Annotated in this window: 198 protein-coding genes (2 of these 198 running past the window's edge); 66 read left to right on the top strand and 132 right to left on the bottom strand. The window is 66.4% G+C overall.

Going from position 1 to position 230,686, the window contains the following annotated elements; all coding sequences use genetic code 11:
* Positions 1–1,514: the 5' portion of an aspartate--tRNA ligase gene (gene aspS / locus OHB26_RS25910; RefSeq protein WP_330179856.1), read on the bottom strand. It extends 277 nt beyond the left edge of the window; 1,514 of the gene's 1,791 nt are visible here — the first part of the coding sequence; its start codon is at positions 1,512–1,514; its stop codon lies off the left edge, out of view.
* Positions 1,515–1,633: 119 nt separating this feature from the next.
* On the opposite strand from aspS, the gene ypfJ reads away from it, so the two are divergent.
* Positions 1,634–2,557 carry a KPN_02809 family neutral zinc metallopeptidase gene (ypfJ, locus tag OHB26_RS25905; protein WP_330179855.1) on the top strand — a complete coding sequence of 308 codons (924 nt, stop codon included), beginning with the start codon at positions 1,634–1,636 and terminating at the stop codon, positions 2,555–2,557.
* 1 nt (position 2,558) lies between these two features.
* Here ypfJ and OHB26_RS25900 read toward each other — a convergent pair whose 3' ends face one another.
* On the bottom strand, positions 2,559–3,245 hold the full coding sequence (locus tag OHB26_RS25900; protein WP_330179854.1) for an MFS transporter: 687 nt from the start codon (positions 3,243–3,245) through the stop codon (positions 2,559–2,561).
* 129 nt (positions 3,246–3,374) lie between these two features.
* Here OHB26_RS25900 and OHB26_RS25895 point away from each other — a divergent pair, with 129 nt between their 5' ends.
* A complete protein-coding gene (locus tag OHB26_RS25895) occupies positions 3,375–4,025 on the top strand; it encodes a hypothetical protein (protein ID WP_330179853.1) in 651 nt (216 codons plus the stop codon).
* 12 nt (positions 4,026–4,037) lie between these two features.
* Here OHB26_RS25895 and OHB26_RS25890 read toward each other — a convergent pair whose 3' ends face one another.
* From OHB26_RS25890 to OHB26_RS25875, 4 genes are all read right to left on the bottom strand, one after another.
* Positions 4,038–5,117, bottom strand: a complete 1,080-nt coding sequence (locus OHB26_RS25890; protein WP_330179852.1) for a 2-oxoacid:ferredoxin oxidoreductase subunit beta — start codon at positions 5,115–5,117, stop codon at positions 4,038–4,040.
* Positions 5,117–7,036 (bottom strand): 2-oxoacid:acceptor oxidoreductase subunit alpha, encoded by a 1,920-nt coding sequence (locus OHB26_RS25885; RefSeq protein ID WP_330179851.1) that lies wholly within the window; start codon positions 7,034–7,036, stop codon positions 5,117–5,119. Before OHB26_RS25885 ends, OHB26_RS25890 begins: the two co-directional genes overlap by 1 nt.
* Positions 7,037–7,167: 131 nt before the next feature.
* Positions 7,168–8,181 (bottom strand): Rv2578c family radical SAM protein, encoded by a 1,014-nt coding sequence (locus OHB26_RS25880; RefSeq protein ID WP_330179850.1) that lies wholly within the window; start codon positions 8,179–8,181, stop codon positions 7,168–7,170.
* A gap of 31 nt (positions 8,182–8,212) precedes the next feature.
* Entirely contained in the window at positions 8,213–9,202 is a 990-nt protein-coding gene (locus OHB26_RS25875; RefSeq protein WP_330179849.1) for an NAD-dependent epimerase/dehydratase family protein, read from the bottom strand.
* A gap of 176 nt (positions 9,203–9,378) precedes the next feature.
* On the opposite strand from OHB26_RS25875, the gene OHB26_RS25870 reads away from it, so the two are divergent.
* Both OHB26_RS25870 and OHB26_RS25865 read left to right on the top strand, forming a co-directional pair.
* A complete protein-coding gene (locus OHB26_RS25870; RefSeq protein WP_330179848.1) occupies positions 9,379–9,708 on the top strand; it encodes a type VII secretion target in 330 nt (109 codons plus the stop codon).
* Entirely contained in the window at positions 9,705–11,273 is a 1,569-nt protein-coding gene (locus OHB26_RS25865) for a hypothetical protein (protein WP_330179847.1), read from the top strand. Before OHB26_RS25870 ends, OHB26_RS25865 begins: the two co-directional genes overlap by 4 nt.
* A gap of 381 nt (positions 11,274–11,654) precedes the next feature.
* On the opposite strand, the gene OHB26_RS25860 is transcribed toward OHB26_RS25865, so the two are convergent.
* Complete coding sequence (locus OHB26_RS25860; protein WP_330179846.1) at positions 11,655–12,404, bottom strand: SDR family oxidoreductase; 750 nt, start codon at positions 12,402–12,404, stop codon at positions 11,655–11,657.
* A gap of 248 nt (positions 12,405–12,652) precedes the next feature.
* On the opposite strand from OHB26_RS25860, the gene OHB26_RS25855 reads away from it, so the two are divergent.
* Positions 12,653–13,528, top strand: coding sequence for a TIGR03619 family F420-dependent LLM class oxidoreductase (locus OHB26_RS25855; protein ID WP_330179845.1), 876 nt, complete (start codon positions 12,653–12,655; stop codon positions 13,526–13,528).
* On the opposite strand, the gene OHB26_RS25850 is transcribed toward OHB26_RS25855, so the two are convergent.
* The 3 genes from OHB26_RS25850 to hisS all read right to left on the bottom strand — a co-directional run bounded on the left by OHB26_RS25850 (position 13,525) and on the right by hisS (position 16,829).
* Positions 13,525–14,541 (bottom strand): malate dehydrogenase, encoded by a 1,017-nt coding sequence (locus OHB26_RS25850; RefSeq protein ID WP_330179844.1) that lies wholly within the window; start codon positions 14,539–14,541, stop codon positions 13,525–13,527. The genes OHB26_RS25855 and OHB26_RS25850 overlap by 4 nt on opposite strands.
* Before the next feature lie 161 nt (positions 14,542–14,702).
* On the bottom strand, positions 14,703–15,350 hold the full coding sequence (locus tag OHB26_RS25845; protein WP_330179843.1) for a hypothetical protein: 648 nt from the start codon (positions 15,348–15,350) through the stop codon (positions 14,703–14,705).
* A gap of 204 nt (positions 15,351–15,554) precedes the next feature.
* Positions 15,555–16,829: a histidine--tRNA ligase gene (gene hisS, locus OHB26_RS25840; RefSeq protein ID WP_330179842.1), complete on the bottom strand. Its 1,275-nt coding sequence runs from the start codon at positions 16,827–16,829 to the stop codon at positions 15,555–15,557.
* 128 nt (positions 16,830–16,957) lie between these two features.
* Between hisS and OHB26_RS25835 the strand changes: the two genes are divergently transcribed.
* Positions 16,958–17,767: a peptidylprolyl isomerase gene (locus OHB26_RS25835; protein WP_330179841.1), complete on the top strand. Its 810-nt coding sequence runs from the start codon at positions 16,958–16,960 to the stop codon at positions 17,765–17,767.
* A gap of 406 nt (positions 17,768–18,173) precedes the next feature.
* Entirely contained in the window at positions 18,174–18,728 is a 555-nt protein-coding gene (locus OHB26_RS25830; protein WP_330179840.1) for a hypothetical protein, read from the top strand.
* Between the two features lie 86 nt (positions 18,729–18,814).
* Here OHB26_RS25830 and OHB26_RS25825 read toward each other — a convergent pair whose 3' ends face one another.
* The 13 genes from OHB26_RS25825 to OHB26_RS25765 all read right to left on the bottom strand — a co-directional run bounded on the left by OHB26_RS25825 (position 18,815) and on the right by OHB26_RS25765 (position 32,518).
* Positions 18,815–19,201 (bottom strand): DUF4913 domain-containing protein, encoded by a 387-nt coding sequence (locus OHB26_RS25825; RefSeq protein WP_330179839.1) that lies wholly within the window; start codon positions 19,199–19,201, stop codon positions 18,815–18,817.
* The gene (locus tag OHB26_RS25820) at positions 19,198–21,057 is read right to left on the bottom strand and encodes a type IV secretory system conjugative DNA transfer family protein (RefSeq protein WP_330179838.1); all 1,860 of its coding nucleotides are present in this window, start codon (positions 21,055–21,057) and stop codon (positions 19,198–19,200) included. The genes OHB26_RS25825 and OHB26_RS25820 overlap by 4 nt, the downstream gene beginning before the upstream one ends.
* 37 nt (positions 21,058–21,094) lie before the next feature.
* Positions 21,095–21,622 (bottom strand): hypothetical protein, encoded by a 528-nt coding sequence (locus OHB26_RS25815; protein ID WP_330179837.1) that lies wholly within the window; start codon positions 21,620–21,622, stop codon positions 21,095–21,097.
* A 190-nt stretch (positions 21,623–21,812) separates the two neighbouring features.
* The gene (locus tag OHB26_RS25810) at positions 21,813–22,121 is read right to left on the bottom strand and encodes a transposase (RefSeq protein WP_067574905.1); all 309 of its coding nucleotides are present in this window, start codon (positions 22,119–22,121) and stop codon (positions 21,813–21,815) included.
* Complete coding sequence (locus OHB26_RS25805; RefSeq protein WP_330179836.1) at positions 22,118–25,681, bottom strand: hypothetical protein; 3,564 nt, start codon at positions 25,679–25,681, stop codon at positions 22,118–22,120. Before OHB26_RS25805 ends, OHB26_RS25810 begins: the two co-directional genes overlap by 4 nt.
* A gap of 6 nt (positions 25,682–25,687) precedes the next feature.
* The gene (locus OHB26_RS25800; protein WP_330179835.1) at positions 25,688–27,178 is read right to left on the bottom strand and encodes an SCO6880 family protein; all 1,491 of its coding nucleotides are present in this window, start codon (positions 27,176–27,178) and stop codon (positions 25,688–25,690) included.
* Entirely contained in the window at positions 27,175–28,659 is a 1,485-nt protein-coding gene (locus OHB26_RS25795) for a hypothetical protein (RefSeq protein ID WP_330179834.1), read from the bottom strand. Before OHB26_RS25795 ends, OHB26_RS25800 begins: the two co-directional genes overlap by 4 nt.
* Positions 28,660–28,711: 52 nt before the next feature.
* Positions 28,712–29,536, bottom strand: a complete 825-nt coding sequence (locus tag OHB26_RS25790) for a hypothetical protein (RefSeq protein WP_330179833.1) — start codon at positions 29,534–29,536, stop codon at positions 28,712–28,714.
* Positions 29,537–29,588: 52 nt separating this feature from the next.
* Positions 29,589–29,852, bottom strand: a complete 264-nt coding sequence (locus OHB26_RS25785) for a hypothetical protein (RefSeq protein ID WP_330179832.1) — start codon at positions 29,850–29,852, stop codon at positions 29,589–29,591.
* On the bottom strand, positions 29,852–30,148 hold the full coding sequence (locus OHB26_RS25780; protein ID WP_330179831.1) for a hypothetical protein: 297 nt from the start codon (positions 30,146–30,148) through the stop codon (positions 29,852–29,854). The genes OHB26_RS25785 and OHB26_RS25780 overlap by 1 nt, the downstream gene beginning before the upstream one ends.
* Positions 30,149–30,308: 160 nt before the next feature.
* Positions 30,309–30,962 (bottom strand): hypothetical protein, encoded by a 654-nt coding sequence (locus OHB26_RS25775; protein ID WP_330179830.1) that lies wholly within the window; start codon positions 30,960–30,962, stop codon positions 30,309–30,311.
* A complete protein-coding gene (locus OHB26_RS25770; RefSeq protein WP_330179829.1) occupies positions 30,959–31,834 on the bottom strand; it encodes a hypothetical protein in 876 nt (291 codons plus the stop codon). The genes OHB26_RS25775 and OHB26_RS25770 overlap by 4 nt, the downstream gene beginning before the upstream one ends.
* An 18-nt stretch (positions 31,835–31,852) precedes the next feature.
* Positions 31,853–32,518, bottom strand: coding sequence for a hypothetical protein (locus tag OHB26_RS25765; protein ID WP_330179828.1), 666 nt, complete (start codon positions 32,516–32,518; stop codon positions 31,853–31,855).
* Positions 32,519–32,842: 324 nt separating this feature from the next.
* On the opposite strand from OHB26_RS25765, the gene OHB26_RS25760 reads away from it, so the two are divergent.
* The gene (locus OHB26_RS25760) at positions 32,843–33,604 is read left to right on the top strand and encodes a 3-hydroxyacyl-CoA dehydrogenase (RefSeq protein WP_330179827.1); all 762 of its coding nucleotides are present in this window, start codon (positions 32,843–32,845) and stop codon (positions 33,602–33,604) included.
* Positions 33,605–33,679: 75 nt separating this feature from the next.
* Here the strand turns inward: OHB26_RS25760 and OHB26_RS25755 are convergent, their stop codons facing one another.
* Complete coding sequence (locus tag OHB26_RS25755) at positions 33,680–34,651, bottom strand: quinone oxidoreductase family protein (RefSeq protein ID WP_330179826.1); 972 nt, start codon at positions 34,649–34,651, stop codon at positions 33,680–33,682.
* 100 nt (positions 34,652–34,751) lie between these two features.
* On the opposite strand from OHB26_RS25755, the gene OHB26_RS25750 reads away from it, so the two are divergent.
* Complete coding sequence (locus OHB26_RS25750) at positions 34,752–35,681, top strand: dienelactone hydrolase family protein (RefSeq protein WP_330179825.1); 930 nt, start codon at positions 34,752–34,754, stop codon at positions 35,679–35,681.
* Positions 35,682–35,745: 64 nt separating this feature from the next.
* On the opposite strand, the gene ppnP is transcribed toward OHB26_RS25750, so the two are convergent.
* The 6 genes from ppnP to OHB26_RS25720 all read right to left on the bottom strand — a co-directional run bounded on the left by ppnP (position 35,746) and on the right by OHB26_RS25720 (position 44,740).
* On the bottom strand, positions 35,746–36,057 hold the full coding sequence (ppnP, locus tag OHB26_RS25745) for a pyrimidine/purine nucleoside phosphorylase (protein WP_330179824.1): 312 nt from the start codon (positions 36,055–36,057) through the stop codon (positions 35,746–35,748).
* A 72-nt stretch (positions 36,058–36,129) separates the two neighbouring features.
* Positions 36,130–37,449, bottom strand: a complete 1,320-nt coding sequence (locus tag OHB26_RS25740) for a serine/threonine-protein kinase (RefSeq protein ID WP_330179823.1) — start codon at positions 37,447–37,449, stop codon at positions 36,130–36,132.
* Positions 37,450–37,589: 140 nt separating this feature from the next.
* A complete protein-coding gene (locus OHB26_RS25735; protein ID WP_330179822.1) occupies positions 37,590–38,198 on the bottom strand; it encodes a pyridoxamine 5'-phosphate oxidase family protein in 609 nt (202 codons plus the stop codon).
* A gap of 219 nt (positions 38,199–38,417) precedes the next feature.
* Positions 38,418–40,790, bottom strand: coding sequence for a RelA/SpoT family protein (locus tag OHB26_RS25730; protein ID WP_330179821.1), 2,373 nt, complete (start codon positions 40,788–40,790; stop codon positions 38,418–38,420).
* A gap of 207 nt (positions 40,791–40,997) precedes the next feature.
* Positions 40,998–42,593: an ABC-F family ATP-binding cassette domain-containing protein gene (locus tag OHB26_RS25725; RefSeq protein WP_330179820.1), complete on the bottom strand. Its 1,596-nt coding sequence runs from the start codon at positions 42,591–42,593 to the stop codon at positions 40,998–41,000.
* Positions 42,594–42,760: 167 nt separating this feature from the next.
* Positions 42,761–44,740 (bottom strand): peptidoglycan DD-metalloendopeptidase family protein, encoded by a 1,980-nt coding sequence (locus OHB26_RS25720; RefSeq protein WP_330179819.1) that lies wholly within the window; start codon positions 44,738–44,740, stop codon positions 42,761–42,763.
* 158 nt (positions 44,741–44,898) lie between these two features.
* Between OHB26_RS25720 and OHB26_RS25715 the strand changes: the two genes are divergently transcribed.
* A complete protein-coding gene (locus tag OHB26_RS25715) occupies positions 44,899–45,186 on the top strand; it encodes a hypothetical protein (RefSeq protein WP_330179818.1) in 288 nt (95 codons plus the stop codon).
* Positions 45,187–45,197: 11 nt separating this feature from the next.
* On the opposite strand, the gene OHB26_RS25710 is transcribed toward OHB26_RS25715, so the two are convergent.
* The gene (locus tag OHB26_RS25710; protein ID WP_330179817.1) at positions 45,198–46,388 is read right to left on the bottom strand and encodes a PucR family transcriptional regulator; all 1,191 of its coding nucleotides are present in this window, start codon (positions 46,386–46,388) and stop codon (positions 45,198–45,200) included.
* 175 nt (positions 46,389–46,563) lie between these two features.
* On the opposite strand from OHB26_RS25710, the gene OHB26_RS25705 reads away from it, so the two are divergent.
* Complete coding sequence (locus tag OHB26_RS25705; protein WP_330179816.1) at positions 46,564–46,854, top strand: hypothetical protein; 291 nt, start codon at positions 46,564–46,566, stop codon at positions 46,852–46,854.
* A gap of 24 nt (positions 46,855–46,878) precedes the next feature.
* On the opposite strand, the gene OHB26_RS25700 is transcribed toward OHB26_RS25705, so the two are convergent.
* The 5 genes from OHB26_RS25700 to yajC all read right to left on the bottom strand — a co-directional run bounded on the left by OHB26_RS25700 (position 46,879) and on the right by yajC (position 52,722).
* On the bottom strand, positions 46,879–47,451 hold the full coding sequence (locus OHB26_RS25700) for an adenine phosphoribosyltransferase (RefSeq protein WP_330179815.1): 573 nt from the start codon (positions 47,449–47,451) through the stop codon (positions 46,879–46,881).
* 35 nt (positions 47,452–47,486) lie between these two features.
* Positions 47,487–49,166, bottom strand: coding sequence for an ABC transporter substrate-binding protein (locus OHB26_RS25695; RefSeq protein WP_442943041.1), 1,680 nt, complete (start codon positions 49,164–49,166; stop codon positions 47,487–47,489).
* Between the two features lie 121 nt (positions 49,167–49,287).
* Positions 49,288–50,520 (bottom strand): protein translocase subunit SecF, encoded by a 1,233-nt coding sequence (gene secF / locus OHB26_RS25690; RefSeq protein ID WP_330179813.1) that lies wholly within the window; start codon positions 50,518–50,520, stop codon positions 49,288–49,290.
* Complete coding sequence (gene secD / locus OHB26_RS25685) at positions 50,520–52,229, bottom strand: protein translocase subunit SecD (protein ID WP_330179812.1); 1,710 nt, start codon at positions 52,227–52,229, stop codon at positions 50,520–50,522. The genes secF and secD overlap by 1 nt, the downstream gene beginning before the upstream one ends.
* A gap of 97 nt (positions 52,230–52,326) precedes the next feature.
* Complete coding sequence (gene yajC / locus OHB26_RS25680) at positions 52,327–52,722, bottom strand: preprotein translocase subunit YajC (RefSeq protein ID WP_330179811.1); 396 nt, start codon at positions 52,720–52,722, stop codon at positions 52,327–52,329.
* 189 nt (positions 52,723–52,911) lie between these two features.
* Between yajC and OHB26_RS25675 the strand changes: the two genes are divergently transcribed.
* A complete protein-coding gene (locus OHB26_RS25675) occupies positions 52,912–53,832 on the top strand; it encodes a helix-turn-helix domain-containing protein (protein WP_330179810.1) in 921 nt (306 codons plus the stop codon).
* A gap of 1 nt (position 53,833) precedes the next feature.
* Positions 53,834–54,361, top strand: coding sequence for a dihydrofolate reductase family protein (locus OHB26_RS25670; RefSeq protein ID WP_330179809.1), 528 nt, complete (start codon positions 53,834–53,836; stop codon positions 54,359–54,361).
* An 83-nt stretch (positions 54,362–54,444) separates the two neighbouring features.
* Here the strand turns inward: OHB26_RS25670 and OHB26_RS25665 are convergent, their stop codons facing one another.
* Entirely contained in the window at positions 54,445–55,938 is a 1,494-nt protein-coding gene (locus OHB26_RS25665; RefSeq protein ID WP_330179808.1) for a flavin-containing monooxygenase, read from the bottom strand.
* Positions 55,939–56,034: 96 nt separating this feature from the next.
* Here OHB26_RS25665 and OHB26_RS25660 point away from each other — a divergent pair, with 96 nt between their 5' ends.
* The 3 genes from OHB26_RS25660 (at position 56,035) to OHB26_RS25650 (ending at position 58,954) form a co-directional block, all read left to right on the top strand.
* Positions 56,035–56,667, top strand: coding sequence for a TetR/AcrR family transcriptional regulator (locus OHB26_RS25660; protein WP_330185785.1), 633 nt, complete (start codon positions 56,035–56,037; stop codon positions 56,665–56,667).
* Between the two features lie 73 nt (positions 56,668–56,740).
* Positions 56,741–57,301: a DivIVA domain-containing protein gene (locus OHB26_RS25655; RefSeq protein ID WP_330179807.1), complete on the top strand. Its 561-nt coding sequence runs from the start codon at positions 56,741–56,743 to the stop codon at positions 57,299–57,301.
* Positions 57,302–57,463: 162 nt separating this feature from the next.
* Positions 57,464–58,954 (top strand): phospholipase D-like domain-containing protein, encoded by a 1,491-nt coding sequence (locus tag OHB26_RS25650; RefSeq protein WP_330179806.1) that lies wholly within the window; start codon positions 57,464–57,466, stop codon positions 58,952–58,954.
* Between the two features lie 49 nt (positions 58,955–59,003).
* Here OHB26_RS25650 and OHB26_RS25645 read toward each other — a convergent pair whose 3' ends face one another.
* The gene (locus OHB26_RS25645) at positions 59,004–60,221 is read right to left on the bottom strand and encodes a hypothetical protein (protein WP_330179805.1); all 1,218 of its coding nucleotides are present in this window, start codon (positions 60,219–60,221) and stop codon (positions 59,004–59,006) included.
* A 211-nt stretch (positions 60,222–60,432) separates the two neighbouring features.
* Here OHB26_RS25645 and OHB26_RS25640 point away from each other — a divergent pair, with 211 nt between their 5' ends.
* Positions 60,433–60,834, top strand: a complete 402-nt coding sequence (locus OHB26_RS25640) for a hypothetical protein (protein WP_330179804.1) — start codon at positions 60,433–60,435, stop codon at positions 60,832–60,834.
* 166 nt (positions 60,835–61,000) lie between these two features.
* Entirely contained in the window at positions 61,001–61,774 is a 774-nt protein-coding gene (locus OHB26_RS25635) for a TIGR03084 family metal-binding protein (RefSeq protein WP_330179803.1), read from the top strand.
* A gap of 83 nt (positions 61,775–61,857) precedes the next feature.
* Here the strand turns inward: OHB26_RS25635 and OHB26_RS25630 are convergent, their stop codons facing one another.
* The 5 genes from OHB26_RS25630 to OHB26_RS25610 form a co-directional block, all read right to left on the bottom strand.
* On the bottom strand, positions 61,858–62,997 hold the full coding sequence (locus OHB26_RS25630) for an ABC transporter substrate-binding protein (protein WP_330179802.1): 1,140 nt from the start codon (positions 62,995–62,997) through the stop codon (positions 61,858–61,860).
* Between the two features lie 25 nt (positions 62,998–63,022).
* Positions 63,023–63,979: an ABC transporter permease gene (locus OHB26_RS25625; RefSeq protein ID WP_330179801.1), complete on the bottom strand. Its 957-nt coding sequence runs from the start codon at positions 63,977–63,979 to the stop codon at positions 63,023–63,025.
* 40 nt (positions 63,980–64,019) lie between these two features.
* The gene (locus OHB26_RS25620) at positions 64,020–64,859 is read right to left on the bottom strand and encodes an ABC transporter ATP-binding protein (RefSeq protein WP_330179800.1); all 840 of its coding nucleotides are present in this window, start codon (positions 64,857–64,859) and stop codon (positions 64,020–64,022) included.
* A gap of 70 nt (positions 64,860–64,929) precedes the next feature.
* On the bottom strand, positions 64,930–66,129 hold the full coding sequence (locus tag OHB26_RS25615) for an amidohydrolase (protein ID WP_330179799.1): 1,200 nt from the start codon (positions 66,127–66,129) through the stop codon (positions 64,930–64,932).
* Between the two features lie 32 nt (positions 66,130–66,161).
* On the bottom strand, positions 66,162–66,911 hold the full coding sequence (locus OHB26_RS25610; protein WP_330179798.1) for a sulfite exporter TauE/SafE family protein: 750 nt from the start codon (positions 66,909–66,911) through the stop codon (positions 66,162–66,164).
* 207 nt (positions 66,912–67,118) lie between these two features.
* Between OHB26_RS25610 and OHB26_RS25605 the strand changes: the two genes are divergently transcribed.
* The 5 genes from OHB26_RS25605 to OHB26_RS25585 all read left to right on the top strand — a co-directional run bounded on the left by OHB26_RS25605 (position 67,119) and on the right by OHB26_RS25585 (position 71,820).
* Positions 67,119–67,742: a GntR family transcriptional regulator gene (locus OHB26_RS25605; RefSeq protein ID WP_330179797.1), complete on the top strand. Its 624-nt coding sequence runs from the start codon at positions 67,119–67,121 to the stop codon at positions 67,740–67,742.
* 156 nt (positions 67,743–67,898) lie between these two features.
* Entirely contained in the window at positions 67,899–69,164 is a 1,266-nt protein-coding gene (locus tag OHB26_RS25600) for an amidohydrolase family protein (RefSeq protein WP_330179796.1), read from the top strand.
* 201 nt (positions 69,165–69,365) lie between these two features.
* Positions 69,366–70,589 carry an oxygenase MpaB family protein gene (locus tag OHB26_RS25595; protein WP_330179795.1) on the top strand — a complete coding sequence of 408 codons (1,224 nt, stop codon included), beginning with the start codon at positions 69,366–69,368 and terminating at the stop codon, positions 70,587–70,589.
* Positions 70,590–70,664: 75 nt separating this feature from the next.
* On the top strand, positions 70,665–71,348 hold the full coding sequence (locus OHB26_RS25590; RefSeq protein WP_330179794.1) for a TetR/AcrR family transcriptional regulator: 684 nt from the start codon (positions 70,665–70,667) through the stop codon (positions 71,346–71,348).
* Between the two features lie 127 nt (positions 71,349–71,475).
* Complete coding sequence (locus OHB26_RS25585) at positions 71,476–71,820, top strand: hypothetical protein (RefSeq protein WP_330179793.1); 345 nt, start codon at positions 71,476–71,478, stop codon at positions 71,818–71,820.
* A 6-nt stretch (positions 71,821–71,826) separates the two neighbouring features.
* Here OHB26_RS25585 and OHB26_RS25580 read toward each other — a convergent pair whose 3' ends face one another.
* Positions 71,827–72,195, bottom strand: coding sequence for a hypothetical protein (locus OHB26_RS25580; RefSeq protein ID WP_330179792.1), 369 nt, complete (start codon positions 72,193–72,195; stop codon positions 71,827–71,829).
* A gap of 258 nt (positions 72,196–72,453) precedes the next feature.
* On the opposite strand from OHB26_RS25580, the gene OHB26_RS25575 reads away from it, so the two are divergent.
* On the top strand, positions 72,454–73,260 hold the full coding sequence (locus OHB26_RS25575; protein WP_330179791.1) for a hypothetical protein: 807 nt from the start codon (positions 72,454–72,456) through the stop codon (positions 73,258–73,260).
* On the opposite strand, the gene OHB26_RS25570 is transcribed toward OHB26_RS25575, so the two are convergent.
* On the bottom strand, positions 73,192–74,427 hold the full coding sequence (locus tag OHB26_RS25570) for an amidase family protein (protein WP_330179790.1): 1,236 nt from the start codon (positions 74,425–74,427) through the stop codon (positions 73,192–73,194). The two genes, OHB26_RS25575 and OHB26_RS25570, sit on opposite strands and share 69 nt — an antisense overlap.
* The gene (locus tag OHB26_RS25565; RefSeq protein WP_330179789.1) at positions 74,427–75,569 is read right to left on the bottom strand and encodes an acetamidase/formamidase family protein; all 1,143 of its coding nucleotides are present in this window, start codon (positions 75,567–75,569) and stop codon (positions 74,427–74,429) included. Before OHB26_RS25565 ends, OHB26_RS25570 begins: the two co-directional genes overlap by 1 nt.
* Before the next feature lie 156 nt (positions 75,570–75,725).
* On the opposite strand from OHB26_RS25565, the gene OHB26_RS25560 reads away from it, so the two are divergent.
* A complete protein-coding gene (locus OHB26_RS25560) occupies positions 75,726–76,427 on the top strand; it encodes a FadR/GntR family transcriptional regulator (RefSeq protein ID WP_330179788.1) in 702 nt (233 codons plus the stop codon).
* A 133-nt stretch (positions 76,428–76,560) separates the two neighbouring features.
* Here the strand turns inward: OHB26_RS25560 and OHB26_RS25555 are convergent, their stop codons facing one another.
* The gene (locus OHB26_RS25555) at positions 76,561–77,535 is read right to left on the bottom strand and encodes a GlxA family transcriptional regulator (protein ID WP_330179787.1); all 975 of its coding nucleotides are present in this window, start codon (positions 77,533–77,535) and stop codon (positions 76,561–76,563) included.
* 69 nt (positions 77,536–77,604) lie between these two features.
* Here OHB26_RS25555 and OHB26_RS25550 point away from each other — a divergent pair, with 69 nt between their 5' ends.
* On the top strand, positions 77,605–78,564 hold the full coding sequence (locus tag OHB26_RS25550; protein ID WP_330179786.1) for an NADP-dependent oxidoreductase: 960 nt from the start codon (positions 77,605–77,607) through the stop codon (positions 78,562–78,564).
* A gap of 167 nt (positions 78,565–78,731) precedes the next feature.
* Here the strand turns inward: OHB26_RS25550 and ruvB are convergent, their stop codons facing one another.
* From ruvB to OHB26_RS25530, 4 genes are all read right to left on the bottom strand, one after another.
* Positions 78,732–79,865, bottom strand: coding sequence for a Holliday junction branch migration DNA helicase RuvB (gene ruvB, locus OHB26_RS25545; RefSeq protein ID WP_330179785.1), 1,134 nt, complete (start codon positions 79,863–79,865; stop codon positions 78,732–78,734).
* Positions 79,866–79,871: 6 nt separating this feature from the next.
* Entirely contained in the window at positions 79,872–80,477 is a 606-nt protein-coding gene (gene ruvA, locus OHB26_RS25540) for a Holliday junction branch migration protein RuvA (protein ID WP_330179784.1), read from the bottom strand.
* Positions 80,474–81,043 carry a crossover junction endodeoxyribonuclease RuvC gene (gene ruvC, locus OHB26_RS25535; RefSeq protein ID WP_330179783.1) on the bottom strand — a complete coding sequence of 190 codons (570 nt, stop codon included), beginning with the start codon at positions 81,041–81,043 and terminating at the stop codon, positions 80,474–80,476. Before ruvC ends, ruvA begins: the two co-directional genes overlap by 4 nt.
* 96 nt (positions 81,044–81,139) lie before the next feature.
* A complete protein-coding gene (locus OHB26_RS25530; protein WP_330179782.1) occupies positions 81,140–81,586 on the bottom strand; it encodes an acyl-CoA thioesterase in 447 nt (148 codons plus the stop codon).
* Positions 81,587–81,830: 244 nt separating this feature from the next.
* On the opposite strand from OHB26_RS25530, the gene OHB26_RS25525 reads away from it, so the two are divergent.
* On the top strand, positions 81,831–83,042 hold the full coding sequence (locus OHB26_RS25525) for an IS110 family transposase (RefSeq protein ID WP_330178653.1): 1,212 nt from the start codon (positions 81,831–81,833) through the stop codon (positions 83,040–83,042).
* 35 nt (positions 83,043–83,077) lie between these two features.
* Here OHB26_RS25525 and OHB26_RS25520 read toward each other — a convergent pair whose 3' ends face one another.
* The 3 genes from OHB26_RS25520 to pdxT all read right to left on the bottom strand — a co-directional run bounded on the left by OHB26_RS25520 (position 83,078) and on the right by pdxT (position 85,287).
* On the bottom strand, positions 83,078–83,587 hold the full coding sequence (locus OHB26_RS25520) for an O-acetyl-ADP-ribose deacetylase (RefSeq protein WP_330179781.1): 510 nt from the start codon (positions 83,585–83,587) through the stop codon (positions 83,078–83,080).
* Between the two features lie 194 nt (positions 83,588–83,781).
* Complete coding sequence (locus OHB26_RS25515; protein WP_330179780.1) at positions 83,782–84,534, bottom strand: YebC/PmpR family DNA-binding transcriptional regulator; 753 nt, start codon at positions 84,532–84,534, stop codon at positions 83,782–83,784.
* A gap of 129 nt (positions 84,535–84,663) precedes the next feature.
* On the bottom strand, positions 84,664–85,287 hold the full coding sequence (gene pdxT, locus OHB26_RS25510; RefSeq protein ID WP_330185784.1) for a pyridoxal 5'-phosphate synthase glutaminase subunit PdxT: 624 nt from the start codon (positions 85,285–85,287) through the stop codon (positions 84,664–84,666).
* A gap of 109 nt (positions 85,288–85,396) precedes the next feature.
* On the opposite strand from pdxT, the gene OHB26_RS25505 reads away from it, so the two are divergent.
* The gene (locus OHB26_RS25505; protein ID WP_330179779.1) at positions 85,397–85,534 is read left to right on the top strand and encodes a hypothetical protein; all 138 of its coding nucleotides are present in this window, start codon (positions 85,397–85,399) and stop codon (positions 85,532–85,534) included.
* A 70-nt stretch (positions 85,535–85,604) separates the two neighbouring features.
* On the opposite strand, the gene OHB26_RS25500 is transcribed toward OHB26_RS25505, so the two are convergent.
* Positions 85,605–86,456 (bottom strand): acyl-CoA thioesterase, encoded by an 852-nt coding sequence (locus OHB26_RS25500; RefSeq protein ID WP_330179778.1) that lies wholly within the window; start codon positions 86,454–86,456, stop codon positions 85,605–85,607.
* Between the two features lie 130 nt (positions 86,457–86,586).
* On the opposite strand from OHB26_RS25500, the gene OHB26_RS25495 reads away from it, so the two are divergent.
* From OHB26_RS25495 to OHB26_RS25480, 4 genes are all read left to right on the top strand, one after another.
* Complete coding sequence (locus OHB26_RS25495; RefSeq protein WP_330179777.1) at positions 86,587–87,189, top strand: hypothetical protein; 603 nt, start codon at positions 86,587–86,589, stop codon at positions 87,187–87,189.
* An 81-nt stretch (positions 87,190–87,270) separates the two neighbouring features.
* Entirely contained in the window at positions 87,271–87,453 is a 183-nt protein-coding gene (locus OHB26_RS25490; RefSeq protein WP_330179776.1) for a hypothetical protein, read from the top strand.
* 42 nt (positions 87,454–87,495) lie between these two features.
* A complete protein-coding gene (locus OHB26_RS25485) occupies positions 87,496–88,050 on the top strand; it encodes a DUF1990 family protein (protein WP_330179775.1) in 555 nt (184 codons plus the stop codon).
* 121 nt (positions 88,051–88,171) lie between these two features.
* The gene (locus OHB26_RS25480; protein WP_330179774.1) at positions 88,172–88,765 is read left to right on the top strand and encodes a TetR/AcrR family transcriptional regulator; all 594 of its coding nucleotides are present in this window, start codon (positions 88,172–88,174) and stop codon (positions 88,763–88,765) included.
* 7 nt (positions 88,766–88,772) lie between these two features.
* Here the strand turns inward: OHB26_RS25480 and OHB26_RS25475 are convergent, their stop codons facing one another.
* From OHB26_RS25475 to OHB26_RS25465, 3 genes are read right to left on the bottom strand one after another with little or no spacing between them, the layout of a single operon-like run.
* Positions 88,773–89,891: a serine hydrolase domain-containing protein gene (locus OHB26_RS25475; protein WP_330179773.1), complete on the bottom strand. Its 1,119-nt coding sequence runs from the start codon at positions 89,889–89,891 to the stop codon at positions 88,773–88,775.
* 7 nt (positions 89,892–89,898) lie between these two features.
* Entirely contained in the window at positions 89,899–90,759 is an 861-nt protein-coding gene (locus OHB26_RS25470) for a helix-turn-helix domain-containing protein (RefSeq protein ID WP_330185783.1), read from the bottom strand.
* A gap of 51 nt (positions 90,760–90,810) precedes the next feature.
* Positions 90,811–91,236: a hypothetical protein gene (locus tag OHB26_RS25465; protein ID WP_330179772.1), complete on the bottom strand. Its 426-nt coding sequence runs from the start codon at positions 91,234–91,236 to the stop codon at positions 90,811–90,813.
* Between the two features lie 261 nt (positions 91,237–91,497).
* Between OHB26_RS25465 and OHB26_RS25460 the strand changes: the two genes are divergently transcribed.
* A complete protein-coding gene (locus OHB26_RS25460) occupies positions 91,498–92,670 on the top strand; it encodes a Rieske 2Fe-2S domain-containing protein (RefSeq protein WP_330179771.1) in 1,173 nt (390 codons plus the stop codon).
* A gap of 49 nt (positions 92,671–92,719) precedes the next feature.
* The gene (locus OHB26_RS25455; protein ID WP_330179770.1) at positions 92,720–93,088 is read left to right on the top strand and encodes a MerR family transcriptional regulator; all 369 of its coding nucleotides are present in this window, start codon (positions 92,720–92,722) and stop codon (positions 93,086–93,088) included.
* 3 nt (positions 93,089–93,091) lie between these two features.
* On the opposite strand, the gene OHB26_RS25450 is transcribed toward OHB26_RS25455, so the two are convergent.
* On the bottom strand, positions 93,092–93,241 hold the full coding sequence (locus OHB26_RS25450; protein WP_330179769.1) for a hypothetical protein: 150 nt from the start codon (positions 93,239–93,241) through the stop codon (positions 93,092–93,094).
* A 72-nt stretch (positions 93,242–93,313) separates the two neighbouring features.
* Entirely contained in the window at positions 93,314–93,754 is a 441-nt protein-coding gene (locus tag OHB26_RS25445) for a MarR family winged helix-turn-helix transcriptional regulator (protein WP_330179768.1), read from the bottom strand.
* 83 nt (positions 93,755–93,837) lie between these two features.
* Between OHB26_RS25445 and OHB26_RS25440 the strand changes: the two genes are divergently transcribed.
* Entirely contained in the window at positions 93,838–94,212 is a 375-nt protein-coding gene (locus tag OHB26_RS25440; protein ID WP_330179767.1) for a cupin domain-containing protein, read from the top strand.
* 34 nt (positions 94,213–94,246) lie between these two features.
* The gene (locus OHB26_RS25435; RefSeq protein ID WP_330179766.1) at positions 94,247–94,621 is read left to right on the top strand and encodes a cupin domain-containing protein; all 375 of its coding nucleotides are present in this window, start codon (positions 94,247–94,249) and stop codon (positions 94,619–94,621) included.
* 17 nt (positions 94,622–94,638) lie between these two features.
* Here the strand turns inward: OHB26_RS25435 and OHB26_RS25430 are convergent, their stop codons facing one another.
* The 19 genes from OHB26_RS25430 to OHB26_RS25340 form a co-directional block, all read right to left on the bottom strand.
* Positions 94,639–95,508 (bottom strand): MHYT domain-containing protein, encoded by an 870-nt coding sequence (locus tag OHB26_RS25430; protein WP_330179765.1) that lies wholly within the window; start codon positions 95,506–95,508, stop codon positions 94,639–94,641.
* Between the two features lie 771 nt (positions 95,509–96,279).
* Complete coding sequence (pdxS, locus tag OHB26_RS25425; RefSeq protein ID WP_330179764.1) at positions 96,280–97,182, bottom strand: pyridoxal 5'-phosphate synthase lyase subunit PdxS; 903 nt, start codon at positions 97,180–97,182, stop codon at positions 96,280–96,282.
* Positions 97,183–97,630: 448 nt separating this feature from the next.
* On the bottom strand, positions 97,631–98,182 hold the full coding sequence (locus OHB26_RS25420; protein WP_330179763.1) for an alkaline shock response membrane anchor protein AmaP: 552 nt from the start codon (positions 98,180–98,182) through the stop codon (positions 97,631–97,633).
* A complete protein-coding gene (locus OHB26_RS25415; protein WP_330179762.1) occupies positions 98,183–98,719 on the bottom strand; it encodes a DUF6286 domain-containing protein in 537 nt (178 codons plus the stop codon).
* Positions 98,716–99,057, bottom strand: a complete 342-nt coding sequence (locus tag OHB26_RS25410) for an Asp23/Gls24 family envelope stress response protein (protein WP_330179761.1) — start codon at positions 99,055–99,057, stop codon at positions 98,716–98,718. The genes OHB26_RS25415 and OHB26_RS25410 overlap by 4 nt, the downstream gene beginning before the upstream one ends.
* Complete coding sequence (locus tag OHB26_RS25405; RefSeq protein ID WP_330179760.1) at positions 99,054–99,242, bottom strand: hypothetical protein; 189 nt, start codon at positions 99,240–99,242, stop codon at positions 99,054–99,056. Before OHB26_RS25405 ends, OHB26_RS25410 begins: the two co-directional genes overlap by 4 nt.
* Before the next feature lie 24 nt (positions 99,243–99,266).
* A complete protein-coding gene (locus OHB26_RS25400) occupies positions 99,267–99,740 on the bottom strand; it encodes an Asp23/Gls24 family envelope stress response protein (RefSeq protein ID WP_330179759.1) in 474 nt (157 codons plus the stop codon).
* A gap of 16 nt (positions 99,741–99,756) precedes the next feature.
* Positions 99,757–100,053, bottom strand: a complete 297-nt coding sequence (locus OHB26_RS25395) for a hypothetical protein (RefSeq protein ID WP_330179758.1) — start codon at positions 100,051–100,053, stop codon at positions 99,757–99,759.
* On the bottom strand, positions 100,050–100,418 hold the full coding sequence (locus OHB26_RS25390; RefSeq protein ID WP_330179757.1) for an Asp23/Gls24 family envelope stress response protein: 369 nt from the start codon (positions 100,416–100,418) through the stop codon (positions 100,050–100,052). Before OHB26_RS25390 ends, OHB26_RS25395 begins: the two co-directional genes overlap by 4 nt.
* Positions 100,415–101,005 (bottom strand): Asp23/Gls24 family envelope stress response protein, encoded by a 591-nt coding sequence (locus OHB26_RS25385; RefSeq protein WP_330179756.1) that lies wholly within the window; start codon positions 101,003–101,005, stop codon positions 100,415–100,417. Before OHB26_RS25385 ends, OHB26_RS25390 begins: the two co-directional genes overlap by 4 nt.
* Positions 100,996–101,556, bottom strand: a complete 561-nt coding sequence (locus OHB26_RS25380; protein ID WP_330185782.1) for an RNA polymerase sigma factor — start codon at positions 101,554–101,556, stop codon at positions 100,996–100,998. Before OHB26_RS25380 ends, OHB26_RS25385 begins: the two co-directional genes overlap by 10 nt.
* A gap of 153 nt (positions 101,557–101,709) precedes the next feature.
* Positions 101,710–102,378 (bottom strand): hypothetical protein, encoded by a 669-nt coding sequence (locus tag OHB26_RS25375; protein WP_330179755.1) that lies wholly within the window; start codon positions 102,376–102,378, stop codon positions 101,710–101,712.
* Positions 102,379–102,833: 455 nt separating this feature from the next.
* Positions 102,834–103,874, bottom strand: a complete 1,041-nt coding sequence (locus OHB26_RS25370) for an NUDIX hydrolase (protein ID WP_330185781.1) — start codon at positions 103,872–103,874, stop codon at positions 102,834–102,836.
* On the bottom strand, positions 103,874–104,998 hold the full coding sequence (locus OHB26_RS25365; protein ID WP_330179754.1) for a glycosyltransferase family 4 protein: 1,125 nt from the start codon (positions 104,996–104,998) through the stop codon (positions 103,874–103,876). The genes OHB26_RS25370 and OHB26_RS25365 overlap by 1 nt, the downstream gene beginning before the upstream one ends.
* On the bottom strand, positions 104,995–106,014 hold the full coding sequence (locus tag OHB26_RS25360) for a phosphatidylinositol mannoside acyltransferase (protein ID WP_330179753.1): 1,020 nt from the start codon (positions 106,012–106,014) through the stop codon (positions 104,995–104,997). The genes OHB26_RS25365 and OHB26_RS25360 overlap by 4 nt, the downstream gene beginning before the upstream one ends.
* A complete protein-coding gene (gene pgsA / locus OHB26_RS25355) occupies positions 106,011–106,679 on the bottom strand; it encodes a phosphatidylinositol phosphate synthase (RefSeq protein ID WP_330179752.1) in 669 nt (222 codons plus the stop codon). Before pgsA ends, OHB26_RS25360 begins: the two co-directional genes overlap by 4 nt.
* 80 nt (positions 106,680–106,759) lie before the next feature.
* Positions 106,760–107,332 (bottom strand): HIT family protein, encoded by a 573-nt coding sequence (locus OHB26_RS25350; RefSeq protein WP_330185780.1) that lies wholly within the window; start codon positions 107,330–107,332, stop codon positions 106,760–106,762.
* A 136-nt stretch (positions 107,333–107,468) separates the two neighbouring features.
* Complete coding sequence (gene thrS / locus OHB26_RS25345) at positions 107,469–109,541, bottom strand: threonine--tRNA ligase (RefSeq protein WP_330179751.1); 2,073 nt, start codon at positions 109,539–109,541, stop codon at positions 107,469–107,471.
* 135 nt (positions 109,542–109,676) lie between these two features.
* The gene (locus tag OHB26_RS25340) at positions 109,677–110,345 is read right to left on the bottom strand and encodes a (2Fe-2S)-binding protein (protein WP_330179750.1); all 669 of its coding nucleotides are present in this window, start codon (positions 110,343–110,345) and stop codon (positions 109,677–109,679) included.
* Positions 110,346–110,759: 414 nt separating this feature from the next.
* On the opposite strand from OHB26_RS25340, the gene OHB26_RS25335 reads away from it, so the two are divergent.
* Positions 110,760–111,218, top strand: a complete 459-nt coding sequence (locus OHB26_RS25335) for a hypothetical protein (protein ID WP_330179749.1) — start codon at positions 110,760–110,762, stop codon at positions 111,216–111,218.
* Between the two features lie 121 nt (positions 111,219–111,339).
* Here OHB26_RS25335 and OHB26_RS25330 read toward each other — a convergent pair whose 3' ends face one another.
* The 4 genes from OHB26_RS25330 to OHB26_RS25315 form a co-directional block, all read right to left on the bottom strand.
* A complete protein-coding gene (locus tag OHB26_RS25330) occupies positions 111,340–111,672 on the bottom strand; it encodes a hypothetical protein (protein ID WP_330179748.1) in 333 nt (110 codons plus the stop codon).
* Between the two features lie 339 nt (positions 111,673–112,011).
* Complete coding sequence (gene murJ, locus OHB26_RS25325) at positions 112,012–113,610, bottom strand: murein biosynthesis integral membrane protein MurJ (protein ID WP_330185779.1); 1,599 nt, start codon at positions 113,608–113,610, stop codon at positions 112,012–112,014.
* Positions 113,611–113,752: 142 nt separating this feature from the next.
* A complete protein-coding gene (locus OHB26_RS25320) occupies positions 113,753–115,405 on the bottom strand; it encodes a bifunctional 3'-5' exonuclease/DNA polymerase (RefSeq protein ID WP_442943040.1) in 1,653 nt (550 codons plus the stop codon).
* A gap of 289 nt (positions 115,406–115,694) precedes the next feature.
* A complete protein-coding gene (locus OHB26_RS25315; protein WP_330179746.1) occupies positions 115,695–116,909 on the bottom strand; it encodes an erythromycin esterase family protein in 1,215 nt (404 codons plus the stop codon).
* A gap of 114 nt (positions 116,910–117,023) precedes the next feature.
* On the opposite strand from OHB26_RS25315, the gene OHB26_RS25310 reads away from it, so the two are divergent.
* Positions 117,024–117,719 carry a MerR family transcriptional regulator gene (locus OHB26_RS25310; protein ID WP_330185778.1) on the top strand — a complete coding sequence of 232 codons (696 nt, stop codon included), beginning with the start codon at positions 117,024–117,026 and terminating at the stop codon, positions 117,717–117,719.
* Here OHB26_RS25310 and OHB26_RS25305 read toward each other — a convergent pair.
* From OHB26_RS25305 to OHB26_RS25280, 6 genes are all read right to left on the bottom strand, one after another.
* Complete coding sequence (locus OHB26_RS25305) at positions 117,716–119,425, bottom strand: methyltransferase (protein ID WP_330179745.1); 1,710 nt, start codon at positions 119,423–119,425, stop codon at positions 117,716–117,718. The genes OHB26_RS25310 and OHB26_RS25305 overlap by 4 nt on opposite strands.
* A gap of 17 nt (positions 119,426–119,442) precedes the next feature.
* A complete protein-coding gene (locus OHB26_RS25300; protein ID WP_330179744.1) occupies positions 119,443–120,633 on the bottom strand; it encodes a 4-hydroxybenzoate 3-monooxygenase in 1,191 nt (396 codons plus the stop codon).
* 141 nt (positions 120,634–120,774) lie between these two features.
* The gene (locus OHB26_RS25295; RefSeq protein ID WP_330179743.1) at positions 120,775–122,988 is read right to left on the bottom strand and encodes a bifunctional SulP family inorganic anion transporter/carbonic anhydrase; all 2,214 of its coding nucleotides are present in this window, start codon (positions 122,986–122,988) and stop codon (positions 120,775–120,777) included.
* Positions 122,989–123,198: 210 nt separating this feature from the next.
* The gene (locus tag OHB26_RS25290) at positions 123,199–125,448 is read right to left on the bottom strand and encodes a bifunctional SulP family inorganic anion transporter/carbonic anhydrase (protein ID WP_330179742.1); all 2,250 of its coding nucleotides are present in this window, start codon (positions 125,446–125,448) and stop codon (positions 123,199–123,201) included.
* Between the two features lie 204 nt (positions 125,449–125,652).
* Positions 125,653–126,537: an LLM class flavin-dependent oxidoreductase gene (locus OHB26_RS25285; protein ID WP_330179741.1), complete on the bottom strand. Its 885-nt coding sequence runs from the start codon at positions 126,535–126,537 to the stop codon at positions 125,653–125,655.
* A 55-nt stretch (positions 126,538–126,592) separates the two neighbouring features.
* Positions 126,593–129,895, bottom strand: coding sequence for a hypothetical protein (locus OHB26_RS25280; RefSeq protein WP_330179740.1), 3,303 nt, complete (start codon positions 129,893–129,895; stop codon positions 126,593–126,595).
* A gap of 240 nt (positions 129,896–130,135) precedes the next feature.
* Here OHB26_RS25280 and OHB26_RS25275 point away from each other — a divergent pair, with 240 nt between their 5' ends.
* Positions 130,136–130,867 carry a peptidase S1 gene (locus OHB26_RS25275; protein WP_330179739.1) on the top strand — a complete coding sequence of 244 codons (732 nt, stop codon included), beginning with the start codon at positions 130,136–130,138 and terminating at the stop codon, positions 130,865–130,867.
* 17 nt (positions 130,868–130,884) lie between these two features.
* Here the strand turns inward: OHB26_RS25275 and OHB26_RS25270 are convergent, their stop codons facing one another.
* Complete coding sequence (locus OHB26_RS25270; RefSeq protein WP_330179738.1) at positions 130,885–131,571, bottom strand: alpha/beta fold hydrolase; 687 nt, start codon at positions 131,569–131,571, stop codon at positions 130,885–130,887.
* Positions 131,572–131,773: 202 nt separating this feature from the next.
* Here OHB26_RS25270 and OHB26_RS25265 point away from each other — a divergent pair, with 202 nt between their 5' ends.
* Positions 131,774–132,652 (top strand): M23 family metallopeptidase, encoded by an 879-nt coding sequence (locus tag OHB26_RS25265; RefSeq protein WP_330179737.1) that lies wholly within the window; start codon positions 131,774–131,776, stop codon positions 132,650–132,652.
* Positions 132,653–132,704: 52 nt separating this feature from the next.
* On the opposite strand, the gene OHB26_RS25260 is transcribed toward OHB26_RS25265, so the two are convergent.
* Entirely contained in the window at positions 132,705–133,328 is a 624-nt protein-coding gene (locus OHB26_RS25260; RefSeq protein ID WP_330179736.1) for a TetR/AcrR family transcriptional regulator, read from the bottom strand.
* Positions 133,329–133,400: 72 nt separating this feature from the next.
* Here OHB26_RS25260 and OHB26_RS25255 point away from each other — a divergent pair, with 72 nt between their 5' ends.
* On the top strand, positions 133,401–133,961 hold the full coding sequence (locus tag OHB26_RS25255; RefSeq protein WP_330179735.1) for a peroxiredoxin-like family protein: 561 nt from the start codon (positions 133,401–133,403) through the stop codon (positions 133,959–133,961).
* A gap of 33 nt (positions 133,962–133,994) precedes the next feature.
* Here the strand turns inward: OHB26_RS25255 and OHB26_RS25250 are convergent, their stop codons facing one another.
* On the bottom strand, positions 133,995–135,239 hold the full coding sequence (locus tag OHB26_RS25250) for a cytochrome P450 (protein ID WP_330179734.1): 1,245 nt from the start codon (positions 135,237–135,239) through the stop codon (positions 133,995–133,997).
* A 283-nt stretch (positions 135,240–135,522) separates the two neighbouring features.
* Here OHB26_RS25250 and OHB26_RS25245 point away from each other — a divergent pair, with 283 nt between their 5' ends.
* Entirely contained in the window at positions 135,523–136,023 is a 501-nt protein-coding gene (locus tag OHB26_RS25245) for a hypothetical protein (protein WP_330179733.1), read from the top strand.
* Between the two features lie 17 nt (positions 136,024–136,040).
* Here OHB26_RS25245 and OHB26_RS25240 read toward each other — a convergent pair whose 3' ends face one another.
* Entirely contained in the window at positions 136,041–136,592 is a 552-nt protein-coding gene (locus tag OHB26_RS25240; protein WP_330179732.1) for a cutinase family protein, read from the bottom strand.
* A 920-nt stretch (positions 136,593–137,512) separates the two neighbouring features.
* Between OHB26_RS25240 and OHB26_RS25235 the strand changes: the two genes are divergently transcribed.
* Positions 137,513–137,956, top strand: a complete 444-nt coding sequence (locus tag OHB26_RS25235; RefSeq protein ID WP_330179731.1) for a type II toxin-antitoxin system Rv0910 family toxin — start codon at positions 137,513–137,515, stop codon at positions 137,954–137,956.
* On the opposite strand, the gene OHB26_RS25230 is transcribed toward OHB26_RS25235, so the two are convergent.
* A complete protein-coding gene (locus OHB26_RS25230) occupies positions 137,957–138,436 on the bottom strand; it encodes a universal stress protein (protein WP_245677048.1) in 480 nt (159 codons plus the stop codon).
* Positions 138,437–138,634: 198 nt separating this feature from the next.
* On the opposite strand from OHB26_RS25230, the gene OHB26_RS25225 reads away from it, so the two are divergent.
* Complete coding sequence (locus OHB26_RS25225) at positions 138,635–139,813, top strand: L,D-transpeptidase (protein ID WP_330179730.1); 1,179 nt, start codon at positions 138,635–138,637, stop codon at positions 139,811–139,813.
* Here the strand turns inward: OHB26_RS25225 and ligD are convergent.
* On the bottom strand, positions 139,810–140,778 hold the full coding sequence (gene ligD, locus OHB26_RS25220) for a non-homologous end-joining DNA ligase (RefSeq protein ID WP_330179729.1): 969 nt from the start codon (positions 140,776–140,778) through the stop codon (positions 139,810–139,812). The two genes, OHB26_RS25225 and ligD, sit on opposite strands and share 4 nt — an antisense overlap.
* Positions 140,779–140,886: 108 nt before the next feature.
* Between ligD and OHB26_RS25215 the strand changes: the two genes are divergently transcribed.
* Positions 140,887–141,411, top strand: coding sequence for a hypothetical protein (locus OHB26_RS25215; protein ID WP_330179728.1), 525 nt, complete (start codon positions 140,887–140,889; stop codon positions 141,409–141,411).
* Between the two features lie 517 nt (positions 141,412–141,928).
* Positions 141,929–143,206, top strand: a complete 1,278-nt coding sequence (locus OHB26_RS25210) for a lipase family protein (RefSeq protein WP_330179727.1) — start codon at positions 141,929–141,931, stop codon at positions 143,204–143,206.
* Positions 143,207–143,576: 370 nt separating this feature from the next.
* Here OHB26_RS25210 and OHB26_RS25205 read toward each other — a convergent pair whose 3' ends face one another.
* Positions 143,577–144,032, bottom strand: coding sequence for a nitroreductase/quinone reductase family protein (locus tag OHB26_RS25205; RefSeq protein WP_330179726.1), 456 nt, complete (start codon positions 144,030–144,032; stop codon positions 143,577–143,579).
* A gap of 193 nt (positions 144,033–144,225) precedes the next feature.
* Positions 144,226–144,798, bottom strand: a complete 573-nt coding sequence (locus tag OHB26_RS25200; RefSeq protein ID WP_330179725.1) for a TetR/AcrR family transcriptional regulator — start codon at positions 144,796–144,798, stop codon at positions 144,226–144,228.
* Between the two features lie 58 nt (positions 144,799–144,856).
* Here OHB26_RS25200 and OHB26_RS25195 point away from each other — a divergent pair, with 58 nt between their 5' ends.
* Positions 144,857–145,366, top strand: coding sequence for an SRPBCC family protein (locus OHB26_RS25195; protein WP_330179724.1), 510 nt, complete (start codon positions 144,857–144,859; stop codon positions 145,364–145,366).
* 305 nt (positions 145,367–145,671) lie between these two features.
* Entirely contained in the window at positions 145,672–146,424 is a 753-nt protein-coding gene (locus tag OHB26_RS25190) for a hypothetical protein (protein WP_330179723.1), read from the top strand.
* Between the two features lie 100 nt (positions 146,425–146,524).
* Here OHB26_RS25190 and OHB26_RS25185 read toward each other — a convergent pair whose 3' ends face one another.
* Complete coding sequence (locus OHB26_RS25185) at positions 146,525–147,202, bottom strand: EamA family transporter (RefSeq protein WP_330179722.1); 678 nt, start codon at positions 147,200–147,202, stop codon at positions 146,525–146,527.
* A gap of 109 nt (positions 147,203–147,311) precedes the next feature.
* Positions 147,312–147,908: a hypothetical protein gene (locus OHB26_RS25180; RefSeq protein WP_330179721.1), complete on the bottom strand. Its 597-nt coding sequence runs from the start codon at positions 147,906–147,908 to the stop codon at positions 147,312–147,314.
* Positions 147,909–148,296: 388 nt separating this feature from the next.
* On the opposite strand from OHB26_RS25180, the gene OHB26_RS25175 reads away from it, so the two are divergent.
* Positions 148,297–148,785, top strand: coding sequence for a hemerythrin domain-containing protein (locus tag OHB26_RS25175; RefSeq protein ID WP_330179720.1), 489 nt, complete (start codon positions 148,297–148,299; stop codon positions 148,783–148,785).
* A 4-nt stretch (positions 148,786–148,789) separates the two neighbouring features.
* Here the strand turns inward: OHB26_RS25175 and OHB26_RS25170 are convergent, their stop codons facing one another.
* The 4 genes from OHB26_RS25170 to OHB26_RS25155 form a co-directional block, all read right to left on the bottom strand.
* On the bottom strand, positions 148,790–177,103 hold the full coding sequence (locus tag OHB26_RS25170; protein ID WP_330179719.1) for a non-ribosomal peptide synthase/polyketide synthase: 28,314 nt from the start codon (positions 177,101–177,103) through the stop codon (positions 148,790–148,792).
* Positions 177,104–177,137: 34 nt separating this feature from the next.
* Entirely contained in the window at positions 177,138–178,427 is a 1,290-nt protein-coding gene (locus OHB26_RS25165; protein ID WP_330179718.1) for a MupA/Atu3671 family FMN-dependent luciferase-like monooxygenase, read from the bottom strand.
* A complete protein-coding gene (locus tag OHB26_RS25160) occupies positions 178,424–180,124 on the bottom strand; it encodes a fatty acyl-AMP ligase (RefSeq protein ID WP_330179717.1) in 1,701 nt (566 codons plus the stop codon). Before OHB26_RS25160 ends, OHB26_RS25165 begins: the two co-directional genes overlap by 4 nt.
* A gap of 168 nt (positions 180,125–180,292) precedes the next feature.
* Positions 180,293–181,747 carry an MFS transporter gene (locus OHB26_RS25155; protein ID WP_330179716.1) on the bottom strand — a complete coding sequence of 485 codons (1,455 nt, stop codon included), beginning with the start codon at positions 181,745–181,747 and terminating at the stop codon, positions 180,293–180,295.
* Positions 181,748–181,873: 126 nt separating this feature from the next.
* Here OHB26_RS25155 and OHB26_RS25150 point away from each other — a divergent pair, with 126 nt between their 5' ends.
* Together OHB26_RS25150 and OHB26_RS25145 are read left to right on the top strand one after the other, a co-directional pair.
* Positions 181,874–182,455 (top strand): TetR/AcrR family transcriptional regulator, encoded by a 582-nt coding sequence (locus OHB26_RS25150; protein ID WP_330179715.1) that lies wholly within the window; start codon positions 181,874–181,876, stop codon positions 182,453–182,455.
* A 415-nt stretch (positions 182,456–182,870) separates the two neighbouring features.
* Complete coding sequence (locus OHB26_RS25145) at positions 182,871–183,791, top strand: SGNH/GDSL hydrolase family protein (RefSeq protein WP_330179714.1); 921 nt, start codon at positions 182,871–182,873, stop codon at positions 183,789–183,791.
* 6 nt (positions 183,792–183,797) lie between these two features.
* Here the strand turns inward: OHB26_RS25145 and OHB26_RS25140 are convergent, their stop codons facing one another.
* From OHB26_RS25140 to OHB26_RS25125, 4 genes are all read right to left on the bottom strand, one after another.
* Positions 183,798–184,307 (bottom strand): TerD family protein, encoded by a 510-nt coding sequence (locus OHB26_RS25140; RefSeq protein ID WP_330179713.1) that lies wholly within the window; start codon positions 184,305–184,307, stop codon positions 183,798–183,800.
* Positions 184,308–184,386: 79 nt separating this feature from the next.
* Entirely contained in the window at positions 184,387–185,784 is a 1,398-nt protein-coding gene (locus tag OHB26_RS25135; RefSeq protein ID WP_330185777.1) for a TerD family protein, read from the bottom strand.
* A 197-nt stretch (positions 185,785–185,981) separates the two neighbouring features.
* A complete protein-coding gene (locus OHB26_RS25130; protein ID WP_330179712.1) occupies positions 185,982–186,464 on the bottom strand; it encodes a hypothetical protein in 483 nt (160 codons plus the stop codon).
* Between the two features lie 269 nt (positions 186,465–186,733).
* A complete protein-coding gene (locus OHB26_RS25125; RefSeq protein ID WP_330179711.1) occupies positions 186,734–187,702 on the bottom strand; it encodes an SDR family NAD(P)-dependent oxidoreductase in 969 nt (322 codons plus the stop codon).
* A 200-nt stretch (positions 187,703–187,902) separates the two neighbouring features.
* Between OHB26_RS25125 and OHB26_RS25120 the strand changes: the two genes are divergently transcribed.
* Positions 187,903–188,289: a hypothetical protein gene (locus tag OHB26_RS25120; protein WP_330179710.1), complete on the top strand. Its 387-nt coding sequence runs from the start codon at positions 187,903–187,905 to the stop codon at positions 188,287–188,289.
* Positions 188,290–188,342: 53 nt separating this feature from the next.
* Here the strand turns inward: OHB26_RS25120 and dgoD are convergent, their stop codons facing one another.
* From dgoD to OHB26_RS25080, 8 genes are read right to left on the bottom strand one after another with little or no spacing between them, the layout of a single operon-like run.
* Positions 188,343–189,488 carry a galactonate dehydratase gene (gene dgoD / locus OHB26_RS25115; RefSeq protein ID WP_330179709.1) on the bottom strand — a complete coding sequence of 382 codons (1,146 nt, stop codon included), beginning with the start codon at positions 189,486–189,488 and terminating at the stop codon, positions 188,343–188,345.
* Positions 189,485–190,240 (bottom strand): SDR family NAD(P)-dependent oxidoreductase, encoded by a 756-nt coding sequence (locus OHB26_RS25110; protein WP_330179708.1) that lies wholly within the window; start codon positions 190,238–190,240, stop codon positions 189,485–189,487. Before OHB26_RS25110 ends, dgoD begins: the two co-directional genes overlap by 4 nt.
* A gap of 17 nt (positions 190,241–190,257) precedes the next feature.
* Complete coding sequence (locus OHB26_RS25105; protein ID WP_330179707.1) at positions 190,258–191,202, bottom strand: sugar kinase; 945 nt, start codon at positions 191,200–191,202, stop codon at positions 190,258–190,260.
* Positions 191,199–191,810, bottom strand: coding sequence for a bifunctional 4-hydroxy-2-oxoglutarate aldolase/2-dehydro-3-deoxy-phosphogluconate aldolase (locus tag OHB26_RS25100; RefSeq protein WP_330179706.1), 612 nt, complete (start codon positions 191,808–191,810; stop codon positions 191,199–191,201). The genes OHB26_RS25105 and OHB26_RS25100 overlap by 4 nt, the downstream gene beginning before the upstream one ends.
* Positions 191,800–192,705, bottom strand: coding sequence for an SMP-30/gluconolactonase/LRE family protein (locus OHB26_RS25095; RefSeq protein ID WP_330179705.1), 906 nt, complete (start codon positions 192,703–192,705; stop codon positions 191,800–191,802). Before OHB26_RS25095 ends, OHB26_RS25100 begins: the two co-directional genes overlap by 11 nt.
* 16 nt (positions 192,706–192,721) lie before the next feature.
* Entirely contained in the window at positions 192,722–193,777 is a 1,056-nt protein-coding gene (locus OHB26_RS25090) for an ABC transporter permease (protein ID WP_330179704.1), read from the bottom strand.
* Positions 193,778–193,786: 9 nt separating this feature from the next.
* Complete coding sequence (locus OHB26_RS25085) at positions 193,787–195,298, bottom strand: sugar ABC transporter ATP-binding protein (RefSeq protein WP_330179703.1); 1,512 nt, start codon at positions 195,296–195,298, stop codon at positions 193,787–193,789.
* Positions 195,289–196,338: a substrate-binding domain-containing protein gene (locus tag OHB26_RS25080; RefSeq protein WP_330179702.1), complete on the bottom strand. Its 1,050-nt coding sequence runs from the start codon at positions 196,336–196,338 to the stop codon at positions 195,289–195,291. Before OHB26_RS25080 ends, OHB26_RS25085 begins: the two co-directional genes overlap by 10 nt.
* Positions 196,339–196,483: 145 nt before the next feature.
* On the opposite strand from OHB26_RS25080, the gene OHB26_RS25075 reads away from it, so the two are divergent.
* The gene (locus OHB26_RS25075) at positions 196,484–197,716 is read left to right on the top strand and encodes an ROK family protein (protein WP_330179701.1); all 1,233 of its coding nucleotides are present in this window, start codon (positions 196,484–196,486) and stop codon (positions 197,714–197,716) included.
* A gap of 24 nt (positions 197,717–197,740) precedes the next feature.
* Here the strand turns inward: OHB26_RS25075 and OHB26_RS25070 are convergent, their stop codons facing one another.
* Both OHB26_RS25070 and OHB26_RS25065 read right to left on the bottom strand, forming a co-directional pair.
* On the bottom strand, positions 197,741–197,866 hold the full coding sequence (locus OHB26_RS25070) for a hypothetical protein (RefSeq protein ID WP_330179700.1): 126 nt from the start codon (positions 197,864–197,866) through the stop codon (positions 197,741–197,743).
* Between the two features lie 238 nt (positions 197,867–198,104).
* Positions 198,105–201,416, bottom strand: a complete 3,312-nt coding sequence (locus tag OHB26_RS25065; RefSeq protein ID WP_330179699.1) for a hypothetical protein — start codon at positions 201,414–201,416, stop codon at positions 198,105–198,107.
* Positions 201,417–201,839: 423 nt separating this feature from the next.
* Between OHB26_RS25065 and OHB26_RS25060 the strand changes: the two genes are divergently transcribed.
* The gene (locus tag OHB26_RS25060; RefSeq protein ID WP_330179698.1) at positions 201,840–203,312 is read left to right on the top strand and encodes an esterase/lipase family protein; all 1,473 of its coding nucleotides are present in this window, start codon (positions 201,840–201,842) and stop codon (positions 203,310–203,312) included.
* A gap of 26 nt (positions 203,313–203,338) precedes the next feature.
* Here OHB26_RS25060 and OHB26_RS25055 read toward each other — a convergent pair whose 3' ends face one another.
* Positions 203,339–203,590 (bottom strand): hypothetical protein, encoded by a 252-nt coding sequence (locus tag OHB26_RS25055; RefSeq protein ID WP_330179697.1) that lies wholly within the window; start codon positions 203,588–203,590, stop codon positions 203,339–203,341.
* A 281-nt stretch (positions 203,591–203,871) separates the two neighbouring features.
* On the opposite strand from OHB26_RS25055, the gene ald reads away from it, so the two are divergent.
* A complete protein-coding gene (gene ald, locus OHB26_RS25050) occupies positions 203,872–204,981 on the top strand; it encodes an alanine dehydrogenase (protein WP_330179696.1) in 1,110 nt (369 codons plus the stop codon).
* A gap of 1 nt (position 204,982) precedes the next feature.
* On the opposite strand, the gene OHB26_RS25045 is transcribed toward ald, so the two are convergent.
* From OHB26_RS25045 to OHB26_RS25030, 4 genes are all read right to left on the bottom strand, one after another.
* Positions 204,983–205,498, bottom strand: a complete 516-nt coding sequence (locus OHB26_RS25045) for an Lrp/AsnC family transcriptional regulator (RefSeq protein WP_330179695.1) — start codon at positions 205,496–205,498, stop codon at positions 204,983–204,985.
* Between the two features lie 102 nt (positions 205,499–205,600).
* A complete protein-coding gene (locus OHB26_RS25040) occupies positions 205,601–205,873 on the bottom strand; it encodes a three-helix bundle dimerization domain-containing protein (RefSeq protein WP_330179694.1) in 273 nt (90 codons plus the stop codon).
* Positions 205,874–206,098: 225 nt separating this feature from the next.
* Complete coding sequence (locus tag OHB26_RS25035) at positions 206,099–206,482, bottom strand: hypothetical protein (RefSeq protein WP_330179693.1); 384 nt, start codon at positions 206,480–206,482, stop codon at positions 206,099–206,101.
* A gap of 37 nt (positions 206,483–206,519) precedes the next feature.
* Positions 206,520–206,903 (bottom strand): hypothetical protein, encoded by a 384-nt coding sequence (locus tag OHB26_RS25030; protein ID WP_330179692.1) that lies wholly within the window; start codon positions 206,901–206,903, stop codon positions 206,520–206,522.
* A gap of 271 nt (positions 206,904–207,174) precedes the next feature.
* Between OHB26_RS25030 and OHB26_RS25025 the strand changes: the two genes are divergently transcribed.
* Positions 207,175–207,402, top strand: a complete 228-nt coding sequence (locus tag OHB26_RS25025; protein ID WP_330179691.1) for a hypothetical protein — start codon at positions 207,175–207,177, stop codon at positions 207,400–207,402.
* 182 nt (positions 207,403–207,584) lie between these two features.
* Here OHB26_RS25025 and OHB26_RS25020 read toward each other — a convergent pair whose 3' ends face one another.
* Entirely contained in the window at positions 207,585–208,535 is a 951-nt protein-coding gene (locus tag OHB26_RS25020; protein WP_330179690.1) for a TerC/Alx family metal homeostasis membrane protein, read from the bottom strand.
* A gap of 155 nt (positions 208,536–208,690) precedes the next feature.
* Here OHB26_RS25020 and OHB26_RS25015 point away from each other — a divergent pair, with 155 nt between their 5' ends.
* The gene (locus OHB26_RS25015; protein WP_330179689.1) at positions 208,691–210,304 is read left to right on the top strand and encodes an FAD-binding oxidoreductase; all 1,614 of its coding nucleotides are present in this window, start codon (positions 208,691–208,693) and stop codon (positions 210,302–210,304) included.
* Positions 210,301–210,921 carry a TetR/AcrR family transcriptional regulator gene (locus tag OHB26_RS25010; RefSeq protein ID WP_330179688.1) on the top strand — a complete coding sequence of 207 codons (621 nt, stop codon included), beginning with the start codon at positions 210,301–210,303 and terminating at the stop codon, positions 210,919–210,921. Before OHB26_RS25015 ends, OHB26_RS25010 begins: the two co-directional genes overlap by 4 nt.
* Here the strand turns inward: OHB26_RS25010 and OHB26_RS25005 are convergent.
* Complete coding sequence (locus tag OHB26_RS25005) at positions 210,918–212,420, bottom strand: MFS transporter (protein ID WP_330179687.1); 1,503 nt, start codon at positions 212,418–212,420, stop codon at positions 210,918–210,920. The two genes, OHB26_RS25010 and OHB26_RS25005, sit on opposite strands and share 4 nt — an antisense overlap.
* Positions 212,421–212,510: 90 nt before the next feature.
* On the opposite strand from OHB26_RS25005, the gene OHB26_RS25000 reads away from it, so the two are divergent.
* Positions 212,511–213,167: a TetR/AcrR family transcriptional regulator gene (locus tag OHB26_RS25000; RefSeq protein WP_330179686.1), complete on the top strand. Its 657-nt coding sequence runs from the start codon at positions 212,511–212,513 to the stop codon at positions 213,165–213,167.
* Positions 213,168–213,183: 16 nt separating this feature from the next.
* Here OHB26_RS25000 and OHB26_RS24995 read toward each other — a convergent pair whose 3' ends face one another.
* The 7 genes from OHB26_RS24995 to OHB26_RS24965 all read right to left on the bottom strand — a co-directional run bounded on the left by OHB26_RS24995 (position 213,184) and on the right by OHB26_RS24965 (position 222,741).
* Positions 213,184–214,098, bottom strand: coding sequence for a D-alanyl-D-alanine carboxypeptidase family protein (locus tag OHB26_RS24995; protein ID WP_330179685.1), 915 nt, complete (start codon positions 214,096–214,098; stop codon positions 213,184–213,186).
* Positions 214,099–214,169: 71 nt separating this feature from the next.
* Complete coding sequence (zomB, locus tag OHB26_RS24990) at positions 214,170–216,167, bottom strand: flagellar motor control protein ZomB (protein ID WP_330179684.1); 1,998 nt, start codon at positions 216,165–216,167, stop codon at positions 214,170–214,172.
* Entirely contained in the window at positions 216,164–217,513 is a 1,350-nt protein-coding gene (locus OHB26_RS24985; RefSeq protein ID WP_330179683.1) for a glycosyltransferase 87 family protein, read from the bottom strand. Before OHB26_RS24985 ends, zomB begins: the two co-directional genes overlap by 4 nt.
* 455 nt (positions 217,514–217,968) lie before the next feature.
* On the bottom strand, positions 217,969–219,006 hold the full coding sequence (locus tag OHB26_RS24980) for a PDR/VanB family oxidoreductase (RefSeq protein ID WP_442943039.1): 1,038 nt from the start codon (positions 219,004–219,006) through the stop codon (positions 217,969–217,971).
* A 53-nt stretch (positions 219,007–219,059) separates the two neighbouring features.
* Positions 219,060–219,950, bottom strand: a complete 891-nt coding sequence (locus OHB26_RS24975; RefSeq protein WP_330179681.1) for a metal-dependent hydrolase — start codon at positions 219,948–219,950, stop codon at positions 219,060–219,062.
* Positions 219,951–219,983: 33 nt separating this feature from the next.
* Positions 219,984–221,774, bottom strand: coding sequence for an N-acyl-D-amino-acid deacylase family protein (locus OHB26_RS24970; RefSeq protein WP_330179680.1), 1,791 nt, complete (start codon positions 221,772–221,774; stop codon positions 219,984–219,986).
* Positions 221,775–221,787: 13 nt separating this feature from the next.
* On the bottom strand, positions 221,788–222,741 hold the full coding sequence (locus tag OHB26_RS24965; protein ID WP_330179679.1) for an alpha/beta fold hydrolase: 954 nt from the start codon (positions 222,739–222,741) through the stop codon (positions 221,788–221,790).
* Positions 222,742–222,978: 237 nt separating this feature from the next.
* Here OHB26_RS24965 and OHB26_RS24960 point away from each other — a divergent pair, with 237 nt between their 5' ends.
* Positions 222,979–223,665, top strand: coding sequence for a TetR/AcrR family transcriptional regulator (locus tag OHB26_RS24960; RefSeq protein ID WP_330179678.1), 687 nt, complete (start codon positions 222,979–222,981; stop codon positions 223,663–223,665).
* A 38-nt stretch (positions 223,666–223,703) separates the two neighbouring features.
* Here the strand turns inward: OHB26_RS24960 and OHB26_RS24955 are convergent, their stop codons facing one another.
* Positions 223,704–224,399, bottom strand: coding sequence for a TetR/AcrR family transcriptional regulator (locus OHB26_RS24955; RefSeq protein WP_330179677.1), 696 nt, complete (start codon positions 224,397–224,399; stop codon positions 223,704–223,706).
* Positions 224,400–224,588: 189 nt separating this feature from the next.
* Between OHB26_RS24955 and OHB26_RS24950 the strand changes: the two genes are divergently transcribed.
* The 6 genes in view from OHB26_RS24950 to OHB26_RS24925 are tightly spaced (at most 14 nt apart) and all read left to right on the top strand, a layout consistent with a single transcriptional unit that may run on beyond the window.
* Positions 224,589–225,395, top strand: a complete 807-nt coding sequence (locus OHB26_RS24950; RefSeq protein ID WP_442943038.1) for an MlaE family ABC transporter permease — start codon at positions 224,589–224,591, stop codon at positions 225,393–225,395.
* A 1-nt stretch (position 225,396) separates the two neighbouring features.
* Positions 225,397–226,257: an ABC transporter permease gene (locus tag OHB26_RS24945; RefSeq protein WP_330179676.1), complete on the top strand. Its 861-nt coding sequence runs from the start codon at positions 225,397–225,399 to the stop codon at positions 226,255–226,257.
* Positions 226,258–226,271: 14 nt separating this feature from the next.
* Positions 226,272–227,618: an MlaD family protein gene (locus OHB26_RS24940; RefSeq protein ID WP_330179675.1), complete on the top strand. Its 1,347-nt coding sequence runs from the start codon at positions 226,272–226,274 to the stop codon at positions 227,616–227,618.
* A complete protein-coding gene (locus OHB26_RS24935; protein WP_330179674.1) occupies positions 227,618–228,640 on the top strand; it encodes an MlaD family protein in 1,023 nt (340 codons plus the stop codon). The genes OHB26_RS24940 and OHB26_RS24935 overlap by 1 nt, the downstream gene beginning before the upstream one ends.
* A complete protein-coding gene (locus OHB26_RS24930; protein WP_442942715.1) occupies positions 228,637–229,731 on the top strand; it encodes an MCE family protein in 1,095 nt (364 codons plus the stop codon). Before OHB26_RS24935 ends, OHB26_RS24930 begins: the two co-directional genes overlap by 4 nt.
* A protein-coding gene (locus OHB26_RS24925; RefSeq protein WP_330179673.1) for an MCE family protein crosses the window boundary here: on the top strand, positions 229,731–230,686 show its 5' portion. 145 nt of this gene lie beyond the right edge of the window; 956 of the gene's 1,101 nt are visible here — the first part of the coding sequence; the start codon lies at positions 229,731–229,733; the stop codon falls past the right edge of the window. The genes OHB26_RS24930 and OHB26_RS24925 overlap by 1 nt, the downstream gene beginning before the upstream one ends.

Raw genomic sequence — 230,686 nt, 5'->3', positions numbered from 1 at the left:
ATGCCCATCACCTTGAAGACGCGCTCCTGCACATCGCGGCGATGGATACGGATCGAGCCGCCGCCGATCTCGTTGCCGTTGCAGACGATGTCGTAGGCGTACGCCAGCGCCGAGCCCGGATCGGTGTCGAAGGTGTCCAGATGCTCCGGCATGGGCGAGGTGAAGGCGTGGTGCACGGCGGTCCAGGCCGAATGGCCGAGGGCGACATCGCCACTGGCGGTGGCGTCGGCGGCGGGCTCGAACATGGGCGCGTCCACGATCCAGACGAAGGCCCACTCGTTCTCGTCGATGAGCTCGCACTTGCGGGCGATCTCACCGCGCGCCGCGCCGAGCAGCGCCCGGCTGGACTTGGCGTCACCGGCGGCGAAGAACACACAGTCGCCCGGGTTCGCGCCGACGTACTTGGCCAGGCCCTCACGCTCGGCATCGGTGAGGTTCTTGGCGACGGGTCCGCCGAGGGTGCCGTCCTCCTGAATCAGGATGTATGCCAGCCCCTTCGCACCACGCTGCTTGGCCCATTCCTGCCAGGCATCGAGCTGACGCCGCGGCTGCGACGCACCGCCGGGCATGACGACCGCACCGACGTACGGGGACTGGAACACACGGAACGGCGTGTCCTTGAAGTACTCCGCCATCTCGGTGATCTCGATGCCGAAGCGCAGGTCGGGCTTGTCCGAGCCGTAGCGGCGCATGGCGTCGGCGTAGGTCATATGCGGGATCGGGGTGGTGATCTCATGACCGATGAGCCGCCACAGCGCGACGAGGATGTCCTCGGCGAGCAGGATCACATCCTCCTGCTCCACGAAGCTCATCTCGATGTCGAGCTGGGTGAACTCGGGCTGGCGGTCGGCGCGGAAGTCCTCGTCGCGGTAGCAGCGCGCGATCTGGTAGTACCGCTCGATACCGGCGACCATGAGCAGCTGCTTGAACAGCTGCGGGGACTGCGGCAGCGCGTAGAACTTGCCGGGCTGCAGACGCGCGGGCACCAGGAAGTCGCGTGCGCCTTCGGGCGTCGAGCGCGTCATGGTCGGGGTCTCGACCTCGACGAACGCGTGCTTGCCGAGCACCTCGCGGGCGGCGGCGCTGACCTTGGAGCGCAGCCGGATGGCGTGTGCGGGGCCTTCGCGGCGCAGATCCAGGTAGCGGTACTTCAGGCGGGCCTCTTCACCGGGCTCGTCGTCGAGCTGGAACGGCAGCGGCGCGGCCTCGTTGAGCACCTCGAGTTCGGTGACGTTCACCTCGATGGCGCCGGTCGGCAGATTCGGGTTCTCGCTCCCCGCGGGCCGATTCTCGACCACACCGGTGACCTTCACGCAGAACTCGTTGCGGAGCTTATGGGCCTGTTCGGCGGGCTCGCCCTCACGGAAGACGGCCTGCGACACGCCCGACGCATCACGCAGATCGATGAAGATCACGCCACCGTGGTCTCGCCGCCGGGCCACCCATCCGGTGAGGGTGACGGTCTGACCGGCGTGCTCGCTTCGCAGCGAACCAGCCAAGTGGGTGCGCAGCACGGGAATCCTTTCGACGGGCTGGAAAACACCACGGGGTCCGCCGGGTGCGCTCCCATCGTAGTGAGACACGTTTCCCGAGTGGAAACCGATATCCACGCGGCCGTGCCAAGCTAGTGCCTATGACCTTCAACGAGGGCCTGCAGATCGACCCGAACCGGGTATCCGGCGGTGGCGGCGGACCGGGCATGGGCGGCGGATTGGCTCTCGGCGGCGGTGCCCTCGGCATTGTCGTTCTGATCGCGACTTTGCTGCTGGGCGGCGATCCGGGCAGTGTGCTCGGACAGTTCACCGGGGCGGACAGCAATTCACAGTCCGGTACGGCGGGCGCGCCCGATCACTGCAAGACCGGAGCCGACGCGAACAAGTACGTCGACTGCCGCGTGGTGCTGACGGTGCAGAGCCTGGACTCGGTGTGGAGCACCGAACTCCCCAAGCAGACCAATCGCAAGTACGTCGATCCGAAGGTGACGCTCTTCTCCGGTCAGGTGAGCACCGGCTGCGGGCGCGCCTCCTCGGCGGTCGGGCCGTTCTACTGCCCCGCCGATCAGACCGCGTACTTCGACACCAGCTTCTTCCAGGAGTTGAAGGATCGCTTCGGCGCCAGCGGCGGGCCGCTCGCGCAGGAGTACGTGGTGGCGCACGAGTTCGGCCATCACATCCAGAATCTGCTCGGCGATATCAATCGCGCGCAGCGTGATCCGCAGGGCCCGGAGTCCGGTGCGGTGCGCACCGAACTCCAGGCCGACTGCTACGCGGGCGTGTGGGCGTACTACGCCGACAAGCTGCCCGCGCCGGGTTCGAATCAGCCGTTCCTGAAGCCGTTGACCACCAACGACATCAATGACGGTCTCTCCGCCGCCTCGGCCGTGGGTGACGATCGCATTCAGAAGGCGTCGACCGGTCGCGTGAATCCCGAAGCCTGGACGCATGGTTCGTCGGACGAGCGGCAGAAGTGGTTCCTGTCCGGCTACAAGACCGGACAGCTCAAGATGTGCGATACGTACAACGCGCGCGATCTGAGCAACCCGCCCGGCCTGAAGTAGTTCATACGGCTTTCGCTCGGCGCGAGGTGATGCCGAGTGCGGTGAGGGCGCTGAGCAGAGCCACCGCGGTGATGGCCCACCAGCCATGGGTGAACCCGGCGACGGCGTCGCCGGGGGACGCGCTCAGCGTGCCGAGAATGGCGACCAGCATGGCGACGCCGAAGACATAGCCGAGCTGACGGCTGGTATTCACCACGCCGCTGCCGGTCGAGACGCGCGTCGGCGGCAGGTCGACGGTCGCCGAGGCAAGCAGGCTGGGCAGTGAGAAGCCCACGCCCACACCGATGATCATCCAGCCCGGGAGCACCTGGGTGAGGTAGTCCACGTCATCGGTGGCGCTCAGCGCCAATACCGCCGCGCCCAGGAAGAACAGCGTATTGCCCAGGGCGACAATATAACTGGCGGGCCAGCCACGCCCGGCCAGGCGCTGCCCGACCGCCGCGAACACCGGTACCAGCAGCGGACCGGGCGCGACCGCGAGACCGGTCGCCAGCGCGCTGTAATGCGCGCCCGTCTCCAGCCGCAGGACGACGCTGGGCAGCACCGCACCGAAGGCGGTACAGAACAGCAGCGCGGTGATATTCGACCAGAAGAAGGTTCGCACCTTCAGCAGCGCCGGATCCACGATCGGCGTGGCATGGGTCAGCACGCGGAAGATCACCACGGCGAATCCGATTGCCGACCGCATACATAGGCAATCGCGGTTTTCGGCCCCATCCGGCGCGGACACAGGCCGCGCGGAGGGTGACTCCGGGCCCGGCACCCGGCAGAATCACCGGCGGTGGGCAGACGCCCGTGAGGAACTCGGAGGAAATCGATGCGCGGACGCTATGCGACAGGGCGATTCTGCGGCGCGGTACTGCGCAATGCCGCGATCGCGGCGGTGATTGCCGGATTGTTCACCGGCGCGGTCGGTTTCGCTAGCGCGGATGACCCGGCGGTGCCCCCGGCACCTGCCACGGTGCCGCCGACGCCACCGGTTCCCCTGACCACGGTGCCCGTCATCGAGGCTCCCCCGGCGGTCCCGGTGATCCCTTCGCCGACTTCGAATCCCGCGCCGTCCGCCCCGCAGACTCCGATCCCGGTGACCACGCTCTTCACGCTGACGACCATGCCGAACGCCTGGGCGTCGACCCCGAATATCCTTCCGGCACTGGAGGTTCAATCCGATGGCCGGGCGCTGAAGCGGCAGGATGGGAAGGAGCTCAACGGCACTGTCCCCGCCGATGTGCTCGCCGCGGCCGCCACCGAGGTGCGCGCGCTCGCACTCTCGGATATGGGCTCGCCCACGGTCTCCGATCAGGGCAATATGATCATCGACTTCATGCCGAAGTCACCCGATCAGGATGTGCACCTGATCGTCTACGCCCCCGAGTTCACCGATGGCCTCACCGATGAGCAGAAGGCGTCCCGCAAGCGCTTCGCCGATCTGTATCAGCGCCTGCTGAACGCCTTCGTCGCGTCGTGATACCGCGAAATCTCAGCCGACCGTCCAGGTTTCGCGTCCGGTGAGCAGCTGCTGAAGCGAGTTCTCGCCCACCGGTTTGCGTTCGACGGCCGTCTCGAGCTGAGCCCGGGCACCATCGTCATAGGTGGGCCGGGTGACACTGCGGAATACACCGGTCACCACATGCGACAGATCCTGATCCGAGAGCCGCGAGAGCGCGTAGGCGTACTCCGGATTGTCGGTGTACGCGTCGTGCACCACGATCTCGGATTCGGCGACGGTCTCGGTGCGCACCACCCGGAGCCCGAAACCACTTCGCACCACGGCGAATTCGTTCTCGGCCCCGAATCGGATGGGCTCACCGTGCTGCAGGCGGATCAGATGCGATTCGGCATTCTCCTTGCGCAGCATGTCGAATGACCCGTCATTGAAGATCGGGCAGTCCTGCAGGATCTCCACGAACGAGGTCCCACGATGCTCGGCGGCGGCGCGCAGCACCTCATTGAGCCCGGCCCGGTCGGAGTCCAAAGCCCTTGCCGCGAAGGTGGCTTCGGCCCCGATGGCCACGGACAGGGTGTTGAACGGATGGTCGATCGACCCCATGGGCGTCGATTTGGTGACCTTGCCGGTCTCCGAGGTCGGCGAGTACTGCCCCTTGGTGAGCCCGTAGATCCTGTTGTTGAACAGCAGGATCGTCATATTCACATTGCGCCGCAGCGCGTGGATCAGGTGATTGCCACCGATGGAGAGCGCATCGCCGTCACCGGTCACCACCCATACCGACAGATCGGGCCGGGTCACCGCCAGCCCGGTGGCGATGGCGGGCGCACGCCCGTGGATCGAGTGAATCCCGTACGCCTCCAGGTAGTACGGGAATCGGCTGGAGCATCCGATCCCGGAGACGAACATCAGATTCTCGCGTTCGAGCCCCAGATCCGCGAGGAAGCCGCGCACGGTCGCCAGGATGACGTAGTCACCGCATCCGGGGCACCAGCGCACCTCCTGATCGGAGGTGTAGTCCTTGGCCTTCTGCGGACCGTCGGCGCGTGGTACGCCGGACAGCCCGGTGAGCCCGAGATCGGTTCCGATGAAAGGGTTTTCGAGAATGGTCATCAGTTACCCCCTGGTGTGCGATAGGTCGCCCGGGCGCGGGCGGTGAAAGCCTTGGCCTGTTCCATCTCGGTGATGGAACCGTCCAGTGCCGCGTCGATGACGCCGACCAGTTCCTGGGCCGAGAAGGCCAGTCCGGCGATCTTGGTCCACGGCTGCACGTCGACCAGGTAGCGGGCGCGCAGCAGCATGGCGAGTTGGCCGCCGTTCATTTCCGGCGCGACCACGGTGCGGTAGCGGCGCAGCACCTCACCGAGGTTGGCGGGGAAGGGATTCAGATTCCGCAGGTGTGCCTGCGCCACCGGAACACCGCGCCGCCGGGCCCGCCGGCACGCCTCACCGATCGGCCCGTAGGAGCTCCCCCACCCGATGAGCAACAGTTCGGCGCGACCGCTCGGATCCTCGACCTCGAGGTCCGGCACGGTGATGCCGTCGATCTTGGCCTGCCGAAGTCGAACCATCAGTTCGTGATTGGCGGGTTCGTACGAGATATTGCCGCTGCCGTCGGCCTTTTCGAGGCCGCCGATGCGATGCGCGCGGCCGACCGTACCGGGCACGGCGAGCGGCCGGGCCAGGGTCTCGGGATCGCGGGCGTACGGCTGGAACTCGTCGCTCGCATCGCCGCCGGGTTCGAAGCCCGGGTCGATGCGCGGCATATCGGCGACCTCCGGAATCGACCACGGCTCCGAACCATTGGCGATCGCGCCGTCGGAGAGCAGCAGCACCGGCGTGCGATAGGTGAGCGCGATGCGTGCCGCCTCGACCGCGGTCTCGAAGCAGTCCGCGGGTGAGCGCGGAGCCAGTACGGCCACCGGCGATTCGCCATTGCGCCCGTACAGCGCCTGCAACAGATCGGACTGTTCGGTCTTGGTGGGCAGACCGGTGGACGGCCCGCCGCGCTGCACATCGATGATGAGCAGCGGCAGTTCGGTCATGACGGCCAGGCCGATGGTCTCGCTCTTGAGCGCGAGTCCGGGCCCGGAGGTGCTGGTGACCCCCAGCGCTCCCCCGAGCGAAGCCCCCAGCGCCGCACCGATTCCGGCGATCTCATCCTCGGCCTGGAAGGTGGTCACGCCGAAGTTCTTATGCTTGCTCAGCTCGTGCAGGATGTCCGAGGCCGGGGTGATCGGATACGTGCCCAGGAAGACCGGCAATCCGGCGAGCTGCCCGGCGGTGACGATGCCGTAGGCGAGTGCGGTATTGCCGGTGATCTGCCGGTAGGTTCCGGCGGGCAGCGTCGCGGGAGCGACCTCGTAGGTGGTGGCGAAGGCCTCGGTGGTTTCGCCATAATTCCAGCCTGCCCGAAATGCGAGGATATTCGCTTCGGCCACATCCGGTGTGGCCGCGAATTTCTCCCGCATGAACTCTTCGGTGCCACCGAGCGGTCGCCCGTACATCCAGGACAGCAATCCCAGCGCGAACATATTCTTCGCGCGCTGCCCATCCTTTTTGCCCACACCGGTCGGTTCGGTAGCCCCGAGCGTCAATGACGTCATGGGCACCTTGTGCACCACGAAATCGGTCAGAGTTTCATCGGTGAGCGGATCGGCGGAGTAGCCCACCTTGGCGAGATTCCGTTTGGTGAATTCGTCCGTATTGATGATCAACATGGCCCCGCGCGCCAGATCCTCCAGATTCGCCTTCAGCGCAGCGGGATTCATCGCCACCAGCACATCCGGCTGGTCACCGGCGGTCAGGATGTCGTAATCGGCGATCTGGATCTGGAATGAGGACACACCCGGCAGCGTGCCCTGGGGTGCGCGAATCTCGGCGGGAAAGTTGGGCTGAGTGGCGAGGTCATTGCCGAATGCGGCTGCCTCGTGGGTGAATCGATCACCGGTGAGCTGCATACCATCCCCGGAGTCACCGGCGAACCGAATGACGACCTTTTCCAATTTCTCTGGGGCACCGCTGTTTCCCATGCGCCTACATCACTTCCTCGTCCGTGAGAGGTACCAACGCCAAACTACTCCGCTATATTCGCGACACTCATGCGAAGTGAGCGGTGAAACAGGCAAAGATCGGTGAAACGGGCAGAGATTCGCGGCCGGCCTCAGGCGAACAGGGCCAGCTGCGGGTCGGGCGTATGCGATACGGCGGCGCGCACCTCGGGTTCGGCCTGCCGTTCGCGGTTCAGTCCATGCTTTTCGAGCAGCGGCTCGATCCGGCCGCGTAGCCACGCAGAGTACTCCGGTGTCACCGAAGTCCCGCGACCATACAACTGTCGGTAGCGCCGCAGTAGCGCCGGGTGCTGTTCGGCGAGCCAGTTGAGGAACCAGCCGCGGGTGCTGCCGCGTAGATGCATGGGGAAGGCGACCACGCTGGCCGCACCCGCCTCGGCGATGGCTCCGAAGAGTTCATCGAGGTGCGCGCGGGTATCGGTGAGGCACGGAATGATCGGAGCCACCATGACATTCACGGCGAAACCGGCATCGGCCAGGGCGCGCACCAACTCCAGCCGCGCACGCGGCGAGGGGGTGCCCGATTCCAGACCGGCGTGCAGTTCGGGATCCATGATCGCGATGGAGACGGCCAGATGCACCGGCACCTGCCGCGCGGCTTGGGTCAGCAGCGGCAGATCCCGGCGCATGAGCGTGCCTTTGGTGAGGACGGAGAATCCGGTCCCCGATTCGGTCAGCGCGCCGATGATGCCCGGCATGAGCCGATAGCGCCCCTCGGCGCGCTGATAGGGATCGGTATTCGACCCCAGCGCAACGGTTTCCCGATGCCAGGAGCGCTTGTGCAACTCCCGGCGCAGGACCGCGGCGACATTGGTCTTGACCACGATCTGATTGTCGAAGTCATTGCCCGCGTCCAGATCCAGGTACTCGTGGGTGCTGCGGGCGAAGCAGTAGGTGCAGGCGTGTGAACAGCCGCGCATGGGGTTGATGGTCCAATTGAACGGCAGGCCATCGCCATTGACCTTGTTCAGCGCGGATTTGCAGAGCACTTCGTGGAAGGTGATGCCTTCGAACTCCGGAGTCTGTACGCTCCGAACGAATCCGGCGCGCTCCAACCCGGGCAGCGCGCCGTCATCGGCCTCGAGGGTCTGGCTTTGCCACCGCACCGCTCAAGTCGAACATTTGTTCTACCCGGTGTCAAGCGATCTTCTGCGTGACAACCTTGAAATGCTGGCCGTTGTAGAAGGCCACGAGGTCGCGAATGGTCTCCTCGGCCGGGCGCGGCCGGTAGCCGATTTCGGCGGTCGCCTTGTCATGCTCCACCACCGGGGCCGAGAGCAGCGCGCCCATGGCGGCCTTGGAGATGCGATCACTGCCCAGCGCCTTGGCGACGGGCTCCATCACCGGCATGAGCGAGTTGATCACCTTGGCGGGAATCGCGAAGGCGGGCTTCATCTTCCCGTTCACCTCGGCGGCCAGGCGGGTGGCGTCGAACATATTGGTGAAGTGGCCACCGAGCAGGTAGTTCTCACCGGTCTTACCGCGCTCGCCCGCGAGCACCAGACCGTTGGCCACATCGCGCACGTCGACGAGGTCGAAGCCGCCGCTGATCATGACCGGAACGCGACCGCGCGCGGCATCCCAGAGGGTCTTGTTGATGCGCGAATCGGTGTGGTCGATCGGGCCGTACACACCGGTCGGATTGCAAACAACCGCGTCCAGGCCCTTGTCGATGACCTTGCGCAGCTCGATCTCGCCCTGGTACTTGGAGCGGTCGTAGACCGGCAGGTCGGGATCGATGGAGCGCGGCGAGCGCTCGTTGATGACGCCACCGCAGGTGTACTGGTTGAACGCGTGGATCGAGCTGGTGTGCACCATGCGGCGCGCGCCGACCTCCAGCGCGGCCTCGGCGACCACCCGCACGCCCTCGGTGTTGACCCGCCACGCCAGATCGTTCTTGTGCGCGAGGGTGATGAGCGCGACCAGGTGGTAGACGACCTCCGCGCCGTCCAGGGTCTTACGCATCGAGGCGGGATCCAGCACATCGCCGCTGACCCAGGTCACGCCGGGGGTGTCGGTGGTGGGCCGGACGCGATCGATGGCAGTCACCTCGTGACCGCGATCCGTAAGCAGGCGAAGCAAATTGGTGCCAAGGAACCCGGCGGCGCCGGTGACTGCGACCTTCATGTGATGAAGAATATAGAACTTGTTCTAATTTGCAACAACGGCCCGGCGGCGACTCCGAAACGACCCCGACCTGCGGCGTAGAGATGTGCGCCACGCCGGGCTGGACGCTCAGTGGGATATATTCGCACCCGCATGTCTTTTCAACTCGACGCAGTCACGACGTTTGGGGGGCTCTGATGGCCGATCTCTCGGTCGATACGGACGCGGTCCGCGGCTTCGCGACCACGCAGCACGGTGTCGCCGCCGATATCGCCGCCACGGGCGGACTCGATACGGTCGGGCATGTCGCGGCCATGACGCCGGTCTTCGGACTCATCGGCGCGGACTTCCTGGCCAGCTTCGCCGTCGCCGAGCTACTCCACGACAGAGACATCAACGCGCTCTCCGCGCGGTTCTCGCACCTCGGCCAGGCCGCCTTCGGCTCCGCCGCCACCTACGACTCGGCCGACGGCTCCTTCGCGAGCGGGCTGGGGAGCGTGGCGAGCCAGATCGGGGAGCAGGTATGAGGCCGATCGATTCCGGGGTGATCGGCCTCGTGCACCCGGTCGCTCCCGGCACCGAAGCCTCGGGCACCGACGCAGTGCATGCCATGGCTCCCGGAGCGCTTCCGGCGCTGCCGCTGGGCGCGTTTCCCGCCGATATCCCCGACCCCGAAGCGCCCGCATTCGCCTTGTCCCGCAAGGAATTCGAGCAGGAGGGCACGCCGCTCTCCGGTGGATTGCCGCATTTCCCGGGCGGCGACACCCACGCGGCGTCGGTCCTGGACGGCGCCCTCTCCCCCGCTCTGGACTCCGCGCACGGCGTGCTCTCGGGTGCGCAGCAGTCGCTGAGCGACGCCCAGGGGATGGTCGGAAGCGCGCAGGCGGCCTTGAACAACGTTCCCGCCGCTGTGAACGCCGCGCAGGCCGCCTTCAATCAGGCCGCGGGCAATCCGGTATTGCCGCCCCTGCCCGCCGATCCGGTGGGTGATCTCATGAAGGGTCTGTCGGTCCCGGCGATCCCGGGTATCGATGCCCTCTTCAAGCCCTTCCTGGACCTGATCAACAGCTTCGGCACCGGTGTCCTGGGCTCGCTGAACCCCGCCACCCTGCTGAGCCAGAGCTCGAAGTACATCGAGAGCGCCGTCCAAATCGGTAGTGGCGCTTTGAAAACCGTCGAACAGCTCTGGCAGGGCCAGGCGTCGAACAAGGCGCAGGCGGCGGGTCAGCAGGCACAGCAGCACGGCGAGGAGACCACCCAGCGCGGCTTCGACCTCTCCACCCTCACCGAACAGGCCGCCGCGGTCGTACAGCGCGGCAATATTCAGCTGACGGCTATCGCCCAATCCTTCGCCACCCAGGCCACGATGCTGGCTCCGGTCGCGCTGACACCCCCGGGCCAGACAGCCCTGATCGCTTCCGCCACAGAGCATCTCGGCTCCGCGATCACGGTGGTCAACCTGACTCACGGTGAACTCTCCGGCTACACCGCCCAACTCAACGCCCTCATCGCCCAACTCGTCGGCCAGAACGGTGGTGGCGTCAACCCGGCCGAGGTAGCCCAATCCCTGGCCCAGAATGTCGGCCAACCCATCCTCGAACAGGCGAAGTCCCTGCTCGAGGGTGCGATGAACCCGTCCGCCGCCAACCCCGGTGGCCCCGGCACCCCCGGCTCCGCCACGGATCTGGACACGAAGGCCGCGGGTCTCGGCGGCGGTGGGGGCGGGGGCGGTACCGGAGGTGGCGCAGGTGGCGGCGCGGGCCTCGGCGGCGGTATCCCCTCGGTCCCCGGCGGCCCCGGCTCATCCATCCCCGGCGGCCGAATCGCCGCCCAGGCCAACCCCTTCGGCTCGGGCATACCCGGTGCCCCCGGCATGGGCGGCCCCGGCTCCCCCGGCTTCATGGGTTCCCCCGGCGCGGCGGGCGCGGGCCGCGGCGGCGGCTCCGACCAGGAGTACTCCCGCACCGTCCAGCCGCACCAAAGTGTCTCCGCCGAAAGCGAACTCACCGGCAACCTGGGCGCGGCAGGCCCCGGCGTCATCGGCCAACCCGACGACGAACCCACCGGCGATCACGACACCGACCAGGCCTGACCCGCCACCCATCCCCCGGCAGCCTCCCCACCAACCCATCGCCCCGACACAACCCCCCGCGCGCCTTTCCGCGTCACCGGGCACGCCATCCCGCACCATCCCAGCGCACCATCCCGCCGACGCACCATCGCCTGTCATCCCGACACGCCATCCCTCGTCATCCCGGCATACATTCGGCCGGGAACCACGACGGCGAGTGTTCAGCGACCGCCGCGGATCTTCTGTTGCCGCGCATCAGGTTCGGGACATAGTGATGCCGCGGTCTCGGAGTAGCTGCTCCGAGACCGCGGCATCGCGGGGGCCGAGACCGAATGCGGATTTGTACACCTCGCGGGCGACGGCCACCGATTGTGGGCCGGGCCTGGGAGCCCGGCGGGGTGGTCAGACCGCGGTGGGACGGACCTGGGCGTCGATACCGCCGTCGATGACGAACTGCGCGCCGTGGATGAAGCCCGCCTCGGGGCCGATCAGGTACTTGATCAGCGAGGCGATTTCGGCGGGGGTTCCGTTGCGGCCGATGGGGGCCACGAAGTTGCGGATGGCATCGCCGTAGCGGGGGTCGTCCATGCCCGCCCGCAGCAGCGGGGTGTCGACGCTGCCGGGGGCGACGGTGTTGAGGCGGACGCGGGCGCTACCCCATTCGACCGCACGCTGGCGCACCGCCACGGTGACGGCGTTCTTGGAGGAGGCATAGGCGAACTGGCCCGCGAATTCGCCTGCGGAGGCGAAGGATTCGGCCTCGGTGCCCAGGTTGATGGGGTTCTCCTCCCACTTGATGTGGGTGGAGGCTACCGAGGAAACCACTACGGCGGCAGGGGATTCGCCCTTTTGCAGGGCGGGGAAGAGCGCGTCGAGGAAGGCGATGGTGGCGCGGTAGTTGATCTCGACCACGAAGTTGGGGTCGGGTACGTGCGGGCCGACCCCGGCGCACAGGACCAGGCTGTTCAGGACGCCACCGCTACGCTCCAGCACCGCCTCGACGGCGGCCGCTCGGGCGGCCGGATCGGTGAGGTCGGCGGTCACATCGGCATTGCGCAGATCGATGCCGATGATGTCGTGTCCCGCCGCGGTGAGCGCTGCGGCGGTGGCCGCTCCGATGCCCGACCCGGATCCGGTGATGGCGATGGTCATGCCTGAGATTAGAACAAGGTTCAACTTCCCGGGGCAACCCCACAGACCCGTCATCTCAGCCACCGAGACCGTTGCGGCGGCGCGCGCGGGCGCCGCGCTACAACAGATGTCGCACTTCAACGCCACAGAAATGGCCGTCGCATTTGGCCCCGATCCATCGCCTTTGCGGACATTCCGGGCTAGCATCACGACAAGAAACTGGAATCTGTTCTAGTTTCAGACCTTGCTCACTGTCGAGAGGACGACCGATGCGCTTCACCTATGCGGAGGCGATGACCAACCCGGATTACTACATCCCCCTCGCTCAGGCGGCCGAGGCGGCCGGGTTCGACAGCATCACCGTCGCGGACAGCATCGCCTACCCTGCGGAGTCGGACTCGAAGTATCCGTACAACTCCGACGGCAATCGCGAGTTCCTGGACGGCAAGCCGTTCATCGAGACCTTCGTACTGTCGGCGGCGATCGCCGCGGCCACCACCACGCTGCGCCTGACCCCGTTCGTGCTGAAGCTGCCGATCCGCCCGCCGGTGCTGGTGGCCAAGCAGGCGAGTTCACTTGCGCGCCTGAGCAACAACCGTTTCGCCCTCGGCGTCGGCATCAGCCCGTGGCCGGAGGATTTCCAGATCATGGGCGTGCCGTTCGAGCGCCGCGGTAAGCGCCTGGACGAGTGCATCGAGATCGTGAAGGGTCTGTCCACCGGCGAGTACTTCGAGTACCACGGCGAGTTCTACGACATCCCGAAGATCAAGCTCACCCCCGCGCCCACCGAACCGCTGCCCATCCTGGTCGGCGGGCACAGCGATGCCGCGCTGCGGCGTGCGGTGCGCCTGACCGACGGCTGGATGCACGCCGGCGGCAATGCCGAGGAGCTGGACAAGTATCTGGCCCGTATCAACGAATTGCGCAGTGAGCGTGACAATCCCGGCGAGTTCGAGATCCACGCCGTCTCCTACGACGGGTACACCCCGGATGGGGTCAAGCGCGTCGAGGAGAAGGGCATCACCGATCTGATCGTGGGCTTCCGCAATTCGTACGCCAAGGAGCACGACACCGAGACCTTGGAAGAGAAGATCACCAAGATCAAGTGGTACGGCGATAACGTCATCGCCAAGGTGCGCGGCTAGTTCACCGAACGCTTGGCGAAGCCGAGTTCGATCACCGCATCGCGCTCGGCCGCCAGCTCCGCGACGCTGGAATCGATTCGGGCACGGGAGAATTCGTCGATCTCCAGCCCCTGCACGATGCTGTACTCGCCCTCGGCGCAGGTGACCGGGAACGAGCTGATCAGCCCCTGCGGCACACCGTAGGAACCATCCGACGGCACCGCCATGGAGGTCCATTCACCGGCCGGCGTGCCCAGTACCCAATCGTGAATGTGGTCGATCGCCGCACTGGCGGCGCTGGCCGCCGAGGATGCCCCGCGCGCCTTGATGATGGCGGTCCCGCGCTGCTGCACGGTCGGAATGAAGTCGTCCTCCACCCACGCCCGATCGTCGATCAACTCCAGTGCGGGCTTCCCCCCGACGGTGGCGTACGAGAGATCCGGGTACTGCGTCGCGGAGTGGTTGCCCCAGATGGCGATTCGATGAATCTCGGCCGCCGCGGCCCCGGTCTTGCCCGCCACCTGAGCGATCGCGCGATTGTGATCGAGCCGCGTCAGCGCGGTGAACCGTTCGGCGGGCACATCCGGTGCGTTGCTCATGGCGATGAAGGCATTGGTATTGGCCGGATTTCCGACCACGAGCACCTTGATGTCCGATGCCGCATTGGCATTGATGGCCGCGCCCTGATCGGTGAAGATCGGACCGTTGGCGGCGAGCAGATCCCCGCGTTCCATGCCCGCGGTGCGCGGCCGCGCACCGACCAGCAGCGCGATATTCGCGCCGTCGAATCCGACCCACGGATCATCGGCGATATCGATCCCCGCCAGCAGCGGAAACGCCCCGTCCTCCAACTCCATCGCCACACCCTCGAGTGAGGACACCGCGGCGGGAATCTCGAGCAACCGCAAGCGCACCGGGGTCTCGGCTCCCAGCAACGCCCCCGAAGCGATCCGGAACAGCAGCCCGTAGGCGATCTGACCCGCGGCTCCGGTAACGGTCACGGTCACCGGTGTCGGCCGAGCGGCAGTGCTCACGACGAACTCCTCGCGCTAGTCGGTTCTCCGCCCAACCCTAACCGCCCGCACCGCCCGCACGCCCGGCCTGTGAGCCGCATCGTGAGCAAACAGACATCGCCCGCGACCGGTCCGCGAACACACATCGCGCGAACTCCCGCAGGCGGATCCGGCCCGGCGAATCACGTGGCCAGCTGGGCGATGTCGGCGTCGGTAAGTACCACGGTGGAGACGGCGTCGCGGTCACGGACGAGGCGGGCGGCGCGGTAGAGGGGGCGCACCTCGGCGTAGTCGTCGCGGGTCTCGGCCCGCGATTGCAAGATCAGCATGTCGGAGACCGCCAGGGCGGCGGCGAGCGGGCACGCGGTCAAGGCGTCCGCCAGTTTGCGCAGGCCCAGGGCGTGCAGTTCACGACCGTCACCGGTGTCGGTGTACATGCTGAGCGGAACGATCCGGGTATCCGGACCGGTGGTGATGCGCAGGACGATGCGGCTCAATCGGCCGGGCTTGACGAGGATCTCCACGCCGGTCGCGGCCGCGATATCGAGGGTGCGTTCACCGCGCCAGGTGCGGGCTCGAATCACGGTGCCGGACAGCCAGATTCGTCGGCGCTGGAACGCTATGGCGTAGAGCGCGGTGGGTCCGCCGAGGACCAGGCCGATGCCGATGGCCGCGGGCCAGCCGACCAGGATCGCCGCCAGTAGTCCGACGCCGACCCCGATGCCGATGGCCGCGAAGGTGAGCCTGCGGAGCGCGGGGGCGAGCAACTCCGGGGCGATGAGATCGAGCCCGACATCATCGACGGGCTCGGGCGTGGATTGTTCAGTCACGGTTGCGCATTCGTCCGGTTCCGGGTGGCGCGCCGGTCGGCGTGGCGCGCTGGTCCGCGCACCGCCGGGGACGCTACCAGCAGTGTCGCGCGAACCGCCCGGATTCGGGCCGGTTCGGCCCGCCATCGGGCCGGGCTTTACCGAGCTGAAATACCTCGTCCCGGAGAGCTTTTCAGCTCTCCGGGACGAGGGGGGCGAACAAACCTATTCGGCGGCGAGGGCGGCGATCACCTGAGCGACGGCCTCGGCGAGCGGAATCTGCCGCTGCTCACCATTGCCGAGATCCTTGAGCCCGATCTCGCCCTCGGTGACCTCGCGGTCGCCGAGCACCAGGGCGAAGCGCGCGCCGGACTTGTCGGCCGCCTTCATAGCGCCCTTCATCCCGCGCCCGCCGTAGGCGAGATCCGTACGAACTCCGGCGGCCCGCAGCTGGGCCGCGAGCGCGACCAGGTGCTGTTTGGCGATATCGCCCAGCGGCACGCCGAAGACATCGATGCGGGAGCCGTCGGTAGCGGTCTTACCCTCGGCCTCGAGGGCGAGCACGGTGCGATCCACGCCGATACCGAAGCCGATACCCGAGAGCGGCTGCCCGCCGAGTTCGGCCATCAGCCCGTCATAGCGCCCGCCGCCGCCGATACCGGACTGCGCGCCCAGCCCGTCGTGCACGAATTCGAAGGTGGTCTTGGTGTAATAGTCGAGCCCGCGGACCATGCGCGGGTTGACCACGTACGGCACGCCGAGCGCGTCCAGGTAGCCCAGCACCAGTTCGAAGTGCGCCTTGGCCGATTCGGACAGGTGATCGATCATGAGCGGCGCGTCGGCCGTCATCTCCTTGACCTCGGGCCGCTTGTCGTCGAGCACCCGCAGCGGGTTGATCTCGGCGCGGCGGCGCGTCTCCTCATCGAGTGGAAGTTTGAACAGGAAGTCCTGCAACAGTTCTCGATACTGGGGACGGCAGGTGTCGTCACCGAGCGAGGTGAGCTCGAGCCGGAAACCGTCGAGTCCGAGCGACCGGAAGCCGCGATCGGCGATCGCGATGACCTCGGCGTCCAGGGCCGGGTCATCGATGCCGATGGCCTCGACGCCGACCTGCTGCAACTGCCGGTAGCGCCCCTTCTGCGGGCGTTCGTACCGGAAGAACGGTCCGGCATAGGCCAGTTTGACCGGGAGCTGCCCGCGATCGAGCCCGTGCTGGATGACCGCGCGCATCACCCCGGCGGTGCCTTCGGGCCGCAGGGTGAAGCTCTCGCCATTGCGGTCGGCGAAGGTCCACATCTCCTTGCTGACGACGTCGGTGGACTCGCCGACACCGCGCGCGAACAGCGCGGTCTCCTCGAAGATCGGCAGCTCCACATGCCCGTATCCGGCCAGGCGCGCGGTGTTCATAAGGGTGTCGCGTACGGCGACGAACTCCGCGGAGCTGGGGGGCAGATAGTCGGGTACACCCTTCGGGGCACGGAAGCTGCTGGTCTTGGTCACGGCGTCCAGTTTTCCCCATGGTGCTCCGACAAGTCCAACCGGTTATCGTGCTGCGGTTATAAGGGATTGTCTCAGGAACTGATGGCACACTCTTATGCCGGAAGCAACCGATACGGAGGGACTAGCTAGTGCCGAGCAATGAACAGCGACGCGCTGCGGCGAAACGGAAGCTGGAGCGTCAAGTCGCCAGTCGGGCCCAGCGGGCGCGTAAGCGCAAGCAGCTGACCATCGTCGCCTCTGCCGTAGGTGTCGTGGTCGCGGTCGCGGCGGGAGTCGGCATCTACTATCTGACCCGGGGCGATGACGACAGCAAGACCACGGCGAGCGCCGCGTGTGACTACCGCGCCACACAGACCCCGGCGGCACGCCCGGTGGAGAAGCCGAAGGTCGACAAGCCGTCGGACGTGAAGAGCGCCAACGCCACTCTCGACACCACGCAGGGCCCGATCGGCATGAAGCTGGACGCGGAGCAATCCCCTTGTACCGTGGCCAGTTTCGAGAGCCTGGCGAAGCAGAAGTTCTTCGACGGCACCAACTGCCACCGCATGACCACCGGTGAGGGCCTGAAGGTGCTGCAGTGCGGCGATCCGTCGGCCACCGGATCGGGCGGTCCGGGTTACCAATTCGACAATGAGTACCCGACCACCAAGTACTCCCCGATGGATCCGGCCGCGCAGCAGCCGATCGATTACAAGCGCGGCGTGCTGGCGATGGCCAATGCCGGACCGGATCCGACCGATGGCGGCGGCACCAACGGTAGCCAGTTCTTCCTGGTCTACGGCGATTCCAAGCTGCCCCCGCAGTACACCATGTTCGGCACGGTCGACGAGGCCGGGCTGGCCACGCTCGACAAGATCGCCGCGGCGGGTGTGCAGGGCGGCGGTGGCGACGGCAAGCCCGTCGATGACGTAACCATCCAATCGGTCCGAATCGACTGACCGGCATGGTTTTTCGGGCCCGGCAGCACTCGCTGCCGGGCCCGCCCAGTTTCCAGCGTAAACCACTGAGAAGCGGCCACCGAACGTTCTGTGTAAGGCTTTCCTAACCAAAGAAAATCCTGAGTTTTCCGCACACCGCCGGAAATGTGCGATATATGCTGTATCGCGACGCGCGCGTGCGGCGGTATCCAAGTTTTCGCTGGTAATCTCGTAGAACGGAGTACGAAGCGGCGTAGTAAAGCCCCGGGCAATCCCCAACGGGCGAACCCCCAACGCCTCCCAGTGCTCCCGGTGTCCACGTTATGCAGGCGGGAAGTTGCTATCCGAATCACCGTTCGTGTGGCGATGTCCGTGACGAAGCACCACAATCATCCATAGTGATCACTGCAGCATCGGGGAGCATGCGATGGCCGAGGAACTCGACGACATCGGCCGCGAAACCGCGGCGATGATGAGGCAAATGTTGCAGCTCGCGACACTTGTCGCGCTGCGTACCCGGGAACGTGGCCAGAAAGAGGCGGAAGCCCGCGTCAAGGTCACCGAAGCCCGGCAGAAGGAAGCCCGTGAGCGTCAGCTCCGGGAGGCAGCGGACGCCAAAGCCAAGGATCCGCGCAATGTCGAACTTGCGCGCATGATCGAAAAACCCCCGCTCGACAAGGGTGTATCCCTGGAGAAGGACCGGTTCGCCGCGCAGGCCGAGGCCACCCGTATGGCCGCCACCCAGGCCGCGATGAACAAGTCCCTCACCCGATACGACTCGGTCGAGCGCAGGACCGCTCTGGCCCAACATCTTTCGCGTATGGGTATCGCGCCGGAATTGGCGGCGGTGCGCATGCTGATGGAGGTCGGGCAGGCGCAGTCCGCCGCCGAGGCCATCAAGGCCAGGGAACAGGAAACCGCCGTGGCACAGCGCCGGGCGCGGGAGCAGGAAGCCCGCGGGCGCGAGCGCGTCCGTTCCTGACCAACGGTCCCCGGTACGAGCGCGGCGGATCGTGTTTCATCGAAACACGATCCGCCACAAAACCTTCCGGCTCGATCCCGCGCGGCTTACATGCGGAAGTCGCCCAGGCTGGGATCACTGAAGAGTCCCTGCTGCGGCGATTTCAACGGCAGCGGTGTCAGCATGTCCTTGTGGCCGTTGCGCACACTGCAGTACTTGAACGGCCCCTTCGGATCGAAGAGCTTGGCCATATGCGGATCGGCGTGATCCAGAAACCAAACGGACAGGCCGGTTTTCCCGTCCTTGCGGAAGTGCTCCCACGCCCGCCACATGGCCTCCAGGCGCACCACCGCCTCGGCATGCTTCCACCACTCCGGACACCAGACGGTATCGCTGATATCGGTCACCTGCCGCCGGTACACCAGACTCAGATAGTTCTCCACGAACTCCACCACGGTCGCGTAGACCATGGGTGTTTCCTGCTGTTCGTTCACAGCGGCCGGACCTCCTCAATCTGCCCGGCGTCACTCGCCGGCTCTGCCTTGATCAGCGACGGCGCGCCGATCAGATCCACGATTTCGGTCTTGCGACGCGGTGAGGGATCGTGGTGCGTAATGGACTTGCGCACCTCCTCGTTGTAATCGCCCTCCCACCACGGCACGGTGCGTACCAGCACAGCCGGTGTGCCCGAGGAGAATACGATGGCCCGCCCGCGCGGCAGCGTGGCCAGACCGTTCACGCTGAAGGTGCGCGAGGAGCCCAGCGACCGCGAATAGCTCTTGCCGCCAGAGGATTCGGAGACCGACTGGGAGATGCTGTCGTAGTCGCCGATGGCCTCGGAGCGTTCGGTCAGGAATTTGGTGTCGTCGACACCGCTGCCGAGCACCTTGATATTGGCGGCGGCCCAGAGTGCCTCCATACCGTCCGCACCCCAGCAGCGTGCGCCCTGCGCCCAGGACTGCAGCACCGTCATCACCACGATGCCGCGGGAGCCGAAGTGGCTGTACTGCTTGGGAAGATCCTTCCAGCGCACCACATTCGCGGCCTCGTCCAGCACCGCCAGCAGCGGAATCTCCAGGCGGCCACCGTGCGAGCGGGACGCCTCCCGGGTGGCCACATCGATGACCGCCTCGGTGAGCGCACTGACCAGCGGCGCGGCCGAACCACGACCCTCCAGCGAGAGGCAGTAGAGCGTGCCGTTGTCGCGGATGAAGGCGAGTTCGTCGAATTGCTGCCCGCCGAACTCCTTGGTGATCCAGCGGTGCACATTCGAGAGCTTGAGGCAGCGCACCATCTTCTTGGCGGTACCGAAAACGCCACTGCGCGTGCGCTCGTCGACGTTGTACTGCTGCGCCAGACCCGAGGCCATGAAGTGGAAGCGGCCCGAGCGCCGCAGTAGTTCGATGGGTTCGGTGTCCTGCGGGTTGGTGACCCACTCCCACACCTGGGTGATGGGGCGGTCATCCACCGCGGCGGCCAGGAACAGGCCCGCGAGCAGATCCTCGGCCTCCTGGTCGAAGAAGGTGTCGGTCGAGGTGGCGACCGAACCGGAGCTGTCGTCACCGTCGGCGAAGTGCCCGGCCAGGCGGGCCGCGCGCATCTCACAGCCCTCGCTGCGGGCATCGACCCAGGCCAGCGGATCCCAGAACCAATTGTGCGCGCGGTCATCGGAGTTCATCGGATCGATCGCGATGTCCTGCGGATCGAAGATGAAGATGGGACTGCCCTTGGTCTCGCGCACATCGCGGGTGGCATCGACGACATCGCGCTTGTTCGAGGTGACCAGCACCGGGCCGATGGCGGCGAGGATGGCCGGAATGACGCGTGAAGTGGTCTTACCCTGACGCGGACCCCAGATGTCGATATGCAGATCCTCGTACGAGCCGTACAGCATGCAGCCGTCGGCCACCGAGAGGCCGATGGGCACGCCGGGCATATCGTCGCGGCCCAGGCGCATACCGAGTTGATCGGCCTTCTCGCGGACGCCCGCCTCGGTGAGTGCCTTGATGGCACCGCCATTGCCCATGTAATCGGCCTTGTCATCGACCGGCAGACGGCCGATGGCCTTGCGCGCCTTGGCCCTTCGCTGGTACAGCCGATACCCGACGACGGCCAGGATCACCAGGATCACGATCACCGTGGAGCTGGTGCGCCACTCCAGTTTGCCCTTGGCCAGCGCCACGCCGATGGCGATCGGATTGATCGGCACATCCTGCTTCGGGGTCGCGATCAGATTGCCCAACTGGATTGCCAGCCACAGGGTTCCGAAGACCGCGAAGCCCGCGTAGATCAGATGCAGCGTCGTATCCGGGCCCGGGTCGGCCGGGTCCTTCACCGGTGCTTTCGCCATCTCCAGCCTCCTCAGATGACCTGAATGTAGTTGCTGCTCAACGGAATCCGTCGAGCAGCCAGGTGCCGTTGGTTCGTACGACGGTAGCGACGACCGTACTGGCCGGGAGCGGGGTACGCCGCCCGTCCGGATAGACGACCGTCTGCTCGATACCGATCTTGTACTGCTGCCGATTCGGATCCGCGCCGGGCGGTGCGCTCTCACCCGAGGCGAAGGCGAACGCCTCTATATGCGCTCCGGCCTTACCCCAATCGGCCCACTGCAGCGTCGGCTTCGGCGTTTCGGCGCTCGTGGGGGGTGTGTCCAGTGTACGGATGAGAGTGGGACCCAGCCATTTCCGTGCCCGACCCAGCGCCGCGCTCTGCGATTCCGTGACCGGATACCAGGTGAAGATCTCACGCAGCGCCGCGACGGCAACCCCGTCCGCGGTGGTGGGATCGGGCGCGGGAGCGCTCTCCAGCAGACGGGTGGTCGAGGTGGGCGGATTCAGCCTGCTCGGCTCGGAATCACCACCGCTGCCACTACCGCACGCGGACACCAGCATTGCGACGCTCAGCACCAGCATCACCACCAGTTTCGTGCGTTGCCCAGTCCTTCGCGCGGTGGCCGCACCGACCGATGCACGGCCTGTACGAGGCACCGAACCTTGTCTCCAGGCTAGCCGCTGGGACCGACACACGGGCCATACCAGCGGGTTTCCCGACTCGGCGTGTCCGCACGCCGGATCCGGGGTCATAGGTTCCGCCGGAGCGCGGTCATACGCCGCGCTTGGCGTCGTAGAGGGTCTCCACCAGGGTGCGGTTCATCTCCGCGGCGGCGGCCAGCTGCTGTTGCAGCAGGGCGACCTTGCGGCGCAGGTTGGTGGCGTCCATCTGTTCCAGGCCGGGGGTTTCGGCGGCGCGAACCCAGTTACGCACCGAATTGGTGTGCACGCCAATCTGTTCGGCGACCACCCGGCAGGCCTCGGACTCCGAGCGCAACTTTCCGGTGAGTGCGATGACCTGCTCGACCGCGGCCTGGCGCACCTCCGGCGAGACTCTTCGATACGACCTGTGCGGCATCATTCGATACTCCCGTCGTCGGTGCCGCGGCGGGCGGTGGACTCGGTGAATTCGCTGAAACGCTGGTTGGTGTCGTGGATTCCGCTCTCCTTCTCGGACCACGTGAACTCCATGTGGAACGGGATGCCGGGGCGGCGGTCCTCACCGATCTTGAGCAGGAATTTGCCCGTGCCGGGGGCGGGCGGGCGCTGCTGGCCGGGTTTGAGCGCCTCACCGGTGAGGGCCTGCGGCGCGGACCAGCTGGTCACCATATCCGCCTCGGCGGAGGTGAACGGGATGGTGGAGTCCAATCGGGCGATCTCCTCCGCGGGCAGGGCGCCGAAGATCTTGGCGCGGGCGCGTTCCAGGAAGCCGAGCGCCTTGGCGATGGCGGCTTCGGAGCCCAGGGCCTGCAGATCCTTGATGGTGTGGCTGATCATGATGAGCGAGGTCGCGATACCGCGCTGCAGGCGGGTGAGCTCGTCGACGCGGTCGATCATGAAGTCGCCCAGGCCCAGTACCTGCCAGAGCTCATCCATGACGACCTGGAAGTAGCGCTGCGGACCCAGATCGGCGTCCGCGAGCACGTGCGCCGCCTCGACCGAGGCGAAACCATCCGCCCAGCAGGCGAGCATGACCGCGGCCTTGAGCTTCTTGTCACCGCTGGGGATATGTGAGACGTCGATGCAGACGGCGGTGGCGGTGGTGTCGATGGGAGTTGTGGTCTGGCCGTTGAAGACCGCGCCGAACGGGCCCTGGGTGAGCGCGCGCAGGGAGCGGCGCAGACCCTTGATGGCGTTCTGGTATTCGTCCGGATTATCCGCACCGGCGTCGAGTTGGAGTTCGTCGCCGCCCGCCACCACCACGGCGAGCAGGTCCTCGATGATCGGGGGCTTGTCGGGGGTGAAGGCGCTGCCCGGCCGGTAGAGGATGCGAAGCGCGGTCGCGATGAGGGTCTCCTCGTAATCGCGTACGCGCGCACCACGAACCAGCTCCACCAGACCTGCGACCAGGGTGACCTGGCGGGCGCGCAGTTCCTGCAGCACCTGGGTTCGCAGGGCCGGGACATCGTCCAGCAGGGGGACGATGGAGCCGAGTACGCCCGCGGCCAGCGGATTCAGCTTGCCGTGGCCGTACCCCAGGTCGATGACCTGACCGCCGACGACCTCCACCAGCTTGCGATAGTCGGGTTTGACGTCGGCCAGGATGAGCGGGGTGATGCCCTGTGCGACGCCGCCGAGGACGATGCGGCGCACCAGTGAGGATTTACCGAAACCGTTGAGGCCCAGGACGAAGAGGCTGGGCGCGGTGATGAAGCTGCCGCGCATGAACCAGTTCATCGGGTCGAAGCAGACCGGTGCGCCGGTATGCAGATGCGAGCCGAGCGGGGTGCCGATCAACGGTGCGCCCGCGCCCACCGACCACGGCCACAAACCGGCGACCTGCGCGGTGGTGGCGCGGTATTCGACCGGCCGCCCGACCACGTTCATGCGCCCGCCGCCCGCGCCGATATAGCCGCGATCGGTGAGTTGCTGTGTACTGCGGTCGAATTCGTCGAAGCTGCCGTACTCCATACGCTCCGCGCGCGCCGCGAAATTGCGCCGCCGCAGATCATCGGTGTGCAGCCGGAAGGTCGCCCACAGCGCGCCCAGCCCGTTCTGCTCGCGCGCGGTCACCTCGTACTTGGCCCGCGCGGCATCGTCCAGGAGCTTGGGCCCCGACTGCTTCTTGCGCGCCGCGGCCTTGCGCTTGGCCTCGGCGGCCCGCGCCGCCTTGGCCTGAGCGGCCTTCTCGCTCTTGTCCATCCGCGCGGCCCCCCGCTGCTGCTTGTCCTGGGACCCGCGCTCGGTTCGTCCGCGCTCGCGCGCCGGCCGCTCCCCCGTCTCCCCCTCGGGCCGCGGTCGCCGCGCTCGCCCCGGAGCCGCGGGCGCACCGGCGGCCCGCCCGCCCAAATGCACCCGATCCGGATCGGTGGGCCGCTTGCGCGTCTCCCCCGAACCCCGCTGTCCCGCACGCCCATTCGACCGCTCGGCATCATGCTCCGGGCCTCGTGCCGCACGACCGTTCACCCGATCGGCGTCATGCTCGGTGCCCCGCGCCCCACGACCTTCACCCCGCGCAGCGTCGTGCTCCGGGCCTCGTGCCCCACGACCTCCGCCCCGCGCGGTGTCCCGCCCCTCTCCCCGCGCACCCTCGCGTAGGGTCGCGTCCCGGCCGTCACCGGACGCGTCCGGTCGGCGACGTTCCCGGTTCGCCGGATCACCACTGTGCGTGCGCCCCTCACCATTCCTGTGGCGGCGTACTACTTGCTCCCCCTGATCACCCCGCCGCTCACGCGAACCCGGCTCGCTGACGCGCGCGGCCTCACGACCGGGCCGCGCCTCGCGCCGCTGCTCACCCGGAACCGACTCGGAGGTGTGGATACCTTCCGGCGCACCGATTTCGGGGCGCGCCTCGCGCTGGGCACGACGTTCGGCGACTACCTCGGCTGCTGGTCGGCGATCCCCGGATTCCAGTTCCGAGGAGGTAGTGCCAACGACGTCCGCGCCACTCGTGCGGTCTCCATCCACGCGCTCCCCCTCGACCCGTTCCGAACCGTGCGGGCGCACGCCCGCCGCGGCGCGGGGCGCGTACTCGCGCCCCGACTGTTCCGAGCCATTGGAGAACTCCCGGGAGGTCGCCGAATCTCCGGCATGCGTACCACTGTCCGGCCGTCGACTGGCGTGGTCACCGAAATTCGATCGATCAGCGCCTGATCCGGGACCGCTGGGTGACTCCGCTCGTGGTCCATAGGCCGCGGCATGCGCTGTGCGCGACTCGCCGAGCGTGCCGGCGGGCTCCATCGCGCCTGGCCCCGACTCATGGGCCGGAGACTGTTCACCGTGCGCGGGCCGCTCGCCACCCGGACGAACCTCGGCGTTCGACGCTCCGCGCCCCGGATCTTCGGAATACTTCGTGCGCGAACCACTCAGCGACTCGGCGGCTTCCGGGGCCGACCGCGGCGCGCGACCGGAAGCCTGCGCGGCCGTGCCAGATTCGCGCTGCGCCGGGCGCGGGGCGGGGTCCGGTTCCAGGGTGGGCAACTTGCCGCTCGGTGTTCGTTGCGTGCTCGAACGCCCGGGGTCGGTGCGCCGCTCCCGATTCGCCGCCCGTGCGGCCGCGGGGTCGGTTGTGCCCGATACCCAGTCCGCGCTCGAACGCAGCGCATCGGTGGAGCGTTCGCGGTCCGCAATCTCGTCCGCGGAGAGTTCTGTCGGTGTCTCCGAAAGCTGTTCCGGCGCACGGGTGACCGACGTTCGGGCCGACTCCGGCCGTGAAATCGGTTCCGATTCCTCGGACTTCGGGTCCGGGCCGATCTGCTGGGGCGCCTCGGGGACCGGGTCGCGGCGCAGCAGACGGCGGTCCGGGAGGGTGCCGCGGCGGGGACGGTGTTCGTCGCGGGCGACCCGGGAGACCGGGATGGCGGGCTCGGGCTCGCCGAGGGCCAGCTCGGGCTGGTCCGGTTCGGGCGCATCGCGGCGCGCGGAACGGCGGGCGGGAACGGAGTCGCGTTCCCGCACCGGTGGTTCGAAGTCACGTGCCATGAACGGTCACCCCGCAAGTGCTTTCGGAATCGTCGCGTGCTCCGGCAGGATCACCCCGCAGCCGAGCGAGGCTGCGAAGGCCGCCGCCTGGTAGCGGTAGCAGCGCCGGATCTTCAACCGCGACTGTGTGGACAGATCGCGGGTGATGGCTTCGATGCGCGGCAGATCGCCGCGCAGGGGTTCGGTAATGGTCACCAGTGCCCCGAAGCGGGTCACACCGTGACCCCTGGCCTGTTCCTCACGCGCCTGCTGGGTCGCGCCGACGCGAATCGAGGCCGCCGCCGAGACGACCCCGCGCTCACTCTGCTGCGCCACCAGGGCATTCTTGAAATCGTCGTCCACGATCTGCGCGGCATCACCGGCCGAGTGCGGGCGGTACACGATGGTCACGCGCTTGCGCGGCACCTCCGGATTCGGCGCGAGCAGTCGCTGCAAGACCCGCTCGTCGACGGCGCCCTCGGGTGCGGTGTCCATCTCCCAGGTGACCGAGCGACCACCGTCGTGAATGAAGTGGTCCCAGCGCTCCTCATGCGATACCGGTCCGGCGTCGGCCCAATCCAGGCCGTGCCCTTCGGGTTCGCCCGCCGCGACCTCGAGATCGGCCTGCGAGGCCGGATCGTAGCTGCGGCGAATGAAGGAGATGACATCATCGGCGGACATGGGCTGGGCGCGCACGCCCGCCTCGGCCAGGGCCGCGCAGATACCGGGCAGGCGACGGCCGATCTCGACCGCCTCCTCCGCCGGATTCTTGCGCCGCTCAGCGGTTGTCGCCTTGAAGGTGATGGCCACGCGCGGCAGCAGCTGCACCCGCTCCTGCGGCAGTTCGGTCGCCAACTCGTACATGACCTGCTGCGCCAGATCCGGCGCTTCGGGCCGGGTGATGGCGGAAACCTCGGTGAGCAAACGGTTTCCGGTCTCGGGCACGGTATCGATCACCGGCACCACGGCCACGATGTCCGAGGTCTGGCCGAGCGAGGCCAGGAAGGTGCCCCATGCCGAGACCCAGCGGTCGATGACCGGCTGATCGACGGCCTCATGCCCCTGCGGCCAGGCGCGCAGCACGACCGTGTACTGGCCGAATTGGGGTAGGTGGATCATGCCGAAGCTGTAACCGCCCGCATCGATCCCCTCGTAGAGTCGTGAGGGAGCCATGAGCCCGGGCAGTCGCGTCACTCCGCCCGGAATCCGGGAGAACCGGCCGCCGCGGTAGACGTGTTCGCCTTTACCGCGGCCGCGCAACCAATGGAACATCATCAATCCGTTCTCGTAGCCGGAGCGGCCCCCCGTCCGCCACACCAGTGGAACCATCACGATCAGACCGAACCCGGCGACGATCAGCGCGGGCATCGGGCCGAAGATCATCGCCGTGAGCAGGCCACTGATCACGACGGCGAAACCGACCACGGTCTCGCCCCAGCGCAGACCGAAAAGTCCTGCGCTGCGCGGCTTCTGCCACAGGCCGTAGGCCCGGCGCTCGTAGGTGTCGGTCATCGTCATCGCGGAATGGTGCTCCTGCCGAGGTCGGGTGAACGGTTGGTCCAGCGGTCACCGGCGAGGTCGCCCGCGGCGTCATCGGCCCGGTTCAGGCTGGCGGTGGCCGCCCGCACCTGGGCGACCCGGTTCGCGGCCGTGCGGGCCGCGCCCGACGGTACTGCGCTGGAGGTCCCCGGTCCGGCAGGACTCGCGGCCGCGCCGCCGCCTCCGGACGCGGGTCCCGGCGCGGGCGGTCGTGGACCGCCGCCACCGCCACCGCCGCCACCACGTGGACCGGCTCCGCCCGGCGGTCGCCCACCGCGCCCGGGTCCGACGTATCCGGCGGCTCCCGGTGCGGCCGTTGCCTTCACCGCGACCGCGCGCGAACCGACCGCGCCGACCGCGGCCACACCGACCAGGGTGCCGGTGGTGGCGGTCAAACCGGAGCCACCGCTACCGACGATGGCCACGGCCGGGGTGGCCAGGCGCATGAGCGCCGGGAGCACGAAGGCCGCACTGCACAGCAGCACGATCGCGACCAGCATGCGCTGGGCCTGATCGGCATCGGGCAGCCCGGCGGTGGAGGTCAGATCATCGGTATTGCCCGCGGTGACGAAGGCGATCATGTAGACGATCGCCGCCACCGGTTTGTAGAGCATGAAGGCGATGATCCAGCTGATCAGCTTCGGATAGGACTGGCGGCCGGTATTGGTGCCCGAAGCCGCCGCGGCGAGCGGCAATACGCCCGCCGCGACTATCAGCAGACCCTGGCGCACGATGGCGAGCACGATCTGCGCGAGCGCGCCGAGCAGGCCGACGATCGCGATGATCAGCACCAGACCGGGCGAGAACGCTTGCAGCTTGGAGGTTTTCACCATCAGCTCGGCGAGGTCCTTGGCCTGGCCGTTGGTGGCGTCATTGATCACCCACTCGGAGAACTTGTCCGAGGCCTGGGTGGCCGCGACGATCACCGCGCCCAGCATCCAGGAGCTGAAGACCACTCTGGCGTACATGCGGAAGGATTCGGCCGCCTCACTGACCGCGGCTCCGCGTCTGGCCTCGGCAAGCTTTGCGCCGGAGAGGATCACAGACACCATTAACAGAAGTATCTGCACCTGATACGTGTAGTCGTTGATCTTGGTGAAGAGCGTTCCGGAGTCGCTGACCCGTTCGTTGGGCAGCTTCATCCAGAACGTCAATGCCAGGATCAGCGCCTCGCCCAGGCCGTTCATGAGCGAGTCGACCACCTTGCCGAAGGTGGAGTCCCACGCCTTGTCGCGCACGGCGGTGGCGGCGTCACCCGGATGGGTGGCGACATTGCCCGCCTTGCACGCGGCCGAGGCGGCATCACCCAGGCTCAGGCCCGGCACGCCGAGACCGTCGAGGGAATCGTGTAATTGGTTGCAGGCCGGATCGAATCCGTAGTCCTGTCCGTACGCCACTGTCGGCGTAGCGATCATGACGGTGAACACGACCGCGAGGATCGTAAAGATACGCCTCACCATGTGGTTCCACCCCTCAATGGGTCGCTGGGCCACTTCTGCACCATTCGTTCGGTCACCATCGTGTCCACCCCGCGAGGGAGTCCACGGTTTCGGTCTGCGAAGCCTTGGAGGTCGACGGTTTGAGCCGCCAGTCACCCGCGTCCCAGACCATGATCAGCCGGACCGCCGACCAGAGCTGCCGGCTGTTGACGACCGGACCGCGTACGGCCAATCGCACAATGGCCATATCGTCGGCGTAGTTCTCGACCTGGAAGCCATCGGAGGCGACCAGATAGCGGGTCACCTTCTCCGGCTGCTGTTTCGGCAGTCGCTGATCGGCGAGCGCCTGGTCGTAGGCGGTCACCTGCTGGGCCGAGACCCGCACCTGCCGCACATAGAGTTCACGGTCGGCCGGGCGGGCATTGAGGCGGTAGGTGATCTGCGCCGCCGCCAGCACCGCGCCCTGCGGGGTATGCGAATAGCCAACGGCCAGACCGTCTTCCAGGCGTGCGGGACCGTCGGAGGTGGAGAAGGGCACCGACGCCCCGAATACCCGCTGCCAGCCGTGCGGATCGACGGTGCCCGCCGGGGCGGCGGTCAGCCAATCCTGATCGGAGGATTTGCGCTGCTTGCTCGGATCTTGCGGAAGCGGCTGCCCGGCAGCGTTGTTGGGGATGTCGACGCGGCGGCCGAACAGATCGATCTCGGGTGCGGCGAAACCGGTCGCACCCGCGTCCGAGGTGGTGGGGGTCGTCCCATCGGGTTCGGCGACGCTGGGGGCATCGCCGCGGCCGAGGTACACCACGACGCCCACGATGATGATCAAGGTCACCACGGCCGCCGAGGCGATGACGCCGAACGAGACCCGGTCGCGCTCGGGCGACTCCTTCTCGCTCATGCCAACGCCTCCGAAGTCTTTTTGTCACTGGACAATTGCGGTGCCTGAACTCTTACGTCGGGAGCAGCGCGAGCGCGATGCCGCTGGCCGAGCTGGCCATGATCGCGCCGAGCAGGCTCACCACCACCCCGTGCGTCGCGTCATTGGCGGCCAGGTCGCCCCGGAACGCGTACCACAGTCGCCCCGCCGAGAGGATCATCCAGGCCAGGCACAACAGCAGTACGCACCACAGCAACCAGTCGATCAGTTGCATCATCGGCCGCAGTACGTCGGCCGGCATCTGTTTGTAGGCCAGTACGGCCACTGTGGCGGTCATTAGGTGATCACGGCATTCATGATGGTCCCGGCACTGGTGGCAATGATTCCACCAATCATGGCTCCTGCCACCATCTTCGGCGACTCCAAACCGCCTCCCGTCCACTTCTCCCAGGCGAACCTGCCGCCCGCGTAGGTGATTCCCAAGATTCCCGACAACAGAACGAACCAGGTGAAGTAGCGCACCAGTTTCAACAACTTGTCCGACGCGGGCGGAGCCTCGGGCGTCGGATTGCCGACTCCCTGACCCAGAATGGTCCCGTACGCGTCGTGCACGGCGGCGAGGATCATGCTCATTGTCTGTCCTTCTCCAAAAGCGAACTGCTAGTGACAATCTCGCCGCTTCCGGGCGCGCGTACGCGTCCGATTCCGGCAGCTCCTTCTTCGGTCGATCTTTCCGCCGTTCCCGGAACCCGGGAACGTGTTCGCGCACAACGTCTTCCAATGGTCACAATGATCACTCCCCGGCTTCCGGGGCGTCCGGGCGGGGTGCGTCCAGGGCATCCTGGGCGGCGGCCACGATGGCCGCGCCGATCTCCCGGACGTCGGCCGTAACCTCTTGCAGCGCATCGGCTTTGCGTTTGCGCTGGGCGGGGGTCTGATCGCCGGGCGACCAGACCGGGAGCTGGTCGGGCTCGACCAGGGTCCACTCCTCATGCCAGGGCATCTGCCAGACCTGACCGGCGAGCGAGCCCACCACATCGCGGTAGCGGCGGATCTCGGCGGGGATGCGGCCGGGGCGGGCGGCGACGGTCACCAGGCCCAGCACCTCACACGGGCCCGCGAGGCCGGCGTGATGCTGGCGCAGCAGGTCATGGGCGCGGGTCAGGCCGGAGATGGTTTCGCGGGCGACCAGCACGACGAACGGGGATTCCCGGTCGAAGACCCCCGGCCAGCGGCGATACGAATCCGCCGCCGGGGCGAGCACGTGCGCGAGGGTGCTGGCACCCGCGCCGCCGTGCACCCCGAGCAGCCACACCAGGGGTGCGCGGCCTCCGCCGGGTACGGGACGGTCCCAAATGGGTGCGCGGCGGGCCTCCGGTGGCGGCACCACACCAGCCGCCATAGCGGTTTCGGAGGAGGATCGACGTTCCTTCATGGCTGCGGTCATGATGCCACCCCAGCAAGCAGGCGGCGATACGCGCGGCGTGTCTCGGCCGCGAGGTCGCTGTGCCGCACCAGTTCTCCGCGTGCCAGGTGGGGGTCGTAGGGCAGTTCGAGGATATCCCCGACCCAGCCGTCGAGGTGTTCCCGCAAATGGTCAGCGACCCGAGAGTCGCTGCCTGGCAACTGATGTGAGACCACGATTGTGGTGTCACCGACAATCCCCTCGCCTTGACCCTCACCGGGTCCGCCGAACTGATCGTCGAGCCATTCGAGCGTGACCCGCAAGCGGTTCGCCGCATCCGCGCGCGCCGGGATGGCAAGCACGAGAGCGATATCGCCGTCCTCCAGCAGCGGGCGCAGATGACGACCGGCGATCGGATTGCCACCGTCGTAGACGGGCGTGTACCCGGCGTCGCCGATGGCTCGCGCGACCGTCAGATACGTCGCGCGGCGGCGCAGCGGCTCCGGATCGCGCCACAGCAGACCGATGCCGGAGGTGGCGCGCGAGAGACATTCCTTGAGTGGCGCGGCCTCGTCCTCACCGCGGCCGTAGAGCCACGATTGCAGACTGATCGGGCTCAAATGCTCATCGGCGCCGCGTAATGCGAGATCGCTGCCCGCGAAAGTGGCGTCCACCGCTACAGTTTGCGCACCGCCCGCGCCGATCTCACCCGCGATGCCGAGGGCGGTGGTGGTGGTGCCCGCACCGCCGCAGCCGCCGACCACCAGGATCGGCCGTTGCGCGGGACCCGGCTCACCGGAGTCCCCGCGGCGCTTGCGCAGCCGCGCCGCCGGAGCCTTGGAACGCGCGGCGGGACTCGGCGATTCACCCTCTTCGGGTACCTCGTCGAGCCAGCGGCTCCAGTCCTGATCCATCGTTTTCAGCTCTCCCTCTTATCCAGCCGGAATGCCCGCGGTGGGGATATGGTCGCCGATCGCCACGGTGGCCGTCATTTCGTTGTACGCCGCCGCGCGGTCGCTCGGACCGGAACGCGGGTCCCCTCCGAGTGTGCCGATGGATTGCGAAGTGCCGTCGTGTGAGTTGAGCACATATAGAGCAACTCCTCCCGCAGCCGCTAGCAACAGGATGGCAACAATCAGGAACAGCAGTGCGACGAGTCGCCGGCGCCGAAACTGCCGGGGTGAGACCGACTTCACCGAATCGGGTTGGCCCACCACGTCCAGCAGCGCCGAGGCGACATCCGGGCGACCGCGCCCGGAGGTGGCGTGTTCGCCGTCTTCCGCACCCTCCCAGGGGAATTCCAGCACCGTGGTACCGCGGTAGCGGAGTTGCGGTGTGTACGAGGCGGACTCGCGATCGGTCATCCAATCGGACCACGCCCCGGAGAAGTGCGTACGCCGCAGCACCGACTCGGGCACCGGCGGAATGGTGAACTCCGGCTCGTCATCGTGGATGTAGTGCGGATAGCGGGCCGGACCGTCCGGTACGTCGAAACCGGTCCCGCCATGCGCATCCGAGGGTTCGGGCGCGGTGCCGTCCGTGCCGACCGGTTCCAGCGCCGGGTACCAGCGGGAGACTTTTTTGTACGACTTCAACATTGCTCGCGTCTTCGCGGAGCCAGGCGCGTCATGCTGCATCGTCGGACCCTCTCGGCGGTTGGTCGTGACGGGCGATCGTTCGTCGTACGGCGGCCCGCCGTCACCGCGCCGCCGGGTGCGCCGCAGTCCAGACGGTCCCGATCGGAAATTATTTCGTATGTGCAGGATTCCAACGACTCGACGCGCCGGAGTGCACCCCTCATATTCCACGCGCGTGCGCGATAGCAGGCCCGTCAGCAACGTGTGCACACCACGCCGGGGACCCGCTTTTCCGCACCGCCACAGCAGAATCTACATTCACAAGACCAGATATTTGGAGGTTTTGTGAAGACAGCAGACATCGCCGCGGTTGTCACCGGTGGCGCGTCGGGACTCGGCCTGGCCACCGTGCGGGAACTGCACTCGGCAGGCGCGAAGGTCGTTATCCTCGATCTTCCCTCGTCCGACGGCAAGACCATCGCCGAGGAACTCGGTGAGCGCGTGGTGTTCTCGCCCGGCGACGTAACCAGCGAAGAGGATGTGACCGCGGCCCTTGACGCGGCGCAGGCTCTGGGCACGCTGCGAATCGCGGTCAACTGCGCCGGACTCGGCAATGCCATCAAGACGGTCGGCAAGCAGGGCGCGTTCCCGCTCGACTCGTTCAAGAAGATCATCAACGTCAACCTGATCGGTACGTTCAATGTGATCCGCCTGGCGGCGGAACGCATTTCGACCACCGAGGAGGCCGACGGCGAGCGCGGTGTGATCGTCAATACCGCCTCCGTCGCGGCGTATGACGGTCAGATCGGACAGGCCGCCTACTCCGCCTCCAAGGGCGGCATCGTGGGCCTGACGCTGCCGGTCGCGCGCGACCTGGCCTCGTACAAGATTCGCGTCATGACCATCGCGCCGGGCCTGTTCCACACGCCCATTTTCGCCAAGGTGCCCGAATCGTCCATCGCGGCACTCGGCGCGCAGGTGCCGCATCCGGCGCGGCTCGGCGATCCGTCCGAGTACGCGGCGCTGGTGCGGCACATCGTCGAGAACCCGATGCTGAACGGTGAGGTCATCCGTTTGGATGGCGCGATCCGGATGGCACCGCGCTAGTCACCGCAGCCGAACCAGTCGAGAGAGGTTGGCTCTCGGCCGGTTTCGGCTCGGCGTCGGTGAACGGACCCTTCGTCAGACCGCGAGGACGAGTTTGCCGGTGGAGGTACGACCGCCCATCAGACGATGCGCGTCGGCCGCCTCCGCGAGTGGGAATTCGGCGGTAATGGGCAGCTCCACCTTGCCGCTGGTCACCAATTCGAAGGCGCGAGCGGCGATTTCACGCAGCACGTGCGGTTCGGACGCGGTCAGGCTGAGGATGGAGAAGCCCGAGACCGAGCGACCGCGCGGGTACAGCTCGGGCTGACCGATCTGCCAGGCCGGTTCGCCGCTCGCATTGCCGAACGAGACGAGGCGGCCGAAGAGCGCGAGGGTATCGAGACTGCGCCGCATGGTCTCACCACCGACCGGATCGAGTACCAGGTCCACACCGCGGCCATTGGTGGCTGCACGGATATCGGCATCGAAGGTATCGGTCAGGAAGGCGTCGTCGTAGCCGAGCTTGCGGGCGTACTCCGCCTTGGCCGGGCTCGACACCACGCCGTAGACCGCGCCCGCACCGGCGAGTTTGGCCACCTGCCCCGCCACCGTGCCGACGCCGCCGGCGGCGGCCTGCACCAGCACGGTCTCACCGGGCTGCAGTCGTCCGACGGTGCGCACCAGCGCGTAGGCGGTCGGCAGCACGGTGGGAAGTGTTGCGGCCGTGCGCAAGTCCACTCCCTCCGGGACGGGGAAGACCGTTCCGGCCTTGGCGCGGACGATCTCGGCGTACGCGCCGCCCTCGGTGATCGCGGCGACCGGCTGGCCGAGGGTGAAACCCTCGACGCCCGCGCCGAGGGCGCGAATCCGGCCCGACAGCTCCAGACCGGGCACGAACGGGAGTCCGGGCACCCGGTAGCCGACGGATCGTGCCTGTAGATCCGCGAAGTTCACGCCCACATAGGCCACATCGATGGTCACCTCACCCGCGGCGGGTTCGGGTGTGTCGAGCTCGACCACCCGCAGTACCTCCGGCTCACCGAACTCCTCGAAACGCACACCGCGCATGCGGCAACCTCCAGATCCTGATTTACACCGACGTGAAGACATAACGAAGAGAACGCTCTTCTGTTCCCCCGGGCCGGGGCGGCGGGCTTAGGCTGGGCCCATGACGCCGCTGCAGCGCTACATCGCGGAGGAGATCGCCACCGACCACGTCGAGGGGCTGCTCAGCCGCCGTGAGGCAATGCGCCGATTGGGCATGCTCGGGCTGGGTACACCCGCCGCCGTGGCGCTGCTGGCCGCGTGCGCCGACAAGGCCGACCAATCCGCTACTCCCCCACCGTCATCCGGTGCAGCGGGTACCTCGCCCGGAACCGCGGCCACTACCCCGGCCGGGCCACCGCCGGGGTCCGAGACGGCGCTGCCCACCACCGCGATCACCTTCCCCGGTCCGGAGGGACGCACCCTCCAGGCGGCCTGGGCCGCGGCGGCGCAACCGCGCGGCGGCGTGCTGGTGATCCACGAGAACAAGGGTCTGACCGACCATATCCGTTCCATCGCAGGGCGTTTCGCGGGTATCGGCTATAACGCGCTCGCCGTGGATCTGCTGTCGGAAGAAGGCGGCACCGCCACCTTCACCGATCCGGCCGCCGCCACCGCCGCGCTGGGTAAGCTCCCGCAGGAGCGCTTCATCGCCGATCTGCACTCCGGGGTGGCCGAACTCCAGCGCCGCACCCCCGGTAAGAAGCTCGCCGCCACCGGCTTCTGCTTCGGCGGCGGCCTCACCTGGCTCCTGCTCACCTCCGGCACCCCGGAGCTGGCCGCCGCCACCCCGTTCTACGGCCCGTTCCCCGACAATGGCGAAATCACCACCAAGGCAGCGGTTCTCGCGATCTACGGCGCTCTCGACTCCCGAGTGGACGCCTCCCGCCCCGCCGCCGAAGCAGCCCTGGACAAGGTCGGCGCGACCCACGAATCCTTCGTCGCCGAGGGCGCCGACCACGCCTTCTTCAACGACACCGGCCCCCGCTACCAACCCACCGCCGCCGCCGAAGCCTGGCGCCGCGTCACCGACTGGTACGCCCGCTACCTCTGAGCACCGAATACACAACGCCCGCGCCATCTTCGAGATGACGCGGGCGCGCGGAATGCTCTCGGGCTCAGCCGAAGTGGCAGACGTAGTGCACCGGCTCGACAACCTCGATCTGGAAGCTGCTGTTCCCCGGCACCGAGAACGACTCGCCACCCTTGTAGACGACGGTCTCGTCCGAACCGGCCAGGGTCACCTTGGCCTCACCCTCGATGAGCTCCATGATCTCCGGCGCGCCGGTATTGAAGGTCAGCGTCGCCGGGAGAATGACGCCGACCGACTTGCTGGTGCCATCGGCCAACTCGATATTGTGGCTGACGCATTTGCCGTCGAAGTAGACGTTCGCCTTCTTGGTGACACTGACATTCTCGAACGCGGTCATGAACTCTCCTGGTAGTGACGCTGGGACAGGTCAGCGTACCGGGCTGCGACCTGCGTCGATCCACCGGCCGGGTTATCTGCGATGCAGGCACCACAGTTCCAGGTCGTCCGGGCCGGGGTAGCTGAAGGAGACGCCGCCGCGGCGGTCGCAGCGCAGGCCGAAGTCGGATTTCGCGGCATCGTCGGCCGGTTGTGGTCTACGGAGTTCCATGCGGTCGACGATCTGCCATTGGGCTTCGGCGGCGGAGCAGGGGACGGCTTTCTTCGGCGGGTTGGCGCTGTCGCGTTTTCGGATGCAGCTGCCGGGGGCTGTCGACAGGCCGTCGGAGAGGCCGAAGGATTCATCGGCGAAGGCCGAGAACCAGACGACATTGTGATAGGCGGTGACTACCGCCAGTGCGCTGAGAATGATCACTGTGACGGCTGCGGCGAGGATACGAATCCGGCGGATGGTGGCGAATGGCTTCGTGGTTTCCGGGGTTTCGGTCGTGGGTGCGGGCACCGCCGAGACGGCAGCGGCCGGGATATTCTCCGGGACCGGGACCGGGACCGGCGGCTGTTCGGCCCGAATTATGCTGCCCGGCTGTCGATTCAGCAGCTCCCGGGCAAGCGGAATGGACGGGCGACGAGTCGGATCCTTCGCCAGTAGCGCGGTGATGAGCGGCTCCAGTCGACCGGCGGCCGGAATCGGGGGTAGTGGTTCGAAGAGCAATGCGCTGAGCGTCGCGGTCACATTGTCGCGATGGAACAGGGAGATTCCGGTGCACGCGTAATACAGGGTCGCGCCGAGGGAGAAGAGGTCGCTCGGCGGTTCGCTGCGTTTATCGCCGGTGCGCTCGGGGGCCATGTACTCCATCGAGCCGATCAGCACCCCGGTCTTGGTGACCAGCGTATCGGATTCATGCACGGCGATTCCGAAGTCGGCCAGCAGGATTCGACCGTTCGTGGCGAGCATGACATTCGAGGGTTTCACATCGCGATGCACGATGCCCGCCTCATGTGCGGCCTCGAGAGCGTTCAACAGCGAATCGGCCACCCGGGCGGTCTCCTCGACCGAGAGCGGTCCACCCGATCGCACCCGCTGTTCGAGCGACTGCCCATTCACGATCTGCATCACCGTCCACGGAATCCCGTGCTCGATGACCACATCGTAAACACCGACGATATTCGGATGATCGCGCAGCCGAGCCGCATTACGCGCCTCATGTTTGGCGCGGAGCAACAACTCCTGATGCTCCTCATCGGGCAGTATCCGCGCGAAGGTGACCTCCTTCAGCGCGACCTCGACATTGAGCGCCTCATCATGCGCCCGCCATACCCGCCCGAATCCACCGGATCCGAGCACCTCGACAAGCCGATATCGACCACAAACGGAATGGGCTGGTTCGAACATTCCAGCCATACGACCCCCGATCATTCACACGCCCGTCTTCGACGTGCACGACGATCGTAGTGCCACCCAACGGTTTTCGACGCCCGAGGGCATCGAACCGGCAGATCAGCGCGGCGGACCGGCTCCGAGGCACAGGATGATCAGGCGCGGAGTCGCGCGTTCTCGCGTTCCAGTTCGGCGATTCGCTCGCGGAGGGATTGGACGGCTTCGAGGACCTCCTCGCGTGGGTGGAGTTCGGGGATGTGCTGGCTGCAGTTCCAGTCGAAAGCTTCGATTTCGATCAGGATGGCTCGTTCGACCCGAGCCGGGTAGTCGCCGACTACAAGTGCCGCGATCAGGTCCGGATCGTCCTGCGCTTCAACAACTCTGGCGCGACCGAGGACTTTCAGCCGAGTTTTGGCGGCATAGTCCATGAGGAACAGGGCGACTCGGTTGTCGTGGTCGAGGTTGCCGCGACTGATGTACTGCCTATTGCCACGGAAGTCGGCGAAACCCACGGTGCGCGAATCGATCACCTTCAGGAAGCCGCGCGGGCCGCCGCGATGCTGAATGTACGGCCAGCCGGTCTCCCCCACGGTCGATAGGTAGAAACTGTCGCGTTCGGCGAGGAACCAGGCCTCGTCCTGACCGAGCGTATCGGCGACCTCGGGCACCGCCGCCATGCGTTCGTAGCCGCGCAGGCTGCCATGCTCGCGCTGATGCTCGCGCACGGTCGGCGTGAACGCCACCTGGGCGTAGTGACCGGTCATGACACGAAACCTCTTCCTGTCGATCGTATTCGGTACGGGAACGGCGCGACACCACTCGATATCTAACCGTTCATATACGTTTGAACAGTTAGTCGATGGATCTTGATTCCCGATCCGCGAAGAATCTTCTGTGCCGCCGGTTCCAGAGCGTCGGCACAGCACACGAAGCGGCGCTTCCCGAAAGGGGGAAGCGCCGCTTCGCGGGTTTCGATGTGCGGGCTAGGCCGCGGAGGTCACGCGGTAGACGTCGTAGACGCCCTCCACATTGCGCACCACGTTCAACAGGTGACCCAGGTGCTTCGGGTCGCCCATCTCGAAGGTGAACTTCGAAATCGCCACGCGGTCACCGGAGGTGGTGACCGCCGCCGAGAGGATGTTCACCTTCTCGTCCGCCAGCACCTTGGTGACATCCGAGAGCAGGCGGGTGCGGTCCAGGGCCTCGATCTGGATGGCGACCAGGAAGACCGAGGACGGTGACGGCGCCCATTTGACCTCGATGATCCGTTCCGGTTGCGCGCGAAGCGAATCGGCGTTGGTGCAGTCGGTGCGGTGCACGCTGACCGCGCCACCGCGGGTCACGAAACCCATGATCTCATCGCCCGGTACCGGGGTGCAGCACTTGGCGAGCTTGGAGACCGTGCCCGGCGCGCCCGGAATCTCCACGCCCGCATCGCCGGTGAGCCGCTGACGCGAGGGAACCGTTGAGGGCGTGGACCTTTCGGCCAGCTCGTTCTCGACATCGCTGACCCCGCCGAGCTGCGCCATCAGGCGTTGCACGACATGATGCGCCGAGACCTGGTTCTCACCGACCGCGGTATACAGCGAGGAGATATCCGCGTAGTGCAGTTCGGCGGCCAGACTGGTCATGGCATCGGCGCTCATCAGGCGCTGTAGCGGCAGACCGGAGCGGCGGACCTCCTTGGAGATCTGATCCTTACCGGCCTCCAGAGCCTCCTCACGGCGTTCCTTGGCGAACCACTGCCGGATCTTGGCCTTGGCACGCGGGGAGACCACGAAGTTCGCCCAGTCGCGCGAGGGTCCGGCGTTCTGCGCCTTGGAGGTGAAGATCTCGACGACCTCACCGTTCTCCAACTGCCGTTCCAGCGCGACCAATCGCCCGTTCACCCGCGCACCGATGCAGCGGTGGCCGACCTCGGTGTGCACGGCATAGGCGAAGTCCACCGGGGTGGACTTCTGCGGCAGCGTAATGACCTCACCCTTGGGGGTGAAGACGAATATCTCCGGCGATTTCAGGTCGAAGCGCAGCGACTCCAGGAATTCGGCCGGATCGGCCGCCTCCCGCTGCCAGTCGAGGAGCTGGCGCATCCACGCCATATCGTCGACCTCGGTCGAGTCATTGGAGTGCTTGCCCTTGGTCTCCTTGTACCGCCAGTGCGCGGCGATACCGAACTCGGCGGTGCGGTGCATGTCCTGGGTGCGGATCTGCACCTCCAGGGGCTTACCGTCCGGGCCGACCACGGTGGTGTGCAGCGACTGGTAGACCCCGTACCGCGGCTGGGCGATGTAGTCCTTGAACCGCCCGGCCATGGGCTGCCACAGCGAATGCACCACGCCCACAGCGGCATAGCAGTCCCGCACCTCATCGCAGAGGATGCGGATACCGACCAGGTCATGGATGTCGTCGAAGTCCTTACCCTTGACGATCATCTTCTGGTAGATGGACCAGTAGTGCTTGGGCCGACCCTCGACGATCGCGTTGATGCGGCTGGCGGCGAGGGTATTGACGATCTCGTCCCGCACCCGGGCCAGGTACGTGTCACGTGAGGGTGCGCGGTCGGCGACCAGGCGCACGATCTCGTCGTACTTCTTGGGGTGCAGGATCGCGAAGGCGAGGTCCTCCAACTCCCATTTGACCGTGGCCATACCCAGGCGATGCGCCAGCGGGGCGATCACCTCGAGGGTTTCGCGCGCCTTCTTGGCCTGCTTCTCCGGCGGCAGGAAGCGCATGGTGCGCATATTGTGCAGCCGGTCCGCGACCTTGATGACCAGTACGCGCGGGTCGCGCGCCATGGCGATGATCATCTTGCGGATGGTCTCGGCCTCGGCGGCGGCACCCAGATTGACCTTGTCGAGCTTGGTCACACCGTCGACCAGGTGCGCGACCTCGGTGCCGAACTCGTCGGTCAGCTCCTGCAGCGAGTAGCCGGTGTCCTCGACCGTGTCGTGCAGTAGGGCGGCCACCAGCGTGGTGGTGTCCATACCGAGCTCGGCCAGGATGTTCGCCACGGCCAGCGGATGGGTGATGTACGGGTCGCCCGACTTACGGAACTGATGCTGATGCTTCTCGTCCGCGACATCGAAAGCCCGTTGCAGCAGAGCGAGATTCGCCTTCGGGTACAGCTCGCGATGCACGGTCGCCAGGGGCTCGAGCACCGGTTTCACCGCGGCGATGCCGCGCTGGCCGGTCATCCGGCGAGCGAGGCGGGCGCGCACGCGACGGGACGCGGAGGTGGGGACGGCGGCGGAGGCGGGACGGATGGGAGCGCCGGGCACGGGAGCGCCGGGCACGGGAGCGGCGGACTCGCCATTCTCCGATTGCCCGGCGTTCGCCTGCTCCAAATTCTGTGTCATGCCACCACCTCTCCCGGCCTCGATCGGAACACCGTACCGGACCGTCCAACCACGTAGACCACCCACTTTAGTCCTGGAAACGTTTCGAGACCGGAACGCCGAACGCCGCCTGACCGGACCTGTCCGGAGCGTTGAACACTACTCCCCTCCGCTGACACTTCGCGGCGGCATTGCGTCCGGATTGCTCCGGTCCCGAAACCACATCCCCTATTTGACCGGGACATCCGTCAAACCGTCGGCCGACAGCTCCAGGCGGCGCGTCACCCCGATCTCGGCGAGGAAGCGCGGATCGTGGCTGACCACGATGAGCGCACCCTGGAAACCGGCGAGCGCCTCGGTGAGATGCCGCAGGCTCGGCAGGTCCAGATTGTTGGTCGGCTCATCCAATAGGAGCAGTCGTGGCGCGGGTTCGGCCAGCAGGATCATGGCCAGGGCCGCACGCAGGCGTTCTCCACCCGAGAGCGCACCCGCCGGGACATCGGCATCCGAACCACGGAACAGGAATCGGGCCAGTTGCGCCCGAATCCGCTCCGGAGCCGCATGCGGTGCGGTGGCGGCCACATTCTCGAAGACCGAGAGCTCCTCGTCGAAGACGTCCAGGCGCTGCGGCAGCATGCGCCACGGCACCTTCGGCGACTCCTGCCGAATACGGTGCAGCAGAGTCGTTTTGCCGATACCGTTGCGCCCGGTGAGCGCGATGCGTTCGGGTCCGCCGACCTTCAGCGTCACGGTCGGCCCGCACGCCAGCCGCACCTGCTCCAATTCGATGACATCCTGGCCCGGATACAGCCGGGTGTCGGGCAGATCGACCCGTATCTCCCGGTCGTCGCGCAATCGCTCCTGCGCCTCGGTGAGCTGATCCTTGGCATCCTCCAGCTTGCCGATGTGCTGATTGCGCAGTTTTCCGGCCGAGACCTGGGCTTCACGTTTGCGATTACCCATCACGATCTTGGGTTCGCGCTTCTGATCCCACATCTTCTGCCCGTACCGCTGCCGCCGATCGAGTTTGATCCGGGTCTCGACCAGTTCGCGCGCCTGCTTGCGCACATCACCGCGCGCATCGCGAATCGCGGCTCGCGCGGCCGCCTGCTCGGCCGCTACGATGCGTTCGTACTCACTGAAATTGCCTCCGAACAAACGGATTTCGCCCTGCCGGAGCTCGGCGACGGTATCGACCCGTTCCAGTAGTTCACGATCATGACTGACGGTGAGAACGGTCCCGGAGAACTGCCCCACCACCTCGTACAGTCGCTCGCGGGCCACCTGATCGAGATTGTTGGTGGGCTCGTCCAGTAGCAGTACCTCGGGTTCGCGCAGCAGCTCGGCGACGAGTCCGAGCAGTACGGTCTCCCCGCCGGAGAGGGTGTCGAGTCGACGATCGAGTTGTGCGATATCGCCTGCGACATAGTGCAATCCGAGTCGCCCGAGCAGTGCCACCGCCCGCTCCTCGATATCCCAGGCGGTGCCCACGATCTCGAAGTCACCCTCTGGTCCGGCACCGGTTTCGATGCGGTGCAAGGCTTTCCGGATCTCGGCGATCCCGAGCACCTCATCGACCCGCTGCCCGTCCGACAGGCCCAGGTCCTGTCGCAGATACCCGAGCGTTCCGGGCACCGAGACGGACCCGCGCAGCGGGCGCAGTTCACCGGTGATCAAGCGGAAAAGAGTGGATTTTCCAGCACCATTGCTGCCCACGAGGCCGATATGACCGCCACCGAGCTGGGCATCGAGCCCGTCGAAGACGGGTGTGCCGTCGGGCCAGGCGAAGGTGAGATCGGAGAAAGAAATAGTCGGATATGACATGCGGACTCCCACAGGTGATAGCGAGGAATGCGGCGCGCGTAAGTGCGGGCCACTCGACAGTCACCTCATGAAATCAACGCAATGTCTCCGATCGTTCGGGGCTGAGAACGTTTCCCACCGTAACGAAGGTCAACCCGACTGTGCAAGGACCTATTTCGTGAGCGCCCTCACTGGCCGATGCGGCGGGCCTTCATCCCGTTGAGGAGGGGGACCTCGGCGACGGTGCCGCCGGGTTCGGCGTGCAGCATGCGGCCGTTGCCGAGGTAGATGCCGACGGTGGCGGGGCCGCGGGTGCCCCAGTTGCCGAAGACGAGATCACCGGCTTTTGCCTTGAGCAGGGTCACCTCGGTGCCGATCTCCCACTGCTGTTCGGCGGTGCTGGGCAGGGTGATGGTGCCACCGCTGGCGGAGAAGACGGCGGCGGCGGTGAGGCCGGGTTCGTCGAAGCCGCCGTCGGTGGGGCCCTGGGCGCCGCCGCCACCGAAGACGTATTTGGTGCCGACCCATTCGTGGCCCGCCTCCACGATCTGCGGCCCCAGGGCCGCGGCGGCATCGGGGGTGAAGCGGCCGCCGCTGCCCATGCTGCGGAAATTCGCCTCCGCCGCAAGGATTCTCGCGACGTAGGGGCGGGTTTCGCTGAAGTGGCCGGGGACCTGGTTGGGCATACCGCCCGAGGCCAGGACCGCGCCCTCACCGGCGTTGTACGCGGCCAGGCTCAGGGCGGTGACATCGCCGGTGACCTTGCCCTGGTCGATCCAGCCCTGGACGGCCTGGGCGATGGCGCACATATAGCGACCCTGGCCGACGATGGCGTCACCGTCGTCCCAGAGGCTGGCGGTGCCATTGCCGTCGGCGTCCATGACGTACGGCTGTCCGTCCGGGGCCAGGGAGGCCGCGGTGCTGGGTAGGAATTGGGCCAGGCCCTCGGCTCCGGCGGGTGAGGTGAGGCCGCGGCGGAAGCCGGATTCGGCCTCGCCCTGGGCGGCCAGCAGGGAGGCGCTGATCTGCGGGCAGAGCGAACCCGCGCGGCGGTACCAGACCTCGAGCTCGGCCGGGACCTTTCCGGGCGCGAGATTGCCTCCGGCGGAACCGAATCCGTTCTCACAATTGGGGATGGTGGCGGTCGGGAGCGAGGAACCCGAGAGCCACGACATCGGGTCGACCTGATGGCCGCCGGTGAGCCGGCCGCCGGGGACGAGCTCGAAATGCAAATGGGGACCGGAGGATTCGCCATTGGAGCCGACATCGGCGATGTGCTGGCCCATGGTGACGACGTCACCGGTGTGCACGTAGATGCCGGACGCGTACATATGCCCGTATACCGTCGAGTAGCGATGACCGCTCTCGTCCAGGGAGTCGATGACGACCCAGTCACCGAAGCCCGAGGCCGGACCCGAGGCGACCACCAGGCCGTCGGAGGCGGCGTAGATCGGGGTGCCCGCCGCGGCCGCCAGATCGACACCCAGGTGGGTGCCGCCGCGCGCGCCGAACACATCGGAGATGGTGAAAGTATTTGCGGCCAAGGGGTATTGGCGACGGCCGACACCGGTCAGGCGGCCCGCCTCATTGACCGGGCCGGGCATGGACGCCAGCGAGACCTCGGTGGGTGCGGTGACGGTCGAGGTGGTGGTGACCGGTTTGATGGTCACCTGGACGCGGTCCATGTGATTGCGGGCGGCGTCGCCGCGATCGTCCAGGGGCGTCCACTGGATACCGTTGGAGGCGTCCGCGGTCCAGCTGCGCTGCTTCCAGATCACATAGTCGACATGGAAGTTGGCGGCGTTCTCCTGCAGGAAGGCGACGATGGAGTCGCCCTTGGCCTGATCATTGCCGACGATGAATTCGACGGCGCGCCCCTCGCGATGATCGGGATAGGCGTCATCGGGAATGACCCCGCGCATATCCATCATGCCGAATCGCGCGACCACACAGCGCAGTGCGCGCAGCGCACCGTCCTGGAGCCCGGCCTCGGCGGCGGCTCCGGTGGCCGGACAGTTGGGTTCGGTGAGCGCGGGGGTGGTGGCGGGAATACCGGGTGTGCCCGCACCGCAGGTCTCCTCGGTGGCGGGCAGGATGACCACGAGCACCAGGGTGACCAGGCTCAGTATCAGGCCGACGGCGGCGCCGATGATGTACTTGGCCTTCACGCCAGAACGCTTCCGGTGGCCGTCGTGATCACCGGGTCATCATGCCATGCCGGACACGTGGTTTCACGGACCAGACGTTCGGTTTCACGGTCCCGCGCGTCGAGGCCGACGCGCCGCGAACCAGTTTCCGATCCGCACACATCGGGCATCATTTATCAATGCCGTACGTTGCCCGCAATGAGGCCACCGCCGCTCGCATCATCAGCGGCGCCGGTGCACTGTTCGCCCTCACCGAGGGCCTGTATATCTTGCTGTTGCTGTTGCGGGCCGATCAGTCGAATCGGTTCTTCACCTTCATCAAGGGTTTCGCCGAGCCGCTGGCGCTGTTCTTCCCGGGACTGTTCCACACCGGCAACGGCAATATCGACATCATCCTGAATTACGGTCTGGCGGCGGTCTTCTGGCTGATCGTCAGTGGCTTCGTCGCCCGCGTGGTCGCCCGCTGACGGTGTGCGCCCTACAGGTCGGCCGAGGCCAGATCGAACGCGGTGACCGCCGCGGCGAACAGTGGCGTGTGCTCCGAGCGCCCCGGATCGTAACCGGTGAGGGTGGCGATCCGGTTCAGCCGATAGTTGAGCGTATTGCGATGCACCACCAGGGACTCCGCCGCCGCCACCCGATTGTGGTCGTGGGTGAGATAGGCGCGTAGCGCCTCCATCAGGTGCGGATGACAGGTCAGGGGTTCGAGCAGGCCGAGCAGCCAGGTGCGAGCGGGGCCGGGGCGGGCGAACTGGTATTGCAGAGCGAGATCGGCCATCCGGTAGACCCCGGTGGGACGGCCCAAACCCAGTGCCAGGCGGGCGATCTCACCGGCCTCCTCGGCGCGCGCCGGTATCTCCGAAACCATTGCGGCGGTCGCGGTTCCGGCGATCAACCGCACACCCGCGGCGACGGCGATGCGCTCCACGGCGGCATCCAGGCGCGCCGCCGGTTCGGTCGCGGGTACCAGCACCCAGCCGCCAGCGCGGTCCAGCACGGTGAGTGCCTGCGTGGAGAGGGCATCGATCTCACCGTGAATCACCCGCATGGCGGGTCGGCCGCCGTCGGCGGATTCGGCGGCGCCCGAGATACGCAGTGCCAATACGTGATACGACCCCAGGGCGATTCCGAAGCGTTCGGCCAGTAACTCGGCGGGCTTGCCCTGCAACAGTGCCTGCGCCAGTGCGCGTTTGACCTCCCGCTGCTCCCAGTGCAGGTCCTGGCGCTCCCGCAGATAGGAGGCGGCCACCCCGGGTATCACCGCGCCCAGATACCCGAGCAGCTGCGGTACCGCGGCGAGGAGTTCATCGCGCTGTTCCGGTGTCCGCGCGGCGGCGGAGAGATAGTTCCACGCGGCCAGCGCGCCCCGGTGATACACCGCCAGTACCGCGTCCAGCGGAATGCCCTCGCGCGCACGACGTACCGCGACCTCGATCATATCGTCGAGATCCTCGGCCCGAGGTTCGCGATGTTCGCCCAGCAACCGCAGGAACAGTCGCAGATTGTCCTCCGAGCGCCGAATGAGGTCCTGCTCCACCAACTCCGGCGGGAGCTGTTCGTAATCGGGGACGGCGCGCACCACCGCGGTGACCATTTCCCGGGCCACCTCCGGCAGGTGGGCGCTCAGGTAATCGGTGAAGGATGTCTGCTCCCCCGGTGCAGTACTCATCTCGACATTGTGAGCGCGAACGAATCCGTGCGCAGCACAACGGGACACAGCAGGGCAATCAGCACAACCAATCGTCCGCAACCTGTCATCCGAACAAATCCGCGGGCTCAGCGGAGGGGACGGACCCTGACGGATCGGTCTGTTTCAACCGGCGTACCACGGGCACTCACCCGATATGCCTTATATGTATCAAACCTATCGGGAGAGCGCCGCGGCCCGCTTGATCACCGGCATCGGCGCTCTCTTCGCAGTGGTCGAGGTCGTCTACATCCTGCTGCTGACCCTCGGCGCGGATCAGTCCAACCGGTTCTTCACCTTCATCAAGGGCTGGGCCGAACCGCTGGCCCTGTTCTTCCCCGGCCTGTTCCACACCGGGAACGGCAACCTGGACATTGTGCTGAACTACGGACTGGCCGCGGTGTTCTGGCTGTTCGTCACCGGACTGATCGCCCGCGTCGTCTCCTGACGCGGGCTCAGCGTGCCGGACGGATCAGAGCGTGACGATCGAGGTGAGCGGGTAGTCGCCCTGGCGCTCCCGGCCACCGAGGAAGCCGAGTTCGAGCACGACCGCGGCGGCGATGATCTCCGCCCCGGCCGCGTGGAAGAGTTCGGCCGCGGCCGCGAGGGTGCCACCGGTGGCCAGCACATCGTCGAGCAGCAGGACGCGACGACCCTTCAGCTCGATACCGTCGGCCGGGATCTCCAGTGCGGCCGAACCGTATTCGAGGGTGTACTCGCGGCTGATGACCGGCGGCGGCAGCTTGCCCGCCTTGCGCACCGCGACCACACCGGTGCCGAGCACCGCGGCCACGCCCGCGCCGAGCAGGAAGCCGCGCGCGTCCACGCCCGCGACCAGATCGGCGTCCGGTGCGCAGGCGGCGAAGCAATCCAGAACGGTGCGGAAGCCCTCGGCCTCGGCGAAGACCGGCGTGAGATCGGCGAAACGCACTCCCGGAGTCGGGAAGTCGTCATGCCAGCGGGTCAGCCGCCGCACCGCGTCGGCGGCCTTGGCGGTGCGCTCACCGAACGCCTCGGCGGTATCGACCATTTCATGCTTGCTCATACACCCACTCCTCGTCACCTCGCCGCCGCTGCCACTCACCGTTCGAGGACCCAGCGATCCATATTCCAGCCCGCGCCCGCCTTGGTGGGGCTGGCGATCCCGTCCTTCAGACCGTCCCCGAACGCGATGGTGCGCGGGGAGGCGAACAACGGGATGGACGGCATCTCGCTCCAGAGCAGGTTCTCCTGCTCGTTGAGCAAGTTCAGCACCGTGGTCGAGTTGTCCTCCGCCGCAAGCTGATCCGCGATGGCATCGTAGCGGCCATTACCGAACCTGTTGAAATTCAGGCCCTGACCTGTGTGCAAGGACGCAATCGCATCGTTAGCTGTCAACGAACCGGACGGTCCGGGCATGGCCGCCGTACCGCTCAGAATCGCATCCACCTTGCCGTCGACGAGCTGCTGCGGGGAGAAGTCCGGCGTGCCCGCGTCGACCACCGTGATACCGCCCGCCTTACAGGCATCGGCGATCATGGCGACGGTCTGCGCGCGCCGTTCATCCGGGCGCAGATAGCCGATCCGAATGGTGGCATTGGCCTGACCTGCGGCGGTCATGGCCTGACCCGCCGCACCCGCGTCACCGTTCTTGTACTTGTCGCCAGCACCCGAGATCGCCGGGTAGTACAGCGAATCCTGCTGCACGGTACGGGAATTCAGCACGCCCGCGCCGAGCCCGGTATCGACCTTGTAATCCGGGTGCCCGAACTTGTCGAACAGCGCCGCGCGCGGCACGCAGAGGGCGAAGGCCCGGCGCGCGGCCACATTCTGGAAAACGCCAACGGTGCCGAGCACCAACTGCTCCACGCCGCGACCCGGGAGATTCCGCACGGCCATCCCACCGGGCTTGGTGGCACCGAGCGCGCCCGCACCGATATCGAGCACCTCGACGGCCTTGGAGTCGACCTTGGCCTTGAGATCGGTGTTCTTGTCCCACACCACGATTCGCGGTGTCTTGGCGGCGTTGCCCCACCACTTCTCATTCTTGACCAGGACCAGACCGTCCTTGTCGCTGAACGATTCGATCCGATACGGACCCGAGGCGGGCAGCACCGTCTGATCGATCTTGCCCGGCTTGAGAATCCAACCGGTATTCCAGAAATCGGCGATCCGCTCCGCGGTGGCCTGATCCCCGGATTGCAAGGGCGCCACCACATTCGGCACCTTCACCGCCGAGGCGACCACATGCGCGGGCATCAGCTCGGCGGCATTGAACAGCGTCTTCCACGCCGAGTAATGCCGACCGGGCCGGAACACCACGGTGGCGTCCTTGGATCCGGGCTGACAGTCCACCCGCTCGATATCGCTGTATCCGGCCGTGCCGGCGGCATCGAACATGGGCACCGGCCCGCCCGGACCGGCCTTGGTGAAGCGTCCGCTGCGCGCGGCCCACGCCATGACCAGATCGTCACAGGAGGTGGCCACGCCATCGGAGTACTTACCGTCCGGATTCAGGCGGTACTGGATGGTCTGCGCCTCGCCCGGCACCTCTTTCGCGGTGCCGGTATCGGTATCGGCCACCGGCTGCCCATCCGGGCCGGTGTAAAAGAAGCCGGTGATCACACGTGCGAACACCGCCGCCGCACCGCTATTGGCGCCCAGCGTGCTGCCGCCGTTGTAGCTGGCGACGGCGGTATCCACGCCGTAGCCGATGGAGGGCACCTGATTCTTCCCGGCGCAGCCCGCCACCATGCCCGCGGCGACCACACCGGCGAGCATGACGACCGAACCGCGACGGAGCGAGGTACCGCGACTGCTCTGTCGCGGCTCGCCGCGGTGACCCGCGACAGAGTTGCCGCGGCGAGCCTTGTTTCCAATCACTTGCCGCAACCCCCTGCGCTCAGTGCCTTCTCTTGGTTCGTTTCCCACTCGGTCGAGTGCCGGGACGCGGAGCGTCGGCTCCACCGCGCGGACGCGGCGCCGCGCCTTCCCGCCCGGCCGCGACGGTCACCGGACGGCTGGCCGCACCCGCGCGCTGCGCGGCGGATTCGGTGGCGCGACCGGTGGAGGCACCCGAGCGGCGCGCGAGCACCTTCTTGGTGTGCGCGGCCACCGGACCCCAGCGCTCCTTGATGGTCACCAGCAGCGGCACCGCGAAGAAGATCGAGGAGTACGCGCCGACGATCATGCCGACCAGCTGCACCAGCGCCAGATCCTTGAGCGTGCCCACACCGAGCAGCCACACCGCGACCACCAGCATGCCGATGATCGGCAGAATGCCGATGATGGTGGTGTTGATCGAACGCATCAGCGTCTGATTCGCCGCCAGGTTCGCCTTCTCGGCGTAGGTGTGCTTGCTCAAATGCAGTACACCCTCGGTGTTCTCCTCGACCTTGTCGAAGACGACCACGTTGTCGTACAGCACATAACCCAGAATCGTGAGCAGGCCGATGACCGCCGCCGGCGTCACCTCGAAACCCACCAGCGAGTAGATGCCCGCTGTCACAACGAGATTGAAGAACAGCGAGCCGATGGCCGCGATGGACATATCGCGTTCGAAGCGAATCGCGATGTACACCATGGTCAGTACGACGAACACCACCAGCGCCAGCAGCGCCTTGTGCGTGACCTCGCCGCCCCAGGTCTCGCTGATCTCGGCGGTGGAGATGGCGTTGATACTGGGCTGCCCGTTGGAATCCTTCGGCTTGAAGGCTTCGAAGAGGGCGTTCTGCAATTTGTCGGTCTGATCCTTGTCCAGGGTGTCGGACCGGATCTGGATGGCCGCGGCCGATCCGGAGCCCACCTTCTGCACCGTGACCGCGTCATGGCCGAGGGTCTGGGAGTAGACCTTCTCCACCTGCGAGGTGGTCACCCCGTCGCCCGCGGGCAACTGGATGCGGGAACCACCGGCGAAGTCGATACCGAGGGTGAACCCGCGAATCGCGATGGAGGCCACCGCGATCGCCAGCAGCAGCGCCGCGAGACCGTAGAACAGCTTGCGCCGCCCGACGATCTCGAAACCGCCGGTGCCGGTGTACAACCGCTCGAACAGGCTGTGCTTACGCGTGGCCTTGTCCGACTCGTAGTCGAGTTCGGAATCGATATCCAGGACCGAACCGCTGTCGCGCGCCATCACGCCTCCTTCACCAGGACACCGGAGGCTGCCTTGCGCTCCCGGGCAATTTCAGCAACCGCGCCGAGACCGTTCACCGACGGCTTGGCCCAGAAGGCCGAGCGCGAGGCCAGCATCAGCAGCGGTGAGGTGACCAGGTACAGCACGATGATGTCGAGCACCGTGGTCAGACCCAGTGTGAACGCGAAGCCCTTCACCTGACCGGCGGCCAGGATGTAGAGCACCGCGGAGGCGATCAGCGAGACCGTCTTACCCGAGAGGTTGGTGCGCTGTGCGCGCTGCCAGCCACGCGGGACCGCGGAGCGGAAACTGCGCCCGCCGCGCATCTGGTCCTTGATGCGTTCGAAGAAGACGACGAACGAGTCGGCTGTCATACCGATACCGATGATCAAACCGGCGATGCCGGCGAGATCGAGGGTGAATCCGATCGAGCGGCCCAGCAGCACGATCAGCGCGTACACCGCCACACCGGCCGCGACCAGTGAGAAACCGGCCAGGAAGCCGAGCATGCGGTAGTAGAGCAGGCAGTACAGCAGCACCGCCACCAGACCGATGGCACCGGCGATCAGACCCGCGCGCAGCGAGCTCAAACCCAGTGTCGCCGAGACGGTTTCGGCCTCGGAGGTCTGGAACGAGAGCGGCAGCGAACCGTACTTGAGGGTATTGCCGAGCTCCTGCGCGGTGGACTTGTTGATGCCCTGGCCGGAGATCGAGGTGCTACCGCCGTACTGGCCACCCTGCTGCACGACCGGCGAGCTGACCACCTTGGTGTCGAGCACGAAGGCCAGCTGCTTGTTGTAGTACTCGGTGGTCAGCTTGCCCCAGGTGTCGGCACCGCCGGACTTGAAGTCCACCGAGACGACCCACTTGGATTCCTTCTGCACATACTGGCCGGAGGCGTCCTTGATCTCCTGACCGTCCAGGCGGGACTTGTCCAGCAGGTAGACCTCATTGCCCTCGACCGAGCAGGTCACCAGCGGCAGGTTCGGATCGTCATTGCCCTGCAACGGATCCGGCTTGCCGCAGTCCATGGTGAGCATGGCGGTCTGCTGGATCTGCGGATCGGTGCTCTGCCGCAGTGCCTTGGCCGCCTGGATCTCCTGCTGCGTCTGCTGCGCACTGGGCTGAGTGGGCGGCGCGGACGGGGTGGTCGGAGCCTGTGCCGGGAACACCCGATTCTGCGGGGCCGGAGCCTCACTCGTCGGAGCGTCGGCCGCGGGCGGCGTCTCCACGGGAGCGCTCGGCTCGACCGAGGACGGCGGTGGCGCGACCGGTTGCTGCGGCTGCTGTTGCTGCTGCTGGTTGACCGGTTGGCCGTTCTTCACCTGCGGGGCGATCGCCTGCAGCACCGGGCGGATGTACATCTTGGCGGTGGTGGCGAGCGCCTTGGCCTGCGCGCCGTCCTCGCCCGGAACCGTGATGACCAGGTTGTCACCCTCGATGACGACCTCGGAACCGGAGACACCCAGGCCGTTGACGCGCTGCTCGATGATGCTCTGCGCCTTGCGCAGACTGTCCTGGCTGGGCTTACCGCCGTCGGGCGTGCGCGGCGTCAGCGTGACGCGAGTGCCGCCCTGTAGGTCGATGCCGAGCTTGGGGCTCGCCGATTTGTCTCCGGTGAAGAAGATCAGGCCGAACATCACGGCCACCAGTGCGGCGTAGACGCCGAGCAGGCGCAGCGGATGCGCCGTTCCCTGGGAAGGTGGCACAGTACTTATCTCCTAGGCGGATCAGTGATGGATCGAGCGGGCACACCGCAGCGCCGTCGGCCACCGGATCACGGCGGGCCGACGGCGCGCGGGAATGTCAGTCCTTGGACAGCTTGGGAGCGGCGTCGGAGTTCTCCGACCCCTCGGCACCGTCGGAGTTCTCCGAGGCGGTGACGCTGTCGGACCCGGACTCCGCGATGGGGGCCTCGGTGTCGGTCGACTCCTCGACGGCGGTGGCATCCTCATTGCGGATCTCGCGGATGCTGGCGCGCAGCCAGGTGGTGACGACATCCTCGGCGATCTCGAGATCGACGGAGTCGTCATCGGCCTCGACGACGGTGCCGAACAAGCCCGATGTGGTGACCACGCGGTCACCGACCTTCAGGGTCTCCTGCATCTCGGTCACCTTGGCCATCTCCCGCTTCTGGCGGCGGACGCCCAGGAACATCGGGATGAGCAGAGCAACCAGCAGCAGCGGCAGCAGAAGGTCCATCGTCGAAGTCAGCCCTTAATTTGAGTGGTCGAATGGGTCGTTTCCCAGACAGTCTGCCAGGAGAACCTGAGATAGGGCGCGCCGACCTGTATCGGATTCGCCCAGGGCGAATGCCGTGGGCCGATGCGGGGAGACGACACAGCAAGATCGGTCAAGCGCGCGAGCATCCGCTCGGGCCAGACTTATGCGGTGCACATCGGACGCGATCGACTTCGGGAACTGCTGGACGCGGTACTGGCGCAGGACAATTCGACACTCGGCGCGATGGCGGCGGACGCGTACTCCTCACCGTTCCATTTCTCCCGGCAGTTCGCGCACGGGACCGGGGAATCACCGGTGGCACTGCGGCGGCGGGTATTGCTCGAACGCGCGGGGTGGCAATTGAGTCGCGGCGAGAGCGTCACCGAGGTGGCGTTCGCGGCCGGATACGAATCGGTGGAGGGATTCAGCCGGGCCTACAGCCGGGCCTACGGACATCCGCCGAGCGGGACCGGGTCCGAGCGGGCGGCGCGCTGGCTGCCGACGGTGAACGGGGTGCATTTCCATCCGCCCATGTCGCTGTGGGTGCAGCGCGAAGCGAAGGGACGGCCGGATATGGATCCGACGGCGGTCATGCTGCATCACGATGTGGATGACATCCGGGAGCTGCTGGAACGGGCGGCGGGATTGACCGACGAGGGGTACCGGCGGGTGCGCGCACCGGGGTTCTCGGTCCTGGACTGGGACGGGGTCGAGGAGTCCATCGCCGGGGTGCTGGCCAATCTGGTGTGGACGCGCGAGGTGTGGCTGGCCGCCATCGACGGAGCGGATACACCCGAGAAACCGGGCGACGACGCGAGCGCCCTGCGGGAGCGGTTCGAGGAGCTGGTGCCGCGCTGGCTGGGCGCGGTGCGCGATATCGATGCGCGCGGAGCCTGGAGCGACACGCTCATCGACGCCTTGTGCGAGCCGCCGGAGAGTTTCGTGCTCGGCAGTGTGATCGCCCATGTACTGACCTATTCGGCGCATCGCAGACTGCTCGTCCGAGCCTGGCTGCGCGCCGAAAAACCTGATGACGCAGCGGAAATCGGCCACGGGGATCCCATTATGTGGCTACGACGGAGAGGTTGAGATGTCCTTCACCACCTACTACACCGCCAGCAGTCTGGACGGATTCATCGCCGATGCGGAGCATTCCCTGGATTGGCTGCTGACCCGTAAGAACGACAGCTCGGGTCCGATGGGTTATGACAATTTCATCGCCGAGATCGGCGCGATCGTCATGGGGGCCAATACCTATCAATGGCTGTTGGATCATGAACCCGAGTCCTGGCCCTATGAGATGCCCGCATGGGTGGTGACCCATCGCGAGTTCGAGGCGAGGCCGGGGCGCGATATTCGCTTCACCAGCGCGGCGATTCCCGATATTCACCGGCAGATGGCGGATGCGGCCGGGGATAAGAAATTGTGGGTGGCCGGCGGCGGCGGATTGGCCGCGGAGTTCGCCGAGCACGGACTGCTGGACGAGATCATCGTGTCGTTCGCGCCGGTCACCCTCGGATCGGGTGCGCCGATATTTCCCGCGCGACAGGAGTTGCGGCCCGTCGAGGTCGCCTTGAACGGTGAACTCACCTGCGCCCGTTACGAAGTCGTCAAATGAGATAGGTACCTGACCGCGCGGCCGGAGCCGACCCACCGGCCGCGCGTCTCCGTGCCGGACCTACCCGGCGCGGAGTCTCCAGGTCAGGCCGATCGCGTGCCGTAGGTGTAATCGTCGAGCGGGAAGCTCGTGGCCTCGCGATGCGCGTTCAAGGTGCTGGTGGGGCGCAGCAGGGCCGCCTCACCGTGCTGGTTGTAGTAATAGCTGCGCGCGGTGGAGCATTGGCCGCTGTAGAACACCGAGGAGTCCAGCTTGTCGGTGACCCGATCCAGGAATTCGGTGTTGGCGTGCTCGGTCACCTCGAAGACCTGCTCACCGCGGCGCTGCATCTCACCGAATAGTCGGCCCATATGCTTCATCTGGGCCTCGATGGTGGTGAAGTAGGACAGGCCGCTGTACGAGTACGGGCTGTTGAGGCAGACGAAGTTGGGGAACTTCGGCACGGTGACGCCCTCGTAGGCCTGGAAGCGGTTGTCGCGCCAGAACTTTCCGAGGTTGACGCCCTCGCGGCCGATGATCTCGATGGCCGGGAAGTTCACATCCCACAGGTTGAAGCCGGTGGCCAGGATCAGGGTGTCGATCTCGGTCTTATTGCCGTCGGCGGTGACGATGCCGTCCGGTTCGATGTGATCGATCGAGTTGGTCTCCAGTCGCACATGCGGTTCGTTGAAGGTCTTGAAGTACAGGTTGGAGAAGGTGGGGCGCTTACAGCCGAAGTCGTAGTCCGGGGTGAGCTTCTCGCGGGTTTCCTTGTCCTTCACCGAGGTTCGCAGATGCGCCTTGGCCAGCACCGCGGCGGCCTTGTTGAGCGGTTTGGCCTGCTTGAAATGCAGTACGCCCACGACCATGAGGGCCTCCAGCATGGTGGTGTTGACCATCCGAGCGGCCTTCTGCGTCAAGGGAACTCGCGCGAACAGGCGCTGCACCGGCTTGGGGATGGCGGTGTCGACCTTGGGCACCACCCAGATCGGGGTGCGCTGGAAGACGGTGAGCGCCCGCGCCTTCTTGGCGACCTCCGGAATCAACTGCACGGCGGTGGCTCCGGTGCCGATGATGGCGGCCTTGTGATCGGTCAGATCGAAGTCGTTCTCCCACCGGGTGGTGTGGATGATCTTGCCCGCGAAGGTGTCGATACCCGGGAACGGCGGGGTGTACGGCTGGGACAGGAAGCCGGTCGCGGCGAGCAGATAACGCGCGGTGAGGGATTCACCATTCTCGATGGCGACCACCCAGTGCTGCCGCTCGTCATCCCAGCGCGCTCCCCCGACCACGGTGTCGAAGCGCATGCGGCGGCGCAGATCGTATTTTTCGGCGACGTGCTCGGCGTACTTCTTGAGCTCCGCGCCGGGCGCGAACAGGCGCGACCAATTCGGGTTGGGCTCGAAAGAATAGGAGTAGGTGACCGAGGCGATATCGACCGCCAGGCCCGGATAGTGATTGACATGCCAGGTGCCGCCGAGATCATCCTCGCGCTCCAGGATGAGGAAGTTGCTCAGGCCGAGCCGGTCCAGCTCGATACCCGCCCCCATACCGCCGAAACCCGCACCGACCACGATGGCGTCGTACTGAGGTGCCACGCCGAACCTCCCTGCAAAACTGCGGCCCATAAGCCGCATGTGACTCGGTTGTCACGGAATGACATCTCATTCCGTTTGTGAACACCGTATCATCGGATCGTGACGAAGCCATCCTCCCGAATCGAACGACGTAAGGCCGAGCTCCGCCAGGAGATCATCGATACCTCGTTCGCCCTATTCGCCGAGAAGGGCTATCACGCCACCGGCATTGCCGATATCGCCGCCGAGCTGGGCATCGGGCATGGCACGTTCTATCGGTACTTCGCGAACAAGCGGGACATCATCGATCACGTCATCGACGATCTGGCGGCCCGGATCATCGAGGCGCTGGGCACCGAGAACGCACCCGATGCCGCCGAGAGCCTGGAGGGGTACCGAGAACAGTTGGAGCGCATCGGGACCGCGCTCAACGAGATCTTCCTGGCCGACGCGCGGGTGGCGCAGCTGCTGCTTTTCCAGGCCACCGGTATCGATACCGAGTTGACCATGCGGCTCTACGGACTCCTGGATACCGCCGACGCGCTGACCACGGCGTATCTGGAACACGGTGTGGAACAGGGTTATCTGCGCGCGGATCTGGACACCGTCAATACCGCCAAGGCCGTGACCGGCATGCTGCTGGCCGCGATCCTGCACGGGCTGCGCAATCCGGAACCCGATGATGCGGCCCGCGCCGGACTCACCCGGGCCATCCGCCGACTGCTCATCGACGGCGTCCGCAGGGACTGAGCTCGGCGCGCGGTTTCCGACAAAGCGGATCCGCAAGGGGCGGCGACGATTCGGACATGAGCACATTGGCACAATGACCGGCGTGACCCCCGACGACGTTCGCCGCAGACACTTCGGCACAGCACCGTTCGGGCACCACGGCTATCACCCCGGCCAGGTGGACGCCTTCTGCGCCCGCATCGCCGACACCATGTCCGGCCGCGATCATCTGAGCGCGGCCGATATCCGCCTGGTCGAATTCGACGGCCCACCCTCCGGCCATCGCGGCTACGACATCGACCAGGTCGACGAATTCCTCGACCGGATCTGCATGGATCTGGAGTACCTGCGCCGCGGCCACCCCCTCATCGCCCCGGTCCGCCAAGAGGACCCCCTCACCCACGACGATGTGTTGCGAGTCCGGTTCTCCGCTCCCCCCTTCGGCCTATCCGGTTATGCCGCAGAGGAAGTCGGCGCATTCCTGGACCGATTGGCGGCGACCCTGGCCCACGACGGCCCCAATGGGCTGACCGCGGAAGACGTGCGCAGCACCGCTTTCCACACCGCCTCCCCCGGTACCGCCGCCTACCACCGCGAAGAAGTCGACGCCTTCCTGGATCTGGTCGCCCATCAACTAGCCAAGACCACCAGCTGAGTCTCCGCCGAGGAGTACGCGCAGCGCCACATCGGCGATCTGTCGTAGCTCGTCGCGGCCGCGTCCGGCCGCGGCCTGGACGGCGGGCGTAGACAGGCGCAGTAGGGTGAATTGTCCGTCTGTGGGGGCGGGTGTGCGGGCGGACGAGAGAACTGATTGCGCATGGTTGACGAGCGACGAATCCTCATTCCCGGCGAAACCTGCTGGCAGCTAGCGCGGGCCGATCGGCTGGCATGCATTGTCGATGCGGCGGACTACTTTCGCCATGCCAAGTCCGCGATGTTGCGGGCGCGCAAGCGGATTGTGCTGATCGGCTGGGATTTCGACACCCGGATCAAATTCGAACCGCAGGGTACGACCCTCGACGGGCCGAACAGGCTGGGCGAATTCCTGTCCTGGCTGCCCGGGGAGCGACCGGATCTCGAGATATATCTGCTGAAATGGAATATCGGCGCGTTCGCGGCGATCACCCGCGGTATGACACCGGTCTTCGTCCTGAATTGGCTGACCGATCGGCGACTGCACTTCGAGATCGACGGCGCGCACCCGGTCGGTTCCGCGCACCATCAGAAGATCGTGGTGATCGATGACGCGCTCGCGTTCTGCGGCGGCATCGATATGACCGTCGACCGCTGGGATACCGGCGACCATCGCGACGACAACCACTACCGCACCGAGCCCGGCGGTAACCGGTACGGGCCGTGGCATGACGCGACCACCGCGGTCGACGGCGAGGCGGCCCGGGCGATCGGGGAATTGGCCAGGGCGCGCTGGAAAGCCGCGACGGGACAGCAGCTCGACCCGGTCCGGGAGCTGGACCGGGACTCGCCCTGGCCGGACACCTTGACACCGACCATGCGATCGGTGGATGTCGGTATCGCGCGGACCCTCCCCGAACTCGCCGACCGCGCCGAGGTGCGCGAGATCGAGGCGCTGTATCTGGCGGCGATCGCGGGCGCCACCCGATCGCTGTATATCGAGAGCCAGTATCTGGCCTCGCGCACACTCGCCGAGGCGATCGCCGAACGGCTGCGCGAGCCGGACGGTCCGGAGATCGTGCTGGTGCTCCCGCGCAATGCCGACGGCTGGCTGGAACAGCAGGCCATGGACGGGGCCCGCCGCCGCCTGCTGCATCTGCTGTGGCAGGCCGATACCGGGAACCGGCTCGGCGTCTACTATCCCGTCACCACGAGCGGTGCGCCGATCTATGTGCACGCCAAGGTATTGGTGATGGACGATCGTCTGCTGCGGGTGGGCTCGTCGAACCTCAACAACCGTTCGATGGGATTCGACACCGAATGCGATCTGGCCGTCGAGGTCACCCCGGATACAGCCGACGCCGATCAGCTGCGCGCGTCCATTCTGTCCATGCGGCGCAGCCTGATCTGTGAACACCTCGACGCCGACCCCGCGAAATTCGATGCCACACTTGCCGAGACGTCCTCGCTGCTGCGCACCGTGGAGGCGCTGCGCGGCGGCGGCCGCACCCTGATGCGGTTCGAACCGGAGACCGTCGAGAACGAGGACAGTCCGCTCGCCGAGAACGAACTGATGGATCCCGAACGCACCCCGCCGAGCCTGTGGGACACCCTGCTACCGAGCCGGAATCTGCGCCGCCTGTGGGCGATGCGGACGAGTCGGACTTCGGACTGACGCTCCAGTCCGGTGCCCGGTGCGTCGCGGATATATCGGGGCGGGCCGGTCAACTGCGGGCTCGGGCGAACTCCGGGAAGCGTTCTCGCAGGGCGAGGTCGAGGGCGGTGGCCCGGGAGCGGGAGTCGAAGGGGCCGAAGGGGTCTCGCAGGCTGCGGAAGGGGCGCAGATACCAGTGCATCAGGTCCGCGGCTTGGACGGGCTGATCGTGGAGTAGGCACCAGACGATCGCGCCGCGCAGGCGGGCCGCGTTGAAGCGGACGCCTTTGTCCCTGGTTCGGGCCGAGTCGAGCAGGGCGGTGGGGTTCGGCCAGCGGGTCAGCCATGCGGGGATCGGGCCGCGCACGAATTCCATGAACCAGGAGACCGCGCCCTCGATATCGGCCGTATCGCCGAGGCGGCGTTCGCGCCCCGGACCCCAGCGCTGATCCAGTTGTGAGAAGCTCAGATCGTCGATTTCACCGAAGCGGCGGTCGCCCGCGATCTGCCAATCCAGCCAGGTGGATCGGGGTAGGTCGGCCAGTACGCGGCCTACCTCTGGGTCGAAAAGTGAGGCGTAGCCGTCTATTTCGATGCCGCCGTATCCGGTGCGGGTGATATGGGCCGCTATTGCCGCGGTGATACCGGGGATGGCGGTGGGGGCGGTGAACCAGACGCGCCAGTCGTCCAGGCCGGGGACGGCCGTGAAGCCTTCGGCGGCAAGTGCTTCCGTCAGGCGCGCGGTGAAAGCGCTCAGCAGCGCACCGGTTTCGGGTAGCTCCAGGGTCTCGAACGGCTCCGCCACATCCGCCTCGGTGGCGATCCCCATGCCGTAGCTGTAGCCGGTGAGCTCCTCGGCCAGGTAGATCGGCAGATCGAGCGGGGTCGCCACCGGATCCGCCGCACAACGCGCCCGGGCCGAGGCGTATTCGGGCGGAACCTGGCCTGTCACAAAGGGATCCTCGGAACCTCCGCACGGATCGAAACCCACGGACCACCGCTGGGAGCCGTTCACCCAGCCCTCGATACAGCGGTATCCGCCGTGCTCCTCCATTTCGAAGGAGATCATCTCGCAGCCGGTCGAGAGCCGGGGCGGGTCCACGATCGCCTCGATCTCCTCATATCCACCATCGGCGACGACCAGGTACCAGCCGTCGCGGGCGGCCGCCCCGGCGAACGGCAGCTCCGGGGTTTTGCCGCGCTCCCCCGTGCGCCGCAAACCCAATTCACCGCACACCCGTTCCGATGTCTTGCCGCGCACCGCGACCCAGCCGACCGACGCTCCCATGGTTCCCTCCCCGCGAATACTGTCCCTGCCAACGTATCGAGGAACCGCCATATCCGCCCGGGGACCGCCGCCCGAGCCGGTGTCAGCGGACGTGTCAGCCGGGTGTCAGGCCGGTATCAGCGCGGGCCGCCAAAGTAAGCGCATCGAAGAAAACGACCGAGACCGACCCGGTTCCGGCCACTGCCACAAACGCTTTCGAGGAGCGACCAGCATGTCCGTCACCATCACCCTGACCGATCAGAACCAGTCCACCCTGCGTATCGCCGCCTACGGTGCGGTCTCCCTGCTCGCCGCCGCCGGTGCGCCGCACAAGGGCATGACGAACGGTTCCATCGCCTTGACCTCGGCCACCGGCGTGGTCGGGCATGTGCTCTCCGCGAAGGCTCGCGATATCAAACTGACCGGCAAGTCCGTCGCCGAACTCGCCGAGCAGGTCCTCCCGGCGCTGACCGAGGCCATGACCGTACTCGGACAGCAGGATCCGAATGAGGCCGAGAACTTCCGCGGCACCGTCCTGGTCGCCGTCGAAGCCACCACCCAGACCGGCAAGGGCGCGCCGACTCCCGCCGTGGCGGCCATGGCCCGCAAGATCACCGCCGCCCTCGACGCTTGATCGCCGCACCCAGGCTGCGGCCGTACCCGGCGCGACGACCTACGGAATGGAGATATCCGGTCTTCGCGCCGTGCGGCGTTCCATATCCCACAGCATCGTCCACGTGAACTACCGTCGTTGACAAAGCATTTCGACCCATGACCGCCGATAGGTGAAGGTGATACCGATGCTGGATTACGGTCTCGACATGTCCGGTGTGCGGCGCGATCTCGCGCTACCCGCCCTGGTGGCCGAAGGCGATGAGCTCGAAGCGCTGGTCGCCGCGCAGAGCGATTGGACCCTGCCCACTCCCGCCGCGGGCTGGACGATCGCGCACCAGATCGCGCACCTGGCCGCGGCGGACGCGAATGTTCTCATTGCCATCCGAACCCCGGCCGCATTCGAGGATGTGCTGAAAAAGGTTGCGGCCGAGGGCGATCGATCCGCCGATCTCGATGCCGCGGCGGGCGCGGCCGAACCGCGATCGGAATTGCTGGAGCGGTGGCGCACCGGACGCGCCGAGGTGGCCGTCGCGCTCGCCGATATCCCACTGCGGCAGGGATTTCCATGGTTCGGCTCGGAGCTGACCGCCACCCTCATGGTGCCGCTCAGGCTGATGGAGACCTGGGCTCACGGTCAGGACATTTTCGAAACCCTTGGTGTCCGGCATCCCGCGACGGACCGGCTCGAATATGTGGCCGCATTGGGTGTGGCGGGGCTGGGACTGTCGTTCTACGCCGCCCAATTACCCACTCCCGCAGAGCCATTCCGTGTCGAACTGAAAGCCCCCCACGGCCACACCTGGGCATGGGGCCCGGAGGATGCCACCCAGCGGATCTACGGCAGCGCCCTGGACTTCTGCCTCCGAGTCACCCACCGCGCATCCCGAGCCGAGACCGACCTCACGGCAGTCGGCCCGGACGCGGACAAATGGCTCGATATCGCCCGCGTCTTCCTCTGACGAGTCCTCCCGGGACAGGCGGCCCAATCGAACCGGCCGGACCGCCCTCTCGTGATCGGATAGGGCGGTCTCGGTGTGGCAGGTCAGCCCTGGGCCTTCAAACCCTTTGTGGTGTCGATGAATTCATTGGTCACCAGGTCGGCGGCGGTGAGGCCGTCGGGGACCTGCTGGCCGCGGGCCTTCAGGATGGGTGCGACCTGGGCGATGGCGCGGTCGACGCGGGCGGTGTCGAAGTTGCCCAGGGTGTTGTCGGGTCCATTGCCGATGATCTTCTCGGCGAGCTGCACCTTGACCGAATCGGCATTACCCCCGGCGGTGATCGGCGGGCCGTCCGGAATGCCCTGCGAGATGCGCAGCAGCGCCTCATTGGTGGGTGCCGGGTTCGTGGCGTAATCGATCTGGGCCTGCTGCAGCATGGGGACCAGCTTCCGCAGGCACGGGCGGAGCTTGTCGAGTTCGCCGGTGCGGACGGACCAGGCGTGCGGGTAACTCTCATAGCCGGAGTCGGCGACCAGCAGGTTGCCGGTGGGCTTCTGCCAGCCCTTCACATCGTGTTCCCAGCGGTAGGGCTCATTGGATACGTAGCCCTGCTGCATGACTCGGCCCTTCTCGGCGACGAACCGGCTGGGGGTGCCGTCGTAGGAGGCGTCGAGCTGCTCCTTCTTCACGAAGCCGTGGTCGACGAGGTAGTCCATATACGGCTTGCCCTCGGAGTACAGGATGGGCGCGCCGGTGGCGGCCACGTCCTGCCAGGACTTGACCTGCGGATAGGTGGCGGGATCCCACATGACGATCTGCGGATTGACATCCAGGGAGGCGAAGACGCCGGTGAGCGGGGTCTTGGCCTTGGCACGCACCTGCTCGTCGGTGGGCACCAGCCCCAGCGTGATGCTGGTGTCCTGATACATCTGCGCGGGCACCGGCTGACCGCCCAGGAATGGACCACCCAGGCGCACTTCGACATTCACGCCGGTGTCGCCGAGCGGACCGACGTACGCGCCCTTCTTGGCGTCGACCGTGCCATTGGGTCCGACCAGCTGATAGGCGGCGGCCCGCTCCGGCGTGGCATACCAGTCCGTCTGGATCACCACGGTGGCCGGGCACACCCCGGCGAGTACGCCCTGACCGGTCGGCTTGGGCGAGGATGATTCACCACCGCAGGCCGTGAGCACGAGGCTGAGACTGCCCGCGAGGGCGGCAGCGGCGAGGAGACGTTTCTTCACGAGCATTCCTTGATTTCGAGAGGGTTCAGCGACGTTTGCCGTGGGCACGGTCGACGCGGGCGGCGAGAAAGTCGAAGGCCCAGAACAGGATCAGGCCGACCAGGGAGGAGAGCAGGAGTGCGGTGAGCAGCTCCTCGGTGGCCAGGCGCTGCCGGTAGACATCGATCATGCGGCCGATGCCCGGATCGCCCTGGCGGAAGAAGAAGTCGGCGACGATGGAGCCGATGACGGCCATTCCGGCGGAGATCTTGAAGCCGGTGATCATGGCCGGAAAGGCCGCGGGCAGTTGCAGTTTCAGCAGGCGCTGCCAGCGGGACGCGCCGTGCAGGGTGAACAGGTCGTGCTCGGCGGCGTTCACGGATTTGAGGCCGAACAGGGTATTGGTGATAACCGGGAACAGCGACACCATGACGCAGACGATGACGCGACTGCCGAACTCGTAGCCGAACCAGAAGCCGAACAGCGGCACCACGGCGAGCACCGGAATGGTCTGCAGTACAACGGCGTACGGATAGAGCGAGTACTCGGCCCACTTGGCCTGGCTCATGATCACCGCGAAGGCGACGCCGAGCGCGATGGCGATGATCAGGCCGGTGAGCGCGATCTGCACGGTCGAGCCAAGGGCTCCGAGGATCTCGGTACGCGTGGCGGCGTTCAGCAGCCCCTTGGAGAGCACCGATTCCGGTGGGGGCAGCAGGAATCGGGAATCCTCGGCGATGACGAAGTGGCTCACCACCGTCCAAGCGGTCATGACCAGTATGAAGACGACAACCGGCGCGAAGACCCGAATCGGCGCGATAGCGAAGGGCCAGTGCGGTTTTCGCGGCGCGCCCCCGACCGGTCCGGGCGTGGCGTCACCGCGATCGGCGGCGGAGACCGGCTCGACGGCGGTAGCGCCCGGCGTACGCTCCGGCTGTTCGCCCGCGATGGCGGCGGCGACAATGGTTGCGGCGGTGGCGGAACGGGCGGTGGCGGCGGTCATACTGCCTCCTCACAGGTCTCGGCGGGTGCGGTACCGGCGGTCATGCGGCCCGCTCGGCGGGATCGAGCCGTTCGGCCTCGTGTAGCGCGGCCGAGACGGTGGCGGCGATCTCACCGAACTCGGGGGTGTAGCGCAGTTCGGGTGCGCGCGGGAAGTCCAGTGGGACAGCGATATCCGCCGCCACCCGGCCGGGGCGACCGGTGAGCACGATGATTCGGGTGGACATGAAGACCGCCTCGGCGACCGAGTGGGTGACGAAGACCCCGGTGAAGTTCGAACGGCGGTAGAGCCCGCTCACCTCTTCGTTGAGCCGCTGGCGGGTGATCTCGTCGAGTGCGCCGAAGGGTTCGTCGAAGAGGAAGAGCTCCGGGGCGCGGGTGAGCGCGCGGGCGATCGAGGTGCGCATCCGCATGCCGCCGGAGAGCTGTGCGGGCTTGTGGTTTTCGAAGCCGGTCAGCCCGACGCGCTCGATGGCCTCGGATGCGGCCGCACGGCGGGTGGCCTTGTCGACACCCGCCAGCTCGGCGGGCAGCTCCACATTGCGGAGCACCGACCGCCACGGCAGCAGGGTGGCCTCCTGGAAGACATAGCCGAGTTTGGTCGTGGCGACCTCGACGGTGCCGCCGGTGGGCTTGTCGAATCCCGCGGCCAGGCGCAGCAGCGTGGATTTACCGCAGCCGGAAGGCCCGACGAGGGAGACGAATTCGCCCGAGCGGATGGCGATATCGATACCGTCGAGAGCGTGGGTGCCGTTCTCGAAGACCAGTGACGCGTGCCGGAAAGCCAGCGCCGAACCGGTGTATACATTGCCGTCGGTATCGGCGGTGCTACTCCCGGCCCGGCCTCGGTCCGTTGTGGCTTGTGAAGCGGTGGTGCTCATGCTTCATAGTTCTATCGGGGGCTCATTGCCGTTCGCGGTCAACATGATTACGCCCCTGTTTCGTATACGATCAGTGCGCGGTGAGCACGCCATCGCGCGCCACGATCCGGCCGCGCTTGAGCACGAGCTGCCGGGTGGGTACGGAAACGACCGCGTGCGCGGGGGTTTCGGCGGCGACGGTGAACAGATCGGCGGCCGCGCCCGGGTGCAATCCATAGTCGGTGAGGCCGAGAACCTTTGCCCCGCCGTGGGTTCCGGCCGCGAGGGCCAGTTCGATCTCCGCGTCCGCCACCAGGCGGTCGCGGAAGGCGACGGTCATGATGCGGCGCAGCATGTCACCGTCGCCGTACGGGGTCCACAGATCGCGAATACCGTCATTGCCCAGCGCCAGACCCGCACCGGTCTCATGCATGAGCCGCACCGGAACCACCGGGGCGTCGCCGACCGCGCAGGTGACCATCGAAACTCCGGCCTCGGCAAGGGCTTCGGCGATGCGCCGCTGCTCCCCGGGGGCGAGTTCGCCCATGGCGTAGGCGTGGCTGATGGTGACTCGACCGGCGAGTCCGGTGGCCCGGGTGCGTTCGATGATCAGCTCGTACTGCCAGGCCCCGAGCGCGCCGCGGTCGTGCAGGTGGATATCGATGCGCGCGCCGTACTTCTCGGCCAGGTGGAACAGCAGATCCAATTGGCCGGTGGGGTTCCCGTCGTATCCGGCGGGGTCGAGCCCGCCGATCACCTCGACACCGCCGGCGAGGGCGGCCTCGAGGAGTTTGTCGGTACCGGGGCGATTCATCAGCCCGCCCTGCGGGAAGGCGACCAGTTGCACCTCGACACGGTCGGAGTATCGCTCCGCCGCGGCGCGTACCGCCTCCACACCGCCCAGTCCGACCTCCGGATCGATATCGATATGGCTGCGCACATGAGCGGTACCGCCGGAGATCATGGCGCCCAGCAGATTCGCCGCGTAGTCGGGGCTCGGCAGGCCGAGCTCCTCGCGACGGCCCTCACCATTGGCGATGCGGCCCCGCAGGGTCCGGCCGCCGCTATTGGGAATCCACGGCCCGCCGTACATGGTCTTGTCGAGGTGGCAGTGCGAGTCGACCAGGCCGGGCAGGACCAGCGCGCCCGCGAGATCGATGGTCTCGGTGGCGGTTTCGGTGAGGCCGGGGCCGACCTTGGCGATGCGGCCGGCACTGATCAGAATATCGGCGGTGGTCAGGGGCTCGCCCGGGGTCCAGGGGCGGCCGCCGCGGAGCAGTAGGTCGTTCATCGATACACCTTTTCTGGATGGGGATGGCGGAATCAGCTGAGCAGCATGGCGGTGCCCGCGCCGACGCCGAAGACAATGACGACGGCCCGGAAAGCACCGGGTCGCAGACGATCCGCGAGCTTCGCGCCCGCGATACCGCCGACCAGACAGGCGGGGGCCAGCACCAGCACGGCGAGCCAGTGCACCGGACCGAAGAGCGCCACCGCGACCATGGCGGTGGTCGAGACGGTCAGTGTGAGCACACTTTTCAGGCCGTTGAGCATGGTGATCGAGGCGTCGATACCCAGCGCGAGGGCGGTGAGCAGCACAATTCCCATACCGCCGTTGAAGTACGCGCCGTACATGCCGCCGAGGAAGACCCCCGCGAACAGCGGCAGCTGCGAATCACCCGCGCCGCGTCGTGCCGCCAGTCTCTTGGACAGCAACGGCTGTGCCGCGAAAAGCGCCGTGGCCGACAGGATCAGATACGGGACCAGCGCGGCGAATACCTTGGGCGGTGCGGCGAGCAGGGCGATCACCCCGCCCGACGCACCGACCGCACCGGTGAGAACGAGCCGGGGCACCAGCGCTCGATGCTCATCGAGTCGCTTGCGCAGTGCGGCCGCACCGCCCAGGTATCCGGGCCATACCGAGACCGAATTGGTGACGGTCGCCGCCACCGGGGGTAATCCCGTGGCCAGCAGCGCGGGAAATGACAACAGGCTGCCGCCACCGGCGATGGCATTGCAGACGCCCGCGCCGAAACCGGCGACGAGCAGAAGTACGAGATGCGCGGGATCCATGAAACCCTTCCGAACCGAGATGGTGCGCATCGTATACAAATCCGGCGCGGGTGGGCGACCCGAAGGCAACTCACGGGTTCATACAGTAGATTTGCGGGATCCCATCCGGCGCAGCCACGATGGATCGTATGCAAACCCGCCCGACCTTTCCCTTTGTGAGGCCGCAGTGACTTTCGTGAGCCCGCGGTGAGCAGCACCGTCCGGCGCATGACGCCGCAGCAACTGTGCCGCGCCATTCGCGATGACATCATCCGCGGGGAGTTCACCCCGGGACAGCGCCTCACCGAAGAGGCACTCGCCGAGAGTTACGGCGTCTCGCGAGTACCGGTGCGCGAGGCGTTACGCACCTTGGAGGCAGAGGGTTTCGCCTCGTCCCGACCGTATGCCGGGGTTTTCGTCGCCGAGCTCACCGAGGAGGAGGCGGCGGATCTGCTCGAGATCCGCGCGCGCCTGGAACCGCTCTGCGCCTCCCGCGCCGCCGTACGCCGCACGCCCGAACAGCTCGGCCGCCTCAAGGAATTGACGGCCCTCGGGCAGGATGCCGTGCGCGCCGGTCGGCTCGATGAGCTCGCCCGGTTGAACAGCCGATTCCACGAGGTGCTCGCCGAGGCATCGGGCAGTACCCTGCTCGAACAGCTCATCACCCAGCTGAGCTGGAAGATCGCCTGGGTGTACGCGGTCGAACTGCCGCGCCGCGCCAGCGATTCCTGGCATGAGCACGAAGAGATCTGTGCCGCACTGGAAGCCGGGGATCCCGACCGGGCCGCGCAGTTGGTGACCGACCATATCGCGCATGCCACCTACGCCTACCGGTTGCGTCAGCGCGATTGATCTCGCTCCGGCCGCCGACCCGGCTCCGCCCGGAATCACCTGCCCGCCAACGCGGCTCGTAACATCGGCGAAGCATTCGCCGTCCGAGATGGAAACATGGCGGTCGTATACAACCGGAGACGGCTTCACACCGAAGCCGCGCTCCGGGAGGTATCCATGGCAGAGCTGGTCCTGCGCAATGCCCGTATCGACGATGCCGCCGATCTGGTGGATATCGCCATCGAGAACGGCATCATCACCGCCGTCGGCGCACAGCTGCCCATTCACGCCCCGGACGAAATCGACTGCGCCGCACGGGTGGTCATCCCCGGCCTGATCGAATCCCACGTCCACCTGGACAAGGCCCTGCTCGATGCCGAACGCCCCAACCCCGACGGCACCCTCGCCGGAGCGATCGCCGTCACCGCCGAACTCAAGCGCGAGTTCACCGTGGAATCCATCCGGGACCGCGCCCGCCGGGTGCTGGATATGGCGATCACCCACGGCACCACCATGATTCGCGCGCACCCCGATGTGGACCCGATCGTCGGCCTCAAAGGCGTGCGCGCCCTGCTGGATCTGCGCGAGGAGTACCGCGGCCGGATCGATCTGCAGATCGTCGCCTTCCCCCAGGAGGGCATTCTGCAGGCCCCCGGCACCCTGGAGCTGCTCCGCGAGAGTCTGCACAGCGGCGCGGATGTCATCGGTGGCTGCTCCTACAACGAGCGCACCGCGCAAGACTGCCGCCGCCACATAAACCTGGTCTTCGACCTCGCCGCCGAATTCGCCGTCCCCGTCGACATCCACGCCGACTTCGCCGACGACCCCGGTGACCCCCGCTTCGCCATGGCCGACTACATCGCCGAGGTCACCGCGCGCACCGGCCTGTCCGGCCGCGTCACCCTGGGCCATATGACATCCCTGGCGGGCCAGGACCCCGCCCGCAGGCGGCATACCCTCGAGCACCTGGCGTCAGCCGGTGTCGCGGTGGTCCCGCTCCCCGCCACCGATATGCATCTTGGCGGGCGCTCGGACACCACCAATATCCGCCGCGGCATCGCCCCGATCCGCGAACTCTGGGCCGCGGGCATTCGAACCGCCTACTCCTCCAACAACATTCGCAACGCCTTCACCCCATACGGCAACGCCGATCTGCTGGATGTCGGCCTGTTCCTGGCTCAGACCTCACACCTGTCCGGCCCCGAGGACCTGACCCGGGTGCTCGCCATGGCGACCACCCAGGCAGCTCACATCACCGGCATCTCCCCCACCTACGGTCTGCGTCCGGGCGCCGACGCCGATCTGGTGGTGCTGTCCACACACCGGGTCGATCACGCTCTCCTGGACCGGCCCGCCCGCGCCTACGTCCTCAAAGCGGGCCGAATCGTGGCCCGCACCAATACATTCACCGAGCTCAGCCCCGCCCGCGCGCTGTCCAGGTGATCGCTCGGCATCACCGCGGTCCACTACTTCCCGCAGACCCGAGGTCCAGCTGGTTGAGCAGATTCTGAATGACGATCCACGGGTTCATGCTCGGTCCTTTACATCTCATGGTTGTGATGGCAGTCACGATATGTTGTCATGAAGAAACGCAGATACACAATGCGTGTCTTTGTATCTCTCTCAACGAAGAGGCTTGGCAGCATGGATGCACACCGACTCAACCGACGTGACGCGATGCGGGCAGGGGGCGGGCTCCTGGGCGCGGTCGGCGCCATGTCACTGGTCGCACGGACCGCGCGGGCGGAACCCTGGACGTGGTCACCGAACGATTCGATCGTCGGCAGCGGCGGCGGCGCGGACCCGCTCACCCTGTGGGATCCCGAAGCCGATCCGGTGGTGGCCAAGGTGATGGACGATGGCAATGTCCCCGAGGTCAATCGGCTGCTGGCGACCTGGACGCACAACACCCAACCGCTGCCGGACGGCCTGCCCCGCGAACTCGCCGATTTCATCGAATACGCCCGGCAACTACCGTCCTGGACCGATCAGGGCAAGCTCGCGAGTTCCTTCGACTTCACCAGGAAACGCGGACTGTATCTGGGTGTGCTCTACGCCTTCGCCAGCGGAATGATGTCCACGGTCATTCCGCACGAAGCACTCGCGGTGTACTACTCGCGCGGCGGCACACATCTGAAGGACCGCATCGCCAAGACCGCGAAATTCGGATACGACATCGGCACCGTCAATGCCTACGGCGACGGTGGTGAAATGGTCGTGACCTGCGTGAAAACCCGAATCATCCATGCCGCCGTGCGCCATCTGCTGCCGCAGTCACCGCACTGGCCCGCGGGGGTCACCCCGATCACCCAGGACGATCTGATGGTCACCTGGCACAGCCTGGCCACCACCATCATGCGCACGCTCAACAGCTGGCAATTGCGCATTCCCACAGCCGAATCCGAGGGATACCTGCACAGTTGGCAACTGGCCGGACATCTGCTCGGCATTCGCGACGAATACATTCCGGCCAGCTGGGATCAGGCCGATGCCCAGGCCGCACAGGTGCTGGACCCGATCCTCGCGCCCACCGCCGAGGGCATCAACCTGGCCGATCAGCTGCTCAACCTGGGCGCCAACCTGGATCTGACACTGCTCAGTCGCGGCATTCTGGGCGCGTTCACCCGATTCATCATGGGCGACAAGGTCGGGAACTGGCTTCAGATCCCCCGCGAGCCGGTGTGGAGTCCACTGCTGGAGGTGGCGTGGGGACCGTTCGTGGCGGTCCGCGAAGGCGTGCTGGCCGCCGCTCCGGCGGTCGATATCCCGTACTGGATGTTCGACGAGTTCCTGCGTCAGTTCGCCATGTGGTACGTCGCCGAACTGCGGATGCCGTTGAGCATCGAAATCCCGTTGACCAACCGGTGACACCGCGAGGCCGACCGTCAGTGGAACAATCGACGCAGAGTGACGGCGCCATCGACCGACTGACGGAGTAATGAGATGTCCCAGGAGACACCCGTGGAAGCCGCGCCTCCCGCAGCGGACGTATCGCTGTTCGAACGCGCCTACCGCGAGGCGATCGACCATATCGACGACACCGATCCGATCCGCACCCGCATCCTGGACGCCGCCGACGAACGCTTCCAGCACTGGGGAATTCAGCGTTCGACAATGGAGGATGTGGCGCGCCAGGCGGGTGTCTCCCGCATCACCGTCTACCGCCGCTTCACCACCAAGGATGAGCTGGTCGAGCATGTCATCCTGCGCGAGTTCCGGCGCTACTTCGATAAATTCCTCGGCGATATCGCCGCGGCGACCACTCCCGCCGATCGCGCGGTCCTCGGTTTCGTGAGCTCGCTGCGCACCTTTCGAGGCAATCCGCTGATCGGCACCCTGATCACCGCCGAACCCGATCATTTCATCGGCTCGCTCATCGGCGACGGCGGTCGATCGGTGGCCATGGTCAGCCAGTTCGTCGCCCACCAACTCCGCCAGGAACAACGCGCGGGCACCATCGGCGCGGACCTGAATGCCGATGTGGTCGCCGAACTGATGGTCCGGCTCTGCGCCTCGTTCCTGGCGATCCCGAGTCAGATCGTGGATATCTACGATGATGAGCAACTGGCCCGGATCGCCCGCCAATACCTCGTCCCGCTGCTCGGGCCGCCGCCCGCGCAACGCTGATCTCGCCTCGAACCCGTTCTGCCGGTGCGACTGTGGCCGGGACAAGAGCACACACCTGACAGACCGCGCGGATGATCGGCGCTATCGTGTGCGCACAGCTACCGATCGGATTATCGAGGAGGACGCTATGCGAAGGATCGTCCCGGCTCTGTCGACCGTGACGGCGTGGGCGGGAATCGGCGCCGCGTGCGCGGTCGCACTCGCCCCGGCCGCGGCGGCCGAACCCTCGATCTACGAACCGAGCATCACCCCGTGCGGTCACCTGTTCACGACCCCGCTCGAACCGCCGCGCCCCGGAACGAGTGTCTATTGGAGTCCCTTCGGCACCGCGGACATCGTCTGTTTCGACACCGGATGGCTGCCGATCAGCTACTACCAGCGTGATCCGGCGGGCCAGTGGCACGCCATGAACCAACTGATCCCGGGCAACTACTTCATCAACCTGGTCGGCTACGGCCATCTGCCCGCCTGAAAAGGATCACTCGCGGTAGATCGCGACGTGTGCCCCGGTGGCGGTGCCGACGCTCCAGGGACCCACGCATGACGCCGAGCCCGTCCCCGAGGGGCTGAACGAACCGCTCCAGGAACCGCTGTACGGGCCGACCGCCATGAGGGGGAACGAGTTCGGCACCCCGTGCAGGCCCCAGCAGTCCACGATCAGGGCGTACTCGCGCCCGGCGGGGGCGTCGACGTCATGGCAGGTCGCGGTGGCACCGGTGAGATCCCGGTTGATGGTGCAGTCTTCCGGCGCGGCTTGCGCTGTGCCGGAGCCGATTACGGCGGCGAAGCCCACGCCCAGCAGCGTGGCGGTGGTAACCCGTGCGGTGGCGGCCAGCGGTGTTCGCATTCGAATCCCTCTCGTTGGACAGCACTCCGAAACGATCATGTGTTTGTCGAATCCCCGGTCCGGGGCGTTACCAAACATGGCCCCCGGACCGACGCGGCGCACCCGGTCGCCCCCGACGGGCAGTGCTCCGGCGAGGACTTCTCGCCCATCGCGCGCTCCATCGTCCGGTACGCGGTTCGAGGACCAATGTCCCTGCCGGACGGTACCCGCGGCGGGACAGACTCATCGCATTCGAACTGCGGCGATGAGGAGACGAAGATGCCGAGCACGGCGCGCAGAGGGCTCGAACTGGTTTTCAATATGTCGTATCTGGCGGCGATCTGGGGGCTGGTGATCGCCATGCGGAGGCGGCGGGAGCGGGTGGAGCCCGCGGATCAGCCTGCGGCGGAACGACTTCGGGAGGCGTTCACACTGCTCGCCGTCGGCGATACCGCACATCTGACGCTGCGGGCGATCTCGCTGACGCGCGGGCCGGGACGGGGGTATGTGACGTGGCGGGGTCGGCGCGCCGGGTTGATCGGGCTGGGTGAGATGGCCACCTCGATCACCATCACGCTGTTCTACGTGTTGTCGCTGGATGCGTGGCGGCTCCGGTTCCAGCGGAGCTGGGATCGGTTCACCGGGGCACTGCTCGGGCTGTCGGTGGTGCGATTGCTGATGCTGGCCATGCCTTTCAATCGGTGGGATCGCGATGAGACGCCCGTGGGGTGGGGTGTGGACCGCAATATTCCGTTGCTCGTGGTCGGCGCGAGCGAGATCGCCGTGCTGCGGCGGGACAGTCGGCGCACCGGCGACCGCACCTTCGGCGCCCTGGCCAACGCGATGGCGGCTTCGTTCGCCTGCTATCTGCCCGTGGTGCTGTTCGCCCGGCGCATCCCGCAACTCGGTCTGCTGATGATCCCGAAAACCCTTGCGTACCTTTACATGGCGCTACGCGTCTATCGGGATCTCTATCGTGGCCGGGCATCCGGGCAGGCCGTGCCCGGGCCGGACGCGTCAGATGGCGGCGGCGAGGTGGCGAGCCATATCGATGAGGGCATGGTCGGTGTCGGGAGCGCCGAGTAGACAGAGGCCGGTGGGAATTCCGTCCACGGGGGCCAGCGGAAAGGTCACCGCCGGAAGCCCTGCCAAGGAAGCCAGACAGGTCAGGTGCAGGGTGCGGGTGCGACCCGCTTCCAGTTCGGCGGGGTCCGCGTCACGGTCGGGCGGCTGGGTCGCGGTGGTGGGCAGCAGCAGCATTCGACCCGCGAGAGCGGTGCGCAGGTGGGTGGCGGCGTCGGACAGCACCCGGCGACCCGCTCCGGCGGCGGCCGCGGTGATACCCGCGGCGAAGGAGAAGCGCTGGGCCACTTCGGGACTCAGGGCGCCGGGATGGGCACGGATCCAATCCCCGTGAGTGGCCCAGGCTTCGTGGGCCTGGACGGTGCGAAACGCGGTGAACCAGGTCTCGAGTTCGGTCTCCAGATCCACCGGGTTCGCCTCCACCGTCTCCGCAACGGCGAGCGTTGCCGCGGCCAGCGCCGGATCGGCGACCTCGCAGAGCATTCGGTCCACTATCGGCCGGGCAGGATTCGAGAGCGCGGGGCGCTGCGCCGCCGGTATGAGGCATTCGGCGACGGCGGCGAGGGTATGCGGATCGGCGGCGATCCAACCGACGGTATCGAAGGAGGGAGCCAGCGGGAGCACACCGCGAGTCGATATGCGGGCGTGCGTGGTTCGGATCCCCCAGAGACCCTGATAGGCGGCGGGAACCCGGATCGAGCCCGCGGTGTCGGTGCCGAGGCCGATCCGCGCCTCACCCCGCGCCACGGCAACCGCGGATCCGCTGGACGAACCGCCCGGAATACGCTGCGGCGCGGCCGGATTCACGGGCATGCCGTAGCCGCCATTGGCACCGGTGATGCTGTAGGCGAATTCGTCGGTGTGGGCGATTCCGGCGATATCCGCCCCGGCCCCGAGCAGGGCCGCGACCACGTAGGCGTGCCGGGGCTCGGGGTCGCCGAGATACTCCCGCACGCCCGCGCCCACGGCGAAACCCGCTACGGCATAGAGATCTTTGACCGCCACGGTGTGGCCCGTGAGCGCACCGGGGGCGGGCGCGGCGATCAGGGGCGCGCCGTGTACGCGCCACACACCATTCGCGAGTGAATCGTCGGCACCTCCCGGCTGTGAGGGCTCGTGTCGCGACATCTCGGCCTCCGGCGCGGCCGGATCGGCGGGCGCTCCGGCCATTACGCGCGCTCCAGAATGCGACGGGCCAGCTCCGTGGTGGCGTGCTGGGCGAAATCGGCGACGCGGATCTCGCCGTGCACGCCGCGCACCTGATCCACGGCCTGGGAGATATTGAAATCCGTTGCGGCACTCAGGTAGAGGTACGCCTGCTGCGGATCGGCATCGAACAGCGCCACCACCATTTCGATGGTATTGCGGACACATGCCTCCAGCGCCCTGTTCAGGTCCGGATCCAGTCCGGTGGGAATCACGAAGCCGTGCGCGGCGGCGAAGGGGCCGATAGGACGGCCGAGCCCTGCTGTCACCGTCGCGGCGGGAATCAGGTCCACCGTCAACCGCGCACGCAGCGGCGCTTCCAACGCGGTCAGCGCGACCTCACCATTGCCCTGCGCGAAGTGCGGATCACCGATATAGAACAGCGCATCGGAAACCTGCACGGGGAGAAAGAGTGTCGCGCCGGGCGTGAGACGGCGGATATCGATGTTGCCACCGTGCTGACCGGGCGGGACCGACGACAATCGCGCATCGGTATCGGTGGCCACCCCGATCAGCCCCAGGAACGGGTTGAGCGGAAATTCGGCGGCGTGCGGGCGATCGGGGTGCAGTGGCATGCGCCCGAACCACTGTCCGGCACGGGATTCCACGCTACAGAACTGGCCGTAATCACCGTCGAAGCCGAGCTTGTGCGCCAGTACACCGCGATTGTGCCGGGTGGAGACCACACCGTAGGGCGCGCGCATGGTGAGATCGTCGATACGAATGGCGAGCAGATCGCCCGGGCGCGCACCGTTCACCGCGATCGGCCCGGTGACGATATGCGGTCCGGCGAGCGAGTCCCGCTTGCGCGCGGTGGTGACTTCGATTGCGTCACAGAGGATATGGTCCCGCTCGACGCCATGCCTGCCGAAGTAGGCCACCGGATCCGAGCCCTGATCCTCCAGAATGCCCTCGTGGCTGATGGTGTCGATGAGCACCGACTGCCCGGGATCGATGCTCGCGATCGGTGTGTCGCCCGCATGGGGGATACGTCCCCACAGCACTTTGTCCGGCTCGGAGGCGATGTACCGCGCCTCGCCGCCGATTCCCTCGCCCTGTTGCAGCACCGCGAACGCGGGGGCGAATCCCTGCACAATCGACGTCACGCGCACACCTTCCCTACCCGACCGCAATTGGTCGGACCATCCGATGTGCCGACCATAGGACAGCTCACCGGCCCGAGGCGCTGTTCGAAACCAGACGTAACTATTGCTTAACGCCGCCGAAATCGCCTACCTCCGAATGTATTTAGAGTTGAGCCGATGACGGCTTCGATACCACCGCTGAGCCGCCGCACCCGCAGTGTCAGCGCGGAGGTCGCGGCACACCTGGAAGGGTTGATCATCAGCGGCGAACTGCGCGCCGGTGATCGGCTGCCATCGGAGCGCGAGCTCGCCGCGAAGATGAATATCTCCCGATCGTCGCTGCGGCAGGCGATGTTCGAGCTGGAGTCCAAGAAGCTCATCGAGCGCAGGCAGGGCCGCGGTAGCACCGTCACCGATATACCGCGCGCGGCAGCGGAGTTGGCGGGCGGACTGGGCGAGGCCGAGATCGAGTTGGGGCATGCCAGCGAATTACGCGATCTGGTCGAGCCGCGCATCGCGCACCTGGCGGCGCTGCGCGCGGTGGAATCCAATCTGCTGTCATTGGAGAATGTGCTGACGCGCAGCCATGAAACCCTCTCCGCCGAGGAGTCGGTGCGGCTGGATATCGAATTCCACGCGCTGCTCGCGCATGCGGCGCAGAATCCGCTGCTGGTGACGTTGTGCACCATGACCGCCGAGTGGACGCGGCGCACCCGGACGCTCTCGCATCGCACCCGGGTGGGGCGGCGGATATCGCTGCACGGCCACCATCTCATCTACGACGCGGTCGCCCGCCAGGACGGCGAGGCTGCCGCGGCGGCGATGGAACAACATCTGCGCGAGGTGCGGGAGTTGAGCCTGCGCACCGGGCGGCGTTGAAGGCCCTGTCGACCGGAATCGGCAGAACCTATTGCGGCGCTGCGGGTGTGGATCCCGGCCGAAAGCGCGCCGGGATGACGGGGGCAGTTCAACGAGGTGCGGCTACATCGGGGCTGAACCTTCCTGCAACGGTTCAGGATTCGGCGTTGGCGAGGGCGCGGAACGTACGGCGGTACGCCAAGGGGGCTACGCCGATGGCCTCGTGCATGTGCTGGCGCAGGGAGGTACCGGTGGCGAAACCTACTTCGGCGGCAATGCGATCCACGGAAAGCTCTGTGGTTTCCAGGAGTTCGCGCGCGCGGAAGACGCGCTGCTGGATGAGCCAGCGGCCGGGGCTGATGCCGACCTCGTCGCGGAAGCGGCGGGCGAACGTGCGGCCGGACATGCGGGCGCGGTCGGCGAGATCGGCCATGGTGAGCGGGGTGTGCAGGTTCTCCAGGGCCCACTGCCGAGCGTCGGCGGTGCCCGCGGCGGCGGGCGGGGGTACGGGCTGTTCGATGAATTGCGCCTGGCCGCCTTCGCGCCAGGGCGCGACGACGCAGCGGCGGGCCACCATATTGGCGACCTCGCTGCCGTGATCGCGGCGAATCAGGTGCAGGCACAGGTCGACTCCGGCGGACGCGCCCGCGGAGGTGAGGATGTCGCCATCGTCCACGTAGAGCACATTCGGGTCGACCCGGATACGGGGATAGAGCTCGCGGAAGCGATCCGCGAAGTTCCAGTGTGTGGTGGCGGGGCGATCGTCCAGGAGTCCGGCGGCGGCCACGACTATCGCGCCGGTGCAGATGGAGACCAGCCGCGCGCCCGGTCTGATCCGTGCGAGCGCCTCCGAAACCTGCTGCGGCAGGCCACTATCCAGCATGCCCAGCACATCGCAGGGCGCGATCACCACGGTATCCGCGGTCGCCAACAGGCTCGCGTCGTGCTCGACGGCAATGTGGAAATCGGAGTTGCTGCGCACCGGCCGACCGTCGACCGAGCAGGTGAGCACCTCGTACCGCCCGTCGGCCGTACCGAACACCCGGTTCGGGATACCCAGCTCGAATGGATACACCCCGTCCAATGCCAGCACGACCACACGATGCGGCCGGATTGCCTCGATCTGCATGGCACGATCCTATCGAATAATGGCGATCATGCCATTTCCCGGTGCGTCCATCGACGGCAAGCTGATCTCATGAGCGAGAACATCCCCCAGACCATGCGCGCCATCAGCCAGGACACGCTCGGCGGCCCCGAGGTGCTGGCCGAGGTGCAGCGCCCGGTTCCGCAGCCCGGTCCGAGCGAGATTCTGGTGCGCGTGCGCGCCACCGCCCTCAACCCCACCGACTGGGGTCACCGTCGCCGCCCCGGACTGTTCCTGCCCCCGCCGCCGTTCGTCCTCGGCTGGGACGTCTCCGGCGAGGTCGTCGCCGTCGGTATCGGCGTGACCCTCTTCCAACCCGGTGACGAGGTCTTCGGCATGCTCCCCTACCCGCACGGGCACGGCGCGGCCGCCGAGTACGTGACCGGACCGACCCGCGCGTTCGCCCGCAAACCCGCCAACCTCGATCACATTCAGGCCGCGGCCATCCCGCTGGCGGCGCTCACCGCCTGGCAATCCCTGGTCGATACGGCGAATGTGCAGCAGGGGCAACGGGTGCTGATCCATGCCGCGGCGGGCGGCGTCGGCCACTTCGCGGTGCAGATCGCGAAATCTCGCGGCGCGTACGTGATCGGCACCGCCAGCTCGGCCAATCACGAATTCCTGCACGCCCTGGGCGCTGACGAGGTGATCGACTATCACGCGGTCGATGTGCACGAGACGGTCCGCGATGTGGATGTCATCCTCGATCCCATCGATGCCGACCATGCCATCGAATCGATGAGATCGCTGCGCCCACAGGGAGTTCTCGTCTCACTGCGCGCCCTCGGAGCCGAGAGCCTGGTGTCCGCCGCCGCCGAGCGTGGCGTGCGCGCGGTCCTGCTGCTGGTCGAGGCCGATCACGCGGGTATGACCGCACTGGCCGAGCTCGCCGAATCCGGTGCACTCCGCCCGGCCATCGCGGGCACCTTCCCACTCGCCGATGCCGCCAAGGCGCACGCCCTGGGCGAAACCGGCCGCACCGCGGGCAAACTCGTTCTCACCGTCGACTGAACCGGACGCGACCGCGACGCGTAGGACCCGGTATGGGCCGAGCCCGATAACCCTCCCACCGGCCGGACGACGCTTCCCCGTACCCCGATATCCGGGGAAGAGGTTGTGGGAGAAGCGCTCCGGGACATCACCTGTCCCGGAGCGCTCGCCCGTGTGACCACGACCTGCTACAGCGAGTCGAACAGACCCGGATGTTGTTCGCGGGCACGGACTTCGATGGAACCGAAGACCAGATCGGGCGGCGGGACCAAGCCGAGGTGCTCCCAGGCGGCGGCCGTGGCCACGCGCCCCCGGGGAGTTCGGGCGATCAAACCCGCACGCACGAGGAAGGGTTCGCAGACCTCTTCCACGGTCGCGGACTCCTCACCCACCGCCACGGCGAGGGTGGACACACCCACCGGGCCGCCGTTGAAACTGCGGATGAGCGCGGCCAATACCGCGCGGTCCAGGCGATCCAGGCCGAGCACGTCCACGTCGTACACCTCGAGGGCGGCGTTGGCGATATCACGGGTGACCATGCCATCGGCCTTCACCTCGGCGTAGTCGCGAACGCGACGCAGTAGGCGATTCGCGATACGCGGCGTGCCACGGGAGCGACCGGCGATCTCGGCGGCAGCGTCCTCCTCGATCTGGACGCCGAGAATCCGGGCCGAGCGGATCAGAATCCGTTGCAGCTCATCGGGTTCGTAGAAATCCATATGCCCGGTGAAGCCGAAGCGGTCACGCAGCGGACCGGTGAGCGCACCGGAGCGGGTGGTCGCGCCGACCAGGGTGAAGGGGGCGATATCCAAGGGAATCGACGTCGCACCCGGCCCCTTGCCGACCACCACATCGACGCGGAAATCCTCCATGGCGAGGTAGAGCATCTCCTCCGCGGGCCGTGCCATGCGGTGGATTTCGTCGATGAACAGCACATCGCCCTCGACGAGATTGCTGAGCATGGCGGCCAGATCCCCGGCGCGCTCCAGCGCCGGACCCGAGGTCAGGCGCAGGGCGGTGCCGAGTTCACCGGCGATGATCATGGCCATACTCGTCTTACCCAGGCCCGGCGGCCCGGAGAGCAGTACGTGATCCGGGGTGCCGCCACGCTGTTTCGCACCGCGCAGCACCAGCGCCAACTGTTCCCGCACCCGCGGCTGGCCGATGAAATCGTCCAGCGATTTCGGGCGCAGACTGGCCTCGATCTCGCCGTCGGAGGCGAGATAGCCCGCGGTGACCGCTGATTCGGCCGCATCGGTGTCGAAGTCGGTGCCGGGGGCGAACTCCGGTTCCGGAGCGAAGTCGGATTCGTCGTCGATCATGAGCGCCTACCGGTTCTTGCCCAGCAGCCCCAGCGCGGCCCGCAATGCCTGCGAGGTGCCCAGGTCCGGATCGTGCACCAGCACCGCCTCGACGGCGGGTTCGGCCTGTTTGACCGGGAAGCCGAGGCCGATGAGCGCCTCCACCACCTGTTCGCGCACCGGCGTCGCCACCGCGGCCGGACCCGATCCGGGCGGACCCGACTGCACGGGAACGAGATCCACCTTGTCGCGCAACTCCACCACCATGCGCTCGGCGCCGCGCTTGCCGATACCGGGCACGCGGGTCAGCGCGGCCACATTGCTCTCGGCGAGCGCCTTGCGCAGGGCTTCGGGTTCGAGCACCGCGAGCACCGCCATGGCGATCTTGGGGCCGACGCCGGAGACGGTGAGCAGCAGTCCGAAGAGTTCGCGAGATTCGGTGTCGGAGAACCCGAACAGCGTCATCGAGTCCTCGCGCACGATCATGGTCGTATAGAGCCGCGCGTCCTCCCCGGTGGTGAGCGTGGATAGGGTGGCGGGAGTGGCATTGAGCCGATACCCGACCCCGGCGGCCTCCAGGACCACATGGTCGAGCCCGATCTCGAGCACCTCACCGCGTACCGACGCGATCACCCGGATACCGCCTTCCGTTGCTGGGCAAGCCTTTCCTCGTACATGCGCCGCTGCGCCGCCGCCAGGGCCTCGGCCTTGGCCATGCGATCGATCATCGGCGCGCGCCAGCAGTGACAGATCGCCAATGCCAGCGCGTCGGCGGCGTCCGCGGGTCTCGGCGCGACCGCCAGCCCGAGGATACGGGTGACCATGGTGGTCACTTGCGCCTTGTCCGCGGAACCGTTTCCGGTGACCGCGGCCTTGACCTGACTCGGGGTGTGGAAGTGCACCGGGATACCGCGCCGCGCCGCCGCCAGCGCGATCACCCCGCCCGCCTGTGCGGTGGCCATGGCCGTGCGCACATTGTGCTGGGAGAACACCCGCTCGACCGCGACCGCCTCGGGAAGGTATTCGTCCATCCACGCCTCGGCCGCGTCGGCGACACCCATAAGCCGTTGTGCGAGATCCATATCGGACGGGGTGCGCACCACATCGACGGCCAGGGCCGTCACCGTGCGCCCCACTCCACCCTCGACCATGCTGAGCCCGCACCGGGTGAGCCCGGGGTCGACGCCCATCACCCGCACGAAAACCCCTCTCACCGCAGACGAACAACTGTTCGAGAGTCTAACGGACCCGAACCGGTTCCCCGCCCACCGACACGACCGCACCGCCCGAGTGCTTCAGGAGCACACCGGTTCCACGCCGAGCAGAGTCGGATCCTTCGCCCGCACAGCCCATTCCCGCGCCGGATCGGCCACCAGTCGCCTGTTGCGTAGATCCAGTAGTCCGCTGACATGAGTGATGGTCGCCGACAACTCACCGTCCGCCCGGGTGAATCGATGCTCGACCCGATAGGTCTTGCCCGCACCCCACACCCATTCGCAGGTCACATCGACCCGATCCCCCGCCCGCAACTCCCGGTGATACTTGATCACCGTCTCGAGATTGACCGGCCCGAACCCATCCCCCAGTAGCTGCTCCACCGAAACACCAGCCGCCCGAACGCATTCGAACCGCGCATGATCGGCGAACTGCTGGTAGGCACTCCCATTCACATGCAATTGGTGATCGAGATCGGAGACCCTGACCTCGATCCGTATCCGAAACGCCTCATCCGCATTCGTCACTACCACACCCTTGCAGACACCACCGACACTGATGATGTTTCAGGGCCTTGACCGCTGTATCTCTCCCACCGACTGTCGCCCTGCTGGGCTGACCATCACTTGGTCTGATCGGTAGTCAAGGCTCCCGCTCGCCGGCCGGGCGGACATGACTTAATAAGAGCCTGGCGAAGCCTCATCAATGTCCTGTCTGCTCGCCCGACCGGCGTCGACCCACCGAAGTCGTTACGGGAAGGCAGTATCAAGCATGGCAGCGTCGCGGCCGGTCACCAATATCTCGCTCGTGGCGGGAGCCGATACCCACGCCGACACCATCCACGTCGCGGCCCTGGACGCGGTGGGGCGGGAACTGGGCGATCACGAATTCCCCACCACCGCAACCGGATACCGGGACGCCCTGGAGTTCTTGGCCTCCCACGGAACTGTGGATGTCGTCGGCATCGAGGGCACCAGCTCCTACGGGGCAGGGTTCACCCGCGCGGTCCTCGCGGCGGGAATCGAGGTCCGCGAGGTCATCCGGCCCGAACGATCCGTGCGGCGGATGCACGGAAAATCCGACCCCATCGACGCCTACCAGGCCGCCCGCGCGGTCTTGTCCGGGCGCGCGAACGCCGCACCCAAGACCGAGCAGATCGAGGCGCTGCGCGCGTTGAACAACGCCCGCCGCTCAGCGGTCAAAGCCAGCACCGCCGCGATGAACCAGATCCACCACATGCTCATCACCGCCCCAGCCGCGATCCGGGAGAAGTACCGGCACCTGAAGGACAAAGCACTGGTCACCGCGCTCGCAGCCTGCCGACCAGACAGAGCTGATCCGGTCGTGCGGGCGGTGCTGACCGCGCTCAAGACCCTGGCCCAACGACACCGCTTCCTCACCACCCAGGCCGACGATCTCCAGAAACAGGTCCGCGAACTGGCCACCGCCGCCAACCCCCACCTGATGTCTCTGCACGGGGTCGGCCCCAACACCGCCGCCCAACTGCTCATCACCGCCGGAGCCAACCCCGAACGACTTCGCAGCGAAGCATCCTTCGCCGCCTTATGCGGCACCGCCCCGGTTCCTGCATCCTCGGGCAAGACCACCCGCTACCGGCTCTCCCGAGGCGGTGACAGACACGCGAACTGCGCCCTGCACACCATCGCACTGGTCCGTATGTCCTCCGACGCCCGCACCCGCGAATTCGTTCGCGCACAACGTGATAAAGGCCGCAACCCCGCCGAGATCCTGCGCATCCTCAAACGCGCGATCGCTCGCGAGGTCTTCAAATCCCTCACCCGCGGCCTGGCCGCTCCCGGACTCGAAGACCTGCGCCCAGCACGGCAAGCCAAGAACATTCCCCTCAGCATCGCCGCAGCCGCTATGGGCACCTACGTCACCAAGATTTGCCGCACCGAACTGGGCACCTACCCCGATTACGAACTCGCCCAACGCTACCGAGCATGGCTCGCCGCAGCATGACTTGACACAAATAGGAGCATCAAGAATCGGCGACGCTATAGCCCGTGTGCCCGAAATGCCTGGTACGCATCGTCACTGAACAGCACGAATCGCACCTCCCGGACGCTGGTCCCGACACTCCGCACCGTCTCGACCGCGATGCGCGCCCCATCCGCCATGGGCCATCGGAAGATTCCCGTCGAGATCGCCGGAAACGCGACCGACGCCGCCCCCAAATCATCTGCCACCCGCAGCGATTCGCGATAACAGGAGGTCAGCAAGTCCGAGCGATCCTCGGTCTCGGACCACACCGGGCCGACCGTATGGATCACCCACCGCGCGGGCAGCCGCCCCGCTGTCGTGGCCACCGCCTGCCCGGTGCCGAGTCCCCGCCCGTACTGCGAAGCGCGCAACGCCCGGCACTCCGCCAGAATCTCCGGCCCGCCCTTGCGATGAATCGCCCCATCCACGCCCCCACCACCCAGCAGCGACGAATTGGCCGCATTCACCACGGCATCCACATCTTGCTCGGTGATATCCCCTCGAACCGCCAGCAATTCGACCATGCCCTCGATTCTTCCACGGCACTCACGCCAATCACGTGCTACCGCCGCAGCTTTCAGTGGTCCGGGCGATGTCCACGCCATGACGCAGGGAGCCTCTCGCGTTCGGCCAGCGTCATTACATGGACGGCGGTGAAGACGACGAAGGCCGCCTTCCGGAATGGGAGGCGGCCTTCGGATTCGCGTGGCGCGACGAGCTAGTCGTCGAGCTCGGCGAGGACCTCGTCGGAGATGTCCACATTGGTGTAGACGTTCTGGACGTCGTCACTGTCTTCGAGGGCGTCGACCAGCTTGAAGACCTTGCGGGCGGTGTCGGCGTCGACCGAGACCGACATCGACGGCTGGAAGCCCGAGTCGGCGGAGTCGTAGTCGTAACCGGCGGCCTGCAGGGCCGTGCGGACCGCGATCAGATCGCCCGGCTCGGAGATGACCTCGAAGGTGTCGCCGTTGTCGTTGACCTCTTCGGCGCCGGCGTCGAGCACGGCCATCAGCACATCGTCCTCGGAGAGACCGTTCTTCTCCAGGGTGACCAGGCCCTTGCGGTGGAACAGGTACGACACCGAACCCGGATCGGCCATGGAGCCGCCGTTGCGGGTCATCGCCACGCGCACCTCACCGGCGGCGCGGTTGCGGTTGTCGGTGAGACATTCGATCAGCACCGCAACACCATTGGGGCCGTAGCCCTCGTACATGATGGTCTGCCAGTCGGCGCCGCCGGCCTCTTCACCACCGCCGCGCTTACGGGCACGCTCGATATTGTCATTCGGTACCGACGACTTCTTCGCCTTTTGAATGGCGTCGTACAGGGTCGGATTGCCGTCCGGGTCACTACCACCGGTGCGGGCCGCCACCTCGATGTTCTTGATCAACTTGGCGAAGAGCTTGCCGCGCTTCGCGTCGATCCCGGCCTTCTTGTGCTTGGTGGTGGCCCATTTGGAGTGGCCGCTCATTCCCTACTTCCTCGGTTCAGGGGGCGGAGTAGTTTCACCACAGCGACACTACGTGCCCACGGACGGACAGCGCCCCAGTCTACTGCGCGCGACCCGGACGGCCGCGAGCACATGATCGCGGGCGGCGGGTCAGACTCCGGCGCGGGGCCGCACCAGCGTTTCCACGAAAAGGCGATGCACGCGCAGATCGCCGGTCACCTCCGGATGGAAGGAGGTCGCCAGCACATTGCCCTGGCGCACCGCGACAATCGTCCCTGCCGCCGGACCCGAGGGCACGCGCGCCAGCACCTCGACGTCCGCCCCCGCACGCTCCACCCAGGGCGCGCGAATGAAGACCGCCCGTACCGGACCGTCGTCGAGCCCGGCGAACTCCAGATCGGTCTCGAAGGAGTCGACCTGACGGCCGAAGGCATTGCGCCGCACCGTCATATCGATGCCGTTCAAGGTATGCATATCCGGGCGGGTGTCGAGCACCTCGTTCGCCAGCAGGATCATGCCCGCGCAGGAACCGTAGGCGGGCATACCGTCGCGCAGTCGCTGCCGCAGCGGTTCCAGGAGTTCGAAGACCTCGAGCAGTTTGCTGATCGCTGTGGATTCGCCACCGGGCAGTACCAATCCGTCGACGGCCGCCAGCTCGGATTCGCGGCGCACCGCGACGGGCTCGGCGCCGCACGCCGCCAACGCGTGCGTGTGCTCGCGCACGTCGCCCTGTAATGCCAGCACACCAATCCTCGGAGTCACGCCGTCGAGCATACGGTTCAGCGCTGCGCGGGCCTTCCCCACCTGCGGATCCGGGGCGGCCGGATGCTCCTACCGGGGGTTACAGCGGTTCGGGCAAAGGGGACGTTGTGGCCGCCGCAAGGTGGTCGTCATCGCCGAGGTGGAACCCCCGGCGGGCTGGAATCATCTGCTGCCCAGCCACCGCAGCGACGAACTCGAACGCGTCCTGCGCAAAATGCCGGATACGGTGGTCTGTCACCTGCGCGTACAGACCGCCTGAGCCACACGAATGGCCCCGGCAACAGTGCTTGAGTTCCAGTGGTCGTCGCCGGGGCCATTTGCCTTGTGCGTCAGTTGGTTCCGGGCGGGAAGGATTCGGTCTTCTTGTCACGGAAGGTGCGAATCAGCCCCTCCTGCACCACCACCGCGACGAGCTCGCCCCGCTGGTTCCAGATGCGCCCGGCGGTCAGCGCGCGGCCGAAGCCCGCGGACGGGGACTGCTGGTCGTAGAGCAGCCAGTCGTCGGCGCGGAACGGGCGCAGGAACCACATGGCGTGATCGAGCGAGGCGTTCTGGGTCGGCTCGTCCGGGTGCGGGACCTTGGACGAGCCGAGCAGGGTCATATCGCTCATGTACGCCAGCGTGCAGACGTGGAACAGCGGATCATTGGGCAGCGGGTGGCGGTAGCGGAACCACACCTGTTGCTGGGCGGCGAGACCTTCGCGCCGATCCACCTTCTCCTGCGGGACGGTGCGAATGTCCCAGTGCTCCCATTCGCGCATGGCCCAGAGCCGTTCGGGGCTCATACTGACCGCCGCGTCGGGCAGATCGTCCGGCGCGGGCACCGTCGGCATCTCGTCCTGATGCTCGGGCCCCTCGTCACCGACGTGGAAGGAGGCCGACATGGTGAATATGGCCTCGCCGTTCTGCACGCCGGTGACCCGGCGGGTGCAGAACGAACGACCTTCCCGAATGCGATCCACCAGGTAGACGGTGGGTTCGAGCGGATTGCCCGGCCGCAGGAAGTAACCGTGCAGCGAATGCACCTGATACCCCGGATCGACCGTCCGCACCGCCGACACCAGCGCCTGGGCGGCGACCTGACCGCCGAACGTGCGCGGCAGCTGCGTCTCGGTGGACGCGCCACGGAAGATGTCACGCTCGAGCCGCTCGATTTCGAGGGCCTCTTCGATCGTCGCCATGCACCGTTCCCTTCCGGATTGTCCGGCTCAGGCTAACAACCGGAAACCGGTGTGAGCCGCGCGACCTGCCCGAACGCCGAGATCATCGGCCGATCCCGGTATGCGGTGCCGAATCGACCATGATGGACAGGTGCCCGAGTTCACCGCCATCACTCCGAGTGCCCTGGCCGCCTTGGTCGCGAACCGCGCGAACGAGTTGAGCGGCTTCGCGGTGATCGCCGTGGACGGTGCGGATGCGGCGGAGCCGGTGCGGTTCGCGGAGTCGGTCGTCGAACTGCTGCGGACGACCGGACGCCCCGCCGAGGTGGTCGCAGTGCACGACTTCGTGCGTCCGGCCTCGGTGCGGCTGGAGTTCGATCGGGAGGACGAATACACCTACCGCACAGGGTGGTTCGACTATTCGGCGCTCAATCGCGAAGTGTTGAAACCGCTCCGGGACAGCGGGCGCTGGTTGCCCGCGCTCTGGAACGAACAGACCGATCGCTCCGCCCGGGCGCGGATTCACACCGCCCTGCCCGGCACGATTCTGCTGATCGCGGGCCCGATGCTGCTCGGGCGCGGGCTGGATTTCGATTTCACCATCGGGTTGCGCATGTCCGAGGGCGCACTGCGCCGCCGCACCGCGGCCGAGGCGCGGTTCACCATCGCACCGGTGCTGGAGCAGCAGGAGTTGCAGTCCCCCGACCTGCTGGTCGCCTGGGATCATCCGGATCGCCCGGCTATCCGGGGTTGACCCGACGCTATGGCGGGCGATGAATCCGCCCTGTCACCGGCGGTATTGGCGGGTCCTGCCGAACAGGCGTATGCAGGCACTATGAAGTTGGGACAGCATCCCCAGCGCACGCCCTTCTATGGCGTGCTGATGTTGCTCACCGTCATGATCAGCGGATTGTGGGTGCGCGATCTCCCCTGGCCGGCCGTGCAGGTCGCCGCCTGGATAGCGCTGTTCGTCATCGCCGTAGTGGGCTTCGTCATGACTTTCCGCGACTACTCCTGACCCCGATAGCCTGGTTCTCGGTGGCCTATCGACAGGAGTGCAATGCCCGAGACCGATCCGGCAGGCGATGCGGAGGGCCTCAACTACGGCCCGGTCGGCGGGACGCGGCCCGCCGACTCCGTATGGTCCGCGACCTTCCCCGGCTACCGCCGCTATGAGCGCACCGCCACCATCGGGCATGGCGAAGCCGATTGGCGGGCGGCCTGTTCCGCGGTGATGGAGTGGGAAGTCAAGCGCCGTAGTGGATTCCACGTGGAGCCCGTGACCGGCTCCGTCATTCGCGCTACCGAGGGCGAGGACTACCGGATCACAGCGGCCTTCGGCCCCCTCACAATTCGCGAACCCGTGCGTGTGGTCGCGACGGTGCGGACCCTCATCCGCTGTGGGTTCGCCTATGGCACGCTCCCCGGTCACCCCGTCTCGGGTGAGGAGGCGTTCGTAGTCCACCGCTCCCCCGACGGCACCGTCTGGCTCACCCTGCGCTCGCTCACTCGTCCCGCGCGCTCCACCGGCTGGCGACTGCTGTTCCCGGTGCTGATTCTCGCGCAGCGCCGGTACCGCCGCCGCTATCTGCGCGCCCTGCGACCCCGGTATTGATCGGGCTCGGGCGAAATGACAATCACGGTCTCCGGCATCAGCCCGAGGACCGGGCCGGATTTGCTAACTTGTTCCTATTGGTCTTAGGTTCCGCCTTATCGGCCATAGGACGGAGGTCGGCATGTCACCGAGAGCCGGATTGACCACCGAGCGAGTTGTCACCGCTGCCGCGGAGCTCGCCGATGAGATCGGGTTCGAGAAGCTCACCCTCTCCGCGCTCGCCCGACGATTCGGCGTGAAGGACCCGAGTCTGTATGTGCACGTGCGCAATCTGCATGATCTGCGGGTGCGAGTGGCACTGCTGGCCAGCGTCGAGTTGAACGAACGCATCGCCGCGGCCGTGGTCGGCAGGTCGGGCAAGGACGCGCTGGTGGCGTTCGCCAACGCGTACCGGGCCTACGTACTCGAATACCCCGAACGCTATGCGGCGACCCAGATTCGGATGGATCCCGCCGAGGTGGCGGCCGAACCCGCGCTGGTGCGCAGTATCGAGTTGACCACGGCCATCCTGCGCGGCTACGGCTTGGGCGAATCCGAGGGGCTGGACGCGGCTCGCCTGCTACGCAGCACATTCCACGGATTCGCCACCCTCGAGGCCGCGGGCGGTTTCGCCCACTCTCGCTCCCCCGGGGAATCCTGGCCGCATATCGTCGACGCACTGCATGCCACACTGTCGAACTGGCCGACCTACCCGCGACAGCAGTCGGCCTCCTAGCGTGGATTCATCGCGACAGCGCGAGCTGGATGAAGCCCTGCAGTGCTGCATCGATGGGGTGGGGTTGTGGACGGCCTCCAGCGCCGAGTCGATTCCAGCGTTGCAGGTTCACCGCGACGGACATCTGCCTGGCGCCGTCGGCGCTGGTCAGCGAGATCGCGCCGCCGCCCCAGACGGAACCGTCATGGCCCCAATGGATTCCGGATCCCGGGATGATCATCTTGTGCAGGCCGAGGCCGTAGTCGATGGTCTTGCCCTCGAAGGAGATGACCGGGCCGGTGCGCCGCATCTGCTCGAGGGATGAGCGGCTGATGATCTCACCCGACAGGAGCAGGCCGAAGAAGCGGTTCAGGTCCGCGACAGTTGAGATCAGCGACGCCGACGGTCCGACGAACGACATGTCGAAGACGCTGAAATCGCGCGGCGGGTCGATCATGCCGAGCCATGCCTCGTAGTGCAGCGAGTGCGGTCCGGTGATGTGCGACCCCTCCGGGAGCTCGGTATCACGCAGTCCGGCGGGCTCGATGACATCGCGGGTGATGCATTTCTCCGCGGCGGCGCCGGTGATCAGCTCCAGAAGTTGGCACAGCAGCAGGTAATTGGTATTCGAGTAGACGCCGGGTCTGCCGCCCGGGGAACCGGAGGCGGGCGCGGAGACGCCCAGCTCGATCAGTTCGGTCGGATGGAATGTGGTGAACCGGTTGTCATCCAGGCTCTGGGGCGTCGTCTTCGCCAGATCGGGGAAGGCCGCGAGGGAGGGGTAGGCGTACGGGAGATATTCGGCGAGTCCGCTGGTGTGGTTGATCAACATTCGGACCGTGATCGCCGCGCCCCGCTCGCCCGGAACCAGTCGCGGCAGGTAGTGACCGATAGGCGTGTCGAGGTCTATTTCGCCGTTGTCGACCTGCCGCAGTACCGCGGCGGCGGTGAAGGTCTTGGTAATGCTGCCGACCCGGTGCCGCATATCGGCGGTGACCGGGCGGCCGGTGGCCAGATCGGCGACTCCGGCCGCACCGCACCAGGTTTGGTCGTTATCGCGCACCTCGGCGAAGAGTCCGGGCATACCCGCGGCATGGACGTTCGCCAGGGCGGTCTGTAGTTTTTCGGGATCAAGAGTGGTTGTCATGCGACCACTATCGAACGGCGGGTTCCGCCCGGTATTGGAAGAATTTCCCCCATGCCCGATAGCGATACCGGGAGATGGCGGGCTGATAGGCGGCCGACAGCGCACGCGGCGTGCGGTCCGCGAATATCGAGACATCCCGGCACAGATGAGCCTGATCGGTGTATCCGCTCTCGATCGCCACGTCGGCGGCGGGCCGTCCCGCCAGCAATCCGTCGACCGCGTACCGGAATCGAACCAGCATCGCCGCGCGTTTGGGTGCCAGCCCGATCTGCGATTCGAACCGCGCGCCCAACCGCTTATGACTCCACCCGACGTCCTCGGCGAGCTCGCCGATTCGCACCTGGCCATGCGAGCGCAGTATTCGATTCCAGCCCGACAGCACTTCCGGATCAGGCGCGCGCATCGGCCGCTCCCCCTGCGTCAGAAACGATTTCGTCAATGCGAACCGGTCATCCCAGCTCCGGCTCTCCGCGAGTCGCGCACGCAGCCGCTGCACCCGCGACCCCCAGAGCTCCTCGAGACCGACAGCGCCCCGGCCCAAATCGGTAGGGGCGATGCCCAAAAGCGAATACGCCCGCAGCGGCGAGAGCCGGACCTCGACGCACTCGGCCCGCTCGCTGCGCACGCACATGGCCTCCACCGGCAATCCGACAACGAATCCGCCCGAGGTCCGCCGCCCCACCGCATCATCGACGATCACCTCACGATCCCCGAACCCGATCAGCACGGTGATCGCCGCCGTTCCGGCCACCTGAAGCCCAAGCCCCGACCCGCACAGGTCCCGATACCCGATCATCGCCCCGCCGAGTGCCGCATCGGCCACACCGGCGAAATCCCAGCCCGCCCCGGACCCACAAGCCAAGTCCATCTCTCCCACCCGTCCAGGCTACGGAATACGCCCCGCCGGGATCCGAACTGCTCACGACCCCCAGTTGATATCCCAGACCCCGTCCGCACCGAGTTCAATGCCCTCGAAGAACACGTGATGCACATCGATCCCGCCGAACCAGCTCGTCCGATGCCGCGTCACCCGCTCGGTCTCCGCCACCGCGGCGAGCAATTCACCAACGCTGAACCACTCTCCGTTGGGAGCGCGATGCGTCACAGCATCCCCCTCACCCCGCAGAGTTACCTCCGCTTCCATCAGCGCGGGCTCGCGAAGTTCATCAGCGGTCAGCTCCCGAAACTCCTCCGCCTGCCAAACCTGAACCACGAGACGGAGTTCCACCACTTCGGCGGTGGAGGTCGCCCGCTGATTCGATAGACCCTCGAGAGCGTCCTCGGTCGGCTCGGTGAGCCCGATATCCAAGTGCCCGGAGAGACCGTTGAAGAATTCAAGCGACATGGACGAAAGGTACCGACAGCCACCGACATGTCGCTCCGCGACGCCGTGGGACGACTCCCCGGCCGAGCACGTCATTCGACGGATTCCGCTCCGTCCGAGCCGGTCGCGCGGTGCGGTTCGTGGCGCACGAACCCCTCGGCGATCTAGAACGTGTTCTCATTGCAAATTTTGGACTATTACTGCTTTAAATCGCGGTTTCCACTCGCCATGCCCGCCCACATTTTGTAACGTGTTCTAGTACACCATTCAGGGAGGAACATCATGACAGCCACACCCCGGACCCGGAGTACGAAGATCCGCGAGATCGATGTGGGTTCCGCGCCCACGAGGTACGCACGCGGATGGCACTGCCTCGGATTGGCCCGGTCGTTCCGCGACGGCAAGCCGCACCCGGTCTCCGTCTTCGGGACCAAGCTGGTCGTATTCGCCGACAGCTCAGGAGAATTGCGAGTCCTGGACTCGTACTGCCGCCACCTCGGCGGCGATCTGAGCATGGGTGAGATCAAGGGTGATTCGATCGCCTGCCCGTTCCACGACTGGCGGTGGGGCGGCGACGGCAAGTGCACCGGGATCCCCTACGCCAAGCGGGTCCCGCCGCTGGCGCGGACGCGGGCCTGGATCACATTGGAGCGCAACGGACAACTCTTCGTCTGGCATGACCACGAGGGGAACCCGCCGCCGGACGAGGTGACCATCCCCTATATCGAAGGCCCGTACACCGATGCCGACGGCAAGGGCACCGAGACGCTCGACGGCGGCTGGACCGAGTGGACCTGGAACTCGATGCTCATCGAGGGGGCCAACTGCCGCGAGATCATCGACAATGTCGTGGATATGGCGCACTTCTTCTACATTCACTACGCCTATCCGACGTACTTCAAGAATGTGCTGGAGGGGCATATCGCCACCCAGTTCCTGGAGTCCAGGGCGCGCCCGGATATCGGGATGGCCACCAAGTACGGCGGTGACGCGCTGCTGAAATCCGTTGCCGCGTACCATGGTCCGTCGTACATGATCAATCCGCTGACCAATATCTACAGCGGGTTCGAGGTCGAGAGCGTCTTCATCAACTGCCACTATCCGGTCACGCAGGATTCGTTCATGCTGCTGTGGGGCATGACCATGCGCAAGCCCGACGGTGTCGACGACAAGACCGCGAATCGGCTGGCACACAGAATGACCGAGGGTATCGGTGAGGGCTTCCTGCAGGATGTGGAGATCTGGAAGCATAAGTCCAAGATCGACAATCCGCTCTTGACCGAGGAGGACGGGCCGGTTTACCAGCTGCGCCGCTGGTACGACCAGTTCTATGTGGATGTCGCCGATATCGATCCTAAGATGGTGCGGCGCTTCGAATTCGAGGTCGACACCAGCAGAGCCAATGAAGCCTGGGAGGCCGAGGTCGCCGAGAACATGCGGCAGAAAGCCGAGTAACCCTCACAAGCATGTGAGGGTCGGCCCGTCGTGAATTAGATTGATCGGTATGCGAATCGGGGAGCTGTCGCGGCGCACGGAGACCTCTCCGCGCCTGCTGCGCTACTACGAGGAGCAGGGGCTGATCGTCGCCAGCCGCTGCGCCAACGGGTATCGGGATTACGACGAGGCGTATGTCGACCGGGTACTGCAGATCCGCGGTCTGCTGGCCGCGGGGCTGCCCACCCGGATCATCAAACAGATCCTGCCCTGTCTGAACGGGCCGCGCGCGATCCACTTCGACAATCCGACGCCCGAGATGCTCGCCACGCTCGAACAGGAGCGCGATCGGATGACCGCGCGCATCGGCTGCCTGCAACGCAATCGCGATGCTGTCGCCGAATATGTCGCGGCCGTGCGCCGCCAGCAGGCCGGCTGAGCTTCAGCGGCTCAGCCTGGTCTCGCGCTCCATATACGAGAGCTTCTCGGCATTGCGGACCGCGTAGCGGCCGATGAGCCGACCGTCGTCGATGCGCAGGCCGATCACGGTGTCGAGTCGCCCTCCCTGTTCACTGTCGACAGTGTCGGGCACAAGATGCCGCCCGTCCGCAGGCTGTGACATCGCATGGTCGTGTCGGTCGTCACGAACCTGCTGCGCCCGCCTTCACAGCGGCCGAAAGGTCTGCTCCGCACCGGAATCCGCGCTGATGATCTCGCTCAGCACGGCCCGCACCGTGGCGACCTGATCCGCGCCGACGCGGGCGATCAGCTCACGCTCGTACTCGGCGTGGAAGGTGCGCACCGTCTCGAGCATGTCCCGGCCTCGATCGGACAGGTGCAGCAGTTTGGCGCGCTTATCGCCGGGATCGGCGCGGCGCTCCACATACCCGTGCCGCACCATTTCGTCGACGACTTTGGCCGCACCCTGCGCGGTGATTCCCAGCCGCTCCCCCAATTGACTTGCGGTGAGCGCGTTCTCGGCCAGCGTGCGCAGTACATAGCCGTAGGACGCGCCGAGCACGCGATGGCCGCGCTCGGCCAGATGCGCGTGCAGTTGCCGGACGAACGCCTGATACGACTGCCCGAGCAGGACACCGAAATCCATCCTTGACTCCCTTCCCGCCAATATGTTCAACTCTAGTTGAGCACCATAGTTGAACACCTTGGTTGAATACTAGGAGACACAGCATGCCACTCGTCAAAGCCGCCGACGCCCCGGTCTTCGAAGGCCCCCTCATGACCGCGGTCGGCCTGGCCGCACCGAGCCGGGGCTCGACCGAGAACAGCGTGTGGCGGTTCACCCTGCATGCGGGCAATCCCGGTCACGCACACGCGGTTTCGCGGGAGGAGATCTTCATCGCACTCTCCGGACAGGCCCGCGCCACCCTCGCGGGTGAGACCTTCGACTTCCGGGCGGGCGACGCCCTGGTGATTCCGGCCGACACGGTCTTCCACGTCTGGGTGCCCGGTGACGAACCCTTCGAAGCCGTCGCGATCCTGCCGGTCGGGGCCTACGCGCAGGCTCCCGGCGGTGACCGGGTCAGCCCGCCCTGGGCCCAATAGTCCACGCACACCACAGATTTCACAGGAGAGAGTCATGCCGCACATCCCCGCCGAGACCGCACCCCGCTTCGAGAACGATCACGCGAGCTTCGTCGGCTTGGCCGCGCCCAGCCGGGGCTCCGCGGAGAACTCCGCGTGGCGGCTCACCATCAAGCCCGGGGTGGACGCCCCGCCGCACGCCCTCGATCGAGAGGAGATCTTCATCGCGCTCTCCGGTTCGATGAATGTCACCATGGACGGCGAAACCTTCACCGTCACAGCGGGAGACGCGCTCATCGTCCCCGCCCACCAGCAATTCGCCATGGCCAATCCGAGCGAGGAACCATTCGAGGCCGTGGTGGTGCTACCGGTCGGCGGCCAAGGGCTGATCCCCGGCCAACCGCCGGTCATCGCCCCCTGGGCACGCTGATCCCCGACTCACTGAGATCAGCGCCGATGACGTGGGTCTACACGGTGCGGATCGAACTTCTCGGTCGGGAAATCGTCGGCGCGGAACTTGGGCAGGGGCGGGAGTTCGGTGTGGTTGCTGGGCCAGAAGCGGCTGGCGTATTGGCCACGGATTCGACTCAGGTCGGGTTCGTCTATCTCGGTGATGCCGACCTGGAAGAGCATGATCATGGTGACCATGCTGACCGCGATAATGAGCGGGGTCAGGAGTTGGTTGGCCTGTGCGCCCGAGGGGGCGTGCATATGCTCGGCCACGTGGGCGTGCATGGCGAACATGCCGGTGTAGTGCATGCCGGACACCGCGATTCCCATGATCACGGCCGCGCCGATGGTGGCGGCCAGACCGTGGACATGCAGGGCGAACCAGAGGGCGGCGGTGGCGGCGACAATCGCGATCACCAGCGAGAGCAGCACCACCCACGGGTCGTACTGCACGGAGACATCGGTTTTCATGGCGTACATACCGGCGTAGTGCATGGCGGCCACACCCAAGCCGGTGATCGCGCCACCGGTGATCAGGGCGAACCATTCACCACCGTGCCGATGCACCACGATCGAAAGACCAAGCCAGACAACGCCCATGGCGATCAGGGCGCTCAACACGGTCACCGGAACGTCGTAGCGGATAGTGGCATTGGACACCGAGAAGCCGAGCATGGCGATGAAATGCATAACCCAGATTCCGGTGCCGCCCAACGCGATCGCACCGGTGATGATCCAGCCGCGATGCCCGTTCTGGGCACGAGCTCGGACCATGCAGCGCAATGCCAGCAATGAGCCGATGACGGACATGAGATACGCGAGCGTGGGGGTCAACCAACCATAGGTGAACTGGTCGATTTCCAGCATGCGGGCTCCTAGCCAGAGACTGCGCGTCGACGGACGTATGGGCGACTGTGGCGAACAGTAGCCAGAAAACACCAGGTAGTAAATTTGCCGCAGCACAATCCGAAAAAGTAGCCAAGGTTTGCTGGAGCACGATTCCGCAGGCAAACCGGTATGTGACCCAGCGCACAACACCTTCCGGCAGCACGTATGCGCTCCTTGACGCGCAGCCCGCCCCAGCAACCCGCCCGATAGCGCTGCCGCACAGTCCCGTTCGGAAGATCGCGAGACGGTTGGCCCAGTTCTTCAGATAGGCGAGGGAGGTGGAGGTCGGGGCAGGACGAGGCGGCGCCGCGCTCCGGATCGGCGAAATGTGGTTCGCTCAACCGCATTCCGTAGGAGAACTCGGCTACGGACGGATCACAGACCGGATACCGCACGACGCCTTCGCCCGGCACCGGGGACAGGTATGCGGCAGACCTTTGGCCGCGCGGACGTCCTCGGTCGGCGGTTCGGCGGGGACCACCTGGGTGGGCTGCCACGGGCCGTGCCTGAACTCCTCCCGAGGCGGGGCGGTCACGACCACTCCCCCTTTCTCGTCGACCCAGCCGGCGTCCACGGATTCGTCGCTGTCGAAGACGACGAATTCCCTTTCCACGGAAAGTATTTCGTAGGCGGTTCCAATGCCGCCGCGTCGCGGGAGCTTTCGCGCTCCGAACCGGAGGCGAAGCGAAAAAACCGCCGGGCGGTCCCGAAAGGACCACCCGGCGGTGCGAATTCGATTCGCGGAGCCGATTACCAGCCGCGCTCGGCGAGACGGTGCGGCTGCGGGATCTCCTCGACATTGATACCGACCATGGCCTCACCCAGACCGCGAGAGACCTTGGCGAGCACATCCGGGTCATCGTGGAAGGTGGTGGCCTTGACGATGGCGGCGGCACGCTGGGCCGGGTTGCCGGACTTGAAGATGCCCGAGCCGACGAAGACGCCCTCGGCGCCGAGCTGCATCATCATGGCGGCGTCGGCGGGGGTGGCGATACCACCGGCGGTGAACATGACGACCGGGAGCTTGCCGGTCTCGGCGACCTCACGAACCAGCTCGTACGGGGCCTGCAGCTCCTTGGCGGCGACGAAGAGCTCATCCGCTGAGAGCGAGGTCAGGCGACGGATCTCACCGCGGATGGTGCGCATATGGGTGGTGGCGTTGGAGACGTCACCGGTGCCGGCCTCACCCTTGGAGCGGATCATGGCCGCGCCCTCGGTGATACGACGCAGCGCCTCACCCAGGTTGGTGGCGCCACAGACGAAGGGAACGGTGAAGTTCCACTTGTCGATGTGGTTGGCGTAATCAGCGGGGGTCAGCACCTCGGACTCGTCGATGTAGTCGACACCGAGCGACTGGAGGATCTGCGCCTCGACGAAGTGACCGATACGAGCCTTGGCCATGACCGGGATGGAGACGGCGGAGATGATGCCGTCGATCATGTCCGGATCCGACATGCGGGAGACGCCGCCCTGGGCGCGGATATCGGCGGGCACGCGCTCGAGGGCCATGACGGCGACGGCACCGGCATCTTCGGCGATCTTGGCCTGCTCGGCATTGACGACGTCCATGATCACACCGCCCTTCAGCATCTCGGCCATGCCGCGCTTGACGCGGGCGGTGCCGATGGAGGGGGTGGTGTCGGACGTGGTCACGGCAAACTCCTGATCATCTGGGCAAATAGAATCGCTCGGGATCGAACACCATGATTCTAGGCCCAGCGATCAGGCCACTTCATAGCCAGTCGGACACGACTGGACTGCTCGTGGTTTACACCTGTAAGCCGGATCACAGCGTACGGCTATCGCGCCGCAACAGGAGACAGCCGCAGCACCGAATCCATCCGCCGAGATTGAACTCAGGGATTGGTGGTATTCAGCGGATTGATCACCAGCATGGTCGCCCAGTACTGAGCCGCGGACTCGCCCAGGTACGGGACCAGAAAGTCGTAGAGCACATAAGACACGAAATCCATCACCTTCCACACTTGGTCCACCGCATACGCGCCAAACCGCCTCGACCCTAACCGAGATGCTTCATCCCCACATCCCGATCAGGTGTATGCCCCGGCGACCGCCGCCGGAAACCCTCGGCAACCGGATTTCATTCGGCGAAACGCAACTCCATGGAAAGTGGGACGACCTCGACCTCCAGGGCCGCACGCAGGCGGGGTACCGCCTCGGCGAGGATGCGCCGGCGCAGGGCGGTGAGGTCGGAGCCCGGCTCGGCGGTGATGATGAGGTGCAGGTCCGGGGAGCGGGCGGGGCCGGTCAGCACCGCCGAGGCCGAGCGGACCTGGGTGTAGCGCTCGATATCGGCGGAAACCGCTTGCGCGGCAATGGAAGAGGGCAGCAGGGTGGCGCCCGCCGAACCGTCGGTGGCGAGCTCCCATTCGACGGCGCGGGGCAGCCGGAAGACCTGGGTGAGCAGCCAGCGCAGGCACAGCAGGCCCACGACGACGGCTCCGGCCACGATGACCACCAGCGCCCAACTCGGCGGGGCACCGGTTCCGGGCACGAGCGGGGCCCCGGAGTCGATCCAGCCGAGTCGATCTCGGTTCGCGGCGATCACATAGCCACCGGTAGCCAGTAGCAGCAGACCCGCGAAGGCCAGCACCGCCCGGTTCAGCCGCGCGGGCCGATTGAGCTCGTTCATCTAGCTCTCCCCTCGCCGATGCGATCGCAGTCGGGTGCGCACCGTCGCGCGCCGTGCCGGTGCGATTCGGTCCAGTGCGCCGGTGACGGCCTCGCGCATCGCGGTGTCCAGTCCGGCGGTCTCGGCGCGACCGGTACGTGCGGAGACTCGAATCTTCTTGTCACCCAGCCGGACCCGGGGAGACTCGACACCGTGCACCGATACCGCGGCGCGGCGCAGATCGGCGCGCAGACTGCGGCGCGCGATACCCGCCGGGCTGTCTCCCAGTTCGTCCAGGGCCACCACGACCGGGCGGCCGGGCAGTACCGCGATCAGCAGCAGCACCAGTCCGGCGGCGGCGATCGCCATGCCCGCCCCGAGCACAATCCCGTCACTCCAGTGCGCACCGTGCAGGCGACCCGCCAGCGCGTCGTACGAGACCAACTCCGAACGGCCGACAAGCCTTCCGGTCAGCGAGATCACCGCCACGACACAGAGGGCGAGTACCGTCAGCGCGAGCAGTACCGCCGGGACAACGCGGCGCGGGCGGCGGATCACAACACTCTCCGCGCACCGGAATCACCTGTCGCCGAAGATGATTCGACGACCATTGCCGAGATCTCGATATCCAGCCCGGTCACCGTCACCCCGGTCAGCTCATTCATGCGGCGCATCAGATGGCCGCGGCACTGCTCCGCGATCCGGGCCACCGGCAGCGGATACCGAATCGGCAACCGCACCACCAGCACCGCCGAATCGCCCGTCACCCGGGCATCCACGCCGACCCCGGACTCCACCCCGTCGACCTCCCGGGCGGCCCGCGCGGCGATACGCTGCACGGCGCGCTCACTCACCGTCGTCCGACCCGCGGGTTCGAGCACGACGGCGGCGGTCATCGTCGGCCCCGGTCCCGGGCCGATCGCAGCAATCCGGACAGGTCGATCTCACCGTCGAGCCAGCGCCCGGCCACCAGTCCCAGCCCGGCGAAGACCAGCACGATGGCGAAGGCGCCCAAACCGCCGAAGGCGGCGGCGAATCCGAGCGCGAGACCGACGGCCAGGCAAATCGATGTGGCGTTCATCTGCGACTCCTCTGCGAGGGGGTCTTACTGGACGCGGGTGGCGGCGGCGGGAGCGTCGTCGTCCTCGGGGATGTAGACGTCATTGATATTGATATTGACCTCGACGACCTCGAGCGCGGTCATCTGCTCGATCGCGGCGATCACACTGCGCCGGATCTGCCGCGCCAATTCGGCGATGGCGACGCCGTATTCGACGACGATCTCCAGATCGACCGCGGCCTGGGTCTCCCCCACCTCGACCGAAACACCCTGTCCCACACTGGCGGAGGCCCCGGGAATGCGATCGCGGATGGCGCCGAACGCGCGTGCCGCACCGCCACCGAGATCGTGCACACCGCGCACATTGCGCGCGGCCAGGCCCGCGACCTTCTGCACCACGATATCGGCGATGCTGGTGGTGCCCTGCTCACTCTGCAATTCGCTCTTCGCCGCGGACGCGGGCTTGCCGTTGTCGGCGGACGAATCGCTCTTGCTCTTATCGGTTGCGGTTGCGGTCATCTCTGCCTCCTGATACTCAATCGGTTTCGAAAGCGGACGCGGCGAGCCGGGTGACCACCATGCGGATGGTCGCACCGGCCCACGGGGTATCCGCCAGCAGTGGTTCGACGGCTTCGGCGAGCCGCCCGAGGAGCGTCTTGAGTGGTAAAGCCGTTGCGACAACCCGGATTTCGACAATCCCGGTGCCGAGTTCGATGGCGGTGGAGCGGCCGGGCCAGCGCACGCCGTCGGCGACCGAGGACTCCAGCCCCAGCCCCTCCAGGGCCGAGACCGCTCCGGCGATCTTGTCGATCAGCTCGCCCGACGCTTTCACCGCGCCTCCGGTTCGATATCGACGATGGTCACCGAGACTTCGTCGACGCGGACGCCGGTCTGTTCGCGCACCGTGCGCACCACGGCGTGCTGCACCGCGGTCCCGATCGTCCCGGCATGGCGTTCGGCGGCGATCGCGATCTCCAATTCGACCGCGAGGGAGCCACTGTCGCGTTGCATGCGCACGCCTTTGGTGGAGGCGATCTCGTAGCCGGTCCACAATTGTCTGCCCGCGCGGGTGAGCGCGGTGACCAGTCCGCGCAGTCCGTGTTCCACCCGCACCACCCCGGGTACCGCCGCGGCGGCATGGGCGGCGACGCTGGCGACCACCTGATCCGCGACGATCAACTCGGTGCGGGCGCTCATCGACCGCCCTCCTGGTAGACGTCCACGATCGCGATGTCGAGCCGCCCGACCAGCAGTCCCGTCCGCGCGGAGGCGGCGGCGGTGACGGCCTCGCGGACCTTGGGCACCAGCCCTTGCACGCCATCGCCATTGACCTCGACAGCAATGGTCATCGAGATGTGCACGACGGTCTCACCGTCGGGCCCGACCCCGACCGACCGCATCCGGCAGCGCCGCGCCCGTACCCCGGGCACACTGTCCGCCGCGTAGCGCAGCACCACCGCCACGGCCTGCTCGCTCACCGCGACCGAGCCCGCGTGCGGGGTCGGCAACCCCAGCGCTTGACCACGCCGCAGCTCCGAGCGGACCGCGGACATGATGCGCTCGACCAGATCCGAGGGCGGTGGATCGGGTTCGTCGATCAACTCCTGGGTCGCGGTGCGCAGCCCCAGCAGGCTGTCGCGTGCGGTCCGGCAGTGGATACAGCTCGCCTCGTGCGCATCGCCGCCACCGTTCTGCACAGTGTCCAGGCGATCCCACACGCTGTCCAGACCACGACCGCAGGGCAGCAGGTACTCCTGCTCGGTGTTGGTATCGATCACCGCCATGGCTTCATCACCTCCGCCAATTGGGCGCGGGCCCGCGCGATCCGACCGCGTACCGCGGTGGCGTTCGCGCCGACGATCTCGCCGATCTCCTCATAACCGCGCCCGTGCACCTCGCGCAGCAGCCAGCAGGCCCGCTGTTCGGGGGTGAGTTCGCGCAGCGCCACGGTCAACGCCTCCAGTTGGCTGTTGACCTGTACCGCGTGCTCGGGCCGGGTCTCGGTGCGCGGTGATTCGGTGGCATCGGGATCGATATCGGCCGGGCGTTGCCGCGAACGCAGCAGATTCAGGCAGCGATTGGTGGTCATGCGGTAGAGCCAGCCCGCGAAGGCGGCGTCATCCTGCAATTGGCCGATGCGACGCCAGGCGGTCAGGAACACCTCCTGCACGATGTCCTGCGCCTCGGCCCGATCGTCCAGCATGCGCGAGGCCAGCCGGAACATCTGCCCCTCGTAGCGCAGCACCAGCTGTTCGAAGGCGCGAATATCGCCGTCACGCACACGGGCGGCCAGGGTGGCATCGTCGGGCGTGATCGTGAGTGCCGCCTCGGGCATGGGCACAGCACCTCCTCATCGCTTCGAAGAGATAGACACCGGCGGTCGGAGATCCTCACGAAGCAGTATGAGTGATGGTTGTCTCAAAGGTTGCCGCGTGACGAATCGCCGAGCCGGAGTGTCCTTCTCGTATGCGTGAGGTGTGCCCGGTGATCAGCCGAGCGAGTACACGTATCGACTGGTCGGTACCAGATCGAGATCCAGATGCGCGCCGAAGCGGACGACGCTCTCCATCATGAGGGTGACCCGGCGCTGTAGTTCGGCATCGTCATCGCCCGCACCGTAGAAGGCGTGTGCGCTGGTCATGGCCGCCATGGGGAACAACTCCTCGACGAGGGCGTCGACGCGCCGACCGTCGGTGATCGCCTCCAGCACGGTGTTCTGCACATAACCGAAGGTGTCCTGGGTGTCGATGGCGACCGGGGTGTGCAGATCGTGCCAGCGGTGCAGCCACTCCTCGCGGGTCAGATCGGCCGGGATACGCAGTAGCGCGAAGTTCGCCAGCGCATCGGCGCGGACACCGTTCGCCACCTTGGGCGGGACGATCGGGGTGCGTTCGTCGACGATCCAGCCGTTCACCTCATCGGCCACCGAGCCCAGGGCCGCGGTGACCGCTTCATGCCCGCCACGGGTGCGCACGCTGACGATCGCGTCGATGGGCTGTTCGTAGGTGGTGTGCCGGACCTGTGCGGGCGCGACATCGGAATCGCGGACGTTCACCTGGAACTCGGCCGCCCCGATATCGGTCAGCCGGTGCCGCAGTTCGGCGGCGTGCAGCCGCTCATCCAGATCCGCTCCCCACAGGGCGTACATCAGCTTCATCGCGCGTCCTTCACCTATCTCCGTTGACCGGCTCACCGTAGCCAAAGGACGCCGTAACGGCCGGGCGTTTCGGCACACCCGTCCCATCCAGCGGACCGGCGCGGGTTCGGGACGGATTTCGGGATGTGATGCCGTTCACATCCGGCCGGTCAAACACCTATTTTTATTTTTCGGCGAAATTCGTGAAACACATCCGGGTTTGCGACTGATTAACCGAGTATCCGCGCCCCGCGGAAAGATCGAAAGGAAAGAAATCATGTTGCTCGCACTCATCGGCGCATTCGGCGTCGGCGCCGCCCTTGCAGTAGCCGGCTTCCTCGCTGGACTGGGCGTAATCATCTGAGCCAGCACGCGCACCGGGTGCGGAGAAACATTCTCTCCGACCCCACAGAGCTCGAACGCCACCCGCGGTAACAACAGTTACCAGAGGTGGCGTTCGGCGTGTGTGCGAATTGTCAGCGGATGGAACGCACTTCCGGATCGGTCTCACCGTCCGCGGCGGTAATCGCCTCGCTGAGCAGCTGATCCAGGTGGTAGGGGTACACCGTCTCCCCCGCATGGTCCAGGGCCGCGATATCGGCCGGGGTACACCACTTATTACCGGTGATGGAGCGCCGCTCGATGAAATCGAGTTTGGCCGGATTGGGTTCGAAGTTCTTTGCCCGCAGCGCGAAGAACAGTTCTTCCGAGCGAATCAGCTCGCCATTGAATGGAAACACCGCGACGCGCCGCCACAGTGGACCGCGCAGTGCGGAAGAGTCTGCGGGATAGCCGGTTTCTTCATAGAGTTCGCGGATCGCGGCTTCGCGCAATGATTCCCCGGGATCGACGCCGCCGCCGATGGTGAACCAGAATTCGATGTCCGGGACTTTCGGATCACGACCGCGCAGCAGCAGTACGCGATTCTCCTCATCGAGCAACACAATTCGCGCCGAGGTGCGCACCGTATCGACCTCGAGCCCGGTAGAGGCCGCGGCCGTTACCCGTTCGGCGATCTCGAAATAGGTCGGCAGCGGTGCGGTACCGCCCAGGTGCAGGATGCGCACCAGGCGGCGGGTGCGCAGCGCGAGGGTGTCGCGGACCGCGTCATTGTGGAAGCGGCGGGCGATCAGCACGCGGGCCTCGGCATCCGCGAGTTCGGCCACCAATTGCGGTGGCAGCTCATCGATATCGACCGCGGAAAGCACCGCGGCCAGCTGGTTTTCCACGGTTTCGCGGTCCTGCCATTCGGCCCGCTCGGCCCGGTCGGCGAAGAGCGCCAAGCGCCGGGCCTGTTCGATATGTTCGGGTTCGGCATCCACGCCGAGCATGGCGGCGACCGAACGCGCCACCACCGAGCGCCGGGCCAGCGCGGCGTCGAGGGCGTGCCGGGCCTGATCGGTGCGTACGTGCAGGCGGTCCAGGCGATTGGCGGTGGTGTACGCCCAGACACCGATGGTGATGACAACGGCCGCGATTAGGGCGAGAACCAGAATCGTGGTGGCGGAGAAAGTGATCATCCGGCGGTCCGCACACGCATATCGCCGACGGTGACGGTTTCGTAGACGCGCAGGATCTGCTCCGCCACGACCGGCCAATCATATTCGCCGACAACCTGATTCGCGGTGCGGATGAGCTCGTCGCGGCGACCGGCGTCGGTCAGCACGGTATCGAGCGCCTGCGCCAGCAGCGCCGAATCCCCGACCGGCACCAGCATGCCCGCGGTGCCGTCACGCAGCACGCGGCGGAAGGCGTCGAGATCGCTGGCGACCACGGCGGTTCCGGCGGCCATCGCCTCGACCAGCACGATGCCGAAGCTCTCGCCGCCGAGGTTGGGTGCGCAGTAGACATCGGCGCTGCGCATGGCCGATGCCTTCTCCTGATCCGACACCTGCCCGAGAAAGCGCAGGTGCGAGGCGTTTTCACCGGCTTCGCGGCGCAGCCGCTCCTCATCGCCGCGTCCGACGATCAGCACCTGGATATCCGGATGGCGGCGCACCAGTTCGGGCAGCGCGCCGAGCAGGACGTCCATCCCCTTGCGTGGTTCGTCATAGCGGCCCAGGAACAGCACGGTGCCGCCCGCGCGGGGATAGCCCGCCAGCAGCGGGGCGTGCGCGAAGGCGGGAACATCGACGCCGTTGGGGATTTCGACCGCATCCCCGCCGAGCGCCTCCACCTGCCAGCGGCGCGCCAGTTCCGAGACCGCGATCCGGCCGCTGATCTTCTCGTGGTACGGCCGCAGCACGCCCTGAAAAGTGCTGAGCACCAACGATTTCGTAGTCGAGGTGTGGAAGGTCGCCACGATCGGGCCCTCGGCGATCTTCAGCGCCAGCATGGACAGGCTGGGCGCGTTCGGTTCGTGAATATGCAGCACATCGAAGTCGTTCTCGGCGATCCAGCGGCGAATCCGCGTATACGCGGTGGGGCCGAAGGACAGTCGCGCCACCGAACCGTTGTACGGAATCGCGACCGCACGACCGGCCGAGACCACATAGTCGGGCAGCGGGGTGTCATCGGCGGCGGGTGCGAGCACGCTCACCTTGTGTCCGCGCTCGATGAGCACCTGTGCGAGTTCGACGACATGCGCCTGCACCCCGCCCGGAACGTCGAACGAATACGGGCAGACCATGCCGATTCTCATAGCGCGCCGTCTCCCCTGTGCCCGTTGGCGCTGGTCTGCGCGCCGGGCTGCTGCTGATTCCCCATGCTGTGCTGTACCGCGGCGATGCGATCGAGTCGCGACTGCGACAAATCACTCTCCCACAGCGGCTGCAACATGTGCCAGTCGGCCGGATGTTCGGCGATATTGGCCGCGAATCGGTCCGCCAGCAATTGGGTTGCCGCGGCCGCGCCGCCCGAAACATCGAGGGGCGCTTCGGTCTCGAAGCCCCAGCCTTCGCGGCCCTGCGCGTCGACGGTGTTCCAGCAGTGCACCGGGATGAGCGCCGCACCGGTTTCGATGGCCAGTTTGGCGGCACCGGCGGGCATCCAGGTGCGCTCGCCGAAGAAGTCGACGGGGACGCCCTTGCCGGTGAGATCGCGCTCGCCCATCAGGCAGACCACGCGGTTCTGCCGCAGTCGCTCGGCGAGCTGCGGGAACGGCGGCTGTTCACCGCCGGTGAGCGGGAAGACCTCGAAGCCCAGACTCTGGCGATACGCCATGAAGCGCTCGAACAGCGACTCCGGTTGCAGCCGTTCGGCGACGGTGGCGAAGGTGCCGTGGTTCTGCACCAACCACACCCCGGCCATATCCCAGTTTCCCGAGTGCGGCAGCACCGCCACGGCACCGCGACCGGCGGCCAGCGCGGCCTCGAGATGCTCGACCTCATTGACGAAGAGCCGACCCGAGCGCACCATCTCCGCGTGATCCATACCGGGCAGCCGGAACGCCTCGCGCCAATAGCGGGCGTAGGACCGCATACTCGCGCGGACCAGATCGTCGGGCACCTGCTCGGGCGTCGTGCCGATCACCCGGGCGAGGTTGCGCCGCAATTGATTCGGCTCACCGGCCCGCGCCTTGCGATTCATCTTGCGGGCCGCGGCATCGGCTCCGGCGTCGAAACCCTTGCGCGCCATACCCTCGGGGAGTCCGCGCACCAGCGCCCAACCGGCCGCGTACGCCTTATCGGTCATCGCGGACGTGAAAGAGGTGCTCACCGCTGGGGTTCCTCCGGCTTCGCCACCGGGGCGATGATGTCGCGGGCGCCGGGCGAATTGCGCACGGCCAGCACCCGCTGGAAGACCGTGACAATGCTCAGCACCGCGAGAATGTAGATGGCCACATAGACCGCGTAGCTGAGCCACTCGATCTCGAAATATCCACCGATACCGGTGAATCCGGCGCCGACCAGGCCGATGACCAGCCGATCCGGGCGTTCGATGATGCCGCCGTCGGCCGAGAGTCCGCTGGCCTCCGCGCGCGCCTTGGCATAGGAGATGACCTGCGAGGTCACCAGCACCACCAGGGTCGCGGCGAACAGGATCTTGGAGTGCTCGTGGTAGACCGCCCACCACGCCAGACCGCCGAAGATCGCGCCGTCGGCCACCCGATCACAGGTGGCATCGAGCACGGCGCCGTATTTGGTGCCGCCACCGCGGGCGCGCGCCATCGCCCCGTCCAGCATGTCGAACATGACGAACAGCCAGATCACCATGGTTCCCCAGAACAGGTGACCCGAGGGGAACAGCGTCACCGCGGCCGCGATCGAGGCGGTGGTGCCGATGAGCGTCATCGCGTCCGGTGTGAGTCCGGTGCTCACCAGTGCTTTGCCCAGGGGCGCAGTCGCTTTGGCGAACGTCTCGCGACCGAAGAAGCTCAGCACGCTATTCGGATTCCTTCCGTACCCTGCGGGACACCCGCACCCGGTCGGCTCCGATGAGCCACTCCGCGATTGTCGCTCATCTATGCCTCCTTCCAGGCCTGCGCCAGTAGCGCCCGGGTCTCCCGGAGCAGCTGCGGCATTACCTTCACTCCGCCGACGACGGTAATGAAGTTCGCGTCGCCACTCCAGCGGGGCACGATATGTTGGTGCAGGTGATCGGCGAGTGAACCCCCGGCAACGCCACCGAGGTTCAATCCGACATTGAAGCCTTCGGGCCGCGAGACGCGCTTCATGACGCGAATCGCCTGCTGGGTGAAGGCCATCAGCTCGGCGCTCTCCTCCAGGGTGAGGTCCTCGAGGTTCGCCACGCGCCGGTAGGGCACGACCATCATGTGGCCGGGGTTGTACGGGTACAGGTTCAGTACCGCGTACACCCATTCGCCGCGCGCGATGACCAGGCCGTCCTCATCCGCCATCTCGGGGATGTCGGTGAAGGGGTGCCCGGTCTTCTTGGGTGCGTCGGCCGCGCGCTCCTCGCGTTCGGCCGCCGCGCCGGTGATGTAGGACATCCGGTACGGCGTCCAGAGCCGCTGCAACCGGTCCGGTTCCCCCGGGCCGCGGTCCACGATCGTCTGCGGACCCGAATCCCCCAGCCCCGCAGCGTCTTCGGTGAGGCCGCCGGGCGCAGTACGTTCGCTCACACTGTCTCCTCTGGGCGCGAGTGGAGGCCCTGCGTGGTTACGCGAGCAAGCGTGGGGAGGCGGAGCGGCGCCCCCGGGCCTTGACCACTCACGCCGCCCCGTTCGTCTTCTCGATACGGCTCGCGGTCGGAGACTCGTTCTCGCGGTGCGCGATCCATTCGATAATGGTGGAGACCGCCTCGGCGACCGGAACGCCGTTCACCTGGGTGCCGTCGCGGAAGCGGAAGCTGACCGCGCCCGCCTCCACATCCTTGGCACCGGCCAGGAGCATGAAGGGCACCTTCTGCGCGGTGTGGTTGAAGATCTTCTTCTGCATGCGGTCGTCACTGCGGTCGACCTCGGCGCGCACGCCCTGGGCGCGCAGCGATTCGATGACACCGTCCAGATGCTCGGCGAAGGTGTCGGCGACCGGGATGCCGACCACCTGCACGGGCGAGAGCCAGGCCGGGAACGCGCCCGCGTAATGCTCGGTGAGCACGCCGAAGAAGCGTTCGATGGAGCCGAAGAGCGCGCGGTGGATCATGACCGGGCGATGCTTCTGACCGTCCGCGCCGGTGTACTCCAGCTCGAAGCGTTCGGGCAGGTTGAAGTCCAGCTGGATGGTGGACATCTGCCAGGTACGGCCGAGCGCGTCCTTGGCCTGTACGGAGATCTTCGGGCCGTAGAAGGCCGCGCCGCCCGGATCCGGCACCAGGTCCAGGCCGGAGTCGGTGGCCACCTTGCGCAGGGTTTCGGTGGCCTCTTCCCACAGCTCGTCGGAGCCGACGAACTTCTTCGGATCCTTGGTGGAGAGCTCGAGGTAGAAGTCGTCGAGGCCGTAGTCGCGCAGCAGTGAGAGCACGAATTGCAGCGTGGAGGTCAGCTCCGCGTGCATCTGCTCCTTGGTGCAGTAGATGTGCGCGTCGTCCTGGGTCATACCGCGCACGCGGGTCAGGCCGTGCACGACGCCGGACTTCTCGTAGCGGTAGACCGAGCCGAATTCGAAGAGCCGCAACGGAAGTTCACGATAGGACCGCCCGCGCGAACGGAAGATCAGGTTGTGCATCGGGCAGTTCATCGGCTTGACGTAGTAGTCCTGGCCGGGCTTGCGCACGGTGCCGTCTTCGTTCAGTTCGGCGTCCAGGTGCATGGCCGGGAACATGCCCTCGCGGTACCAGTCCAGGTGGCCGGAGACCTCGAAGAGGTGGCCCTTGGTGATGTGCGGGGTGTTGACGAACTCGTAGCCCGCGGCGGTGTGGCGGCGGCGCGAGTAGTCCTCGAGCTCCTTGCGGATGATGCCGCCCTTGGGGTGGAACACCGGCAGGCCCGAACCCAGCTCATCGGGGAAGGAGAACAGGTCCAGCTCCAGGCCGAGCTTGCGGTGATCGCGCTTCTCGGCCTCTTCGAGCAGGCGCAGGTACTCGTCCTGGGCCTCGGTGGATTCCCAGGCGGTGCCGTAGATGCGCTGCAGATCCTCACGGCTCTGGTCACCGCGCCAGTAGGCGGCGGAGCTGCGGGTCAGCTTGAACGCGGGAATGTATTTGGTGGTCGGCAGGTGCGGGCCGCGGCAGAGGTCGGCCCAGATCTTCTCGCCGGTGCGCGGGTCCAGGTTGTCGTAGATGGTCAGCTCGTTCAGTTCAAGGTCACTGCCGCCGACCTCCATGACCTCCGGATCGTCGATACCCGATTTATCGGAGATGAGTTCGAGCTTGAACGGCTCGTTCGCCAGCTCGACGCGGGCGGCCTCGACATCGGTGACGCGACGCGAAAAGCGCTGCGCGCCTTTGATGATCTTCTTCATCCGGGATTCCAGCTTGGCCAGATCCTCCGGGGTGAAGGGGCGCTCGACCTGGAAGTCGTAGTAGAAGCCGTCCTTGATGAACGGGCCGATACCGAGCTTGGCGCCCGGGAACTCCTGCTGTACGGCCTGGGCCAGCACATGCGCGGCCGAGTGCCGGATGACGCTGCGGCCGTCCTCGGAGTCGGCGGTGACGGCCTCGACCTCGACATCGGTCTCGGGGGTCCAGGACAGATCCTTGAGGTTGCCCTCGTCATCCTTGACGACGATGACTGCGTTCGGCCCCTTGCTCGGCAGGTCGGCCTCGCGCACCGCGGCACCCGCCGTAGTCCCGGCCGACACCCGGACGAGGGCGACTGGGCTCTTCGGGGCAGTGGTGGTCACGGCTGTGCACTCCTTGGCATTGTCGTAGCGCGGGAAATTCCGCGATGTCTGGCCGGTCCATGCTATCGGCACGTCGATGACCGCGCGCCGATGGACCGGGCGCCGGGGTGTCAGCCCCGCACGGCGGGCGCGGAATTACCGCGCGGCCAGCTCCGCGAGCAGTGCTTCGCGCTGAGCCGCAGGGCGTTTCGGGCAGCTCGTGCACATATCGCAGCCGGGGACCTCGAAGACCAGGCAGCAGGAGATGCGACGCACAAAAGCGCGGCCGCCGATATCACTGAATCGGGGTACCGGAAGGCGGCCGGAAACCTCTCTGGCCAGCTGCGATCCGATCTCCTGCGCGCCCGCGTCGAGGGCGCGGTTGCCGATGGCGTCGGCCACGATCGCCCACAGCGCGGCCACTCCGGCGCCGGAGACCTCGGCCACTACCGGAATGACTGCCGAGAGTGTGTGCCGCAGGGCATGGCCTACGGGTTCGGGCTGGTCACCGTTGTGCGCGCCGAGCTCATTCGACTGCGCGTCGAAAGCGGCCGCGTCGGTGCCGAGGTCGCACATGGCGAGCACCCGCTCCACTCCCCCGTCCGGGCGGATCTCCAACCCGATGTTCTCCAGCGCGGGATCCATGGTCGGCAGCCCCGCAGCCCGCGCGTTGACGATCGGATCCACCAGCGATGACGCGGCCATGCACCACCACAGCGTCCCGGAGACCCGCGAGTCCCCGGTACCCCAGGAGATGCCCATATCGGATATCCGCTCGGCAAGCCACTGCTTGTCGAGCAGCCGGGAACCCGGCGCCACACTCATCCGAACAGGGGGCTGCGCAACCATTTCCATCGGACTCCGATCCAGCCGCCACCACAGGGGGCTCATAACCAGGATGTCACCGCGAGGCCATCGTGTCCGCTCGCGGACCGCCTCACCTTAGGCGGGACTCTACGGCCGCCCCCGCAGGCGCGCGGATCACCCCGTTGTTAATAGGGGTCTCCCCCGAGGCGATACACCCTTTGGCACCCTCGATATCCGCCTACAGGTGGATATCGGGGACGACCTCGGGGCGATGCCCCGCAACGGATTCGAGCGCAGAATTCCTGTTGCGGCCCGCAGGAACCTCACAGCCGCAACGGATCCGGCGCACAGCTTCCGGCATGAGGGTAGTTGGTGCGGAGGTCGCCGCGTGAACTCGATCCACCTGGTGAATGGGAGAACACAGTGCCCGCAATGTTTCCGACAACCGTCGCCGCGACGGACGCGCAGGAGTTGCGCGACTACCGCGATCGCGGCTGGACGGTGACCGAAACATCCACCGGCCCACAGCTGGTGACCGACGATCGGATCGCGGCCGTCGAACTCACCGGTCATCTCGCGGCCACTGTCCGCCGCTACCTGCGCGCCAACAACCTCTCCGGTCCGGTCATCGAGATCCGCGATAACAACCGTCGAGAGATCCACCTCGTCGTCGGGGCGGCCAAGGCGGTGCGCGCCATCGAGATGCTGCGCGGTATCGGAGTGACGGTGTATGCGGACGGCGCGACCGTCCCGCTGCCGCACGGCCAATCGATCGGGTGGGGTATAGCACCCACCGAGGCTCGCTGGATTCCGCCGCTGGTGGCCCTTTCCGCCGGGGTCTCCGCCGCCCGCACCACCGCCCGCGCCCACCTGCGGAATGTGGCCTGCTGATCGCCTTCGAAGTGGCCGAAGGCCGGATCACGGCAATTCGCATTGTCGTCGATCCGGCCGAACCGGCTTCGGTCCAACTACCGCACTGAATCCGCGGAAATGGGTTGGGGCGGCGGCTTTCTCAGAGCGGGAAGACCCGGCCGCTCACACCCCAGCCCGCACTGGACCAGCCGGGCCCGATACACGCCACGGTGCCCGCCTGGCCCACCGGGAAGTCCTGACGAATGGTGTACTGACCAATGGCCAGCGGGTTGGTGTTGTACCCGATGCAGTCCACTTCGAGGCGGTAACTGCCTCCACCGTCCTTGCACAAGCCATTGAAGGCGAATCCGGAGTTCATCGAACCCTGGCAGGTGGGGGCCGCGGAGGCTGTACCAGCGGTTACTCCGGCGATGGCGATCGCGGCGACGGGTGTGGCCAGACACAGTGCCACAGTTCGAATCGAGGTTCGCATATAGAGCTCCGATCATTGCAGGTCGTTGCTTTCATGGGATGTATCCCCGATCTTGCTGCCACACGTTACAAATACGAGGCCGCCGGCGTGGGCGAGCCGGGATCGCACGGTTTCCGGCCGATAGGCTCCCGCGGTGAGCACAGCGCGGAATGCCCCTTCGATTCTCGCCATGGCCGATCTGGCGACACCGATGAGCATCCGGGTAGCCGCGACCCTCGGCCTGGTCGAACACGCGGGCAGCGCGGGAGCGACCGTCGGCGAACTCGCGGCCCAAGCGGCCTCGCACTGCACACCTCGACCCAGGTGGCCGATGGACGGACCGCATTGGAGTTCCGAGCGTCAGGCTCGGGTCAATAGTGTTCGGGCGGAGCGGATTTCGGGGATGTCGAGGAGTTTCGCGGCGAGCAGGAAAACTGCTGCGCCTACGGCCGCGCCGGCGGTCAGAGTGGTGAGGTGTTCGAGGGTGGGGGTGGTGATCAGGGTTCGGGTCAGTTCGATGGCGGCCAGTCCGGCGGCTCCGGCCAGAGCCGTGGCCCACATGACGCGGTGGACGGTGGATGCGACCGCGGTGAAGCCGAGGAGGCCGTAGCGCTTGCGGAGCAGGAGGTGGCCGGTGAGGGCGCCCGCCACGTAGGCGAGTGAGCTTGCGACGCTGAGCATCACGATGATGGTGTGATTGTTCAGGAAGGTGGCGGTGAGGGTCAGAATGGTCACCTTTGTCGCCACCATGACGATATTGATCACCGTGGGTGTGCGGGTGTCGTTGTAGGCGTAGAAGACTCGCATTTGCAGCATGACGAGGGCGAAGGGAGCCAGGCCGAAGGCGGAGCAGGCTACTGCCATGCCGATCAAATGGGCCGCGCCGGCGTCGACACGACCGGTGAATACCAGGGCGGCGAAGCCGGGGCCCAGCAGGCTCATTGCCATGGTGATGGGAATCAGGGCCACCGAGAGATAGCGTGCGCCACGGGCGAGGTCGGCGATCACCGCGGCATGATCGCCGAAGGCGGCCGCGCGGGAGATGCGGGGCATCAGCACCGTCAGCACCGAGGCGGCGAGAATGCCGTAGGGGACCTGGAACAGCAGTTCGGCGTAGCTGTAGATGGATACGCCACCGTGGTCGAAGGCAACGCGCATGGTGATCGCGACCCCGATCTGGCTGATCGCCGCGTAGACGAGCAGCCAGCCCAACATCGGCAATCCGGAGCGGACCGGACGCCAGGTGTACGGCAGCGGCCGCACCCGCCAACTCCACGCGAAACCGTTGTGCCGCAACGCCGCAACCACCCATGTGGTCTGTCCTACGATGCCCGCGGTGGTGCCGATTCCGATGGTGAGCACCTGCGCGATGGTCATGGACTCCGGTGTGAGCGTGACCGGTCCGGGCAGCAGTACGAAGACCCCGCAGGTCACCAGGACGATCACATTGTTGACCACCGGCGCCCATGCGGCCGTGGCGAAGCTGTCGCGCACATTCAGCACCGCGCTCACCACCACACCGACCCCGTAGAAGAAGATCTGCGGCAGCAGCAGATACGCCAACCAGGTGGCAAGATGCCGCTGCCCCGAATCGCCCACGAATACCCGCACAATCAGCGGCGCACAGGCCACGGTCACCACCGTGACCACCGCCAACGCCAGCACCGCGGCCACCAGCACCCGCTGTGTGAACTCCCGGGACCGCCTGCGCCCCTGCCGCCGAGCCCGCGTCAACACCGGAATAACAGCGCTCGCCAGCACTCCCCCGAGCAACAGCTCATACAGCATGTTCGGCAGATTGTTGACCCCGTTGTACGCATCCCCCACCGCCGCCGTCCCCAGGACCGCGGCCACCACGATCGTCCGAGCGAACCCGCTGACCCGACTGACCATCCCCGCCACCGCGACCCGGCTACCGGCCCGCGCGATCCCCTCCCCACCAACGCCTTTCCACCGCATCGGGTCGGCGACCTCCCGCGACACCCGTGCAACGGGAAGTGGCTGTGTGGCAAAGCTCCCGTAGTCGTTCAATCCGCACCCCTCATCCAGATCTCACTCAACCCCCGTCCAGACTACGGATCTTGATCATCGGCCCGGTCGGCTATTTGGCGTCGGCGTAGCACTCGACTATGGCGGTGGTGAAGGGGAAGTGGACGGGGGTGGGGCCGAAGGTTATTCGGGCCGCGGATTGAGCGGCGGTGGTGATGGCGGCGGCTACGGTTTCGGATTCTTCGGTGGGGCAGTGGACTATTACTTCGTCGTGTTGGAAGAAGACCAGTTCGGCGCGTAGGGGTTCGAGAGCGCGGCGCAGGGCGGCGAGGACCAGGAGGGTCCAGTCGGCGGCGCTGCCCTGGACGACGAAGTTGCGGGTGAAGCGGCCGCGGGCTCGGGCTCGGGGGGTGGCGCCGAAGGTGGGTGGGAGGGTTTGGTCCTGGTCGGGGGTGTCGGCGCCGGCGGGGGAACTGGTGCGGCCGAGCCAGGTTCGGACGAGGCGGCCTTGTTCGCCCGCGGTGGCGGCTTCGTCCACGTAGGCGATGGCGGCGGGGTAGCGGCGGCGGAGTTCGGCCATATGGGTGAGGGCGTCGCCGGAGGTCTGGCCGTAGATGGCACCCAGGAGGGCTATTTTGGCTTGGGCGCGGTCGCCGCCGAAGGCTCGGGCCGCGAGATCGGCGTAGAGGTCTTCTTCGCGACCGGCCACCTCCATCAGGCCCGGATCGCGGGAGATGGCGGCCAGGACGCGGGGCTCCATCTGCGCGGCGTCGGCCACCACCAGTCGCCAGCCCGGATCGGCGCGGATGGCTTGCCGGATCACCTTCGGAATCTGTAGTGCGCCACCGCCATTGGTGGTCCAGCGGCCGGTGACGGTGCCGCCGGGAATGTATTCGGGGCGGAAGCGGCCGTCCCGGACCCACTGGTCGAGCCAGGACCAGCCGTGGGCGGTGTAGAGGCGATAGAGGGATTTGTAGGCCAGCAATGGCGCGACGGCGGGGTGGTCGACCTCTTGGAGTTCCCATTTCCTGGTGGAGGACAACGAGATTCCGGCGCGGCCGAAGGCTCGGATGATGTCCTGCGGCAGGTCGGGGCGGACTCGCGCCCCGAATGCCCGGGATACCTCCGCCGCGAGCTCCACCATCCGACGCGGCTCCGAGTCAGCTGAAATACGTTCCCCCAGTAGACTTTCCAGCAGCTCCCGGTGGACATCGGCGCGCCAGGGAATCCCGGCCCGGGACATCTCGGCGGCGACCAGCATCCCCGCTGATTCGGCGGCGAGCAGCAACCGCATCCGCTCCGGGTATTCGGTTCGCGCGGTGCGGGCCACCTGCCCGGCGTAAACCTCCAGCAGCGCGGTGAATTCGTCGGTTCCCGCAGGCAGCGGCACCGGACCGGATTCGAAGAGCGACGGCTGCGTCTCGGCGACTCGCGCGGGCGCGTCCGGCGGGACGGGCAACCTGTGCAGTCGCGCCCACGCCGCGGCGAGTGAACGAGGCTGTCCGGATTGGCCCTGCTCATGTCCGATCAGCAGCGCCTCCGCTGCCTCCACGTCATAGCAACGCTCGACACGCACCCCGGCCGCCAGCAGATGCCGATAGATCTCACCGGTCGACCGCCACACCCATCGCTCCACCTCCGGACGCGACCGCACCGCCTCCGCGAGCGACGACTCCCGCAGCACCGGCCCGGCGGCCCGCCCATCCTGATCGATCGGGCACAACAGAGCCCCGCTCGCCCCCGTTTCCGCCACCGCCCATCGCATACCCGAGAGTCTGTCAGCGGGCACAGACAATTCCGCCGAGCCGCGCCTCCATGAGGTCTTCTCCGGGTCGGTCGACTGCACGACGTACGCCTCGTCGGTTCCGGGTGCTGGCTCGATCAGTTGCCTGTTGCCGACTCAGGTGACGGGCTGCACCTCCCCGTTCACGGCAGTGCGGTCGACTTTGAGCGGCATCGGCCTTCGCTTGTCCGGTGAGCCGGGTCGCCTCGGCCTGATATCCGGCCGGGTCCAGGGCTGTTGATCCGCTTCGCCGATCTCGGCGCGCTCTTCTTCACCAGTACTGGACCCTGACTCCGTCGGTATCGGCGATGAAGACGACCGCGTCCGCGCCGTCAAGATCCGATGGCGCGAGCGGGATATGGCCGGGCACGATCGGTTCGCCCGCGCGGGTCGATGGCTCGAGCGCGGCGCGAAGGGCAGGTGCGGGAAACAGCGCCCGGCGATCGGTCGCCGCGGCCAATTGATATTGGAGCGTGCCGGATTCACTCTTCGGATTGGCATCGGATGCAATAAACGCATACAGCTCACCGAGCGCGAGACCGATGAGCGCACCTGTATTCGCCCAGGTCGCCGCGCCGACCACGGGCGAATGCGATTGCGCGCGTTGTAAATGCGCATTGTGTGCAAACACCAGGACGGGTCCGCGCGGCTGCTCTCGCGCGACGATGGCGAGCAGATTGTCAGCCATGATCTCGGCGCGCACGCTGACGAGCGTCCCGATCCGTTCGGCCGCGGGATCGGCCATGGCGACGTGATAGCGCAGCAACCCCAATGCCGCTCGCGCGTGCGCGGCGGCGAGGAAGTATCCGGTCGGGTCGGCGGCATGCAGCCCAGGCGCCGCCCGGTGCAGTGCACTGGCGAGATCATCGGCGATAACCCGCAGTGCGCGAACACGTTCGGAGTCGCCGATGGATGCGGCCGCGTCGTACATGGCCGCCGGGTTCAGCCACTCGGACTCGTCGCCGAGCAGGGCATCGAGGTCTCGCGCCGATGCGGGCCGGAGAGCCTCGGGCAGATAGTCGATCACCGCGCCCAGCGCGCGGCGCGGACTCGGCGCACCGGCGTACTCCGTCGGCGCGTCGAAGCCGTAGCAGCGCACCCTATCGTCCGGCGCGCGCCCGGCATTGTGCGCCCGAAGCCATTGCACGAGTTCACGATTGCCCGGTACGGCACCGAACCCGTGGCTGAATCCGGTCGCCAGCACCGCATCGATCTCCGCCGTCGCCCCGCACACATAGTCATCGACCACGGAGGCGGCGAAGAAGTCGATCTCCAGCACGATCGACCGGTATCCCCGCTCGACGAGCTGGATCAGTAATTCATTGCGCAGCAGCGGAAATGCCACGATCCCATGGGTCGGCTCGCCGAGTCCCAGCAGGATCGGCGGTTCGGACCGCGCCGCGAGCAGTTCATCGACGGCCCCACCCAGGTCTGCCGGATTGTCGAGTTGGCGGCCGATTCCCCGCACCGATGTGGCAGTGGACATGAAACACCCCTTCCAAGAAGTCACTGCCTTGGACGCTATCGTTGAAGAATCGGGTGAAGCTTGAACGGCTTCGACCTCGTATGAATTGACCGAACCCTCAAAGGTAGGTGTGACCTGCGGCCCATCGACCTCGCCCGCGAACACGGGCTCTCCGCCCAGGCGATCCGCAATTACGACGACGCCGGGGTCCTGCCTCCCACCGAGCGCAGCGATTCCGGATACCGGCGCTACACGCCCTTGCACGCACAGGCCCTGCGCGCCTTCCTCGCCGTGCGCCGCGGCCACGGGCACCAACGGGCCGTGGAGATCATGCGCGCCATCAACGATGGTGAACCCGAGTCCGCGTATCGACTCATCGACGCCGCACATATCGCACTGGTCACCGAACGCGACACCCGAACCAAGGTCGCGACCGCCCTGAGCGCCCTGTCCACCGGTGCACCCACCCCGATCCACGGTCCGCCGCTGACCGTGGGCGAACTCGCGCGCCGACTCGGCGTGCACGCGGCGACCTTACGCACCTGGGAAGCCGAGGGCATCCTGCACCCGGCCCGAGATCACGCCACCGGGTATCGCGAGTACGGCCCGGACAGCGTCCGCGATGCCGAAATCGTCAAACAACTTCGCCGCGGCGGCTATCCCCTGCGGCAGGTCGCGCAGTTCCTCGACGCGCTGCGCGAGGCGGGCAGCACGGACGCGCTGACCGCCTTCCTCGACGCCTGGCAGCACCGGCTCAGCACCCGCAGTCGCGAATTCCTCACCGGTGCGGCCCAACTCGACAACTACCTCACGATGCTCGAGCAGAACTAGCCGGTGGCCGAATCCTGTCGCGTGGCGCGCAGCAGTACGAAATCCATTGCCAGCGGTTGCGTTTCGTGAAGCCGGAGCCCCGCACCGCCGAGCAGGTCACGGAAATGGCTCACGGTGCGCTCACGCCCGCCCACATTGCACAGCATGTGCACATCCCACGCCGGGGCGAGTGAGGGCGAATCATCCTCCGGCAGTACGCGTTCGATGACATACAGACTCGCATGCGCGGGCATGGCCTCCGCGCAGCGCCGCAGAATGGCGCGGCAGGCGTTGTCGTCCCAGTCATGCAGTACCCGGGACAGGAAGTAGAGGTCGCCGCCACCGGGTATCGCCGCGGTGAAATCACCCGGCACCAAAGTGGTTTGCGGCAGACACCCGGCCCGATCCAGCGCACCTCGCGCCATCCGCAGGGTGCTTTCGCGTTCGAACAGGATTCCGCGCAGATGCGGAGCCGCCCGCAGCAGACCCGCCAGCAGCGCACCATTGCCGCCGGCCACATCGACCACCGTGCGGGCCGCGCTGAGATCGATCAGCTGGGCGATCTGCCCGAAGATGGACGCACTCGCCGCCATTGCGGCATCGAAGAGTTCGGCGCGCTCGGGGTCTGCGGAGAAGTATTCGAAGTGGTGCCGTCCGAAGTGCTCGTCGAAGGCGGGTTGTCCGGTGCGAACGGCATATTCGAGCCGACCGAACGATTCGTAGAAGTCGCCACCGTAGAGCCGGGCGAGAGGATGCAGCGACTGCGGCGCGGTCACGGGCAGCAGCGCGCCGAGTTCGGTGAGCGTGTATCCGATCCCGTCGGGCGTGGGCGTGACGATGCCGAGTTCCCTCAGGTACCGCAGCAATCGGTGCAGCGCATCGGGATCGGCGGCGATATCGCGAGCCAGCTCATCGATCGGGTATCCCGGGCGCGCGGCCAGCTGATCGGCCACGCCGAGGGTGACGGTGACCGCGAGCGCCTGCGTCGCCCAGGCTCCGGTCAAGAGTCGCAGCAACCGGGTCGGCGCATCCTGCGAGGCCGTGAGATGTGCGGCCATCAGCTCCGGATGCTTACCGCCGCAACGCAATTCCAGTCGCCGATAGGGCCGCTGCCCCTCGGAACCGGCGCGGAAGTACAGCACGGTGACATCCTCGACCGGGTTGTAGCCACCACCGTCGCTGTGCAGGCGGCCGCGGCCGATGAGCAACGCGCGCAGTCCGTTCAGAATCACCTCGTCGCGAGTGTCCGCCGCGAGTGCCACATGCCGTTCATGCCCGAATTCCCTTTCGGCGCTGATGATCTCGTCGATACGTGTGCCCGGCACCGGCAGCAGCGCGAAGATCTCGACCGTATAGTCCACATCGTCGGCGACCGGCACCGGCGCGTGCACTATCCGAACATCCAACCGGCTGGCGGGCCGCCCATATCGACCGGCCAACCGCTGCCGCACCACCGTGCTCGGTATATCCGGCCCGGCGGTGAGCCCGCGCTCGTCGAGCGCCTGCGTCAGTTCGGCGAGATCGCGCGGGCACAGCAGTAACGCGGTATGCGACAACCGGCAGTTGGCGGCAATGGCATGGCGTTCACCGGCGGTGAGGTCGGGCAGCATGACCGTGAGCGCGCTCAGGGTGTCATGTCTGTGCAGAAAGGATAGGGCCGCATCGAGTTCCACGAGATCGTCCGGGGCCAATCCGGGCATGACAAAGACGGCCGACACACGGGTCACGCATCCTCCTGAAGGATTCAGATACCGACGTAGTTGTCCGCGAAAACATTCTGATGAGAACGTGAGGTGGCGAGATTGTGCAGTCGCGCCCGCTGCAGCTCACGCCGATAGGCGGTCTCCGGGCCGTAACCGGCGGGTGGATGCAGCAGCTCGATCATCCAGTGTGAGAATTCCTGAGCGCGCCGGATACGCGGCAGAGCGCGCTCCGAATACTGCTGTAGCGCATCTACTTTGCCGTATCGCACGGCCGCGATGAGTGCGTCCGCGAGCAGTTGCGCCCCGGTGATCGCCAGATTCGCGCCCTTGGCCGCCGAGGGGCTGATCGAGGTGGCGGCGTCCCCGACCAGGAACAGCCGCCCGGCCTGGATCGGATCCAGTATCTGCGACCGCAACCGCACCAGTCCGCGTTCGATAATCGGCCCGGTGGCCAGCGCCGGACGACCCGGGGCGTCCAGTCGACGCGCGAGTTCGTCCCAGATCCGCCACTCGCTCCACTCTTGCGGGCGCGCGCCGGGATCGCACTGCAGGTAGTAGCGGGTCACCTCGGCGGTGCGCGGCATATGCCCGGCGAACCCATCGGGATGGACCCCGTAGATGACGGCATCGCCGGTGGGTGGCGCCTGCATGAGCAGTGCCAGCCAGGTGATGCCGTGCTCGCTGGCCGCGATCGTGGTCGGCACCGCGGTGCGGGATACCCCCTGTGCGCCATCGCATCCGGCGAGATAACTACCGGTGAAACGGATTTCCGCACCGGCGGCGTCGCGTGCCACGACCGCGGGCCGATCGGTGTGAATATCCTCGATCCGCTCGACGGTCGTGCCGAAGTGCAGCACACCACCGCCCGCCAGATACTCCGCGATCAGATCGGTGACCAGATCCTGTTGCGGATACACCGTATGCGGGCGGCCTTCGCCGAGCTCGCTGTAGCACAGCTCGACACTCCCTGCCGGACTGCGGAATTCGCAGCGATCATGGGTGCGGCCGCGCGCGTCCAATCCGGCGGCCAAGCCGTGCTCGCGCAGGATGGCGACGCTGTCGGGTGCGAGGAAACCGGCGCGCGCCCGCTGCTGCACCTGCTCGCGGGTCCGACGCTCCAGCACCATGGTCGGCACATTCGCGACTCGCAGAATATTTGCTAGTAGCAGGCCCGCCGGACCCGCACCAAGTATGATTACTACGGAACCCTGCTCATCAGCACCCAGGCGCACTCGCCAAATGTAAGGCACCGCAACGGCAATCACGGACCCCACCGAAGACGGTGGGCGTGTCCGGCGTGCCCGCGCCGAAACGGGTCCGGCACAAACGAATCGGCGACCGGCCCGAGGCCGGTCGCCGATTCAGGTTGGGGCTCAGTGCATGGAGGAGATCGCCAAGGCCGATAGGTCGGGGTCCGTGATCTCCGACAGGCCGTTCGCGGTCACCTGCATAACCCGCGCCGAGCCGATATCGAAGAACAGACCCGAGACCGCAACACCCCGGCGCAGCATGGCATCTCGAACCACCGGGTGCGTGCGTAGCGTCTCCAACTGGACCGCCACATTCACCATGGCGAGCTGATCGGCGGGGCCGAATCCGGCGGCCGCGGCGGCCTGGCCGACCGAGTGGCCATGATGCCAGCGGTCGACGCTGACATCGGCATTGCGGAGCCATTCGCCGAGGCCGGGCCCTTCGGGCACGCCGTCGAGCAGTGCCTTCATCGCACCGCAGGATGAATGTCCGCACACCACAACGTGATCCACCCGCAGCTCGTCCAGGGCGAAGGACAGCGCGGCCTCGACGGAGCTGTCACGACCGTTGGGCGGCACCAGATTTCCGACATTTCGGACAGTAAAGAGGTCACCCGGGCCGGTATTGGTAATCAGGTTCGGGACAATTCGGGAATCGGCACAGGTAAGGAAGAGCGAATGCGGATTCTGCCCGTCCCGCAGCTCGTCCAGATGCGGGCGCACCACATGGGCATTGCGGCGATGGAAGGCCCGCACACCCGTGGTGATCGGATTGCCCTCACCCGCACGCCAGGGCCGCAGCACCTCGTCCAGCAGCCCCCGGGAGCGACCGCGCACCGGCGGCCCGGTGAGCGCGTCCGCCATCGGTACGGAGCCCAGCTCGACGAATTCCACTCGGCCCCCGGTGTTCTCATGCTGGCCGGCCCAGTCGTGAATGGCCTCGTAGGCGGCGTGATCGAGGAAGTCCACGCTCATCTCCACCAGTACGGTGCTGCCCTCGGGCACCTTGGCCAGCTGCGCCGAGAGCTTGGGCAGCGCCAGGAAGGTGCAGGTGCCCTCGATGCTGACCATCCAACGATCGGTTCCCACAACGGGATCGGCGGAGACCGTCACCCGCACCACTCGCCACAGCAGCAGCGCGAAGGCCAGCAGCAACCCGATGAGCACACCCTCGAGCAGGTTCAGGAACACCACCGCGCCCACGGTCACCACATAGACCAGCAGATCGCCGGTGCGCCGCGCCAGCCGGATATGCGCCAGCTTCACCAGCTGGATGCCGACCACGATCAGCAGACCGGCCAGCGCCGACTTGGGAATCTGCTCCACGACCGCGACCAGGGCGACCGAGAACACCAGAATCCAAATGCCGTGCAGGAAAGCCGAAGCCTTGGAACGCGCCCCGGCCTGCACATTCGTCGCACTGCGCACGATCACGCCGGTGACCGGCAGCCCGCCGAGCAGGCCGGAGGTCATATTTGCCGCACCCTGCGCCACCAACTCCTTGTCGAAGTTGGTGCGCGGACCGGTATGCATCTTGTCCACGGCGACCGCGGACAGCAGACTCTCCACACTCGCGATGAGCGCGATGGTCAGCGCGGCGAGCGCGACCGCGCCCCAGCCGCCGGACGGAAGCTGCGGCAGCCCGATGGCGTCGAAGAGCGATCCGCTCAACACGATTCGCTCCACATTGCCGGGCACGATCAGCGACAGTCCGGTGCCGATGACAATGGCGACGAGCGGTCCGGGCAGCACCCTCAGCTTCCCGGGCACGTACTTCCACGTCAGCATGATGCCAATGACGACCGCGCCGATGAAGAAGTCGTCACCGTGCAGTTGGAGCAACTCGCCGGGAAGTTCGACCAGGTTCTTCCAGGCACTGCTGTGCGACGCCCCTCCGAGCAGCACATGCAGTTGTTGCAGGGCGATGGTGATGCCGATGCCGGCGAGCATGGCGTGCACCACGACGGGTGCGATGGCCAGCGCGGCGCGCGCGATGCGGCTGAGTCCGAACAGAATTTGCAGCAGTCCGGCCGCGACGGTGATGAAACAGGCTGTCTTCCAGCCGAATTGATTGATGGTCTCGGCGACCACGACGGTGAGACCGGCGGCGGGGCCGCTCACCTGCAGGGGTGATCCGCCGAGCAGTCCGACTACAACGCCGCCGACCACGGCGGCGATGAGACCGGCGGCGATCGGTGCGTCGGAGGCGACGGCGATGCCGAGAGATAGCGGCAGTGCGACCAGGAAGACCACTATGGACGCGGGTAGATCATGGCGCAGCAGGGTGGTGGACCAGTGGTCCGCTCTACCTGGCGGTGAATCGGTGTCGGTAGACATCTCGGCTCCTTCTCCGGACCGACATGATCCGGAAGCGTCGAACATGTTCTGTGGGCATCGAATTGATGCTGTGGACAGCGTTGGCCACAGACTCACCGGACGAGCTGTTGGCAAGGCTAGAAGTAAAGACTTAGTAAAAGCTGAGAAAACCGATGCCACAATGTAAAACGGGCGTGAATCCTGATGGATTCACGCCCGTTCGCACCGAACCTACGCCGGTTGCCCGACGCCCGCGGTTTGCAGATGACCTCTGGGGTGGATTCGCGCCACACCGTGATCCCCGATCTCCGCGATCCCGTCCACCGTGACCTCCACCACGCGCGCGGTGGCGATATCGAAGAACAGGCCCGAGAGCACCACGCCTCGCTCGATAACTCCGCGCCGCACCACCGGGTGGGCGTAGAGCGTCTCCAACTGCACGGCCACATTCACCATGCCGAGCTGATCGACCGGCCCGAATCCGGCGGCGGCCGCGGCCTCGGCGACCGGATGCCCGAGCCGGAAGCGCAGCAGACTGGGCCGGGCATTGGCCAGCCAGCCGTCCAGATCCGATCCGGTGACCGCCTCGGAGTGCAGCGCCTCCATGGCCCCGCAACCGGAGTGTCCGCAGACCACCACCGAGCGCACATCGAGCTTGTCGAGGGCGTAGATGAGCGCGGCCTCCATGGAGGTGTCCCGGCGATCGGCGGGAATCAGATTGCCGATATTGCGGATGGTGAACAGATCGCCCGGACCGCTGTTGGTGATCACATTCGGCACGATCCGCGAATCCGCGCAGGTGACGAAGAGCGAATCCGGCTCCTGTCCATCGCGGAGCACACCGAGATGCGGGCGCATCACATGTGCGTGGCTGCGGTTGTACGCGGCCACCCCGGCGACGATCGGATCCACCTCCGCGCCCGTGCGCCGCCACGGCCCGAGCACCTCGTTGAGCATATGCCGGGAGTGCCCGCGCGCGGGTGGTCCGTCGGTCGCGCCCGCCATGCGCACGGTGCCCGTCTCGACGAATTCGACCGTGCCGCCCTCGGTTCGATGTTCGGCGACCCACTCCTGCACCGCGTCGTGGGCGGCGTGGTCGAGGAAGTCGACGGACATATCGAACACGACATCGGCGCGTGCGGGCACCTTGGCGAGCTCGGCGGTCAGCTTCGGTATCGCCAGGAAGGTGAAGGTGCCGTCGACGGTGACCCGCCAGCGTCCGCTCTCCACCGGTTCGGCGCTCACCGAGACCCGGACCACCCGCCACAGCAGTAGCGCGAAGGCCAGCGCGAGGCCGACGACCATGCCCAGCAACAGGTTCCAGAAGACCACCACGACAATCGTGGCCGCGTAGACCACCAGGTCACCGGTGCGCTGGGCACGGCGGATATGCGCGAGCTTGATGAGCTGGATGCCGACCACGATGAGCAGTCCGGCCAGCGCGGCCTTGGGAATCTGCCGCACCACCCCGACCAGCGCCACCGAGAACAGCAGCACCCACAGCCCGCACAGCATGGTGGAGGCCTTACCGCGCGCGCCCGCCTTCACATTGGTGATGCTGCGCACGATGACCGCCGCCACGGGCAGTCCGCCGATCATGCCGGAGACCATGTTCGCCGCGCCCTGGCCGATCAGCTCGCGATCCAAATCGGTACGGCGAGCGGAGTTCTGCCGTATCCGGTCCACCGCCACGGCCGATAGTAGGGTCTCCACGCTGGCGATGAGCGCGATGGTCACGGCCATCAGCGCGACCGCCGCCCAGCTGCCGTGCGGCACCTGGGGAAGTCGAAGTTCGTCCAGCAGTGAGCCATTGAGCATGATGTGCTCGACTCGGGTGGGCAGTACCAGTGCCAGCAGGGTGGCCGCGACCACCGCCACCAGCGGGGCGGGGATGACGCGCACCGGCGCGGGCAAGCGTTTCCAGGCCACCAGGATGACGATGACGAGCAAGCCGACGATGAGATCGCCGCCGTGTACCGAGCGCAGCTCCTGCGGCAGGCCGACAATGCTGTCCCAGGACGAGCTCAGCGAATCACCGCCGAGCAGTACATGCACCTGCTGTAGTGCGATGACCACGCCGATACCGGCGAGCATGGCGTGCACCACCACCGGTGCGATGGCCAGCGCACCGCGCGCGATGCGGCTGAGTCCGAAGAGAATTTGCAGCATTCCGGCCGCGACGGTGATGAAACAGGTGGCGGCCCAGCCGAATTGATTGATCGATTCGGCGACCACCACGGTGAGGCTGGCGGTCGGGCCGCTGACCTGGAGTGTGGAACCGCCGATCAATCCGGCGATCACCCCTCCCACGACCGCGGCGATCAAGCCCGCGGCGACCGGAGCTCCGGCGGCGACGGCAATACCGATGGAAAGCGGCAACGAAACCAGGAACACGACCAGCGAGGCTGGAAGGTCGTGGCGTACCAACTCGGCGAGGCCGGGGAGCGACGTCCGGGGAGGCTGTTCGGTGTCGGTGGACATATTTCTCCTTCGCCGGTACGGCGGGGAGCCGCCCGGTTCATCGGTCAACATGTACTGGCATCGAGAGCGAGCGACGGGCGAGGCTGTGACAGCACGACGCTATGCAGAACGGCGTAATCGTAAAGACTCGGCAAAGAATCCGGAAAGGGTTTGCGGTGATTGAGGCGAACCGCTACCAAAATGTGACCCGGGCCACTCGATCGGTCAGCGGGATTCGACCAGTTTCGCGGTCGCCTCCAGGACAGCCGAATCGGTGGAGCCAGGGACCAGGATGAATTCGTCCAGACCAGCGGCCTCGGCACCATCGAGCGCGCGGTGGATGGCGTCGGCGTCGAAGGTGGTCATGGCGGAGGCGGTGGCGGTGGCGTTCCGCGCGCCCAGGAAGCCCAGGTATTCGGCGGTGAAGTCGCGCAGTACCGCGGCCGAATCGGGAATGCCGAGGGTGTAGAAGCAGCCACTCACCAAGCGCGGCTTGGTATCTCGTTCGGCTGTGGCCCATGCCGCGCGGGCATTGTCGGCGGCCCAGGAGATCTCACCGGGTGCGCCGCTGAGACTGAACGCCACCACACCGTCGGCCCAACGGGCCGCTCGCGCCAGCGATTTCGGCCCGAGGGCACCCGCGAGAATCGGCGGCCCGCCCGCTTGCACGCACGGCGGACCGATGGGATCCGCGCCCTCGGTATGCGGGGTCCCGGACCAGAGTGCCCGCAACTCCCCCACCCCGCGCTCCAAAGTCGCATGGCGATGGCCGAATCCGGCTCCGAGGCTGCCGTAGTCGTGCGGCCGCGCGCCGACTCCGACGCCGAGGGTCAATCGGCCCTGTGACAACACATCGATGGTGGCGGCCTGCTTGGCGATCAATGCGGGCGGATGCGCGGGCAGCACAGCCACATTGGCGAAGATCCGCACCCGCTCGGTCAGTGCCGCCGCCGCCGCGAGGGTCGTCCACATCTCCGGATTGTGGAAGGTCATCCGCTCCCCGCACGAAATGCTCGCGAACGGACCCTGCTCGGCGCGCAGGCACCAGTCGACGGTCGAGCCGCGGTCGTAGCCCCGGCACATGGTGGGCAATGCGATACCGATATCCATCCGGACACTGTGCCCCGGTGAGCCCACCCCGCGTGCCGGAATTGCGCGGTAGGTCCTACTCCGGGGCGGTGAAGGTGTTGTGGGCGGCGCGGCGGACATCGATGTCGGGGTGGTTGCGGAGGTCCGCCAGCAGGGGCGACCACGGGTCGGTCCAGCCGAACTTGTGGCCGCACTTGGTGATCAGTTCGATTGCCGCCAGGGCGATGGCGGGCGATGCACTGGCGGCCAGACCGGTCGCGATCCGTTGCAGGGCGGCGATCGGGATCTCATCGGGGATCGCGCCGAAGCGTTCCGCGAGCCGTCGGGACGGGTCGCCGGTGAGCGCGCCGATCGCGAAGGGGGACAGCGCCTCCAGCGCGGCGATCGTGCGCTCCGGTTCGGTCCAGCGCACGGCGGCGAAGGTCGTGGCGATGAGCTGTTCATGCCAGAGCGGGTCCGGGGCGAGTAGTGCGATGACCGGTGCGGCGATCGGGCGACTGTGCTCGTTATTGCCGAGGATCGGACCCAACCAATGCAGTAGCGACGAGAGGCGTTGGCGCGCGGGCAGATCGCGTTCCGGAAACGAATCGCCGGTCTGCGCCAGCAGTCGCTCGACGGCGGCGATGACCGCGCCGGAGTGTCCGGTGGCACCGGCATCGACGAGCAGTGCCCGCACGGCCGAGGTCCACAGGCCCAGCTGCGACAGATCGGTCAGCCGCGCGACGAGTACATCGCGGGTGTCCGGCGGCGACCAGCGGTACCAGTGGGTGAGCGCGTCGAGGGCCTGCAGCGCCACCCGATGATCCGAGCCCGCCGCGAGATCGCGCAGGAAGGCGGCGAACCGCTCGCGATCCGGGACGGCCAGCAACCGCGGTGCGATCTCCAGGACCGCACCGGCCACCTCGGGATCGGCGACGGCCTCGTGCAGAACGGCCCACGCCGGGTCCTGGTCGAGCATGCGCGCGGCGGCGAAGACCATGGCGCGCTGGATATCTCGATGCACGCCCGCCCGCGCACCGCGCTCCCGAATGACGGCCATGGCATCCGATGCGCGCAGCACCGCCAGCAGCCGGATGCCCTCCTTCACCGCGGTGATCTTCGGCGAGTCCAGCAGCGGCGCGAGGGCTCCGCCGAGTCGTGCGGGCGGGATCGATCGGGCACAGGTCGCGATACTGCTGACCGCCACCCGGGCATGATCGTCACCGACGTGCGCGGCCAGTACGGCGATGGCCCGCTCGGGCTCATCGCTGCGGCCGAGCGCGGTGAGCGCGGCCTCCGCCTCGACCACATCGCCGAGCTCGATATAGGGCAGCAGCCGGGTGAAACTGCCCGGGAGCAAACCCAATTGGCGGATCGCACCGGCGCGCTCACTCACCGACGACTTCGAACTCTGGGCGTAATCGTCCAGCAGTCGGGCGTAGCGCTCGATGTGATGCGTTGTCCAACTGCCTATTCCGACGGGGAACATGGGAACGAAGCGGACCTTCTTCGACAGGAAGCGACCGGAGGTGGCCCCGTCGAGCAGATCGTCGAGCAGATCGGTGCGCCGCGTGGCGATGAGATCGCGCAGCTCCCACAGCGTGATGATGGATCGGTCGCGCCGCAGCATGTCGTCGAGGTGGGCATCGCGGGTGACGGGATCGGCCAGGGCCAACCGAACCGCGCGCCGGGCGGTCGAGTCATCGGCCGCACCGCAGGCGCGCAGCACCAGCCGCTGTAATCCGAGCACTCCGAACGCCCGCCGCTCCAGGCCGTCCGCCAGGGTGAGCGCGAGCGTCCAGCGGTCCCGCGCGGCATCGGCTTCCAGACGCGAACGCAGAGCTTCGAACAGCCATTGCTCCGCGCCGCGCGGCAAATTACGGTGCAACCCGGTCAGATTCAACCGACTGTACGATTCGGCGAGCAGGGCCGCGATACGCAGCGCGGCCGCGGTGAACGCGGTCTCGCCGGTCTGCGCACCCCGTATCAACAGGGTGCGGGCGAGATCCCCGATGGCGGCGGAGGTCGGATACGAGCGGTCTCGGGCCTGGAGCGCATCGACCGCCAGCTGTTCCAGCGCGGGGACGTGCCCGGCGGCCAGCAGCGACAGCGGAAGGGTCGCGACGGCCTGTAACGCGCTGCGCCGCACCGGATCCTGTTCGTTGCGCAGCCGCCGCAGCATATCGAGCAGCTCACCGACGACCGCGGCATCGCGGCTGCCGACGGCGGCCGTCACCAGCAGCGGATAGGCGATCGCGCGCTCATCCGCGGTCGGCCGTCGAATCGCCTCGGCCAGTATGGGTTTCGCCTCATCCCAGGGCAGCCGGGCCGAGAGCCGCTCGGCGATCTCCGGCACCTCGGCACCACCCGGCCGGGCGAGCAACTCCCGAGCCAGGGTCGCGCGAACGGCAGCGGGCAGCGCGTCGAGGGTGGGGAGATCCACTTCGCCGGGACCGAGCCCGAGTCGCATGAGCTGTGGTGTCGCGATCACCGCCCGCCGCGACGGCGGCAGGGTGCGCAGGAACCGGGATCGATCGTGGGGCGCGCTCGCGAGGTAGAGCTCGGCCAGTTCGGCATCGGGCAGCACCCGCATCGCCCGCCACAGCGCCGGTCCGCCCAGTCCGCGCCCATGTCCGCTGGGGTGCAGCACAAGTCGCCGCACGGCCTCGGGATCATGCCGCGCCAGCATGCCCGCTACCGGGTGCAATACCGAGAGCTGCACATGCTCGACGGCCCGGGCCGCCAGTGTCAGCAGTCGGCCCGGATCATGGCGCGCGGCCACGACCACATCCGCGGTGAGCCGTGACCACAGTTCACGCCACTCGTCCCGCCCGGCATCGAGCGCAGCCGCCTCCACGTAGTCGAAGAGCACGCCGATATGTCTGCGGGACAGCGTCCCCCAGCTGGGCAGCGCGTAGGCCAGCTCGGGCAGCGCCCGCGCCACCGGATCGGCCGAACAGTTCGGCAGCAAGCCCGCGGCCTCCGCATCCCCGAACCGTGCGCGCATCGGGGCCAGCAGGGCATCGGCGAGCTCGGACCGTCCACCTCGCCGCAACACCCTGACCACGGCCTTGCGCGCCCGCTGCGACAGGTCCGGCAATCGGGAAACGATCTCCTCGGGCGACACGCCGATCCGAGTGAGCGCGGCGAGCGCTCGCACGCCGCACTCCGGGTCCACCGAATCCACCTGCGTCAGTAGATGATCCCGATGCCCCGCGACGACCGCCATGCGAATGGCGGTCAACCGCGCATAGCGGTCCCCGGCGGACAGCTCCGCCAGCATCCGATCGAGCTCGGGTGTGCCCGCCAATCGCCGGGCCTCCAGGGCCTCGGCCGCCCGCCGTCGCGGTAGCGGCAGTTCCGCGACGCTCTTCAGAAACCGGCTCCCCATTGCACTCACGTCGGTCACGGTACCGCCGCGGGTGCGGTGAACTCCCGGCCAAAATTACAAAGAGGACATTCCAGATAAATAAGTCCGAATGGTATGTTTCACTTATTCGGCCCATGCATTACTTCTCGGCCGATTCGCTACACCCGATTTCCAGGTTCACGCATCACGGTCTCCGGTCCGCGCGAGCGGGCGTAATTCCTGCTGTCGTATATCACCTGGCCCGATGGCCTCCCCCGCGAGAGGTTCGGCATGTTCTCCCTGGGCAAGATTTGCAGCGGTCTCGGATCGGCCGCCGCCACAGTGATTTTCGGCCTCGCCCTGACCCCCACCGGGGTGGCGGCCGCCGCCGGTCCGGCGGTGCTCGGACCCGGTTCGGGTATAGCGATCGGCACCAGCGAGCCCGAGGAGTTCTCGCTGTGCACCCTCACCGCCATCGGATTCGACGCCGCGAATCGCCTGGTCGGGATTACCGCCGGACACTGCGGCGAGGTCGGCGCACAGGTGCTCGCCGAGAAGTCCATCGGTACGGGCTTTCTGGGCAGGCTCGCGGAGCTGGACTACTTCTGGGATTGGGCGGTCATCGAATTCGATCCGGCCAAGGTGATTCCGGTTCGGCAGATCACGGCCGGTGCGGTGGCCGGGATCGGCGCACCGCCCGCGCCCTTACAGATGGTCTGCAAGAACGGACGGACCACCGGATTCACCTGCGGCCCGGTGTGGGAGGAGATGGCCGAGGGCTTCAGCAGTCACGTCTGCGCCGATTACGGCGACTCCGGTTCGCCGGTACTGGTCGGTGACCAACTGGTCGGCATGATCGTCTCCGGACAGCCCATCGATCTCGGCAGCGTGGACCTGCACCTACCCTCCTGCGCCAACCCCGCCAATCCCGTACACGAGCCCGACCTCGCCACCGGGATAGCCAATGTGCTCGCCAGCATCAATCAGCACGGCGGGGTGGGCGCGGGCTTCCGACTGCTCTGAACGACGCGCGGCGGCGATCAACGACGTTCCGCCCCCGATTCGGCGGTGAGGTACTCGACCACGCCCTGCGGGTTCGACAGGGCGATGAGGTGGCCGCCGGGGATGACGTCCGGCTCGACGCCGAGGCGGTCGCGGGCGATGCGCTGCTGCAGGGCAAGCGGGAAGAGACGGTCGTCGGCGCCGACCAGAACGTGAATGGGGGCATCCGGCCAGCGGGTGAAGGCGCAGACATCCTCGAAGATGCGCTCGGACTCGGGGCGTTCGGGGCCGTCGTCCAGCGCCTGCGGCGGGACGTCGTGCAGGAAATAGACGGCGTCGTCGAATTCGCGGGGGTAGCCACCGGCATCGGCCGCGGCGAGCCGGGCTTCGGAGGAGCCGACATTCCCGCCCCACCGACCCGCGGTCTCGCCGGGCTGCGGGATCATGGCGTTCACGAAGATCAGGGTCGACGGGGTGATTCGCTCGCAGACCAGGGCGGCGGTGAAACCCCCGAGGGACTGCGCGACCAGGACATCGCCGTCGGCGGCGGACTTCAGGACGATATCCCGGTACTCCTCGAGGCCCGCCTGTTCGTCATCGCCCGGCAGGTCGACGGCGATCACCTCGCGACCCGCGGCCGTCAGACCCGCGACCACCAGGTGCCAGTACGACGCCATCCCGCCCGCGCCCGGGATCAGGACAATCTTGTTCTTGTTCACCGTCATACCGGTGTAGACGAGGCGGGGGCGGCGAATTCATCGGCGCGGTCCGATCGCATGCCCGAGATCCAATCGCGCGGCGGCGCGCTTCGACGGGCAGGTATTTCCGGTGTATTTTGATTCGCTTCGAAATCGCCGGTGCCAATGATCAAGGGTCTGTACAGTTTTCGATACGTCGCGCATTCGATTCTCGACCCGAGGATGAGCCTTGCCGAATCATCGAGTATCTCCCGGTTCCCTCTCCGTCGCCGACCTACTCGAGGCGTCCGAGATCCATTGTCCCAGTAGCCATCGCGCGGAAACCTTCCCCACCGTCCGGTTCAAAGCGGTCGCCGGAGTCGCGCTCGCGGCGGGTGCGCTGCTCACCACCGGCGCGCACCTGTCCCCCGCCATCGCCGAGGCCACACCCCTCGCACCCGCGGACGAGGATCCGGTCGATATCGCCGAACCCGTCTCGGCCCCAGCGCAAGTCGCACCCGCGGCCCCGGTGAGCAGCCCCTTCGGCCTGGTAGGGCTACCACCGGAGATCGCGGCTCCGCTGGCGCAGGCCGAGCAGACCATCAAAGACCTACAGCAGCAATGGCTTCCGGCGGCGCAGGCGGCGATTCCGGCACTGCCGCCCGCCCCGGTCCTCCCGGCGATTCCCGCCATTCCCGCCCCGGCACCCCTGACCATCGAACGCACCGTCCTGCCGGTGCAGGGCGGTCAGATCAGCTCCGGATTCGGCGGGCGTTGGGGCTCTTTCCATTACGGCGTCGATATCGCCGATCCCATCGGCACGCCCATCCATTCGGTCAGGAGCGGTACCGTACTGGACGCGGGCCCCGCGCAGGGCTTCGGCCAATGGGTCCGGGTCAAACAGGACGACGGCACCATCGCCGTCTACGGCCACGTCAACGATATGTACGTGAGCAGAGGTGACCGAGTCGATGTCGGCGAAGTCATTGCCTCGGTGGGCAATCGAGGCGATTCCACCGGCCCGCACCTGCACCTGGAGATCTGGGGCACCGATGGCGTCCGAGTCGATCCAGTGGTTTGGCTGGAGGGCAAAGGGATTCTCATGCAACAGCATTGGGGTGCCGCCTGACCGACGGCACTGCGGCGGGATAGTCGCGTGCGCGCCGACCCCACGGTGTCCGCTACCTCTTGCGCGCCGGATGCCCGGACAGACCGCGCAGCAGGATCTCGACGCCACCGTCGAACTCCGCATCGGCGGACAGGGTTCGCGCCTGCGCGGCGGTCTCGGCCAGTAGCGGGAAGTCGGTCGCCGACGCCAGGGCAGCGGTTCCCGCCCCGGCGATCGAGGCGTAGTGCTCGTTCTGGAGGAAACCGAGTAGGAACGCCACTGCCGAGCGCTGGGCGATGACGCGGTCGTCGCCGCGGAAACCGGCATCGGTCAGCGCGCTCAGCATGGCCTCCATCCAGCACATACTGGCGGGACTGGACTGGCGGTAGCGCAGCACCAGCGGTACCGCGGCCGGGTGCGCACCGATGGCGGTGCGTGCCCGGTCCAGCAGAATACGCACGCGCACAGTCCAATCCGCGTCCGTGGGTAACGCGCTGTCGACGGTCTCGAGAATCTGGTCGACCATCAGGATCTCCAGCGCATCGCGATCCGCGACATACCGGTACAGCGCCATGGTCGCCATGCCCAACTCCTGGGCGACGGCGCGCATGGTCAGGGCGGACAGACCCGCACGGTCGAGCACCGCGAGCGCGGCGGAGGCGAGATCGGCGGTGGTCAGCGACCTGGGACGGGGCACGGATTGACAGCGTACAAGATACGCGCATACTGAATGTAAGCGTATCGCGTACGCCTACACAGAGGAGCTTCGATGCCACCGCTCGCCACGGTTCCAGCCCGCACACTCACCGATATCACCGGCGCCGAGGTGCCGATTCCGGATCCGAATCATCTGGTACACCTGCAATTTCGGCGCTTCGCGGGCTGCCCCGTCTGCAATCTGCACCTGCGCTCACTGGTTACCCGGCATGCGGACATACTCGCCGCGAATATTCGCGAAGTGGTCGTATTCCATTCCAGCGCAGATGAATTGCGCAAGTACACCGCCGAGTTCCCCTTCAACCTGATCGCCGACCCGACCCGCGAGCTGTACCGCGAATTCGGCGTCGAATCCACGCCGCGCGCACTGCTCGACCCTCATGCCTGGCCGACCATAGTCCGTGGCATCACCACCGCATTGCGCGGCGTGCGCCGCGATCGCAAACCCCTTCCACCGATCCGGCCGGAGGGCGGCCGCCTCGGCCTCCCCGCCGACTTCCTGATCGCGCCCGACGGGCGCGTCATCGCCGCCGAACACGGCACGCACGCCGATGACCAATGGTCCGTCGACGAGCTGCTGGCACAGATTCCGTCCGGCGTGCGCGAAGTGTGATCCGCTCGACCGACCCCGCCTCCAGCGGCCGATCTATCCGGGCACGTGCAGCGGGGCCGAGGGGGTGAAGGTTACCGGCAGGGCGGTCAGGGCTCGATGGAATGGTCCCGGCCGCCAGGACAGTTCGCTCGGCGGTACGGCCAGATGGATTTCGGGGAGGGCATCCAGCAGCTGGTCGATGGCCTCCTGCGCGATGAGGTAGGCCAGGGGGCTGGCGGGGCAGGCATGCGGGCCCGCGCCCCAGGCGAGATGCGAACGGTTGCCGGAGAATTGGCCGCCCTGAATGGCCGGATCGGTATTGCAGGCGGCCATGCTGATGACGACCGGCTGATGCGCGGGGAGCCAGACATCCGCCACCAGGACGGGTTGGCGCGGAAAGCTGATGCAGAAGTTGGCCATCGGCGGATCGTTGAACAGGACCTCGTCGAGGGCGTCGCGGGTGGCGAGGCTGCCACCCAGTACGCTGCCGCCGAAGCGGTCGTCGGACAGGATGATCAGCAGGGTGTTGACGATCAGGTTCTGCTGCGGCTCGATGCCCGCGCCGTAGAGCGTGGCGAGCTGATGCACCATTTCGCCGTCGGTCAGCTCGGCGGGGTGCCGGAGCAGGCGGGTGGTGACATCGTCGCCGGGTTCGGTGCGCTTATGCGCGGTCAGCCGTGAGAGCGCCGCTATGAGTAGTTTATTGCCGTTCTCCGCGCCGACACCCTCGAAGATTGCCCGAAAGCCCTGTGCCGCCTGTGCGGCGATTCCGGCGGGGCAACCCAGGAGATGGTTGAGCACATCGAAGGCGAGTGGAAAGGCATAGTCGCGCACCAGATCCGCGGCCCCTTCGGCGCAGAAACCATTTATCAGTGTCACCGCGGTTCGTTCCACGGTGCTCTGTAATCCGAATCGATCGATTCCGCCGAGCCCGGCGGTATTGGCCTGTCGATACCGCGCGTGCGCGCTGCCCGCATTACGCAGCGCATTGGGCCGCCACTGCATCATCGGCAGTACCGGACAGTCGGCGGGGATGCCCGCCTGCCAGGTGCGGGGGTCGGCCGGGAAGCGGTCCGGATCGTTGAGAATCCTTACCGCCGTGCGGTATTCGAGCACGAGGGTGGCGGGCACGCCCGGCGCGAGCTCCACCGGGGCCAGCGCACCGTATCTGGCCCGCAGCTCCCGATAGGCCCGATGCGGGTCCGCGGCGAACTCGGGACTGTACATCGGTATGCGCGATCCGGCGATATCGAATTGCGCGGCTGCGGGAACGGGGGCGGCCGGGGCCGAATCTGGCATCTAATGAACTCCACGCGGTGGACGACACTCCCCCGCCGAACACCGCACACCCCGGACGTGGAACGAATCACCCTACCGGCGGATCGGAAAACCGCACAGTATGTTTAGCCAGGCGAATCAAATCCGCTGTGCGGTCGCCGATTCCGGCTTCATACCGGCCCGAACGGTGCGAATTATCATGTAAGGCCCCTCGACAGATCGACTACCCCCGCACCGGAAAGTGATAGCTTTTCTCTATGGCCGAAAAGGGCCGGAGTACCGACTGTGCATATAGGGAGATGCCGTGGCAAGGGCTGTGAAGGCTGCCGCCGCACGGGTTTGCGGAGGAATATTCGGGATTGTTGCGTGCCTGGCGGGAATCGCGCCCGCGCACGCCGAGGCCCCGCCCGGTCCGGCCGTCGTGGACGGCACCATGTATTTCGCCCTCGGCGGTTGGAACTGTTCGATCGATCCGAACGGCACGGTGGGCTGCGATCTCGCCGTCCCGGCGGCATTGATGAATGTGTTGTACGCGGGTCTTCAGGTGCCGGTGCCGAATGTTCCCGCGATTATTATCGATTCGGCCGCCCTGCCCGCACGCCCCGACTGGGTTTCCGGTGGCAGCCATACGCTGCCCGGCGGAAATCCGGCGCTGCCGCGACTGATCGCGACGACCAACCACGATCCGCAATACTCCGTCACCCACGCCGGAGCCACCTGTCAAATCACCTTCAATGGTGCGGCCACCTGCTCCTCGCTGGGCCACGGATTCAGCCAATGGGGACCAGAGCCGTTCGGCTACTGATCCCCATGGCTCATCGGTTACCGGTACCAGACGCCGGAATCCCAATCACCGTAATCCCAGACATTGAAGTCGTAGCGACTGTGCGCGCCTCCGAAGAGGTACCCCCACCAACCAGCGGAGGTGTCGCAGATCTGGTCATCGTGGTTGCAGACGGTCAACACCGGGAAGCCGCCGAACCAATCATCGACTCCCGCAAGCGGATAGCCGATGATGCCACTGCCCGGGGTCGACGCCAGGCCGGCCCAGCCGGGTCCCGCGTCACGCTTGGGATCCGCCAGCAGAATGGCATTGGCATTGTCGACGCCCTGATGAGCGGTGACCCAGGCGTGGACGATACCCGCGCCCTCACTGTGCCCGATGACCCGAATATGGTCACCCGGGCATTGGTTGCGATGCTGCCAGAACAGCCGATCGACTTCATTCAACCCCGACATCGGGTCGGCGGAGTTGTAGCCCACGGGCTGGTTGACGAACGGGGCGAATATCGACGAGGAGTTGTCGCCGAGACCGCCGATACCTATGGCCCAGTCGCCAAGGCAGTCATCGGCTTTCGCCGCGGGACTCGTCACAAAGGAAATGGAAAAGAGGATTGCCAACATGAATGCGGCGAAGAGCGCCGTTGCTCTACGCATGATAGTACTTCTTAACTGATCGTGCCCCCGGGTCCGGCCCGGCTTGCAGGGGATGTACCCAGAAATTGCTGGCGTTCTTGATTTCTGGCGAAACAGTTATGTCGGGTCTGTTTTTGTAGGCCGTAATGCAATGTCACGGGCCGGTATTCGCGCGCCCGCCGTGGTCTGCCCGTCGTATCCACCCGAGCCACCCGGGGGTTGACCGCACCGAAGGTCGCCTTCCACGCCCTGCCATTGGGGCGGGTGCCGGTTCGGCTTCGGCCACGCCGAATGTGTCGGTGCGCGGTCACGAAGTACAACAAGGACGGCCTCAACGTCGGTGGCGGCGCACGCGAGATAGAGGTCAAGCCCGCCACCTGTGGATGGTGAGGTAGGAACTGGCGATTGGGCCACCCGGCGCGAAATCCATGAGCGAAGGGCCGGTGCGATCCCGTCGCACCGGCCCCGGCCAGTGCCCTGCGCGATGCCACCGGCATACGCTTCACGGACCTCGCGCTGACCCGCGATGGTCGTTGAATGGCGTTGCACGACAAGCCGGTTCGCCGACTGATCGGCTTCTCGACCACGCCTGACCAGACCGGTCGATCGGAGTTGGCCGCACTTCCGCCCCCCAATCGGACGAGATTCGGGAGTAGGCTGCGCCGCGGCCCGGCTCATACCGGTTTCCGGCCATCGAGAACAAATGCGATTTCATCTGCAATATCGCTGTTCACCAGCACATATCCCCATGTTGTGCTCTCGTTTCCGGTGTGCCAAGATCGTCGGCGTCGGCTCGGGGGGAAGTTCGTCGGAGGCAGTCGGCAATCTGCGTTGCGCACCCGTTTTGACTCGCCGCCAACATATTTCAAGGAGCCGCCATGGGAGCGCTACTTCTCAGCAGGGATGTGCCCGGAACGCCCGAATCCCTGTTCAACACCATTGTCGCGCCGACGACCTGGGAGCATTGGTTCGGCATTCATCACGACTTCGTCGGCACACCGCCCAAGCGACTGACCGAGGGCTCCACCGTGGTCGCCGAGGTGCTGTTGCACGGCATGCTGGAGGAGGTCGAGTGGACGGTGACCCGACTCGACCAGCCGTGCCGAATCGCCTTGCGCGGCAAGGGCAGGACCGGCATCCACTATGACCTGACCTACTGGTTGCAGACCACGGAGACGGGCACCAATATCACCGCGGGCGTCACCTTCGCCGGGCCGCTCATCACCACTCAGGCGACCAAGGCCCTGGAACAGCACGGCTACAAGCAGCTCGACAACACCCTCGGCCAGCTCGCCGAACTCGCCTGCGCACTGCACGAATAGCTAGGGCACCACGGTCACCGGCCACCGCCCGGCCCGCACCAGGCGCATGGCCACCGAGCCCACGAGTCGGTGACCGGCCTGCTGCGACGCGCCCACCACCACCGCGTCCGCGCCGAGTTCGTCGGCGGCCTTGGCCAATTCGCTGAAGGCATCCCCGCGCCGGGTCAGGAACTCCCACCGCACGGTGAAGATATCCCTGACCCGCTCGGTCGCCTCCCGAATCTCCTTCACCAGATCGTCCGCGATATCGGAGGTGATGGACCGCGTATCCACGCCGAGCCCGGCCACCGCCGACATCCACGGCTGCACATAGACGATCGCCAGCCGCGCTCCCTGCCGTCGCGCCAGCCCGGCCGCGTAAGCCGCTGCCCGCCACGAGGTATCCGAACCATCCACGCCGACCACGATCACCAGTGGACCGTCGGTACCCAATTCGAACCCGGAGTCGTCCCGTTCCCGGGGCATCATCGCCTCACCCACGAATCCCACCCTAACGCCCTGAGCTGAACGAATGAGTCAGCGGCCACTGGCATGCGGGTAGCGCCGCCGACATCGAGACGGCGTCGGTTACGCGACGGATCGGTGGAGGTTCCGCCCGTCGGCGTGGCGATGCTTGCCTATTCCACACATGCTGTCAGGCGAAGTGGGCCGGACCCACCGGGTGAATGGAGGAACGCCGTGGCAATCCGACGTCGTGCGGTGCTCATCGGATTGGCCGGGGGCCTCGGACTGGCCGGTTGCGCGCGGGAACCGGCCGCCCCGCCGAAACCCGCGGTGATCCGATTCGATCCGGCGGTGCACGAAGCCGGAGCGCGCATGCCCGGCATTGTGAAGGTCAGCGCTGGGACATTGCGGTCGGTCGAGTGGATCGATGAGACGGGGCGGGCGCTTCCGGGTGTCATGGCGCCCGATCAGCGCGGTTGGGCCAGTAGCGAACCGCTGGGGTACGGGCACAGCTACACGGCGAAGGCGGTGGCGCACGGTGAGACCGGTGATGTCACCGCGACCACGAGCTGCGTGACACCGGCCCCCGATCAGCTGATCGATGTGTCGCTGCGCTCGGCGACCATGGTCGAACTGGCCGAAAACGATACGTACGGAGTGGGTTTCGTCGTGGTCGCGCACTTCGACGCGCCCGTCGACCGGGCGGCGGCCGAGGGCTGTTTGAAGGTCGTCACCGAGCCCGCGGTTCCCGGCGGCTGGTATTGGCTCGATGATCGCAACGCACACTGGCGGCCGGAGCGGTACTACGCGCCCGGCAGCCGGGTGACGGTCTCCGCCGAACTGTTCGGTGTCGCACTCGGTGCGGGCGGCTATGGCGCACGCGATCAACGGGTTTCGGTGCTCATCGGACCCGCGCACGTGGCCATCGCCGATGACAACACCAAGATGATCGACGTCTTCGAGAACGGAAATCTGATCCGCACCATGCCGACCTCCATGGGTATGGGCGGCACCTCGGTCGTCGGCGGGCGGGTGCTGTCGTTCTGGACACGCCCGGGCACGTACACCGTTCTCGATCGGCAGGACCCGGTGATCATGGACTCCTCCAGCTACGGCCTGCCGATCAACTCCGGGCTGGGCTACCGCTCGACCATCCATCACGCCGTGCGCATCAGCCACGACGGCATTTTCGTACATGCTCTCGCGCAAAGTGTTTGGGCACAAGGGAATACGAATGTCTCCCACGGCTGCCTGAACATCTCCCCCGATGATGCCGCCTGGTTCTTCGACTTCGTCATCCCCGGTGATGTGGTCGAGGTTCGCAATACCGGTGGCGATCCCCTGGATATCTGGCAGAACGGCGACTGGAGCATCCCCTGGCCGGACTGGTTGCACGGCAGCGCCCGGAGCTAACCGTCCGAATCCTCGTCCAGGTCAACGACTTCGACCTTGTCGCGGTCGGCCCATTCGAGTAGTGGTTCGAGGTCGAAGACCGCGTCGTCGATGCCCGCGTGCAGATCACCGAGCTCGGCGTAGCGGGCGGGGACGGTGCTCATGGTGAAGTCGCGCGGGTGCAGGTCGGGGATCTCGTCCCAGCGCACCGGTGTGGAGACGGTCGCCTCGGGGACGCCGCGCACCGAATACGCCGCCGCGATGGTGTGGTCACGGGCGTTCTGGTTGTAATCGACGAACAGCATCCCGGGGTCGCGATCCTTGCGCCACCAGGCGGTGGTGACGTCGTCGGGGGCGCGGCGCTCGACTTCATGGGCGAAGGCCAGGGCGGCTCGGCGGACGTCTTGAAAGCCGTGGGTCGGGGTGGTGCGCACATAAATATGCAGCCCCTTGCCGCCGGAGGTCTTGGGCCACCCGACCGCCCCCAACTCGTCGAGCACCTCATGGACGACACCCGCCACCCGCTGCACCCGCGACCACGGGCAATCCGGCATGGGATCCAAATCGATCCGCCACTCATCGGGCATCTCGGTATCGAACCGCCGGGAGTTCCACGGATGGAACTCCACCGTCGACATCTGCACCGCCCAAATCACATCCGCCAACTTCTCGACACAGAGCTCATCCGCGGTGCGCCCATAGCGCGGAAAGTACAGCTGCACAGTAGGAATCCACTCCGGCGCCCCACCCGGAATCCGCTTCTGATGCACCTTCCCGCCGGGTAGCCCCTTCGGAAACCGATGCAACATGCACGGCCGATCCCGCAGCGCGTTGACAATCCCGTCCCCCAGGCTCAGGTAGTACTGCACCAGGTCGAACTTCGTCGCCCCGGTCTCGGGAAAATACACCCGATCCGGATTCGAAACCCGCACCGTATGCTCACCGACCGTCAGTTCCACCGCCGGAGACGCCGACTTACTGGCCATCCGTCCGACAATATCCGAAATCCACCCAATTCCGACGCAACGGAGACCGGAAACGGCCACGCTACGGTGTCGCTGGTATCCGCAACTATGACGGCATGACCAGTGCCGATGACAGCCGGTGTACTGGCGCTCGCGATGGCGGTGTACGGGATAGTTGGGACCGCCTACATCGGGTTCAACCGGATATCGTTCTCGGATCTTGAACGACTCCCGGTCGGGAAGCGCAGTGCCACATATGCTTTCGCGGTCCTGGTCACGGCCGTGATCATGATTGTCCATGGACTCGGTGCTGTTCTGATGTTGCGGCACCGGCCGGTCGGCCGTCGAATCGTGCTTGTGATGTCGGCCTTCACTGCGGTGTTCGCAGCTGCGGGCAGTGTCAGCACACGCGGGGTTTTCCTTGTCGAGAACGTCGTCGGCGTGATGCTGGTGATACTGATCTTTGTCCTGAGCTGGGCTGATCCGACCCGAGAATGGGTAGCGCACGGGACAGCTGATCGTGGCATGGTCAGCGGAACGCCGAACGCTACGCAGTTTCGGTTTCCGGTCGACAGCGTCTTCACCATTGCGGGCCGTGGAACCACGGTGATTGGCGTTATCGAGGCTGGCACTATCTCGATCAGCTCAGGGTGATGAAGGCCGACGGACAGCCCGGGCCGACGGCCACATGTAGAGCCATCGAGGGCGTCTATCGAGCCGATTGGAGCCCGGAGCAACCTGCGCCGGCCACGCGGCAGAAGGGGATGTTCAGCTTCCGCGGTTACTTGTTGCCGGCATCGCTCACGAGGAGATCGCCAGCGGCAATGTCGTCTGTTCGAAGCTCTGGAACGATAAGGCCGACCGCGCTGACCGAACCGGCCAGCGCGATGCGGTGGAAGATCAACCGGCCGTGGCGATTCGAGGCTGACCGAACACACTGAGCTGCCGAGGACCGAGCGCGATAGAGATCCTCGGGCGAGTGTTGGCGACTGGGGCGCATGGCGAGCTGGGCGGGCGGCAGCCGTGATTTTCGCTGTCGGTTCGGGTATCGACCTCGGTCGAGGAATGTAATCTGACTGCCCTCAGGGGGATTCGCGGGAGTCGGCCCCCTCCAGGGAGGGAAGTCCGAATGTTGGGCAGTGGCGTATCGTCTTGTGGCGCAGCGTGTTCAGTGGTCACACGCGGTCAGCTGCGCTCGGTTCTGATCGCGGTTTCGGCTGTGTTGTGCTTTACCGGTACTGCCATCGCGGTCGGTGGTGCGGAGCCGATCCCGATTCCGCAGAACGACCCGTTCTACACCCCGCCGTTGGGCTGGGACTCGAAGGCGCCGGGCACCGTGCTGAATTCGCGGCCAATCGAGGTGGCCTCGCTGGGTCCGCAGGCGCAGGACGCCGATGCCTGGCAGTTGCTGTATCGAACGACCGATACCGCCGGTCAGCCCATCACGACCGTGACAACGGTGCTGCGGCCACGAACCGGGCAGGTCAAAGGCTTGATCAGTTATCAGGCTGCCGAAGATGCCTCGGCCCCGCAATGCGCTTCCTCGTTCGCGCTCCGGCAAGGAGCGGTCCCGATGGACCACAAGTACGACGCCTCGCTGGATTTCATTTCGATCGACCAGATGTTGTCGTCAGGTCATGCGATTTCCGTACCCGACTGGGAGGGGGCGAACGGGGCGTTGCTCACCCCGAATCAGCCGGGTTATACCGCGCTCGACGGAGTGCGCGCGGCCGAGGCGTTCGCACCGCTCGGCCTGTCGGGCACCGATACTCCGGTTGCTGCGTTCGGTTACTCCGGCGGCTCGTACGGCAGCGCTTGGCTCTCACAGGTTCAACCGACCTACGCCCCCGAATTGCGACTGGTGGGTGTTGCTCGGGGCGGTGGAGCAGGCGGTCCGTTGGAGCCCATGAGTGAGTACCTGCGGTCGCTCGACGGCGGCCCATTCTCCGGTTTCCTGCTAGCGCTCCTGCCGGGCATGATGCGCGCCGATCCGCGGATCGCAGCGGTGTTCGATACGTATCTGACGCCTGCCGGGAAAGCGCTGATGGCGGCGGGTGGCGGCGAATGCTCGGTGCCCGCCGTGGAAAAGTACGCGTTCCTGCACATGAACGACTACCTGACGATCCCTTTTTCGCAGCTGTTGGAGCAGCTACAAGCGTCGTTCGACGAGATCGACGGCGTCACGGCACCGACCGTGCCGCTCTTCCTCTTTCACGCTGTGAACGACGAGATCGTCGCCATCGCGCCGGTCGATCAGACGGTGGCACAGTGGTGCGCATCGGGGGCGCCGGTGACCTATACGCGGGACCAATTGAGCGAACACGCCATTCTCGCGATCAGTGCGTTGCCCGCAGCCCTGCTTTGGATCGATGAACGTCTGGCGGGGCGGGCCGCACCAAAGGGCTGCTCGACGCGCACGGTGCCGTCTATGGCGATCGGTGGTGCGTAGTACTCAACCGGCCACACAGCCAAATGCCAGGAGTACTTCCGGCGACCCTTCATGACTGCTGTTCATGAGCACGCCCAGGCCGGAGTGGACCCCACCAGAGGTTCGCGATCAGTGCCCACACCCAAATTCCCGAGCACACACTGTGGACACCGGATGAGAACTGCGGCGGCTGGATGCCGTGGGGCCGACTGCAACCAGTGCTGGCACGCATCGCCACGACTGACCGGCACTGAGCCGAACCCTGGGTGACAGGAGCACCCCACCGGGCACCTGGATCAAATCCTGGCCGGGATCTGATCCTGACACCAGTCTCTTACTAGCCGCGTACCGGGCGAACCGAATCAGCCATCCAGGCGTGACCGAGCCGCTGTCAGGCAGGTTCGCAGATAACCACCGGGATATCCCGCGCAGTACTGCGCTGATATCCGTCGTACGGGTTGCCGAAGCCACGGGTGATCTCGGGCCAGAGCTCGGCCTTCTCCTCCGCGGAAGCGGTGCGCGCGATGTACGGCTTGGTCTCACCGCGCACGGTGATCTCGACATCGGGATGGGTAACGAGATTCAGATACCAGGCGGGGTTGTGCGAAGCGCCGCCGAGCGAGGCGATCAGGACGATCCGCTCCGGACTGAAAACGGGCGAGCTCAACAACGTGGAGCGCCGCTCACCGGTCTTGCGACCGATGGTGTGCAGCTCCAACGCCTGCATCGAGCCGAGCCTGTGCGGCCAGCGACCGCCGGTCAGCTTCAACAAGGCTCGATGTCCGTTTTCCAGCACCCACGCGCCGCTTTCCGCAACCCAATCGGGGGTCTTCTGTTTGTCGCCCATGGCCTCTCCCCTTCAGTCGACCGGCATCTTCCGTCGACATCTTCGCGAGCTTTGTGACTGCATCATGTGTGGCCGCTCTGAGTCAATGACTGGAGCTGGCACGAGCCAGAACACCCTGTATTGCCGATGATCGTGTCCGAGCCGGGCGGACTGTCGATGCGAGTTGCGCAATGGAATCGTCGGCGGAAGTGAGTTAGTAGGTGCCGGGCTCGATCAAGATCTGCGATATCGCGGTCACATACGAATCCCACGCGTTGGCGTCCGCGGGCAGCGCGCCGCGCGCTGTCTGCCAGAGCTGTCCCGTGCCCAAATACGTCGAATACGCCATCGCCGCCCGGTGCCGAGCCGCTTCGCGGCTGAAGCCCAGCCGGGTGAACAACTCTGCGAGATAGTCGATACGCCGGTTGGTGACGCGGGTCAGGACCGGTTCAACCAGGGGGTCGTTGGAGCCTGACAACAGAACCGCGAGATTCTCCTGAGGATGCGACAGTGCGGTCTCCAACAGGGTCCGCAGGCCGACCGCCGGATCCGGCTCGGCCGATATCAGCGCGATCACGGCATCGGTCTCGCTATTTTCCCAGTGCTCTAAGGCCGCCCGCACCAACTCGTCTCGGTTCGCGAAATGCCAATAGGCGCTGCCCTTCGTGGCGCCCAGCCGCGCGGCGAGCGATTCTATAGCGACCGCTCGGACGCCACCCTCGGCCACCGCGGCCAGCGCGGCTGCGATCCAGTCGTCTCGGCTGAGCCGTCGCCTCTTCTCCACCACGACTCCATACGGTACCGTACGGAAAAACAATACGGCACCGTATGGAATGGACGGCACGATGATCTGGAATATCCATCAGCGAGAGCTGCCTGTCCCCGCACAGCAGGTCGGGACTTTGCTCGACACCGTGGCCGAGCCCGGCAATTCGGTGTGGCCCGCTGACCACTGGCCAGCACTGACGATGGATCAGCCCTTGCGGGTCGGCGCTGACGGTGGCCACGGCACCATCCGCTATGCCTGCACCGCCTACGAACCCGGCCGCGCCGTCGAGTTCACCTTCGCGCCGAGCATGCCCTTCGTTGGCGCACACACCTTCGAGATCGTCGATCGTGGCGAGAATGGTTGCGTCATAAGGCATCTCGTCGTCGCACAGGCTCGTGAGACGCGAGGATGGCTGCTGTGGACCCTTGCCATCCGTTGGCTGCACGACGCGGTGATCGAGGAATTGCTCGATCGCGTGGCAACAGAAGTGGGATGTCCGCCGATCGAACCTGCCCGATGGTCGCCATGGGTGCGGATGCTGCGTCGGTCGCTCGACCGAGTCCATGCGGCGGTTCCGGTCGGCTAGTGCGTTGCCTGGTTAACGTACTCATCTGCCGCACCCCGCGCGTTGGTCGGCCTTCCAAACTCGTTGGCCGACAGCTCTTCCCGGTGCGGGCTCGTGCCGCATGGCGTGCTGACCGAACCGGGCCGCGCAGATGCAGCGGAACCTCAACGGGCGGTGGCGATCCTGGTCCGGTACAGGACATAACGCAGGTGCGGGCGAGGAGCATCGAGGCAGTCGCCCGAATCGCTGATGCTGGTTCGCCGTGACCTGTGGACAATGATCTTGTGGGAAATCGGAATCGATGGGACGAGACGTACCGGGTGGTGATGGCCGCGCGTGAACCGCTGGCCGCGCGGCGGGCTGGGGAGCGGCTTCGGCAGGCGGTACTGCGCGGATGGTGTCAGGAGTTCGGGCCGCTCACCGTCGAGCAACTCGATGCGCCGATTACCGACGAGCAAGGCGCGGTGGTCCGCGCGCTTGCTCGCACAGCCTCGTTGGAGTGGCGCGACGAGGCGCTGGGACCGATCCTCGAGCTCTCGGGCTCGGACGAGAGCTTGGAGTGGCCGCTCGGTCGCTCTGGACTGTGGACCGTCGCCGAACCGTTGAGCGCGGCTCGGGTTCAGGGTTCGTTCTCGCTGGAGCAGCAGCGGCCATCGGTGTGCGAAGTGTTGTCCAGTGCCAGCAATATATTCGGTCCGGTCTTCAACTACATCGGTGAAGCGCATGCGGCGATCGATACCGAGCTCACCGACGTCGATGATCGTATCGCGCACGCGATCCGCCGTTTGTGTTCGAGAGCATGGCATTTCGAGGTGGTGGTCCAGAACAGGCGCGGCTGGGATGACGCGCCGTGGTGGGATTATCTCGAGCTTCCAGAGCTCATGCCCTGGCTGGCGGTCGGACTCGGGCTGCCTGGGGAGTACCCCGAAAACTATGGATACGTTCTCGTCGCGGATGCCGCCCACCGGCTTCCGTCGAGCCTCGGCAACGCGTGGACGTGGCACGTGTTGCCGGAGGAGTTCTTCTCCGAAATGATCACCGCAGTAAAGCAATTGGTGACACAGGGCGGGGACCGGTGATACACGGCGGGTAGTGAATCGCCACCGCTAACACGATCGAAACCGACTTCCGCTCATGCCGATGAGCGTGCATGACCGTGCCAGATCAGCGGTCCTGCATTCAGTCTGGTATCGCCTGAGCAGTTTCGGGCGAGGTCAGTTGCACCAACATCGCGCCGAACAGCATGATCACCGCCCCGACCATCTGAGGTAGTTCGAGCGACTGGCCGAGCAGCAGCCACGCCAGTGCGGTGGCGACCAGTGGCTCCACCACCGCCAGCACACTGGCCAGTGCCGGGGGCAGGTCACGCAAGGCCAAAAGACCGGCCAGGTAGGGCAGAACGGTCCCGGCTATGGCCAGCGTCAGCAAAACCAGCCACACCGGTGCCTGCAGACCGCGCAGCACAGCCGGTGCTGTGAGTAGTTCGGAGGGCAGCGTCCACGGCGGAGCGAACACCGCCATCACAATCGCGCCGACGGCCAATCCGACTGCGGTCAGCCCGATCGGATCGTGCCGACTCGCGCCGCGTTCACCGAGGAGGAAATATCCGGCCGAGCAGACCGCAGAGCCCAGACCCGCGGCAACACCGAGTAGATCCAACCGAGCGTCTCGCCAGAGTTGCGCCACCATGACCAAACCGGCCACCGCCAACCCGATGCCCAGCCACACCAGCCCCGGCAACCGAATGCGCCGCACCGTCTGCACCCACAATGCCACCAGTGCGGGCGCAAGATTTACCAGCACCATCACCACTGCCACCGGAACCCGGTCCACCGCAACGAAGAACGTCAGTTGCACGCCGGCGACACCGAGCACTCCATGCCGACGAGCGTGCGACCAATGACGACGCCAGCAAGCCGGTTCGTTGACAGCGTGAGGGCCACGACAGTGATCGCGGCATCGGCCACTACCCGATGCTCATACCAGCGGCAGGGGTGGCGTGAACGCCCATACCGTACTCGTATTGCAACCCGCCGTCCGCGATGAATCGCTGTGCGTACGGCAATACCGGATGCGAGCCGATCTTGCCGACTGCCTTCCGCTGGATCACTCGGTTGAGTCGGCTCGAAGCCTTCGCTATCGCAGCCCAGTCCCAGGCAGCGGGCTCACCGAGCCGAGGAAGGGTTGCCGACCACACCGCAGCACGCTTGGCCGTGTTGTGATTGGTATGGGTCCAGCGCAACTCGTGGTCGCCCCATGGGCCTCCGTAATGGAGCTGGATCAGTCCCCAACCCTCACACGTATATCGAAATGGGTTGTCGCTGACGACATCCGAGGCAAAGTCGATCCGCCGGGCAAAGGGTTCTGGCCCCGCTCCCGCTACGAACAACATCAGATGCCTACCTAGCAGGTTATCGGGGATTTCAACGGCGGCAGAAAATTCCCGCAACTCGTGACCCGGTTCGGAGTAGGACTCGAACACTCGAAACAGGCCGAGCTCGAAAACAACTTCAAGAACGTCCGACCAGTCCTCGTCCACGGCATAGAAGTCGAGATTCGGCACCCGCTCACTATGCCATTCGGGCGACCAAAAACAACGCACTACTCTGGCGCCCCTTTATGTCAAGACACTGCTGCGGGTGTGGGGTCAGCCTGGTTGGTGGCAGGTTCCGTCACCGCCGTGACTACGTAACTGGTCGCCGACTGAGGTTTCATGATCGGGTCGATAGGATGGGGTGGTGTCGCGTGTCGGCGCCGGGTGGACGGCGGTTGATATGGAGGCGCCGTTATTTCAGGAGGCAATCATGGGTTCACAGCTTCAGCCCTGCTGAGTTGAGCTGCACGCGCATTTCAGTCAGCGCGTATCTGTTTCTCCCACAACTGCTTGCGGTCCCGGCGCGCCCATATTCGGCGATTGGCGGGGCCCGCCTCCTCATGAAACGAGATCTTCCATGTCCACCGATAGCAATCGTGCGCGAGCGCTCGGGCGCGAACTCATCGATACCCACAACTGGCTGCGCGGCGAGCTGAAGCGCGTTGCTCGCGAGCTCGACGAGTATCGGGCCGACTCCACCGTTCGTCCGCTTCGTGAGCTGCGCGGGCATTGTCTGGCGTTCTGCCGCGCGCTCACCAACCATCACACGAATGAGGATGAGACGGCGTTTCCCATTCTGGCTCAGCGATTTCCGGAGTTGGCTCCGGTGCTCGCCGAGCTCGGGGCCGACCATCGGCTGGTCGCTGACATCCTGACCCGGATGACCGGGCTGCTCACCGAGGTCACCGCGGACAATCTCGTGGCGGTGCGCGGGGAGATCATGGGGCTGTCCGCCATTCTGGAATCTCATTTCCAGTGGGAAGAACGGCGTATCGTCGCCGCGCTCGATGAACTGTCCACCGGCGATCACGACGGAAGGGAGCTGTTCGGCACAGCTCCCCGCTAGTCGGCTATCCCAGGCGGGCCTCCAGGATCGGGCCTATTTCGGCGGCCTTTTCGGCGTTGAGCATGCCGGTGTGCCATTCGTCGATGGGGATTTGTTCTATGCGGCCCGTGATGTGGTTGCGCCAGATCTCGGCGAATCGGTCTCGGCCGGATTCTCGGGCGGAGGTGAGTAGCAAGGCATCGCCGGTGTAGTGGCCGGGGTCGTAGGGCAGGGGGTTGGAGAAGCTTTCCAGGACTCGCTGGACCTGTTGGGGGGCAAGGATTCCGGCTCGGCTGAGGCGGTCGGAGAGGAGGGCGTAGAAGTCTTCGAGGTTGTCGAAGGTGGGGACCTCGTCGAGTTCCAGGGCGTCGCGCCAGCCGCCCAGGATGCGCGCTACCGCTTCGACCACCTCGGCCTGTTCGGGTTCGGGGCGGTCTTCGGTGGCGGTTTCGGGGGTGGCGTCGACCAGGGCGAGGAGGCCGACCCGGTGGCCGAGTTCTTGCAGGCGCACCGCTACGGCGTGGGCGATCTGGCCGCCCAGGGACCAGCCTACGAGGTTGTAGGTGGTGTCCGGGAACCGCTCCAGGAGTTCATGGACGTAGCGATCGGCGTATGCGCCAACCGATTCCAGCCTGGGTTCGTCGGCGACGATATGCGGGTCCTGGAGGCCGTAGACGGGGCGGTCGGCGGCGAGGTGACCGACGAGCGCACCGTAGACCCAGGCCAGGCCACCGCCCGGATGGACACAGATCAACGGTGCGCGAGTTCCCGTGGAGCGCAGGGGTGTCAGGACGCCGAGGGAGATGTTCATACCGTCGGCGTCGCTGTCGACCATGCGCGCCAAGGCCGCCGGGCTCGCGTCGGAGAAGAGCAGGCTCGGTGGGATGCGGCGGCCGGTTCGGGAGTGGATGAGCGCGACGACCTGTACCGCGGCGAGGGAGTTGCCGCCCAGGGCGAAGAAATCGTCATCCGCGCCGACTTGATCCACCTGGAGTACCTCGGCGAAGACCTGTGCCACAAGACGTTCCGAGGAGGTCGACGGCGTACGGAACTCGCGGGTGGGATAGACCGGATCGGGCAGTTGACGGCGGTCGACCTTGCCGGTGGCGGTCATCGGCAATTCGTCGAGGACCATGACGACGTCGGGAACCATATAGCCGGGCACACGCTGGCTCACCGCCTGCCTGGTTCGGGCGGGGTCTATCTCATATCCGGCGTGCGGGACGGCGTAGCCGACCAGCCGGACGCCGCCGCCCGCGGTGTACGCCACGACGACCGCCTGTGCGATATCGGGCAGATCGCACAGGGCGGCCTCGATCTCGCCGAGTTCGAGTCGCTGCCCACGCACCTTCACCTGGAAGTCGGAACGGCCGACGAAGATCAATGATGGTGTGCCAGAGCCGGATTCGGAAAGCGACCAGCGTACGAGGTCGCCGGTCCGGTAGAGGCGATCACCGGGCGCGCCGAAGGGATCCGCGATGAAGCGGGCGGCCGTCAGACCTGGGCGGCCGCGATATCCGCGCGCCACACCGGGACCGGAGATGTACAGCTCGCCGAGCACGCCCACCGGGACCGGACGCATCCACGAATCCAGTACCAGCACACGCATTCCGGCGATCGCGCCACCGATATCCACGGTATGCCCGGGCGTCAGCTCGGTACCGGTCACCCAGATCGTGGCTTCGGCGGGACCGTAGAGATTGTGCACCCGGCGGCAACCGGCCACGTCGCTGCCGGACCACCTCGATGCCAGCTGTGGCGTGCACCGATCACCACCGGTGAGCACCACCCGCAGATCTTCCAGGCCGGCCGCGTCGATCGAGACCGCGACGGTGGGTGTGAGGAAGGCGTGGGTAATGCCCTCGTCGCGCATCAAATCCCAGAGCGGTTGTCCACCATAGACATCGGTGGGTGCGATAACGAGCGTCGCGGCCGCGTCGATTGCCAGCAGCAGCTCCAGGATCGCGGCGTCGAAGGTGCGTGCGGCCACACTCAGGACCCGTGAATCCGGATCGGCCGCACAGCGACGCCGGTGATCGGCGAGCACCGCCGCCAAGCCCGCATGCGTCACCTCGACGCCCTTGGGTGCACCGGTCGAGCCCGAGGTGTAGACGAGGTAGGCGGTATTGCCCACTCGCACGGGAGCTCGCCGGTCGGCCTCGGCCACCGGGGTGCCGACCTCGCGCTCGAGCTGCGCGGCGACCGCCGGATCGTCCAGCACCAGCCAGGACGGGTTCTCCGCCACCAGTGTATCGGCATGCGCGGCAAGGGTAATGCCCACTCGAGCACCGGAATCCGCGAGCACATAGCGATTGCGCTCGACCGGATGCGCCGGATCGACCGAGACGAAGGCGGCACCGGTCTTGACGACCGCCCACACCGCCGACACCCATTCGAGGGATCGCGGAATACCGACCGCGACGACCGACTCCGGGCCGACGCCATGCCCGATCAGCGACCGCGCCAGCCGATTCGAGCGCTCATCGAGTTCTCGATAGGACAGTCGCCGAGCGCCGTCGACCACCGCGTCGCCGTCCGGGTTCGCCGCAACGGCGTTCGCCAGGACTTCGGCGAAGCCGATACCCGTTGTAAGAGAGCCATTTTCATCGGAGTGACTCGGCAAAGCGAGCAGCCGCTCCCGCTCCCCCTCCGCCACCACGTCGATATCCCGCACCAGTACGCCAGGGTCGGCGGCCACCGCCCCCAATGCCGCCAGTAGCCGCTGCGCGAATACCTCGATCGTGGCGGAATCGAAAAGATCTGTGGCGTAGCTGATTCCGACCGGCATAGCGCCGGTGTCATCGGGCGTATCGGTGAGCGTCAAGGTCAGATCGAACCGTTCGACCCCGGTATCCGCACCCGCCGCCGTCACCTCGATATCGGGCAGTGTCAGGGCCGCCGCATCCAGGTTGTGGAAGGCGAGCATCACCTGGAACAGCGGGTGATGCGCCTGCGTCCGAGGCGGATCCAGAGCCTCCACCACCTGTTCGAAGGGAATCTCCGAGTGCGCGAACGCCTCCAGATCCGCCCCGCGTACCCCGGCGAGCAGTTCGGTGAACGACAGCGCCTCATCGATCCGGGTGCGCAGCACGATCGTATTGACGAACATGCCGACCAGATCATCCAGCAGCGCCGAACCGCGCCCGGCCACCGGCGTTCCGACCGCGATATCGGTGCTACTCGACAAGCGCGACAGGACGATTGCCAGGGCGGCGTGGAAGAGCATGAAGACCGTCACGCCCTGCGCTCGAGCGACCTCGCGCAATCCACCGACCGTCTCGGGATCCACCGTGAGACCGAACCTGGCTCCGCGATGCGAGGCAATGCCGGGGCGCGGACGATCCGCGGGCAACTCCAGCACCTCCGGCATATCCCGCAATTGGCGAGCCCAATAGCCGAGCTGACGCGCCAGCAGCGACTCCGGATCGGCGGCCGAGCCCAGCGATTCCCGCTGCCACAGTGCGTAATCGGCGTACTGCACCGGCAACGGAGCCCACTCCGGTCGCCGCCCCGCATGCCTGGCGGCGTAGGCCGTGGCCAGATCCCGCGCCAGCGGAGCCATCGAGAAGCCATCCGCGCTGATGTGGTGCACGACCAGGACCAGTACGTACTCATCCGAGCCGAGGGCGAGCAGGCGCGCGCGCAGCGGAATCCGCTGGGACACATCGAACTCCGCCGAAACCACGGCGGCGACCGCGTCCCCGAGACCCGCCGCTGTCGTCGGTACGGGTGTCATATCCACATCCGTGAGCGCGACCGACTCCGCCAGCGGTACCGCCACCTGGAACGGCAACCCGTCCGCGTCGGGATACCGGGTGCGCAGTACCTCATGTCGCGCCAGCACATCCCCGACCGCCGCCGACAGTGCCGCCACATCCAGCGCACCGGAGAGCCGCAGCACCAGCGGAATGCTGTAGGCCACCGAGTCCGGGGCGAAGCGATTGACGAACCACATGCGCTGCTGTGCGAAGGACAGCGGCACCCGCTCCGGACGCACCCACGGCACCAGCCGCGGCCCCGCCCCCTGGTCCCGAGCGGTCCGCGCTGTCAGCGCTTCGGCCAGCGCACCGACGGATGAGGATTCGAAGATATCGCGCACGCCGACCTCGAGCCCCATGGTCTCGGCCAGCCGCGCCGAAACACGGGTCGCGGAGAGTGAATTCCCGCCGAGATCGAAGAAGTCGTCGCCGACCCCGACCTGAGCCACGCCGAGTACCTCGGCGAAGACACCGGCCACCAGCCGCTCCGTCGCGGTGGACGGCGCACGGTAGGTCGCGTGGGTCGCCACCGGTTCCGGCAGTGCCGCCCGATCGACCTTTCCACTACTGGTCAAGGGCAATTCATCCAGGACCATCACGACGTCCGGAACCATGAAGCCCGGCAACCGCTCCCCCACCGCCCGTTTGATCCCCGCCGGATCGGCCGCGCGCCCCGGCGTGGCCACCACATATCCGACCAGACGCATACCGGTGTCGTAGCGGTGTACGACGACGACCGCGTGGTCGATAAAGTCCAGATCGGTGAGCGCGGTCTCGACCTCTCCCGGTTCCAGCCGCTGCCCGCGCACCTTGACCTGGAAGTCCGACCGGCCCATATAGGCCAATACCGCCGGCTCGGAGTCGAATTCGCCCGGCAGCCAGCGGACCAGGTCCCCGGTCCGGTAGAGCCGATCGCCCGGCGCGCCGAAGGGGTCGGCGATGAATCGGGACGCGGTCAATCCAGAGCGGCCCCGATAACCCTGTGCCACACCGGGACCCGAGACGTACAGCTCGCCGACCACGCCCGCGGGCACCGGTCGCAGCCACGCGTCCAGCACCACCGCGCCCATACCCGGAATCGGCGCGCCCAGGGTGACCGGATCATCCACGCGCAGTTCGGGACTGATGCTCATGATGATGGTGATCTCGGTCGGCCCGTAACAGTTGAAGAAGCGCCGGGCGCCCGCCGGGTCGGTGCGCGACCAGCGCGTCACCTGGGTGGGCGGACATGCCTCACCCGCGACGATCAGCACCCGCAGCTCGTCGAGTCCGGCGGGGTCGAGCATGGCCGCCACACTCGGGGTGAGCATGGCATGGGTAATGCGCTGCTCCCGTATCGCTTCGGCCAGCCGTGGACCGCCGTATACCTCCGCCGGGGCCAGGACGAGTGTCGCGCCGAATGGGACGACCAGCAACAGTTCGAGTACGGCCATATCGAAGGTCCGCGCGGTCACACCCAGTACGCGCGATGTGGAATCGGCTGCGTAGCAACTCGATTGCGCGGAGGCCACCGCAGCCAGACCGGCATGGGTGACCTGCACGCCCTTCGGGACACCGGTCGAACCGGAGGTGTAGATGACGTACGCGGTATTCCCCACCCGCAATGGCGTGCGACGGTCGGCATCGGCGACCGGGGTCTGCGGCAGATCTCGAATCTCGGACATCACGGCGGGATCGTCGAGCACTACCCACGAAACACTCTCGGCCGGAATATCGGCTGACTGCCGCGACAATGTAATTCCCACTCGCACACCGGAATCAGTGCATACGAAGCGGTTGCGATCCAGCGGATGCATCGGATCGACCGGCAGGAAGGCAGCACCGGTCTTGGTGACGGCCCAGACGGCGAGCACCCACTCCACCGAGCGTGGAACCGCCACGGCCACCACGGCTTCGGGACCGGCCCCGCAGCCGATGAGGTAGCGCGCCAGTCGATTCGACTGTGCGTCCAGGTCTCGATAGGTCATCCGCCGGTCACCGTCGACGACGGCCACACCGTCCGGATTGGCGGCCACCGCCGCTGCCAGCAGCGTGGACAGCGTCACACCGCCCGTGCTCGGCTCGATACCGGGGAGCGGTGCGATTGCCCTGCGCCGACCCCAGTCGTCGAGGAGTCGGCGCTCCGAGGCCGACAGCACATCGATACTCCGCGCCGGGACAGCCGGGTCGGCGATGATCGAACGGAGTACGAATTCCATTCGCTCACAAAGGGTCTCGATGGTCGCCGGATTCAGCAGATCGGGACGGTACTGCAGTCGAATCCGTATCGTCTCCTGCATGATGACCGTGCAGGACAGCGGGTAGTGCGTGGAGTCGGTGCCGGTCACCCCGGTGAGCTCCAATTCGCCGAGCCCCGCGACCTGGCGGATATCACCGGCGTCGATGGGGTACGACTCGAACACCATGAGGGTGTCGAAGAGCGCATCGCCACCGGTGAGCGCCTGGATATCGGTGAGGCCGAGGTGATGATGGTCCAGCAGACGAGCCTGTTCGTTCTGGATACGCACCCACAGCGCCGTGCCGGTCTCGGCGGGTTCGCACCGGATGCGGGTGGGGATCGTATTGACGAACAGTCCGATAGTGCGTGCGGCCCCGGGCAATTCGGCCGGACGCCCCGATACCGTGGTACCGAACACGACATCGGCGCGACCGGTGAAGTGGGCGATCACCATTGCCCACACCGATTGCAGCACGGTATTGACCGTGACCCCGGCCGCGGCTGCGGTGGCCACCACCGACTCGGTCGCCGCGCGGTCGATGGTCAGTGATCGATCGACCACCGGCCCGGCGGGCGCTCCGAGGCCCGCGGGCCCCGCGATCAGGGTGGGTTCCGCGCCGGAGAGCGCCTCGGACCAGGCCGCCAGCGCCGCCTCGCGATCGCGGGTCGCCAACCAGGACAGGAAGTCTCGATAGGATCCCGCCGCGAGCGCGGCGCCGCCGCCGTAGTGCGTGAACAGATCGGTGACCAGCAGCGGCCAGGACCAGCCGTCGAGGATGACGTGATGGTCGGTCAGGATGAGCGCCCAATCGCCACCGGTCGAACGCGCGACGGTGCAGCGCAGCAGCGGTGCCGCGGCAAGGTCGAAGGGCCGAGCCTTCTCGGTTGCGGCCAGCTCGATCAGAGCGGCTTCGGGATCCGCGTGGCCGGTGAGATCGACCAGCTGCCAGGGTAATTCGATATCGTCGCAGACCACCGCGACGCCCACTCCACCGCCGGTGGTGGTGAACGAGCTACGCAGACCGGCATGCCGGTCCAGTACGGCCGAGGCCGCTCGGCGCAGACGTGGCAGATCCAGGTCACCGGTCAGGCGCAGCAGCACCTGGGCGGTGTACACATCCGGGTCGGCGGTATTGCCCGCCAATCCGGCGTGGAAGAGCAGTCCGGCCTGCAACGGAGTCAGCGGCCAGATATCGGTCAGCGTCGGGTAGGCGTGTTCCAGTGCGGTGATATCGGCCTGGGTCAGCGCCAGCAGACCGAAGTCCGAGGGGGAATGCGCTCCCGCACCGGGTGTTTCGGCAAAATCGGCGATCGCGGTCAGCACCTGCGACCACAGGTCGGCCAGCTCCTGGACCTCGGCGGCCGCTAGCAGTGTGCTCGGGAAGCGCAGGGTGGCCCGCAGGCGGTCGTCGATGACGATCGCGGAGACATCCACCGCAACGGTGACGGGTGTTTCCGGAGCGATGGTGACAGCCAGATCGCCCAGCCCGCCGTCGACTCCTTCGCCGGTGACCCGGCCGAGGTAGTTGAAGCCGATTCGGCCCGGCATCCGATCCGGCAATGCCGCAGCCGTGCCGGGATTGAGATAGCGCAGCAGACCGTAGCCGACTCCCTTGTCCGGCAACGCGTTCAGCGTCTCCTTCACCGACAGCACCACCGCCGCCACCGCATCACCACCGGCACGCACGTCTTCCAGATCGATACCCGCCAGATCGAACCTCACCGGGAACATCGAAGTGAACCAACCCACGGTACGAGACAGATCCGCACCACCGATCACCTGCTCCTCACGACCGTGGCCTTCCAGCCGCACCAGCACCGACGGGTCGTCCACTCCGTGCCGTGAGCGCCAGATAGCGACCGCGACAGCCAAACCCGCGAGCAGCCCGTCATTGACCCCGCCGTGGAACACCGAGGGAACCTGCGAGATCAGCGCGCGCGTCACCGATTCCGGAAGCTCGAAGTGGGTCTGCTCCAGCGTTCGCGCGGTGTCGATCTCGGGGTCCAGATCCCTTCCGCCCCACAGTGGATCGGTACCGGCCACCATGCGCTGCCATAGCTCCAGCTCGCGCAGGCGGTCGGGCGTGGCCGCAGCGGCGGCGAGTCCGTGCGCCCAGCGGCGCATCGATGTACCGACGGACGCCAGCACCGGGGTTGCCCCGGCGGCCACTTGTTCGAGCGCGGATATCAAGTCCGGCAGCAGGATTCGCCACGAGACACCGTCCACCACCAGGTGGTGCGCGGCCACCAGCAACCAGCCGGGCGTGCCATCGGCGGCGTCGAGCCATACGAACCGCACCATCGCACCGGCGGCGGGAGACAGTTCATCCAGCGTCGAATTCAATTGAGCGGCGGCTTGTTCCCGCACATCCGAACCCGATTCGAGGGTGTGCCGCCGCACCAGCGTCGCCGCGTCGAGGCTGCCCGCCGGTCGGACCAGCAGCGAGAACTCGCCCCCGGCAGCCCGCTCCAGCCGCGAGCGCAGCATATCGTGGCGATCCAGCAGCGCATCCACCGCCGCGACCAGATCGGCGTACTCCATATCGCCCGAAAGACGCAGCACCACATGCTGATCGAAGCGGTCATAGCCCCGGCCCCACGCCACCATCCACTGCGCGACCGGCAGCAGCGGCAGCTCGCCCACCCCGCCGCCGGGCAGCTCGGGCACCGTACCGGCACCGGCCGCGCCCGCGATCACCGCCAGTCGTGCGGCGGTGCGCTGTTCGAAGACATCACGCGGACCGAACACCACACCGCGCGCCCGGCCCTGTGCCACCACCTGAATCGAGACGATCGAATCGCCACCGAGCGCGAAGAAGTCGTCATTGACGCCCACTCGTTCGAGCCCGAGCACCTCGGCGAACACCTCGGTGAGGGTCTGTTCGACAGCGCTCGACGGCGCACGGAAAACCGGTCCCGGCAGCACCGGTTCCGGCAGGGCGCGGCGGTCGATCTTGCCGCTGCCGGTCAAGGGCAATTCGCCGAGCACCATCAGTACATCCGGGACCATGTACCCGGGCAGGCCCGCGGCTGCCAGTTGCCGGACCTGGTCCGGATCGACCGCACCGGTCACATAGGCGACCAGTCGCGCACCGGTGCCCGATTCGGGAGTGTGCACGATGACGACCGCCTGGTCGACACCCGGTATCGCGGTGAGTACGGCTTCGATCTCGCCCGGCTCCAGTCGCTGCCCGCGTACCTTGACCTGGAAATCGGCGCGGCCCACGAACTCGAGGCTTCCGGTGCCCGCACCCGATTCGTCGGCCATCCAGCGGACCAGGTCGCCGGTGCGGTACAGGCGATCACCGGCGGCGCCGAAGGGATCGGCCACGAATCGCGCTGCGGTCGAACCGGATCGGCCGCGATAGCCGCGCGCCACACCGGCACCGGAGATGTACAGTTCGCCGACCATGCCGACGGGTACCGGACGCAACCAGGTGTCCAGCACCAGTGCGCCCGCACCGGCGATCGGGCCACCGATGCGCACCGGATGTCCCGGCGCCAGCTCGGCGGCGGTCATCCAGATGGTGGCCTCGGCCGGACCGTACATATTGCGCAGCGTGCGCGTGCCCGTCTTATCGGTGCCGGACCAGCGCGAAACCAGCTGCGGACCACAGCGATCGCCGCCGGTCATCACCATCAGCAGATCGTCGAGACCGGACGGGTCCACCGACAGCGCCACCGCCGGGGTCAGGAACGCGTGCGTGACCCGCTGTGCGCACAGCAGATCACGCAGCGGTTCTCCGCCGTACACATCGGCGGGCGCGAGCACCAGCGCACTACCGCCCGAGACTGCCAGGAGCAGTTCCAGAATCGCCGCGTCGAAGGTTCGTGCGGCGACGCCCAGGACTCGCGAATCAGCCGCGGGCGCTACCCGACGCAGATGATCGGCCACGAGCGCGGCCAATCCGGTATGGCTGACCTCGACACCTTTCGGGCGACCGGTCGAGCCGGAGGTGTAGATGACGTACGCGGTATTGGTCGCTCGGATCGTGGCGCACCGCTCGGCATCGGCAACGGGACCGGGTGGCACCTGACGGACCGCCTCCGCGATCGCCGGATCGTCGAGGACGAACCAGCTCGGACTCTCCCCGGGAAGCCCCGCCGCATACTGGAGTGTCGTAATTCCCAGTGCCGCACCGGAGTCGGTGCACAAAAAGCGGTTCCGATCCAGCGGATGCGCCGGATCGACCGAGACGAACGCCGCTCCGGTCTTGGCGACCGCCCAGACCGCGAGGACCCACTCCAGCGAGCGCGGTACGGCAATGGCGACCACCGATTCCGCACCGATGCCACATTTGATCAGCAAACGCGCCAAGCGATTCGAGCCCGCGTCCAACTCTCGATAGGTGATCAGCCGGTCGCCGTCCAGCACGGCGTCCCCGTCCGGGTTCGCGGCAACCGCGGCCGCGAGCACCTCCGGCAGGGTTACCCCTTCCGATGCCGGGTAACCGTTGTCGAGGCCGGCCAGGTCCAGGTCCGACAGATTATTGCGGCCCCATTCATACACCAGCCGGTGCCGTTCGGGGGCGGGCAGCGTTTCGATATCGCGGACGGCCGCACTCGGATCATGCGCGATGGCGCACAGCACCCCGCGCAGGCGCTCGCCCAGGATGGCGATGGTCGCCGCATCGAAAAGCTCAGCGCGGTACTGCAATCGCAGGCGCAGGGTGTCCCGCAGGACAGCGGTGCAGGTGAGCGGGTAATGCGTGGAGTCGGCGGCGGTGACCCGGGTGATGGCCAAGCTGCCGTGATCGGCGGCCCGGTCGATATCACGCATGTCCACCGGATAGGACTCGAGCACCATCAGGGTGTCGAACAGACTCTCACCGCCGGTTCGGGCATGGATCTCCCGCAGCCCGATGTGCTGGTGATCCAGCAGTGCGGCCTGCTCGGCGTGGATTCGCGTCCAGAGTTCGGTGATCGTCTCGGCGGGGGCGAGCCGGATCCGGGTGGGCACGGTGTTGATGAACAGACCGATGGTGTGCGCGGCGCTGGCGAGCTCACCGGGGCGACCGGAGACGGTGGCACCGAAGACGATATCGGTGCGACCGGTCAACTGCGCCACCATGATCGCCCACGCCGATTGCAGCACGGTATTGGCGGTGACCCCGGCGGCCGCCGCCGCGGCCGTCAGCTCGCGGGTGGTGTCGATATCGAGTATGACGGTGTGATCCGCCACCGATCCGGCCCCGAGGTCCGCACCATCGGCCACCAGGGTGGGTTCGGCTCCGTCGAGTGCACGGGCCCAGACATCGAGGGATGCCTCGTCATCGCGAGTCGCCAGCCACGCCAGGAAGTCTCGATAGGAACCGCTCGGACGGGGCGCCTGTTCGCCGGTGTACTCGGCGAGCAGTTCGGTGAGCAGCAGTGGGTAGGACCAGCCGTCCAGGATGATGTGATGGTTGGTCAGGATCAGCGCCCAGCGGCCGGTGTCCAGGCGGGCGAGGGTGAATCGCAGCAGCGGGGGTGACGCGAGGTCGAAGAGGTTGGCCTGCTCGCGGGCGGCGAGCTCGGCGAGTGCGGCTTCCCGATCCGCGCTGCCCGTGAGATCGACTATCCGCCAAGGCAATTCGACATCGTCGCAGAGAACCGCGATATTCGCGCCGGTGCCGGTGGTGGTGAACACGGTCCGCAATCCATCGTGCCGCCGGATCACCGCCGCAGCGGCCGCACGCAGGCGTTCGGGTTCCAGTGCACCCGCGACGTGCAGAATCAGCTGTGCGACATAGGCATCGGTGTCGGCGTCCGCATCCGCCACCTGTGCGTGGAAGAGCAGTCCGGCCTGCAATCGCGTCACCGGCCAGACATCGACGAGTGCCGGATACCTGTGTTCCAGCGCGGTGATCTCGGGCTGAGTCAGCTCCACCAGATCGAAGTCCGATGGGGAATGCCCACCCGCACCGGGTGTTTCGGCGTATCCGGCAATCGCGGTGAGCACCTGCGACCACAGCTGCGCCAATTCCTCGACGTCATCGCGCTCCAGGAGAGTGCGCGGGAATCGCAGGCTCGCCCGCAACCGGTCCTCGACGACGATGGCGGAGATATCCACCGCCACCGTCACCGGCATATCGGGATCGGGGGTGCCCGCCAGCTCACCGAGGCCGCCGTGGATGCCACCGAGACCTTCGGTATCCGCGCTGCCGAGCTGGCCGAGGTAGTTGAATCCGATGCGGCCGGGCATGCGATCCGGCAGGGATATCGCTGTTTCGGCATTGCGGTAGCGCAGCAGACCGTAGCCGATTCCTTTGTCCGGCAGCGAATTCAGGGCCTCCTTGACGGTGAGGACGGCCGCGGAGACCGCTTTTCCACCCGCCGACGCCTCGTCGATATCGATATCGGAGAGGTCGAAGCGGACCGGGAACATCGAGGTGAACCAGCCGACGGTACGGGACAGGTCGGCCCCGGGGACCACCTGTTCCTCGCGGCCGTGGCCCTCCAGTCGCACCAGTACCGAGGGGTCGTCGATGCCACGCCGGGAACGCCAGATCCGCACCGCCACCGCCAGACCGGCGAGCAGGCCGTCATTGACTCCGCCGCGGAAGGCCGCCGGTACCCGCGTGAGGAGGCTGCGGGTGACCGCCTCCGGCAGTTGCAGTTCGAGGCACTCGAGTGTTGCCGCGGTGTCGATCCGCGGATCCAATTCGCGCCCGCCCCAGACCGGGTCGGGGCCGGTCGCCATGCGCTGCCACAGCTCCAGCTCGGCGACGCGGGCGGGCTCGGCGGCGGCGGCGGTCAGGGCGTGCGCCCAGCGGCGCACGGAGGTGCCCACCGGAGCCAATCGCGGTTCGGCACCAGCCGAGATCTGTTCGAGCGCGGATACCAAGTCCGGCACCAGAATTCGCCACGAGACGCCATCGACCACCAGATGATGCGCCACGACGATCAGCCAACCGGGTTCGGCGGCGGCATCGAGCCACACACAGCGCAGCATCGCCCCGGCGATGGGATCCAATCGATCCAGCGCCGAATTCAATTGCGCGGCCGCGACTGCCGGAGTATCGGCCGCGTCCTCGACGGCACACCGGTGCACTACCTCGGCCGGATCGATACAGCCGGTCGGCGCGACCACCAGTGACCAGCTGCCATCGGTGTCCTGACGCAGGCGGGATCGCAACATATCGTGGCGATCCAGCAACGTACCCATCGCGGCCGTCAGATCGTCCACGGTCACACCGGCGGGCAGACGCAGCGCGACATGCTGATCGAAGCGTTCGAAACCCTTGCCCCACTCCACCATCCAGTGCGCCACCGGGAGCAGCGGCAGCTCACCGACGCCGCCTCCGGCCAGCTCCGCCAAGCCGCGGGGACCGTCGGCATCGGTGTGGGCGATGAACGCGAGCCGTGCGGTGGTGCGCTGTTCGAAGACATCGCGAGGCCCGAATACCACACCCTGGGCGCGCGCCTTGGCGACCACCTGGATCGAGACGATCGAATCTCCGCCGAGTGCGAAGAAGTCGTCATCGACCCCGACCCGCGCCAGGCCGAGCACCTCGGCGAAGACGCTCGCCACGATCTGCTCGACCGCGCCTGTCGGCGCACGGAATTCGTGCACCGGGAATACCGGTTCCGGTAGTGCGCGACGATCGACCTTGCCACTGCTGGTCAACGGCAGAGCGTCGAGAACCGCCACCGCATCGGGCACCATATAGCCCGGCAGGCGCTCGCTCAACACCCGCCTGAGGCGTTCCGGATCGAGCACATGGTCCGGGCGCGCGACGACATAGCCCGCCAAGCGCGCAGCGGCTCCGGCAGTCTCAGCACCGTGGTGCACGATGACCACGGCCTGCGCGATACCGTCCAACTCACACAGCGCGGACTCCACCTCACCCGGCTCCAGACGCTGACCGCGCACCTTGACCTGGAAGTCGGCTCGACCGATGAATTCGACCGTACCGGTGCTGTTTTCGGAATCAACGGTCCACCGCACCAGGTCACCGGTGCGGTACAGCCGCTGCCCGGGCGATCCGAACGGGTTCGCCACGAAACGCCAGGCCGTGAGCCCCGCCTCGCCGCGATAGCCCCGAGCCAGACTCGGGCCCGACAGATAGAGCTCACCCACCACGCCGACCGGGACCGGGCGCAGTGATGAATCCAAAACCAGCACACCGGTTCCGGCGATTCCGGAGCCCAGGCTGAGCTTCGCGCCCGCCCGCAGTTCGCGGCTGATCATGGTGATGATGGTGGTCTCGGACGGGCCGTAGGTATTGAAGAACCTGCGGGCGGCCGAGGTGTCGGTGCGCGACCAGCGCGTCACCAGTCGCGCGGAGTAGTTCTCGCCACCGACGGTCAGCACGCGCAGGTCGTCCAGTCCGGCCGGATCGAGCGATGCCACCACAGAGGGGGTCAGGAAGGCGTGCGTAATGCGCTGCTCACGCAAGAACTCCGCCAGCGGCGGGCCACCGTAGGTGTCCTCGGATGCCAGGACCAGGGTCGCACCGGCGGGGACGGCGAGCAGGATTTCCAGCAGGGCGGCGTCGAAAGTGCGCGCGGCGACGCCCAATACCCGGGTACCGGCTTCGATCGTGTAGCGGTCGCGGTGTGCGGCGGCGACACCGGCGAGCCCGGCATGGGTGACCTCGACACCCTTCGGACGTCCGGTGGAGCCCGAGGTGTAGATGAGATAGGCGGTGTTGTCCGGTCGGAGCGGCCCGTGCCGATGTCCGTCGGTCACCTCGTCCGTCGGACAACTTTCGACACCGGCGGCGACGGACGGATCATCGATGACCAGCCAGGACACTCCGTCCCGCGGGACCGACGCCGCGTGGCGTTCGGACGTAATACCCACCCGCACACCGGAATCGGCGCACATATAGGCATTGCGGTCGAGCGGGTGCGCCGGATCGAGAGAGAGGAATCCGGCACCGGTCTTGGTGACCGCCCACATTGCGAGCATCCACTCCAGCGAACGTGGCAGTGCGATGGCGACCACCGACTCGGGGCCGACGCCCTGCCCGATCAGGTAGTGCGCCAAGCGATTCGACCGATCGTCCAGCTCCCGGTAGGTCAGTCGGCGGGCACCGTCCAGCACGGCGTCGGTCGCCGGAGCGGCAGCCACGGCGGCCGCCAGCAGGTCCGGCAGGGTCGCGGTATCGACCGGGTTCGGTTCGCCCTGGCTGCCCCATTCGCGCACCAGCTGATGGCGCTCCGAAGCCGAGAGGAGGCCGATATCGCGCATCGCGATATCGGGATCGGCGGTTACCGCTCGGAGTACCTCCAGCAGGCGATCCATCAGGGTCACGATGCTGTCATGGTCGAAAAGGTCGGTGGCATAACCGATATCGATCGCAATCGCGCCTTGCGCATCGGGGGTGTCGGCTGCGGTCAGGGTCAGATCGAAGCGCTCGTTACCGGTCTCGACGCGCGACGGCGTCACCTCGATGCCGGGCAGCGCGATGCTCTCGGGGTCGAGATTGTGGAAGGCGAGCATGACCTGGAACAGCGGATTATGCGCCTGGGTGCGGACCGGATCGAGGACCTCGACGACCTGTTCGAAGGGGATCTCCGCGTGTGCGAATGCCGCCAGATCGGTATCGCGTACCCGAGCCAGCAGTTCGGCGAAGGAGGCCGATTCGTCCACGCGGGTGCGCAGGACGACCGTATTGACGAACATGCCGACCAGCTCATCCAGCTCGGCGGCACCACGACCGGAGACCGGTGAACCGATCGCGATATCGGAGCGACCGGACAAGCGCGACAACACAATCGCCAGCGCGGCATGGAACACCATGAAGGTCGTCACGCCCCGCTCGCGGGCGATACCCTGCACGCCGGAGACCACCTCGGGCGGTATCGCACAGCTGTAGGTCGCACCACGATGCGAGGCCACCGCCGGGCGCGGCCTATCGGTGGGCAGCTCCAGCACCTCCGGCAGGTCACGCAATTGCTCGACCCAGTAGCCGAGCTGGCGGGACAGCAGGGCATCCGGATCATCCGGCGAGCCCAGCAATTCGCGCTGCCACAGCGTGTAGTCGGCGTACTGCACCGGCAGTCGCGTCCAATTCGGTGGCTGCCCGGCGCAGTGTGCCGCGTAGGCCGCACCGAGATCCCGCGCCAGCGGAGCCATGGAGAAGCCGTCGGCGCTGATGTGGTGCACAACCATCACCAGGACGAATTCGTCCGGGGCAACCGACAGCAGACACGTCCGCACCGGAATATCTCGTGCCACATCGAAACTCGCCGAGATCACCTCGGAGACCGCGACCGGCAGGTCATCGGCCGCCACCGCCCGCGGTGTGAGGTCCGGCTCCAGATCGGCGAGGTCGGCGACGGACAGCACCTCCTGATACGGCACGCCGTCCGCATCCGGATACCTGGTGCGCAGCACCTCGTGCCGGGCGAGCACATCCCGGATCGCCGCCGATAGCGCCTCGATCCGCACCGCACCGCGCAGTTCGAGCACCATGGGAATGCTGTACGCCACCGACTCCGGGGCGAACCGGTTCACGAACCACATCCGCTGCTGCGCGAAGGAGAGCGGCATCGGATCCGGGCGCTGCCGCGAAATCAGCTGTGGCCCAGCAGTACTCGAATCACGAGTGTCGAGCAGTGCGGCGAGTTCGCGCACCGAGGATGCGGTGAAGACATCGCGCACGGTCACCGTGACACCCGCGGCATCGGCCAGCCGAGCCGAGACACGGGTTGCCGAGAGCGAATTCCCGCCCAGGGCGAAGAAGTCGTCGTCGCGGCCCACTCGCCCGGCCCCGAGCACTTGCGCGAAGACTCCGGTCACGATCCGCTCGGTCGCCGTGTCGGGCGGCCGATAGAAGGCGCGCTCGATGGCGGGTTCCGGCAGCGCGGTCTTGTCCAGCTTGCCATTCATCGTCAGCGGCAGGGCGTCGAGCACCAGCACCGCTTCGGGCACCATGAATCCCGGCAGCCGCTCGCCCACCGCGCGCCGCACCCGCAGCGGGTCCGGCACCCGACCCGGGCGCGCGACGACATAGGCGATCAGCCGCGCACCCGTATCGCCCCGGTGCACCACCACGACCGCCTGCTCGATATCGGGCTGGGCGGTCAGGGCGGTCTCGATCTCGCCGGGTTCCAGGCGCTGGCCGCGCACCTTCACCTGAAGATCCGCGCGGCCCACGAACTCCAGATCACCGCTGTCGGGCAGCCAGCGAACGAGGTCGCCGGTCCGGTACAGCCGCTGTCCGGGCGATCCGAACGGATCGGCCACGAATCGCGCGGCGGTCAGCGCCGACCGACCCCGATAGCCACGGGCCACACCGGAACCCGAGACATACAGCTCGCCGACGACACCCGCCGGAACCGGGCGCAGCCAGGCGTCCAGCACCATCACGTTCAGTCCGTCGATGACCGAGCCCATGGTGACGGGATCGTCCGCGCACAGCTCGGCGCTGCCGGTCACCCAGATGGTCGCCTCGGCCGGGCCGTAGAGGTTGTACACCCGGCGACGGGCCGCAGTGTCGGTGCGCGACCACCGCGATACCAGTGCGGGCGGGCACGCTTCCCCCGCGGCGATCAATGCGTGGAGGTGATCGAGTCCCTCGGTTTCCAGTCCGCCGGCCACCGTGGGGGTCAGCACCGCATGGCTGACACGCTCGACTCGCAGCAGGTCGGTGAGTTGCTGCCCGCCATAGACCTCCGGCGCCGCGATGACCAGGGTGGCGGTCCCGGAGACCGCCAGCAGCAGTTCGAAGATCGCGGCATCGAAGGTGCGGGCCGCCACGCTCAGCACACGGGAATCCGGTGTCACTCCGAAGCGCGTTCGCTGTGCGTCACACAGGCCCGTCAGACCGGCGTGGGTGACTTGGACGCCCTTGGGCCGACCGGTGGAGCCGGAGGTGTAGACGACGTACGCGGTTCCGTCCAGGCGTACCGTCGAGCATCGCTCGGGATCGGCGACGGGGTGCCGAGAGTGCCGCGCGACCTCCGATGCCACGGCGGGCTCGTCGAGCACCAGCCAGGACATCTCGTCCCGGGGCAGCGACGCCGCGTACTCCATGGTCGTAATACCCATTCGCACATCGGAATCGGTGCACATGAAGCTGTTGCGATCCAGCGGATGCGCGGGATCCAGCGATACGAATCCGGCTCCGGTCCCGGCGATGGCCCAGACCGCCTGCACCCAGTCCACGGATCGCGGAATACCCACCGCGACAATCGATTCCGGTCCCACACCACGCGTGATGAGGAACCGCGCCAGCCGGTTCGACCGCTCTTCGAGTTCCCGATAGGTGATCCGCCGATCCCCATCGATCACCGCGATGCGCTCGGCACCCGTGCGCACCGCCGCTGCCAGGATTTCGGGCAGGGTCATCGCGGCCGAGCCGAGAGTACGTCCCGAGCCCCACGCCCGCAGCCACCGCTGTTCGGCCGGGGCCAGCGTCTCGATATCACGAACGCGCACGGTCGAATCGGCGGTGATCGCGCGCAGCACCCGTGCCAGGCGTTCGGCGACCATCGCGATGGTGGAGGCCTCGAAGAGGCCGGATCGGTACTGGAGCCGGATGCGCAGGCCATCCTGCACGGTAATGCTGCAGGTCAGCGGGTAGTGGGTGGAATCGGTGGCGGCGACCCCGGTGATCTCCAGCTCGCCGTCGCCGGTGATCCGCCGAATATGCTGCATATCAACGGGATACGACTCGACCACCATGACCGTGTCGAACAGGTTGTCACTGCCGGTCAGCGCATGGAGATCGGTGAGTGCGACATGCTGATGGTCGAGCAGGGCCGCCTGTTCATCATGGATACGCGCCCACAGCCGCGCCACGGTCTCGGCCGGTTCCAGTCGAACCCGGGTCGGGATCGTATTCACGAAAAGTCCGATGGTGCGCTCGGCACCCGCGAGAACACCGGGACGGCCCGATACCGTCGCACCGAAGAGCACATCGGTGCGACCGGTCAACTGCGCCACCATCATTGCCCACGCCGATTGCAGCACCGTATTCACGGTTACCCCGGCGGTGGCGGCGGCCGCGGCCGAGGCGCGGGCCCCGGCGGCATCGATGGTGATCCACTCGTCGGCCACCGCGCCCGCGGTAGCGCCATCGGCGACCAGGGTTGGCTCGGCCCCGTCGAGTGCCCGCCTCCAGGCGGTCAGCGCGGCATCGCGGTCGCGAGTTCCCAACCATGCCAGGAACTCTCGATACGATCCGGCGGGCGCGAAGGCGCCACTGCCGTAGTGCGTGAACAGGTCGGTGACCAGCAGCGGGTAGGACCAGCCGTCGAGGATGAGGTGGTGGCTGGTCAGGATCAGTGCCCATCGATCGGCACCCAGCCGAGCCACGGCGAAGCGGATCAGCGGTGCGGCGGCCGCGTCGAAGCGGTGCGACTTCGCGGTGGCGGCCAATTCGGCCAGCGCGGCCTCCGGGGCGGAGTGATCGGTGAGATCCACTTCCTGCCAAGGCAATTCGATATCGTCACCGACAACGGCCACCTTCGTGCCACTACCGGTCGTCGCGAAGGCGGCGCGCAGGATCCGATGCCGTTCCAACAGGGCCTGGGCGGCCGCGCGCAGGCGGTCGACCGCCAAGGGACCGTGCAGGCGCAGCATCATCTGCGCGACATAGGCGTCGGTGTCGTCATCGGCCCCGGCCAGTTCGGCATGGAACAGCAGCCCAGCCTGCAAGGGGGTCACCGGCCAGATATCGGTGAGCCCCGGGTAGGCGTGTTCGAGTGCGGTCACATCGGACCGGGTCAACCGCACCAGGCCGAAATCCGATGGGGAATGCCCACCCGCGGCGGGGTTTTCGGCATGCTCGACGATCGCGGTCAATACCTGCGACCACAGCTGCGCCAACTCCTCGACCTCGGCGCGGGCGAGCAGCGTGCCCGGGAACCTCAGATCGGCTCGCAAGCTGTTGTCGATGACTATCGCGGTGATATCCAGGGCGAGTGTCACCGGCATATCCGAATCCAGCGCAGCCGCGGTTCGCGTGGAACCGGCGCCGGGGCCGGAGATGCGGCCGAGGTAGTTGAACCCGATTCGACCCGGCATCCGATCCGGCAATGCCGCGGCCGTGCCGGGATTGAGATAGCGCAGCAGACCGTAGCCGACTCCCTTGTCCGGCAACGCGTTCAGCGTCTCCTTCACCGACAGCACCACCGCCGCCACCGCATCACCACCGGCCCGCACGTCTTCCAGATCGATACCCGCCAGATCGAACCTCACCGGAAACATCGAAGTGAACCAACCCACGGTACGAGACAGATCCGCACCACCGATCACCTGCTCCTCACGACCGTGGCCTTCCAGCCGCACCAGCACCGACGGGTCGTCCACTCCGTGCCGTGAGCGCCAGATAGCGACCGCGACAGCCAAACCCGCGAGCAAGCCGTCATTCACACCACCGTGGAAAACACCCGGAACCCGCGACAGCAGGGACCGTGTCACCGCTTCGGGCAGCCGCAGCACGACCTGCTCCAGCGTCGCGGCGGTATCGATCTCAGGATCGAGTTCACGCCCACCCCAGACGGGATCGGGACCCGCGATCATCGACTGCCACAGCTCGAGCTCGCGCACCCGCGTGGGGTGCACGGCCTCGGCGGCCAGGCCATGCGCCCACCTCCGCATCGATGTCCCCACCGGGGCCAATACCGGTGTCTGAGCACCGGATTCGATCTGCGCCAGAGCCGACATCAGATCCGGCGTCAAGACGCGCCAGGAGACTCCGTCGACCGCGAGATGGTGCGCGACCATCAGCAACCGACCGGGCACTGCGGTCCCCGCGTCGAGCCGGATGAACTGCGTCATCACTCCGCCGGCGGGATCAAGTCCGCGCGCGGCGGAATCCACACCGGCGGCGATCGCCGCGGTCTCATCGTCGACACCGGCGTCGAACACAACTCGATGCAGCAGCGCCGCCGCGTCGACACTGCCCCGCGCCCCGACCACCAGGGACCATTCACCATCGGTGCCGCGTTCGAGTCGAGAGCGCAACATATCGTGGCGGTCCAGCAGCGCGCCCAGCGCCGCGACCAGACCGGACTCCGTTATCCCGACCGGGAGCGGCACCACCATATGCTGCTCGAAACGGTCGAAACCCTTGTCCCACTCAACCATCCACCGCGCCACCGGCAGCAGCGGCATCGCGCCCAGACCACCGCCGGGCAACTCGGCCGGCACCTCGGTGTCGGCGGCGACAGCGATCAGTGCGAGTCCCGCCGCCGTGCGCTGTTCGAAGACATCACGGGGAGTGAACACCACACCGCGCGCCCGTGCCTTGGCCACCACCTGGATCGACACGATCGAATCGCCGCCCAGGGCGAAGAAGTCGTCATCGGCACTCACCCGCCGCACATCGAGCACCTCGGCGAATACGCCCGCGACAATCTTCTCGGCTCGGGTCGACGGGGCGCGGTACTCGCGGGAGGTGAACACCGGCTCCGGCAGCGCCCGCCGATCCACCTTGCCGCTACCGGTCAGGGGCAGTTCATCGAGGAGTATGACCACGTCCGGCACCATGTAGGCGGGCAGGCGGTCCGCCACCGCCTGCCTGACGCGCACCGGATCGACCGCATACCCCGCCGCGGCGACCACGTACGCCACCAACCGAACTCCGTCGCCCTCGGCCGGGGAGTGTACGGCGACCACGGCCTGAGCGATGCGCGGCAGGCCGGTCAGGGCGGCTTCGACCTCACCGAGCTCGAGGCGCTGACCGCGCACCTTCACCTGGAAGTCCGAGCGGCCTACGAAAACGAGTGTGCCTGTGCCCGAAGCGGATTCATCCGACATCCAACGGACCAGGTCCCCGGTGCGGTACAGCCGGCCCCCAGTCGCGCCGAATGGGTCGGCCACGAATCGGGCGGCCGTCAATCCGGCCCGGCCCCGATATCCGCGCGCCACACCGGGTCCCGACACATACAGCTCACCGATCACACCGGCGGGTACCGGACGCAGCAGCTGATCCAGGACCAGTACGCCCGCGCCCGCGATGGGTGAACCCATGGAGACGGGGCGGTCCGGCGGCAACTCCGCACCGGTCACCCAGATGGTGGCCTCGGCCGGACCGTACAGGTTGTGCACCGTGCGCACGCCCGCGGAATCGGTACCGGACCAGCGCGACACCAGCTGCGGTGAGCTTTGATCGCCACCGGTCAGCACCGTGCGCAGCTCGTCGAGGCCGACCGGTTCCAGGGACAGGGCCACCGCCGGGGTCAGGAACGCGTGCGTGATTCGCCGCGCGCGCAGTAGCTCCCACAGTGGTTGTCCGCCATAGACATCCGCGGGAGCAAGGACCAGCGCCGCACTCCGCGACACCGCCAGCAGCAGCTCCAGAATCGCCGCGTCGAAGGTCCGCGCCGCCACACCCAGCACCCGCGAATCGGTGTCCACGCCGCAGCGCCGCACATGATCGGAGACCACCGCCGCGATACCGGCGTGCGTGACCTCCACACCCTTCGGACGACCCGTCGAACCCGAGGTGTAAACGACATAGGCGGTATTCGCGGCGCGGCAGGCGATGAGCAGCGCCGCACCGGAGCACCGGGCGATCGCCGACGCCGTGGCCGGGTCGTCGAGCACCAGCCACGACATACCCTCGGCGGGCAGCCCGGGCCGGTACCGGTCGAGCGTAATGCCCACCGCAACAGCCGAATCAGCACAGACATAGCGATTTCGATCAAGCGGGTGCGCCGGATCGACCGAGACGAATGCCGCCCCGGTCCGGGCGATCGCCCACACCGCGAGCAGCCACTCCAGTGACCGTGGAATACCGACCGCGACCACCGATTCGGTGCCGACGCCCGCCTCGATGAGGTGCCGCGCCAACCGGTTCGAACGCTCATCCAATTCGCGATAGGTGAGCCGCCGATCCCCGTCCACCACCGCGGTACTCTCCGGGGCGGCGGCCACCGCGTCCGCCAGCACCCCCGGCAGTGTCATCGCACCGTCCTGGGAGCCGAGGCCGCCCAGACCCCACTCGCGCACCAGCAGATCCCGCTCGGACGCCGAGAGCAGGTCGACATCGCGCACCGCGACGGCCGGGTCGACCGTGACCGCGCGGAGTACCCGCTGGAGTCGATCGACCAGCAGTGCGATCGTATCGGCATCGAAAAGATCCGTCGCATAACCGAGTTCGACCGGAATCGCACCGTTGCGATCGGGTGCGTCGGTCAGCGTGAAGGTCAGGTCGAAGCGTTCGATACCGGTCTCCGCGCCCGAGGCGGTCACCGTCACCTCCGGCAGTTCCAGCCGGACCTGATCCAGATTGTGGAAGGCCAGCATGACCTGGAACAGCGGATGATATGCCTGACTCCGGACCGGATCCAGCGCCTCCACCACCTGTTCGAACGGCACATCGGTATGGGCGAACGCATCCAGATCCACCCCGCGCACCTGCGCCAGCAACTCCGCGAAGGAGGCCGATTCGTCCACCCGGGTGCGCAGCACCACGGTATTGACGAACATGCCGATCAGATCATCCAGCTCCGCCGCACCACGCCCGGACAGCGGTGAACCGATGGCGATATCGGCACTGCCGGACAAGCGCGACAACACAATCGACAGGGCCGCGTGGAACACCATGAAGACGGTCACCCCGCGCGCCTGCGCGAGCCCCCGCAATCCGCTGACCAGTCCCGCGTCCATGACGAAGCCGTACTTGGCCCCACGATACGATGCCACCGCCGCACGCGGGCGATCCGCGGGCAGCTCCAGCAGTTCGGGCAGCTCGCGTAATTGACCGGTCCAGTAGCCGAGCTGGCGGGCGAGTACCGACCCCGGATCATCCGCCGATCCGAGCGATTCCCTTTGCCACAGTGCGTAATCCGCGTACTGCACCGGCAGCGGCGCCCACTCCGGTTGCCGTCCGGCGCACCGGGCGGTGTAGGCCGCGCCCAGATCGCGGGCCAGCGGCGCCATCGAGAAGCCGTCGGCATTGATGTGGTGCACCACCAGCAGCAGGACGAAATCGTCCGGCCCGGTTTCGAGGAGCCGGATGCGCAGCGGAACACGCTGTGCCACATCCAAACCCACAGACACCGCAGCATCGATCTCCGCCGCCAACCGGTCGGGCCGCACCCGCAGCGGAGTCAGCTCGATCTCCGCCGCGGCGGCCACCTCGGTCAACGGCACCACAAACTGATACGGCACCCCGTCGATATCGGGATACCTGGTGCGCAGTACCTCATGGCGGCCGAGCAGATCCCACACCGCGTCCGCGAGCGCGGCCGTATTCACCGCGCCGCGCAGGCGCAGCACAATCGGAATGCTGTACGCCGCCGATTCCGGAGCGAACCGGTTCACGAACCACATCCGTTGCTGGGCAAAGGAGAGCGGTATCCGCTCGGGGCGCGGCCGGGGCTCGAGCGGCAGACCCGTGGTGGTCAGCGGCGCGTCCACCACCCGCGTGGTGAGCAGTCCGGCCAGCGCACCGACCGATGAGCGGTCGAAGACATCGCGCACCGCGACCGGGACACCCACGCCCTCGGCCAGTCGCGCCGACAACCTGGTCGCCGAGAGCGAATTGCCGCCCAGTTCGAAGAAGTCGTCATCGAGACCCATCTGCTCGAGCCCGAGCACGTCGGCGAAGACCTCGGCCACAATCCGCTCGACCGGCGTGGCCGGAGCCCGATAGCTCGCGCGCGCCGCCACCGGCTCGGGCAGGGCCGCCTTGTCCACCTTGCCGTTCACCGTCAGCGGCAGCGCGTCGAGCAGCATCACCACATCGGGGACCATATAGCCGGGCAGCCGATCGGCGAGGCGCTCGCGCAGCAGTTTTCCGAGAAACGCCGGTGCACTCCACTTTTCGTGCCGGGCGAGAATATCTGTCTCTTCACCGTCGATGCCGAGCGCACCCAGCTGGGCGGTGCCGCGGACCGCGTAGACGATATGCAGGTCCGTACCGATCACATTCGGCGAGATCTGCGCGTGCACCGAGAACCCGTGTGCGCGCAGCAATTGTTCGATACTCGCCAGGCGGTCCCGCACATCGTGGACCTCGATGCACATGCGGTCGATGAGCGGCCAGTGGTACGGCTCGATTCCGCGCAGGGCATCGAGTTCACTGCCCTCGACGTCGATCTTGAGCAGATCGATACGCGGGATGTCGTACTCGGCGATGATGTGCGAGAGGCTGCGAATGGACACCTCGACCTGGACGTAGTCGAGGCGGTCCTCGATCAGCTGATCGACATAGCTCTCCCCCAGATCCTGGTTCTCACCCTGCTGTAATTCGTTGTGCAGGAACGATTCCAGGATTTCGTGCTGTACCCGGCTGTCGGAGCCGCGCCCGGAGAGCACCGACATCTCCGGATAGTAGGTGAAGGTGTCGGTCGCGGACTCCGCGCCGATGCCGTACGGGATGAGGGTGGCGTCGAGATCGTGCAGCGCCGAATTGGCCTCGTACATCCTGCGCAGCTCGGGCATGGGCTCCACCGCGAAGATCTGCACGGCGGGCGATTTTCGTTTGGCGTACATGGAGAACATGCCGACATGCGCGCCGATATCGACGATATAGCCGGTCGCGGGAATGGTCAGCCCGGCGTGGCAGTACTCCTCGCGTTCGAAGATCTCCTCGTAGAGGAATTCGATATTCGACCGGTTGCGGCCGACGACCGGCATGCCATTGGGCAGCTCGTGCAGCCAGCCGGGCTCGAACGCGCCATCGCGTTGCAGCTCCAGGCATTTGGCCGCGACCGGGGCGAATCGCGAATCGGGGACGAGGTAGGCGACGAGTTGGGTGGCCGGTGCCGCGTCGGGCGTCACGGGGGCCGCCTGATAGGTGGTGACCACGACCTGCGCCACGGCGGCCTCGGCGGCGAGTACCGTCTCGATCTCGCCGAGCTCGATACGGAAGCCGCGAACCTTCACCTGCTCATCGCCGCGGCCCACGTACTCCAATGCGCCCGTCGCGCTCCAGCGGACGATATCGCCACTGCGATAGAGCCTTTCACCGCTCGCGAACGGGTCGGCGACGAATCGGGACGCGGTCAGGCCCGGCCGGGCGTGATAGCCGCGCCCGACCTGGTTTCCGGCGACATACAGCTCACCGGCCACACCGACCGGCACCGGTCGCAGCCACGAATCCAGTACGTACACACGCAGATTGGCCAGCGGAGTGCCGATCGGGCTGACGCCGAGCTCACCGCGCCGATGCTGTGGGGTGAGCGTCTCCCCGGTGACGTGCACGGTGGTCTCGGTGATGCCGTACATATTCACCAGCAGCGGCTCGGATGAGCCGCCGGTCGGCTGCCAGCGCTGTAAGCGCTTGGGGTCCAGGGCTTCACCGCCGAAGATGACCATCCGCAGATCGGAGTGCCCGGCGTCGGCGCGGCGGGATTCGAGCAGCGCGTAGCAGGCCGAGGGTGTCTGATTGAGGATGGTCACACCGTGTTCGACGACCAGATCCCATAGCTCGGCGGGGGCGTACGCCACCTCGCGCGGTACGACGACCACCCGGCCGCCGTAGAGCAGCGCGCCCCAGATCTCCCAGACCGAGAAGTCGAAGGCCTGTGAGTGACACCAGGTCCAGACATCGTCGGCGCCGAAACCGGTCCACGAGTGCGTACTCGCGAAGAGCGATACCGCGTTGGCGTGGGTTATGGCCACACCCTTGGGGTTTCCGGTGGTACCGGAGGTATAGATGATGTACGCGATATTGTCCGGGCGCAGGCAGGGCCGTGGCGGCGCGGCGGGGCCGTCGGGAATCTGATCGATGCTCAGGTGCGGGATACCCGGGGTGCGCACCAGTTCGGCGGTGGAACCGTCGACGACCACGAGCGTGGGTTCTGCGTCGGTGAGAATATAGGTGAGCCGCTCGGGCGGGGAGGCCGGATCCAGCGGGAGGTAGGCCGCGCCGGTGCGGAGGATGGCCAGCATCGCGGTGATCAGCTCGATGCTCTTGGGAAGTGCGACCGCGACAATGCTTTCCGGGCCCGCGCCGCGCCCGGCCAGCGCGGCGGCAAGTTGATTCGCGCGGGCGTCCAACTCCCGGTAGGTGATGCATCGGGTGCCGTCGATGATGGCGGTCCCCTCCGGGACCGTGGACGCTTGCCGTCCGAACATATCCACCAGGGTGTCCGGGCTGATCGGTGCGGCGGTGTCGTTCCACTCGCGCAACATCCGCTGCCGCTCGTCGGTGGCGAGCAGATCGATATCGCGTACCCGGCCCGCCGGATCGGCGGCCGCCCGTAGGAACTCGTGGAAGCAGCGTAGGAACCGATCATGGTGGCGCGCTAGGTCTTCCGGGGTATATAGGTTGTGGTTGGCCACGAAGTCCACGCAGGTGTCACCCGAGCCCGCGGCGGAGTAGACGCTCACCGACAGGTCCGAGACCAGTCCGGGAGTCAGTACCTCCCAGTGTCCGGCGATCGGCCCCAGCGTGACCTTGGTATCGAAGAGCATCAGGTCCACGTACGGCCCGAAGACCTGTGTCTGCGGCGTCAACCGGCCGATATCGCGGAACATATCCTCTTGCCGGTAGCGCTGGCGGCGCATGACGTCGATCAGCTGCTGCTGTGTCGCGCCGATCAGCTCAGCGATGGTCTCGTTCGGCCGCAACAGGATTCGGAACGGGACGGTATTGGCGAGCATGCCGCCCGAGCGCAGCGCGGCCGTGGTGACGCGGGCGGAGACCGGCAGGCTCAGCACGATATCGTCGCTGTCGGTCATCCTTCCCAGGAAGAGACCGAAGGCCGCCAGCATGACCGCGGCCGGATTGGTCGAGGTGGATTTGACCACGGTGTCGAGCAGCTCGCCGGTTCCGGCGGGCAGCACACCGCTCACCGAGATCGGATGCGCATCGGCCTGCGCACTGCGGTCCGCCAGGCTCACCGGAGCCGGGAGCCCCCGCAATCGCTCGAGCCAGAACTCCCGGTCCGTCTCGAAACGTGTTGAGTCACGGTACTGTTCGTCGGCGGCGACCAGTTCGGCCAGTCCCTGATTCCGGGCCGCCGCCGGTTCGCGGCCCTCCACGGCGGCGGTGTACAGCTCACCGACCCGGGACAGCAGGGTCATGGCGGCGAGCCCGTCCATGGCGACATGATGGGCGCGCACGTACCAGAACCAACGGTCCTCGTCGATACGCAGCACGGCGGTCGCGATCAGCCGATCCCGCTGCAGATCGACGGGGTTGCTGTACTCCGCGCGCATCCAATCCCGCGCCGCGGCAATAGGATCGGGCTCCGAACGCAGATCCAACAGTCGCAACGGCTCGTCCAGGGGCCGGTCGATCACCTGCAGCACGGTGCCGTCGGATTCGATCAGGCGCAGGCGGGCGGCCTCCAGCTCCCCCGCCCCGCGCCAGAACGAGGCCATCAGCAGATCGATATCGAGAGCACCGCGCAAATCGATACAGAGTGCGTTGGAAAAGGGCGTCGAGCCGGTCAACTGTTGCGCGTACCAAATTCCCTGCTGAGCAGCGGAAAGCGGAAAAGGACGTGAACGATCGCCGGTCATTATTCTCCTGTATCGATGAAACGGGGAATACTTCCTACGCGGTCAAAGCCTTCTTACGCAGTGCGGCAAGAGATTCGAGCCCGGTCAGCACATCGGAGTCGGGAATTCCGAAATCGACCAGACAGGCGATCTCGTCCACGCCGATCTCGCGCAGCCGCCGTACCATCGGCAGGGTGGAATCCGGCGTTCCGAACAGGCCGTTGTTCCGGTAATAGCGCTCGAACGCGAAGTCCAGCACCTTGGCTCGCGACTTCTCGTCCAGACTCTCCAGCGCCTCGGAGCCGCGCCGCCACAGATCCACGGAGTCCTCGAGATAACTCTTGAACGGTCCTTCGACGGTCTTGCGCACCGCGGCGTCGGTCGCACCGACATAGGTGTGCAGCATGACCGTGACCGTGCCCGCCTCGATACCGTGGCCATTGCGGGCGAGCGCCTTGCGATAGGCGGCCAGTTTATCGGCCAGCTCATCCACCTCTTGGAACAGCAGCGCGGTAAGCACATTCACCCCGAGCGCCCCGGCCATTTCGAAGCGTTCGATACCGCCGCTACAGGTGAGCCAGGTCGGCAGCGCGGGCTGCACCGGGGCCGGGAAGATCCGCACCTCGCGGTCCGCGCCGACACCATTGGGCAACGTGATCGACTCACCACGCCAAAGCCGTTGCACCGCCGCCATTCCCGATTCGGTGAGTGCCACCCGATCGGCATAGTTCCGGTCCGCGAGCACGAAATCATCGACATTCCAACCGGTGGCGAAGGCGATATCCACCCGACCGTTGGACAGGTTGTCCACGATCGACCAGTCCTCGGCCACCCGCACCGGATTATGCAGTGGGAGCACCACACTGCCCGCGCGGATCCGCACCCGCTCGGTGCTCGCGGCCAGCGCCGCGCCGAGCACCGCCGGATTCGGATACAGACCGCCGAAGGTGTGGAAATGGCGCTCGGGAATCCACACGGATTCGAAGCCGTGCGCATCGGCGAATCGGGCGCTGTCCAGTAGCAGCCGATAGCGTCCGTCGGCATGCTGCTGGGCGTCGCTGGAGAAGAACAGCAGACTGAACTTCATATCGTCCGGGCGCGGCGGAGTCGACCGGTTCACCTTTTCGGCGACGGCCGAGAGCGTCAGACCGTCGAAGATCTCCTCGGCGGTGATCTCGGTATCGAAGCGATCCTCGAGAATTGTCATCAACTCCGCGGCCTGAACCGAATCCAGTCCCAGCGCGGTCAGCGGTAGCTCCGGATCGACCGTTTCTCTGTCCAATCTCCGTGCGGCCCACTCCACGAAGAATTCGAGCACGGTCGCTCCGTCTGCCGCTGATGTCATATACCACTCTCCTGTAAGGCCGTCACCGATGAGTAGTGCTCGCGCAAACGCTGTCGCTGAACCTTGCCGCTGGTGGTCTTGGGTACCTCGCCCTTTCCGACGAAGACGACTTGATGAAGGCTGACCGCGTGCACGCGGCTGACGATGTCGCGAATGGAGATGGCCAATGCCTCGGTATCGTCCCTGGCGGGCTCGTCGGCCAGCTCCTGCACAACCATGACGCGCTCCTCGTCATCGATGCTGGCCGCGAAGACAGCGCAGCCGCCGGGGCGCAGGCTCGGATGGCTGGACAGGATGGTGCGCTCGATATCCTGCGGGAAGATATTGCGCCCGTGCACGATCATGAGCTCTTTGATTCGTCCGGAGACGTAAAGCTCTGCGTCGCAGAGGAATCCGAGATCTCCGGTGCGCAGGTACGCCGGACCGTCCTCGTTCGCGATCCGCGCGTCGAAGGCCCGCTCGGTCTCGCCGGGCTTGTTCCAATACCCTGCGGCGACGCTCGGCCCGCGCAACCAGATCTCGCCGACCTGGTTCGGCGCGCAGCGCTCCCGGGTCTCCGGATCGACCACGACGGTCGAATCCGGTTCCACCGGACCCATACTCAGCAGCTCGCGCCCCGCGGAGTGCTCGCGGGCGGTGCCGCGCTCGAGCTCCTCGACCGCGAACGGGCGCGAGGTCGCGCCCACGCCGAGGCGACCACCGTTGACGTACAGGGTGGATTCGGCCAAGCCGTACATGGGCACGAAGCTGGTATCGCGAAAACCGCTCACCGCGAACATATCCGCGAATCTGCGCAGGGTGTTCGGGTCGATCGGCTCGGCCCCGGCGAAGGCGATGCGCCATCCGCCCAGGTCCAATCCCGCCGCATCGGAGGGGGATACCCGCTTGAGGCACAGGCCGTAGGCCAGGTTGGGTCCGCCCGCCAGGACATCGGAATTGCGGGAGATCTCGCGCAACCAGGTGAGCGGATCGCGCAGGAAGGTCATGGGCGACATGAGGGTGCCCGGCGCTCCGAGGAAGGCCGGGAGCAACAGCCCCTGGATCAAGCCCATATCGTGGAAGGGCGGCAGCCATGAGACAACCGAGATATCCGGGGTGAGTTCACATTTGGCGGTGATCAGTTCGAGGTTGCGCATCAGATTGCGATGCAGCACCGCCACCCCTTTGGGCGTGCCGGTCGAGCCGGAGGTGTATTGCAGGAAGGCGATATCGTCCGGCCCGGGAGCCGACTCCAGCTCCGCGGACCACTCCGCGCCCGGTTCGGCCGTATCGCTGTCGATGATCCGAATATCAACGCCGAGCTGGGCACTGGTGATCGGTATCGCCGACAGCGGCACGATCGCCGCCACCGCGCCGCTGTCCCGGATGATCCCGGTCAGCGTCGACAACTGCCGGGTGGAGGACGGCAGACTCACCGCGACCGCGATCCGGCCGGTCACCAGGCAGGCGTAGAACGCGAACGCGAAATCCTTACCCGGCGGGCACAACAGCGCCACGCGGTCGCCGGGAGCGGTCGCGGCGAGCACCTGCCGCGCCACCCCGGCCACCCGGTCCCCCAGACCGCGATAGTCGATCACATCCTCGGCCGCGCGCGGCCCGACGAACGTGAACGCGGTTCGGGCCGGGGTTTCCGCGATACGGGCCGCCACAATATCCACCAGGGTGCGGGGTCCACGAGCCCACTTCAGATCCTGCATGGACACCTCCGGATTCCGGGCCACCGCACCGGCCGACACTCGCGGCAACCGACGAAACAGCAGCTAGACGAAGTACGCTGGCGAACACAGAGCAAGCCGACACATCCTTGCAGAGATCAGCGAGCGCCCCGCGGAGCAAACCCTTCCCGCGTGTCGATCCGCAATTATTCAGCTCACTTTGTCGGCGGGGCGCGGGTTCCGGAAAACGAGCGCGACGCTGAAGGTCAGCGCCGCGATTCCCGCCGCGGCGGCGAAGGCCGTCGTCATACCGCCGACCAATGCGTGCTGGGGCGAACCGCCCGCACCACGCGCCGCACTGCCGAAAACCGTGACGAGAATGGCCAATCCGAGTGCGGCCCCGGTTTGCTGCAGGGTCTGCATGGCACCGCCCGCGGCACCGGCCTCGCGCGGTTCGACATTCGACATGATGATCACGTTCAACGGCGCGACCGCCAGGCCGATACCGCAACCCATGAGCAGCATCGCGATGAACAGCATCGGGAAGTAGCCGCTGTCCGGGGTCAATCGGGTCAGCAACAGCAGACCGGCCACCATCGACGCGGTACCGATCATGGTCAGCGGGCGCGGGCCGAAGCGCGGCAGCAGTCGCGGAATCGCGCGAATCATGGTGAACATCAGCACCGCGGTCGGCAGAAAGGCGAAACCGGTTGCCAGCGCGCTCAATCCGAGCACATCCTGCAGGAACTGGGTGAGGAAGAAGAACATCGACATACCCGCCATCGGGGCCAGGAACATACTCGCGTAGGCGGCGGCCCGATTGCGATCGGCGAACAGGCGCAGCGGGAGCAGCGGTTGCGCGACCCGCGACTCGATGACGAGGAATGCGGCGATCAGCACGACACCGGCCGCGAGCGAGATATCGGTCTCGGCGATACCCCAGCCGTGCGCGGCGGCGCTGATGAATCCGTAGACCAGGGCGGCCACGCCGGTGGTGGCGGTGAGTGCGCCGGGCAGGTCGAGCCGGGCCGGTTGCCGTTGTGCCACAGGCAGATAGCGCAGCGCCAGCACGACGACGAGCAATCCGAAAGGCACATTGATGAACAGGACCGAACGCCAGCTCAGCCATTGCGTGAGCAGACCGCCGACAATGAGGCCGATCGCGAAACCGGCACTGGACATTCCGGAGAACAGCGCCAGCACCCGCATGCGGGCCTTGGGATCGGCGAAGGTGGTGGTCAGCAGGGCGAGGGTATTGGGCGCGGCCATGGCGGCGCCGATGCCCTGGGCGACCCGGGCGATGAGCAGCCAGGTGGCCGAGGGCGCCAGCCCGCCCGCGAGCGAGGCCGCGGTGAACAACGCGGCCCCGGCGATGAAGAGGTTGCGGCGGCCGAACAGGTCACCGGCGCGCCCGCCGAGTAGCAGTAATCCGCCGAAGACCAGGGTGTAGGCGTTCATCACCCAGGACAGGCTGGTCGCGGTGAAGTGCAGTTCGGATTGAATGCGCGGCAGCGCCACATTCATCACGGTGATGTCCAGGACGATCATCAATTGGCAGGTCAGCAGGATGGCCAGCACGAGACCCGGGCCGGGTCGGCGCGCCCCGGCAGGTGTCGCGGCGGCCGTGCTGGAGACAGCATTGTTCGAGGTGAGGGTGGTCGACAAGGGACGCTCCATCGAATCGGAATCAAACGGAGGCATCCTCCGTTTCCAATGGAGTTATCATATGGAGGGTTCCTCCATTTGCGCAAGTCTATCCGGAGGGTCCATCCGTTTTCTAGTGGAGGGTTCGTGGAAGCACCGCCGACCGCAAAGCCGATGCGCGCCGACGCCCGGCGCAATTACGAGCGCATTGTGACGACCGCACAGGCGGCCTTCGCGGAGCTGGGCCCGGAGACCGCGCTGGAGGAGATCGCCCGCCGCGCGGGGGTCGGCATCGGCACCCTGTACCGGCACTTCCCCAATCGCGAGGTGCTGATCGAGACCGTCTACCGGTCCAATATCGAGCAACTGAGCCAGCGCGCCCATGAACTGCTCGAAAGCAATACGCCCACAAAAGCTCTCGAACTATGGCTGCGCGAACAGGTGAACTGGGTGATGGCCAATCGGAGTCTGGCCACCACCCTCAAGGCCGGTATCGATCATGACTCGCCGACCTTCACACTGTGCCGGACGGCGATCAATGACGCCGCCACCGCACTCCTGGCGGCCGCGCAGTCCGAGGGCGCGATTCGCACCGATATCGAACCGCGCGACCTGCTCAGATTCGGGCACGGCATCGGGGTCGCGTGCGAGACCACCCCCGAGGCGGCGGATCGGCTGCTCGCGGTGACATTGGACGGGATGCGGACCTCCCCCAAGGCCCGCAACTGATTTCGTGCCTCGCGCTCAGCGCTCGGCAGCCCTGCTGGATCGCTTCGCTCGATGCGCCTCCTCTCACACCTCACAGCTCGGCGTGGCGCGCGCCGTACTCGAAAGTCGCGGTAAGCGAACGCTTTTCGAGGTGCGACCGGCACGCGCGGTCAGTATCCGGAACTTTCCGCCTTCACCGACGAGGAGGAGTTCATCCTGCTGACCGGCACGCAACTCGAGGTGACGAGTGTCGAGGCCGAGCGCGGTGGGCTGTGCACCGTACAGCTGACCGAATCCGCGGAGCAGCCGCTGGTGTCCTGACGCCCGCGGCTGTCCGGCGGCGCGCCGGAGGGCTTCCCGGAGAAACCTCGCATCGGGGGCGAGACTCGCATAGCCGAAATTCGCCCCACACGATCCCGGAGGTCCGCTCGTAGTGATGCCCCTTCGCTCCGCCCGAAACACCGCGCTGACACTGGGTGTGGTCGCGGTGTGCTGTACCTCGACTCCGGCAGCCGCCGATTCCGTCTCGTATCGGGAGTACGTCGCGCTAGGTGACTCCTGGACCGCGGCGGTCTTCACCACGCTGCCACCGGCCACCACCGATGTGCCCGCGGACTGCGTCCAGTCATCCTCGAACTATCCGCATCAGGTGGCGAAGGCGCTGGGTATCAAGAACTTCCGCGATGCCAGCTGCGCTTCGGCCACCACCGTCGATATGACCGGCGCCCAGGAGCTACCGCTCGGCGGTGTCAATCCGCCGCAGTTCGACAAGCTCACCGCGACAACGGATCTGGTCACCGTCGGCATCGGCGGCAATGACATCGGCTTCCCCACCCTGGCCATGCACTGTCTGCAGCTCGTCCCGGCGGCCGCATCCGAGTCCGAAATCCCTGCCTGCGCAACGACATCCGCCGCCGACGGCACCGACCCGGTGACCACGCGGATCAATGCCGCCGCCCCACTGATACAGGCCACCATCGCCGGAATCCGCCAGCGCGCGCCCAAGGCTCGAGTCCTGCTCGTCGACTACTTGAACGCGCTTCCGGTCACCGGTAAGGGCTGTCGCCCCGATCTGCCCGCCGCCGATATCGACATCACTTATCTCCGAGACAAATTCGCCCAGATGAACGCCATGCTCGCCAAGGTGGCCGCCGCCTCCCACACCGAGTTGGTCAACACCTACACCCCCAGCACCGGCCATGACGTCTGCCAGCCCGCGGCCACCCGCTATGTCGAGGGCATCGCCTTCTCCTCGCCGCACAACTTCCCCGGCGCCGCCTATCCGCTGCACCCGAATGCCCTGGGCGCGAACGCACAGACCGCCGCGGTCCTCGATCAGATCAAGCGCGGCGGATGACGATGCTCAGCTGAGATAAGCCCCGAGCAGCGGTGCGGCCTCGACCGGATGCCGCGCCGCTATCCCGGTGCCGATATCCCGGAACTCCCAGCCGCCCAGACCCCGGATCACGACGCCGACGACCAGTCCCGGGTAGGGCAGGCCGCTGAGTTCGAAACGCCGGAACTCGGTCTCCTGCGCACCACTGACCAAGCGGCAGAACGCATTCTCGACCTCGTCGAGGTTCTGCCCGGTGTAGCAGGTCACCAGCAGCACCACCGCGGTCACATTCGGATCGATCCGGGTCAGGTCCATCCCGATGACCTCGTCGTCACCCGCACCCTCACCCGTCAGACTGTCGCCACCGTGCCGAATCGACCCGTCCACCGAGCTCAACTGCTCGTGATACACGACATCGACCAGGCGGTCGGCGCTGAACATCAGCGCCGCCACATTCAGATCGATATCCAGGGACCGCCCGAACCACTTGGGCTGCGCCGGATCCCATCCGAGCCCCACCGTCAAATGTTCCAACATCACTCCACCGCCTTCGCCCGCAAAGATGCCGTATGAATCAGCCCGAGCGCAAACCGGGTGCGGAATAATGCGGCGCCCGTCAGTCCTTGCCGCGGCCCGCTTTGATCTCGAAGTTCCAGTTGTACAGGCGCACGATCTCGGCGATGCCCGCACCGGGGCGGCCCGCGGGCGGGCGGATGAAGGTGCATTCGCGGCGAACCACCAACTCGCCGTTGATGTTCTCGATGACGGCCAGGACGGCGTCGCGGGAGTCGTTGGTGCAGCCGTCCAGGGTCATTTCGATCGGGGGGCTGTTGAGCGGGTAGAGGGTGGCGGTGGCGTGGACGCCGCGGAAGTCACGCGCGCCCTCGTAGATCGAGGTGAAGACCAGGATGCGGCGGAAGAACCTGGTGAAATCCAGGTTGATATCGATGTTCTCGCCCGACGCGCTGGAGCCGGTGCGGTCGTCCTGATCCAGGCGGATGAAGGGCGGATTGTTCAGGTCGCCGAAGCGGCGGTCCAGGGCGCGCACGGATCCTATTGCGCCATTGGCCAATTCGTAGAAGCAGCACAGGTCCAGGTCGAGATCGTTGCGCTTGCGGCCGAACAGGCCGGTACCGCGGGCCATACCCCAGTTGAGGTTGAAGCGCATGGTGCCGCCGGTGACACCGGATTTGGTGAGCGAGACCGTCGGCGCTTCCTTGGTCAGCGCGATCTTGGCCAGGTTCACCGGAGCCGGTGGGGGCTGCGGGACGAACGGCTGAGTGGGCGGAGGCGGCGGCACATACTGCTGCTGGGGCGGGGGCGGTGGGGCGTACTGCTGCTGGGGCGGAACGTATTGCGGCGGAGACGGCGGTGGCGTGTATTGCTGCTGCGACGGCATGTACTGCGGCGCGGGCTGCGCGGGGGGCGGCGGCGTATACGGCTGCGGCGCCGGCGGATACGGTTGCCGAGTGGGCGCGGCGTGCTGGGTGGGCGCGGGCTCGTCATCCACCGAGATGCCGAAATCGGTTGCCAGCCCGGCCAAGCCCGAGGCATACCCCTGACCCACCGCGCGGAACTTCCACGCACCCTGCCGCCGATATAGCTCGCCCAGGACGAACGCGGTCTCCGCACCCGCGTCGGCGCTGTCGAAGCGCGCGATCTCGGCGCCGTTCGCGGTATCGAGCACCCGCACGTACAGGCCCTGGAACTGCCGGAAGGTCCCGCCCGAGGTGGAGGCCGCGATCACGATGGTCTCGATCTGCGGTTCGACGCGCGCCAGGTTCACCGACAGCACATCGAGCACGGTCGGCCCCTGCTGCTTACCCTCGTGACGGACCGCGCCGGAGGGGTGCGCGGGCTGGTTGTAGAACACGAAGTCGCTGTCCGAGCGCACCTTTCCCGCGACCAGCAGGAGTGCGGAGGCATCGGCGTCCGGAACGCCCGGCCCCGCCCGCCATCCCAACTCGACCCGAACCATGCTCGCCGGCACCGGAACATTGGCGCCCTTCATCATCCCCACGAGAGCCAACTATACGATCCGACCACCGATCCCACGAGCAAGCCGGTCACCGGTTGCAGGGCTGCTCCCGCACCCAGCCGAACCCGCGCGCCACCAGCGGGAAGGAGTTCGGATCGAGCTTGGTGAACCAGGCGTGGATGCGGTGTCCGGCATAGTCGTCCGCCGCCGAACTCGCGATCGGCGGATCGGTATCAGACGATGCTGGCGTTGAGGACCTGATAGCTGCCGGCGTGGAAGCCGCCCACTATGCAGCCGGTGACCGCTCCGGGGCTGACCTCCGGCGGGGCGGTGAGGATCTGGAGAGTGCGCCCCGAGCCCAGGCCGCCGACGATCTTCAGGTGGTTGGTGGACTGTTGGCCAAGCGTCCATTCCCAGGTGCCGATGACATGGCTGTTCTGGCCGTTGTCCCAGATGACCAGCAGGTCGGCGCGGCCGCCTCGACTGCCGTAGCAGGTGGCGGCGGGTTCGAAGCTGCTGCCGATAATGGTCCCGACGCCGATATCGGTGGGAGCGCCGTGGCAGTCCACCAGATGGCCGCCGATATTACTGGCGACGGGGGCCTGTGAGCTGCCGGTGAAGCCGGGGCCGTTGGCCTGCCAGGTGAGGGTTCCGGCGGTACAACTGCCCTCGTCCAGCGTGGAATCGGCGGCCGCCGGCCCGGCGGCGAAGGCCATAACAATCAGAAAAGCTACTGTTCCCGTTGCACTGAAAGCACATCGAATCATCGACATGTCCTGCACCTCTCGCGAGATCATCGTTGATCGAACAGAGTGGGCAATAGCAACATCGTCTCGTTCGAGGTTAGAACGGACATGTCAACTCGGTGCAACAATCCGGCAAATCAGAGAAAACGCCCTCGGAGCCGCGGGCCCGGAGCGGCGGCGCACCGGCCGCCCGCGATCGGGCGGTCCGGGGCCGCGAATCCGCGTTATACGGGCAGCACTCAGTCGCGCGCGGGCACCGGAGCGATCTCGGTGGCCACGACCGCCGACTCCTGCTGCGGCACGGCCGCTTTCGCGACCTCCACATCGGGCAGCATGCGGTGCAGCTGGTTCAGGCCCTGCAGTGCCACACCCGGCAGCAGGCGGTTGAACCAAATCGACAGTGCGCCATGCAGATTCTCCAGATGCATGGGGCGGCGCACGATGGCGTCGACCAGCATATCCACCGCGGCATCGGCGGAGAGCGCCGTATAGCCGGTCCAACCCAGCTTCGAGCTCAAATCGGTGGCCACCAACGGGAGACGCACATCGGTGAAAGCGACTCCGTCGGCGAGGCATTCGCTCGCCGCCACCCGCATGACCGCCTCCAGCGCGGCCTTGGAGCCCAGATAGGCGGAGAACCGCGGTACATCGGTGATCACACCGAGTGACGAGCTCGACACCACATGGCCCGAACCCCGGCGGCGCATCTCCGGCAGCAACCGCAGCATCAGCCCGACCGGGCCGAAGTAGTTGATGCGCATGGTGCGTTCGAAATCGTGCAGGCGATGCTCCGAGGCGGCGACCGAACGCCAGATGGAGCGACCCGCGTTGTTCACCAGAATGTCCGGTGCGCCGAACTCGACCAGCATCTCATCGGCGAGCTTGTCGATACCCTCGGCGGTGGACAGATCCGAGGTGATGGCGAACGCCTGCCCACCACGGGTCCGGATCTCGGCCGCGAGCTGATCCAATTCACTTGTGCGGCGCGCGGTTACGACCACGATCGCCCCCGCATCCGCCACTCGCAACGCCAGCGCACGGCCGATACCGCTGGACGCGCCGGTAATGAGCACCGTCTTCCCCGCCACCCGATCGCGCAGTGTGGGCCCGAACGGCCGCGGCAACCGCCGCGGCACGGTCAACACATTCACCACTTGCCGCACCAACCCGACCTGGGCATCGGCAATGGTCTTACGAATGCTCGTCAACGCAACTACCTCATACTTCTTGGAGCTGAACTTCCCTGTGCCGCGATGCTATTCGATCATCGTGACCATATGGTTACCAGAGAGCTTCCCTGGGATGCGAACACACCGTTCCTGTGAGGTTCCTGGATTCGCGTGCGGTTACGGCTCGCACCCCATAGCCTCCGAAAACCATCCGTTTCAGTTAGTTGAGGACACCCTCTATGCGCAAGTCACTCTGGGTCAGCGGTTTCGCTCTCGCCGCCACCGCGGTACTGAGCACCACCGGCACCGCGAACGCGGCCGGAACCAGCATGGGCACCGACTCCATCTTCACCATCGGCACCGATATCCAGGCGGGCACCTATACCACCAGCACCGCCCTGTCGACCTGCGCCTGGGCCCGGCTCTCCGCCCTCACCCCGAGCGCCACCGCCGTCCTGCAAACCGGTGGCGCGGTGAACGGATCCGCCACCGTCACAATCCAATCCACCGATGTCGCTTTCTTCACCACCGGCTGCGGCACCTGGACCCTGCAAACCTCCACCGGCTCCTCGGGTCTCGGCGGCGGCCTGCTCTCCGGCCTGCTCTCCGGCTCCGCCGGAGCCTGAGTCGCGAAACGCCCGGTCATCGCGGTGCGATGGCCGGGCGTCGGCGAACGACTTCACCATTCGGCGAAGGCACCGTCCCTGCGGTGCCACACCGGATTACGCCATCCATGCCCCACCTCGGCGGCGCGGGCCACCGCCTTCTCATCGATCTCGATGCCCAGCCCGGGGGCCTGCGGGAGATCGACATAGCCGTCACGGTAGGCGAATACGGCCGGATCGACGAGATAGTCGAGCAGATCGGAGCCGGTGTTGTAGTGGATGCCCAGACTCTGCTCCTGGATCAGCAGGTTGGGTGTCGAGAATCCCACCTGCAGACTGGCGGCCAGCGCGATGGGGCCGAGCGGGCAGTGCGGGGCGAGCGCCACATCGCGGCTCTCGGCGAGGGCGGCGATCCGCCGCACCTCCGAAATACCGCCCGCGTGCGAGAGATCCGGTTGCACGACCGCGATGCCGCGGTCCAGCACCGTGGCGAAATCCCAACGGGAGTACAGTCTTTCGCCGGTCGCGATGGGAATACTCGTAGCGGCGGTGATCTCGCCGATTCGATCGCTCACCTCGGGTACCAACGGCTCCTCGACGAAGAACGGCAGATACGGCTCCAGTAGCGGCAGCACCCGCCGCGCCATCGCGACCGAGAGCCGACCGTGGAAGTCGACCGCGATATCGAAATCGTCACCGGTGGCCGCCCGCACCGCGGCGACCCGCTCGACGATCGCGGTGGTGGCGCGCGGGGTGTCGATCGCCTCCAGCTCAGCCGATCCGTTCATCTTGATCGCGGTGAAGCCCTGCTCTTTTCGCTCCAGCGCCGCCGCGGCGACATCATCGGGTCGATCACCCCCGATCCAGCTGTACACCCGGACCCGATCGCGCACCGCACCGCCGAGCAACTGCCATACCGGCACGCCGAGCGCCTTACCGGTGATATCCCACAGGGCTTGATCGATACCCGCCACCGCGCTGGACAGGATCGGCCCGCCGCGATAGAAACCGCCCTTGGTGAGCACCTGCCAGTGCGCCTCGATACTCATCGGATCCTTGCCGATGAGATAGTCGGCGAGTTCGCCGACCGCGGCGGCCACGGTATGCGCGCGCCCCTCGATCACGGGTTCGCCCCACCCGGTAATGCCCTCATCGGTGTCGATGCGCAGAAAACACCAGCGCGGCGCGACCAGATAGGTGGTGAGCGCGGTGATCTTCACCGGGACTCCTTTCGTACACTCCAGCCGCCGTCGACGACCAGATTGGTGCCGGTGATGAACGAGGCGTCGTCCGAGGCCAGGAAGGCGACCGCGGCCGCGACCTCCTCGGGTGCGCCCAGCCGGTCCAAAGCCGTTGCGCGAGCGGACATCCGCAGGCCCTCGGCATCCACGTCGTCCCAGACCGGGGTCAGGATGGGGCCGGGCAGGATGGCATTGAACCGCACCCGCGCGGACCCGTACTCGACCGCGAGCTGGCGCACCAGCGCGGTCAAGCCGCCCTTCGCGGCGGCGTAGACCGGATATCCGGGCAGCCCGAACTGGGCGTGCACACTGGAGATCGCCACCACATTGCCGCGCTGGGCGCGCAGATCGTCGATGAAGGCGCGCACACCCAGAAACAGCGGGGTCAGATTGACCGCGAGCCCGTCCTCCCACTGCGTGCGGGTGAGGTCGTGCGCCGGTATGACCGCCTGTTGAGAAGCGTTGCTGCACAGGCAGTCCAGTGCTCCATACCGGGTATTGATCCGCTCGCGCAGCTCCCGCCACGAATCCTCCTGTGCGACATCGCACCATACATACTCGGCCCGACCACCCGCCGCGCGGATCTTGGCCGCGACCTCCGCACCCCGCGTGCTGTCGATATCGGCGATCACGACCGTCGCACCCTCGTGCGCCAGGCGTCGCGCGCTGGCCGCACCGATTCCGGAGGCCGCGCCGGTGACCACCGCGACCTTGTCCGTCAGACGACTCATGGTCTCTCCCTTCGTGATCAACGCTGAATATCCGCCCCGTCGAGCAGGCCGAGTTCGTGCCGGAACGGCAATCCCGTCCAATCACCGGTCACCGACACTGCGAAGGCACCGCAGAGTGCGGCCAGGTGCAGGCGCTCGCGGATCGAGCCGCCGTCGAGCACCCCGGCGAGATAGCCCGCCACGAACGCGTCACCCGCACCGACCGGATCGACCGCGGTCACCGTGAACGGAGGCTGGATGATCACCGCGCCGCCCGCATACGCCAGTGCACCCTCGGCACCGAGTTTGAGCACCACCTGCGACGGCCCCAGTGCCGCAAGGGCTTCGGCCATGACGGCCGGGGCGTCCGGCGGAACGAGCAATGCCGCCTCCTCGACCCCGGCGAAGACGATATCGGCGCGGGTCACCAGTTTCGACAGCTCCGCGGCGGCATCCTCCGCGGTCCAGAGAGCACGGCGGTAGTTGATGTCCAGTGCGACCGGGACACCCGCCTCGACCGCGATCCCGACCGCCGCGTGTACCGCCTCACGCGCCGAAACACTCAGTGCCGGAGTGATTCCGGTGATATGCAGCACTCCGGCGGCGGCAATCTGCCCGGCATCGATCTCGGTCGCGGACAGCCGCGAGCCCGCCAGATCACGGCGGTAGTACGTGACGCGAATCCGGTCCGCCGTGCGGCGCTCGCGCAGCATCAGCCCGGTCGGGCGCTCGGGATCGATCCGACTGCGCGAGAGATCGACTCGCTCGGCGCGCAGCCGGTCGCGGATCATCACCCCGACGGCGTCATCGCCCAGACAGCCCACCCAGGCGCTGTCATGCCCGAGGCGGCGCACGCCGATGGCGACGGTCGCCTCCGCCCCCGCGAAATCCATCCGCAGGGCCGCCCCGGGGGCCAGCGGACCGGGATCGGTGGCCGCGACCACGCCGAGCGCCTCACCGAGCGTTACCAGTCCGCCCCTCATGACAGCTGGTCCCGCACGATATGAGCGCGCTCGCGCAAGGCGTCGAGATCGCCACCGGCACAGGCGTCCCCGATGAGCGGCGCACCGATTCCCAGGGCCGTGGCCCCCGCATCCAGGTACGCCCGCAGCTCGCCGAGCCCGACCCCGCCGGTGGGCACCAGCGGAATATCGGGCAGCGGCGCGCGGACGGCCCGGATGTATCCCGGTCCGCCGATCGCGGCCGGGAAGACCTTCACCATGGCGCTACCGGCGATCCAGGCCTGCCGAATCTCGGTGGGGGTCAAGGCACCCGAGATCACCGGCACACCGAGCCGACGGCCTTCCTCGATCACCTCGACACTGACCACAGGGGTGATCAGGTAGGCGGCACCGGCGTCCACGGCGCGCGCGGCATCGGCGGCGGTCAGTACCGTACCCGCGCCGATGGGATGGGCGAACCCGGCGCAGTCGCGCAGCGCGTCGAGCGCACCGGCGGTGGTGAGGGTGAACTCCACCGCGGTGATACCGGATTCGTGCAGTACCGCGGTGACCTCGGCGAACCGCTTCGCATTCGCGGCTCGCAGGATAGCGATCACCGGAATGTCCAGCCGCAGTGGATCATTGGACATCGGCACACACCGCCTCGGTATCCGCGAAGAGGGTGGCCTCGAGTCCGGTCACACCCGGCACGCAGGCGAAGAGACGGCCCGCGTCCGGTTCGCGCGCGGCCCCGTCCACCGCGGCCGTGGTGATCACCAGGACATCCAGGTCGGGTCCGGCGAAGGTACAGCTGGAGACCCGGGACGGGCCGACCTCGACCACCGCCCGCGGCCGCCCGTCCGGATCGAAGGCGCGCACCTGGCCCGCACCCCAGACCGCGATCCAGACCGACCCGTCCGCGGCGACGGTGAGCCCGTCGGGTTCACCGTCACCGAACTGCGCGAACGGCCGTCCGTTGTCGAATGTCCCTGTGGCCGAATCGTATTCATACGCATCCACGCGCAGCGTCTTGCTGTCGGTGTAGTACAGCGTGCCACCGTCCGGACTCCAGCCGAGCCCGTTGGAGATGGTCACGCCGGTGCGCAGGACGTGCACGCCGCCGTCGGGGTCGAGGCGATAGAGCGCGGCGCTACCCGCCACACCGTCCGCTGACATGGTGCCCACGAGTAGTCGCCCGCACGGGTCGACCTTCGCGTCGTTCATCCGCCTGCGTACCCCGTCGTCCGGAATCGGTAGGGTCGCCAAGGGAGTGCGCGTGCCTTCGGGAGCGATACGAAATACGGTGTCCCCCATGGCCGCCAGCAGATCCCCGGAGGCGCAGGGCAGTACCGCGCCGACCGGCGGTTCCACGCTGATCATGCGCTGCCGGACCAGGTCCACGGCGGCGCGATCCAGGTCGGCACGATGGATATGGCCGCGGGTGATGTCCACCCACAGCAGTTCCCGGGTGCGCGAATCCCATACCGGCCCTTCGCACAGGTCGCCGGGCGGGGGCGCGCACACGTGTGCTCGCAATGTGTCCATATCGATCTCCTGCCGACTAGGTGGGTAGTCCGACGGCGCGTTCTCCACCGCGCCGCTGCTGGATCACCACCGCCGCCACCAGTAGCGAGCCCTGGGCCACGTTCTGCCAGAAGGTATTGACCCCAACCACATTCAGGCCGTTGTCCAGCGCGCCGAGCAGCACCACCGCCAGCAGGGTGCCGCCCACCGTGCCCTTACCGCCCTTGAGCGCACAGCCGCCCAGGGCCGCCGCGGTGATCGCCTTGAGCTCGAGCCCCTCACTACCGGAGACCGGCTGCCCGGAGCCGGTGCGTGCGGTCAGCAGAATGCCCGCGATCGCGGCGACCACACCCGCCAGCACATACACCGCGATCAGGTACTTGTTGATATTGATTCCGGAAAGCCTCGCGGCCGTGTCATTTCCGCCGATGGCGTAGATATTGCGGCCGATATCGGTGTACTTCAGCAGCACATGGACGGCCAAGGCGACCAGACCGAGAATGACCACCGGCACCGGCAACCCGAGTATCTTGCCGCGCGCCAGGAAGATGAACAGGTCATTGTCCAGGACGAAGCCCTGCGCTTTTCCGCCCGAGATCAGTTGTGCCAGACCTTTGAACGCTGCGAGGGTGGCCAGCGTCGCGATGACCGGATTGACCCGGCCGTAGACGATGATCACCCCGTTCACCGCGCCGAGCAGTACACCGACCCCGATCGCGGCCAGTATGCCCAGCACCGCACTGCCCGAGGCGGCGGTGAAGGTCATGGCGCTGACCACCGAGGCCACACCGGCCTGCGAACCCACCGAGATATCCAGTGCGCCACAGATGATCACCACCGTCTGCACGATGGCGAGCAGGCCGAAAACTGTTACCGCATCACCGATTCCGGCGATATTGCGTGGATCGAGATAACCGTCGTTGAGCCAGGCGAAAATGGCGACGATCACCGCGAGCGCGCCGATCAGGCTGAGATTGCCGGTGCCGATCGCCCGCACCGCGCCACGCGGTGTGAGCCAGTCCGGCCGATGGAGACCCGGCGGCGGCACGGAAACGGCTGACCCCACGGGTGTTTCGAGTCTTTGGTCGGTCAATTGCTTTCCTTACGAACTCTGCGATGTCAGATCGGCGGCCATGGCCAGCGCGAGAATCGACTCCTCGCCGGCATCGGCGCGATTCAGTTCTCCGGTGATGCGGCCCTGCTGCATGACCACGATGCGGTCGGCGAGGCCGAGTACCTCGGGCAACTCCGAGGAGATCACCAGCACGGCCACACCGGAGGCGGCCAACTCCTCTATGACGTGGTAGATCTCGACCTTCGCGCCGACATCGACGCCGCGGGTCGGCTCATCCAGGATCAGCACCTTGGGTTTTCGGGCCAGCCAGCGCGCCAGCACCACCTTCTGCTGATTACCGCCGGAGAGCTTGCGCACCTCCTGCTCGATCGAGGGCGTGCGCACCCGCAGCGCCTCCACATACTCGAGCGCCAGCCGCCGCTCCGCACCGCGCCGGACGAAACGCCAGCGCCGCAGGCGATCCAGCATTGCCAGGGTGATGTTGTCGCGCACGCCGCGGTGCAGTAGTAGAGCCTGGGCCTTGCGCTCCTCCGGCGCGTAGCCGATACCGGCCCGCACCGCGTCCCGCGGCTGGCGCAGCCGCAGTCGCTTACCGTCCACCCGCACCTCACCGGAGCGGATCGGCAGATCACCCGCGAGCGCGCCGGCCAGCTCCGAGCGGCCCGCGCCGACCAATCCGGCCAGCGCCACCACCTCCCCGGCGTGCACGCGCAGGCTCACCTCGCGCACGTCGTCGGTGGTGACCGCGTCCACCTCGAGCATGACGGGCCCGAGCTCGGTGTGCTTGCGGGAGAACATGGTCGAGAGATCGCGCCCGACCATCATGCGCACGATCTCCTGATCGGTGGTGTCCGCGGTATCGCGCACCCCGACCAGCCCGCCGTCCCGCAGCACCGCCACCCGATCGGCCAGCCGGAAGATCTCCCGCATCCGATGCGATACGTAGATCACCACCAGCCCCCGCGCACGCAACCGGCCGATCAGCGCGAACAGCGCCTCGGTCTCGTGATCGGAGAGCGAGGAGGTGGGCTCGTCGAAGGCGATCACCTTCGCATCGGTGGTCAGCGCCCGCATGATCTCGACCAATTGCCGCTGTGCCGCGGTAAGTTTCGAGCCGAGGGTATCGGGATCGAGATCCCGGTCGAAGCCGAGCCGGGCCAGATCCGAGCGCATCCGCTCACGCAGGGCGGCGCGATCGAGTATCCGGCCCGCACGCCGCGGCAGCGATCCGAGGTAGACGTTCTCGGCGACCGACACGTGCGGCACGATCTCCGGCTCCTGGGCGATGACCCGGATACCTGCCGCCCGCGCGTCGGCCGGACTCGCCAATTCCAGTGGTACACCGTCGAGTTCGAGGTGGCCCGCATCGGGGAGATGATCCCCGCCGAGGATTCTGATCAGCGTGGACTTACCCGCACCGTTCTCCCCCATCAACGCGGTCACCGCACCGGCGGGGAAGTCCAGGCTCACCTCGCGCACCGCCGGCACCCCGGCGAAGCTCTTGGCGACGCCGGATACTCGCAGTCCGGTCAGTTGCACGTGACCCCCGACTGCTGCCAGTTGGTGGCGTCCACCATCGTGGTGGAGGCGAAAGCCTCCGCGGGCATGGCCTTTCCGTTCTTCAGGTAGTCGTACAGGGTCTGCACGGCCAGTGCGCCGACATCGCGGCCGTTGATGAAGAGCGCGGCCTTGAAACCGGTGGGCTTACCGCCGCGCCACTCCTTGCACGCCAGATACGCTCCGAGCCCGACGCCGAGCACATTGTCCGCGGCATAGCCCGCGTTCTGGATGGCCGCGACACCGCCGCTGACGTTCTCGTCATTGCAGCCCATGACAATCCAGTTCTTCACCGATCGATTGCCCGAGACGGTCGCGGAGATCTTGTTCTGTGCGTCCGAGGGAGTGTTGTCGGTGCCGACCTCGATGACCTTCACATCCACCCCGGCGGCGTCCTTGAAGGCCTTCTGATTGGCCTTGACCCGGTCGGTGCAGACGGTCACATCCTGCTTCCAGGCATCGACGATGGCGGTCTCCTCCGGCTTCCAGCCGAACTTCTTGAAGTCCTGCCCGGCGCGGGTGCCGACCTCGGTGCCCATCTGCGTACCGCTGAATCCGACTCGGGGAACGAGGTTCTCCTTGGCGCAGGAGGCCGGTTCGGGACCGTTCACACAGACCTGATCATCGGAGGTCAGCAGTGCCACCCCACCGGTTTTGGCGAGCTGGACCAACTGCGGTCCGACCGAGGGGTCCGGGACGACGGCGATGACTCCGCTGGCCTTCTGGTTGACCGCGTTCTGCAATTCGGTGACGGCCTTGTTGGCGTCATTGCCGAGGTTCACCACACGCAGGTCGATGCCGAGTTCCTTGGCCTTGGCCTTGGCGCCGTCGGCCTCGTTGATGAAGTACTCCTGATCGCCCTGTTTCTGGGCGTAGACCAGGCTGATCGCACCCGTGGAGTGCTGCGGGCCGCTGTCCGGCGAACCGGAATCCTTGCCGGAGGAGCAAGCGGTCGCGGCCAGTATCAGCGCACAACCGCAGACTGCGGCGCTGGTCCAGCGGCGTCGGTGGGTCCAGGACATGAACACTCCTAGGTGTGATCTGCGACAAGATTGGGTCATCGAGTGACGCGGGTTACATTAGTATTTCGTCTAACTGTTGTAAATACTGTTGGCAGAACCCGACCCGGTATCTTGACGAACAACAGCGGAGGGAGTGGACCGAACCGTGTACCAGCTGAACGCGCGGGATATCAGGCGACGGAACAGGTTCGGCGTACTACAGGCGGTGTACGCCTCGGATGGTCACACCAGCCGCCAGGATGTCACCCGAGCCACCGGGCTCTCCTTCGCGACGGTCGGCAATATGATCGCCGAACTCCTGGATGTGGGCGTACTCGCCGAACTCGGCCACGACTCCCCCGGCGTCGGCCGCCCCCGCGCCCGGCTGGCGATCAATCCGGACCGGGGTGTGCTCATCGGGGTCGACGTCGCCGAAACCAGCATTCATTTCGACGTTTTCGACCTCGCCATGTCCGTACTGCGCTCCAGTGAGATCCCGGTCGATCCCCGCGCCACCACACCCGGCGATATCGTCGAACTGATTGTGCGCGGTATCGGCGAGGTCATCGCGGGCGATGCGGACAAGGTGCTCGGCATCGGCCTGAGCGTCCCGGGATTGGTCGAGCCCGAACGCGGTATCTCGGTCTTCTCGCCGTATTGGCACTGGCATGACGTTCCGTTCGAGGAGCTGCTCGAGGAGCGCCTGCCCTACCCGCTCTACCTCGACAATCCGCTCAAAGCCAGTACCGCGGCACAACTTTGGTTCGGCGCGGGCCGCACCGTGGACAATCTGATCGTGGTCACACTGCGGGCCGGAGTCGGCATCGGAGTCGTCGTCGACGGCATGCTCTACCGCGGTGTCACCAACAGCGCGGGCGAATGGGGCCATACCAACCTCGTCCTGGACGGACGCGAATGCCGTTGCGGGCGCACCGGTTGCGTCGAGGCGTATGTCGGCGCACCCGGTATCGTGCGCACGCTGCGCGAACTCGCGCCGTCGAGTCCGCTACTGGACGCCGACGACGCGCTCACCATCGCCGCGCTCGGCACCGCCGCGCAACGCGGCGATGCCACCGCGCTCGCCGTCATCGAGAAGACCGGCAATTACCTCGGTGTAGCCGTCGCCAACCTGGTGAACCTCTTCAACCCCCGGACCATGGTCTTCGGCGATCTCGTCGCGAACCACCTCGGCGCACCCCTGCTCGAGGTCACCCGCCGCATCGCCGAAGCTCACGCCATGACCGGCCCCTTCGAGGCTGTGACACTGCAACTTTCGACGCTGCCGCATAATCCGGCCAGCCTCGGCGCCGCCACCTTCGCACTCGAGGGTTTCCTCGCCGACCGCGAAACCTTCGGCTCGATCGCCGCCCGCCGCGCCCTGCGCACGTCGGCGACCTGATCGCCCGCGACCGACAGCCCGCGGTCATCGGTGTCCGCGCCCTCCCGTGACGATCTGTTCGATGAACCGGAGGCGGAACTGCTCGATCCGCTGGTACTCCTTCACGCAGTCCTCCGGGACGGCGGTGCCGTAGACCTGATACCGCGCCACGACCCTGCGATAGTTGGCACCCAATCCTGTAGTCGCCGAAACGAATCCCGCACAACGGTCTCGCTAGCGAGGTCCAGCCACGACCCGCTAGCAGTACGTTCTGCCCGACCAGAATGGTCGCGGCACCGATCAGAACGCCGCCGAGGCGGATCGGTGGAGGAAGTCATCGAGCACCACATAACTCAGCGTGCCACTTCTTAGGCCAGACCCAATGAGGCCACATGCCGTTCGCTCCGGATCAGATGCCGTCCAAGCGACCGGACATAGCACCTTGAACCTTTAGGATCACGAGGCCGTCCAAACCTACGGCCAGGAAACCACCTACCCAACAGATGCTATGCACTGGGGCACCAAGGTGCACAATGTCGACCAGCTCGTGCCCAACTGAATCCCAGAACCGCACCGTCCCGTCATAGCTGCCAGAGGCCAGCAGCACTGAGCCGTCTGACATAGGCACCGTCGCCAATGCGTTTACCCCTTCGGTATGACCTACGAGCCGACTGACACACGGATCCTCGCCGCACGGATCCCACAACCGCACCGTCCCGTCGTTACTACCAGAGGCCAGCAAGCTGCTTCCGTCTCGCATCGGCACCGCCACCAACGCGCGCACCGACTCACCTTCAGCGACAACGGGATATCGGCAGGGCTGCTCACTGCTCGGATCCCACAATCTCACTGTCCCGTCGTTGCCACCAGAGGCCAGCAAGCTGCTTCCGTCTCGCATCGGCACCGCCACCAACGCGCGCACACCCTGAGTGTGGCCGACCTGGGGGTCTTTCAAGAATTTTTCGGTAACTGGATCCCAGAGATGAATTGTAGAGTCACTGTGGCCGGAGGCGAGAACATCGCACGTCGCCGACATTGATACAGACGCCAATGCACGCACCCTGCATGAGGCGACCCAGTTCGGATCGTATGCGCGGGAGCGTGGTGTAAATAGCTGTCTGCGGAGTCTGTGTGTATCCAAGTCCCACACCCGCACGGTCTGGTCACTACTTCCAGAGACAAGAAGCGCAGCTCCGGTCGGCATCGGCAGCGTTGCAAGCGCGAGTACGCCATCTGAATGGCCGACCAGAGGATCTCCGACGGGTTCACCCGTTTCGGGATTCCATAGCCGCACAGTCCGGTCGTCGCTGCCGGAAGCAAGAAGGATGTGACCATCCGGACTTGGCACTGCTGCCAACACGCGGATCCAGCTGGTATGCCCGGCTAGGACCTGCTGGCCCGTTTGACGAGGTGGCATCGTAGCGGCGTGAAGCTCGACTAGCCGTCGACGGCCTACTGACGTCGAATTACTTCGAAGCACTCCGGTTTGACGCACGGTCGCGAGTTGAATTCCGAGACGGCGGTCCAATATATCCAGAGTCTGCAACCACTGAGAACTATCTACGATTCCACTGAACACCGAGGGAAGTCGAAAATTGCCATACGCGCTGAGAACGGCATCGGACGCTACCGTACTGGGGTTGAATACCGCAAGGACGTGACTCCACTGCTCCAGCACTTCCCAACCCGTTAGACCGGCCTTGCCAACGTGAGCAGTAATCAGCTCTCTGAGATAAGGATTTATCGGAGGATTTCCGGTAGCAGAGCTTCCAACTACCCGCTCAACCTCCATCAATAGAAATTTCACTATTGCCAGATGCGCACTGCGGTCATGCAATGATGGAGTCGTCTCGTTCGTGAAATATTCAGCGAATGTTCTATGCGCAAGCCGATAGACAGTCTGACCATATTCACGATCAGCAAGGACATACGGTGCCGCGTCTCTGGTCAAGCGATCGATATCGCCATATTCGATTCTTTGCCCGGGCGCGAGTGCACGTGCAACGGTTATCCATATATTGTCCGCAACAGGTAAACCTCGCCCGCGGGCATAGGCTAGCGCGCGCAGAAGCGGGATGTGCGTCGGATGCGCCGCATCCAGTCGATCGACGGCGATTCCAAATAGCCGACGATGGCGGCTGGCAACCAGGTCTGCCCATCCCTTGGGCGAGTGGCGCGTTGCATCAGCCAGGATCTCATGAACGATCAGACGAGCAAAGAGAAACTGCGGAGCTTTTCGATATGCCGCTTTGGAAACCCTTTCAATATTGAATTTCGACGACAGCGCACCTGTACGTACCGCAACCCATAGTCGATTTCGCATATAGTCAGCAACAGCTTTCGAACTTCGATCAACTATCAAAATACGGTCGCCGTGGACATTCAATGCAGTCAGCAGATTAACGTCGGGGGCGGGAAGATCGGGCTGCTCCCAAGTACTGGCACGGGTTCCAATCAACATTCGAACATTCGGAACCGAAGCGATTTTTCGCAATACATCATGGGCAACAATCAACGGTGAAACTGCCTCATCAAGAGCATCGCACAGAATTACCAGAGGTCCAGCGGTTTCGAGACGTGACGTCAACCAGGAAACCAGTAACTTAATATCAAGCTCAGATGGCGGCATGACACCGATCCCATCTGCAATCCTGGATACAACCTCAGCGGGCGAGGCACCGGTCAAATGCAGTACAAGACTAAATATGTTTTCAGGTGGACGCTCATCCTCCGGGGAATCATTCAGCAACTTCGCCCTTAGCAAAGCCGTTCTGAGAGTCGAATTAGCATTGACGACCAGGTGGCCGAGCAATGCAGATTTTCCAGACCCGGCAGGTCCAGTAACTACAAATAGACCAGACGATGATCGTTTAAGCCAACTAACAATACGTCGCGTTTCTTCATGACGGCCTTGAAAGTACCAGCATTGCTCACCGAGCATCGTTTGCTTAAATGGAAGCTCTCCGCCATGCGCCTTGGGTAGGAAATGACGAATTTCATCGGATGTCAGCCCTTGGAGAGCATCGTTGAGTTCGGCAAGAGTTTCTAGATCTATATTGACCAGCATCGCATGGCGTCGGCGCAGGACAAGATCGAGTAAGAGCTTTTGCTCGACCTCGGCACCCATCTTTTCAAGATGATAGGCGAGCTGCCGCAAAGGAATCTCATAATCAGTTGCACAGGTGACAGCAAGAATATGCCGGATACTGTCGCTAAACGCACCCAGAGTGGTCGCCCCCTCACCACGCAAACCACCTACGAGGAGAAGAGCACGATCACCTGGCCGATCCGCGACAGCAGCCTTCAGCAGCCGAACGAATCGCTTGGAACCACATGCGTCGATAACGACAATCATCCATGAGTCAGGCTGGACGGAGCGTCTGCGCGCTATCGCATCAGCGAGGAGATCAGGGGTTACGCCACTTGAGCGGACCGCCCGTGGACTCCATGCGTGCGCAAGCGCCGCCCGCTCATCATCAGACCAACCATGACCTACCCAGTACAGGATCGTCTGAGACGATACCGACGCCGACCATTCCGCTAAACGGTCGTTAACCGCATCTCCACCGCGGTCACACATTTCGGTATCCCATTCGATGACGTTGCAGGAAAATGCGGCCAGGATTTCTCCTATCGCGTTCAATTCTCCTTCGACATCGAGGTTCTCGAAGTGCTTATACTCCCCAATGGCGATCGGAAAGAATTCCGGACGAATGCTCACGTCTCCCATCCCACAGTCAAGGCCAAGACCAAATTGTCATATGCAAGATTTGATCGAAAACCGATTGCTGACACCATTTACCCTGGCTCTGCATAGCGTACGCTCGAGCGACAATGATCGGCTCATTACATTGAAACTCATCGTCCAGATGATCACGTCATAAGACAGATCCGACGCAACATTCCGGTCGGTATTCCAATCGGCATTGAACCAATACAGACAATGATATCCGGCAGGTCACGCTTCGCTACAGATCAATTCCGATCAGCACCTATACGGGGCATACCCGACAAGTCGGGTGTGATCGCGGCCTTCAGCACCTGCACCGATACATGTCATGCCGTCTAGAGGCCTTCCGGCAGACGCGCCGCCAGTCAAGAAATTTCCGTCCGGCGAACGCCTGTTTCGACCAGGATGAGGTGCATGCCTGCTGAATGGGGATTTCCTGATGCGGATCCAGTTATCAACGTTGCTGCCAGACCATGGGAGCGGTCGGACGTCGTGGATTCTTGGCGGGTGTCGGCGCGACTAACGGAGGACGCGGTGGTTGTGATCCCAGGGATCATGGGCACCGAGCTTGTCGACACCGCTACAGGAAAGCTGTTGTGGGGGTTGCAGCCGGGGCTATTGGCGCGGATGTGGCTGACATCGAAGGCGAACCTCGCACCGTTGGCGGTCGACCCCAGCAGGAAGTCGACGGTGCGGCCCGCTCGGCTGCTGCAGTTTCCGACACTGATGCCTGGGTTGGCCGGAATCGAGCCATACACCAAGCTGGTATCAAGCCTGCGGGCGGCAGTACGACATCCAGACGCAGTGCTCGAGTTCGGCTACGACTGGCGCCTTTCCGTTTCGACCAATGCCGATCTACTTGCCCACGCTATTTACGAGCACATCAGGTGGTGGCGGCAACGATCAGATCGGCCACATGCACTTGTCCATCTGGTGGCCCACTCGATGGGCGGGCTGTTATGCCAAGCACTCACGACTATTTCAGGGGCGTTCGACTATGTCGGATTGGTGATCACGCTGGGGGCACCGTTCGAAGGCGCTGCCAAAGCCGCGGTCCTGCTTGGCACCGGAAGCGGCGCGCCGGTCCGCGCGTCAGGACTCAAGCCGGTCGCTGTCACGATGCCCGGTATCTATGACCTGCTACCCACCTACCGCTGCGTCGACGAAGACATCGAGGTGCGCCGACTGACTGCTGCCGATGTTGAATCAATAGGCGGCAGCAAAGTACTGGCCGAGGAGGCACTACAGCACCGTGACAGAGCACGGGCTACGCCGATTCCGAGGCATCGAGCAGTTATCGGAGTAGCCCAGCCCACTATCTGCACCCTCACATTGCACACGACGCAGGTGGTAGAGCCCCACTACTACAGTTTCGACGTCGACGATGACGGAGAGCTGCTGCGTGATCGCCACGGGATACCCCGACAGTTCAAAGGACTAGGTGATGGGACTGTACCCCGGAACTCCGCACGACCCTGGCACGACAAGGAACCACATCCGCTTCCGCAGCAACATGGGCCGATCGCCCGCTCCGACGAAACGATCGCGTATGTCCTGGATCGATTGCTGAACCGCGATACCGGACCGCGCTTGGCTGGGGACGGAATTGGAATCCGAGGGCCCGAAATTGCTGAAGTCGGTATCGAGTTCGAGGTCGAGGTCACCGGTGACGTCGAAAGCCCAAACGATGTCAGGGCTTCCGTGATCGAGACCGAGACCGACGAACAGGTGACCCGGCCATTCGCAGCTACCCGAGCTGGTCGGATTGTTGTGCCAGTGACGGTTTGGCAGCCAGGGCTCTACCGGATAGCAGTCGCCGGAGCAGGCACCACGCCTGTGACGCAACTCGTGCTAGTCGTGAGCGCGACAGCGGAGCATGATCGATAGCTCGGGAAGCGATGCCATCCGCCGGATCACGACTCTGTCGGCATCCGCGCCGACTCGACGGCTTCGCCGTCTCCAGCCGCGCCGGACGAATCGGCGTTGTCCGCCTTGTGCAGCCGCAACCACATTGCCGAGGCCGCGAGTACCGCGATCACCCCCAGCACGCCGAACACACTGCCCACGCCCACGTACTTCTGGACGCAGGTCGCCACTCCCAATAGAAGTAGCAATATTCCAATTACGAACAGCGACTGGACAATCGCCAGCTGATTTCGGGTCACCTGGATTCCTCGAACTCTCCGGCCGAGCGGCCGCCTGCGATCGTCGCATGGACGCGGGACATCCGGAAGGGGAATGCCGGGTGGCAATCCGAATCCCGCGGTGCGAAGGTCTCGAAGATGATTCGGTTGCGGTGCCGATTTGTCGGATGGTTTCGATGTTTACGATGAAATTAGCTCCGCCTATAGAATTATCTTCAGAGGTCTCGCGCTCTTGATGAACTTTCTTCACACTCTCCTTGAGTGGTCGTCCGGCCACACGTGCTGACATTCAGGAGTGGCGAATGAGGATCGGGATTCCCCGCGAGGTGAAGAACCATGAGTATCGGGTCGCTTCCACGCCCGCGGGTGTGCGCGAGCTGGTACATCGGGGACATGAGGTCTTCGTCGAGAGCGATGCCGGAATCGGATCCTCGTTCGACAATGCGGCCTATCTCGACGCCGGTGCCCGGGTACTGGACACCGCGGATGAGGTCTGGGGCGCGGCGGAGCTCGTTCTCAAGGTGAAAGAGCCTGTGGCCCAGGAGTATTCGCGGATGCGGGACGGGCAGCTGCTCTTCACCTATCTGCACCTTGCGGCATCGCGGGAGTGCACCGATGCGCTGCTGTCCTCCGGCATCACCGCCATCGCGTACGAAACCGTCACCGGCACAGACGGTTCGCTGCCACTGCTGGCCCCCATGAGCGAGGTGGCCGGGCGGCTGTCGGCGCAGGCCGGGGCCTATCACCTGATGCGCAGCGGTGGCGGCCGCGGTGTGCTGCTGGGTGGCGTACCCGGGGTGCGACCGGCGCGAGTGGTCGTCATCGGCGCCGGGGTGGCTGGGCGCAATGCGATCGCCGTCGCCCACGGTATGCGCGCCGATGTCACCGTGCTGGACCTGAATATCGCGCGCCTGCGCGAGATCGACGACCTCTATCAGGGCCAGGTCCGCACGGTCGTATCGAATCGGACCGAGGTGGAGACGCTGCTGCTCGAGGCGGATCTGGTCATCGGCGCGGTACTCGTACCAGGCGCGAAGGCTCCCACCCTGGTATCGAATGCCCTTGTCTCACATATGAAGCCGGGTTCGGTACTGGTCGATATCGCGATCGACCAGGGCGGCTGCTTCGCGGACTCGCGACCCACCACCCATGGCGAACCCACCTACCGGGTGCACGATTCGATCTTCTACTGCGTGGCGAATATGCCCGGTGCGGTCCCGCACACCTCGACCGTCGCGTTGACCAACGCCACCCTTCCCTACGTCGTGGCACTGGCCGACAAGGGCTGGCGCGCGGCCACCGCCGCCGATAAGGGCCTGGCCGCCGGGCTGAGCACCCACGCCGGTGTCCTGTTCTCGGAATCCGTTGCCGCGGCGCATGGTTACGCCGCCGAGAGTCTGACGGTCCAGTAGCTCACAATGATTCGGGGCTGCCCGCCGCCTGAATATGCTCGAAGATGAGAATGGTCTCGGTGGAGGCGACCGCGGGATGCGCGCTGAGATGGTCGAGCACGAATCGCCGCAGCGCATCGGAGCTCGCGGTCGCCACGTGAATCAGATAGTCATCGGCCCCGGCGATGAAGTACACATTCTCCACCTCCGGCACCGCGGCCAGCTGCCGCCCGAACTCCGCCAGATGACTCCGCGCCTCCGAATGCACCCGCACCGCGATCATCGCCTGCAGGTCCCGGCCGAGCGCGGCCGGATCGATATCGGCATGGAATCCGCGAATCACCCCGCGCTCCATCAGGTTTCGCACCCGCCCCAGACAGGTGGAGGGTGCGATCCCGGCCGCCGCCGCGAGTGCGCTGTTGGTCATCCGGCCATCACGCGCGAGCTCGTCCAGTAGCACCAGATCGACAGCGTCGAGCCCCGAGGAAGCACGCACCGGTTCCACGGCCCGTGGTGGTCGCGAAGAATCGTTGCCCATCTCCGCACTGTATCGAAGATTATTCGAAACTATCCGCGAAGATCAGCGTTGAACTCTGTCCAGCGGCGACCCGAGCCACGGGCCGGGAACCGGTCGACAGACCTACCCGAGTCGGCGAACGAGCAGCGGTTGCATCCGATCCCATAGTGGGTCGGCCAGGGGCGAGTTCGAGCGGTAGGACACCCGCCTGCTCAATTGGCGTTCGGCGATCCGCTCCACCAACAGCGGAATGAACTCGCGGACCCGATGTCCCTCGAAATCGCGATGTATCCCGCGGACTTCCTCACCGACGACCCCCGCCGTCAGATGAGGGAACTTCACGGCCAGTCGGCTGACGAGCTCGCCGATCTGACGCTCCTCTTCGGATGCCGTCATGCTCTGGTTTCGCCTCCATACGCAAACGGGTGACGCCGAGCCATCCAAATCCTCATCGGGGTGTCCGGCGACGGCCCGCACGGGCCGCATGCGAGAAGTGTCATCGCAACCGGCGAGCATTTCTCCCGCGAATCCCTTTGTGGCACAGGACGTCAGCGAATCGGCACCGGAGGTCCTCGACAACGACACCTGCAAGCGACAAATGAAATTGCAGGTGCAATGGCGTCACCGGACGTGGATGGTTCCCCAGCAGCCCTTACCCGCGCTCCCGGACACCCAGGGCGTCATGAGTTCGAAGGGAATCTCCCCCGGTGGCTGCGGGCCGACCTCGACGCGGGCGCGCGGGTTGAAGTACGCGCTCGGCAGGATCACCCTGATCCTCAGTGCGGGAATTCGGAATTCGGATTGATCGGTGAATTGGAAGCCGGTATCGATATCGATCAGGAAAGGGGTGTCCGCGGGAGCGTCGACATCGGTTGTCGTGCAGTAGCCGTTGTGAAATCCGAGCTGGAGAATCGGTGGCGGATCCGCGACCGCCGGGGCCGCGCCGAGCAATGCGAGCACGGTACCCGACATCGCCCCGAGTACGCCGCGATGAATGCCCCTCATGGTCGATCCCCTTCGTTCCCGACCGATGGGACATCGGTCATGTCGACTTGCGAACCAGGGCCACTCGCCGGCGTCGGCGGCGACTCCGCACCGGTTCCACCCGGCGTCGCGGGCGACCGTAGCGCAGCAACTCCATCAGTAGATCCTCCGCCGCGCGGTATCGCGGGATATCCACCCGGAGCCGCCAGCGGACCTCCGGATCACCGGGCTCCAGCACGGTCGCGCGCACGGGCAGCACATAGCCCGCGATTCCCGCATCGGTCAGCGCGAAAAGCACCCGGTAGACCTGCGATTCATCCAAATCCGCGAGAATGCCCCAGGCCCGGGCGTCGAGCCCATTGGACAGACCGCGAGACGGCACCCAGTGCCCGGTGCTACGGACGCCGGACCACGGATCGGGAACTTCGCGTGCTGTGGTCATCGCTCCAAACCTGCCGATCGGTCCATCCTCATCATGAGGATACCCAGCTGAGCCGGTGAATCGGCGACAAGAGGTTGACAGCGGAGAGCGATGGTCGGCAGGATCTACGAGGCGCAATTGTTGTCACGGTAATTGCAGCGAAGATCCGGTTGTCGGCGAACCGCATAAACGCACGGTCGCTCGGCAGCGCTCGGAGACTCACCGGACGCGGTGGCATCCGCGATCCCATCTCGCAATTCGGAACGAAAAACGTACCGACGCGGAGGTTGGAATGTCTGATCGCAATAAGGGCCGAAAACCCGGCCAGATGGCGAATAAGGTCAAGAAGGACATGAAGGACCAGGGCCAGCGCATGGAACGCGGCATGGACCGGATTGCCGACGATGCCAAGCAGGACATGGACCGCCTGACCGACGGTATGAAGCGGGAAGCCCAGCAGGCGCGGTCGCAGATGCAGGATATGGGCAAGGATATGAAGGAGCGGCTCCAGCACCACTGACCCGGCGCCGAGATGACAATGGCCGGTTCATCATTCGATGAACCGGCCATTTGTAGCAAGGCGATCCGCGCCGCGCTCACCGGCTCCCGCGCAGGCCGAGAGATTCGAGATCCGCACGCAGCGCGGCGATTTCGGTATCCCGCGTCGCCCTGGCATGGGGTGCGATCGCCACCCTGCCCACCCTATTGCGCCAGTTGCTTCTTCGAGGCGACGACGCTGCTGATAGTGGTGATCACCAGCACGCCGCAGATGACCGCCAGGGAGACCGGGGTGGAGATCTGGGGTGTGTCCGCGCCGGACTCGTGTAGGGCGTGCAGGACCAGTTTGATGCCGATGAAGCCCAGGATCACCGATAGGCCGTAGCTGAGGTGGACGAGCTTCTTCAGCAGGCCACCGAGGAGGAAGTACAGCTGACGCAGGCCCATCAGGGCGAAAGCGTTGGCGGTGAAGACGATATAGGGGTCCTGGGTCAGGCCGAAGATCGCCGGGATGGAGTCCAGGGCGAACAGGATGTCGGTGGTGCCGATCGCGAGCATGACCACCATCAGCGGGGTCAGGATCCGCTTGCCGTTGCTCTCGATGAAGAGTTTGGTGCCGTGGTAGCGGTCGGCGACGCCGAACCTGCGCTCGATGGATTTCAGCAGGCGGTTCTCCTCGAACTCCTCATCCTCTTCCTCGGCCCTGGCCTCCTTGACGAGTTTCCAGGCCGTGTAGATCAGGAACGCGCCGAAGATGTAGAACACCCAGGAGAAGCTGGAGATGATCGCGGAGCCGGCCCCGATGAAGACCGCTCGCAGCACCAGAGCGATCAGGACGCCGAACAGCAGTACCCGTTGCTGCAGCTGCGAGGGCACCGCGAACTTCGCCATGATCAGCACGAAGACGAAGAGGTTGTCCACGCTCAGCGACTTCTCGGTAATGAAACCGGCGAAGAACTCGGTGGCGGCCTGGGGCTCTCCGAAAGCCAGTAGCCCCACACCGAATACGACAGCCAGCGCGATCCAGACCACGGTCCAGATGCCGGCTTCCTGCATCGAGACATCATGGGGCTTGCGGCCGATGAAGAAGTCGGCGGCGATGAGCACCCCCAGACCGGCCAGGGTCAATACCCACATGGTCAACGAGACATCCACTAGACACGCTCCCCTCAGTGGGCACGACGCTACTCAAATCGACCACAAAGGTAAAGAGATTCCCAAATAATAGTCAAATTTCCTCCCCGGTTGTAATTGACTCGAAGGTAAATTACCTTCGGGTCACTTGCCGATCCGGTCGAAAGAGGACAGCTGTGACACGCTCGTGGTGGGGCTGGGGAAACATCGAAGACGCGGTGACCGGGTCCGAGCGCGCGGCGCTCACCCGCCGGGTGGCCGATATGATGCCGGGCGCGGATCTGTCCGCGCATGAGCCGCCCGCGCTATCCGATCTGACAGTGCGCGATTCGCGAGTTCAGGCGCCGGATGCCTTGGCGGAGATGGCCTCCCAGGAACTCGGCGACCGGGTCGTACACGGACACGGGCAGGCTTTCCGGGATGTGGTGCGCGCCCTGCTCGGCCGGGTGGAGAACGTCCCGGATCTGGTGCTGCGCCCACGTACCGAACAGGACGTGATGGATGTGCTCGACTGGTGCGCGAACGCGCGTATCGCGGTGATCCCCTATGGCGGAGGCACTTCGGTGGTGGGCGGCGTGGAGCCGCGCGGGGTCTCCGACTACGCCGGGACGGTGTCGCTGGATCTGGGGCGGTTGAACCGGGTCGTCGAGATCGATCCGGTGAGCCGGGCGGCGCGGATCCAGGCGGGCATGCTCGGTCCGGACCTGGAGCAGGCGCTGCGCCCCGAGGGGTTGACGCTGCGGCATTTTCCGCAGTCGTTCGAATTCTCCACTCTCGGAGGATGGTTGGCGACGCGGGCGGGCGGGCACTACGCGACCGTCTATACGCACATCGACGATATGGTCGAGTCGACGCGGGTGGTGACGCCGATCGGGATCAGTGAATCCCGGCGGTTGCCGGGGTCGGGTGCGGGGCCGTCGCCGGACCGGATGTTCCTCGGCTCCGAAGGAATCCTGGGTGTGATCACCGAGGCGTGGATGCGGGTGCAGGTGCGCCCTCGCTGGCGGACGGGCGCATCGGTGCTATTCGACGATTACACCGCGGCCGTTGCCGCGACCCGCGTTATCGCACAGTCGGGACTGTTCCCGGCGAACTGCCGACTACTTGATCCGGTCGAGGCGTTCCTCAATGCCGGAACTCCCACCTCCGGCGGGGTGCTGGTGCTGGGGTTCGAATCCGCGGATCATCCGGTGGGCGAGGCGATGTCGCGGGCGCTCGAGATCTGCCGCGACCATGGCGGACGGATCCCCGACGGCATTCGCACCGTCGACTCGGAGCAGGAGTCCGCGCATGCCGGGGCGGCGGACACCTGGCGGTCGTCGTTCCTGCGGATGCCCTATCAGCGTGATGCGCTGGCCGCCCAGTCGATGATCGTGGAGACCTTCGAAACCGCTTGCACCTGGGACCGTTTCGACGAGCTCCGGGCGGCGGTGCACGCCGCGGCCACCGGCGCCTTCCAAGCCCTCGGCATCACCGGTGTGGTGACCTGCCGCTTCACCCACGTCTACCCCGACGGCCCCGCACCGTACTTCGGCATCTACGCCGCGGGACGCTGGGGTCACACCGTCGAACAATGGGACGAGATCAAAGCCGCTGTGTCACAGGCATTGTCGAGTTCGGGTGGAACGATCACCCACCACCACGCCGTCGGCCGCGACCACCGCCCCTGGTATGACAACCAACGACCCGAACCATTCGCGGTCGCCCTGCGCGCGTCGAAATCGGCCCTCGACCCCACCGGCATCCTCAACCCCGGCGTGCTGATCGACCCCGCCCACGATGCGCCGTGAGCCCCGCCGGAACCAAGGGCGTCCCGCGTGCACAACGCGAACGGCAAATCCTCGACATCGCGACAACCGAGTTCGGCACCCGCGGCTACGCCAACGCATCGGTCATCGCAATCGCCACCGCCGCAGGGGTTTCCAAACCGCTCATCTACACCTACTTCGGCTCCCGAGACGGCCTGCACGCCGCCTGCGTACAGCGCGCGGGCGAGACCCTCGTCGAAGCCGTGGCCCGAGCCCAAGTCGTGCACGGCGCACAGGGCAAAGCCCTGGCCACCCTCACCGGCATCTTCCACGCCCTCGACGGCCGCACCCAGAACTGGCGAATCATCTACGACACCACCCTCCCCCGCCCCAGCGCCGCCCACGACCGAGCCCGCACCTACCAGGAAGCCCTCAACGCCATGGGCTCCCAAGGCGTCACCGAAGTCCTCGCCGAAGCGGGCATCACCACCCCCGAAGACCAATCCCTGCTCCTGGCATGGTGGTTCAGCATCGTCTCCACCACCATCACCTGGTGGACCGACCACCCCCACCTCACCCCCACCGCCATGACCAACCACTGCCTGCGCGTATTCACCGCCCTCAATCAGAAGGGGCAAACACTGCGCGCAGATGATTAGAGGCTGGTGGACGCGGTGGCGAATTCACCGGCGCTCGCCAGGGCGATGTCCTCCTCGACCTCGTGCTGGGTCAGGGGGCGGCCGTTGGCGCGCAGGCCGAATCCGGCCAGCAGGGCGGCTACCGCGAAGAAGCCCGCGCCGGTGAGGAATGCGATGCGGTAGGCGCCTTCGGCGGGCAGGACCACCACCGCGCCGTTGGCGAGACCGTGGCGCAGGGTGTCGCTGGTGAGGATGGTGACTACCAGCGCGCTGCCGATGGCGCCGCCTACCGTGCGCATGATCGAGTTGATCGAATTGGCGATCCCGGTCTCGTGCGGTGCCACATTGGCGACGAGCAGTGCGGGCATGGCGGAGTAGGCGATCGCGATGGCGGCATTCGCGATGACCAGTGCGACAACAACTTCCGCGCTGGTCGTATGCAGCAGCGCCAGGGAGGTGAGGGCGCACAGGCCGATGACGCTGGCGAGCAGCAGTACGTAGCGGGGGCCGATTCGCCCGACCAGGCGCCCGGCGATCGGACCCATCAGCACCGAGACCACGGCACCGGGCAGCATGAACGCCACACTGGTGCGAAGCACCGAGGCGTCGAAACCGAAACCGGTCAGTGCCCGCGGCGTCGCCACGAAGTAGGTCGCCCCCAGGAATACGCTGAACATCGCGAAACCGACACAGAAGCTGGCCAGGTTGGTCATCGCGACCGGACGGTGCGCCAGCAGCGACGTCGCCACCAGCGGCTCACGCAGCTTGGACTGCAGCAGCAGGAATCCGGCCAGCACGATGGCCGAGGCGATGAACAGACCGATCACTCCCGCACTGCCCCAACCCCATTCGTGGCCCTGGGAGATCGGCAACAGCAGGCAGACCAGACCCAGGCCCAGGACCGCGGCACCCACGTAATCGACTCGGCCGCCCTGACCCGCGCGGCGCGGCAGGGTGATGAACGCCAGCACCAGCACCACGGCGGTCAGCACGACACACAGCCAGAAGATGCGGCGGTAGTCCGCCCCGCCCTGCGTCAGCAGACCCGTCGCCACCAGGGCAACGCCGCTGCCCACACCGAGAGTCGAGGCTGTGACGGCCAGCGCCCCGGTCAGGCGTTCGGCCGGGAGTTCGTGGCGCAGCACGCTGATAGCCAGCGGGAACAGACCGAAACTGGCTCCCTGCAAAGCCCTTCCGACAATGAGCAGGTCGATGCTGTGCGCCGAGGCGGCGAGCACGCTGCCAGCCAGTGTCGCAACCAGTGTCGCCAGCACGACCGGCTTATGGCCGTAGACATCGCCCAGGCGCCCGAGCAGCGGCGTCAGCGCCGAGGCGGCCAGCATCGTCGCGGTCGTCACCCATCCGACCGTCGTCGCCGAGACGCCGAGCTGCATGCCGATCTGCGGCAGCGCGGGTACGGGCAGCGTCTGAACCAAGGCCAGAAGGAACACGGTGCTGGCCATGGTCAGCACGATCGCGGTCGGCGAAGCGGTACGCCGAAGCTCGAGCGGGGAGGTCATTGGTGGGACCCTACGCTGAAATCGACACCATGTCGATTATGATAGACGCCACGTCCAGTATGGGAATGGGAATCGCTCTATGGTGTGGTCATGGCGCAGAAGGGCGGACCCAAGGTGAACCAGACCCGAAGCACGACCGAGGGAATCCGACGCCGCGGCACACTGTCCAAAGGCGATCAGCGCGAGGCCCAGATCCTGGACGCGACCCGCCACCTGCTGATGAAGAAGCCGATGGCCAACCTGACCGTCGACGACATCACCAATGCCACCGGCATCTCGCGCACGAGCTTCTACTTCTACTTCCCGTCCAAGCAGGCGGTGCTCGCGCGCCTGATGGAGGACGTGAGCGACCGCTACGCCCAAACCCACGTATGGCTGCCCTCCACCGGCCCGCAGCGAGAACTCCTGCACGACCAACTCACCGGAGCAGCCGAGATCTGGCACGACAACAGCACGATCCTGGTCTGCTCGCTGGAGGGTTACAACAGCAACTACCCGCCGCTGACGGAGTTCATCGCCAGTATCCAGAACCGGTTCACCAGCGCGCTGGCCGCCAAGATCGACCGCGATCGCGCCGCCGGGCTCGCCCCCGAAGGGATCGACTCGGCCACACTCGCGGCGCTCGTCGCGCTGATGCGCGACGGCCGACTCTCACAGCTCTCCGCGGCCCCCGAAAGTGAAGTGACGCAGGGCATCGACGACCTCGTCGAGGCGATCCTGCGCCTGATCTACGGGCGACTCGATTGATACGCCCGGCAGCGCGCTAACCGATCGGAAGGGCGCTGAGGATCGGGGTGTAGGCCCAGTTGAGCATGCGCTCGGCGTCTTCCTTGGCGGCGATGCCGCTGCCGGAGGAGCTGTGCAGGACCACACCGATGAGTGGGATTCCCGCACGGACCGTTTCGAACAGCAGACAGGAACCCGCGGCGTCGGTGGAGCCGGTTTTGATGCCGATCGTGCCCGGATAGGCGCGCAGTAGGAGATTCGTTGTCTCCCAGAGGTGTTCGCGGTTGGCGGGGCCCGCGGGCAGGTGATGGCCGCGCGACCCGGCGATCTCGCGGAATACCGGGACGCTCATCGCTCGCAGACCCAAGGCCACCAGATCCGCCGGGGTGGAGTAGGTGGCGTAGTCGTCGGGGACGGGCAAGCCGCTGGGGTCGGCGAAATATGTTCCGGCCAAGCCCATTTCGCGTGCGGTGTGGTTCATTCGGGCAATGAAGCCGTCCTGGCCGGGGCCGTACGCCTCGGCCAGGGCATGAGCGGCGTCGCAACCCGAGGGCAGGAGCAGGGCGTAGAGGAGCTCGCGCGTGGTGATCACCTCACCGGCTGCCAGGTCCGCGGTACTGCCGTCATTGCGGACGCAGTAGGCGATGCTCTCCGGCGGGACCGTGACGGTCCGTTCCAGGTCACCGGAGTTGATCACGACCAGTGCGGTCATCACCTTGGTGATGCTGGCGATCGGGAGCCGGGTATTCGGCTCGCGCGACCACAGGATCGTGCCGGTGATGCCGTCGGCGAGCGCCGCCCCGGGCGCCCGCACTCCATCCAGTTCACCGGTGGGCCAGGGCAACTGCGCGAAGGGAGCACTGGTGGCCGGTGCGGCGGCGATGCCTTGGCCGACCGCGACGATCAGCACCCCGGCAACGGCAGCGTGCAACACTCGGGCAAATGTTCGCATGGGCACACATTGTGCACCGCACCCCCGCCAACCAGCGGGATTTCACCGTCGGGACGACGCGCCGCCGGACCTCACCGCGGTGCGGGCAGGACGGGCTCGGGGAGATCGCAGCGTTGCAGGTCGTATTTGGCGATGCGTTCGATGCGGGTGCTCGCGAAACCGAACGCCTGGACGATGTTGTGGCGGAAGCGGGTGAAGGTCAGCGGCGCTCGGGTCGAGGCGATGAGGTCCTGGGTGGCGGGGCAGGACAGGGCCGTTCGGGCCTGCTCGACCTGGTTCTCCTTGATGTGCGCGGCCATCCACGGGTGCAGGGCGACGACGCCGGTGTCGGCGACCACCCAGCTCGCGTCGAGGTTCTTGTCATGGCCGATGCGTCCGTCGGTGAGCCGATCGGTGTGCGCCGCAATGGGATACGCCAAACCGACCGGGTCCAGGACACGTACGTTCAAGGGCACGTTCATGCTCGACATGCCGAGGTTCAGGAAGAAGACGGTATGGCCCGTGCCGCCGGGCGGGATGGGCTCCGGCGGCGGGATGACGTACCAATAGGTTTGATCGGGCAGGTTGATCACGAGCCCGCCGTTCGGGGTCTTCGCGATATCGCGGACCAGGGGGCGCATACGCGGGAAGTCCAGATAGTCCTCGGCGCGAATGGGGTGATCGTGGCCGCTGTTGAGGACGTAGTAGATACGCTCGTCGACAATGCCGCTGGCCCGGATCTTGGTGCCGGAGGTGATGGCGGTGGTGTCGGCCGCGAACCAGGCCCAGCCGATCGTGCCGAGGAACGCCGCCAGGACCACCGCGAAAGGCCAATCGAGACTGGGGCGTTCATGGCTCGCCGGCTCCGTCAGCAATCGGATGGGCAGCACCATGACCGGCATCAAGAGGCAGAACAGCTGTGGCAGCAGCATGCGGCCGTGCATGAAGTCCCCGCCGACCCGGAGCTCATAGGCGGTGAGCAGGACGCCGCTGCCGACCATGAGGGTCACGACGGCGATCGGACCGTGCAGCCAACCGCTGAAACGGTGAATCCTATTGAGCAGTAGCGTTTTCCGGTCCAGCCGCACCGAGCCGCCGTCGACCGGAGCGCCAGCCGCACCGGGCATCCGCTGCTCCCACAGCACCACGGCGGCCCACACCGCGAGCACCACGAGCGGTACCCACAACCAATAGGGTCCGACCAGATCCTGGAGATAGACGAACCCCTGCTTCCATTTGGCGCCGCCGGCCTCCTTGGCGACCGCGGTATTCGGATACGGCAGACCGTAGTAACCCATCCGCCAGATCTGATACGAGACCGGCACGAGCCCCGCGACCACGATTGCCAGTCCGCGAAACACCCACGGCCGCAACCGAGTCGACGGAACCGGAGCGCACAACAGCAGCAACAGTGCCAGCGCGCCCACCATAGCGAGCTCCGGGCGAATCAGCGGAGCCAGACCGGCCCAGCTCGCCGCCGCGAAAAACATTGCGGGCTTTACCGTGTGCTGCCGCGACCAACGAATCATCGACCACCACAGCACCGCCAGCCAGAACAGGACCAGACAGCTCTCCAACCCGGAACTTGCGTAATCGCGGGCCGGTGGCAACGCGATATAGACGAGCGCCCCGGCCGGCACCAGCAGCGCGGATCCCGTTCCGCCCCATAACCGTGCCGCGCCCACCATGGCGATGACAACGGCCAGCACCGACAGCGTGAGCGAGATGCCGAGCACCACGTATTCGAGCCGCAGCCCGGTCAGCCAACTGAAGAACCATACGACATAGGTCCAGGCCGTACTCGTATTGGTCTCGACCCGTTCGTTCATATTGAAGACGGGTCCATTGCCTGCCAACAGATTTCGTACCGTGCGCAGCACGATCAGTCCGTCGTCCGCGATCCAGCGGCGCTGCCACGCACCGGATGCGAAGAGTGTCGCGGTCAGCATGATGCCGCCGAGCAGTACGGCGCGCGAGAACCCGGACGGGCCCGATGCCTGCGCGGGGCGAAGTGCCGATGATTGCGCGACGGTGGCGTCTTCCGCCGGGGTCCACTCCCGCGCAACGTCGAGCGAAATGGACAGTGTCACTTACAGCTCCGTTCAAGGAGAGGTTCGCGAGAATCGAGATCGACTGTGCCGAAAGCGCGATGAGATCCGGGCTCGGCGTCCGGGTGTGCGGGCAGGTCACGACGTCGCGTGATCACATAGATCGCGGTCGCGATGAGCAGCATCGGATAGCACGCCGCGTACACGGGCACCGCGATATACGACCACCAGTCCGGAATGTCGTCGCGCGGCAACATGAACAGTCCGATGCCGATCGGGTGCGGTGATTCCGCCAGTGGCGGCCGGTCCGGATAATTCCACCACCAGCAGAAACTCACCGACAGTACGACCGCGAGCGGCACCCAGCGCCCGGGATCGACGGCGGTGCGCACATGGTGGATCGCGAGAATGAACAACGGCATGAACCACACCCAGTGATGCCCCCACGAGAACGGCGACGCGCACGCCGAGGTCATACCGGCCACGGTGATCGCCAGCAGTACGTGCCCCGACCGGTAGGCCAGCGTGGCGGCGTAGAGCCCGAGCGCGATGACCGGTATCGCGGCCGCCAGCCACATCCACATCGGCGGCGTGTACACCGTCCCGATCCGGAATCCGTCCGCGTCGAGGAACCGAAGCAGTTGTGCGACAGAGCCGTTGATCGATTGATTGCCGGGTGAATCGACCGCGCCCACCCGCCCGGAGGTGGTGACCTGCGCACCCCAGTAGGTCCAGGCGTCACGCGGCCGGGTCAGGAATCCGATCCCGATGGTGGCCGCGAAGGTCGCGGTCGCGATACCGAGGGTGCGCCACTGCCGGGTGCACGCCAGGTACAGCAGAAAGAACGCGGGCGTCAGCTTGATCCCGGCCGCGAGTCCGACACCTATCCCGCGTAGCCGGGCATCGGCCGGGCGCGTCAGATCCCATACGATCAGCAGGACGAGAAAGACATTGATCTGCCCGAGCCAGATGGTCGAGCGCACCGGCTCCAGCGCGGTGCACACCATGGCGAGCAGGGTCGCGAAAACCCAGGTGCGAGCGGTGTTCTCATAACGCAGCACAAGCAGGCACCGGGCGACCAGGGCGACCAGGGCGACCAGGATCGCGATCCACCAGAGCACCTTGGCCGTCATCACCCCGACCAGCGCCAGGGGTACGAAGACCAGCGCCGCGAACGGCGTGTAGGTGAACTCCATTTCCCACACGATCGGCCCGCGATAGAGCGGACTCCGTTCCAGCAGCGCCTGTCCACCCGCACGGTAGACCTGAAGATCCAGATCGCAGCTGAAGATTCCGTAGTACGGGTTGCTCATCGGCAGCGCGAAAACATGCCACACCAGGACCGCGACCGCGGCGATCGCGCAGACCGTCAGCATCGGGGTCGTCACCGCGAAACGGTCGATGGTCCTGTTCGAAGGACGTCTTCGTGCCGCGGGCCGTACGAGAGAGCACATCGGATTCCGATCCGCGCGCTCGCTTCACCTCGTGTTCGAAAAGCCGCACGCAAAATGTTCGGCCGAGGCCGAGAATCGACCTGGCAAACCAATGAAAGATCTCAACCGAGGCTGAATAGTAGCGGCACTTTCGCGATAGTTTGCGCCACGAAACACCCAAAATCGGCATATCAGACCAGGTTTATTGCCAATTCCGAAACTTCGCTGGTGACGGTCCCACACGGTCGTCAAATCCTCGACCGCACGGCGAGCGACCGTCCGGCTAGCGATGCGGAGACATCGCGGCGCAAGCTCGGATGGGGCGCGAGGCGAACACCTTGCCGGACGTGCGCCGTTGGGTGCACGGTCGATCCGAGAGCGCGGGATGTGCGACTGCGGGCCCGGTGTCGTCAGAGGTCGAGTACGAGACGTTCACCCGCACAACGTGATACGCAGATCAGTAGCTCGCCGTCCGAGCGTTCGTCCGGGGTGAGGGCGGTGTCGCGGTGATCGGCCTGCCCGTCGAGCACCCGGACCCGGCAGGTGCGGCAGAAGCCCTGCCGACACGAATACGCCGCCGCGGGACGGGCTTCGAGTACCGCGTCGAGGATGGTGCGGTCGGCGGGGACGGTGATCACCTCGCCGGTACGCGCCAGCTCGACCTCGAACGCGATGCCCTCCACCACCGGCGGGGCGGAGAAGCGCTCGGTGAACAGGGCGATATCGGGGCGGTCCCGCAGCGCCTCGACAATGGCCTGCGTCATGGGCGCCGGTCCGCAACAGTAGATCGCGGTCCCCGAGCCGATACCCGCGAGAAGTGCCGTCGCGTCCGGTATTCCGTGGGTGTCGTCGGTCCGCACCGTCACTCGATCGCCCAGTGCGGTCAGCTCGGACAGGAACGGCAGGGCGTCCAGGCTGCGCCCGGTGTAGCTGAGCGTCCAGTCGATGCCGGCCCGCTGCGCCATTCGCGCCATGGGCAGAATCGGCGTGATGCCGATGCCCCCGGCGACGAAATGCACACGGGTGGCCGGGCTTCCGATGCCGCGCGGTACGAAGGGGAAGGCATTGCGCGGTCCGCGCACGGTGATCCGCGTGCCCGGTCCCAGTGCTTCGTGCACCTCGAGCGATCCGCCGCCGCCATCCGGAATGCGGCGCACCGCAATCCGATACGCGGTCCGGTCGGACGGATCGCCGCAGAGCGAGTATTGCCGCAGCCGCCCGGACGGCAGTTCGACATCCAGGTGCGCGCCCGGCCACCAGCGCGGCAGCACCCCGCCGTCGGGTGCGGCCAAACGCAGCGCGACCACATCCTGATCGTGGGCCACGATCGAGCGGTCGGTGATCACGAGGTCGATCCGGCGGTCGTTCTCCGGCGCCGGAGGCGACCTGCGATGTACGCGTTCGGCCCATCCGATCCGGGTCCGCACGATGCCCGAGAGCGCTCCCATGAACCGATCGCGTTCGCGGCCGCCGTAGAGCGGGGCCGGGATCGGCTGGGCGCTCACGCTGCCCGCCTGGTGGCCGGGGAGGTGGCCAGATAGGCGACCGCCTGGGCGGTGGATCCCATATTCGACGGGCTGTACCAGGGGTTGAACATGCTCAGCATGCCCCAGAGCAGGGAGGGAACGCCGGGCAGCGCGCCGCGCCACATGGCACCGAGAATGCGCACGGTAAGCCGGAAGTGGCCGAGGTTCGGCAGGTTCGGGTCCTGCCGAATGAGGAATTTCGCGCCGCGCAGCATCAGCAGCAGAAAGATCGGGAAGGCCAGCACGATCGGCAGGGTCCGGCGCAGATAGCCGATACGGAAGTAGGCGGCGACGTCATGTGCGACATTGCGGTGCTCGACCTCCTCCGCGCCGTGCCAACGGAACAGATCGGCCATCCGCGGGTCGGCCCGATGCCGCTCCAGATCCGCGTTCAGCACCCAGACACCCAGCCAGGCGAAGAAATGCTCGAGTACGGCGATCACATTGAGCCGCTCCAGCAGTCGCTGATGCCGCGCGATGGGGTTCGCGCTCTCGTCGGGGCCGAGTAGACGGCGGAAGAGGAACTCCATCTGCTCCTGGTAGGGGCCGATATCGATGCCGTGGACGCGCAGCACCTCTTCCAGGACCTGATTGTGGGTTTCGGCATGCATGGATTCCTGGCCGATGAATCCGATCATCTCCTCGCGCAGCTTCTCATCGCGTACCAGTGGCAGCGCCTCGTTGAAGGTGCGGCAGAACATCCGTTCGCCTTCGGGCAGCAGCAGATTGAACGCGTTGATCACCATCGAGGCGACGGGCTCGTCCGGCATCCAGTGCAGCGGGGTGTCGGCCCAGTCGAAGGTGACATTGCGGGCCGCGATGGCGACCTCGCCGGGTTCGGTGGGAACTCTGTCGTGTTGTGGCATGGATTCGGCTCCGGGTGGGGCGGGCGGGCGATATCAGGGGCGGGCGGACCGCGCGAGTCGTCGGTCCCGGCGAGAAGACTCTCCGGCGCGCAGGAATTGTCCTGGGCCCCAAGAGCTTCCGAGTCCGGCGGCGAAGTCGCCGTGGCGGTACACGGTGCGGCCGTTGACGATGGTGGCTACCACGGCGCGGTCATTGCGATTCACCATGCGGTCGAGTCCGAATTCGGGCATGGGGCTCTCGTGCAGCCCGTGCACCGCGGTATCGAGTCCGGCGGGGTCGACGATGACGATATCGGCCCGGTCGCCCTGGCGCAGATGACCGGCGTCGATCCGATACCAGTCGGCCAGTTCGCCGGTCAGACGGTGCACCGCGCGTTCCAGGCTCAGGAACGGCTTCCCGTTCTCCCGCGCGCGCAGGACTCTTTCGAGCAGGCGCAGGTGATAGTTGTAGAAGGCCATATTCCGCAGGTGCGCGCCCGCGTCGCCGAACCCCATCTGCACGCCGGTATTGGCGGCCAGCTTGTTCAGGTACTTCGGCCGGTCATTGGCGATGGTGGTGCGCCAGCGCAGCCGCGGCCCGTATTCGACCACCATATCGAGGTAGGCGTCCACGGGATGCAGTCCGCGTTCCTTGCCGACCTGCCCGATGGTCTTGCCGATCACCGAAGCGTCGGGGCAGCAGACGATCTCGGCGTCGAAGAAGTCCCGGTGCCAGATGCGCGGGCTGAATTTGTCATCGTAGTTCTTGCGGAACCAACGCCGGTACCCCTGGTCCCGCAGCAGTTCATTGCGCTCCACCTCGTCTTTCAGGTGCAACGCGGCCGCACCCGCGCCGAACTCCTCGAATACCACCAGATCGATGCCGTCGGCATACACCGTGAACGGCACCGGCAGATGCTGCCAGCGAAAGTCGGTGCGCGCGAAGCGATTCAGCAGTGGCGCGGCCCAGAGCATGAAGTACACCAGCGGCGGGTACGCCTTGGAATCGGCGGCCGAGAGCAACGAGGTGCGCAGTTTTCGGCGACCGGCGAGACCCGAACTGGCCCAGAAGTACTTGTAGATATTGGGGCGCAGATTGATGGTGGGCGCACTCTGCAGTACCCGGCCGTTGCGGCGCAGTACCTGGTTCAGCGCCCGCACCTCCCTGCCCCGGGTGTAGGTCGAAGGCAGTGAGCGGGATCGGTATTCGGTGCCGTCGATCTTGTCGAGCTTGTTCGACATGGAGGACAGGCCGAGGAAACCCGCGTCGACGGCCTCGCCGAGCAGCTGTCGCATCCGCTCGATCTCCGCGGCGGAGGGTTTGGTGTCGCGGGTGACGGCGCGGTCCAGGCCCAGCACATGCGTGCGCAGGTCCGAATGTCCGAGGAAGGCGGCGATATTCGGCCCCAGCGGCATCTCGTCGAGGGCTTTGGCGTATTCGGCGGGGCCGCTCCAGGTGCGGTGCTCGCCGAGTACCCGCGACACCGCTTCGCGCGGTACGGCTTCCACGCGACTGAAGAGGTCGGCGCAGTCGTCATTGTCCGCGAGCACCGTCGAGAGCGAGCAATTGCCGATGAACGCGGTGGTCACCCCGTGCCGAAGCGATTCCGGCAGTTCGGGTTTGACCAGCAGCTCGGCGTCGTAGTGGGTGTGTACGTCGACGAAGCCGGGCAATACCCATTTGCCGTCGGCATCGATGACCTCGGTGCGCGGGCCGATCGGCAGCGGTTCCGCCGATATCTGCGCGACCACGCCGTCCCGGATGCCGAGGGTGCGGCGCAGGGCAGGCGCACCGGTACCGTCGAACCAGGTGCCGTTGGTGATGACGAGATCGAAATCGTCCATGCTGGAACTCTTTTCAGCTGATAGCGCAGGCGTAGATGAATTCGGTCCCGGCGCGCGCGATGACTTCGGGATTGGCGAACGGCAGCCAGTGGCCGTGCGAAAGGTCGCGGCGGACAAGCGTTTCCACCCATTCGCCGGTGCGGTCGAAGCCGGCCGGGCGCACCGCTATGTCACGGGAGTTCACCAGCAGCTGCACCGGCACCTTGGTGCGGCGTTCCCGCGGAGAGCTGAGGCGCGCAAGGATATTGGCGCGATAGAAGCGCAGGCCGGAGACCATGTCCCGGCGCAGGGTCGGGGCCAGGTGCACCCGTTCGGCGGGAATGCCCTCGACCACGCGCAGGAACAGTCGCCAGCTCCGCGCGCCGCCGAAGAGGCGGAAGAACAGTGCCGGCAGCAGCGGAATCATGAAGAACCCGGTGTAGGCCGAGGAGATCATCTGGGTGATCGGGCCCCACGCGTTCCGGGGCGTCGGCCGGGACAGGCCCGCGCGCATCCAGGTGGCGAGGTGGTCGAGATTCGGGCCGGAGATCGAGGTGAACGATCGCACGCGTTCCTCCGCGCCGGGCTCGCAGATCGCCTCCCACACCTGCACCGAACCCCAGTCGTGGGCGATCACCTGGACCGGACGCCCCGGGCTGACGGCGTCGATCACCGCGAAGAAATCCTTCGCGAGTTCTTCGAGCCGGAAGGCCGCCACCGTATCGGGCACCGTGGATTGCCCGTAACCGCGTGTGTCATAGGCGATGACGCGGAACCTGTCGGCGAGCAGTGGGATGACGCCGTCCCACAGGTGATGGGTGTCCGGCCAACCATGCACCAGCACAAGGGGTTCCGCGTCGCGGTCACCGTATTCGAAGACCGCGATTTCGATATCGCCGTTTCGCACGGTGTAACCACGCTCCGGTGCGGGAGTGCGGGCAGGTGTGCTCTGCTGGGGAGTGCCGGGGTGTTCGAGCTGGCCCGTCATCGGGATCCTTCCGATCGGGGTGCGAACGCCCCCGTCTCGTACTGGCGGTTCTGAAACTCGGTACCGCTGGTACCGCCGATGAGTTTGGCCATCGCCAGGCGCGATGTCAACAGGGCAATCTCACGGTGAACCCACCGAAGTACCGGGAGTACTACAGTGAGCGCAAGACATCGGACCAGGTCGATAGACTCGGGCGGGCGAGAACCCGCCATCCGTATCGCCGAGAAAGTTGCCGCATTGAGGTCAGGTCGGTCCAGCCCGCGCGCGCTCACCCGGGAAGAGGTTGTTCAGGGCGCGATCCGCGTCATCGGACGGGATGGCCCACAGGTGAGCATGGGTGCCATCGCCCAGGAGATGGGCGTGGCCAAACCGCGCCTGTACCGGATGTTCACCGATAAATCCGATCTCGACCGCGCCATCGCCGACTGGATGGCACGCGAGATCACCCGCGCGATCACCCCCGACCTGTCGCTCATGATGCAGCCGCCGCGCGACACCGTCCGCCGCTTCCTCACCGCGTACGCCGAAACGATCCTGGCCTACCCCAACCTCTTTCGATTCCTGGCGCTCACCCAGCTGAGCCCCGCCCCCGGCGGCTCCGACCGGCCCTTGGACGCCGGACGGCGGATGGCCGAACGCCTGGCCGACCAGGGCCGCACCCTCCTGGCGGCGGTGCACCTCGACCCGGAGGGCATCGATCATCTCACCCGCGGGCTGGTCGGCTTGGTCGTCGCCGTCACCGACCTCTGGCTGGACGTTCCCGGTGTTCCGACCCAAGAGCACACCACGCGATTCGTCGACCGCACCACCGATTCGGTATGCCAACTGCTGGACGGATTCCTGCGTGGCAAGAACGTGATCGCGGACCCCGACACCCCGATTGTCGCCACGCTGGCGGCGATCTCACAGCCGCGCGCCGAATAACGCTCCCCCGCCCGCACGATGGCGGCCAGGTACACGGGCTATGGGTTTCCGGTAGGTGTTCGGGGTGAGGGCATGGTCCGGAGCAGTGCCCGCACGGTGCTGCGCAGCCGTTCCGGCGGGAAGCCCTGCGGGTCGGACAGGACCAGCCGGCCCAGCACCTCGATGAATCCGAGCATGACATTGCCGATCAGCTCGATATCCGCGTCGGCGGGTCCACCGCGCAATTGGAAACCGGCGGTGAGCAATTCGATACTGCGGGTCAGCAATTGGTCGCGGGCCGCGGTGAGCACCTCACGGTAATCGCTGGGCGCGCCATCGGCGTGCATCAGGATCAGGCGCCACCGCATGGGGTCGGCGGCCACGGCTTCGAGAAAGGTCATGGACGCGCCGATGAACTCGTCGTCGGGGTCCGAGGCGCGCAGGTCGGTCGGTAGCGAGCCGAGAACCTGGGCCATACCGCGGGCGTGTTCGCGGTGCAGGAGTGCGCCGATCAGTTCGGGGGCGGTCGGATACAGCGCGTAGAGAACGGGTTTGGCGACACCGGCTTCCTTGGCGACCGCCTGCATGGTCAATTGTGCGAGACCGTCGCGGCCGACCACTCGGAGCGCGGCGTCCAGAAGTTGGGTGCGGCGCTCTTGCGGCGGCAGGCGCGGGGTGTTGCGCCGCCTGGGGCGGGGCTCGGGGCCGGAGGGCGAGATCTGCCAAACGCCCGCCGACTTCTTCTCAACGGTCACCCGGAAATCATCCCGCACTCGGTGGTAGCGACTTGGATCACACCTTGGTAGTGTCCCATCCACCACTTCTACGCACGCGTAGAAATTAAGTTCTACGGTCCCGTAAGAATACGGATCGTGCCTGCCCGGGGGGAAGACGACACCTTGACCAGTGCAGATCAGGCAGCGCGCGCCGATCGTGAACGCGTCATTCGATTCGCGCTCGAATACTGGCGGGGGCATCCACAACGCTCGGTGCGCACGCTGGGGCGGCAGACGGTCATGGCCGGTCGCGCGACCGCCGAACTGTTCAGTTCCGTTGTGCGACGCCGTTTTCCATACCGGGAATTCATTCGACAGTGCGCCTTCATGGCCAACGTGTCCGCGATACCCACACTGCTGGTGGCCATTCCCATCGCCGTGGTGGTGGCCATCCAGGTCGGCACGCTGGTGAGTCAGGTCGGCGCGACGACCTTCATCGGCGCGGTCAACGGGCTGGGCATCATTCGACAGGGCGCGCCGCTGGTGACCTCGCTGATGATCGCCGGCGCGGTCGGCTCGTCGATGTGCGCGGACCTGGGCTCGCGCACCATTCGCGAGGAGATCGACGCCATGCGGGTCATGGGCGTGGACCCCATCCGCCGCTTGGTCGCCCCCAGGCTGGCGGCGGCGGTACTGGTCAGCATGCTGCTGTGCGGATTCGTGGTGTTCATCGGATTCGCGACCGGATATCTGTTCAACGTCTACATCCAGTCGGGCACACCGGGTTCCTATATCCGCACCTTCGCCTCTTTCGCGGTCGCGGCGGATCTGGTGGTCGCGGTGTTCAAAGCGATGGTATTCGGCGCGCTGGCCGCGATCATCGCCTGCGACTGCGGGCTCAACACCAAGGGCGGGCCGGGCGGAGTGGCCAATTCGGTGAACTCGGCGGTGGTCAGCTCCGCCATCATTCTGTTCGGCACCAACGTGATCATCACCCAGATCTACAACACGATACTGCCCTCGAAGGTGCTCTGATATGGCGAATTACACGCCATCACTGTTCAGACCCGCGCTGCGACTGCGTAATTCGCTACAGGGTCCCGCGCGAGCCCCGATTCGGCTCGGGCATCAGGCGGTGGTCTTCCTCAGCGCGCTCGCGGCGATACCGCTGGTGCTGCGGCAGTATCGCAAAGAGGTGCTCCGCCTGATCAGCGATGTCACCTGGGGTAACGGTTCGGTGGTGGTCGGCGGCGGCACGGCGGGTGTGGTGATCATTCTGTGCGCATTCGGCGGGGCGACCGTCGGCATGGAATCGCATACGGCGCTGGATCTGCTGACCATGAGCCCGCTCACCGGGGCCATCTCCGGATTCGCGACCACGCGCGAACTCGCCCCGCTGCTGGCGACCATCGCGTTCGCCGCGCAGGCGGGCTGCCGGTTCACCGCGCAGATCGGCTCCATGCGCATCTCCGAGGAGATCGACGCACTGGAATCCATTGCGATCCGGCCACTTCCGTTCCTGGTCACCACACGCATGCTCGCCGCGGCGGTATCGGTGCTGCCGCTCTACAGCGTGGGACTGGCGACGGCCTACCTGTCCACCAAGCTGACGGTGCTGTTCCTGGGCGGCACCACAGCGGGCACCTACGACCACTACTTCCACCAGTTCTTCAATGGCACCGACATTCTCTACTCGGTGCTCAAGGTCGTGGCCTTCACCTTGCTCGCCACCTTCATCCAGTGCTACTACGGCTTCGTCGCCGCCGGCGGTCCCGAGGGGGTCGGCGTCGCCGCCGGGCGGGCGATCAAGGTGACCATTATCGCGGTCGTCTTCGCGAATCTGCTGCTCACCATGACGATCTGGGGCATCGACCCCGGTATCCGCATCTCCGGATAGGCGGAATACACACCATGACAATGAATCTCGATCCGAGCGGTCGCGGGCCGTCCGCCCAGCGGTTGGCGGCGATCGGCACCGCCGTATTCACGGTCTTCGTACTGCTGCTCGTGCTGTTCGGAATGCGTTTCGAGGGCGCGTTCGACGACTCCGTGCGGGTGGTCGCCGCCATGACCAGCACCGGTGACGGGCTGCCCGCCCGCGCGGATGTCAAGTTCCGCGGCATGCTCGTCGGTGTCGTCGACTCGGTGGACATCGCCGCGAAGGGTAAGCGGCAGGAGGTTCGCATAGAACTGAAACCCACTGCCGCCGCGGCGATTCCGTCCACCGTGACCGCGCGGGTGATACCGGCCAACATCTTCGGCGTCACGGCCCTGGAGCTGGTCGACAATGGCCCCGCGCCACAGGGGTTGCGCGCGGGCGCGACCATCGCCGAGGACACCAGCGCGACAACGATCGAACTACAGAGCACCCTGACCACGCTGCGCACGGTGCTGGCGAATATTCAGCCCGCGAAACTCGGACGCGTACTCGGCACCCTGGCCGATGCCCTCGATCCCGCGGCACGCGTGCCCGGTTCCACCGTCGAGCGACTGGACCGATGGGTTACCGACGTGCGCGGTATCGCCGGGGTCGGCGATCTGCTGGGCGATCTCGGGGCCGCCGCGAGCGCGGTCAGCGTCTCCGCACCCGAGCTGATCGACACTTTGAACGAGTCCGTGACCGCGGCCCGCACACTGGTGGAGCGGCGCACCGGCCTGGTGGCACTGCTCACCTCGGCCGGATCCGCCCTCGACGCCACCAATGCGTTGTTCGCCCGAAACCCGAACTCCGGCAAGGAATTGGTATCCGGTCTGAACGAGACCTTCGGCGCGCTCGCCGCCGATCCCGACGCCATCGCGGTCGCCATGGCGAACCTCAACACCGCGCTGAGTCGCCTGGTCCCGGTCTTCAGCTGGGGCCCGGACAAGCAGATGGTCTGGAGCATCAATGTGACATTCACACCGTTCAAGCCCTACACCGCCGCGGACTGTCCCCACTACGGCGAGCTGACCGGGCCGCGCTGCCGCGCCGGTTCGGTGCCGGATACCGCTGCCGAGCAGGTCTTTCCGGGCCAACTGCTGCCGACCGGCACCGGCGGACCTGCGGTACCGGTGCTGCCCGGGCTACCCTTCCTGCCGGATCCGGCCGCCTCCGGTGGAGCACAGCCCGCCGCGGCACCCATCACGCTCAGCGGGGCCGACGCCGTACGCGCGCTGAGCGGCGGCGACCCCGGCGCCGCCCGGGCCATCCTGCTCGGCAGCGTGCTCACCGGCGGCTCACTCACCCTCGCTCCGACCGCGACCGAAGGCGGCCGCTGATGAATACACGTTCTGCCGCACTCGGTTTCGCCGTCTTCGTGGTGGCCTCGGTAGTCGCCACCTACACGATCTGGTCCACCCTGCAACGCTCGGTACCTGGAGACACCCACCGGTATTCGGCGACCTTCCACGATGTGCTGGGGCTACGCGTCGGCGATGACGTCCGGGTCGCCGGAGTGCGGGTGGGCCGAGTGGACTCCCTCGGCTTCGACTCCGCCCGCAACGCCCGCGTGGTACTGGAAGTACGGGCACGGCAACCGCTCTACACCACCACCAAGGCGTTGATCCGCTACCAGAACCTGATCGGCCAGCGCTATGTGGAGCTGGCGGCCGCACCGGGTGACGCGCGACAGCTGCCCGCGGGCGGCGCGATTCCCCTGGAGCAGACCGAATCCTCCTTCGATGTCTCCACACTGCTGAGCGGTTTCGAACCGTTGTTCAGTGTGCTGCAACCGGAACAGGTCAACTCACTGTCACAAACGCTGATCCAGGCCCTACAGGGTGACGGAGTGTCCCTGAGCGCCTTGATCACTCAGGCCGCCGGACTGGCCTCGTCGTTCCAGCAACGCGATCAGATCCTCGGGGATGTGATCAGCAATCTGAGCGGGGTGATCTCCGGTCTGGCCAACCGCAGCAGCGATCTGGAAACCCTTATCGCACAGTCCAATGCGCTGATCAGCGGGTTGTATTCGCAGGGCGAGGTCCTCAAAGGCGCGGTGACCCAGGCCGCGACCTCCACCACCGCGCTCACCGCGCTGATTCTCGAGGTGAAGCCCGGGATCGCGCGCGCCCAGCAGAATGCGACCGAGGGCGTGAATCTGTTGCTGTCCAACGGCGCTCGGCTCGATCAGGCCGCGACGGAGCTGCCGTTCGTGCTCGCCGGGCTCGCGCGGATCAGCGGTAACGGCGCGTACATCAACTCATACGTCTGCTCGCTCGATGTGTCGCTCTGGGGAGTGCTGCTGCCTCCCGGTCTGGTGCCGCAGATCGGCGGCAACGCTCACTCGGAGGTGTGCCGATGAAACGACGAACAGCATTGCGGCAGCGACTATTCGGCCCGATCGATCGCGCGCCCACGCATATCGGCCTGCCGACCGTGTCACGCATGTGGCACACGATTCCCGGCTTCACACAGGACCGGCACTGGTGGCTGGGCATCGGCGTCGGCGCGACCATCCTCGCGCTGCTCATCGGCTCGAGCGTGGTGACCCGACTGCATCTGGGCCAGAACACCGTCTACGCCGAATTCGCGCAGGCGGCCGGATTGCGGCCGGGTGACAGTGTCGACATGTCCGGAATCCAGGTCGGCACAGTGAAATCGGCGCGTGTGCGGAAGGGACTCGTGCTGGCCGAGCTGGCCGTGGACCACTCGGTCGTACTCGGGGCCGACGCCCGCGCCGCCATCAAGATGTCGACCATTCTCGGGAAGATGCATGTGGCGCTCGAACCGGGCACCGGATCCGGGCTTGCGGGACACCGGATTCGACTCGATCACACCTCGGTGCCGTACAACCTGTCCAAGGTGGTGAACGACCCGTCCTATACCAACTCCTTCGAACGCGTGGAGCGATTGGATCCCGCGCTGCTGCGCCAATCCTTGGACGCGGTGAGCCGGCAGATCGGCGACTCCCCGCAGCTGACCGCCCAGGCCCTGGACAGTGTGGGCGCGCTGGCCAAGGTCATCAGCGACCGCCGCGACGAGGTGGACGCACTGCTGAAGAATATGGGGCAGGTCTCACAGGTGGTGGCCGACAATCAGAACAGCGTGCTGTTGCTGCTCACTCGCGGACAGGCCATCGGTGACGCGGTCGCGCAGCGGCAGCAGCTGGTCCGGCAACTGCTGGACAATATCGCCGCCGTCTCGAAAGCGTTCCAGGACATGGGATTGGAGAACAGCGGCCAGCTGGGAGCCCTTATTCAGAATCTGAACACCATGTCCGACGGGCTCACCAAGAACAAGGAGAACCTGGACCGGCTGTATCAGGTGATGCCGGTCGCGCTGCGGCAGTTCAACAATGCCTTCGGCAATGGCAACTACGGCGACATCTATCTGCCGTGGGTATTCCCCGACAACTGGCTGTGCGCGGCCGATGCGGTACAGGGGTGCCGCTGATGCGGAACGCCCGCTTGATCACTCGCCTGACGCTCCTGTGCGTCGTCGGCCTGCTGAGCGCGAGCTGCTCGCTGCCGCAAGGATTTACGTCACTGTCCGAACTGTGGGGCTACGATCGTATTCATCTCACCGCCGATTTCGAGAGCGTCGCCGGACTGTATGTCGGCAATGAGGTCGATGTGCTCGGGCTGCCGGTCGGCAGCGTGGACGCCATCACCCCGAAAGGCGCGTACGTCGAGGTGCGAATGAGTCTGGATGCCGGTACCGAGGTTCCGGCGCAGGCGCTGGCCGCCCTCGTCTCGCCCCAACTGATCACCAACCGGCACGTCGAGCTCACCCCCGCCTACACCGGCGACGGACCGGTGCTGACCGACGGAACACATATCCCCTTGGAGCACACCAGGACTCCGGTCGACCTGGATCGCATTCTGCGAAACTTCGACCAATTGGGGCAGTCGCTGAAGGGCAGCTCAACCGATGGACCGATGGCCAGTCGCGCGTTGTTCCCGATGCTCGACGGCAATGGCGACAAGATCCGCCGGACCCTGGACGCGCTGGCCTCGGCCTTGCAGGTCTCGCTGGCCGACAAGGACCAAATCTCCACGACCATAGTCAAACTCAACGAGATCACCCAGATCGTCGCCGACAATGACCAGACCGTGCGCGATTTCAGCGGCAGGCTCACCGAACTCGTCGCGCTGCTGCGTGATCAGGCTCCCGGCCTGCAAGCGGTGCTGACCCAGCTCGACGACTTCGTCACCAATACCGGTTCGGTCGTCGCCGAGAATCGTGGCCCGCTGACCGCCGCGCTGACCCGGCTCACCACCATCACCCAGCAGATGCGCGACAGCGCTCCCGGCCTGACCGAGATCGTCGATGTCGCGCCACTGTTCTTCCAGAACTTCGCCAATGCCACCAGTACCGAGCAGGGTGCGCTGCGCCTGCATCTGCTGAC

The sequence above is a fragment of the Nocardia sp. NBC_01503 genome, from assembly GCF_036327755.1.
Lineage (GTDB): Bacteria > Actinomycetota > Actinomycetes > Mycobacteriales > Mycobacteriaceae > Nocardia.
This window is presented reverse-complemented; position numbering and strand designations above follow the sequence as displayed.

Bases quoted from the DNA above. Each gene is read 5' to 3' on its own strand.
- OHB26_RS25800 (WP_330179835.1), bottom strand. From the start codon at position 27,178: ATGACGATGACCGACACCTACGAGCGCCGGGCCTACGGCCTGTGGCAG.
- OHB26_RS25105 (WP_330179707.1), bottom strand. From the start codon at position 191,202: ATGAGGGGCGGACTGGTAACGCTCGGTGAGGCGCTCGGCGTGGTCGCG.
- OHB26_RS25250 (WP_330179734.1), bottom strand. From the start codon at position 135,239: ATGCCAGATTCGGCCCCGGCCGCCCCCGTTCCCGCAGCCGCGCAATTC.
- OHB26_RS25515 (WP_330179780.1), bottom strand. From the start codon at position 84,534: ATGAGCGGCCACTCCAAATGGGCCACCACCAAGCACAAGAAGGCCGGG.
- OHB26_RS25575 (WP_330179791.1), top strand. From the start codon at position 72,454: ATGCCGAGCACGGCGCGCAGAGGGCTCGAACTGGTTTTCAATATGTCG.
- OHB26_RS25445 (WP_330179768.1), bottom strand. From the start codon at position 93,754: ATGGATTTCGGTGTCCTGCTCGGGCAGTCGTATCAGGCGTTCGTCCGG.
- OHB26_RS25175 (WP_330179720.1), top strand. From the start codon at position 148,297: ATGTCCACCGATAGCAATCGTGCGCGAGCGCTCGGGCGCGAACTCATC.
- OHB26_RS25595 (WP_330179795.1), top strand. From the start codon at position 69,366: ATGGATGCACACCGACTCAACCGACGTGACGCGATGCGGGCAGGGGGC.
- OHB26_RS25765 (WP_330179828.1), bottom strand. From the start codon at position 32,518: ATGTTGAAGTCGTACAAAAAAGTCTCCCGCTGGTACCCGGCGCTGGAA.
- OHB26_RS25255 (WP_330179735.1), top strand. From the start codon at position 133,401: ATGCCACCGCTCGCCACGGTTCCAGCCCGCACACTCACCGATATCACC.
- OHB26_RS25035 (WP_330179693.1), bottom strand. From the start codon at position 206,482: ATGAGGGGCATTCATCGCGGCGTACTCGGGGCGATGTCGGGTACCGTG.
- OHB26_RS25435 (WP_330179766.1), top strand. From the start codon at position 94,247: ATGCCGCACATCCCCGCCGAGACCGCACCCCGCTTCGAGAACGATCAC.
- OHB26_RS25440 (WP_330179767.1), top strand. From the start codon at position 93,838: ATGCCACTCGTCAAAGCCGCCGACGCCCCGGTCTTCGAAGGCCCCCTC.
- OHB26_RS25165 (WP_330179718.1), bottom strand. From the start codon at position 178,427: ATGACATCAGCGGCAGACGGAGCGACCGTGCTCGAATTCTTCGTGGAG.
- OHB26_RS25060 (WP_330179698.1), top strand. From the start codon at position 201,840: ATGCCTGCTGAATGGGGATTTCCTGATGCGGATCCAGTTATCAACGTT.
- OHB26_RS25520 (WP_330179781.1), bottom strand. From the start codon at position 83,587: ATGGTCGAATTGCTGGCGGTTCGAGGGGATATCACCGAGCAAGATGTG.
- OHB26_RS25145 (WP_330179714.1), top strand. From the start codon at position 182,871: ATGCCCCTTCGCTCCGCCCGAAACACCGCGCTGACACTGGGTGTGGTC.
- OHB26_RS25045 (WP_330179695.1), bottom strand. From the start codon at position 205,498: ATGGGCAACGATTCTTCGCGACCACCACGGGCCGTGGAACCGGTGCGT.
- OHB26_RS25190 (WP_330179723.1), top strand. From the start codon at position 145,672: ATGGCCGCGCGTGAACCGCTGGCCGCGCGGCGGGCTGGGGAGCGGCTT.
- OHB26_RS25405 (WP_330179760.1), bottom strand. From the start codon at position 99,242: ATGAACGCCACATCGATTTGCCTGGCCGTCGGTCTCGCGCTCGGATTC.
- ypfJ (WP_330179855.1), top strand. From the start codon at position 1,634: ATGACCTTCAACGAGGGCCTGCAGATCGACCCGAACCGGGTATCCGGC.
- OHB26_RS25555 (WP_330179787.1), bottom strand. From the start codon at position 77,535: ATGCAGATCGAGGCAATCCGGCCGCATCGTGTGGTCGTGCTGGCATTG.
- OHB26_RS25270 (WP_330179738.1), bottom strand. From the start codon at position 131,571: ATGACGGTGAACAAGAACAAGATTGTCCTGATCCCGGGCGCGGGCGGG.
- OHB26_RS25330 (WP_330179748.1), bottom strand. From the start codon at position 111,672: ATGCGAACCTCGATTCGAACTGTGGCACTGTGTCTGGCCACACCCGTC.
- OHB26_RS24975 (WP_330179681.1), bottom strand. From the start codon at position 219,950: ATGCCACAACACGACAGAGTTCCCACCGAACCCGGCGAGGTCGCCATC.
- OHB26_RS25895 (WP_330179853.1), top strand. From the start codon at position 3,375: ATGCGCGGACGCTATGCGACAGGGCGATTCTGCGGCGCGGTACTGCGC.
- OHB26_RS25700 (WP_330179815.1), bottom strand. From the start codon at position 47,451: ATGAGCAAGCATGAAATGGTCGATACCGCCGAGGCGTTCGGTGAGCGC.
- OHB26_RS25030 (WP_330179692.1), bottom strand. From the start codon at position 206,903: ATGACCACAGCACGCGAAGTTCCCGATCCGTGGTCCGGCGTCCGTAGC.
- OHB26_RS25795 (WP_330179834.1), bottom strand. From the start codon at position 28,659: ATGGTGAGGCGTATCTTTACGATCCTCGCGGTCGTGTTCACCGTCATG.
- OHB26_RS25480 (WP_330179774.1), top strand. From the start codon at position 88,172: ATGTCACCGAGAGCCGGATTGACCACCGAGCGAGTTGTCACCGCTGCC.
- OHB26_RS25290 (WP_330179742.1), bottom strand. From the start codon at position 125,448: ATGTCCACCGACACCGAACAGCCTCCCCGGACGTCGCTCCCCGGCCTC.
- OHB26_RS25605 (WP_330179797.1), top strand. From the start codon at position 67,119: ATGACGCCGCAGCAACTGTGCCGCGCCATTCGCGATGACATCATCCGC.
- OHB26_RS25620 (WP_330179800.1), bottom strand. From the start codon at position 64,859: ATGAGCACCACCGCTTCACAAGCCACAACGGACCGAGGCCGGGCCGGG.
- murJ (WP_330185779.1), bottom strand. From the start codon at position 113,610: ATGCGGTGGAAAGGCGTTGGTGGGGAGGGGATCGCGCGGGCCGGTAGC.
- OHB26_RS25725 (WP_330179820.1), bottom strand. From the start codon at position 42,593: ATGTCATATCCGACTATTTCTTTCTCCGATCTCACCTTCGCCTGGCCC.
- OHB26_RS25040 (WP_330179694.1), bottom strand. From the start codon at position 205,873: ATGACGGCATCCGAAGAGGAGCGTCAGATCGGCGAGCTCGTCAGCCGA.
- OHB26_RS25655 (WP_330179807.1), top strand. From the start codon at position 56,741: ATGACCGGCGTGACCCCCGACGACGTTCGCCGCAGACACTTCGGCACA.
- OHB26_RS25390 (WP_330179757.1), bottom strand. From the start codon at position 100,418: ATGAGCGCCCGCACCGAGTTGATCGTCGCGGATCAGGTGGTCGCCAGC.
- OHB26_RS25160 (WP_330179717.1), bottom strand. From the start codon at position 180,124: ATGCAGGATCTGAAGTGGGCTCGTGGACCCCGCACCCTGGTGGATATT.
- OHB26_RS25865 (WP_330179847.1), top strand. From the start codon at position 9,705: ATGAGGCCGATCGATTCCGGGGTGATCGGCCTCGTGCACCCGGTCGCT.
- OHB26_RS24940 (WP_330179675.1), top strand. From the start codon at position 226,272: ATGACAATGAATCTCGATCCGAGCGGTCGCGGGCCGTCCGCCCAGCGG.
- OHB26_RS24935 (WP_330179674.1), top strand. From the start codon at position 227,618: ATGAATACACGTTCTGCCGCACTCGGTTTCGCCGTCTTCGTGGTGGCC.
- yajC (WP_330179811.1), bottom strand. From the start codon at position 52,722: ATGGACCTTCTGCTGCCGCTGCTGCTGGTTGCTCTGCTCATCCCGATG.
- OHB26_RS25860 (WP_330179846.1), bottom strand. From the start codon at position 12,404: ATGACCATCGCCATCACCGGATCCGGGTCGGGCATCGGAGCGGCCACC.
- OHB26_RS25615 (WP_330179799.1), bottom strand. From the start codon at position 66,129: ATGAACGACCTACTGCTCCGCGGCGGCCGCCCCTGGACCCCGGGCGAG.
- OHB26_RS25735 (WP_330179822.1), bottom strand. From the start codon at position 38,198: ATGACCGGTCACTACGCCCAGGTGGCGTTCACGCCGACCGTGCGCGAG.
- OHB26_RS25400 (WP_330179759.1), bottom strand. From the start codon at position 99,740: ATGACCGCAACCGCAACCGATAAGAGCAAGAGCGATTCGTCCGCCGAC.
- secF (WP_330179813.1), bottom strand. From the start codon at position 50,520: ATGGCGCGCGACAGCGGTTCGGTCCTGGATATCGATTCCGAACTCGAC.
- OHB26_RS25885 (WP_330179851.1), bottom strand. From the start codon at position 7,036: ATGGGAAACAGCGGTGCCCCAGAGAAATTGGAAAAGGTCGTCATTCGG.
- OHB26_RS25740 (WP_330179823.1), bottom strand. From the start codon at position 37,449: ATGTTCGAACCAGCCCATTCCGTTTGTGGTCGATATCGGCTTGTCGAG.
- OHB26_RS25080 (WP_330179702.1), bottom strand. From the start codon at position 196,338: ATGTCCTGGACCCACCGACGCCGCTGGACCAGCGCCGCAGTCTGCGGT.
- OHB26_RS25580 (WP_330179792.1), bottom strand. From the start codon at position 72,195: ATGCGAACACCGCTGGCCGCCACCGCACGGGTTACCACCGCCACGCTG.
- OHB26_RS25195 (WP_330179724.1), top strand. From the start codon at position 144,857: ATGATCTGGAATATCCATCAGCGAGAGCTGCCTGTCCCCGCACAGCAG.
- ligD (WP_330179729.1), bottom strand. From the start codon at position 140,778: ATGGCCAGTAAGTCGGCGTCTCCGGCGGTGGAACTGACGGTCGGTGAG.
- OHB26_RS25205 (WP_330179726.1), bottom strand. From the start codon at position 144,032: ATGGGCGACAAACAGAAGACCCCCGATTGGGTTGCGGAAAGCGGCGCG.
- OHB26_RS24930 (WP_442942715.1), top strand. From the start codon at position 228,637: ATGAAACGACGAACAGCATTGCGGCAGCGACTATTCGGCCCGATCGAT.
- OHB26_RS25560 (WP_330179788.1), top strand. From the start codon at position 75,726: ATGACGGCTTCGATACCACCGCTGAGCCGCCGCACCCGCAGTGTCAGC.
- OHB26_RS24970 (WP_330179680.1), bottom strand. From the start codon at position 221,774: ATGGACGATTTCGATCTCGTCATCACCAACGGCACCTGGTTCGACGGT.
- OHB26_RS25275 (WP_330179739.1), top strand. From the start codon at position 130,136: ATGTTCTCCCTGGGCAAGATTTGCAGCGGTCTCGGATCGGCCGCCGCC.
- OHB26_RS25640 (WP_330179804.1), top strand. From the start codon at position 60,433: ATGTCCGTCACCATCACCCTGACCGATCAGAACCAGTCCACCCTGCGT.
- OHB26_RS24965 (WP_330179679.1), bottom strand. From the start codon at position 222,741: ATGACGGGCCAGCTCGAACACCCCGGCACTCCCCAGCAGAGCACACCT.
- OHB26_RS25755 (WP_330179826.1), bottom strand. From the start codon at position 34,651: ATGCGCGGTGTGCGTTTCGAGGAGTTCGGTGAGCCGGAGGTACTGCGG.
- OHB26_RS25650 (WP_330179806.1), top strand. From the start codon at position 57,464: ATGGTTGACGAGCGACGAATCCTCATTCCCGGCGAAACCTGCTGGCAG.
- OHB26_RS25135 (WP_330185777.1), bottom strand. From the start codon at position 185,784: ATGATGAAGGGCGCCAATGTTCCGGTGCCGGCGAGCATGGTTCGGGTC.
- OHB26_RS25805 (WP_330179836.1), bottom strand. From the start codon at position 25,681: ATGGCACGTGACTTCGAACCACCGGTGCGGGAACGCGACTCCGTTCCC.
- OHB26_RS25875 (WP_330179849.1), bottom strand. From the start codon at position 9,202: ATGAAGGTCGCAGTCACCGGCGCCGCCGGGTTCCTTGGCACCAATTTG.
- OHB26_RS25635 (WP_330179803.1), top strand. From the start codon at position 61,001: ATGCTGGATTACGGTCTCGACATGTCCGGTGTGCGGCGCGATCTCGCG.
- OHB26_RS25570 (WP_330179790.1), bottom strand. From the start codon at position 74,427: ATGGCCGGAGCGCCCGCCGATCCGGCCGCGCCGGAGGCCGAGATGTCG.
- OHB26_RS25335 (WP_330179749.1), top strand. From the start codon at position 110,760: ATGTTTCCGACAACCGTCGCCGCGACGGACGCGCAGGAGTTGCGCGAC.
- OHB26_RS25005 (WP_330179687.1), bottom strand. From the start codon at position 212,420: ATGACCTCCCCGCTCGAGCTTCGGCGTACCGCTTCGCCGACCGCGATC.
- OHB26_RS25120 (WP_330179710.1), top strand. From the start codon at position 187,903: ATGCGCAAGTCACTCTGGGTCAGCGGTTTCGCTCTCGCCGCCACCGCG.
- OHB26_RS25025 (WP_330179691.1), top strand. From the start codon at position 207,175: ATGTCTGATCGCAATAAGGGCCGAAAACCCGGCCAGATGGCGAATAAG.
- OHB26_RS25490 (WP_330179776.1), top strand. From the start codon at position 87,271: ATGAAGTTGGGACAGCATCCCCAGCGCACGCCCTTCTATGGCGTGCTG.
- OHB26_RS25710 (WP_330179817.1), bottom strand. From the start codon at position 46,388: ATGAGTACTGCACCGGGGGAGCAGACATCCTTCACCGATTACCTGAGC.
- OHB26_RS25780 (WP_330179831.1), bottom strand. From the start codon at position 30,148: ATGAGCATGATCCTCGCCGCCGTGCACGACGCGTACGGGACCATTCTG.
- OHB26_RS25000 (WP_330179686.1), top strand. From the start codon at position 212,511: ATGGCGCAGAAGGGCGGACCCAAGGTGAACCAGACCCGAAGCACGACC.
- OHB26_RS25475 (WP_330179773.1), bottom strand. From the start codon at position 89,891: ATGACAACCACTCTTGATCCCGAAAAACTACAGACCGCCCTGGCGAAC.
- OHB26_RS24995 (WP_330179685.1), bottom strand. From the start codon at position 214,098: ATGCGAACATTTGCCCGAGTGTTGCACGCTGCCGTTGCCGGGGTGCTG.
- OHB26_RS25130 (WP_330179712.1), bottom strand. From the start codon at position 186,464: ATGGCCTTCGCCGCCGGGCCGGCGGCCGCCGATTCCACGCTGGACGAG.
- OHB26_RS25550 (WP_330179786.1), top strand. From the start codon at position 77,605: ATGAGCGAGAACATCCCCCAGACCATGCGCGCCATCAGCCAGGACACG.
- OHB26_RS25110 (WP_330179708.1), bottom strand. From the start codon at position 190,240: ATGAGTCGTCTGACGGACAAGGTCGCGGTGGTCACCGGCGCGGCCTCC.
- OHB26_RS25855 (WP_330179845.1), top strand. From the start codon at position 12,653: ATGCGCTTCACCTATGCGGAGGCGATGACCAACCCGGATTACTACATC.
- OHB26_RS25730 (WP_330179821.1), bottom strand. From the start codon at position 40,790: ATGACACAGAATTTGGAGCAGGCGAACGCCGGGCAATCGGAGAATGGC.
- OHB26_RS25785 (WP_330179832.1), bottom strand. From the start codon at position 29,852: ATGACCGCCACAGTGGCCGTACTGGCCTACAAACAGATGCCGGCCGAC.
- OHB26_RS25095 (WP_330179705.1), bottom strand. From the start codon at position 192,705: ATGGACACATTGCGAGCACACGTGTGCGCGCCCCCGCCCGGCGACCTG.
- OHB26_RS25775 (WP_330179830.1), bottom strand. From the start codon at position 30,962: ATGACCGCAGCCATGAAGGAACGTCGATCCTCCTCCGAAACCGCTATG.
- OHB26_RS25170 (WP_330179719.1), bottom strand. From the start codon at position 177,103: ATGACCGGCGATCGTTCACGTCCTTTTCCGCTTTCCGCTGCTCAGCAG.
- OHB26_RS25705 (WP_330179816.1), top strand. From the start codon at position 46,564: ATGCCTTATATGTATCAAACCTATCGGGAGAGCGCCGCGGCCCGCTTG.
- OHB26_RS25810 (WP_067574905.1), bottom strand. From the start codon at position 22,121: ATGATGCCGCACAGGTCGTATCGAAGAGTCTCGCCGGAGGTGCGCCAG.
- OHB26_RS25455 (WP_330179770.1), top strand. From the start codon at position 92,720: ATGCGAATCGGGGAGCTGTCGCGGCGCACGGAGACCTCTCCGCGCCTG.
- OHB26_RS25590 (WP_330179794.1), top strand. From the start codon at position 70,665: ATGTCCCAGGAGACACCCGTGGAAGCCGCGCCTCCCGCAGCGGACGTA.
- OHB26_RS25600 (WP_330179796.1), top strand. From the start codon at position 67,899: ATGGCAGAGCTGGTCCTGCGCAATGCCCGTATCGACGATGCCGCCGAT.
- OHB26_RS25610 (WP_330179798.1), bottom strand. From the start codon at position 66,911: ATGGATCCCGCGCATCTCGTACTTCTGCTCGTCGCCGGTTTCGGCGCG.
- OHB26_RS25140 (WP_330179713.1), bottom strand. From the start codon at position 184,307: ATGTTGGAACATTTGACGGTGGGGCTCGGATGGGATCCGGCGCAGCCC.
- OHB26_RS25770 (WP_330179829.1), bottom strand. From the start codon at position 31,834: ATGGATCAGGACTGGAGCCGCTGGCTCGACGAGGTACCCGAAGAGGGT.
- OHB26_RS25715 (WP_330179818.1), top strand. From the start codon at position 44,899: ATGCCGTACGTTGCCCGCAATGAGGCCACCGCCGCTCGCATCATCAGC.
- OHB26_RS25890 (WP_330179852.1), bottom strand. From the start codon at position 5,117: ATGACCATTCTCGAAAACCCTTTCATCGGAACCGATCTCGGGCTCACC.
- OHB26_RS24945 (WP_330179676.1), top strand. From the start codon at position 225,397: ATGGCGAATTACACGCCATCACTGTTCAGACCCGCGCTGCGACTGCGT.
- OHB26_RS25750 (WP_330179825.1), top strand. From the start codon at position 34,752: ATGACGCCGCTGCAGCGCTACATCGCGGAGGAGATCGCCACCGACCAC.
- OHB26_RS25525 (WP_330178653.1), top strand. From the start codon at position 81,831: ATGGCAGCGTCGCGGCCGGTCACCAATATCTCGCTCGTGGCGGGAGCC.
- OHB26_RS25410 (WP_330179761.1), bottom strand. From the start codon at position 99,057: ATGACCGCCGCCGTCGTGCTCGAACCCGCGGGTCGGACGACGGTGAGT.
- OHB26_RS25900 (WP_330179854.1), bottom strand. From the start codon at position 3,245: ATGCGGTCGGCAATCGGATTCGCCGTGGTGATCTTCCGCGTGCTGACC.
- OHB26_RS25815 (WP_330179837.1), bottom strand. From the start codon at position 21,622: ATGCTGGTGCTGAGCGTCGCAATGCTGGTGTCCGCGTGCGGTAGTGGC.
- OHB26_RS25830 (WP_330179840.1), top strand. From the start codon at position 18,174: ATGGCCGAGGAACTCGACGACATCGGCCGCGAAACCGCGGCGATGATG.
- OHB26_RS25585 (WP_330179793.1), top strand. From the start codon at position 71,476: ATGCGAAGGATCGTCCCGGCTCTGTCGACCGTGACGGCGTGGGCGGGA.
- OHB26_RS25470 (WP_330185783.1), bottom strand. From the start codon at position 90,759: ATGGACTTGGCTTGTGGGTCCGGGGCGGGCTGGGATTTCGCCGGTGTG.
- OHB26_RS25365 (WP_330179754.1), bottom strand. From the start codon at position 104,998: ATGAGAATCGGCATGGTCTGCCCGTATTCGTTCGACGTTCCGGGCGGG.
- OHB26_RS25385 (WP_330179756.1), bottom strand. From the start codon at position 101,005: ATGGCGGTGATCGATACCAACACCGAGCAGGAGTACCTGCTGCCCTGC.
- OHB26_RS24980 (WP_442943039.1), bottom strand. From the start codon at position 219,006: ATGGGAGCGCTCTCGGGCATCGTGCGGACCCGGATCGGATGGGCCGAA.
- OHB26_RS25235 (WP_330179731.1), top strand. From the start codon at position 137,513: ATGGGAGCGCTACTTCTCAGCAGGGATGTGCCCGGAACGCCCGAATCC.
- OHB26_RS25670 (WP_330179809.1), top strand. From the start codon at position 53,834: ATGTCCTTCACCACCTACTACACCGCCAGCAGTCTGGACGGATTCATC.
- ruvB (WP_330179785.1), bottom strand. From the start codon at position 79,865: ATGATCGACGACGAATCCGACTTCGCTCCGGAACCGGAGTTCGCCCCC.
- OHB26_RS25285 (WP_330179741.1), bottom strand. From the start codon at position 126,537: ATGGATATCGGTATCGCATTGCCCACCATGTGCCGGGGCTACGACCGC.
- OHB26_RS25695 (WP_442943041.1), bottom strand. From the start codon at position 49,166: ATGCTCGCCGGTGTGGTCGCCGCGGGCATGGTGGCGGGCTGCGCCGGG.
- OHB26_RS25320 (WP_442943040.1), bottom strand. From the start codon at position 115,405: ATGCGATGGGCGGTGGCGGAAACGGGGGCGAGCGGGGCTCTGTTGTGC.
- OHB26_RS25430 (WP_330179765.1), bottom strand. From the start codon at position 95,508: ATGCTGGAAATCGACCAGTTCACCTATGGTTGGTTGACCCCCACGCTC.
- pdxT (WP_330185784.1), bottom strand. From the start codon at position 85,287: ATGCTCGACGGCGTGACTCCGAGGATTGGTGTGCTGGCATTACAGGGC.
- OHB26_RS25295 (WP_330179743.1), bottom strand. From the start codon at position 122,988: ATGTCTACCGACACCGATTCACCGCCAGGTAGAGCGGACCACTGGTCC.
- OHB26_RS25485 (WP_330179775.1), top strand. From the start codon at position 87,496: ATGCCCGAGACCGATCCGGCAGGCGATGCGGAGGGCCTCAACTACGGC.
- OHB26_RS25460 (WP_330179771.1), top strand. From the start codon at position 91,498: ATGACAGCCACACCCCGGACCCGGAGTACGAAGATCCGCGAGATCGAT.
- OHB26_RS25645 (WP_330179805.1), bottom strand. From the start codon at position 60,221: ATGGGAGCGTCGGTCGGCTGGGTCGCGGTGCGCGGCAAGACATCGGAA.
- OHB26_RS25380 (WP_330185782.1), bottom strand. From the start codon at position 101,556: ATGCCCGAGGCGGCACTCACGATCACGCCCGACGATGCCACCCTGGCC.
- OHB26_RS25420 (WP_330179763.1), bottom strand. From the start codon at position 98,182: ATGAACGAGCTCAATCGGCCCGCGCGGCTGAACCGGGCGGTGCTGGCC.
- OHB26_RS25340 (WP_330179750.1), bottom strand. From the start codon at position 110,345: ATGAGTGTGGCGCCGGGTTCCCGGCTGCTCGACAAGCAGTGGCTTGCC.
- OHB26_RS25215 (WP_330179728.1), top strand. From the start codon at position 140,887: ATGACAGCCGGTGTACTGGCGCTCGCGATGGCGGTGTACGGGATAGTT.
- OHB26_RS25315 (WP_330179746.1), bottom strand. From the start codon at position 116,909: ATGTCCACTGCCACATCGGTGCGGGGAATCGGCCGCCAACTCGACAAT.
- OHB26_RS25375 (WP_330179755.1), bottom strand. From the start codon at position 102,378: ATGAAGCTGATGTACGCCCTGTGGGGAGCGGATCTGGATGAGCGGCTG.
- ald (WP_330179696.1), top strand. From the start codon at position 203,872: ATGAGGATCGGGATTCCCCGCGAGGTGAAGAACCATGAGTATCGGGTC.
- OHB26_RS25870 (WP_330179848.1), top strand. From the start codon at position 9,379: ATGGCCGATCTCTCGGTCGATACGGACGCGGTCCGCGGCTTCGCGACC.
- ppnP (WP_330179824.1), bottom strand. From the start codon at position 36,057: ATGACCGCGTTCGAGAATGTCAGTGTCACCAAGAAGGCGAACGTCTAC.
- OHB26_RS25625 (WP_330179801.1), bottom strand. From the start codon at position 63,979: ATGACCGCCGCCACCGCCCGTTCCGCCACCGCCGCAACCATTGTCGCC.
- OHB26_RS25500 (WP_330179778.1), bottom strand. From the start codon at position 86,456: ATGGCGACGATCGAAGAGGCCCTCGAAATCGAGCGGCTCGAGCGTGAC.
- OHB26_RS25790 (WP_330179833.1), bottom strand. From the start codon at position 29,536: ATGAGCGAGAAGGAGTCGCCCGAGCGCGACCGGGTCTCGTTCGGCGTC.
- OHB26_RS25820 (WP_330179838.1), bottom strand. From the start codon at position 21,057: ATGGCGAAAGCACCGGTGAAGGACCCGGCCGACCCGGGCCCGGATACG.
- OHB26_RS25100 (WP_330179706.1), bottom strand. From the start codon at position 191,810: ATGTCCAATGATCCACTGCGGCTGGACATTCCGGTGATCGCTATCCTG.
- OHB26_RS25465 (WP_330179772.1), bottom strand. From the start codon at position 91,236: ATGTCGCTTGAATTCTTCAACGGTCTCTCCGGGCACTTGGATATCGGG.